Origin of the sequence: Erythrobacter sp., from assembly GCF_039988855.1 — a bacterium.
Classification (GTDB): domain Bacteria; phylum Pseudomonadota; class Alphaproteobacteria; order Sphingomonadales; family Sphingomonadaceae; genus Erythrobacter.
Map to the genome: position 1 here is coordinate 1 of NZ_JBDXIY010000006.1, position 189958 is coordinate 189958.

Genomic DNA, 189958 nt, shown 5'->3' on the forward strand with positions numbered 1-189958 from the left:
TTCAAGGTGAGCCAGGAAGGCACCTCGCTGGAACTCTCCGAGGACGGACACTCCTACCGCCAAGGCTTCTTCCTCGGCGACGGAACCGGAGCGGGCAAAGGACGGCAGATCGCCGCGGTCATCATGGATCGCTGGCTCGCAATCGAGCGCCGACATGTCTGGATCACCAAGAACGAGGCGCTGCTCGAAGATGCACGCCGCGACTGGGAAGCGCTTGGCGGGCTGCCGCTCGATCTCCAGCCGCTCTCGCGCTGGAAACTCGGCCAGCCCGTAACGATGTCCGAAGGCATTCTCTTCGTCACCTATCCGACGCTGCGCTCGGGCCGCGCCGAGGATACGCGGCTCGACCAGATCCTTGCCTGGGCGGGCGAGGATTTCGACGGCGTGATCGCTTTCGACGAAGCCCACGCCATGGCCAATGCTCTCGGCGGCTCGTCGGCCCGCGGCAAGGTCAAGGGCTCCGAACAGGGGATGGCGGGCCTCAGGCTGCAGAACCATCTCCCGCGCGCCCGCGTGCTCTACGCGTCTGCCACAGGTGCCTCGGATATCGCCAATCTCGGTTACACCTCCCGGCTCGGCCTTTGGGGACCCGAGACCGCCTTTCCGACCCACGAAGCGTTCATGACCGAAATTCGCGCCGGCGGCGTCGCGGCGATGGAGCTTGTCGCCCGCGACCTCAAGGCCCAGGGCCTCTATCTCGCCCGTGCGTTGTCCTTCGCCGGGGTCGAGCACGAAATCCTCGAACACAGCCTGACCGAAGCACAGGTGCGGATCTACGATGCCTATGCCGATGCTTGGGCAATCATTCACCGCAACCTCGAAGCTGCGCTCGAAGCAACCCGCGTGGTCGACGAGGACAGCGGCGATACGCTCAATCGGAACGCCAAGGCTGCGGCGCTGTCGATTTTCGAAGGCACCAAGCAGCGCTTCTTTGCCCAGCTCCTGCTCTCGATGAAACTGCCGAGCCTCATCCCCGCGATGGACGCGGCGCTTGGCGAAGATCATTCGGTTGTCGTGCAGCTGGTCTCGACCGCCGAGGCCATGCTCGACCGGCGCCTTGCCGACCTTAGCGTGGAAGAACGCGAAGCGCTCGATATCGATCTGTCCCCGCGCGAGTATGTCATCGACTACCTCGCCAAGAGCTTTCCGGTGCGATTGATGCAGGTCTTCGCCGACGACGATGGCAATCTTCGCTCCGAGGCGATGAGTGACGAGGAGGGCAATCCCGTTTTCTGCCCGCGCGCCATCGCCGCGCGCGACGCGCTGATCGAGCAGCTCTGTGCGCTGCCGCCCATCGCCACTGCGCTAGACGCGATCATCGAGCATTTCGGGACCGAGGCCGTCGCCGAGGTTACGGGCCGGACCCGCAGGCTGGTATCGGGCCGCGATGGTCAACAACGTCTCGAACGGCGTAGTCCCAGTGCCAATGTCGCCGAAGCGCAGAGCTTCATGGAAGGGACCAAACGTATCCTGGTCTTCTCGGATGCGGGCGGCACGGGGCGATCCTACCATGCCGACCTTGGCTGCCGGAACCAGCAGCGCCGGGTCCATTTTCTGCTCGAGCCGGGCTGGCGCGCCGACAACGCCATCCAGGGTCTTGGTCGAACGAACCGCACCAATCAGGCCTCGGCCCCGCTGTTCCGGCCGGTTACCACTGATGTAAAAGGCGAGCGCCGGTTCATCTCGACCATTGCGCGAAGGCTCGACGCATTGGGCGCGCTCACGCGCGGCCAGCGCCAGACCGGCGGACAGAACCTGTTCGACCCGGCAGACAATCTCGAAAGCGACTATGCACGCGACGCGCTCAGCCGCTGGTTCCAGCTGCTCTATGACGGCAAACTCGAGGCCACGAGCTTCGGCAACTTCGTTGAAAGGACCGGGCTGCGCCTTGAAAACCCTGATGGCGGACTGACCGACAATCTCCCCACGATCCAGCGCTGGCTCAACCGCATTCTCGCGCTGCCGATCGCGCTCCAGAACGCGATCTTCGACGAATACCTTGGTCTCGTCGAAGCGCGCGCGAGGCCGGAACGCTCGACCAGGGACTGGAAACCGTGAGAGTCGATCACTTCACAATTTTCGCCGATGAACTCCTGCGCACAGACCCTGTGATCGGTGCCGAGACCCGTCTCGTCTCGCTCGAAGTGACGAGGCACCTTCGGCCTCTGCGATTGAAGCGCCTAGTGCGGATGCACGAGATTGGCAGTTCGCACGCGATCCCGATGCGCAATGCGCGCTCGGGCAAGGTCGCGCTGTCGGTTCCGACCCGCCGTCTCATCACCGACGACGGGGCCGTGATCGAACGCCGACGCCTTCTGCGCCCGCTCAACTCCGCGAACTGGACAATCGAGGCACTCGCTGAAAGCCACTGGGAAGAAATTGGCGTCACCGCATTCACGAGGGCCTGGCGTGCCGAGGAAGAGCGAGCGGCCAAGTCACCGGTGACCGAGCGCGTGCATCTCGCCACCGGGCTGCTGCTCCCGGTGTGGAAACGTCTGCCGGGCGATCATGTCCGCGTCACCCGGCTCGTTGCCGAGGACGGTCAGTCGATCATCGGCCGCGAAGTGCTCGATATCGATCTCGCTGCGATCGCTGAGACCTTTGGCCTCTCCGGAGTTACCGGTCCGGCGCCGGACCAGATCGGCGAACTCGTCCTCGCCAGCGGCAAACCGTTGGGCCTCGCAAGCCACGATCCACTCACAGTGAAGCGTTCGCTGGTTGGCGGCGAACAGCGCCTTGAACTGACCGGATTCTCGCCGGATCGCCTCGACTGGTACAAGAACAAGGGCTGCTTCACCGAGATCATTCGCTACCGCACGCGGCTGTTTGTCCCGACGCCGAGAGCAAGCGAGACCCTCCAAAGCATCGCAATCAAGTCTTGAACTTCTCATTTGCCCAAATCGGGTCTATATGGAGACCAAATTCAGTCCTAAGGTGTTCTATGAAACTGGACCAGCGCATCAAACCGATCAGCTATCTGAAGGCCCACAGTGCAGAAATTATCCGGGAGATTGGAGATGGCGCCGGGCCAATGGTCATCACGCAGAATGGCGAAGCCAAGGCAGTTCTGCAGGATGTCGCCAGCTACGAGCGCGCACAAGAAACGCTCGCTCTGCTTAAACTTCTGGCGCTCGGACAGGCCGATGTTGCCGCCGGTCGGACCCGCCCGGTGGCAGGCCTCGCGGATCGCGTACGAGGTAAGTCAAACTGAATGATGGCGGCCGCTGTAGCGATCGAGATCACCTCCGGTGCGGAGCGCGATCTGGTGGGTATCTGGCAGCGCCGCCTGACGCAGCGCGGGCCGGATGGCGACGATGGTGCGGACGCACTGCTCGATGACCTTGTCGCGTCTATCGGCTCCCTTGTGAACAATCCTGAGAAAGGACCGGTTCCACCGGAACTTGAGGCTCTCGGGATCACCGACTTTCGGCAATTGTCGCGCTTTCCGTTCCGCATCATCTACGGGTATCAGCCTGAGCCAGCACCCGGTCAGGTGACCGTGTTCGTAATTGCTGATGCGCGTCGGGATTTTCGGACGCTTCTCGAAGAGCGCTTGCTCAGCAGCGGACAGGCATAGGCTCCGCCAAAGAGGTCAGGGTCCGAATGAATCTGAGCGCTGCCTCCGATTGCGCCCTAGTTTCCCTTCCTCTCCTCCCCTCCGTGTGACTGAATGAATCGACAAGTTCCCGTGTCGCGTAGCGTCAGAGCCTGATCACGTCCTTCCTTAAGTCCGGGCGACTAATCTGCCTGTGCCCGGTGCTGACTGGCCTGCGGATGAGTTCGCGCATCGAGAACAACTGCTCTCATGGACGGATCTCAGCCGATCCCTGATCGCCCCATCCCGGTCGTATAGATGGTCGCCACAGCCATTGAAGAGAGTGGAGGGAGCCCTTTGGGCTTGTGGGCCTCGTGATCCTCACCTGCGCCTTCATTCCATCAGGAGAACACCCATGATCCAGTCGATTCCCTTGAAGAAGCTCGTCCCGAGCCCGCGCAACGTTCGCAAGTCGAGCGATGTGCTGGCTGACCTCCAGCTGCGGGCAGACATTGGTGCGCGCGGTCTGCTGCAGAACCTCGTCGTGCGCAAAGGAAAGCGCGGCAAGTTCGAGGTCGAGGCCGGCGGCCGGCGTCTCGCCGCGCTGCAGGCACTGGCCGAAGAGGGCCCCTTGTCCGAAAGCCATGAGGTCACCTGCCTCGTCATCGAAGGCGAGGAAAGCGAAGTTCGCGAGGCCAGCCTTGCCGAGAACTTCCAGCGTCTCGCGATGAACCCGGCCGACGAAGCGCAGGCTTTCGCGGCGATCATCGAGGCAGGCGCTACCACCGAAGACGTGGCGCGCCGCTTCGGCCTCACCGTCCGATTCGTCGAAGGGCGTCTGCGCTTAGCAAGTCTCGCACCCTGCGTCTTCGAAGCGCTCGCCGAAGGCACGATTACGCTCGACATGGCCAAAGCCTACGGCGCGATCTCCGACGTGGAGCGCCAAGCGCATGTCTATGCCGAGCTGCAGGACGCCTGGTACCAGATCACGCCTGACACGATCCGCCGCATGGTGCTCGACGCAACTGTTCGTGGCTCCGATCCGCGAGCGGTTCTCGTCGGACGCGATGCCTACCTCACTGCGGGTGGCCGGATCGAACGCGAACTGTTCGACGACGATGCCAGCGAAAGCTGGATCGATGTCGCGCTGCTCGAGGACCTCGCACACAAGGCCATGGAAGAAGCCGCAGAAAAGGTCGCGATCGAATATGGCCTTGCCTGGGTTCGGGCCGACAAGCTGATGACCTTCGGTTACGCGCAGGGGGAGGTTGTCGCCGCGCTGATCAACCTTACCACATTGCTTATCATCGGCTTTTACCTCTTTGTGGAGGCGATCAATCGGTTCGCAGATCCGCAGCCAGTCGAGGGATGGACCGTGATCTGGGTCGCAGGCGTCGCTCTGGTGATCGACCTCGCCACCGCCTTCATCACGCACCGCGGTGCCAAGGACAGCATCAACATGAAAGCGGCGTTCCTGCACAACGTGTCGGACGCGATGGCATCGGTCGGAGTGATCGTGGCCGGTGCCCTGATCTTGCTTTACGAACTCTACGTGGCGGACCTTGTCATAACCGTGATCATCGCCGGCTACGTGATCTGGCAAGGTGTAACCCTTCTTCCACGAACTGTACGCCTCCTGATGGGCGCAGTACCCGACGAGCTGGAGTTCGATCGGATCGTTGCCTTTCTCGAAAATCAGAGAGGTATCGAGAGCGTCCACCACGTTCATGTCTGGAACCTTGGCGAGCATCATCGTGCGCTGGAGACGCACGTCGTCCTAACATCAACCTCGCTCGATGCTATCTAAGACCTCAAGGTTCAGCTGCGAATCCTTCTTGCCGAACGATTCGCAATTGGACACGCGATCTTCCTGGCGTGCCGAGCGCAAGACTGCGACAATGCGCTTGTCCCCAAGCATCGTACTCCCTCGGTGCTACGTGAAAATGGAGTCCGCAGGCGCTGACTGTCGTGAGCTGCTCCTGCAATCAGGGGCCCTGCGAAGCGGCAAAAGTATCGATTATCCTGCAGTCGCTGATGGTATCGTGTTCACAGCTTGCGATCATGCGCGAAAGTTCATCGCGCATGATCTGCAGGGCGGCAATCTTATGTACTACCTGATTAAGATGTGAGCGCGCTGATGTATCGACCGAATGCCGGAACGAAGAGTGTTATCGGCTTTCTAGTATTCGCCTTATACGTGATGCCGGGCAGCGCTAACCTGCTGATAAGTCGGGAGAAGGCGTATCTCTCGTGTTTCAGTGGATGGCCGTTTTGCAAAACCTTCACAGTTTGGAATGTATTATGTGTCTCTCGTAACCCGATCAATCGCTAGAGACGAGTCTGAGATGATTGGCAGACTACGCAACCTTGGAACCGTAAAATATTTGGCGTGGTTTCTGGCCATTGCGCTCGCGTCGATTCTCTCGTGGTCTGCCCTGACGGCCTACGAGTTTCTCGCTCTCGGCCTCTACCCGGTCAGGGAGGAGCCACCGGTCTTCACGACGTATTTCCTGCTTCGTTCATTGTTCGCCTTGGCAATTGCGGGAACGTTGGTCAGCGTGCTTATATTGGGGGCGGCGGATACTGCGCTTTGCCGTGGGCGGTTGACAATTACCCAGCGGACCCTCGCGCTCGCCGCGATGCTTACAGGGTTAGGTCTAACGGCGGTTTTTCTCGCCGATCCCGAAACGTTCCGTGCCATGGCCGAGGAAGACAGCGCGGCGGAATGGCTGTCAGCAATCCTCACGCTCGGCGCGGGCTGCCTATTCGCGGTCGAGACTCTGATACGAGCTCGAAATCTAAAGGGCGGGCGGCTGAGACACGTCCCGGTGTTGATTGCCAGCGGGTTCGCTCTACTCTTCTTCCTGATCGGCATGGAGGAGATTTCATGGATGCAGCGCATCGCCGATTTCGACACGCCGGCTGCAATCGAGGAGATCAATTGGCAGGGAGAATTCAATCTCCACAATATCCATACGGACCTGTCGGAAACCGTTTACTATACCGGTGCCGGGATATTTCTGTGCCTGTTTCCCCTGTTGCGGGAAACTGTAAGGCCTGGCGTCGCAGCACTCGACGCATTGCTTGGTTTCTTACCAGCGCGCAGCGTCGCCGCCATCAGTGCGCCGACGGCAATGTTCAATTACGGACACTGGAACCTGATACCCATTCAGGTGACCGCATTCGCCACTTTGCTCGTCCTGCTTGCGTTCGGGAATGCTGCCCGCCTGCGCGGAGACAGAGGTGAGGCATGCCTTTTCGGATTCTTAGCCTTCGGGATCCTTGCGGGCCAGTCGATCTTCCTCACGCTCGGTCAGCGAATGATCGAAATACCCAACGCTACCGAATTCAAAGAACTGTTCATATCGGTCGGAATTGGATGGTTCGCGATCAATCGCTTCATGACTTGGTACAAAAACGGCTCTTTCAGTACGCTACGCTAGATCGCCTGTCGGCCCCGGCTGATGATATTCGATCGTTACGATGTCGGTGTCGAACATTCCGGGCGTCATTGTGATGCGGCGAACCTCATTTGTTGTGGGTTCGAAGCCCAAGTCGTCGAGGACCGCATTAGCCGGTCCATTCCGCTTGGTTTGGTGGAAAGCGATCTCTACAGCGTCAAGCATATGGCCATTGCTGTTTGTTAAGTGGGATAGCAGAGCACGTTCGATCTGCTTCCCCTGTACGCGGCATGAGAGCATCAGGTCTTCGATGCGCAGCACCTTGCCTTCAAGGCGTGTAAGACAAAAGCCGACCACTCCATAACTACCATAGCGGTCGGAGCATTCTATTACATGGCGAACTAAGGTGGGGTCATCCAGAAGCAGTGCTACTTCACGATTTGAGTATTTGTGGCCGGAGAAATTTAGCTGGTTAGTTCGCTGGACGAGCTCTTGAATACGCTCTGTGTCACGCAACTCATTGGTCCGTATCGTCAAACGAATTTCGCAAGAGCGGAGAAAATCGTCGTAGTTTCCATCGAAGGATGTGGATGCTTCCTTCCGCGTTTCCGCTTCCTTGTATAAGCGGCGCCGCTCCTTCGACTCGCTCGTTGCGGCGCCGGCCAGTCGAGGGTCGTCAAGCAAGTCGTCCAGCGCCTTTTCCGACAAGGTTCTGACGCCGGTCACGGCACGTTCGACCTCGGCCCGCTCGAAAGGACTGTCATCGATTAGAAGCAGCGCATCGGTCCCGATATTGAGCTGGTCCGCTATTGCCTTCACACCTTCCGACTTGGGGCGCCAGCCAACTTGCGATTTCAGCACATATTGATTCAGGCCAAAGGCCCGAAGCTGTTCCTCGGCCGCAGCCGGATCATTCTTGCTTACCACCGAAATCAGAATTCCTTTGTGGTCGAGCACCTCAAAAAGGTGCGCGATCCCGCTCTTCAGCTGGACGTCGCCTTCGACCAACGTGCCTTTCCATAACGTCTCGTCGAGATCGAATATGACACATTTGACGGGCAGATCCTGCCCCAGTTTCTGTTCGTCGATCTTTTTGGGTTGCGCGATTAGATCTAATGTCAGGAAGACCAGATGAGTATCTTCCTGAAGTGGCTCGATCGCGATTTCGAATGGTAGTCCCGAAGAAGCGATTGGAGCGAATTTTTCCCCAGGGATGATCTGAGAAAAGTGTCCGGAAGGAATGCGGAGCGTTTCGTAGAACGGCAAGGGTAGTTTATGCTCCTCGCGTCGCGGGAGCATCCGGCTTCGATCAACCGAGATTTGCAGCACCAGTTCCACGATCCGGTCGTTCGGATTGAATATTTCGATCGCAAGCGCATAGGGGCGCTCGGTTTGAAATCTGGCGGCAATCCCGGTCATTCTGTCCCAGACATGGTATCCAAGGTACGACCAGCGGCGATCCCCCGAAACTCTTGCTGCGAGCGATCCGATTGCGTCCAAGATGGGCGACGTTCGTAAGATCAGCCACTCAGCCGCGGTTGCCAGCCAACTGGGAAGCAGCAACGTATTCCCCTTCGCCATAAGACGCGCCCATCGTCTGAACTTGATCTCGGCGGCGGCACTGCCCGCCGAAGGGAAGTGTCGATTGGGCAATGCTCCGAACTCAAACCGTCGACAGCGGCCATCGGGCCGTGGGTCGTAGAGCGAGCAGCTTTCGTAGCAATCTGGCGCGGCGCATTCGGTGCAATGCTCTCCCCAAAGCAACTGACTACGATGCTGCGCACGAACCGGAGCTCGCACGGGCTTGTTTGGTGGCGAAGGTGGGCGGTTCTCCTTATTGGATTTGTCGAATTCAAACATGATCTTCCTCCTCACTGGATGTTAGGGCGATGCGAGGAGCCCGCTCGCTCCGGTCGATCATGCCGGCCTGCGGCGAAGGTATGGTAAGGGGGTGGGGTCCGCGTAGGTCATCGAGCGAAAGCGCTTTTGGCGCTGCGCAAGCCACCGGGGGTGGCACCCCTAACCCCGAAGCGGTGAGGCCAGGGCTCTTGGGAGGCTCGCCTCGATCTTGAGAAATTGGCTTTTCAACGCCTGGCATGTTCACCCCCTTGTGAAAGAACCGGCACCTGCGCACATCAGCCCTCCCAACTATCGTCCTTCAGCGGCGCCACCGCCGAAATGACGCCGCTATTTCTTCCAGTACGAAATTCAGAGGCCTTCCCCTCACTGCGCTCAATTTCCCCAGGGCTTGCTCATCGGTCACCAGCGCTCATCGCTGGCCAACCGATCTTGGGAACGGTGCCACGCTTCATGGCGGCAGTGCTCGCGTCGGGGTCCATCGCGATTATCGTCCCCTTGGCCTCGCCGCTTAGCACCTCGTCTGACTCTTCGCGCATTGGCTTATCCACCGACATCCGCATGAGGTCTGTGTTTAAGAGCGAGATTTATCCCGGGTGCCCACGTCGCGTGCTCCGCGCTCGCCCATGATCACAACTTCCTGAGCGCCTCGCACGACGCGCATGAGCGGCGCACGCGCTATGTCGTTGCGTTGACCGCCGTGATGATGGTGGTCGAAATTGTTGCGGGCCTGTGGACCGGATCGATGGCTCTTCTCGCCGATGGTATCCACATGGCGACCCATGCAGGTGCCTTGGGCGTCGCGGCCTTCGCCTACTGGTTTGCCAAGCGCCATGCGAACAACCCGCGTTTCACATTCGGTACCGGCAAGGTGGGCGACCTCGCCGGCTTCGCGAGCGCGCTTGTCCTCGCCATCTTCGCAATCGGGATCGCGGTTGAATCGGCTCAAAGGTTCGTCAGTCCGCTCACGATTGCCTATACCGAGGCTATCTGGATCGCCGTGCTCGGCCTCGTGGTGAACCTCGCGAGTGCCTGGCTGCTTGGTGCCGATCATCACCATGGGCATGATCACGACCATCATCATCACCACGACCATGCGCATGCCGACAACAATCTGCGCTCCGCCTATTTCCACGTGCTTGCCGATGCCCTGACTTCGGTCCTGGCTATCGTGGCCCTTCTCGCCGGCATGTACCTCGGCTGGGCTTGGATGGACGCGGCAATGGGGTTGGTGGGTGCAATCGTGATCGGGCGCTGGTCATGGTCACTGCTGCGCGTAGCCCCAAATCCAGAACGATAGGGCTCACGACCGTCAAGCATACGAATGGCATCGCTGCGACGGGCCAACAGACATTAGTATGCGAGTGCCGCTCTCATACAGTTCTCAGGTGCCACCTCGTGTCGTTTGGCCGACCAGAGCATCAATGATCCTGCAGTCGCTCACCCTGTCTTGTTCGCAGCTCGCAATCATGCGCGAGAGTTCATCGCGCATGACCTGCAGGGCGGCAATCTTGCTTTCTACCTGACCAAGATGCGCGCGCGCCAAGGAATCAACCTCAGCGCAGGATCGATCATCCTCTTTCGAGAGCTCGAGCAGTTCGCGGATATCCGGCATCGAAAATCCGAGGTCGCGCGCCCGGCGAATGAAGATCAATCTCGCCGCCTCGCCAGGCCCGTAATCGCGATAGTTAGACCGAGTTCGGGGCGGGGGACTTAGAATGCCTTCGCGCTCGTAGAAGCGGATCGTCTCGGCTTTGACGCCAGTTTTCCGTGCGACTTCACCAATTCTCATACCATCAGCTCCAATCGCTTGACCTTATAGTGGCTACAAGGTGAATAGGCCGTTTCGAAACGAGGAGGCGAGTGGATGGCGAAGAATTGTTGCGATGCTGCCGATGTCGGCGATGTCCATAACGATCCGAGATGGCGCAAGGTCCTGTGGGTGGCCCTTGGTCTCAACGCCATCATGTTTGCAGTCGAAATCGTGGCCGGGATTGCCGCCGATTCGCGCGCGCTACAGGCCGATGCACTCGATTTTCTGGGCGATTCGGCCAATTATGCCATCAGTCTCGGAGTTGCCGGAATGGCGATTGCATGGCGGGCGCGCGCGGCGCTCGCGAAGGCGGCGACCATGCTGGGCTTTGGTCTTTGGGTCCTGGGCTCGGCGATCTGGGGCCTCTTCGCCGGCGCATCTCCGGATGCCGGAACGATGGGCATCGTCGGTTTCCTGGCGCTCGCAGTAAATCTCGCGGTCGCGGCGATGCTCTTTCGGTATCGAACCGGGGACGCGAATATGCGCTCGGTATGGATCTGTTCGCGCAACGACGCGATCGGAAACGTCGCGGTGCTAGCGGCCGCGGTCGGTGTTTTCGGGACGGGGGCGGCATGGCCTGATCTTGCTGTTGCCGGAATCCTGGCAAGCTTGGCGATCTGGGGAAGTGCCGACGTGTTCGTCCAAGCGAGGCGCGAGCTCAGGGCAGCATGAACGGTCTAAAGCACAGCCGCCGGTTGCGTCGGACATGAGAAGTAGTTTATTTGATATTGCGACTTAATTGCATAGCCTGAGAAGGGTTCGGATGTCTGTTTCCATTCCATCGCCGCACATGGTGCTAAGGGTCTTCATCATCTCCCTCCTTCTAAGCCTGTCCGGCGTAGCGCGCGCGGAGGGCGCAGAGGTGCGCACGACCTGGCGCCTTCTCGACTACATTGCTGTCGATTACTCCGCAGCGGTGTCGAACGGGCAGGTCATCGACGATTTCGAATACAGCGAAATGGTCGAATTTTCTTCGACCGTCGGCGAACAAGTAGCCGCGCTTCCCGATGCTTCGGCCAAGCCCGGTCTCTTCGCGATGTCTGTCGAGCTGCGCCAGGCGATTGAGAAGAAAGCCCCGGTCGAGCGCGTTTCCCGGCTGGCCCGTGCCTTGGGGGGATCGCTGTTGGAGGCGTACCCGGTTCCGCTGGCTCCCCGAAGCCCGCCGGATCTGTCTCGCGCAGCGGCGCTCTTTGCGCAAAACTGCGCCTCGTGTCACGGTGCTTCGGGCAGTTCCCCTCCGGCAGCCAGCATGACGCTCGAGCCTCCACCGATCGATTTTACCGATGATAACCGCGCGCGCCAGCGCAGCCTCTTCGGTCTCTATCAGGTTATAACTCAGGGCCTTGAGGGCACGTCGATGCCCAGCTTCGCCACACTTCCGGAAGCCGATCGTTGGGCCCTCGCATTTCATGCAGGCGGCATCGCATTCGAGGATCTCGAACGCGGGGAGAAAATCTGGCGCGAAGATGACCGGGTGCGGCGTCTGATACCCGATCTCGAGACACTTGCGGCCATCACGCCCGCAGAGCTCGCCGACGCGATCGGAGAGAACCGGGCATTGGCCGTCATGGCATACCTGCGATCAAATCCCGGAGTTGTCAGCCAGAGAAGCGAGAACGGCTCGCTCGATCTTGCGCGGCAGACCCTGCAGCAAAGTCTCGCCGCCTACGGGCGGGGCGAACGCGCAGAGGCGCGCCGACTAGCTCTGTCGGCCTATCTTGACGGCTTCGAACCGGTCGAGGGTATTCTCGCGACGCGCGATGGTGATCTCATGCGGCAGATCGAGCAAGCGCTCAGCCAATATCGTTCAGATATCGAGCGCAACGTGCCTGTCTCGCGATTGCGCGAACGACACGCTTTCGCCGCGAGGCTGCTTGAGCAAGCGGATGTCGCTCTCGCGCCCGAAGCAGCCAGCGACATCTCCACTTTTCTGGGTGCCTTCACGATCCTGCTGCGCGAGGGGATAGAGGCACTTCTCGTGGTGATTGCCATGATCGCCTTCGTTCGCAAATCGGATCGCGGCGAAGTAATCGCCTACGTTCATGGCGGCTGGATCGCCGCGCTGCTGGCAGGCGTCGCCACCTGGGTGGCCGCGACCTACTTCGTCGCTATTAGCGGAGCGAGCCGCGAGCTCACCGAAGGATTCGGTGCGCTGTTGGCGGCGGTCATCCTCATTTCCGTCGGGATCTGGATGCACGGCAAGAGCCAGGCAGATGAATGGCGACGCTATATTCAGCAGAAGATGGGGAAGGCTCTCTCCAGGCGATCGGCATGGTTTCTCTTCGGGCTCGCCTTTGTCGTCGTCTATCGCGAAGCCTTTGAAACGATCCTGTTCTATGCTGCCCTCTGGACCCCTGATAGCAGTTCGGTGATACTTGCAGGGGCCGTGTCGGCTCTCGCCGTCCTGTCGGCTCTTGCATGGTTTATGCTGCGCTACAGCCGCAAGCTTCCGATCACGCAATTTTTCAAGTACAGCGCGATCCTGATCGCAGCGCTCGCGATCATCCTGACCGGCAAGGGTGTGGGCGCGTTCCAGGATTCCGGACTTCTTTCCGCCACCTTCATTTCCGGCTTGCCGCGCCTCGCCGAACTCGGCTTTTTTCCGACTGTGGAGACGACCGGCGCGCAGTTGATCACGTTGCTGACACTGATTGTCGGATTTCGCGCACGCCGGGCTTCTTCCACCCCGGCCCCGGCAAACATCAAGGGATAAGCGGTCCCGGTTACACAGTGTCCTCGGTCTGGACGCGGGGCGGGCCTGCGAATGAACATCCTACGCTTCAGAGCAAGCATAAAGCTACGCCGAAAAAGGATCATGCAGATATGTAATATCTCGCTGACTGATGCGTCAGTCATATCGAGGTGTTCAAATGGCCGATGATATCGCCGGAAAATTGAAAGCTGCCGCGGCCGAGCTGTTCACTCAGCACGGATTTACGGCAACCCGCGTCGCCGACATCGTCGCGAATGCAGGGGTAGCGCAGGGGACCTTTTACCTGCATTTTGAAAACAAGCCGTCGCTGTTTGTCGCGCTTATCGATGAATTCTTTGCAGGACTGATTGAGGAGACCATTGCCCGCCATCCCGCCAAGCGGCTGCAAACTGGAGAGCATCTATCAGCCGAGGTTGAGGAGATCTGGATGACCATCATTCGGTATGGCCGCAAGCATGATATTCTGACCAGGCTGGTCTTGCGTGAGGCCTATGCGCTTCCGCCCGAGCAGCGCGCTCATATCAATCGACATTTCGAGCAAGGTGCTGACGCGCTCGCGCGGTATCTCGAAGATGCCCAACAGCTCGGCCTGGTGAAGAATCTCCCGGCGCGACTCATTGCTTGGCTTCTTGTCGGAGTGATCGAGCGGGCAATGCACTACGCCGTTTTTGTCGCGCCGAACGCACCGAGCGTGTCGCTGGCAGGGCATTGCACCGAGTTCGAACTCCTGGGCCTGCTGGAACCTAGTGCCGCTAGGACCGGAGGCGAATCATGAGATCCAGACAGAAGGTCTACATCGGCATTGGCCTGCTCGTATTGCTAGCCGCTTCGGCAGCGACAATCTGGCTGATGCAGCCTGATCGGCATGAGCGAGAAGGTCATCTGGTACTCAATGGAAATGTCGATATTCGTCAGGTCAATCTGGCGTTCAAGGTTCCAGGCAGGATCGACCGATTGGCGTTCGATGAGGGAGATAGGGTTGAAGCTGGCGATCTTTTGGCCTCGCTTGAACCTCAGGATTATAAGAACGAGATCGCGCTTGCCGAAGCGCGTGCCAGCCAACGCTCCGCAGCGCTCGCCGCTCTCGAATCGGGCAGCAGGCCGGAGGAGATCGAGCGGGCGAGAGCGCGGGTTGCAGAAGCGGAGTCCGCGCTGAGCGTTGCCCAGGCAACCCTGGACAGGGTCGAACACCTCGCCGGGAAGGGCTTTGCCTCATGGCAGACCCGGGACGAGGCGCGCTCTCAGCGCGATCGCGCGGCCGCTCAGCGGCAGGCGGCACTCGAAGAACTCTCGCTTGTCCGCGAGGGACCCCGACGCGAAGAAATCCGGCAAGGACGCGCGGCGCTTGGAGCCGAGCGAGCTGCCGCTGCACTCGCCCGGCAACGCCTAGTAGACGCGAACCTTTACGCGCCCGCTGACGGGATCATCCTGACGCGCGCACGCGAGGCTGGAGCCATCGTGGGGCCGGGCGAAACCGTATTCACACTCGCACACACCTCGCCCATGTGGATCCGGGCCTATATCGAGGAACCCGACCTCGAGCGCGTCGAGATCGGTACCCCCGCGACAGTGTTGACCGAGGCTGGCCGCGAATTTCCCGGCCGCATTGCCTACATCTCACCGACAGCCGAGTTTACACCCAAGTCCGTTGAGACCCGCGAACAACGCACCAGCCTTGTCTACCGGGTGCGTGTGCGTACCGAAGATCAAGACGGAATCCTGAAGCAGGGCATGCCGGTCTCCGTGATCGTCCGTCCCGTCGCCCGCGGGCGTTGACGGGTGGTGGCCCTGGTAACCATCGAAGGCCTGACCAAACGGTTCCCCAAGCAAGCCGAACCGGCATTGCGCAGTGTTAGTACACAGATCAGATCGGGCCACATCGTCGGGCTGGTGGGGCCCGATGGCTCGGGGAAGACAACCTTCTTGCGCTTGATCGCCGGACTGCTGCGCGCCGATGAAGGCGGGATCGACGTGGGAGGTTTCGATCCCGTCGCCAACGCGAAGGAGGTGCGCGCGCGCATTGCCTATATGCCGCAACGTTTCGGCCTCTACGAGGATCTGAGCGTGGAGGAAAATCTCAATCTCTACGCAGATCTGCGCGGACTGGTTGGATCAGCGCGCAAGGCGACATTCGAGCGGCTTCTCGATTTTACCGGCCTAGCGCCATTTACCGGCAGATTGGCGGGCGCCTTGTCGGGCGGCATGAAGCAAAAGCTCGGGCTCGCCTGCGCTCTCGTTGTGACACCTGAACTCCTGTTGCTGGACGAGCCAAGCGTCGGCGTAGACCCTATTTCGCGGCGCGAACTCTGGCGAATGGTAAGCCGACTGACCGACGAAGGGATCACGGTCGTTTGGGCAACCGCCTACCTCGATGAGGCCGAGAAATGCGAGACTGTGCTCGTGTTGAGCGAGGGCGATCTCATCTTCGACGGTCGGCCGGCTGACCTAGCCGCGCGTGTCGATGGCCGGGTGTTTATGATCGAGGGCATCGAGGGCGATCGGCGCTACGTTTTGAATAACGCTCGCCAACACGAAGCTGTGATGGATGGAACAATCCAGGCCAGCGACGTCAGGCTGTTGATCAATGAGAACGCGCACGCCCCCTCACCGGCTTCGATCGGCGCGGGGGATAGCGCTCGGCTGAAGCGTGTCGCGCCGCGTTTCGAGGACGCGTTCATCGATCTCATCGGCGGCGGGTTTCGCGCCGAGTCGCCCTTCGCCGGTGGATCGGAGCGCAGCCACGATACAGCGATTGCCGTAGAGGCGCGCGGACTAACGCGGATGTTCGGCTCCTTCACTGCGGCGTCCGAAATCAGTTTCGATGTGCGTCGAGGTGAAGTGTTTGGGCTTATCGGACCCAATGGCGCGGGCAAGTCGACTACATTCAAAATGCTCTCCGGCCTTCTCAAGCCGACCAGCGGTGAGGCTCGTATTGCCGGTGTCGATTTGCGTACTGCCGCGAGCGAGGCACGGGCTCGTCTCGGATACATGGCGCAAAAATTTTCGCTGTATGGCGATCTCAGCACGTTGCAGAATCTGCGGTTCTTCGCACGTGTTTACGGCCTTACCGGAGTGCGGCAGCGTACCATGATTGCGCGTATGGTCGAAAGCTTCGCCCTCACGGACAAGCTCGATGAGAATTCCGGTCAGCTCCCGCTTGGGTTCAAGCAGCGTCTGTCACTCGCCTGCGCCGTCATGCACGAGCCTGACGTCCTTTTTCTCGACGAGCCGACCTCGGGTGTCGATCCGCGTACGCGCCGTGAATTCTGGGCCCATATCAACGCAATGGTCACGAACGGCGTAACCGTCATCGTGACGACACATTTTCTCGACGAAGCGGAGTATTGCGACCGCGCTGCGCTCATATATCGCGGGCAGATGATCGCTTTGGGAACTCCCGCCGAACTCAAGGCGCAGGCGGCCTCCTCGACCTTGCCCAACCCGACCTTTGAGGATGCATTCATCGCTCTCGTCGAAGAGAACGAAGCGGTAAACGCGCCATGAGGTTTTCGCGTTTCGCAGCGATCATGCGCAAGGAAACCCGGCAGGCTATTCGGGACCCGAGCACACTCATGATTGCCGGCCTATTGCCGATCATGCTGATCTTCCTGTTCGGTTATGCGGTTTCGTTCGACCCCCGGCAGTTCTCGGTCGGCGTTGTGGTCGAACAGCCGACCGGAGAGACGGAGAGCTTTGTCGCGTCGCTGCGCAACACGCGCTATTTCGAGATTGAAACAGCGCCTGTGCGAAAGGACTTCGAAACCCTCATGGCCGCGGGCGAGCTCGATGCGATCATCATCCTGCCACAGAATTTCAGCGCAATCACGCTCCGCGGAGAGGCGGCGCCGATCCAGATCCTGGTCGATGGGGGTGATCCAAACACAGCCGGACTGGTTGGCTCCTATATTGAATTGCTCGTTATCAATTGGCTCGAGCAGGAATGGCTCGATCGCGGGCAACCGCCGCTCGCGCCTCTCGTCTCGATTGAGCCGCGTGTCTGGTTTAACGCCGAGATTTCGAGCCGCAACTATCTGGTCCCCGGCTCGGTGGCGATCATTCTCACCATAATCGGCGCCTTGCTCACTGCGCTTGTGGTTGCCCGCGAATGGGAGCGCGGCACTATGGAAGCGCTCCTTGCGACCCCTGTCGGTCCGCTCGAACTGCTGCTGGGCAAGCTTGTGCCCTATTTCGTGCTGGGCCTCGGCTCGTTCATGCTGTCCGTGTTTGTGGCCGTGGCGTTTTTCGGTGTTCCCTTCCGCGGATCGTTTCTCGCGCTCTCGCTCGCAGCCGCACTCTTCATGCTGTGCTCGCTGGGCCAAGGACTGCTCATTTCGACGCTCACCCGCAACCAGCTCGTGGCAGCGCAGGTCGCGGTGATGCTTGCCTTTCTGCCCGCGTTCTACTTTTCCAATTTCGTTTTTGAGCTCGACAGCATGCCACTGGCGCTCCAGCTCTTCAGCTACGCGATCCCGGCGCGCTTTCTCGTCTCGACTCTGCAGACGCAGTTTCTTGCTGGCAATGTCTGGGCGGTTCTGCTGCCCGACCTCGCTGCCCTTGCCATCTTCGCGATTGTGATCTTCGCGATCTGCGCTCTGTTCACACGCACCCGGCTCGACTGAGACCATGTGGCAACGCATCTACGCCTTGATAGTGAAGGAGCTTCTGGCAAGCGCGCGGGACCCGCAAACCCGTTGGGTGGTGCTGTTTTCGCCGCCCTTCCTGCTCCTTATCTACGCCTTTGCGATTACGCAGGAAGTATCGGACGTCACCCTGGCGGTCTACAACCAGGACCACGGCAATGCCTCGGTCGAGCTTATCAGCCGCTTCGAGGGTGCCGAAGTATTCGATGAGATTATCCATTTGCGAGCAGGCGCGGATATCGCGCCGACAATCGACGCACGCCGTGCGACGCTGGTCCTGCGTGTTGGCGAAGACTTCTCGCGCCGTCTCGAGCGCGGCGAAAGTGCCGAGGTTCAGCTCATCCTCGATGGCCGCAGATCCAACACCGCTCAGATCCTGCTGGGATACAGCAGTCGGGTCGTCGAAGCCTATAATCAGGAGCGGCTCTATAGACTGCGCGCGACAGCACCTGTGCGTCTTGTCCAGAGGACCTGGTTCAATCCCAATCTCGAGCCGCTCTGGTCGGCCGTGCCCGCGCTCTTTGCCGTCCTCGTAGCCGTGGTCGGTTTCATGGTGTCCGCGCTGTCGATCGCCCGCGAGCGCGAGCTCGGTACCTTCGAGCAATTGCTGGTGTCGCCGCTGCGCCCCTTCGAGATCCTGATCGGCAAAAGCGTGCCGGCTCTCCTGATTGCGCTGACGAGCGCAAGTGCGATGCTGGTTCTGGGGATGCTGTTTCTCAACGTACCGATCCGCGGTTCTCTCGCCCTGCTTTTCTTCGGAATGGTTGTCTATCTCGCTGCAATAGTCGGTATCGGCCTGTTTATCTCATCGCTCGCCAAGACCCAGCAGCAGGCGATTATCGGGCTGTTCATGTATATGGTCCCGGCTGTGCTCATTTCGGGCTATGCCACGCCGGTAGAAAACATGCCCGACTGGTTGCAGGGCCTTGCCGCCGCCACGCCGATCACCCACTTCATAGTCATCAGCAAAGCGGTGTATCTTCGTGAAGCGCCCCTTTGGCTCTATTTCTCCCACATCTGGCCCATGGCGCTTATCGCTGCCGCGAGCCTGCTGGCGGCGACCTGGTTGTTCCGCCGCCGAACGGGTTAAACAGTTTCACGGGGCCAAGCCACCAATCCCGACTTCGGCAATCGGCAGGATGACCGAAGGGTCGGGACGCGCGAGGCGTTGATCGACCGCCTGGCACGCGATGGATTGCAGCATGTGCCGGATGATGTTGAGGCGTGCGGCGCGTTTGTCGTTGGCGCGCACTGCAATCCACGGGGCATAGGCAAAATCTGTGCGCGTCAGCATTTCGTCCCGGGCGTTGGAATAATCATTCCACTTCTCAAGCGCCGCTGCATCGATGGGGCTGATCTTCCACTGCTTGAGCGGATCAGTGCGCCGCGCTTTGAGGCGCTTGGCTTGCTCTTTTCTATCGATGTCGAGGTAGTATTTGAGAAGCGTAGTCCCGTCGCGTGCCAGCATTTCTTCGAATTGCGCGACGTTAGAGAAGAAGTCGGCAACTTCCTCCTTGTCGGCAAATCCCATCACCCGTTCGACCCCCGCCCGGTTGTACCAAGAGCGATTGAACAGAGCGATCTCCTCATCGGCGGGAAGCTGTTCGCTGTAGCGGCGAAAATACCAGCTGCGGGTGTCGCGATCGGAGGGTTTTCCCAAAGCGACGACCCGCGTCTCGCGCGGGCTCATATGTTCGCGCACACGCTTGATCACACCGTCCTTTCCGGCCGCGTCCCTCCCTTCGAAGATGATCAGAACACGCTCGCCATGGGCGATGACCTGGCGTTGTATCTTGACCAGTTCGATCTGCAGCGCGCGCAATTGTTGCTTGTATTCGCTCTTGGATATTTTCTTCTTTTGCGAACTCGACATGTTGCTCTCCGGCTCTTTAGCTGCGATAAGGGGCGAGCCCCGAACATGTCGTAACGATACTACCGCCTGCGACCGTTTTACAGGAAGGGACGGGCCCTTCTCCGGTATTGGGGCACTGGCGCTTCGGGGTTTTCCATGATCGAAAATAGGGCCGATAAAGCTGACGGGTCCGAGGAGGCGTTGCGACCGATGGATGAAGCAGTGCGCCGGGCCCTGGTGGATAGCCACGAAGATATGCTGCGTTTCCTCATCGGCCGTATGCGGGGGCGTCAGGAGGCGGAGGAAGTTCTTCAGCGTTTCATGCTTCGCGCGATCGAGCGGGCTGGGGACCTGCGGGACGTGGGTTCGGTCAAGGGATGGCTCTCCCGAGTGCTGGCGACGACCATTGCCGACTTTTACCGACTGGCTGCGCGCGGACGTAAACACGAAACCGCCATTGATCCTCAGGAACTTGCCGAACTTGCCGAGGCGGAAATCGTGTCGGACGAAGAGATAGAAGCTGCCGTCTGCAACTGTCTCTATCGACTCCTGCCAACGCTCAGGCCGGATTATTCCGAAGTCATCTGGCGCGCTGATTTGCTTGAGGAACCGCGCGAAAGCATTGCCGACGCACTCGATACAAGTGTCAACAATATCAATGTACGTCTTCATCGTGCGCGCGGCGCGCTTCGCACGCGTCTGCTCCAGATGTGCCGCACTTGTGTCATTCACGGTTTTCTCGATTGCGAATGCCAGCATGAGAAGGAGCAAGCACCCGCGCCGTAGGCGCGGACTGTCGGGGCCGCACTATCTGGGCGATGCTAGTCTCCGTCCTTGAGCCGCGCGTCTCCTGGGCTGCATGGTCGCATAGCTTTATCGTTTTGGCCTGGATCGCTGTCGACGCCCAAGGTCCAGGAAGGAGGATCGCTTGCGGGAAACGTTTCGATCAAAGCTTCGTCGATCGCTCGCTCTTCCGAGCCGGAGGATCGCGTCTCTGGCTTGCATCGTGGCCGGTCCGTGGGGGCGTTCGTCATTGGCTTCGCTCTTGCCTCCAAGCGCTACAATCTCAGCTCGTCTGCTCCGATAGCAAGCGCTTTGTTTGTCAACCGCATCGAGACCTCGGGCTGTTCCTCGCTCGACGCCAGGGCACGGATCGCATCTATCGTTTCAGGAATGACGATGGCCTGGTTGTCGACCATGTAATTGTAGCACAGTTCGGTGCCATCGACCGCGAGAATATTGCTCCACAGGGCCACCTCGTAGAGGTCTGCATTGGGCCGCCCCTCCATCGCCATCGCCTCTTTGACGCTGTTGAGGGCCGACAGTCCGCTGTCTCCATCGATGAGCAGAATTCTTGGCGAGGCCGCAAATGCGTCGAGGACTTCCTCCTTTGTCGCAGGCCGGTTGAGCTCAACATACCAGCTGTGAAGATGAGCCAGGGTCTCAGGAACCTTGATGGCAATCGTCACCACATCGAGTTCCGGATCCACATGCCGGGCATCCGGCCCCTGATGGCTCGGGATTGTCGGCTCGGGCACGAGCGTGTTCATGATCCCCCCGAGATGGCTCTCCCAGGGGTCGGTGGCCCGGCGCATAAGTGTCCCGCGCGCTTTTTTGAGCAGGCCTGCGCGCTTCAGCGCCCCTAGGGTGCGGACGATCGACGTGGTGTTGCATGACACGACCCGCGTCGCATCTCGCCCGAATGCGCTCCCGTAGGTTGCTTCGGCGACGAATGAGTGCCCCGCCACGTCGTGCTTCTCGCCTCCCTGCACGATGAATGGCTTCCCGGCGCTGCGATAGATGTCTGCGTTTTTGGCGCCGATGCCCTTGGGTGTGCAGTCGACAATGACGTCGCTTGCCGCGATAAGGTCCTCTAGCGAACCCGCAACGTCGAGACCCGCATCCGGCAAGGTTTGCGAGGCCTGCGAACTGGCCGCAAACAGGCGAACGCCGTCCTTCGCGAGCATTGCGATCCGCCAATCGGCGGCGACGTCGGCGACACCGGCCAATGCCATATCGGGTTGCAGCCTTACGGCGCCGACAACGCGGCGACCGATTACCCCTGCTCCTACGACCCCTACCGAGATCTTGTTTGGCTCCTTTGTCATTGAAAATGAACTCCAGTTGGTGGTTGCGGCGCTTTCGTTACGCCGAAAGGGTGGGATTAGTGGCTGGCTCCGATCAGCTCATCGTTCTGGACGCTCCATGCGGACAGCGCCTCGGCGAGTGCCGGCGAAATATCGACCGCGTTGGTTCGATGTGCGATGGCATTGACGCTGATCACGCGCTTGGCACCTGCCTGCATGAGCTCATCATATGCATCGCCGGCAAAGATGGGGTGGACCACAACGCAGACCGGCGGCTTTGTTCCAGCCTTCGAGAGCAGCTTGACTGTTTCGACAAGCGTTCGCGCACTTGAGGCAATATCGTCGATGATGACGGGTTGTTTGTCGTCCATGTCGGGAAGGCGCCCACCGCTGATCGCGACATCGAAGTCGCCCCAGCGTTTCTTCTCAAGTACGGCTGAAGGGATCCCTGCCCTTTCTGCGACATCGAGCACCCATTGTTCGCTCTCTTCGTCGGGCCCGATGACGAAAGCGTTCGGGATGTTGGCCTTTAGCCAATCCGCGATCGCCGGCGCTGCGGGCACGACCTTGCTCGGCACCGAATAAATCTCGTCGAGATTGTCGATGCGATGCAGATGGGGATCGACGGTGACGAGGAAATCGAAATAGAACGACAGCAGCCGCGAGAACGAAACGGACGTGACGGCCTCGCCTGGATTGAAGGCCTTGTCCTGGCGCATATAGGCTAGATACGGCGCGACGAGCGCGATGCTGCGTGCGCCCTGATCGCGCAGCGCATCCGCCGCGAACAGCAATGGCGCGATTTTCGCATCGGGCCGGTCAAGGGTGCAGAGCAGGACGACATCGCGGCCACTTACCGGCGTGGCGATCCGCAAGTAGGTTTCTTCATCGGGGAACTGGCGCGTCTCGAGTTCGCCGAGATCGGCCTCGAAACATCGGGCAAGTCCTTCGGCCATGCCCGGTGCCGCGCTAAGGGAAAAGACGACCCTGCTCATTGTGCCTCCAATCTGATCATATCGCTGTTGCGCAAAGCAAAGGCGAAAGCATAATCAAGCTCGCCCATGCTTTCGCCGTGAATGGTGAAGAGTGGCTGCCCTTGCTCAACCAAGTCGCCCGACTGGACATGCAGAGCGATACCGGCCGTCGCGCGCTGCGGTGCGCCAGCGAGTTTGGCAGTGCGCGCAAGCAGGCGGTTGTCGAAGGTGGCTACCCGTCCTGCGCGCGCGGCGAGGAATTCGCGCGTCTGGAGCGCTCGCCCTGGCTCTTTGAAGCCGCCCTGGGCCTCGCAGATGGCAAGAAATTTGCTTTCTGCGCGGCCCTCGATCAGCAATTTCGTCGCCTGCTGAAGGGCATCGGAGCGTGTTACGCCGCTCAGTTCGAGAATGCCGGCAGCCAGCGCCAGCGCGCGAGTTTTGAGATCCTGCGGCGCATCTTCCCGGTTGGTGAGGACCGCAAGGACATCGTGTGCCTCCAGGGCCGGCCCAATCCCGCGTCCCACTGGCTGGGTCCCGTCGGTCTGGACTGTCGCGACGTGCAGTCCGCATTGCTGCGCCACGTCCTCGAGCAGCCCCGCAAGCGCAACGGCGTCTTCTGTGCTCCGAATCTTCGCGGTCGGTCCTACTGGTAGGTCAAGCAATACGTGCGTCGATCCGGCAGCAAGTTTCTTGGAGAGCACCGAAGCGACAAGTTGCGCATCGCTATCAACATCCAGAGCCCGCTCGATCCGAATGAGGACGTCATCTGCAGGACTGAGATTGACGCTGCCGCCCCAAACGATGCAGCCGCTTTCTCGCTCGACCACTTTCTGCATGGCCGCCACATCGAGCGTTACAGGCGCCATGGTCTCCATCGCATCCGCAGTGCCGGCCGGTGACGTGATCGCCCTGGATGATGTTTTTGGCATCGTGAGACCGGCTGCCGCTACAATACTGACCACGATTGGTGTTGTCCGATTGCCCGGCAGTCCGCCGACGCAATGTTTGTCCATCACGCGGTCGGCATTCCATTCGAGCCGGTCGCCTGCAGCGAGCATCGCTCGGGTGAGGGCGGCGGTTTCCTCACCTTGTGCCGGTTGCGCAGCGAATGCGGAGACGAACGCGGCGATGTCGACATCCGAATACCGACCGTCCGCGATATCGGCGATGATGTGTTCCAGTCGGTTCTCGTCAAGCCGGTGGCCATAGAGTTTAGCTCTAACGTGGCTGAGCGACGACAACGGCTGAGGATGCCTGACCTGAAGCTCTTCGCCTTCGGCGAGCGAAAGCCGTGCCATCAGCCGATGAGGCAGACCCACTTCATCATCGGCCAGGAGATTATCAGTGGCCCGGTAAAGCGTCGCCAACACCGTTCTTCCTCGCGCGACAAGTTCCACCCGGGCGCGGGCGCGGAACCCTTCGGACCGCGCAACCGGACAATCCTCATGCATGAAGATCATCGCTTCGCCAGCGGTTTCGATCGGTAAGGCGCGCGCGCGCAACGGATGAGCAAGTGCATCCGTGGAGGAGGTGGGGGTAAGGACACCCTCTCTCATGAAAGCACGACCTCTTCGGCGTGCTCGGGGACGCGCGCATTCCAGCCAAGACGTTCGGTAACAAGATGTCTTAGGGTGTCGGACGCACCGGGTTCTCCATGGGTTACGAAGACCTGCTGCGGGGAGGACCGGAAACCTTCAAGCCATCGCAGCAGCTCGTCCTGGTCGGCATGGGCCGAGAGCATGTCGAGCTGTGCCACCTCGGCGCGAACGGGGATATAGCTGCCGTGGATTTTCAGTTCAGTCGCGCCATCGCGCAGGGCTGCGCCCCGCGTGCCGCCAGCCTGAAACCCTGCCAAAATGATCGTGTTGCGGTGACTGGGGGCATAGTGTTTGAGGTGGTGGAGAATCCGCCCGCCGGTTGCCATGCCGCTCGCTGAAATGATGATCTTCGGCATAGCGCTGCGATTGAGCTGCTTCGAATCTTCGGCTTCGCGAACATATTCGGCAATTCCGCAGGCATCGCGGCATTGCTTTTCGGTGAGCCGGTGTTCGCCGAGATGGTCACAGAAAATCGAGCTGGCGTTCACCGCCATGGGACTGTCGAGATAGATCGGGATTTGCGGCAGGCGGCCTTGCTGCCGCAACTGACCGAGATGGTAGAGGAGCGTCTGGGCGCGCCCGATCGCGAAGGAAGGAATGATGACCGACCCGCCGCGCTGGACCGTTCTTCCGACAACGTCTTCGAGTACACTTTCAGGATCGGCCTCGCCATGATGGCGATTGCCGTATGTGGATTCGGTGACGATGTAATCGGCCTCTGGAACCGGCACGGGGTCGACCATCGTGGCGCTGCCATAGCGGCCGATGTCACCCGAGAAGACAATCTTCATATCTCCGCACTGCAGCTCGATACTTGATGCGCCGAGAATATGGCCCATCGGCCGGAAGATCGCCTTGCAATCGCGCGTAACTTCGACCAGCTGCTGGAAGGGCACAGGCCGGAATGACTTCAACGCGGCTTTCGCATCGGCCTGGGTGTATAGGGGCCGAGGCGACTTGTGCTTGCTGTACCCTTTCCTTTTTGCATAGCGGGCGTCGGCCTCCATCAAATAACCGCTGTCGGGAAGCAGCAATTCGCACAATTTGAGCGTTGCGTGCGTGCTCAGCACTCGCCCCTTAAACCCGTCGCGGATCAGGGCTGGAACGTAGCCTGAATGATCAAGGTGAGCATGTGTGAGGAGGACCGCATCGATTGACGCCGGATCGACCGGAAACGGCTTCCAGTTGCGCTCACGAAGCTGTTTGAAACCCTGAAAGAGACCGCAATCGATTAGGATCCTGTGATCAGGCGTCTGCAGAAGATATTTCGATCCGGTGACCGTTCCAGCTGCTCCTAGAAAACTTAGTTTGTAGCTCACCAGACGTGTTCCCCGCCAATCGGATAGATGCGTAACCCCCAACAGACGGGAGCACGTGGCGGGAATTACAGTTTATCCTTTCGAACTTACCGGAATCCGCTGTCAGGCGCATCCGGCATGGGAAGGATCGGCGAAAAGCCGCCACCCGGGGTTCGCATATTAGTCGCCTGGCCCTGGTAGAGCCGTGCCGCGCGCAACAGTATTTCTCCGCCATAGGTATAAAGCCGGACATCCACTTTGAGCTCGGCGGTATCGTTCTCAAGACGGACCTTGCGCGTGCTCGGGGGCGTAAATCGCTGCGCGACATAGCCGCCCTCGGCGATCTCGGACCAGACCCTTTTTGTCAGCTTCGCTCCGCGATAGGCCGCCTTGCTGCCATATCCGCGGGCGGGTTTGAAAAACCAGTCTCGCCGTTCGGACCAGAATTGCTCGGCATTTTCACGATCGACGATAGCTGTTTTCGGCACCGCGTCGAGGATCACCTTTGTCTCGCGTTCGCTCAAACCGCACGAGGCCAGCCAGTCCGGATCGGAGAGCAGGCAGAGGTTCCGCTTGTCGGCATAGAGTGCATGGATGTGCGGATTTGGCGAGAGCACCACGCGGTCACTCAGATAGGCTTCCTGCAGGGTCCGGCTCTCCGGCCGATCGAGCGAGAAATCGACCAGGCGATTATAAACAAGATCGATTTTCCTGGCCTCGAAGAGTAATCCGGCGGGGGAGAGCTCGAGGTCCTCGGGTCCGGCGATCACCACCTCATATCCGTGCTCCTGCAATAGGGTCCTTGCTGCGAGAAATTCGGGAAAGAGCGGCTGTTCTTCAGGCTCATCATCGACGATCGCTATGCATTCGAGCTCACCGGCGCGATCCTGTGCATGCCACTCCTCCTCGAACATCCGGGCAATCCTTGGCCGGAATGTGTCCTGTGAGATGCCTGCGACCAGAGCCGGTCGTGTTTCCCGGCAGCACTGGGTTTGCGCATCGGCAAGCAGGGCGTTGAGAAAAGCACCGCCGGCATTGGTGTTGATCTCGATGAGCCGAGGGCCGTTGTCGGTAAGATGGAAATCGTAGCCCATAAGAGCCCCTTTGGGCCCGAAATCTCGCGCGGCTGACGAAGGCGCCCAGCCCATGACAACCGAGCGGAAGGCGGGGGTTTTGGCGACGGTCTCGATGGCCGCGACAACCTCCGTCATCGCTGAAAGCATATCTGGAGCGATGAAAACCGGGGCATTCGCGAAAAGGTTCGATTGCGATGAAAGGAGGGTGTCGCCGGCTCCGCTCTCGCCAAGTTGCGTATCGAGGAGGTCCGCCAGACGCTGCCGGTCAAGCGTTATGCACATGCACTCGGCATTGGCCCAGTCCGCGGCCTTCCCTTCGGCCTGTTCTGCAGCACAGCTGCCGGTTTTGTCATCGCATGGCATCATTCGGTTCCGTCAATAATGGGCAGGTAAAGCACTTTGCCCAGTGAGGAGTTGCGCTTTTTCGCTGTCTCGACGACACTTGAATATGCCGAAAACCCCATTGCCAGACCAGCTTGCCACGCATGAAGTGTTCAACCAGCCTCCACCCCTTGTGGATCTCAACGCCTTCGAGCTCGACGTTCCCCTGCAAAGCGCACTTGCACGAAGCGGTGCCGGTGTGCATCGGGACCGACTTTCCGCATTTGGCAAGCGCGTAGGCAGTCTCGATGCGCTCGAATGGGGCCGCCTTGCCAACGAAAACCCGCCAAAGCTGAAAACCTTCGACCGCTTCGGCCACCGGATCGACGAAGTCGAGTTTCATCCCGCCTACCACCAACTCATGCGCCTCGGTCTTGAATCGGGCGTGTCGGGGGCGGCCTGGACCGCCGAACAGGCGGGTCATACGCTGCACGCTTCGCTCCTCTACCTCATGACCCAGGCCGACGCGGGCACGGCCTGCCCGATGTCGATGACTTACGCGGTCGTTCCCGCGCTCCGCGCCGAACCGGCCGTAGCCGCGGAATGGGAGCCGCGCGTGACCAGCGGGCGGTATGATCCACGATTCATCCCGGCGGCTGAGAAGACCGGCGCGACATTGGGCATGGCGATGACCGAGAAGCAGGGCGGCAGCGACGTTCGCGCGAACACCACGCGAGCGCATGCACTCGGCATGGGAGAATATGAGCTGATCGGCCACAAGTGGTTCTGTTCCGCCCCCATGTCCGACGCCTTTCTGACGCTCGCCTACGCACAAGGCGGCTTGACCTGCTTTCTCGTGCCGCGCTGGCGCCCCGACGGGACCCGCAATGCCATTCGCATCATGCGGCTCAAAGACAAGCTCGGCGACCGCTCCAACGCCTCGTCCGAGATCGAATATCACGGCGCCTGGGCCCAGCGTGTCGGGGAAGAAGGTAGGGGCATACGGACCATCATCGATATGGTGCAGGGTACACGGCTCGACTGCATTGCAGGGTCCGCCGCGGGAATGCGTGCAGCTCTTACGCAAGCCGCATGGCATACGCGGCACCGCACGGCCTTCCAGCGCCAATTGGCCGACCAGCCCGCCATGCGCGGTGTTCTCGCCGACCTCGCGCTCGAGGTCGAGGCCGCGACGGCGCTGATGATCCGCATCGCCTCGGCGTTCGACGCTGCGCAGGCCGGCGACGAACGCGAAGCGGCCTTTGCGCGCCTCGCGACACCGATCGCAAAATATTGGGTCTGCAAACGTCAACCCGGCTTCGTCTACGAAGCGCTTGAGTGTCTTGGCGGCGCCGGCTTTGTGGAAGAGGGGCCCATGCCGCGCCTTTTTCGGCAGAGCCCTCTCAACGCGATCTGGGAGGGGTCGGGTAACGTGATCGCGCTCGATGCCCTCCGGGCGCTCACGCGCGAACCGCAAGCGTGGGAAGCCCTGCGCGCGGAGCTTGGCCGGGCGCAGGGCGCGCATCCGCTGCTCGATGCGGCCATCGATCGCCTCGACGGCATTCGTGTCAATGGTGTCCCCGCGGAATCCGAAGCGCGCGCCTTCGTCGAGACGGTCGCGCTGTCGCTCGAGGCAGTCTGCCTCCGCGATGCACCATCTGCCGTTCTCGCCGGGTTCTGCGTGACGCGGCTCGACCCCGACAACCGTGCGTTTCTTTATGGCGGAGCGAATGCTTCGCTTGACACCGACCGGCTGTTGGCCCGTGCCCTGCCGAGCGAATGAGGCGTCGGACGCTCTTGCAGTGAAGGACACTTGGACGGCATCAAGGCCTGACACTCAGGCACTCGCCTGACCGGTAACAGGCGGTGTGGGGGCCTCTTCGGCAAAATTTTCAGGCTTATAGCTGTCTAGGCGGGTGCGTTTGAGCAGCAGGGCATTGACCGCGACAAGGACGGAACTGCCGGACATCGCGATTGCTGCGACAGCGGGACTGATAATGAACGGATAGAAGACACCGGCGGCGGCGGGAAAGGCGATGACGTTGTAGGCGACCGCCCAGAACAGGTTCTGATGCATCTTTCGCAGCGTCGCACGCGACAGCTCCACCGCGCCCACAACATCGTAGGGATCACTTCGCATCAGCACGACGTCTGCGCTTTCCATGGCCACATCGGTACCGGCCCCGATCGCAAAGCCCACATCGGCCTGGGTCAGGGCAGGCGCATCATTGATGCCATCCCCGACCATTCCGACTCTTTTTCCTTGCGCCTGAAGCTCTTTCACCTTGTCGGCCTTCTGGCCGGGAAGCACATCGGCGAGCACGATGTCGATACCCAGTTCCTCGGCCACGCGCCGCGCGGTTCCCTCATTGTCGCCGGTCAGCATGGCGACCTCGACACCCTTCTCGTGCAGTCTGGCGATTGCGGCCTTCGCCGTCGGGCGTGGCGCGTCGGCGATTGCAATCAGGCCGACGAGCACACCCTGGTGAGCGACATGGACGACTGTGCGGCCCGCCCCCTTGAGCTCCTCGGCCTTGTCAGCCAGCCCTGCCAGTGAAATCGCTTCCTCGTCCATCAACCGGCGGTTGCCGAGAAAAACGGTATCGCCGTTCACCTCGGCCTGCGCCCCTTTCCCGTCGCGGTTGAGAAAGTCGCGTGCCGCGGGAATCTTCAGCCCTTCGGCATTGTCAAGGATGGCAAGGGCGAGCGGATGCTCCGATCCCTTTTCGACCGCAGCGGCCAGTAGTAACACCTGCTCGGGCACGCGGCCCTCGGCGGCCACAATATCCACGACGCGCGGTTCGCCCATCGTCAGGGTGCCGGTCTTGTCAAAGATAACGACATTGAGCTTTGTGGCGTCTTCCAGCGCCGACGCGTTCTTGAAAAGAATGCCGCGACCTGCACCGAGCCCGGTGCCGACCATGACCGCCATCGGTGTGGCCAGTCCGAGCGCATCGGGGCAGGCGATCACGAAGACCGTGATTGTCAGGGTCACGGCAAACAGCAGCGTCTGACCGATCCACCAAAACCAGACGGCGAAAGTTGCGAGGCCGATAATGATTGCGATCAGCACCAACCACTGAGATGCCCTATCGGCGAGCAATTGCGCGGGTGCCTTCGAGTTCTGTGCCTCCTGCACAAGCTTGACGATCTGCGCGAGCGCTGTGTCGGCACCCACCTTGGTCGCCCGGTAGCGGAAACTGCCGCTTTTGTTGATCGTTGCCCCGATGACTTCGTCTCCGGGGGATTTCGCGACGGGCATGGATTCACCGGTCAGCATCGATTCATCGACCTGGGAGCTGCCTTCCAATACCTCCCCGTCTACGGGGATCTTGTTGCCCGGGCGGATGAGCACGGTGTCGCCTTCAAGGACGTCGGCCGTTGGGATTTCCTGCTCCTCGCCATCGCGCAGAACGACCGCCATTGGCGGGGCCAGGTCGAGCAGAGCCCGGATCGCCGCCGACGCGCCCGCGCGCGCGCGCATTTCCAGCCAGTGCCCGAGGAGGATGAACACGAGCAGGATGGCGACGGCCTCATAGAATTGCACGCCGGGAAAGAAAAATGTCGATCCGACGCTGAAGAGATAGCCGGTGCCGACCGAAAGCACGACAAGCACGGCCATATTGAGAATGCCATTGCGAAGGGCGCGCCATGCAGCGACCACAAATGGCCAGACCGGATAGAGCACGGCCGCGCTCGCCAGGCCGAACAGAAAAAGCTCAAGATTCATGCCGAACGGCGGGGCCGGAGGAGTGAAAAACCCGCCCATCGGGGAGTAGATGAAAATCGGGATCGTGAAGATGAAGGCAATCCAGAAACGGTTGCGCATGTCGCGTACCATCTCCTGCATGTCCATGCCTGCCCCGTGGCCCATTTCCTGGGCCATTTCGTCCTTCGCCCCGCCTTGGCGGTGGTCGTGGTGAACTGCCTGTTCTCCCCTGCTGTCCGCACCGCGCCCCGGTCCCGTGCCGGATTCCGAAAGATTTGCTTCCGCCGGTTTACAGACATGCTTCGGCATGATGCCGCCACGGCAGCGGAAACCGCAGCTTTTGATCAGGCTCTGAAGCCGCGTCCCATCGGTCTGCGCAGGGTCGTATTCCACGGTCACGCTGCCCCCCGCGGGGTTTGCAGTGGCTCGGCTTACGCCGGCTTCATGCCGCAGCTGCTTCTCCACGCCGAGGTGATCGAGTTCTTCAAAGAGATTTCCGACTTCTAAAGTGAGTGTTGCCAAAGCGAATTCCCTCTAGGCTGAACCATAGTGCTTCTGGATCAAGACGGTAATGAGCGCTGGCTCTTACAGTTGCTTGCCTGCCACCCTAGCCCTCGCTGCGCGCTCTGAGTTCGGCATAGAGCCGCTCGACATCGCTGCGCTTGCATAGCGAAGTTCCTGGTGTAAGCGCCGTGGCAGCGCCAGCTGCCATGCCGTAAAGAAAGGCCGCCTCGGGCGCGTCGCCTGCGGCAAGGCGAACGGTCATTGCGGCAAGGAAGCTGTCTCCCGCACCGACGGCGCTTTGTGCATTGATCTTCGGGGCGGCGTGCATCACGGTCTTCTCGGGCGTTACAAGCATGGCGCCATCGCGCCCCAGAGTGAGAGCGAGCATGTCGAGGCCATTATCGCGCACGATGGCTTGGGCCGCCGTTTCCTGCTCTGCCGCGGTCGCCAGCCTTCGGCCGACGAGCGTTTCGAGTTCGCCTAGGCTCGGCTTTGCCAGGTGAACGCCGCCACCAATGCCATGCCGCAGAGCGTCTCCAGAACTGTCCAGTACCAGCTTGATGCCTCGGCGCTGGCAAATCGCACCGACGACGGCGTAGATATCGCTACGCAGGCCGCGCGGAAGACTCCCGCTTGCCACGAGATATTTGCAATCGAGCGTTTGCAGCGCTCGCAGGACGACTTCGCAGTCGCGTTCGGAGACTTCCGGACCCTGCGGCACGAAGCGAAATTCGAGATTGGTGGACCGTTCGTAGATCGCGTGGCTGATCCGCGTGGAGCCGGAGATCGAGAAGCGTTCGGCCCGCACCCTTGCTTGCTTGACGAGCTCCTGCAACACGCCGCCTGTTGCTCCACCTGCAAGATAAAGCGCGTAGGACTCGCCGCCGAGTTCATTGATGACGCGCGCAACGTTGAGACCGCCTCCGCCAGGGTAATAATGCTCATCGAATGTGCGGATCTTGTGCATCGGCTTCACCACCTCGGCCTGCGCCGCACCATCGATAGTCGGGTTGAGCGTCAGGGTAGCTATCATGACGAGGGGATCCTTTGTCTTTTTTACGGTCTCCCCGGTTAAGACGCGGCAGGATACGCAGCCTTACGCCGCCATGATCCGCTCGTATGCCTGTCTGGTTTCGTCGGCGCTCGTCAGACTGAGCCGCCCGTGTAACCTTGGCGACGCCAAGGCGTCTGTCCTGCAGGCGACGCGCGAAAAATCAGAGAAATGGTGCAAGATTTGATCCTCCCTTCAAGACGCGATCGCGACCCTGAGCTATTTGTGAAGATATTTGGAAGCGGTGTCCGGACCCTGGTGTTCGTTGCGGGGCTGGGTGGGACCACGCGATATTGGGAGACGCGGGTAACCGAGCTTGCGCAAGAGCATAGAATTGTGCTCGTCGACCTCTTGGGCTTCGGACGATCGCCCAAGCCCTGGGTGAAGTATAGCGTCGAACGGCATGTCGATGCCCTGCAGCGCGTTCTCGCCCCTCTCGGGCCGGTAACGCTCGTTGGCCATTCGCTGGGCGCCCTGATTGCCGCAGCCTATGCGGCCAGACATACCGAGACTGTCGAGCGCCTCGTACTCATCAGCCTGCCTCACTTCGGATCGCAGGACGCGGCGTATACATATATGCGCCAGGGACCGGTTAAAGGAGGGCTCATATACACCAACGTCCTGTTGACCATGCTAGCCTGCATCATCACGCGCCGCCTGTTAGGGAGAATCCTGCCCTATCTCATTCGAGATATTCCGCGCGAGATCGTCGAAGACCTTGTCCAGCATACGTGGAGGTCATCTACCTCGTCGCTATGGGATGTTGTCTATCGCCATGACGTAGCGGCCGACCTGAGAATTCTAGAGCCCGTTCACAACGTGCTGTGTATTCATGGGAGCGATGACATCATGGCACCGCTTGCACCGGTCAGAGGGCTCGCAGATGCATTCTCGAATGTTGAGCTTTGCGTCCTTGAGGGGCTCGATCATCACCCTTTTCTGCGAGCGCCGAAAAAGTGCTGTGAGCTTATCGCGAGCTTTGTGAAGCAAGCGGCGCGAAAAGCCATGCTGCCGAATGGCTAAGCCCGCCTGACTCCTTTGGCCCCGGATGGGGAGGGCCCAGCCGCGTTGACGCAGGCCGAGGGTGCATCTGCGCCGGTCTCCGCCGTAATCGCAGGCCCTCTTTCCCGTCCGATAGACGAGACGCAGTCTGACGCTGCGCACGACCGAGCGGAGGGCGACATTACATTCAGCCTATTTCTTGCAGCGCTTTCGCCCCTGCTTGCGGTTCTGCTTCTCCTTGTCGGTCTGCGGATGCCCGCATTGCGGGCCATGGCACTGGCCTATCTCGTAACCGTCGCTGCTGGCTATTTCCTGTGGCAAATGGCGCCCCGCACAATCCTCGCCGCTTCGATCGAGGGTCTGGCGATCGCGGCCTCGGTCTTATGGATCATCTTTGGTGCGATACTTCTCTTGAGGCTCCTTACCGAAGGCGAGGCGATGTCACGGATACGCGAAGGATTCGCGGCCATATCGCCGGAACCGCGGGTTCAGCTTATCGTCATAAGCTGGACCTTCGGTGCCTTCCTCGAAGGCGTCGCCGGTTTCGGCACCCCGGCCGCCATTACCGCCCCGCTGCTTGTGGCGCTTCGTTTCACACCGATGGCAGCCGTGTCACTTGCACTGATTGCCAATAGCAGCCCGGTTGCCTTCGGTGCGATCGGCACGCCGGTAGCCATCGGGCTACGCGAAGGACTTCGTCAACCCGCCGCAGATGGCGGGCTCGATAGTCTGATTGAAAACTCGGCGCAGGTGGCAGGCGCTATCGATCTCGCTACCGGCTCGCTCGTCCCGTTCGCGCTCATCCTTATCTACTCGCGGTTCTTTTCCGAAGAACGAAGCTGGTCCAGTGCGCTGGGATATTGGCGGTTCGCTCTGTTTGCCGGTCTTGCTTACACCATACCTGCCTTTGTCGTCAGTGCGACGCTAGGTCCCGAACTTCCCGCGCTTGTCGGCGCGCTCTGTGCCATCGTGCTCGTGGTTCCAGCAGCCCAACGCGGTTTCCTCAAACCCAGATCTGGCGCAGCCACTTCGGGCGCGCCGATTGCCGCAGAAACGTCACGCGTTACATTGAAGCGGGCCTGGGCACCCTATCTCTTGCTCGCCGCGCTCCTTCTCGTGAGCCGCGCAGATCTGTTGCCGGTCAAACAGGCCTTGCAGGACGTCTCTTTTGCCTGGGATTCGGTTCTGGGGACGCAGATCAACATAGCGCTTGCGCCGCTATATTTGCCTGGTTCGATGTTTTTGATCGCGGGTCTCTTGGCCGTCTGTATTTTGCCTCTCGACAGTGAGCGTCTACGCAGCGCTGGCCGGGACACTCTGAAGATCACGGCCGCAAGCGCGGTGACGCTTGCGGCGGCGGTCCCGATGGTGCGCGTCTTTGTGTATTCGGGAATCAATTCGGACGGTTTGCCGAGCATGCCAATGGCGCTTTCAGTTCTTGCGGCCGATGCCGCCGGACAGAACTGGCCGGTGATTGCACCATTTATCGGAGCGCTGGGCAGTTTTCTCTCAGGAAGTGCGACCTTCAGCAATATGACATTTGCCCTGTTTCAGTTCACCGCAGCCAATCAGGCCGGACTGCCACCGGAAACCGTCCTTGGCGCCCAGATCCTTGGCGCCAGCGCGGGGAACATGGTGTCGGTCGTCAATGTGGTGGCAGCTGCAGCCGTCGTCGGCCGTGTCGGGCGCGAGGGAGAGATCATCCGGGTCACGCTTGTGCCAATGCTCGCCTATACTGCCGCCGTTGGCCTTGTCGCAGCTGCCGCAATCGGGTTCGCACGATGATCGAGCATGTGCTGCATCTCATTCTCCTGCTGCTGGCGGCGAGATCCTTCGGAGAGATTGCAACGCGCCTCGGCCAGCCCGCGCTGGTGGGGGAGATCGGGGCCGGGCTAATACTGGCGGTTTTGGCGGCCTCCCTCAACGCTCCGTTTCTCGCCGAATTGTCGCGCAGCGCCTTTCTCGACCTTGCCGCCGAGTTCGGAATTTTCTTCCTGCTGCTGCTTGCCGGCCTCGAAATTGCCCCCGGAGAGCTGTTCAGACATTCGGGTCGCTCGGCTGCCGTGGCGCTCGGAGGCGTGCTGTTGCCACTCGCTTTGGGCATGGCCCTTGCGTGGTGGGTGCTTCCCGACAACCCGATGAAATTCGTCCAGGCTCTGCTGGTCGGCGTTGCATTGTCAATTTCTGCGGTCCCGGTCGCCATCGGCGTGTTCATGGATCTCGGCATGGTCCACACCCCAACCGGTCGCACGGTGATCGCCGCTGCAATTCTCGACGATATCATCGGACTTGTGCTCCTCGCGATCTTGACCGGCGCAATTGCGGCAGGTTCCGTCCCGGGGATTGGGGCGATGTTGCCGCTGCTTGGCAAAGCCGCGCTGTTTTTCCTCATTGTCGCTGCCGCCGGCTATTTCGGGGCGCCGAGGATCGCCAATCTGATCTCGCGCCTGCGGATTCCCGCCCCTGAGTTTACCGCGCTCATTCTGACAGCCTTGGGGTTTGCAGGGCTGGCCGAACTGCTTGGCATGGACTTCATCATCGGAGCCTTCGCCGCCGCCCTTCTGTTCAACGCCAAGAGCCTGGGTCAAGCCTCTTTCGCGCGCCTGAAAGCAACGGTCAGCGATCTCACGATGGGCTTGCTGGCCCCGCTTTTCTTTCTTTCGATCGGTATTCGCGTGGATTTCGCGGCCCTTGCCATCATTCCTGGCATCGTGCTGGCGCTGATTCTAGTCGCACTTATGGGCAAGATCATTGGCGCCGGGCTTCCTGCTCTGCTTTCTGGTCTCACCCGCAAGGAGGCGCTCGGGGTCGGGTTCGGCATGAGCGGCCGCGGGGCGGTTGAATTGATCATCGTGAGTATCGCATGGGAGGCAGGGCTCTTCGATTATCCCGGCACGGTCGTCGCCAATCTCTTTTCCGCTCTCGTCCTCATGGCGCTCGTCACCACGATTGTCACACCCATCGGACTGCGCTGGCTTTTTCGCGAGCGGGGGCAGCAGGGCTGTAATCGGCCAAGCTGAAAACCGTCTCACCATATGCACGATGCTTCGGCCCCGGCGGGTAAGATTTACCCCCAAACGAGGCAACGTCCACGTTCGACCACTGCCGAGCACCGCTCGCGAAAGACCCGGAGATTTCGATGCCCGATGCCCTTATTGCCTGGTTTGAGGATATTGGACGCGGCGACGTCGCCATGGTTGGCGGAAAGAATGCTTCGCTCGGTGAGATGGTCGGCGCGCTGTCGAAGCGCGGTATCAGAGTGCCGGGAGGCTTCGCCACAACGGCGCAGGCCTATCGGCACTATATCGCGGCCAACGGCATTGAACCCGAAATGAGGCGCTGGATCGAGGCGCTCGATGCTGGGCGCGCCTCGCTTCAAGAAACTGGTGCTGCAATCCGGCATGCGTTTCTGGAAGGGGCGTTTCCACCGGAGATCGAGGCGGCCATCGGTGAAGCCTATGACGCTTTGTCTGCGCGCAGCGAACAGGAAGCGGTCAGCGTCGCGGTCCGCAGCAGCGCGACAGCGGAGGATCTTCCCGAAGCGAGCTTCGCCGGGCAGCAAGAGACCTTTCTCAATGTCACCGGCAAGCGCGCACTTCTCGATGCCTGCCGGCGCTGCTTTGCATCGCTCTTTACCGACCGGGCGATCAGCTACCGTCAGGCACAGGGCTTCGACCATATGGATGTTGCCCTGTCGATCGGAGTGCAGCGCATGGTGCGCTCGGATCTCGCTGGATCGGGGGTCATGTTTTCAGTCGATACCGAAACGGGTTTCCCCGACGTGATCGTGATAAGTGCCGCCTGGGGGCTTGGGGAGACTGTCGTCCAGGGCTCGGTCGATCCTGACATCTACCGTGTCTTCAAACCCTTTCTCGAACGTGCCGACACGGCCCCGCTTATCGAGCGCAGTCTTGGAGCCAAGGAGCGCAAGATGATTTATGCGACCGGCGGCAGCGTCAGGACGTTGACCAAGAGAACCACGCGCCGCGAACGCGAGACCTTCGTCCTGTCCGATGACGAGGTACTTGAGCTGGCGCGCTGCGCCAAGACCATCGAAAAACATTATGGACGCGCGATGGACATGGAGTGGGCGAAAGATGGTGCAACCGGTGAACTCTTCATCGTCCAAGCCCGGCCGGAAACCGTTCAGTCGGGAAGGGCAGCGGGAAGCCTAAAGACCTACAGGCTGAAACAGCGCGCCGAACCGCTGCTTTCGGGCGCTGCGGTTGGCGAGGCGATCGCGACCGGGGAGGTTTGCGCGATCCGTGACGCATCGCAGATCGAGGCTTTTCGAGATGGCGCAATCCTTGTGACAGGCATGACCGATCCGGACTGGGTGCCGATCATGAAGCGCGCGGCGGGTATCATCACTGATCATGGCGGAACCACCAGCCATGCAGCGATTGTCAGCCGCGAACTCGGTGTGCCGGCCATCGTAGGGACGCAGACTGCGACCCGCACCCTGAAGGACGGGCAGCCAATCACCCTGTCATGCGCGGAAGGCGACCGCGGCGCGGTCTATGAAGGGACGCTCGAGTTCGAAACCATCGAGTTCGACCTGGCAGATCTGCCCGAGACCGAGACCGACGTGATGCTCAATATCGCGAGTCCGGCCGCCGCCATGCGCTGGTGGCGCCTTCCCGCGCGGGGTGTAGGCCTCGCGCGGATGGAATTCGTGATCAACCACCTGGTCAAAGTTCACCCGATGGCGCTCGTCGCCCCGGAGAAGGTCACAAGCGAGGATGCCAGGCGCGCGATCGCCGAGCTTACGCACGGATATGCCGAGCCTACCGACTATTTCGTCGACACGCTCGCGCTCGGCATAGCCAAGCTCGCGGCCCCGTTTCATCCGCAGCCGGTGATTGTCCGTCTCAGCGACTTCAAGACAAACGAATATGCTCACCTTCTCGGAGGAGAGGCCTTCGAACCGGATGAGGAAAATCCGATGATCGGATGGCGCGGCGCTTCGCGCTATTACAGCCCGGGCTACAAGGCGGGTTTCGCGCTCGAATGCCGCGCTTTGCGGCGCGTACGCGAGGAGATCGGCTTTGAGAATGTCATCATCATGGTGCCATTCTGCCGTACGCTCGCCGAAGCCGATCGGGTCCTCGAAGTGATGGCGGAAAACGGTCTCGAACGAGGCCGAAACGGTCTCCAAATCTATATGATGTGCGAGATTCCGGCGAACGTCCTGCTCGCGGAGGAGTTCGCACAGCGCTTTGACGGATTTTCGATAGGTTCCAACGATCTCACCCAGCTCGTGCTCGGGATCGACCGCGATTCCGAGCTTCTCGCCGATCAGTTCGACGAACGCAACGAGGCGGTAAAACGGGCGATTGGCGAAGCCATTATCAAGGCGCACCAGGCCGGGATAAAGATCGGAATTTGCGGCCAGGCACCGAGTGACCATCCCGAGTTTGCCGGTTTCCTGGTCGATTGCGGGATCGACTCCATTTCGCTTAACCCCGACAGTTTTGTTGCCGCAGTCAAGGTGGTCGCTCAAGCCGAGGCCATGTCGGATAAAGGCCGAGCACAACCGGCTGAGGGTTCGCCAACATGAAGGTCGTCATCTTCGAGGCCGAGGAATGGGAGGCGAGGGCATGCCGCGCACTTTCCGGCAATCACGAACTCACTTGTGTCAAGGAACGGCTGACATCTGATAACGCGGCAAAATACAGCGATGCCGAAGTGATCAGCACATTCATCAATTCACGGCTCGATGCAGAAGTCCTGCGCCACTTCCCCGAGCTGCGGCTGATCGCCACCCGCTCGACCGGCCACGACCACATCGATCTGGCCTGGTGCGCCGCAGAAGACATCGAGATCGCCAACGTTCCCGACTATGGTGATGTTACTGTAGCCGAGCACAGTTTTGCCTTGATGCTGGCTGCCGCGCGATATCTCGTTCCGGCGGTCGAACGTACACGGCGCGGAAATTTTTCACAGGATGATCTGCGCGGTATCGAGCTGCGCGGGAAGACCCTTGGCGTCGTCGGGACCGGCCGCATCGGGCGCCGCGCGATCGAGATCGCGCGCGGGTTTGGCATGAATGTCGTAGCGTTCGACGTCGATCCGGATAGCTCTGCGGCAGCAAATCTCGGCTTTACCTATTTGCCTTTCGCCGAACTCCTTTCCCAAGCCGACATCGTCACATTGCATCTGCCGGCAACCCCTCAGACCCAGGATCTCCTGTCCGATGCCGAGTTCGCTGCCATGAAGACCGGCGCGCTCCTGATCAATACGGCGCGCGGCAACATCGTCAGCGTTCCCGCTCTGGTGCGCGCGCTGGCGGAGGGGAAACTCCGCGCCGCTGGCCTTGATGTGCTCCCGCAGGAGCCGCTCGTCCGTGAAGAGGCAGAAGTGTTTCGCGGACCGCCGCTGGAGAAGGAGAATTTGGAGGCCCTCGTGGCCAATCATGTGCTTCTGCGCTTTCCGAACGTCATCGTGACTCCGCATGTCGCCTATAACACGCATGAGGCGGTCGCGCGCATCATCGAGACGACAATTGAGAATATCGAAGCTTTTGCAATGGGTTCGCCGAAGAACCTCATTGTTTAGGGGGTCAGTCGCTCGGTGTGCGGGCGGCGAATTCTGCCGCTTCGCGCGCCATTCGCTCCTCGATTCCGCCACCCCAGCCATTCTCCAGTGATGCCAGGCGCTTCATGGCTTGCCGTTCGTCAAACAGATAGAGCAGCGTATCGCTTGCGATGGGATAGGCCGCTCCAGACCCTCCGCCATGTTCGATTACCACCGCCACCGTATAGCGGGGCCGGTGAACCGGCGCATAACCAACGAACAATCCATGATCGCGCAGCTTCCAGGGGAGAGAGGCATTGGAGCGGACGCCGCGGCGACGTTCGGCCATCGTGATGCGGCGAACCTGCGCGGTGCCCGTCTTGCCCGCCAGCTTGATGTTCGGAAGGGGAAGGCGGGCGCGGGTTGCGGTGCCCTGGCCATTGACAACATCCTCCATTCCCTGGCGGACGATCGCAAGCATTCGGGGGTCAATTTCGAGTGGTGCGGCAGGCGCCTCCTTTGCGGCAAGTAGCTTGGGATGGGTTTTCTCACCGGCGGCAAGCCGCGCCGTCATGACCGCAAGCTGCAGCGGGTTGGCGAGCAGATAGCCTTGCCCGATTGTCGCATTGACAGTGTCATAGGCTTCCCAAGGCTCGTTGTATCGTCGCCGTTTCCAGGCAGGATCGGGGACAGTGCCGTAATACTGATAGGGAACCGGCAAGCCTAAAAACCGCTCGCCAAGCCCAAAACGTCTGGCCATGTCGGCAATTGGCTGAATGCCCACCCGAATGCCCATGACATAGAAATATATGTCACAGCTTTCTGCAATCGCCCGGTTCATGTCGACTACACCGTGGCCACTACGGCGCCAGCAATGGAACGTGCCGCCGGCAATGTTGATCCGGCCGGTACAAAGGACGGTTTCGTCTGGGTCGATGTTCTCATTCAGCAAAGCCAGGGCCGTGATCGGCTTGATGGTCGATCCGGGCCGGATAAAGTCCCTGGAGGGTCTTGTTTCTGAGTGGAACGCGTTCGTCTTGCGACAGCATGTCCCATTCGAACTGGCTGATCCCATCCGAAAAACTGTTGGGATCGTAGGCTGGCATCGAAGCCATAGCGAGAACGCCGCCGGTGACCGCGTCGAGCACCACGACCGAGCCGGACTGGGTGCCCAGTCGCCGCGACGCATAGGTTTGAAGCCCACCATCAATGGTCAATTGTACGCTTTTACCTATAGTGTCGGATCGGACCTCTAGCTCGCGTACGACCTTGCCCGTGGCTGTCACTTCGGCCCGGCGCGCGCCGGGCTTGCCCGTCAAATGCTCGTCGAGCGTCTTCTCGAGCATATCCTTGCCGACTTGCATGCCCGGAACCATTAGCAAGGGATCGCCGGTTTTTTCATACTCCTCGCGGCTTGGGGCTCCGACATAGCCGAGCAAGTGAGCTGTCGCGGCTCCTGCTGGATAGTGCCGCGAAAACCCTCTCATCGGGGATACGCCGGGGAGGTCGGGAAGGCGTACATTTACAGCGGCATATTGGTCCCACTCGACATCGCTCGCAACCCGCACGGGCTGGTGATCCAATGCTTGTTCGAGGTCGGTCTTGAGGCGGTCCGTCTCATCGGCGCTAAGATCGAGCAGCTCGGCAAGCTGCTTCAGGACCTTATCGGCGTCCTCGAGGCGATCGGGCAGGAGATCGATCATGAAGACCGATTTGTTGCTGGCGAGGGGGACGCCCGTGCGATCAAGCAGCAATCCGCGCCTCGGCGGGATCAGGCTCAGCTGAAGCCGATTGCTCTCGGAGAGCAGTTGCCATTTTTGGTTTTCGGCGATCGCAAGCCAGGCGAGCCGGCCTGCCAACACACCGCCGAGACCGAGCTGCACCGCGCACAAGATTGTCGCCCGGCGAGAAAACTGCTGCTCCAATATCCTCTTGTTCGTTGGCGGTTTCGCCACACACACTGCTCCTTATTGCAAGACTCCCGGTTTTGATTGTCCGTCCAGACCGGCTCCTGGTGCGCGCTGGCCTGCCCGGGCGGCACCTCATTCGGATAAACAGACGCGGGGCGCGCTTGGTGATTACGAGAACGTCGCCGACGGCGAAGTTCAGAACAAATGGGTGTTGCCTCTCGCAATGAGATGCAAGATCATGTTCATGGGAGCGCAGGCCTCCTCATCCTCATAGGGATCCGGGCCCTTTCGGCGGTCAGTCTAGGCCTTGTTCAGATTGGCGACTTCGACCGCGAGGGACCGCTGTGCCTGCGCGACAAGAACTCCATGATCGGTAGCAGGTGGGATCGGCGGGAGTATCGAAACGGTAATCGATCCAGGATGCAGCCGCATGCCCTGCCGCCAGAGCCGGCCGGCATCGTGGGCAACGATTACTGGGGGTATCGCCAGATTTCGATAGAGCAGTTCCACTCCGCGCTTGAATTCGATCGGGCTTCCCGGCTGCTTGCGTGTGCCTTCGGGGAAAATGAGCACCGAGCGACCCGCCGCTACTTCCGCGCGGCAGGCCGCAAGCATTTCACGCAGCGCCCGCGCCGACTGAGCGCGATCGACCGGGATCATGGGGGAGTTCTTCAGGAACCATCCTATCACAGGCAGCGCCAGAAGCTCACGCTTGGTGACAATCGCCACGTCAGGGAAGAGAACGAGTGCGGCAAACGTTTCCCAGGCCGATTGATGGTTGGCGATGATGAGGACGGGACCCTCGGGCAGGTTAACGCGTCCCCTTTCCGTATAGCGGATTCCGGCCAGCGCAGCGAGGAGACAGAGAAGGCCGCGCGCCCAAATCCGGGTGAGCTGCCGAATGATCCGCGGCGGACGACCCAGAAGAACCAATAGCGGGATCAAGGGCGCAAAAAGGAGAGTCCACACCGCCGCCGACACTGCAAAGGCGAGACTTCGCATAGTGGTGATCAGGCGGCTCATCGGGTTTTCTCGTCTCGGTGCAGAGGATTTCTAAACGGGCTGAAACAAGAGACGGGGCACGGCAGCTCGGCTTACAGGACGAAGCGCATCAGCGCGTTGTTTCCCGGCCGGAACCTCTCATCATCCGCCGAAACACCAAAGAAATCTGAGGGGCGGGGCCTCTCCCTGCGTATTCCAAGTAGGTGGAACTTCGGTGGGGAAGAACTCATGCCATTATCTTACGCCGCACAATCAGAGGATATTGTTGCCGAAGAGCAGGAGCGTTCCGAACCTGAGAACCGGCGAGAGACGAACAGAGAGATTATTGAGCGGGTTCTTGTTGGCGATTATGTCATCTTCCGCCGGCTTGCTCTCAAGCGTCTGCGCGACCGCCTCGCGGCGGATGATGTCCTTCAGTCCTTCTGCGTCAAAGCGCTTGAGCGCGCGCATCAATTGCGTGATGAAAATGCCGTCCACGGATGGCTGCGGCGCCTCTTCGAGACGACGTTGCTCGACCATTACCGGGCCTCGGCGCGGCTCAACGCCAAAACGACCCCGCTTGAACCCGGCGGCCCACCCTTGGAAGAAATCTCGGGAGAGAGTTTGTCGGTCGATGAAAGCGAGGTGGTCGAGGAGGTATTGGCGACGCTTCGGCCAGCCTATACGCAAATCATCCGGCAAATGGACCTGGGGCGGGACGAGCCTTCAGTCATCTCTTCGCGCCTCCACATTTCGCCCAACAATCTCGCCGTAAGACTCCATCGTGCCCGCGGCGCATTTCGCGATGCTTTGGCCGACACCCCTATTGCTTTGCAAACTTGAGGAGCCGACGCGCTCGTGTGGGCGGGCAGAGACTATGTCATGCCTATTCAGTGAGACCGAAACGAGGTCTGCGCTGTAATAGCAGGCGCGCTCCCGCGTCTATGTACATGCATGCGAGCTCTAAGGGTCGAATTGTCGGGACCATTTGGCTGCGTAAAAGCCCGAACCCGCCAAGCTCGTTGCCGCGGCGATGCCTCCAACCCCGCGCCTCGGCAGTGCGGCACGCCGTGATCCTCCCCCCTCCTACGGCGTGCCGCCATTGCTTTCCGACAAGCGGGAGCAAGACCGGTGTCTGATACGCTCTTGCTATTCCTCACGCTGGATTGGCTCGCGCGGTTTGCTATCTTCGCGGTGATCATTTTCAGCCGACCAGCGGTTGGCGCACAGGGCTGGCTCGCGCTGGTTCTCGTCTTCCCCATTCCAGCCATTCTCGTTGTTCTCTGGGCGTTCCGTCCGCTGGCAACGGCGCGCAGGCGTGCGCGTTTTGCTGAAGCGCGCAGGCAGCTCAAGATTGCGCGCCGTCAGATCCTGATGTCGCAGCACTGCTCACCGCCGCAGCTTCCCGCGCATCTTGTTCGGGCAGCGCAGCTCATCGAGCGGGTCAATTTGTTCCCTGCGGTGGGTGGAAACAACATCGAAGCGCTAGCGGATTATCAGGAAGTGATCGACCGTCTCGTGGCCGACATTGGTACTGCCCGGCACCATGTTCATCTCACGACCTACATCTTCTCCGACGATGCTGTGGGCAACCAGATCATCGCGGCGCTCGTGGCTGCCGCAAGCCGCGGGATAGAATGCCGCGTTCTGATCGATGCGCTCGGTTCCTATTGGTGGTCCCGCCGGATCATTCGAAAACTCAGGAGCTGCGGGATAACGGTGCGCCGCGCGCTGCCCGTATCGCTAACGAACATGGAGGCCCTGCGGCCCGATCTGCGCAATCATCGCAAGCTCGCTGTGATCGACGGACGGCTCGGATATATTGGCTCGCAGAACGTCATCAGCCCCGAGCTACCGGGAGGTCAGCGCAGCAAGGAATTCGTGGTGAGGGTCAACGGACCCGTCGTGCTCCAGATGCAGGCGCTCTTTGCCAATGACTGGTTTTTGGAATCCGGCGATCTGTTGAGCGACGGGGCGCTCTTTCCGCATGAACGGTCCGCAGGGGCGGCGCACGCACAATTGGTGGCTGGCGGACCCGAATATCGGCGCTCTGTCATCCGGCTGCTGCTCGATGCGCTGGTGCATACGGTCGAACACCGGCTTGTCATCACGACCCCCTACTTCGTGCCGGACGAAGCGCTCCTGCTCGCGCTCGAAGGGGCCGCCGCCCGCGGTGTCGAGGTCTGCTTGATTCTACCGAAGAAGGGCGACCATCGTCTGGTCGATCTGGCGCAGCGCTCTTTCTTCGATCGAATGCTGGAAGCGGGCATCGACATACACCTCTATCATCGCGGCTTCCTGCACGCCAAGCATGTAAGCGTCGACGATGACCTCGTCCTTGTCGGTTCGATGAACATCGATTTGCGCTCGCTGGAGTTGAACGGAGAAGCTGGCCTCCTCATCTATGATCAGGACACAACCGCGCGCCTGCGCGAAGAGGAGGCGCGCAACATTGCGGGGAGTGAGCGCTTGGTTCGCGCCGAATGGAATGCCAGACCTGCGCTTGCCCGCGCTGCGGAAAATGCAGCACGGCTCTTTAGCCCGCTATTATAGGATCAACTTTGCTTTGCACGGCAGACTTCGCGTCGCGCATCTTTGCCAAACACCCCGCCAGGATTTTCACGCGCTGGGAGGAGCGTTTTAATAGCTCCGGGCGGAATTCTCAGGCAGGGGAGGGGTGTTGTACATTGCGTCCAACAATGCGGACCCGAAGTTCGACTGTTTCGCCATTCTTCGGGAGTACAATCGCATTCCCGGCATGAGTTTTGCCATCAACGGTGAGTTCGACGTCAGCGCAGCCAAGCCCTTGCGGATCTTCGACTTTCACTGACACCAACCCGCCACCAACGCGCAGTGTCGCGCTGAAGCCGCCCCAGTTGGGCGGGATACAGGGATTGACGATGAGTTGGCCATCGATCTGTTGCAACCCCAGGATGCTTTTTGTGGCGAGCTGCCATGCCCAGCCAGCGGCCCCAGTATACCAGCTCCAGCCCCCTCTGCCCGTATGTTGCTTGCCCGCAGATATGTCTCCGGCGACGGCGTAGGGCTCCAGGCGATAATGCTCGGCCTTGGCGTGATCGTCAGAGCGACGGACGGGGTTGATCATGTTGAACAGGGCAAAGGCCTTCTCGGGGTCCTTCACCCGCGCAAAGGCCATGCCCAGCCACGCGGTCGCATGCGAATACTGACCCCCATTTTCGCGAATTCCCGGGGGATAGGCCTTTATGTAACCGGGATCGATCAAGCCTTCGTCAAACGCGGGCCAGAGCAGCCTGGCCAACTGGTCTTCCTGCGAAACAAGCATATCCCATGCGGACTGGAGAGCCTCGCTCACGCGCTCTTGATCAGCCGAGGCAAAGGCCGCCCATGACTGCGCGATCGAATCGATCCTGCATTCGTCGCTTTCTGCCGAGCCGATGGGCCGCCCGTCATCATCGAACGCGCGCAAGTACCATGAGCCATCCCACGCGCTTTCTTCCGCGCGCCGTCTTATCTCGGATGCCCGTTCTTCCCATTCTTTCGCCTCGTGCATCCGACCGGTCCGGCGGCAGATGTCGGCGAAGCCTTGCGCTGTGACCGTGATAAACCATGCCAACCAGACGCTTTCGCCATGGCCCTTCGCGCCGAGGCGGTCCATTCCATCATTCCAGTCCCCGGCGCCGATCAGCGGCAGTCCATGGGCCCCGACTGCCAGAGCGCGGTGCAGTGCGCGCTCGCAGTGCTCGAACAGCGAGCCGCGCCACTCGGTCGCATCGAATTGCGCATATCGATTGGCTTCGTCGGGGGCGAGTTCATCGGCATCGAGGAACGCGACTTCCTCGTCGAGGATATCAAGGTCACCGGTCGTCGTGACATAGATGCCGACAACATAAGGCAACCAGAGTAAATCGTCGGAAAAACGCGTTCGCACGCCGCGATCAGCAGGGGGGTGCCACCAGTGCAGAACATCGCCCTCTACGAATTGATGCTGCGCGCTTTCGAGGATGTGCGCGCGAGCGAGCGCCGGCGCGGTGTGGAGAAGCGCAAGAACGTCCTGCAATTGATCGCGAAAGCCGAAGGCCCCGCTCGACTGATAGAATCCCGTGCGCGCGAGAACACGGGACGACAGCGTCTGGTAGAGCAGCCAGCGGTTGACCATGACGTCGAAAGCAGGGTCCGGGGTTGAGACTTGAAGGGCGCCGAGTGTCTCATCCCAGAAATTCTCCAGCGCTATCATTGCCGTCTCTGCCTCGTCTGGCTCACGCCAGCGCTGGGCGAGTTCCATGGCCGCATGGTGGCCTAGCCCTTGGCCGAGCACGAACAGGATTTCTTCTTCCTCGCCCGGGCCAAGATCGAGGTGTATCTGATAGGCTCCGCATGTATCGCCGCCCGCGCATACGCTGTTGGTTAGACCCCATCGCCGAAGCGCCGCGGGATCCGCCGGGTCCCCACCCCTGCCGATGAATTCGCCGCGGTCGGTCGTGAAGCCGTGCGGTGGGCGGTTTGCCGTGAGAAACGCCACCTGTCCGGCAAAATCGCTGTTCCAGCGGTTCGTTGCCGTGATGGTCTGCGTCTCGGTGTCAAAGTCGCAGACTATGTGCGGGCGTGCGATACTGGGAAGAGAGCCGAGCAGCCACTCGGCATAATAGGTTGCGGTTACGCGCCGGTGCCGGTCTTCGCAGTTGCGGATCCGCAGCCGAACGATCTTCACCGATGCATCAAGCGGTACGAACATTGTGAGCTGATGGGCCAAGCCGGCGAACCGTTTTGACCATGTAGTGTAACCCGCGCCATGCCTGACTTCGCAGGCAGCGGCATCGCCAACAGGAGCAGGCGTTATGGTCCATACCTCGCCAGTTTCCTCATCACGCAGGTAGAGTGTTTCGGAGGGACGGTCCGTGACCGGGTCGTTCGACCATGTTGTGAGACGGTTCTCGCCGCTGTTTATTGCCCAAGTATACCCCCCGCCAGCTTCGCTTACGAGCGCGCCGAAGTCACGGTTGGCGAGAATGTTGCACCACGGAGCAGGCGTCGCCTGCCCGGGTTCGACGAAGATGACATATTCGCGGCCATCCGCCGTGAACCCACCCAGACCATTGTCGTAGAGAAGGTTCGCTGAACGTTCGAGCGATGTCATCGAGGGATGCTGCGCAGCCCTTGTTGCAGAAAACAGCGGCAAGCGGTTTGGCACATCGTGCGCTTCTTCCAGCTGTTCCTGCAAACTACCCCGTGCGTCGTCGAGGGTGACACGCGCCGTGCTCTCCAGAAGGCGCACCCGATCCGCACCGATCTGATCCGCGAAAACGATATGCACGCCGCCCTTGCGTCCAAGCAGCTCCGCCATCTTCGCGCGTTGCAGCGCCTCCCTGAGCTGGTCGAGCACCGGTTCGATGTAAGCTGAGCCGGCAAGCTGGAGGATCACCAGATCCACCTCTAGTCCGTGCCGCCGCCACAATCGATGGGCGGCGAGGAGGACGGGCAGCAGGGTCGTGGTCTCACCGGCAGACCGCAGCAGAAGGATGGGGTAATCGCCGGACACGCCCATCCCCCACAAATCCGCTTGTCCGAGACTGTTCTCGTTCTTGATCGTCCGCGCGCTCGATGGGGCGTTCTGCGGATAGATGAGAGCCGAAGCGAGCTGCTGCACGACGGGCAGGTGTTCGGCTTCGATGTTCATGTGAACCAGGGAGCGTGCATTTTCGGTTGCCGTATCGTGGAGCGCCCATTCGATCGAATCGAGAGACGAATGACGCTCGGCCAGCTCGACGGCGGTTTCGCGCGACGCGGCTGCGACTGTCAGGAAACAGATTTCCCTAATCTCGAACGGCTCCAGGTCGATGAGGTGTTGAAGAGCCATGACCGGGTCCAGGGTCCACCCTTGGGTGTTCTGCACGGCTTCGGTCGCTCCTGTTGGGGAGCGCAGGCTTTCATGACGCCTGATGAAGGCGCGCCGGTCGGTTTCGAAGCGGGCATTGCGAACCGGTCCCCCGCCATCGACCGCAAAATGAAGGAGCACCGGCGGCGTGTCCTGTGGCGCGCGCGCGCGGCGCTCGAACAGCAGACCACCAAGCGATGGGACATGCTCGCTCTTGATAAACAGTTTGCTGAATGCCGGGTGCCGCTCGTCCTCGAGCGGCTCGCCGAGCACGATCTCGGCATAGGTCGTCACGCGAAGCTTGCGGTGACGGGAACTCTCGTTGATGAGCCGCAAGCGCCGCACCTCGATGTCGCTTCCGGCAAGAACGCCAATCTCGAGACGCGATACAACGCCTTGATCGCGCCGGCGAATTACTGCCTGGTGCGCATGGCATGTGACCTCGTACTCTTCCGCTTCGGACCCGGTTGGTTCGAGCGTCGCCGACCATAGCCGTCCGGTGTCTTCATCGGCGATGTAGATCCAGTAACCGTCCGCGTCGTGAGTGGCGTCGGCCACGAAGCGTGTCAGCGCCCGGTGATGCCAGCGCAGTCCGCCGCTACCGCTATCAGAGAGCCACGTCGATAAAGGCCCGTTTCCAAGCAGGAGCATTTGCGGCACGGATGCTTCGCGCCTGGGTTGCCATGACGCAGGCAGAGTGACGGGCGTTCCCCGAACCATGGAAATCGTAGGGTCGGCAAGCCTGTCAATTTCTGGTGGAATCTCGCGTGGCACCCGTTCGCTCAACAACAACATCGTGGGCCGCATTCGTGGATCTTCGGCGAAACGGCTAGCGAACCGGTCTGAGAACAGCGCATTGACGATCGCCGACAGGAGCATGCCTTGGTGGTGTGCCATATAAGCATTAACGGTCCGGGGACCGCTGCCCGGGGACCGCTCAGGCGTGAAGTCGAGCGCTTCGACCAGGCCATATCGACCGCTGCCGCCCGATCGTGTCAGCAGCCTGAGGTTCGCTACTGCCTTCTTTGGTGCAACTGCCAGTGCAAGCGCAGTTGCGTAAGGCGCGACAACCATGTCCCGCGAGAGGCCCCGTTTCAAGCCAAGTTCGGGAACGCCGAACCCTTGATACCTGTAACGGTGTTCAGGATCGCGAGCGGAATATGCCGATTCCGAGATACCCCAGGGAACGCTCTGGGCTCGCCCGTAGCGCTCCTGGACGTCGACCACCATCCGCTCGCTCTCGCCCAGCAGCGTGCCGGTGTCCGGCTTGAGCAGCAGGCGCGGCATAAGATATTCGAACATCGAGCCGTTCCAGGAGATCAGCATCGCTCCACCCTCGACGCGCCGTAACGGGCGGCCCAGATGGAACCAGTGTTCTGGCGGAACATCGCCTTTTGCGATGGCGAAAAAGCTCGCTAGCCGTGCCTCGGAAGCGAGGAGGTCATAATAATGTGTATCGGGACGTCCCAGACTGACATTGATGCCAATGCGCAGGAGGCGCCGGTGCTCGTCATAGAGAGGCGCAAACTCCATTGAATAGGCCATCTCGATTGCTTGGTCTGCGAGGCTGGACAGTTGGTCAGCCGGGATACCGCCGTTCCCCAGGTCCCGGCACATCGAACGTATCTGGTACTGCAACCGATCGACGAGCACCTCGATGTCGACCAGATGGTTCGGCGCTGCCTTTTCGGACTGCTCGCCCAGACCAAGCGCTGCCTCCATCTCCGGGATCAATACCTCGCAGATATCCTGCAGGCCGGCCATCCAGTGGGCACGGTCTTCCTCGACACCCTCCAGGCGCGACCTTAGCTGGGTGATCCAACGAGGAAGCGCTGCATCCTCAGAGTTTTGCGCGACTTGTTCGATCAGATCGATCACATCGATCAGGCCGCGCCAGCGTTGCTCCTCCATACCTTCCGCACGCCGCGCCTCACGCAAGGAAGCAGCGTAGGCGAGCAGGGCCGCCGCGAGATTGCCGCTGTCCACCGTCGAGACATATCGAGGTTCCAGCGACGCGAGCGTTCTTGTGTCGTACCAATTGTAGAAATGTCCTCGATATCGTTCCAGGCGATCGAGCGTGGCGAAAAGGTTCGCCGTCCGCGCCGCGAGTTCCGAACGGCCGATGTAACCGAGGTCCCAGGCTGCGGCTGTCGATAGCATCAACATGCCGATATTCGTCGGTGACGTGCGCTGCGCGATTTCTGCATGCGGAGCGCCCTGGTAGTTGTCCGGGGGGAGCCAATTGTCTTCCGGACCAGCGAAGGTCTCGAAGAAGAGCCAGGTCCGCCTCGCCAGGCCCCGCAGGAAGCGCCGGTCATCCTCGGCAAGCGGTTCCGCATCTTCGCGGCGTTCGCGGGCCATCGCCCAAGTGATTTCCGGCGCGGCGATCCAAAGAATGAGCAGCGGAAGGGATGCGGCCAAAGCGTCAGGTTTGATGGCGGCAAGAAGCGCCGCGAGAGCGACCGAAATAGTCGGTCCCAACCACATCTTGCGCCATATGACACCTCGCGCTCGTTTCGAGCGGAGGTCGGTGGCGGAGTGCGCGGCGCTTGTCCATTCGAGGAGGTTGCGCCGGCTTGCAAAAAGCCTCCAGAGCGTGACCGCGATCGCACGCACCGACAATATGGCGTCATCGAGCAGATAGACGACGGCCAGAAACCAGCGGCCGGCCTGATCGCGCAATTGCGGCCCCAGGCTACGCGATGTCCCACGCCGCCGTCCTGTCGCCAATCCGGTCACCAGATCGGTGAATACCTGGCCCGCTGGCATGAAGAAGGCCAGCAGGCTCCAGAACCAGGCTTGTCCCGGCAGGATGAGCCAACCCGAGATCGCCAGCAAGATCGTTGCCGGGGCAACCAGACTCCGCCTCAGATTGTCAATAATTTTCCATCGGTCGATGGCGGCGATCGGATTTGGGGATCTTGTGCCATCTGATCGCCTCACCTTGCCTGCCAGCCATGGCAGGAGCTGCCAGTCCCCGCGGATCCAGCGATGCGCGCGCCGCGCATATTCGAGGTAGTTTCCGGGAAAGCCTTCGAACAGGACGATATCGCTGGCCAGACCAACCCGGCCATGGACACCTTCGAAGAGGTCATGGCTGAGAATGGAATTTTCGGGCACGCGCCCGGCAACGCTGCGGTGGAAAGCATGAAGGTCGTAAATGCCCTTACCGACAAAAATTCCCGCGCCAAACAGGTCCTGATAGACGTTCGAGACAGCCCGGCTGTAGATGTCGATTGACGTATCGCCGGCAAAGAGCCGTGCGAACAGCGTTCGCGATCCACTCTGGGGCGAAATCTCCACCCGAGGCTGGATGATCGTATAGCCTCCAAGCAACGTTCCAGTGTCCGGATCGAACTTGGCCTGGTTTAGTGGATGGGCAAGCGTGCCGACGAGCTTTCGCACAGTGCCTGTAGGCAAGGTGGTGTCCGCATCGAGAGTGACGACGAAGCGAATATTGCGGGGTATTTCGCGCGAGCCGACATGTCGATGGAATGCTCCACCATCGCCTTCGATGAGCATGTGATTGAGCTGCTCAAGCTTTCCGCGCTTGCGCTCCCATGCGAGCCAGCACCCTTGTGCTTCACAATATTGTCGAGGGCGCATCAGCAGGTGAAACGGCTCGCTTCCCTCGCTGCGATAGCGAGTGTTGAGCGCGAGAATCTCCCTTTCTAGTGCCTGCTCGATTTGCTTGTCCCCGGCAGTGCTTTCGCTCGCCGCGTCGGCGAGATCGGCCAGGAGCACTACGTCCACCATCGGCTCGCCGTTCGAAAGCCAGTGGTTCTCCAGCTTTTCGATCAGGAAAGGCACTTCGTCCTCGCGGGCGATCACGACCGGGACCGCAATCAGCGTAGCGCAGTCCTCCGGCAGCCCGTCACCAAAGTCGAGTTTGAAAAGAACTCGCGGTGGCAAGAGACGCGTGATCGACCAATGCAAGAAAGTGATCGCGACAACCGAGGCGGGAATGAGCGACAAGGACAAGCCGGCGAACCATCCCGTCGCGCCTGCGTCAGCGGCGTCGAGATATATCGCTGGCAGCAATAGGGCCCAGACAAGGAGCCCGATGAGCGAAACGAAGTAGACCGGGCCAGGATGGCGCAAGGCATAGTCCAGAAGCCGAACCCGAGCCGGGAATACCGCTCCCGTCTGTTGCCGGAATGCCCGGCGTCCTTCACCGGCGAGCCAGAATCCGACGTGATGAGATCGGTCGTCAGGCAAAGCAGCGCGGCTTGCTTGGATCGCCTCGAGTGCGACATCGGTCTCGGATAAATCGCCATATTCCGCCAGTTCTTCAACCGCGCGGCGATAGCGATCGCGGCTATCGAAATCCATCTGCCCGTAATATCCGGATGGGTCGTTTCGCAAGATCTGTTCTACCGGACTTACGTCGTCGAACAAATCCTCCCACGAGATGGCATCAAGGGTACTGAGATTGGCGATCGCGCGTGCGACCCGTTCATTTGCTTCCAGTGCATGCGCCTCGCCTGCCCATGAGGTGGTCGCGACGGGCACGTCGAGCTGATCGCACAGCAGGGTCGACAGGGTTTCCACGAGGATCTCGACGCAAGCGATGCGAAGCATGGCCGGGAACGCCCAGAGTTCTCCGATGCGGAGCGGCGCCGTGCGCTGATAAGCGATCAGGAACCGGCTCAGGGCCGATGCCGAAACCTGCATTCGGCTCAGTTCGAGAAAACGGTGCGCGAGCACGAAGGCACGCGGGAAGCCAATGGTTTCTTCACCCTCGAGGGCTGGCAGTTTGCTATAGAAGCCGGTCGGCAGATCCTGTTTGATCTGCCTCAGCGCGCGGTGGACCACATAGTCATTGTCGAGCAACCATTCCGCCGCCTTGCTGGCTTCGGCCCCAGCCTTGGCGCATGCCAGGCAAGCCGCACGCAGCCACTCGAGGATGGCATCGGTTCCCGTGCGAGCGGGAATCTCTTGCGCTGCTTGCGGGGATATCCGGTCCTCCTCGGCAAACTGGATTGCAGCATGATCGAGCGCCGAGAAATCGCTATTAATGTCCGACATCAGCTGGCGAATTCAGTTTCCGCAGCGAGGGCCTCGAACATGAAGCCAGAGCGGCCCGGTTTGGCCAATGGAATCCGAAGGTCCGGTTGGACGATGAATGTCGGGCAGGGCGCACTTTTCGCCAGAGCGCCGGCGACACTTCCGTAGGGCGCGCTGGCAAGGTTGGTCTGGCCATGGGAAGCGACCACAACAAGGTCGATTTCGAGGCGGGATGCGATCAGATTGAGCCGCTCGCACGTTTCGCTGTCGGTTCCGAAATACACGGTAGCGTCGATGCCTTGCCGCAGGAGCCTCAACTTCCATGTTTCGAGATAGTTGCGGGCGCGCGCGGAGGTATTGCTCCTATCGGAACCGGCCTGTGTTTCGAGTGAGGGCAACTCGGCGGTTGGAGAAACAATGTGCGCCAGGATCACTTGCGCTTCTAGCGACTGGGCAAGCCTTGTGACAACCGGCAGCACGCTCTCGGAATTGGGCGATCCATCAAGCGGCACCAGAAGTCTGCGGTACTCGGCCGAACATTTCCTTTCGCGTCCCGAAGGAAGTAGAAGCATGGATGCTGCGCCGCTTTTCAGCAGCCGGTCGGCGGTGGTGCCCAGGCCTGAATGTGGACCTCGCCCGCTATGCCGCGCGAGGACGAGGACCGACCCGCGATGACCCTCCGCCCAGTCTATCAGCCGTTCATGGGCGGTCCCCGGGAGAACAACGGGCAGCACATCCGAGACCGTCTCGCTTGCCTCCCCAATAAGCTCGCCTATGCCGTCGCGGCATTCGGTGAAGCGCAGGTTCCACTCGATCGGGTCGGCAGGAAGAACCCCATGCGGGGCCGTTTCAACGATCTGGGCAAAGCCAAGCTGCAGGTCGAGAGCTTTCGCGATTGCGCGCGCGTGCCGTGTCACTTCGAGGCGGTTCATGTCTTCGTCCAGACAAGCAAGAATTTGCGGCGCTTGGCTAGAAAAGCGGGTGCGTTCGTCTCCAACCGGCGACCTCAGCACCGTGCTGGCACGTGATCGGGTATTCGTCGACATGGCAGTACGCTCCGGCATCATCGTTTCGCCCAGGCAATCATGCCTGGTGCCCCCGCGAATGGATTTTATGGCACATCGGCCATCAGACGCAGGAAGCACCGGCATGGTCTCACCAGCCTCATGCAGGGCAGCGAGACTTCTTCTCGAAAGCCGGCCGATCGGGGAAGGCCGACATATACTTGGACGCGAGCGGCACTGATCAATTACACCCGCACCATTGGTTCGCGTGCGGTCTCGCGTTCCAAGATCGAACCGGGATTATCGATCGGTGGAGGCTCTGGCCCGGCGGGGCATCTTGCTCACCAGACTGCGCGCAAGAGTCGATGCGCATTCGCCTCCAAGCGAAGAGGCTCTGCCCTGTCAGGGCTGCGCAATGTGCGCCGGCGGCCCGCCTTGCTGCCGATCAATGTATTTCTCGGGGCGCTGATCGAAGCGCCGCACGCACTGAGCCGAGCAGAAGAAATAAGACCATCCCAAAAATTCGCGGTGGGCCTCGACGGTCTCTAGCGGAATGCTACGCTGGCATACTGGATCGGTCACCTGCATCGTCAGAACGCCGTTCCATGTTCGCACCACACGCATGTGCAGTCCTGATGGTCGCAACTTGGGTCATGTAAGCCCCTGCGCAGGCGACGTTCTGCAGCGGGGAAGAGCATAGCGTGGAGAGATGATGCCGCATACAGCTTGTGCAGCCTCTCTCCCGTACTGGCTTGCATCAGTTTCGCTGTCACCCAATGGCGTCCTGTCGTTCCGATGCTGTTGAAGACAAAACGATTGACGATGCCCGCCTTCATTCTCGGTAAAAGCAAACGGCGCCACAATTGCTCATAGCTTCGATTTTCGAGGATGCTTTGTGCAGCGAGCGCGCCCGAAGTGATTGAATAGCGTAAACCAAACCCCGCAAGGGCATCTTGGAAACCAGCATGCTCGCCCGCAACCGGATGGCGCCCCTGGACTGCGCTTCTTGGGAGTCGCAGATTTCCATAACCGCCGAAGGCTTGTTCGTTACGCATCACGAGCCCGACTTTCTCCCGGAAGAAATCACAGGTTCGCTCGACAAATTCCTGTTGCCGTTTGAAGCCGCTAAAAAGACACGCTGCGATAGTCCCGCGGCCTTGATGGACGAGGAGATAGGCATAGCCTCGCGGTGCCAAACGGTCGTCGAAGGCAATGTAAGCTCCATCTTCACACTCGGTTTCGAATACATATCCCGAGGCGATAATATCGGCTTTGCGCGGTCCCCCGGCGAGGATCGTTTCTCCCTCGGTTTCGCGAACGCGACTCCCGAAATGGACCCGCACACCAAGCGCCTCTGCCTGCTTGAGGAGCCCATACTCGAGGCTTTGCACCGATCCGCCGCGCTCAACGAGATAATAGAGTGGGCGGCGCGCTGAAATCTCGTGCCGCCGTCCGCGCGCATCGAAACCCGTGCCTGTCCGGACTGGATGGGCCAGGAAGTTGATATCGATCCCCCAGCTTTGGAGTTCGCACAGCGTATCCTCGTCGCAGCTCCAGTTTTCAAGGCCCTGGAAATCGCCGTGAAACCGCGCCCCGACGTGGCGGTGCCATTCGTGAAGCTCGACATCCCTTCCGCCTTTGGCGAGCACGATCGCCGCGGCGAGACCCGCCGGACCTGCGCCGACCACTGTAACGGCTGCGCTCATTAGGTCAGGTCAGTCGCGAACCGCGCCCCGGCAGGAATGGAGCAAGTTATTGTCACCTCCCTGGCTTGGCGGAGACGAGCGTGCGAAACTTCGGGAAAAACCGGGGAACGCGTGCTGCGTACTGACGATAGCGTTCGCCGAACTCGGCGAGTGCCTCTCGCTCCTCCCGCAGCGACAGCCGCCAGTACATGAGGAGGAGGATCGGGAACATGGCCAGCGTAAGTATGGTCGGCCACTGAACCAGAAAGCCCAGCATGATGAGGACGAAACCGACATATTGCGGGTGGCGGATGCGAGCATAAGGTCCTTCGGTTGCAAGTGCCCCCCCCTTCTGTGCCTGATAGAGCACGCGCCACGCGGCCGACAAAAGGATGAAACCACCTCCGATCAATCCAAAACTGAGGAGGTGGAACGGACCGAAATGCGGATTGCCGCGCCAGCCAAACAGCATTTCGAGCAAATGACCGGAATCGTGCGCGAACCAGTCAACCGACGGATAATTGCTCTGCAGCCATCCGGACAGGAAGTAGATGGTAAGCGGGAAGCCGTACATCTCGGTGAAAAGCGCCACGAGAAAGGCGCTGAACGCCCCAAAGGAGCGCCAATCTCGGCCCGATTTCGGCTTGAAAAAGCTGAACGCAAAAAGAATGAAGATCGCCGAGTTGAAGGCGACCAATATCCAAAGTCCGTATGCGGAATCGTGCATCGTCAGCGCACTCCTCTTTCGTTGCCCGGCCGGTCATTAGCCGCATAGCGGGAGGCAGTTTTCTTGGACGCGCTATCGGTTGTCTGGTCATGTGCGCCATGGTGCCCGGAAGGTGGTGTATCGGCTTGGCCATGCCCGCCGTGTCCGCCATGCCCACCGTGCATGAAGAGGTGGATGCCCACGCAAAACGCCAGGATCAATCCGAGCAGATAATAGTCGCCGGGGATATGGGCCTGATGCTCGAACAGCAGCAGAAACCCGGCGGCGAGAAGAAACACGATCACCGTTATTCCCGCGCGCGTTCCAAAAAATGGCCGATCCGGACCACTTGTCCCCTTTCGCATAGTTATTCCTCAATCGCAGCGCCGCGCCTCGTTTGGCGGCGCTTCAAGAAGTAGACGCAGAGGCGGCCGCGTTCTTACAGGGAGGCTTTCTTGTGGTGCCCGAAACCACCCACGCCGGACTTGGAAGTGTAAGTTGATCACCGACCGCTCGTCTTTGGGAACACAATCATTCAAGACCTGAGAGGCGGTATGACCCAGAGACAACGAGGAAAATCAGCGCGTCACGAACTTGGTCTGCGTGCATTGAAGCCGGCCTTGCGCGCCGTCGTGAAGGCTGGTCGACTTACAGTCATCGGTGCTCACGCGACGCGACTGGTCATCGATTCGGGTGCACCAGGACCCTCGGTTGCGATCAAGCTTCATAGCGCTGCGCTGCCGTTCAAGCTTCTCTCGCGCCCCTCGCTTGCGCTCGGCGAGGCCTATATGGATGGGTCCCTCACTGTGGAGGACGGATCCATTCGCGATCTCCTTGCAATTGTTACTTCCGGGCTCGACGGACTTGATGAATTGCCGATCGAACGCCTCCGCGCACCGCTCGCGCGCATAGCCACCCGTCTCACAGGCAACCGGCGCCGTAAAGCGGCCAGAAACGTCGCGCGTCATTACGACCTTTCGAACGAGTTCTATGCACTCTTCCTCGACGAAGACTGGCAATACTCGTGTGCCTATTTTTGCGAAGGTTGTTCCTCGCTAGAGGACGCTCAAGCCGCAAAGCGCTCCCATATTGGTCAAAAGCTGATGGTAGGTGAAGGCATGAGCGTCCTTGACATTGGCTGTGGCTGGGGCGGCCTCGCGATCGAATTGGCAAAGCAGGGCGCGGCCGAAGTGTTAGGCATCAGCCTTTCGCAAGAGCAACTGACGCTGGCGCGCCAGCGCGCCGAGGAGGCTGGGTTTGCAGAAGAGGCGCGGTTCGATTTCTGCGACTACCGCGACCTTCAGGGTGAATTCGACCGTATCGTTTCCGTCGGGATGTTCGAACATGTCGGCCCTGCCAGCTACGGGTCCTTTTTCAGAGCCATCGAAGAGCATCTTGCTCCGGATGGGGTCGCCGTCGTCCACTCGATCGGGAGAATGGCTCCCCCGGGCGGAAAGGATCCCTGGGTCGACAAGTACATCTTTCCCGGCGGCTACATCCCGTCGCTGTCAGAGACCCTGTCCGTCGTCGAGCGCATGGGCCTGTGGGTTACCGATATCGAGATCCTGAGGCTGCACTATGCGGAAACGCTGGCGCATTGGTACGAGCGCTTTCAATCGCGCCGCGAAAAGGCGCTCGAACTCTTCGACGAGCGCTTCTGCCGGATGTGGGAGTATTATCTCGCCGCCTGCGAAATGATGTTTCGCAATGGCAATCTTATGGTTTTCCAGCTCCAGCTTGCGCACAAGCGGGACGCGGTCCCGCTGACGCGTGAATATCTCTACGCCCCACGCGATCAAAGCGCCGTGCCGCGCGATGCAGGCGGGAACCATTTGCGCTGCAGCTGCTCAGCTCGCTCGCGTTTGCTTGGGACGTCGAACTCCGAAGGGGTTCCACCGATGCGCTACGATGGTTCGTCGACCAGCTGAGGTTGAACGGCAGAACAAAGGCACGTCCGGTAAGAGTCGAGCCGCTTGTGAGGGTGCAATTCGCAAGCGGTTGCGAAGCACAGCATCTGCGGTGCTGCCAGCGATGCGAAATTAATTGCTGATCGAAAGCATTTGTACGACCCGTCTGCGTAGTATCGCCGAGCCAACGGTTCGAAACGAACCCACGCTTCGGATCGCGCCCATCCGTGCCGTGCCTGTTCTGGCATTTGAAAATCGAGGTCACCATGACAATTAACATCACGATGCTCTTAGCCAATATGCGTAACTTCTCGCACGAGCCGCGGCAGATTGCCTCAGCGGCGCTCTCCCATCAGGCGAAGCAGGAACAGGAACAGATTGATGAAATCGAGATAGAGCGTCAGGGCGCCCAGTACGATGGCCTTGCCGCGAAACTCGGTCTGCCCGACCTGGAAATAGATGTTTCTGATCTTCTGCGTGTCATAGGCAGTCAGGCCCGCGAAGATAAGCACGCCCAGACCGCTGACAATCAGGTCCATTGTCGAGGATTGGAGGAACATATTGACGACCAGGGCAACGAGCAGGCCGACAACCCCCATGATCAAAAAGGCGCCCCAGGCCGATAGATCTTTCTTGGTTGTATATCCCCACAGGCTCAGGCCGCCAAAGGCAGAGGCGGCGGCGAAAAAGGTCCGGGCGATGCTCACCCCGGTATAGGCGAGGAATACGGTCGATAGCGACACGCCCATGAGTGCCGCATAGCTCCAGAACAGCGTTTTCGCGGTCCTTTCCGAGAAACGATTGATCCCAAATCCCAAGGCAAAGACAATGGCCAGGGGTGCAAAGATGGCGATCCAGCCCAGCACCGTTGGCGCGCCGGTAGCGGAAAAGAAGATCTCGCGAATGCTGGCGGTATTCGCGACCCAAAGTCCGACGATACCGGTAAGAAGCAATCCGCTCGTCATGTAATTATAGACGCCGAGCATGTATGATCGCAGCCCCGCGTCAAACGTCCCCGAGGGAACCGATTGAGGGGTAGAGGCGCGATCAAAGCTTGTCGCGGATCGGTGGTCTTCCATAAGAAGAATTCCCTTTCTTGCGCGGATCGGCACCTCGCGGCCCGATCGTTAGTCGTGGGTATAGGTAAAGTGCGCCGTGACGGCGGGGACCCGGTGCATTCTTGGCGGCGTATTCTTGGACGGGGAGGATTGCATATGCGGGGGGCGTTCGACCTCGATCCCGATCCGGTATTTGATGCCGCGTTGGAATGTCGTGAAACCACCGAAAGTGAGCGCGCCGGCGACGGTCATGGGTTCCAGACGGATCGTTCGCTGCAAACCGCCGGGCTCGGTGATATGCGCCCTGACCTTCGCATCGGTTATCCGGGCGCCGGAAGCCTCGTCGAAAACGGCCGCAACGATATGCATGCTGTGCGAACCGGCGGGCACGCCGCCGTGCATCCTCGCTTCGGGGTGGCTCTTGGCGTGGCCGCGCACTGTCGCGGCAGGCACCACGCCCAGATACATCACTAACCCGTCCGCGGTCCTGACACCATCGACCACCCCTGCGTGACTGTTGGTCGGCGCCATGACCGCTGCGAACATACCTGCCGCTGCAACCAGCGCGATTGCTGACCGAATGTGTTTCGAAATCATATCGGGCTCCATTTGCGTGAAAGGTAAGACGCATGGGGAGGACGGAAATTACATCGCGCGGGCGAGCGGCATCGGGACTGCGGGGTCCGGAAAACGCGGTATCGCTCTTGCCCGCCTGCGCCAAGACGCGCTTGGGTCTCATGTTACAAGCGATGGACGTTCGCGCCCGAGGCGTGCCGGAATTTCGGCCAGACTGCCTGCGGCAAACGAAAGGTCGTTCAGTACTTTTCGGGCGTCTTTATCGTGCAACCACGCACGGGCCTCATACCGCTCCAGATAAATCCGCAATGTCGCACCCCCCGTTCCCGTGCCGGAGAGGCGGTAGACGATGCGAGAGCCGTCTTCGAGCAGGACCCTGATGCCCTGGCGTTCGGCCACGCTGCGGTCGACCGGATCGGTATAGCTGAAATCGTCGGCCGTGCTGACTATCGACCCGGCGAGCCGCTTGCCAGCCATGTCGCCGACCTGATCGCGCAAGGCGTCCATCAGCGAGTTCGCCGCGGCGGCGTCCACAGCTTCATAGTCGTGCCGCGCATAGAAATGACGCCCGTAGCGATCCCAATGATCCTTAATGATGCGGTGTACAGGCATGCCGCGAACGGCGATGATCGTGAGCCAGAACAACACCGCCCACAGGCCATCCTTTTCCCGGACATGGTCGGACCCGGCCCCGAAACTTTCTTCGCCGCACAGCGTGATCCTGCCGGCGTCGAGCAGATTGCCGAAAAACTTCCACCCGGTCGGCGTTTCGAAACAGGGAACGCCGAGCTCTTGCGCGACACGGTCGAGCGCGCGGCTCGTCGGCATGGAGCGCGCGACGCCGGCGAGACCGCCGCTGTAGCCCGGGACGACATGCGCATTTGCCGCTAGCACGGCGAGACTGTCGCTTGGCGTCACGAACATTTTGCGACCCAGGATCATGTTGCGATCCCCGTCGCCATCCGAGGCGGCAGCAAAATTCACGGCGTCCTGCCCGAACATGAAGTCGACCAGGTTCCGGCTCCGCCCAAGATTTGGGTCCGGTTTCGCCCCGCCAAAATCCGGCAAGGGCTTTCCATTGATGACGGTTCCGACCGGCGCCCCGAGGCGCTCCTCGAGGATTGCTCGCGCATAAGGTCCGGTGATCGCGTGCATCGCGTCGAACCGCATTTTGAAACTGGTGCTCGTCAGCAATTCGGCGAGGCGCTCGAAATCGAACAGCGTCTCCATAAGTTCCGCGTAGTCCGACACCGGATCCACCACCTCGACCTCGGTCTCGCCAAGCGAGACCTTACCCAATCGATCGATGTCGATGTCGGGCTCGTCCACCAAGCGATAGGCGACTATCCGTTTGCTACGCGCGTAGATGGCCCGCGACAGAGTTTCCGAGGCAGGCCCTCCGTTCGCGGAGTTGTATTTGATCCCGAAATCACCTTCGGGTCCACCGGGATTATGGCTGGCCGAGAAGATCAAACCGCCACTTGCACCGCGCTTTCGGATAAGATGGGAAGCTGCCGGCGTGGACAGCAGGCCTGCTCGGCCAACGACGAGATGCTTGTAGCCATTCGCGGCCGCCATCCTGCTGGCTGTCTGGATAGCCTCGCGATTGAAGAAGCGGCCGTCTCCGCCGATGACAAGCGTCCGGTTCGCGCCTCCGCCGACCGTCTCAAAAATCGCCTGCAGGTAGTTCTCGAGATAATGCGGCTGCCTGAATATAGCCACCGGTTTTCGGAGCCCCGAAGTGCCTGGACGTTGATCATCGTAGGGGCGCGCGGGCATGGTCAGGACGTTCATCTGCGATCCTTGTAAAGCGGCGTTGAACCTAGAGCGGACGAGCGCTTTCCTGGAGTGCTCGCATTCACCGCGCTAAAGCCCCGCCAGTGCCAGCATTGCTGACGCGCCTTTTTCGGCCTCGTCGGCGTGCTGGCGCATCATCGCAAAGAGCTCACGGCCCAGCCCTTGCTCGTCCCGCGGCGGCAGGGCGGGTTCGCGGTCGTTCCAGTCTTTCTCGCTCACCAGGGCTTCGACCACGCCGTTATCCGCAGACAGCCGCACCACGTCGCCGTCGCGCAAGCGCGCGAGCGGACCACCAGCATGCGCTTCGGGCCAGACATGGATCGCCGCGGGCACCTTGCCCGAAGCCCCTGACATACGGCCGTCCGTGACAAGCCCGATGCTGAGTCCGCGGTCCTGAAGGACGCCCAGAGGTGGCATGAGCTTATGCAGTTCGGGCATCCCGTTCGCGCGCGGCCCCTGAAAGCGCACGACGATCACCATGTCGCGGTCGATCTCCCCCGCCTCGAATGCGCGTAGCACGTCATCCTGGTCCGGAAAAATCCGCGCCGGCGCCTCGATTGTCCAGCGTTCGGGGGCGACCGCGCTCGTCTTCATGACACAGCGACCGAGATTGCCGGTGAGGAGCCTTATCCCGCCATCGAGCGAAAACGGTGCCTGAGCGGTTCTCAAAATGCTTTCGTCGCGGCTTATTGTTGCACCGCTGCGCCATACAAGTTCATCACCATCTAATGCCGGCTGCTTTGCATAGGCACCGAGATCGTTCTTCCAGACGGTCAGGACATCTTGGTGAAGCAAACCTGCCTCGAGGAGTTCGCGGATGACAAAGGCCATTCCGCCTGCCGCTTGGAAGTCGTTCACATCGCCACCGCCATTCGGATAAATCCGCGCCAAGAGCGGAACGACCGTGCCCAACTCCTCAAAATCGCTCCAGTCGATCTCCAGGCCCGCCGCGCGGGCGATGGCCGGCAGATGAATGGTGTGGTTGGTCGAGCCGCCGGTTGCGAGCAGGCCCACGGCAGCATTGACGATCGCCTTTTCGTCGATGCAATGCGCTAGCGGACGGTAATCTTGGCCCTCAGATCCGATCTCGGTAATCCTGTGGACGGCAGCGCGCGTAAGTTGCTGCCGCAGCTTCGTGCCGGGATTGACAAACGCAGCGCCCGGCACGTGGAGGCCCATCACCTCCATCATCATCTGGTTGGAATTGGCGGTGCCGTAAAATGTGCAGGTGCCAGGGGCATGATAGGAGGCGCTCTCGGCTTCGAGCAGCTTGTCATGCCCGATCTTTCCTTCGGCGAAGAGCTGGCGGATGCGCGCCTTTTCCCGGTTTGGGAGCCCTGACGGCATCGGCCCGGCGGGCACGAGGATCGCAGGCAGATGTCCGAAACGGAGCATGCCGATCAACAAGCCAGGCACGATCTTGTCGCAAATGCCGAGGAGGAGCGCACCTTCGAACATCGCGTGACTGAGCCCTACCGCGGTGGCGAGCGCGATTGTATCGCGGCTGAACAGCGAGAGCTCCATGCCGTCCTGGCCCTGGGTGACGCCGTCGCACATCGCCGGTGCGCCGCCCGCGATCTGCGCTGTCGCGCCGACCTCGCGGGCAAAAATCTTGATTTGTTCGGGATAGCGATAATAGGGCGCATGCGCGGAGAGCATATCGTTATAGGCGGTGACCACTCCGATGTTGATCGCATGGGCGCCCGCGATGGTCTGCTTGTCCTCGCCCGAAGCGGCAAATGCGTGCGCCAGATTGCTGCAAGAAAGCGCGCTTCGTCGCGGGCCGGCATCCCGCTGACGGTCAATGAAGGCGAGATAGGCGTCGCGTCGCCGCTTCGAACGGTTGGCAATACGGGCAGTAACGGCTTCGACGACAGGGTTCATGCGCGGTCCCTCCGGGACGTTTGGGGAATGCCACTAGCCGTGGCGTGTGCTGCCTGGCTGTGCATTTGCCTCATGGTTGTTGCTCGCTTTGACGGCGCGATTGGATGAGGATTTGAATGGTCAGCAGGAGGGCCGCTGCGAGGATGATGGCTGCCGGGAGGGGAATATCGCCAAGCACGCGCGGACCCCGATTGGCCACCATCAGCGCTGCCGAGGCGAGGTAGCTGCCGAGCGCGGCGATCGACAAGGCGACCTGCCTGACAGCATGGTCAAGCCTGTTTCCAGGGGCGAGAGATCCGCTCGGATGCCCTGCCGTCCCGGCGGAAACCCTTTGTAGCCACCCGGCGCCGATTGCGGGCGCCCGCCGGACCAATCGGGCGATTTCCCATTCGAGCCGGGGGGTATGGAGATTGCCGATAGCCGCGCTGCGTCGCTCCGCGAGCAAGCGGTTTCCGGTCGCCTGCAACACAAGCAGCAGATCCGCCTCGGGGTCGAGCTTCCGCAATGTACTTTCTGCCGTGAACACAGTGCGGACCAAGGCGGCCAGATGCGGCGGCAAGCTGAGTGTCCTGTGCCCCGACAACCGTCCGATATCGATCATGGTCTTGGCAAGAGACCATTCCGACATGGCAGCGCCCCGCAACTCCGCCAGGATACCGTCCACGCCCCGGGTAAGTGCCGCGCGGTCGGCAGTGACCGAAAGGAGACCGAGGTCGATCGCCGCATCGGTGAGCCATTCGGAATCGAGGTAAATGAACGCTGCCACAAAACCGAGCAGAGCCTCGCGGGTGCCAATGTCGAGCCTGCCGACAGCTCCGAAATCGTGCACGCACAGACGCCCGTCCGACATGATCAGCAAATTGCCCGGATGCGGGTCGGCATGAAAGGCACCAAGAACGAAAAACTGTTGCAGATAGAAATCGATGAAAGTCTCGGTGAGCGTATTGCCGCGCTCGATGGCCTCGCGCTCATCCAGCGGGGTGCCCATGCTGCGCTCCTGCGTAATGACGGAGGCGTCCGACATCTCGTCGACGACATCGGGAATGTAAACCGTCTCAGAATCAGCGAAAGCGCGGGCGAACAGGCGGATGTTGCGCGCTTCCTGCCGGAAATCGGTTTCCCTTTTCAGATTGTGCGAAAGCTCCTTCGCCAGTGCCGCCGCGCGGTGACGTCTCAGCGCAGGTATGACATGCTGAAACAGGTGCACCAATATGAGCAGAATGCGCATATCTCTTGCAATTTGCTCGCCCACTCCGGGCCGGAGGACCTTGACGACCACTTCGCGTCCGTCATGCAGCTTTGCGGCGTGGACCTGGGCTACCGAGCCCGCGGCCAGAGGGTCGCGTTCAAAACTGGCAAAGGCCGTTGCTGTGTTCGCGGCCAATGACTGCTCGATGATCCTTACCGCTGCATCGGCAGGGAAAGGAGCGGCCTTGCTTTGCAGGTTCGAGAGGCTCGCGGCCCAGTTCGCATCGAGGATATCGCGGCGCTCGCTCAGCGCCTGACCGAGCTTGGTGAAGGTCGGGCCGAGATTTTCGAGACGCCGCGTGGTCCTTTGCGGAAGCGTGGTCATGCGCCGACCGAACCCCATCCGATTCAGCATCATTGCGCTCAGCACATCCAGCAGGAGCCGGGTTGCTGTCCACATGATCTGAATTCCCCGGATTATCATAGCCCGCTCTGACCTCTTGTGTCCTCACCATGATTGGACGCTCGAAATGCGGGTGGATTACTGTGCGGGGCTGGCCTGAGAAGGAGAACCCGCGCGGCGAAGTTGCTTCACTGACCGAGGGGTATTGCCGCCCAAGGTCTGCTCGCCGGTAGCGGCGTTTGTAATCAAGCGCTGCCAAAGGCGTCCATTCTCTACGCATTGACGATATTATTCGCGGCCGCGTCGATCGGTCGCGTTTGCAAAGACTGGAGCCGGGGAGACCCCATGAAATATGCGGAAATGATGGCGCAGCTTGTGGGTGGTGCCGGTTTTGTAGCGGCCCTCGACCAGTCCGGCGGCTCGACACCTGCTGCCCTTCAGGCCTTCGGCATCGACGCGGACCGGTATTCCGGCGAGGACGAGATGTTCGCGCTTATCCATGGATTGCGCGTGCGGATCATGAAAGCCCCATGCATCGATGGGCGAAGGGTGCTTGGCGTCATCCTTTTCGAGCGCACTATGGATGCGCAGATTGACACCGTACCGGTGCCAGAGTTTCTCTGGCGGCGGGGGATCGTGTCCTTCGTCAAGATCGACCAAGGGTTGGAGAAAGACACAGGCGGCGTCCAGCTCATGAAACCCATGCCGGATCTCGAAAGCCTGCTGTCCCGGGCGCGCTCAAGGGCCGTTTTTGGCACCAAGATGCGTTCGGTGATCAACGTCGCATCGCACCAGGGGATCGGCGACGTCGTGCGCCAGCAATTCGAGCTGGCCAACCATGTCCTCGACCAGCGACTTGTGCCGATTATCGAACCGGAAGTGAATATCGCAAGTGCAACGCGCCAAGAGTGCGAGAGTATCCTTCTTGCCGAACTCAGTAATGCGCTCGATGGGCAAGCCTATGGCCGCCGTGTGGTACTGAAACTCTCGCTGCCGGTTTCGGACGGGCTTTACGCGCCCCTCGTTGCCCATCCCAGCTGCGCGCGGGTGCTCGCCCTTTCGGGTGGGCTCTCCCAGGATGCCGCTTGCGCCGCGCTCGAAAGAAACCGCGGGATGATCGCGAGCTTCAGCCGGGCTCTGTTGCAGGATTTGCGGGCGCACATGCAAGATCAGGAATTCAACGATGTGCTCGGGCGCGCCGTCGAGCGCATCTACCGGGCTTCGACAGTCAAGCGTTTGGCCGATCGATAAGACGCCGCCAGTCCAACACAAGCCTAGATCCCTTATGCCTATTCTGCTCTAGTGCGCGAGAATCATCGGGATCGGGCTGTGCAGGATCATCTCCCGGGTGACCCCACCGAGTATGGTTTCCCGGATACGCGAGTGCCCATAGGCGCCGAGCACGATGTAAGCCGCCCCAACATCGTTCGCCGCAGCCACCAACGCTTCAGAGATCGATGCATCTTCGGCGGGTTGCCGCCGGGTCTGCGCTTCGATGCCGTGTCGTGCAAGATATTGCGCAAGTTCGTCCGGCGACGAACCTTCTTTGTCCTCGCTGACGGTTACGATGTGGACCTCAGCAGCATCGCGCAAGAGTGATCGGCTCAAGCGAACGGCATGCCCGGCTTCGGCGGATCCATTCCACGCAATGATCGCATTCCCCCTGGGCGCGAACCGCTTTCCGCCGAGCGGTACGACGAGCGAAGGAGACTGGATATGAACGACAAGATCGGCGACGAGCGGCGCGGCTCGCGGCAGGACGGCATCTTTCTGCTCAGGCTGACTAATGACCACCAGATCGGCCAGCGTCGCGTGCGCAGCCAGCGCCTGTCCTGCGGAACCCTCGACGCGGCGCCATTCCCACTCAACGCCTTCTTGCGCCAGGCGGCTCTCGATCAATTGGCGATCTTCATTTTCCGCATCGCGAACCGATTGCAACGCTTCGGGCGAAATATAGCTTGCACCATACGGATCACCGATAAAAACATAGGAATTCCAGCTTGTGGCTTGCAGACAGATGAGGAGGCCCTTGTGATCTCGCACGAGATCGATCGCCGCAGCCAGGCGGCTGTCCTGTCCGGCGTCGCGATTGACGTGCAGCAGCACTGTTTTCATTTGTCTCATTCCCTTCCTGTAACCTTGCGAGCTTCGGCAAGCCGCCCGGCGCTCCGCTGGCGTGACGCATATCAGGCCACTCTTGGCAGATGCCTTGCGTTCGCCCCTGCTGGACCTGATCCAAAAGGACGCCGGAAGCCCGCGCGACTTACACTTTTCGGCGGCGCCTTTCGCTATCTCATTGCTGCTATGTAAGCCTTCGCGCGCCATTCCGTCCCTAATGGAGGGAAGCGCGCGCGGTTGAGCCGCGACTTCGCCCCATTCCTGCAGCAAGGAGCAATAGTCGCATGTCGGTTCCGCAAACCCTCGATGATCTGGGCGAAATCGCTGGCCAAATTGCGCTGGTCCGGGTCGACTTCAATGTACCAATCGGAAACGACGGCGCGGTCGGTGATGATACGCGCTTGCGAGCGAGCTTGCCAACGGTGATGGCGCTCAGAAGGCGCGGCGCGGTAATCCTTTTGCTCTCGCATCTTGGTCGTCCCAAAGGAAAACCGAACGCGGCATTCTCGCTCGCGCCGGTTGCCAAAACCTACAGCTCCCTGCTCGGAGACGAGGTTCATTTTCTCGAAGACTGGACTGGCCCGGGAGCGCAGCGCGCGGTTTCCGAGCTAGAGGCGGGCGATGTTGCCTTACTGGAAAACACCCGCTTCTACGCAGGCGAAGAAAGCAACGATCCCGAGCTTGCAAGCGCGATGGCCGACCTTGCGGATTTTTATGTCAACGATGCGTTCTCGGCCTCACACCGGGCGCATGCATCCACGGTGGGAGTGGCAAGACTGCTGCCGAGCTATATGGGCCGCGCCCTGGAAGACGAGATCGGGGCGTTGCAATCGGCGACCGGGCTCGGGCGGCGCCCTTCCACCGCGATTATCGGCGGCGCCAAGATCTCGAGCAAGCTCAACGTCCTCGAGCAGCTCAGCACGAAGGTGGATAACCTCATCATCGGCGGAGCGATGGCGAACACCTTTCTTGCCGCGCTGAACAAGCCAATCGGCAGATCGCTCGCCGAGCGGAACCTCGAGGATGCAGCGCTACGAATTCTGAAGAGTGCCAGTCAGGGAAAGTGCCAGATCCATCTGCCCCAGGACGTCATGGTAGGCAGGGAACTGACGCCGCATCCCCTTTCGCTGCGCACGGCCCTGGTCGAAGATGTCGCCGCCGATGAGATGATCCTTGATCTGGGGCCTCTCACTGTCGCGAAAACTCTGGACGTGCTGCGATCCTCGCAGCTGCTCATCTGGAATGGCCCGCTCGGTGCATTCGAGACGCCTCCTTTCGAGACATCGACTTTTGCGATCGCCCAGGCGGCCGCCGAGCTGACACGAAAGGGATCGCTGACCTCGCTTGCCGGTGGCGGTGACACAGTTGCGGCCCTCAACAACAGCGGTCTGACTGCGGACCTCACCCACGTGTCGACTGGAGGCGGCGCATTTCTCGAATGGGTAGCTGGCATCGCGCTGCCCGGTCTGCAGGTCCTTACCTGACTGGGCCTTGAGCGGTATCTGGGTTCGGCGATCTTCCAGCGGGATAGATGTCGAAACGGGACTGCGGCGAGCAACGGTGCTGACAAGGACGGCGGGACGGAAGGCGTGCGCCGGCGCGATTTTATCCATATCGCGCCCGTTGCGTTCGCGGGAACCGGTGCCGCAGCAGCCGTCTGGCCGCTTATCGACAGCATGAACCCATCGGCCGACGTGGTTGCACAAGCTACGATCGAAGTCGATTTGCAACCGATTGAGCCAGGTCAACGTATCACTGTGAGCTGGCGCGAGCAGCCGGTATTCATCGTGCGGCGCACAGCTGAAGAGATCGCGCGAGCCAGAGCCGACGATGCCTCTTCAGGGCTGATCGATCCAGAGACGGACGCTGCGCGCGTGCAGCGACCAGAGTGGCTTGTGGTGGTGGGCGTCTGCACGCATCTTGGCTGCATTCCGTTGGGACAGGGAGTGGGTGAAAATCGCGGAAGATATGGGGGATGGTTTTGTCCCTGCCACGGGTCAATATACGACAACTCCGGACGCGTGCGGAAAGGGCCGGCACCGAAGAACTTGGTCGTTCCGCAATACGTGATCAGCGACGATCTAAAGCTCTCGATCGGCTGATGAACTTGGGGGTGAGCCGGGCCGCCTCGAATGCGAGCAAGAAATGCACCGACGACATCGGGGAACTTCGGAACTATGCAAAGTGCCCCGCATGCCAGGCAATGCACTTACACCTTTAGAGAATGCCCACCGTCCGTAGCCCCTTTTTCTCCAGTCTGCCTGCGCTGGTGCCGAGACGAGCGCGGACCAGGCTGAAAACCCTGAGCATCAATCCCCTTCGGTGAAACCATAGCAGCCAGCTCACCCTTCTTAAAAACTAGCGCACCGGCTCGCCCATTGGGGGGGAGGGTGAGACGGCGGTGTCTCTACGCAGAAAGAACATCAGGACGATCACGCTCATCGCCGCGGCAAAGAAGCACCAGACCGATATGAACCAAGTGAGATAGAACGCGCCTGCCGCAAGAAAGGAGACGATTGCTCCGACCCCAAACCAGTTGACCCAGCGATGGCTGGATAGCAGCGGGCTGACACAGGTGCCCAAGACATACAGTGTCATAACGATGCCAACGTAGAAGTGGGGGGATTCGTAGTCGATATGACCGTCGCCGGCTGTCGCGACGATTGGCAAGCGGATAAGGAAATAGAGCAAGTAGAGCCCAACCAGGGTTCCGCCAATCGCCGTCGCCATGAGGGCCTTTCGGCGCCAGGCTACCCTCTCGAGCATATAAACCGCCACCGGGACATAGATCGGCCACAGAACATGCGAAAAGATCGAATAGAGATAGGTCAGAACTGTCTTCAGCACCGGCGCCTTGTCAGGAAATGTCAGCCAAAGTGCGCCCTCGATCAATTGCTGGACGCCAAACAGAATCGGAATCAGCGCGTAGGGTCTCTCGCCGCTGTTGCGCGCCATTCGCATTGTGAAGGCACCGGTTGCCAACAGCACGGTGCCGGCGGCGAAACTCGCTGTGGCGGAAAAACACATACAATCTAACCTCGCTGATTGGACGCCCGAATATTTCTTCGTGCACCCATATTACACACGGGCCAAGTACCAAGCTTGCCGTGCGCTGTAAGTATGATTTCAGCTCGACCATGGTCTCGCTCGCAAGTACGGACGTTTGTGCACCGCGAGGTTTACAAGGCCCAGGGGAAAAACGGCACACCGTACGCAGTAGCACTGCTGTGTTTTGGGAAAAAGTGCAATAAAATCAGTGCGCGAAACGCTCAAAGTGCTCGGCAGAGAGGGCGCTGTTGAATGCCGTGCGGTCCCCGCAAATGACAGTATTTCCAAGGGTTCTGGGGGCAGTTTGCATGAGGGCGAATGCCATATGGTCCCCAAGCGTCGAATGTCTGCGCGCAGAGCGCTTCTCGATGGCAATTTTGCCCGCCGAGAACTGCCGCTGCGCGAACGCGAATACTGCATCTGGGACACTGAGCTTGCGGGCTTTGGATTGCGCGTAAGGCCGAGCGGCAACTACTTTTGGTTCGTTCGCTTACGCCATCGCGGGAAGCATCGCCGCATCACCCTTGGCCGGACCGACGAGCTTGAGGCGGGGCTGGCAAGGGCGCAGGCCCGCCGCATTCTTGCGGAAGCCGCGCTTGATGGTTTGCCCAAACGCGCAGTGGTCAAGGCCACCCCGACGATGACCGATTTCGTTGAGGCCTATTGGGATGATCTTTCGCGCGTCTGGAAGCCCTCGACCACCAAGCGGAACTGGGACGCTTGGCGGCTCACCATCAAGCCTACGTTTGGCGACACGCGCGTGGCGGACATCCTCCCACCAGACATCCACCGCTGGCGCGATGGATGCGCGGGAGAGAGCGAGGTGAAGTTCAACCGCGCCGTCCCCGTGCTCTCCGCGCTGTTCAAGTATGCCGAAGCGCTCAAGATGCGTCGGCCAGGTTCGAACCCCTGCCGAGGGATGCCACGATACAAGCGGCAAAGCGTCGAGCGCTATTTGACACCAGCCGAATATCGCCGGATCGGGGCAGCTTTGCGTGAGGCCGAGGCAGACCGACCGGCAGAGGTCGCAATCGCTCGCCTACTATTGTTTACCGGCGCACGCGTTGGTGAGATCAAGAATCTGCGCTGGGAGTGGGTGAAACCCCCACGACTTGTGCTGCCAGATAGCAAGACCGGCCCCAAGGTGATTTGGCTCAACACGCAGGCCCAGGATGTCCTTGCCGGGATCGAGCGGCGCGATGACAGCGCTCTCGTTTTTCCGAACCGGACCGGAAAATGTCCGCTGAACTTCGATACCTGGTGGTACAACTTCCGGCGGCGCTGCGCTTTGCCCGACGTTCGCATCCATGATCTGCGCCACAGCTTCGCCTCGACCGCGATCATGGACAACGTGCCGCTATCGACCATTGGCAAGCTGCTTGGCCACAAGCTGGTCGAGACGACCGCAAAATATGCTCACCTGTCCGATGACGTGATCGGCGAAGCCGCCGAGCGGGTTTCCGGCTCGCTGGCGCAAGCGATTGGCATCAGGCCATGACCGCCGCCAGTCTAAAGAAGATTGTCGAGGAGGCGCTTGCCGAGGTCGGGGCAACCGTAAACTTCAAGCTCGTTCCTAAAGGCAAGGCGCGGACCACGACCTGGCTTGGTGTCGAGCACGGCTTTGGCATCCGGCATTATCCGAGCGGTCGAAACGTCTACATTGTGCAGACCCGCATGGCAGGTCGTATGCGCACGGTGACAATCGGGCCTGCATCGGTCCTTACCCGCTACCAGGCGCAGATGGTTGCACGCCGCGTCATCGCATACGCGCAGGTCGGTCGCGATCCGGCGACCGAACGCCAGCGCATCCGCTCCGCTCCTAGCTTCGCCGACTTCGTGACCGAGTATTGGGGTCGCTGGGCACCACGCTGGAAAGCATCGACCCTGGATACGCACACCGGCTACCGACGCCGCTATATTGATGACGCCTTCGCTGGCGTCTACATTGACGAACTGAACGAGGGTTACGTCACCAGCTGGTTTGCGGACCTCAACAATCGGACCGGGCCGGGAGCATCGAACCGGACTTTCGAAATCCTCAAGCACATGCTGAACAAGGCAGAGGAATGGGGCTACCGGCTCGAAAATACCAATCCATGCCGTTCTGTTCGACCCAATCGCAAGCGCCAGTGCGAGCGCTTCCTTTCGAACGAAGAACTAGCCCGTCTGGGTGCCGAGCTGGCGAAGCTGCGATCATCGGACGACCGCACTAAGCAGTGTGTGGGCGCGGCTATCACGCTCCTGCTGCTGACCGGCTGTCGGAAGAGCGAAATCCTCACGCTCGAATGGAGCGATATCAAGGGCAATCGCCTGCACCTGCGCGACAGCAAGACCGGCCCACGAACGGTCTGGCTCGGATCGGCAGCCCGCGAAGTGATCGCCGGGCTGCCACGCTTCGAGAGGGTTCCATACCCGTTCTGGAATTACAGCTACCGCAAGCCACTTCGCTGTGTGAACGGATTCTGGCGCAGGCTCAGAGACGAAGCAGGATTACCCGGCGTTCGCATCCACGACCTGCGCCACACCTTCGCGAGTCACGCGGCGATGAACAAAGAGACATTGCCGATGATCGGACGTCTCCTCGGGCACGCCAATGTTCAGACCACGGCCCGGTATGCGCACTTGGACGACAGGCATTTGCTCGAAGCGGCACAGCAGATCGGGGATGCGGTGGGCGCCCTTATGGACACGCACAGGTGTTAGCGCGCTAGAATATGTGGATAGCGCAGCAAAGTGCAGCACTATGCTGTATTCCGCTCCACCTTGCCAAGCTATCACGAAGACGGTACTGGGCTGGAACGTAAAGAGAACAAAGGGGCTACGATGGCTGACAAGATTCAAAGAATTTCGGTCAATCTGACTCCCAAGGAGGATGCTGAGCTTCGTCAATATGCTGACCGACTCCAAGTCTCTTGCTCTTGGGTGGCTCGGCAAGCGATCGTTCAATATCTCGAAGAACACGCTGGCCCACAAAGTGAGCTTCCGTTGGCCCGAACGACGGGAGGCGCGAAATGACCTCTGAACTCACGGCGATCGACTTGTTTTGTGGTGCGGGGGGCCTTTCCGAAGGACTCCGCCAAGCTGGTTTCCATGTGCTTGCTGGCAACGATTTCGATGAAGCAGCCGGGGCGACTTATGCTCGAACGCACAAGGAAGCACGCTTCCTCAAAGGACCGATTCAGAACCTAACCGTGGAAGACTTCTTGCGCGCGGCTCGATTGAAGCCCGGTCAGTTGAGCGTGCTCGCCGGAGGCCCACCGTGTCAGGCTTACAGTGTCTACAACCATCAACGAGGAATGCACGACGAGAGGAGCTTCCTGTTCAAGGAATACCTGCGCCTTGTTGATGGGTTGGCCCCCGAATGGGTAATCATGGAAAACGTCATGGGGCTGCTCTCGACCGGACAGGGTGCAGCAGTGCGAGCAATCACCGAGGGCTTCAAGTCACTTGGCTATGACATTGCATTCAAAGTTCTCAAAGCCGAGGAATATGGTGTGCCGCAGGAGAGACGCCGCATCGTCTTCATCGGCAATCGCATGGGAAAGCCTATCAACTTCCCGTCTGTGACGCACGGCCCTGAGTTGGAACCGCTAACAACCGTTTTCGATGCGATCTCCGATCTGCCAAGATTGAAGAACGGTGAGGCATGGCTCAATTCTCATTATGCCTCTGAACCAAGGTCAAGCTACCAAACTGAAATGCGGCGTGGGACGCCTGGCGTTCTCAATCATGCCGCCCCGCGCTTGGCGAAGGTCAATGAGCAGCGGATGCGTCATATTCCGCCGGGAGGGAGCTGGCGAGACATTCCAATAGAGTTGCTACCAGCAGGCATGAAGAAGGCACGGCGCTGCGATCACACCAAGCGATACGGACGGCTGGAATGGCATGGGTTGTCTTCGACAATCCTCACAAAGTGTGACATCCACTGGGGAGCATATATCCACCCAGACGATGATCGTTCTTTGACCGTGCGCGAGGCCGCCCGATTTCAGTCGTTCCCTGACTGGTTCGAGTTCGAAGGAAGTAGAACTGAGCAGTTCGTCCAAGTTGGGAATGCAGTGCCCCCACTTCTTGGGCGCGCGTTGGGCGAAGAAATTAAGAAAAGTATCTTGGGGCAGGCTGCCAAGCGTCGGCTTCGGGTCGCGGCTTAGCCACCCGCCTCAGTTCGATCTCATAAGATTGCCAAAAGGAGCCAGGGGCCTAAGGTCTCTGGCTTCTGACTTTTGCAGTAAGATCCAATGATTATTTCAAAGCTTAAAATTGATAATTTTCGCGGCATCACGGCGCTCGAAATCGATTTCGATCAGACGACGGTCGTTTTTGGTTCGAATAACACCGGCAAGTCGACAGTTCTGGCAGCTATACAAATGGTCCTAGGCAGGGCCGTGGGGCGCCGGTCAGCTGCTTTCTCGGAATATGATTTTCATTTGGACCAAGATGGCCAACCGACAGACGCGGCGCCGATTAAGATCGAGCTGACTTTCAAGGAAACTGAACCTGATGATTGGTCTGACGCGATGGTTCAGCAACTTGGACCAGTGGTGGGTATCGGAGGCGACGGTCTCCAAATTGTTACATTGCGCCTTAGTGGCCGGTACGACGAGGCAATCGGTTCGTTCGTCTCAGCATTTGATTTCCTAAACCCGAACGGCGATCCCCTGCCAGCTAATGCCTCCGCCCTGCGGCGCATTCAGCAGATTGTCCCTGCTTTTTATCTTGCGGCGCTCAGAGATGCGGCTCGCGAGTTTCGATCAAACGGGGCTTTTTGGGGACCCTTCGTCAAATCGCTAAAGATTGATCCCGATATAAGGGAAGAGATTGAAGCTGAAATTGCACAACTCAATCAGAGGGTTCTCGATGCACATACTGGCTTTGATGCCGTAAAGGCACGGCTTGGGCAATCTGCTCAGTTGGTGCCTCTTGGCGGAGCTGACGATCCTGTCAGCATCGATGCGTTACCCAGCCGAGTATTTGACATACTCGCGAGAACTCAAGTTTTGCTCTCAGGGGTATCAGGTGCGCGCCTTCCCCTCGCGCAGCACGGTGAGGGAACTCAGAGCTTGGCTGTAATTTGTCTTTTCGATGCATTTCTCGATGCTCGCCTGGTTGGTGAGTATGGCGAGGACGCTGTCCCCATCTTGACCCTAGAGGAGCCGGAAGCGCATCTGCACCCATCGGCGGTGCGTGCGGTCGGTCAGCTGATCTCCCGGTTGGGAGGGCAAAAAATCATCACTACCCATTCCGGAGACTTGCTTGCTTCCGTTCCATTGAAAAGCTTGCGGCGTCTGCGACGGGTCGGAAATGAGATCGACGTCTTCAAGATTGAGGACGGCATGATCGATGAGCCCACATTGAGTCGCTTGGACCATCAGATTCGACGTCTCCGTGGCTCCATACTTTTTGCACGGGTGTGGCTGTTGGTGGAGGGTGAAACCGATGAGGTCATTATCCAGGAGGCAGCACGTGTTGCAGGTATTGATCTCTTCGCCGCCGGCGTAGGTTGCTTCAAGTTTACCGAGCTCGGTATTGAACCGTATATTCGTTTGGCTGACGCCCTTGGAATTCACTGGATTTGCGTCTCAGACGGAGATCCAGCGGGTCAGGGCTACGCAAACACCGCAGTCGGGCTGCTTGGTGGCAAGCCTGCGCAGGATCACATCAGGACACTGCCAGCCTGGGATATGGAAACCTATCTTTGCATGAATGGATTTGGCGACATCTTTGAGGCCAGCGCTTCTCCTCAGAAGGTTGCGGCCAATCCAAATCCACATGCGCAGGGTACGCAAGAGTATTGGCAGCACCTGGTAAACAAACATCAACCCACTAAGGGGAAGCCGGTCCGCGCTACTCAGGTCGTGGATCGCCTCGATCAACAAGGCGCAGCGTCGATACCTCCATTCCTGGTGGACCTAGCCAATTTCGCCGTGGCCAAAGGGAGGGAAGGTCTATGAGCGAATTTCTCAGTTCATTGAATGAGCGGCAAGCCGCAGCAGTTTCTTGGCAGGACGGACCACTCTTGGTTCTCGCCGGTCCCGGCTCAGGTAAGACGACAGTTCTAACGAGACGCATCGGGCGCATGATCCAACAATCGCCGGATGATCATTATCGCGTTCTAGGATTGACCTTCACGAATAAAGCAGCAGCCGAAATGCGCGCGCGTATCGAAAAGCTGGCACCTGGCTCTGGCAATCGCGTCCTGTTGACCACTTTCCATTCGTTCGCAGGCGATCTTTTGCGTCAACACGGCCACCTGCTCGGCCTGAAACCGGACTTTACGATCCTGACTCAAGACGGCGAGCGAATAGGATTGTTAGACGAAGCCATCGCAGATGCCGGTCGATCTTTTGAGGTCTCGGAATTCAGCGGTGAACGACTACTGCCTTTGATCAACAGGTTACTTGAGAACGATGTTGGTGACGAGCGAGTTGAGAAGATCGTCGCGACGCTGCCGGAGGAACGACGAGCGTCGGTGAGCGCTGTTTATCGAGCTTACAAGGACAGGCTGATTGCGGCCAACAGCCTCGACTTCCCCTCGATGATTTCAGAAGCAGTGCGAGTGCTAAGGACGCATGCAGCCGTAGCGAAGCAAATCCGCCGCATCTATCGCTACGTTTGCGTCGACGAATTCCAAGACACCAATTTCGCGCAATACAGCTTGCTCATTTGTTTGGTGGCTTCTGACTCGAGAAACCTCTTCGTGGTCGCGGATGACGACCAGATAATCTACCAATGGAATGGGGCTAGCCCAGCGCGCCTTGAAGGTTTGAAGCGCGATTTCGAGATGACCGTGCTTCAGCTCCCCACGAATTATCGATGCCCACCAGCGGTCATCGATATCGCCAACAAACTTATCGCCAACAACTCCACGCGAACGGCAAACAAGGATCAGCTTCTTGCCGAAAAGCCCGCGACTGAAGATCAGGGACTCAATCTTTATCATTTTCCAGACTTTGAAAGTGAGGTCGCGTGGGTTGCTCAAGACATTTCGGCGAAATCGGCTTCAGAGAGAGAACGATGCGTAGTCCTTGCGCGGACACGAAAGACGCTCGAGCGAGCGGTCGAGCACCTAGGCAACAATGGTGTGACCGCTTATTTGGCAAACCGAAAAGATGAATTTGTAAGCGCCCCGCTGCGCTGGCTCCACGCTGCGCTGCGACTGGCCAATAGTTCAAATGATCGAGAGCAAACTCGTAGACTGACCAGAGCCTTTTTTGCACTGGAAGGACTGCAGATTGACCCGGCTGGTGTGACTTCTGCAGCCGAGGCATTCGAGGGTAGCGCTCTTCGTTCGTTTCTTAACTTGGCCCTTGAGCGCAACGAGCTTAGTGATCACACGCGGAAGTATCTCGTGTCCGCATTGCCACAATTGGTCGAGCGGCTCGATTTTCGATCATTCTGCGCATCCACCTTCGAATGGTTCGCAGGTTTGCCCGATCAACCATTCCTCGCTTCCTCAAACGACTTCTCCGAGTTCGAAGATGAGAAGAAAGTTTGGGAGGCCCTGGTCGCTGATATTGAGGCCCAGTTTGGAAAGGAAAGTGTGACGCTTCATATGCTCCTTCAGGAGCTTGACCTCCGATCAAAAACGCCGCCTCAGCCCAAGGAAGCAGTGCCATGTTTTACGATTCATGCCTCGAAAGGAATGGAGTTCGGGCATGTCTATTTGATCGCCATGGTCGAGGACCAGCTTCCGAGCTGGGCAGCAGTCAAGAAAGGGGCCGAAAGCCCCGAAATGCAGGAAGAGCGGCGAAACTGTTTCGTGGCGATCACTAGGACCGAAGATAGCCTAACTCTGACCTACTCCGACAAGGTATTTGGTTGGCAGAAGGCCCCCTCGCGTTTCCTCCGGGAGATGGGATTCCAAGTCTGAAGTCGATCAATCGGACGCCGTTCGCACGTCAAGTTTGTGCGCTTTAACTCCCCAAAGCGAGCTTGATTGCAGACGCATAGACATTCTGGTCGGGGAGATTCATTGGCGACGTAAATGCCGTAGCGACTTGATCCACGGTTGTCGTGAATTGGGCGTTGAACTCCAATGGTCGTTGCATCGTTGAGGGATCTACATCGCCAAGTTGGTAGGACCTGAAAGAAAGGGTACCTGGACCTACTGGATACTCGTGCAGGTTATTGCCCAATCTGTCTCTGATCTTTTGATAGACCTGCCCCGGGCAGACGAAAAACAGGCCTTTGGAGCACCGCGCCTCTCGACGCAGGACATGTCCCTTGTAGATCAGCTGAGGAAGAATGCGCTTGTTCACATTCTCCCAATTCATGCCAGACTTACTCCAGCCATCGAAGGTCTCTCCAGCAAAATAGGCGTCTGATTGATCCCTATAATTGCCCGTCGTGTCTATCGTTTGAACCTCCACGGCGGTAAATTCTTGGAGCTCGCCATCGGCATCGATGCGGGCCAATATCCAGTCAACGTAATATGCGCCACTCTTCGCCCCATCGGCTCGTTTAGGGCGAGGAAGGGGGAGTTCGCCTCCCCATCCTTTTCCAAAGGCAATGACCTCAGAACCGGTCAGCGACTCCGATCCTTTTCTTGCCCTTCCTTCAGCGGCGGTAATGAGTTCGATCTGCTGGCCGAAGACTTCGGCGGCTACTTCACGAAGCACGCGATAGTTCTCCGCATACAGACGATTTGGACAGCAGATTATTGGTTCACTTGTCGTCTGCCGAACGGAGCAGGCGCCGTGGTTTGGCTTAATGCAGGGGCTAACCGTGTAGGGGCATTGCTTTCCGGAAATGTATCCTGACGCAAGTGGCGAGAGTGGTGGAAATCCAAAAAACTCAACAATCTTCAGTGCCATCGCGCGGGTCCCCTCTGCAGACCCTTATCGCAAGATTTCGCGGCGCGAAAGGCGCGGGAATTTCGTTCGTCGCGTGTGGGTGAGGTCGCGGAGAAATTGCTCAACCACGGACCGAGTTGATTGCATGCTCGTGAATGCTATTTGGTCCCCATTCCGGAACAATGAGCAAAATCCAGGGCCAATCCGGAACAAAAGCTCTCTATAAGATGCGGCGCTCGGCTGTCGCGCGCCGCCGCCTATCCCACTTGAAATTCAACAATTTTCGGCGGGATTCTTTCAGGCAAATTTCCTGGTCACTAACGCGCACTTGAGAATGGGCTTGACCCAGCACACCGTACGCAGCGGTAGCTGCATAGGATGGCAAAAAAGCGCGAAGTAACAGAAGCATCGCTAGTCCGAAGGGGCGAGCAATCAGGTGGTAGCCAAGGCGCAGGAGTATCCCGTCGCTGGACCTGCGCATCCCACCATTGTGGGCACCGGGATGGAAGGCTATCGCTTAACCTACTATGCCAGCGCGTCTTTCCGCAATCTTTGTGATGCTTCTTTGGGCGTCCTGCTATCCGCTCATAACGGTCGGTCTCGATAGCGCGCCCCATCTCACCTTCGCCGTGCTGCGCGCGGTTCTTGCAGGCACCACGTTACTGGCGGTCGGTATCATTCTAAGAAAGCCCTTTCCGCGCGATGGAAGCATCTGGGGATGGATCATTCTTGCCGGTCTCGGCATGACGGGGCTGGGTTACTACGGGATGTTCCATGCTGCGGAGTTCGTTTCGCCCGGCCTTGCAACCGTCATCGCCAACAGCCAACCCCTCATCGCGGCAGGCCTTGCCTTTCTTTTTCTCCGTGAGCGCCTGTCTTCCAAGGGCTGGATCGGGTTATGGCTCGGCTTTGCGGGAATCCTCATCATTGCTGGCCCGCGAATTCTCCAAGGTCCGCTGGCGCTCTCAACCGGCTTTGCATATGTGCTGCTTGCGGCCTTCGGCGTTGCCGTGGGCAACATCGCCATCAAGAAGCTCTCGGGGCGCGCCGACGCAGCGATCGCCATGGGCCTTCAACTCCTCATCGGCGCTGTCCCGCTCGCGTTTCTGGCTTTGCTTACCGAAGATCAGGGCCAAATCGACTGGTCGCCGGTTTTCATCGCGAGCCTGCTTGGGTTGGCGATCCCAGGTACAGCCCTCGCATTCTGGCTGTGGCAATATACGCTCGGCAAAATCGAACTCTCGAAGGCTAATGTATTCAGCTTCCTGGTGCCCGTTTTCGGTTTAACGATCGGCGCTGCCTTCTTCGGTGAAAGGCTTACACCCCTGATCATCATGGGCACAGCAATTGCAACCGCGGGCGTATGGCTGACGACCATAAAGTCATCGAGTGACGTTCAGCCGAAAGCGAAAGGAGCGAGGGACGGGCGCGCATAAGGGATGCTCTTCGTGAAAAAATCAGGTGGCGATGGGCTGCAGCAAAGGGCGGGCGATGACTTCGTTGGCGGATGCTAAAGCTAAAACTCCTCAAGCGCGCTCGAAAGCCTGGGCAAACGCGTCGCCAGGGCCGCAGCTATGCAGTCATGAACAGGTTCGGCGAAGTCCACCGGCATCGCTTCGCGCGCTACCGTCGGCGCATCACGTGCGCGGTCCATCAGTTCGTTGATGGCTGCACGCATGAGGCCTTTGCCAAGCCCCGCTGACTTGCCCGACTGGACAAAATGCCGACCGGTCACCTCGTTCAGCCGGTAGTGACGGTTGGTGCCTGCGGACATCGCGAGCCGGAACCTGTTCTGCGCAATCTGGTCGGAGTCGACGGCCGGTTGGGCCGAGAGCACATCGTAGAAGGGGGTCAGGCTGTAGCGTCCGCCGGGCTTCAGGAAGATACTGAAATTCTTGGCGTGCCCGTCCGTTGCACCAATGAGCCAGAAGAGGATCTGGCTCTTGAAAAAGGCGGCTGCGTCGGCTTGCGGATCGTCAGCACCGCGCAACAGGCCGAAGATATCCTTCATGTTCGGGCCGCCATCGCTCTGATATTTGTGCGTGGGCGGATAGCCGAGTGCTTGGCAGCAGTCCTCTTGCGGCAGACGCAGGATTTGCTTGGCGTTGCGCCAGTGCCTGTCGAACCGTTCGACGACGAGAACTCGGCGCTGGCCGACGGTCGCAATCTCTGTCGCTGCGACCGACAGGCCGAACGCCTTCATCAGCGTCATGCAATAGTGCTCGTTGTCGACGCTGTTCGACATGTCGATCATCCCGTCGGCGCTGGGTATCTGTCCAAGTTGCGGCTTCAGGATGTGAGTTGTCGGGGTCACACCGGCCGGTCGGTGCCATTTCCCATCGATTCGAAGCAGGGCCGTCTTCTCCTGCGCGCCGGCAACCGAGATCCTGAATTCCTGTTTCCGATCGACGCCAAGTGGAGCCCGTGCGAGATCGGCGAGAAGGGCCTCGACTTCGGTGTCGCTGACCGGTTCGCTTTCGATGTCGGTACTCTGCGCCTGATCTGCGCCTTCGGGCAGGAACTGCATGGCACCGACGCAGTCGCGTCCGATGGCTTCGAGTAGGCTGTAGAAGTCGGTGCCCTGAGCGCCCATGCGCTCGGCTACGCGGCGGCGTACTGCATCCCTGTCCGGGAGAAGATTGTCGAACACGGCGATGACCGGAGCGCCACGATAGGCCGCCGGGGTCAGAGGCAGCGAGAGCGACGCTGCGAAGCGGTGCTCCCAGGCCAGCCACTCTTCGGAATACCGGAAACTGATTGCACCGCTCGCCGCCTTTTCGAGGCGGCCGACCTGCCTGCCGTTGATAAGTACATCGAGGGGCGCATGGGTCTTTTTGCGCGCCATTTAGAAGACGTCCTCAATCGAGGCGCCGTCCTGCTGACGCGGCACGATCTGAAGATCGAGGCCGAGGACTGCGATGACACTGATGAGCGTGTCCAGCTTTGTTCCTTCGCTTCCGTTCTCTATGGCCGAGATGGTTTTCTGCTGCGTCCCGGCGAGTCTGGCGAGCTCGGTTTGGGTCAGGCCCTTGCCGAGGCGATGGGTCTGGATCACGGCTCCGAGTTGACTGGGAAGCCTGACGATCTGGCGCATAGCATACCTCCACACTCCACTATACCGCCAAGGGTATAAAATGGCAATATACCTTTTGGGGAATAAATCACCCTTATTCCCTGGGGGGGTATGCTGCATCCGATCGCCACGAGAGATCCATCAATGGTGCCGGCCGGGCGAACCTCGCGTAGGAGAGAGGCGTCTTGAACAGGATGATCCGACCCGTGTCGGCGAGTCAGGAACCGGACTTTCGTTTCCCCCTAAGCCATCCGATCCTTGGTAACCTGTTGGCCAGCAGAACAAATCCCGAAAGGGCAATGAACGTACCTGCGATACCAAACAGGAGAAGCCACCAGCTGTTGATGCGGTCGCGCTGGGTCCAGTCCATGATGTGAACGCCCCAGATGAAATCGAAGAGCCGCCAGGTATCGCTTCGCGCTGACAGGACCGTTCCGCTCGAGGCGTCGATATAGACGCGCGTCGCGTCGCGTTCGTCATAGGTGATCTGCCAGGCCGGGAAGGGGCCCCTGAATTCGGTCCCGACGTCGCGTTCGACAAGCCGCGCGCCGGCGACCGAAGTCTCCGGGCCTATCCAGGCGCGGCGAGCGATCGCGCGCGCTGTCGCGGCCGAAATGGGGGACAACAAGCGTCCGCTATGCGGATCATGCAGCGTGACACCGCCATCCGCTCGCCGCACTTCGGTAACCACCTTGCCGTCGAGAGCACGTGTGGCAACCGAAACCACATCATCTTGCCTTTCCAGCCATTCGGGTAACTCGGCCCGGGCAGGCAATATTTGCGCAGCGCGGGACACGATATGCTCCGAGCGTACCTCCTCCAGATCGAGAAAGGACATCAAGGCACCGGTGCCCATCCACATCAGAACTTGCGCCCCGATCAGGAGCGCCAACCACTTGTGGAGCTTGCTGCTAAAGACATGCAAGCGCAGTTTGAGGGACCGCGAAGCCAACTGTCTCGCCGCTCCGTAGCGGGTCAGGGCCGCCGCGGCGCGTGCGAGGAGGAGTGGTACTGCACGATCTTCCAGCCCGATTCATCGTGCGAAAGGACCGAGGTCGCGACCCCGTCACGCTCGATCACGCGCCCGTCCTCGAGCTCGATCCGGTAGCCGTAGGTTTCGTAGCCATAGGCCATATGGCCCTTACGGGTCATCGTCAGCGTCGGGTCGGTGAAAGTAAAGCTCGTGATCGCATCGAGCTCGGGTCCGAGATGGTGCTCCATGTAATTGGCGAAACTCCCCTCGGACTTGCCGTTCTCGAAGATCGCGGAGGCTTCCGCGAACAGGGCCGACATGCCTGCGGCATCGCGCGACACCAATGCGGCGCGATAAGCCTCGAGAATATCTTCAGCGCCCGACACATCTTCGCTGGCCGAACCTGTCTTGTCGGAATGATGTGTCCCATGTCCGGAATGGTCCATGTCCTGCGCCGCAGCCGGCACTGGCGCCGCAGCAATAGCTAGCGCAACTACCGGCACTCGCAATAAAGTGTTCATCATGTCAGTTTCTTCTCCCTTGACCTAAAACCAGAACCGCACGCCGACGACGTAGTTCGTTACGCTGGGGTCCTCGCCGGCGGCCCTTGCGAAATCGCGGCTGTTGCCGATCTTCCATTCCTGGTCGATGCCGATATAGGGCGCGAATTCGCGCGCGAATTCGTAGCGCAGGCGAATGCCGACCTCGATCGTATCGATCCCCGAGCCGATCCCGAGTTCGGGAATGTCCTGTGCTGACAGCGCGATTTCGGCGCGCGGCTGCACGATCAGACGCTGTGTGATGAACTGATCGATTTCACCTTCAATTCGTGCGGTAAGATCGCCCTTGTTCGACAGAAATGCTGCTGCATCGACCTCGAACTCATAGGGAACGAGCCCTTGGATGCCCACAACCGCATGGGTGCGTTCAGGCCCAGTAAAATCCTGCCGCACGCCCGCCTGAAAATCGAAGAAAGGCGCAATGGCACGGCTCCAAAGCGCCTGCACTTCGGCGCTTTCAATGGTCTCGCCGAAGCTGCCTTCGCCTTCGGATTTGAACCAGAACTTGTTGTAGTCACCGCCATAATAACCCTGGACGTCCCACAAATAGCCGTCGTCGCCCTCGCGCAGGCGGTATTCGAGCCGGTCGCCCTGAAACCAGAATACCGGCGTTCCGCTCACTTCCTTGGTGACGGCCGCCCGAGACGCAGCCATTTCCTCTGCGCCGACAAAGGCATCGGCGGCAAAGGCGGGGCCCTGTAGCGCTTCAGGCGGGGGAGGGCCTTCCGGGATCGCCATATGGTCGGCGGATGCTCCATGGCCCATCGCGGAATGATCCATTTGCGACATGCCGCCCTCATCCTCCTTGCCGGTCATGGGCATCGCGCCATGCTGGGCTGCCCCATGATCCATGTTCGAATGATCCATAACCTCCGGGTTCTCAACCTCCTCCTGAGGATGCTGCGTCCGGGAGTGATCCATCTGAGGTTGATCCGGCGCATGGTGATCGTGCGCCTCGCTCGCAGCCTCGTCGTCTTGAGCAGCTTGCCCGGCCTGGCTCTGCGGTTCGGCAGCCTGCGTGCCGTGATCATGCTGCTGTGCCCAGACTGCGCTCGGAAGTGCCAGCAGGGGGAGGGCGATCATCATGGTCGCGCGCTTCATCAGCCTTCTCCTCCCTCGAGCGGTCGGACCGTCACCACCTGAAACATTCCGTTATGCATGTGGTAAAAGAGATGACAGTGGAACGCCCAGTCGCCCCGTTCATTGGCGGTCAGGTCGAATTGCGCGCTGCCGCCGGGCTGGACCGTCAGCGTATGTTTGAGCGGTTGACGGTCGGCCGGAGCCCCGTTCACGAGTTCGAAGAAGTGTCCGTGCAAATGGATCGGATGCGCCATCATGGTGTTGTTGATGAGCTTGACGCGCACGCGCTCGTTATAGGCAAATTGAATCGGCTCGGTGATCTCGTCGAACTTCTTCCCGTCGAACGACCACATATACCGCTCCATATTGCCGGTTAGATGGATCGTCTTGAGCCGGCTCGGACGCCGGTTGTCGGTATTGGGCTTGGCGGCGATAAGCTGGTTGTAGTTGAGCACGCGGTGGCTCACATCGTCGAGCCCGAGGCCAGGAAAACCCATCCGGTCGATAGGATTCATGGCAACCGAGTCGATCCCTGGACCAACTTTCACATTGGGTGGAAGCAGTGATGTATCGCGCATGTTCATACCCGACATGCCGGCCATCCCAGCCATTTCGGATCCACCGCTGGAGCCATGATCCATTCCGGCCATGCCACCCGCGCTTTGATCCATGCTCGCCGCGGCACCGTGACCCGCATGCCCGTCTCCAGCAGCGCCTGCGCTATCGCCGTGCCCGGCCATGCCCATATCGGTCATGGTGAGAAGCGGCGGTTTGCGCAGGGGCGGGACGCTGGCCCGGGCGCCGGGGCGACTGGCAAGGGTCGCCACGCCCATGCCCGAGCGATCAATGGCCTCGGCGACGAGCGAATAAGCCTCGCCGCGCGGCTCGATGATCACGTCGTAGGTTTCAGCAACACCGATCTGGAACTCGTCGGTCTCGACCGGCTGTACGTTTTGGCCATCGGCCTGAACCACGGTCATCGGCAGGCCAGGGATGCGGATATTGAAATAGGTCATCGCGGCGCCGTTGATAAAGCGCAAGCGGACCCTCTCTCCCGGCTGAAAAAGGTATTCGAGATCGTCTTCCGGCCCGTGACCATTGATGAGGAAGGTGTAGGTCGCGCCGCTCACGTCGGAGATGTCGGTCGGCATCATCCGCATGCGCGCCCACATTCGGCGCTCTTCGCCGCTCATGTCGTAGTCGTCGGTCCAGGTGGTTTTGCCATAGTTGAAGTAGCCCTCGGCGACCTTGAGTTTCTTCATGATCGAATAGGGACTCATGGTCGACCAGTCGGACAGCATGACAACATAGTCGCGGTCGTATTCATATGGTTCGGGCTCGATCGGGTCGACGATCAGGGGGCCGTAATGGCCAAGCGGCTCCTGCAGCGTATGCGCGTGCCACCAATAGGTGCCCGACTGGCGGATGGGAAACTGGTAACGATAGGTATCGCCCGGCTCAACAGCCGCCATGCTCACCCCGGGTACACCGTCCATAAGGAAGGGTACGAGCAATCCGTGCCAGTGAATGGAAGTGCCATGCGAACTCCGATTGAGGAGATCGACCGTCAGGTTCTGGCCTTCCTTGAGGCGCACCAAGGGTCCTGGGATGGTGCCATTCACGGCAACACCCGGCCCGCGGCGCGAGCCAGTGGTGAAGGTCGTGTCGGCGACGCTCATTGTAAGATGTTCGCCGGACAGAACGTCGCTCCCGCGGCGCGCGATCGTGCCATCGAGACCTCCGCGTGCCCACGCGGGCATTGCACCGGCAAGGCCAAGCATTCCGACCCCGCTTGCGCTAGACCCCAGAAAATTACGGCGATTGATCGCGACCATCGAAAGCTCCTGTATGAACGATACACCCTCAACTACGAAGGGCCCGGTTCTACCCCTCAAAAATTTTCCAGGCGGTCGCGCAATTTTTGCCGGGCACGATAGATGCGGGTCTCGATTGCCTTTTCCGACACGCCGAGAAGTTCGGCGGCTTCCGCCTGGCTGCGTCCGTCGATACTGACCAATATGAGCGCTTCGCGAAGACGGATCGGAAGACGCTCGATTTGCTCCAGGAGCATTCGCAATTCCTGGCGCTGCATCGCGATCTCTTGCGGATCGGGGCTGTCGTCAACAATCGCCAGTGTTTCAGATTCCGCGCCCAATCCGAAAAAGCGCGCCGTTTTGCGTTTGCGCAGCCTGTCGCGGCATTTGTTGAGCACGACTGTCGTCAAAAAAGGGCCAACAGGACGGTCCGGGTCGAGGCGGTGCCGGGCGACCCAGACCGAAGCAAGCCCGTCCTGAACAGCGTCTTCGGCCTGATGCGGAGACGCAAGCATGCGTGTCGCCAAAGCAATAAGCCGCGCTATATGGGGTTCGACCAGCGTCCCATATGCTGCCTTGCTGCCCCTGCGGGCATCTTCGACCAGGGCGGTCTCGGACCGGCTTTGCGCCTGCGTCACGGAAGCCTAATTACGCGAATTGCTGGTGAGCGCCTCGGAGACCTTCCGATCGAACAGGCGCTGCTGCTCGGGCTCGAGTATCTCGCGCATGTCGAAGACGTGTTGGACCGTGGCTTTCTGCAATTCGCCCATCCGTCCATGCACATCGTCAATCGCCGCGCTCACTTCGGGGCCATATTCGTGCTCGTCGGCCATCGCCTGAGCGAGCCTCGCATTTGCCGCGCGCAGCGATGACTCAAGTTCAGCACGCTCGACGGCGAAGCGGGCTTCCAGGGTCTCGAGGCGCGCGTTCTGGTCTTCGGTCAAAACCAGTTCCTCGTGCACGAACTGGTGCAGGCTGCCATTGTCTTCGTGGCTGAGCCAGCGATCAGCCGCGATCGCCCCCAAACATCCCGCGAGCCCGGCAAGAAGAACGGCAAGCAGGAGGCGTCCGTTCGTCAAAGTCTAGCTCCCGACATGCAGGAGAGCGGCGGGAGAAAGGTGCTCGTTCGACGCAAAATCATTATAGGCGGAACTCGCAGTTGAGCCCTGATTGTAGGGCATGATGGTCGTGCCGAAGCCTGCTCCAAGGCCGATGACGAACAGGCTGCAAAAGAGCGCGGCACGCCGGCGGCGATCGGCAACCTCGCCAAGCTGTCCGGCGCGCTGCCAGACACCATCCATGAAGTCTGACGGGTCATGCACAATATCATGCGCGGCCAGCTGTTTGAGCGAAGCATCGAGGGAAGGATAATCTGACATAGGCAACCTCTAACTATTGTAACTCCTTTACGCCACAGCCCGCCGAAGCCCTCAAAAAAATATTTGAGGGGTATGATATTCTCGCGCGTATCAAGGCATATGAGCATATTCACCCGCCTTGGCCTCGCCGCCCTCTTCGCAGCCTTTCTGCTTTCGGCACCCTTGCACGCGCATGAAGGGCATCAGGACAATATGTCCGACGCTGAAATGCTGGCGATGGAGGAGGGTATGGCCATGCCGGACGACGCCCATGCCGGCGAGCTTGCGCCGCCCGGGGAAGAGATGGACAGGCCGAACGCGCAGCAGTCCATGTCGCCTGAAGACATGATGCAGCAGAAAATCACGGAAAACCGCCTGACCTCGGCAGAGGACCTTCTGTCGCGCCTTCATCCGGTCGCGGCGCATTTCCCGATTGCGCTTCTCCTCGTCGCCGCACTCGCCGAACTCGCCTTGATGGTGCGCCCGACCTTGGGGCTTGAGACGACGATCCGGTTTCTCGTAGCCGGCGGCGCGATCGGGGCGGTCGTTGCGGCTTTGCTCGGATGGTTTGCGGGTGGATGGCGACTGCTGGACCGGTCGGAAAATCTCGCCATTCACCGCTGGAACGGCACGACGATTGCCATATTGAGCCTCCTCGCCTGGTGGGTTGCTGCGCGCGGAAAGGGGAGAGGCGCGCTGCGCTTGCTTCTGGCGCTGATCGCTGCGGCGCTCATCGTACAAGGCTATTTCGGCGGGGAGATGGTGCACGGGCCCAATCATATGGGCATCATGTAGGTGGGACGGGTAGCCGCTCCTCAAGGCGACCGAGCCTTCACGCCAGCCCTTGGCAAAGCTTGGCTGACCCCGGTCTATGACCTCACCATCGCCTTGTTTACGCGTGAGCGGACATGGCGGCGCGCGGTTGTCCGCGCCGCCAATCTTGCGCCCGGCGATCATCTTATCGATGTTGGGTGCGGAACCGGCACCTTGCTTCGCGATCTCATGATCAGCTGTCCGCAGGCGGGTCTCGCCGGCGTTGAGCCCGATCCGGCAGCACTGGCCATCGCGCGTCGCAAGTTTGGCGCCGGGGCGGATCTGATCCGTTGGCACAATGGCTTTCTCGATACCCTCGACCTGACCGCGCGATGGCAGCCAAACAAGATCGTCAGCAGCCTCGTCTTTCATCAGGTTCCGCTGGGTGAAAAGCGGGCAATCCTGGAGCAGATGCACGATCTGCTCCAGCCCGGAGGCATGGTGCTGATTGCCGACTATATGGCTCAGGACTCCGCCCTTATGCGCAAGCTTTTCCGCGCCACGGTGCAGCAGCTCGACGGTGTCGAAGACACGCAGCCCAATGCCGACGGTATCCTGGAGCGGCAGCTTGCCGAAATTTTCACCGACGCCGAAAGGCTTCACGTCTTCCCGACCGCCACCGGAGCGATATCGCTCTGGCACGGCTACAAGAAAGGTCCCCATACATGACCCGCACGTTTGCGCGAAAGCGCTTTCGCAACTCGTTCGCCGCAACAGCCCTCCTGGTAATTGCCGCCTGTTCGAACGTTGCCCAGGCGGCCACCTACACGATGTATCGCGATCCCGGCTGCGGCTGCTGCCTCAAATGGGCCAACCATTTCGAGAACGGCATGGACGCCGAGGTTGCGACTGTCGACACCACTGACATGGGTTCGGTGAAAGCCGACAAGGGCGTACCTTCCGATCTGTGGTCGTGCCATACGATGGTGATCGAGGGATATGTCATCGAAGGTCACGTCCCGGCAGAAGCAATCTCAAAATTGCTGCGCGAGCGCCCGGCAGGCGTTTCCGGACTTGCCGTTCCCGGCATGCCGCTGGGCTCACCTGGCATGGAATACGAGAACCGTGTGCAACCCTATGACGTCATCGCCTTTGGGCCCGGCGGCCGTACGGTTTTCGCAAGTTACCCCTGAACGGGCAAGAAAACGCCCCCAACTTTTGGAGAATAATGATGAAAATGATCCTCACCGTCACTGGCGCGCTTGCTTTCTCGGCAAGCCCGGTCCTTGCTCAGGAGGCCCCTTCTGAAAAGCCCAAAATGTGCGAGATGATGCTCGATGGCAAGAAAATGCAGGGTATGATGAAGAAGGACAAGGACGGAAAAATGTCATGCCAGATGATGGACCATTCCAAGATGGACCATTCGAAAATGGACCATGGCCAGTCCGGCCATGGCAAGAAAAAGGCCGCCGAGGCTGAAAAGCCGCAGACCGAACACAAGCACGACTGACCAGCCTTTGGCGTCTGGAGCCGACAATTCAATCGGCTCCAGACGGTCTAACGGGCCATGCGCTCGATGAGAGTGAGAAGTTCGGCGATCTTCTCCGATTGATCGGCCTTGTTGTTCGATGAGAGCGCCTGTTCGATGCAGTGCTTGGTATGGATGTCGAGTACTTTGGTCCTGGCGGCGCGCGCGGCGGCTTCGAGCGCGAGGATCTGCTGCAGGATATCGACGCAATAGCGCTCTTCTTCCATCATTCTCGATATTCCTCGCGCCTGCCCCTCGATCTTGCGCATTCGGGTCAAGACATCACGAAACTTGGGGTTTTGATCATCGCTCATGCCGTTCTCTCCAGACGCCGAGTTCATTCCTGACTGCTTTTGACACAGTTGCAAAGCAGTTCGCAATACACTATACCCCCCTATAGTATACGACGGAGGCAAAGATGACCAATGCGACGACGAAAGGTTCAATCCTTGCCTGGGGCTGGGCTTTCAGCGTCTTACTGCTGATTACCTATCTGCTCTGCGTGGCCTTTGGCCTGATCGCGCCCGATACTTTCCATATGCATGAAGCATGGGCGCCTTTGCTGCCAGGCTTCGATTGGTTGACATGGCCTGGCTTCTTCGCCGGGGCTATCGGCAGCTTTCTCTATGGCTGGTATATCGCGATCCTAGGGGTCCCGCTCGTCCGCTATTTCAGAAAAAGGATCGGGTGAAGAACCGGCAATGTGGATTTATCCGCTGCCGCGAATTCCGCACAGGTCGCAAAGCCTATGACAATGCACAGCTTACCCTTTTCCGGTTCGTCTTTCAGCAAAAAGAGGGAATTGTTCCTGCATACGGTTATCGGGCCAGTGCTGGGCATCTTAATCCTTCATCCGCTCACCGCGCTCGTTTATGGGTCTGGAGGGGCAGCAGCGGCGAGCGTGCCATTTGCTGAGCAGTTGGGCTCGGCGGTCGATCGACTGAGCGCGGCATTTGAAATCGAAATGCTGCCCATGAGCCTGGCTTTCGCGGTGATCGGCGGCGCAATCGGCCTGACGTTTGGTCTTTATCATCTGCGGCTCATGGCAGATCGCCAGATAATCCGCTCTCTGGAGCATCAATTGGCCGAAGAGCTGCCGCTGCTCATCGCCCGAGGCGAGGGCGCACAGCTGGAATTCAAATCGTCGCTGCGTTGGGGTACGCGTGAACAGCGCGCAAATCGAAGCCTTCAACAGGTCGTGTTCAAAACGATTGCCGGATTTCTCAACAATGATGGCGGCACGCTGCTCATCGGCGTCGACGATAGCGGGGGCATCGTAGGAATCGAGGCCGATCTGAAGACTCTCAAGCACCCCAATAAGGACGGGTTCGAGCGCGTGCTGATGGACGCGATACGATCAGCACTCGGCGGTAACGCCTGCGCCCTGATCCATTGTTACTTTCACGATCTCGATGGCCGAACTGTTTGCCGCGTGATCGCACAAAAGAGCCTCGAACCGATCTATTTTCTCGACAATGGAGTGGCGCGCTTCTTGCTCCGCGCCGGCAACAGTACACGGGAATTGGATGCGCGCGAAGCGCACACTCACCTTTCGCAGCGCGGAAAAGAATATGCACGGCAGGCATGAGATGATCCTCTGCCATAAATCGGCAAGTCGGGTTGATCTCGTTCCCCGTTTCACGCTGTCACTTTCAGCGGGGTACGCCGCCTGTCAGCTCGGTTCGGCCTTGTCGGCGGAACACTGGCACACCTTTGGCCAGATCCAGGGAGACTATGATGGACCATTCTAATTGCAGCCATAGCGGCCACGGCGAAGCCGTTGCTGGCGATGATGGCCGCTACGATCTCGTTCCCGCTGGTTATGACGGACCGGTTTATACCTGCCCTATGCACCCGCAGGTCCGGCAGCCAAAGATGGGGTCGTGCCCGATCTGCGGCATGGGTCTCGAACTCGAATCCGCGGCCATGGTCGATGACGGACCGAACCCGGAGCTCGTCGACTTTACAAGGCGTTTCTGGGTCGGCGCCATCCTCACCTTGCCGCTGCTTGTTCTCACGATGGGCCCCTATGTGGGCTGGCCGGGCGTGCGCGAAATATTTGGCGAGCGGGCCACCCTATGGATTGAACTGGTGCTCGGTACACCGGTCGTGTTGTGGAGCGGATGGCCGTTTCTCGAACGGGGCTGGAATTCGTTCCGCACCTGGAACCTCAACATGTTCTCGCTCATCGGCATGGGCGTTCTCGCCGCATGGATTTTCAGTGTCGTCGCCGTCCTGGCACCGGACATCTTCCCGGATGGCTTTCGCGATCCAGAGGGACATGTCGGCGTCTATTTCGAAGCCGCGGCCGTTATCGTTACGCTTGTGCTCCTCGGCCAAGTCATGGAGCTGCGCGCGCGTGAAGGCACCGGTAAGGCCATTCGCGCTCTCCTTGATCTTGCAGCCAAAACCGCCCGCGTCATCAGGGCAGACGGCACTGAAGAAGAAATCCCCCTTGAGCACGTGGCTGTTGGCGACCAATTGCGGGTCCGCCCAGGCGACAAGGTGCCCGTTGACGGTGTAGTGCTCAAAGGCCGCTCGTCGATCGACGAAAGCATGATCACCGGTGAACCAGTCCCGGTCGAAAAGGTCGAGGGCGACGCCGTGACCGGGGCAACGATCAACGGAACAGGCAGCCTGGTGATCGAAGCGAAACGTGTCGGATCAGACACCATGCTCGCGCAGATCGTGGAAATGGTTGCGGCCGCACAGCGCTCGCGCGCGCCGATCCAGAAGTACGCCGACAAGGTGGCCGGCATGTTCGTCCCCGCGGTTATCGGCATAGCCGTGCTCGCCTTCATCGCCTGGGCGATCTGGGGCCCCGCACCAGCGCTTGCCTATGCCCTCATTGCTGCAGTTGCGGTACTGATCATCGCCTGCCCCTGCGCTCTCGGCCTGGCGACGCCGATGTCGATCATGACCGCGACAGGAAGAGGGGCGCAGGCGGGCGTTCTGATCAAGAACGCCGAAGCGCTCGAGCGCTTCGAGAAAATCGATACGCTGATCGTCGACAAGACGGGTACGCTGACCGAGGGGCGCCCAAGGCTCGTCGCGGTTATGCCCGAAGAGGGCCACGATGAAATCGAGGTGTTGAGCCTGGCGGCGTCGCTCGAGCGCGGGTCGGAGCACCCGCTCGCAGAAGCGATCGTGCGCGGCGCCGAAGAACGCGGCGTCGCGATGGAAGCCGCCAGCGAGTTCGAGGCCGTAACCGGTAAAGGCGTCATGGGCACGGTTTCCGGTAAACGCGTCGCGCTGGGTAACCTTGCGCTCCTGTCAGACCTCGGTTTGGAAGGTGCCACGCTCAGCGAAAAGGCCAATGCGCGCCGCGACGAAGGCGAAACCGTCATGTTCGTGATCGTGGCAGGCAAGATTGCTGGCCTCATCAGCGTTGCCGACCCGGTCAAGGAAACCACTCCTGCGGCGATCAAGGACCTGCACAAGCTCGGCCTTACGATCATTATGGCGACCGGCGACAATGAGCGGACGGCGCAGGCGGTTGCCGCCCGCCTTGGTATCGACGACATTCGCGCAGGCGTTCTTCCCGCGGACAAGGCGCGGCTCATCCGTGAATTGCAGGAAGGCGGTGCCAAGGTGGCCATGGCCGGCGACGGGGTTAACGACGCTCCGGCGCTTGCCCAGGCAGATGTCGGCATTGCGATGGGAACCGGCGCGGATGTCGCGATCGAAAGTGCGGGGATTACGCTCGTTAGAGGCAATCTCGACGGGATCGTCCGGGCCCGCAAGCTTGCCCGGGCTACGATGCGCAATATTCGGCAAAATCTGTTTTTTGCGCTGATTTACAACGCCTCGGGCGTGCCCGTCGCGGCCGGTGTTCTTTATCCTTTCTTCGGCATCCTGATTGGCCCAATGTTCGCAGCCTTTGCGATGAGTGCGTCCTCCATATCGGTAGTCCTGAACTCGCTCAGACTTCGTAGTGCGAAGCTGTGAACATTCGACAATCGAACAAATCGCCATCCCTGATCCATGCCTCAATGCCTCCGCATTGCGGCAGGGCCGGTCGCCTGTGGAAGATGGCAGCGCGACGCAAGCCATAGAAAGGTAAACCGCATGGATAACCATTCGGCGCACGAAGATAATCTGAACAAGAGCAGCATCACCCTGCTTGGCGGCGTTGCCATGGGGACTGGCGTCATGATCGGTGCGGGCATTTTTGCGCTCACCGGTCAGATCGCGGAGCTTGCCGGCCCTCTCTTCCCCCTCTCCTTCGTCGCAGGCGCGCTCATCACCGCGCTCGCATCATACAGCTACATCAAGATGTCGAATGCCTGGCCATCGTCGGGTGGCATCGCGATGATCCTGCAAAAGGCCTATGGTCCGGGTGTCGTCGCGGCCTCCGCATCAGTGCTGATGGCCATGTCGATGGTTATCAATGAGAGCCTGGTGGCGCGAACCTTCGCGACCTATGCGCTGCGTCCGTTTGGGCTCGAAGAAAACGCATTGCTGATATCGGGCTTGGCGCTGGGACTCATCGTTTTCGCCTATCTGGTCAACGCCGCGGGCAATAGATCGGTAAGCGGGTTTTCGCTCGTTATGTCGGCGATAAAGGTTGGCGGGATAGCGGTGTTCGCAGTTGCGGCGATCTGGGCCAGCGGACTGTTCGCAGGCGCCTTTACCGAGCCTGCTTCCTTGTCGAACGGCGAAGCATTGCTCGCTTCGGTGGCCTTCTCGATCCTTGCATTCAAGGGGTTTACAACCATCACCAACAGTGGCGGAGAAATCGTCGATCCGCACAAGAATGTCGGTCGCACAATCATGATCTCGATTGCCGTGTGCATCGTGGTTTATCTGCTCGTCGCCTTGGCCGTTGGCTCCAGTCTCAGCATCGGCGAGATCGTTCAGGCGCGTGACTATTCCCTGGCCGCGGCAGCGCGCCCCGCATTGGGAGATCTCGGGTTCTATTTCACCGTAGCGATTGCCATCTCGGCGACTACGTCGGGGGTCATTGCGAGCGTGTTCGCCGTCTCGCGGATGCTGACAATGCTGACCGAGATGAAGATGATCCCCCACAGCCATTTCGGAATGAAGGGCGGCATCCGTAGCCACATGCTGGTCTATACGGTCGTCATAGCCGGCACACTGGCGGTCCTGTTCGACCTTTCCCGCATCGCCTCGCTCGGCGCCTTCTTCTACCTTGTCATGGACATGCTCGTCCATTGGGGCGTGTTTCGCAGTCTTCGCAAAGAGATCGGCGCCCGCGCTTCCGTCCTGCTCACCGCGCTGGCGGCCGACGCCGTTGTGCTCGCCGCATTTACGGCCGCCAAACTCAAGAGCGATCCGGCCGTGGTTTCCTATGCGGTGATCGGAATCGCGGCCGTGTTCGTGGCGGAATGGATATTTCTGTCCGGCCAGCGCAGGGAGACGAACACAGATTCTATTGAAAACAAGGTCGAGAGCGGAAGCGGCGATCACGACCGTCCTTGAGCGCAACATTGGCTGTTTGGCAGCTCAGATAAATATTTTTGAGGCGGCGCCGTAATTTCGCGCCGCCCCGCCCGTCTTTATTCCTTCGGCTGCAATCGGAATACCGGAAGTTTGTCCATCTTGTCCGTACCAGGCCGCGCGATCGACCGGCAGAAAGAGATTCGCGGGAGGAATGTCGGCGATTGCGACAAACATCGTTTCTCTTTCGAAGAACGATGAAACGAAAACGCGAAACGAACATTGGAATTGAACAAGCAGCCCCAGGCTGTGCGTGTGAACAAGGGGCTGTAAAGGCATGAAAACTGCGAGTGTTTACCGGATGGTGATGGAGGATCATGTCTGTCCCTATGGCATCAAAACGGTCGATCTTCTCAAGCGGCAAGGCTTCGAGGTCGACGATCATCACCTGACCAGCAGGGAGGAAACCGACGCGTTCAAGGACAAGCACGACGTCGAGACCACGCCGCAGACCTTTATGGAAGGCAAGCGCATTGGCGGCTATGACGATGTCCGCGAGTTCTTCGGCAAAAGCCGCTCGCAGCCCGAGGAAGGCGAAACCAGCTATCAGCCTGTCATTGCGATTTTCGCGGTCGCGCTGCTGCTCGCGCTCGGGCTGAGCTGGGCGTTTTTTGACGACCTCTTCACCGTTCGGGCCGCGGAGTGGTTCGTCAGCCTCTCGATGACCTTGCTCGCCGTCCAGAAGCTTCAGGACGTGCGCAGTTTCTCGACCATGTTCCTCAACTACGATCTACTCGCACGGCGCTGGGTGCCCTATGGCTTCGTCTATCCGTTCGGCGAAGCCGCTGCCGGCATTCTCATGACCGCGGGCGCACTGACCTGGCTTTCTGCCCCGCTGGCATTATTCATCGGCACCGTCGGCGCTGTCAGCGTCTTCAAGGCTGTCTACATCGACAAGCGTGAGCTCAAATGCGCTTGCGTCGGAGGTAGCAGCAACGTCCCGCTCGGTTTCGTCTCGCTGACAGAGAACCTGTTCATGATGGGGATGGGGCTCTGGATGGGTCTCAAGGTCTTTACATGATCCTCGGTTTAATCCTGGCGACCTCGCTGTTCCTGATATCGGTGGGCTCGCACCTCGTCATACTGAATGCGGGCCATACGCTGCTCGAGCAAAACTGCAGCCTTCTGCACAAGCTGGGCATCGCGCTGCTCGTTCTTTTCTCGCATCTGACCGTAGCGGCGTTCTTCGCCGCCGGCTTCTGGATCGGCGAGGAGCTGGGTCTGGGCGGCTTCCGGCAGGCCGGCGCGATGACCGCGATGGACTATTTCTATTTTTCTCTGATCAACGTGACGACGCTTGGTTTGGCGGACATTTTCCCAACCGAGCACCTGCGGGTTCTCGCCGGCGTCGAGGCCCTCACCGGCTTCGCTCTCATCAGCTGCTCGGCGCAGCTATTCTGGACCATGATGCACAAAGGAGAAGAAGCATGACCGAAAAGACGACCCACTCGGACAAGGGAGGGGGCGGCAACTACTGGCGGTTCATGGCCATGGTATCGACTTCGACCGTCATCATGTTCTTCCTGATGTATGCCAACACCTTCACCATTGACGATGTCTTCTGGAGTGAAACGCGCTTCTGGATGATGTTTGTCATGGGCGCGATGATGATGGTCGTCATGCTCCTCTTCATGTGGGGCATGTACAAGGACCGGACCAAGAATTTTATCATTCTGGGCGTCGGCGCCTTTGTGTTCGCGCTCGCACTTTGGCTGGTACGCAGCCAGACCACCGTCGACGACACCGAATATATGGCAGCGATGATCCCGCACCACTCGATCGCGATCATGACCAGCGAACGGGCCAGCCTCAAGGATCCGCGCGTTCGCGAACTCGCCAAGGCAATCATCGTCGCCCAGCGCCGCGAGATCGCCGAGATGAAATATCTCATAGACGATATCGAGCAGAACGGTCCTCGGACCGAAGAACGCCTGCCCGAGGAGATGCAGCCATGAACAAGATAGCTTTAACGGCGCTCATCGCGCTGCCGCTCGCCGCCTGCAATTCGAACACCGCTCCGGGCAACGACCGCGAAGCCCAGCTCGACCCGCCTGCCACTGCCGCGCCGATCGAGGACGCGGCCAGTGCACTGGCAAATGTTGACCCGGGCCTCATGCTTCCCGGGACTATGAATGACGCGGACCTTGCTGCTCTGGGCGCAGGACAGGCCTGCCAGTTTCGTCTGACCGAAGTAGCCTTTCCCTCGTTTGTATATGACGGCGACGGGGGCGGTGCGATCAAGATCAATGGCAAATTGATCCCCGTCACCGCCGATGGCACCGGCAGCTATTCGAATGGCGAGCTTCGGATCAGGACCCGCATGCTGGATGATGAAGGCGATGCGGGTCTGCAAATGCAGGAGATGATCGTCGTCGGACCCCGGATGAAGGACGAGTTCGGGTTCTGGGGATATACCACCTGTCCGGCAGGCGGAGCCTGATACTGGCAGGGCGCATGGGCGGGCCGTTGGCTACCCCGTGCGCCCGCAGCTCCTCCGTTCGTCGCCCACACCTGTCTTAACAGGAACAAGCAGATGACCGATACGAGGCCCATCGCTGTCTTCGGTGCAGGCGGGAAGACCGGCACCGAGCTATTGCGGCGTGCCCTTGCGCGGGACATACCGATCCGCGCCTTCGAACACACCGTGCCCGGGCCAGACGAGCGCCAATCGCCAGGCTCAAGCCGAGCGCATGGATGGGGGATCGGGTTCTCATCAGCCAAATCCCGAGCATGCCCGAAAGCAGAACGCCGATCGCGATAAGGATCACGGGGGCTGCTCCACCGGCCAGTCCGAAAGCCACGCCGCTATTGGCGATGGCGACTAGATTGAAGCCCGGGAACACTGCGATCACGTTACCCGAACCAACCAAAGAATGCGCCCAGGTTTTCGACAATTGATCGAGGCCGAAGGCGGCCAGTATCAAGAGGGGCGCAAGCCGTTTCGCCGCGCTCAAGGTCATCGGACGCTGGATGGTGCATTCACGACCACCATCTTTTCTTCGCTCATATCGGCCATCGTGTAACCTATACCGCCTGTTCCGAGGCCCGACTGCCGACGTCCTGCGAACGGCATCCAGTCGACGCGAAATGCGGTATGATCGTTGACCATTACGGCTGACGCGGCCAGCGTTTCGACGCAGTAATCGGCCCAGGACATTCGGTCGGTAAACACAGCCGCCTGAAAGGCGTAGGGAAGCGCGTTCGCTTGGCCGATCGCAGCATCGACGTCGTCGTATCCGTAAATGCAGACCACAGGGCCAAACACTTCCTTGCGCGATACATCGGCGTCGCACGGCGGATCGACAAGGACCGTGGGCTGGTAAAGGGTGGAACCCATGCGCTTACCCCCTGCGGCGAGCCTGGCGCCGCCCTGAACGGCTGCATCGACCCAGGATGCGACGCGGTCGACTTCGGCAGGACGAATGAGCGGACCGCATTGGGTTTCCGCTTTGGTCGGATCGCCCACAGTCAGCGCTTCTGCTCCCTCAGCGAGCTCGGCAGCGAAGTCCGGCAGTTCGGCGCGCGGAACGAACACGCGCTGCACCGAGACGCAGACTTGTCCAGAATGATAAAAGCCGCCTTTCAGGAGAGGAGGAATTACCTTGCCGCTTGCGACGCCCTCATCGACGAGGACTGGAGCCGCGCCACCGTGTTCCAGTGCCAGGCGGGTGCCCGGCGCCAGTTTGGAGCGGAGCATCCAGCCAACTCTGGCCGAACCGATGAAGGAGAAAAATGCCGTCCGCGAATCGATGACCATTTGTTCGGCGACCCCGTCCGAGCACGGCACGAAACGGCACCAACTTTCATCGAGTCCGGCTTCATAAAGGATTTCGACGAAGCTCTTGCAGGAAAGGGGCGTGTCCTTGGCCGGTTTCACCAGAACAGGGCATCCGCTTGCGACTGCCGGTCCCACCTGATGGGCGATCAGGTTCAGAGGATGATTGAAAGCGGAGATCGCCACGACCGGCCCAATCGGCTCACGGAAGGTATAGGCTTTGCGTCCTGCCCCCGCCTGCGTCAGGTCCATCGGGATTTCGCGCCCGCCGCTGGCGAACAATTCGTGTATGCACAATTCGACGCTCTGAATGGCGCGACTGGTTTCCACGCGCGCGTCGACGATGGGTTTACCGCCCTCGAGCGCAATCTGCATTGCCAGTGTCTCCGCGCGCTCGCGCATCAGCCCGATGGCGCGCTGCAGGATGGCGATGCGTTCATGCGCGGGGAGCCGCGCTTGTCGGTCTTCGTGCAGCGCGCGCGCCTCGTCGAGCCAACGATCGACTTGCGGCCAGTCGACCAGCTCAACGCTGCCAATGCATTCCTGGTCGTAGGGATTGAGGACCTGCCACGTCATTGGGGACACTCCATCGCCTTGAGTTCATCGATCAGAACCTTGCGGTTCTCGGAGTAATCCACCGGCAAGTCGACAAGGTGAACGCCGCCGCTTTCAAACCCTTCATTCAAGGTCGGTACCAGTGCTTCGCTGCTTTCGATCCGGTGGCCCGTCGCACCATAACTCTTCGCATAGGTAACGAAGTCGGGGTTGGCGAAGCTCAGACCGTAATCGGGAAAGCCAAGTTCTTCCTGCTTCCACCGGATCATACCGTAAGCGGAATCATTGAGGATGAGTACGACGAGGTTGAGGCCGAGCCTGACCGCGGTTTCCACCTCCTGCGAATTCATCATGAACCCGCCATCGCCGCATACGGCGAGCACGCGGCGCTCGGGCGACAGCATCGCTGCCATCATCGCCGAGGGGAGACCCGCTCCCATCGTCGCCAGCGCGTTGTCGAGCAGAATCGTGTTCGGCTCATGCGCGATATAGTTGCGGGCGAACCAGATCTTGTAGATGCCGTTGTCGAGTGCGACGATGTCGTCGCGGCCCATGACCGCCCGTACATCTGCAACGATGCGCTGGGGCACCATCGGAAAGCGGCCATCGTCGCTGCCTTGGCGGATGTGCGCCGCGATGTCCTCATGGACTTTGGCGTAGGCTGCCGGGTCACTAGGGTGTTTGCCGCGCAGCCGGTTTCCCAGTCGCTCGACAGATCCGGCAATATCGCCGATGACTTCCAGCTGCGGGAAATAGACCTGGTCGACCTCTGCGGCCTTGTAATTTATATGGATAACAGTGCGTCCGTCAGGCTCCATGAAAAAGGGCGGTTTCTCGACCACGTCATGGCCGATATTGACGATCAGGTCTGCGCGATCGATGGCGCAATGAACATAGTCATCCGATGATAGAGCCGCCGTTCCAAGATACAGGGGGCTTGCCTCATCAAGCACTCCCTTGCCCATTTGCGTATTGAAAAACGGAAATTGGGTGTCGTCGACGAACTTTCGGAGCGCCTTACAAGCGCTACGTCGGTTGGCCCCGGCACCAACCAGTAGCAGCGGGCGATCGGCGGCCAGAATACGCTCGGCGGCTTCGTCTAGCGCGGCATCTCCGGCCACCGCATATTGTCGGGGGTGGGGCGCCACGACAGGTTCGGAGGTTTCTTCCTCGGCAATGTCTTCGGGCAGCTCCAGCAGAACTGCACCGGGCCGCTCTTCCTGAGCTCTCCTGAAACCCTCTCGTACGAGCGAGGGAATCCGCTCTCCATTTACGATCTGCTTCGCCATCTTGCACAAGGGGGTAAAAAGCGAGACGACATCGACGATCTGGAACTGTGCTTGCTTCGAGACCTTGATGGGTTTCTGGCCGGTTATCATGACCAGCGGGAAAGCGCCCAGAGCGGCATAAGCTGCGGGCGTCGTGAGGTTTGTCGCCCCTGGTCCCAGCGTGGCAAGGCATACGCCGGCGTTACCGGTAAGGCGACCGTAGGTTGCCGCCATGAACCCTGCCCCTTGCTCGTGCCGGGTAACGATCAGACGGATCGACGAGGTGCGCAGCGACTCCAGAAGATCGAGGTTTTCTTCGCCCGGAACCGCGAAGATATACTCGACGCCTTCGGCTTCCAACGCGGCGACAAGAAGATCGGATGCTTTCATGAAATGGTTCTCGCATTGGTGAGGGCCTGGAGGCCGTCGGTGGCAGGTCTTCTGCCCGGTTACTGATTCAGGCTGTGACGGTGAATTGCCCCATCATGCCGGCGTCTTCGTGCTCGAGGATGTGGCAGTGATACATGTAAGGCAAATCCGGGTCGGTATAGTCCTCGAACCGCAAAAGGAGCCGCACGGCTTCGCCCGGATAGACGACAACCGTGTCCTTTAGCCCCTGTTCCGTCGCATCAGGGGCCCTGCCGTTCCGGTCGAGGATACGGAACTGCACATCGTGGATGTGGAACGGATGCGCCATCATCGAGGCATTCTCGACCTGCCAGATTTCGGTGGTATTGACCCGTACTGTCTCGTCGATACGCTGCATATCCATCGATTTGCCGTTGATGGTGAAACCACCTCCACGCATCATGCGCATTCCCATGCCCATATCGAGAACAAAACGGCGCGTGCGAACGGCATTGCCCGGATCGACCTGAGGCAAAGTAGCGAGCTGGCGAGGCATAGCGATCGCCCGCCTGCGGCTCGCGGCCGGCTGGATATCCAGCACGATAAAGCGACGCCTTTCATCCATCATGCCGCCCATCATCCCATCGCGACGCTCCTCTTCGCCCATCATACCGCCACGGCCGCCTCGGTCGCCCATCATCCAATTGTCCGTCGGCCGGTCGGAATCGCCCACGGGTCCGGACCCTCTCATTCCCCGGCCCATATTTCCCATACCCATGATTTCGAGCCCGTCCGCAAGCAGCGAAACCGGCCTTCCATCGCTGACATCGACGATTACCTGCGCGCGTTCGCCGGGAGCGAGAACAACATTGTCGGTTGGCAGCGGCGCAGTGAGCAAACCGCCGTCGGTTCCGATCTGATGGAAGCTGCGGCCATCGTCGAACCCGAAACGGTAAAAGCGTGCGTTCGAGCCATTGACTAGTCGCAGCCTCAAACGATCGGACTTTGCCTCGAAGACGGGCTCGACGACGCCGTTGACCAGCATCGTGTCACCCATCATTCCCATCATGATATTATGCATTCGCGTGGAGTAAATGAAGCTTCCATCGCTCGCGAACGCGCGGTCTTGAACGACCAGCGGTATATCATCGATGCCATAATCGTTGGGAAGGTCGAACGCCTCGCTCTCGCTGTCCCGGACATAAATCATTCCGGCCAGACCCTGATAGACCTGTGGCCCCGAACGACGGTGCGCATGCGAATGATACCAGAACATCGATGCGCGCTGGCGGACATCGAAACGCGCGGTCCAGCTGCCTCCTGGCTCGATCGGTTGATGCGGTCCGCCATCGGCGCGCGCAGGCAGATGAAAACCGTGCCAATGGACGGTCGCCGTTTCGGATAGATCGCTCGTGATATTCATACGCACCGTATCGCCCGCGTTCAGTTCAAGCGTGGGGCCGAGATAGGGCTGGTTGATGCCGATGGTCGGCGTTTCGATCCCGTCAAAAAATTGCGAGACGCCGTGGCGCAGATTGAGATCGAAAACCCGCTCGCCACTATCTCGTTCGCCTGAATAAAGAGGAGGAATGAGAAGTTGCGAGTGCGCGGTTACCGAAGCAAGCGCCGTATTCCGGTCTGTCAACAGGTCGCGCCGGGCATACGCGGCTATTCCCAGTGCACCTGCGCCAAGCACTGCACCGCCCAGAATAGAACGTCTGTCGATCATAATGCTTCCCTTGCCCGGAGCGTCGTCAACCGGTTTCGGCCTGCGGCGCCCGGGCTTGCATGCCTTTCATTCTGTTGCGCCAATAACCCAGCGCGATGAGCGCGAGCGTGAGAATTTGCGCCGCCACTGGCTCAAGTGCCGGTGCGATGCCCAGAATCGGCATGCGGGGCAGATTCGGAAGCGGAGTGATGCCCAACAATCCGGCTTCCTGGAGCCCCGAAATACCCTTCCCGGCCAGAACGACGGCAAGAATGCCGATCAGAACCGAACTATACGCGAAGAATGTTCCAATTGGCAGTCGGCGGCTGTAGCGAAGCATCGCCCACGCAATCAGCGCTAGCAAGACGATTGCGGCGGCAGCGCCAGCAAGAATCGCGTCGGTATGGCCCTGACTCCAGAGCGCTGCGAAGAACAGGATCGTCTCGAAGACTTCCCGGTAAACCACGAGGAAGGCCAGCCCGAACAGAAACCATGCGGATCTGCGCGAGAGAGCGTGCTGCATGGTTTTCTGGATATAGCGTTGCCATTCGCCGGCCTGCGACTTGCCGTGCATCCATATACCGACCGACAGCAGGACGAGAGCGGCAAAAAGCGATCCGAACCCCTCCACGAGTTCACGGCCTGCTCCACTTATGCCGATCAGGTAAGTCGCTGCCACCCAAGTCAGGCCACCGGCGACAAGGGCCGACAGCCATCCGCCATGGACGAAGGGCAAGACTTCCGTCCTCTTGGCCTTGCGCAGGAACGCGATCATCGCGATCACGATCAGCAACGCCTCGAGCCCTTCGCGCAACAAGATCGCAAAGGCTCCCGCGAATGCCGACGCCGCGCTGGCATTGTCCGGGGCGAGGACCGTCTCGACGCGGTAGAAAAGAACGTCGAGCGCATTCACCCTTTGGGCGACGGCGGCCAGCGGATCCCCGCGACCTATTGCCGCTCGAAGCTCCGCCATGCCGGTTTCGACAGATGCGAGCAGGTCTGCATCGCGCGTGCTTAAAACGGCTTCCAATGGTTCGAAGCCATCCAGATAGGCCGAGAGTGCGAGTTCGCGCGCTTCGGCCTCATTACCCGCTTCGTAAGCGGCAAGACTTTGCTGCAAGCGTTTGCGTGCCAAAGCGAGTGAGCCGGTCGTATCGCTCGCCACGGCTTCGGGATGAGCCCGCAAATAGGCCATAACGGCATCGGCACGCTCGGTTCCGATCGCCTCGCCAAGGGTTGCCGGCGTAAGGCCGGATAGAGCGGCGAGGTCAGGAATACGCGCCCGGATTTCCGGATCGTCGTTCCAGATCCGTCTGCCGCGCTCCACATCCTCAAATGCGATCGACCCTGAATAGTAGGCCAGGCTCCAGCGATCTTCCGCCCCGAGATCGGAAAAGCCCGGCATGGCCGTTCCCTCCAGACCCTGTCCAATGACCTGGTAGAGCGCGAAAGCGCTTCGCTCGCGGGCACGGACGACGTCGTCGAACGCGATTGGCGGGGGATCGAGTCCCTCTGCCGCGGGGCCGTCGCCTCCTCCGCTCACGCCATGACAGCTTGCGCAGTTCTGGGCGTACAGCGCGGCACCTCGCGCGAGGTCGGGTGCCGCCTCGGGAGCAAGCGGAACGGGAAACGCCGCGATCAGCTCGCTTGCCAATCTGCGCGCGTCTCGTGCGACGACAGCAGGCTCCACCTTCGTCGAGATTGACTCGACGAGAGCCTCTGCCTCCGCAACCAGCTGGGCACGGTGCGCGTTTGCGGGCAGGGCAGCCATGCGTTCGGCTACCGAGGCAGAAAATTCCTGCATTTCGGCATACTCCAGCTCGTTCGTGACTTCACCGCCGCTAACGGCTTCGGTGTAATCCACGGCGATGTAATCGAGCAGGCGCCAGGTCGTCTGAACCGCGTCATGCGTGCCTGCAGAAGCGGGCATTGCGACTGCGATCGACAAGAAAGCGATCAATTGGACCGCAAAAGCACGTAGCGTCATTTGGAGGCGGCCTTTCCGAGAGCCGGAGCATGTTGCGCGCGAAGTTCTTCGGTCGCGCGTTTTACAATGAGGTAAGCCGAATGCAGGAAGATCAGGGCGATCACCGCTGCGACCAGCAGATCGGGCCAAGCTTGCCCGGTCCAGGCGACCAGGGCAGCAGCGATGATCACTCCGACATTGGCGATCGCGTCATTGCGGCTGAACAGCCAGATCGCGGATACATGTGCGTCGCCTTCGCGAAACCGCATCAGCACAAGCGCCGCCGCGATGTTGACTATCAAGGCTGCGACGGCGATCCCGCCCATCAAGCCGGCTTCCGGCGCGACCGCGTTAAGCGATCGCCAGGCCGCCAGACCGATCACTCCGAGGCCTAGTACGCCCAGAAACAGGCCCTGTGCCAGCGCGACCCGGGCGCGCGTGCGGGCAGTCCACGCAAGAGCAAGGATGCCGATGAGCGTGATCGATCCATCGCCGATGAAGTCGAGAGCGTCGGCCTTGAGCGCTTGGCTGTCCGCCAGAAACCCGCCGAAGGCCTCGAAAACGCCAAAGCCCAGATTGAGCAATACGACGATCCAAAGGGCGCGGCGATAGGCGGGGTCTGCGCCTGCTCTTTGCGTATCGCCTGTGCAGCCGCAATCCGATGTTTCGTTATTCGACATGAGGCATTAGGTAACACCTCTAGCAACTGTAGGAGCAAGCCAAAATTGCGAATGGTTCGCGGTTTCGGAGCTGGAGGAGTGAGTTCATGCTTATCGGAGGTCTTTCGAAGGCGACGGGCACCAAGGTCAATACGATAAGGTTTTATGAGGATATCGGACTGATGCCCGAAGCCGCGCGTACGGCAGCGGGGCAGCGAACCTACAAAGAGCAGGACGTCGAGCGCCTTTCCTTTATTCGGCATGCTCGAAAATTGGGGTTTTCGATCGATGAAACACGCTCGCTTTTAAGCGTGAAGGCGAGACCGGATCAGAGCTGTGACGAGGCGGGTGACATCGCTTTGCGGCACCTTCGAGCCGTGGACGAGCGCATCAGTCGGCTACAAGCGCTTCGTTCCGAACTGAGAAGTGTGGTCGCGGCCTGCACGGGCGGCGAGGTTTCCGAATGCAAAATCATCGAAACGCTTTCTCGAAACCCAGCCGCCTCTTCCGCGGGTCGCTGACGCGAAAGCTATAATGGGACTATGGACACCGAACCCAGACAGCAAAAAAAGTGCTTGCACCTCCAGTCGCTGGAAGCGTTATCATCGTGATAATCCAGATTCTGATGTCGTGATCTAGGATTGGATGGCTGATTATGACGGAACTTGGGTAATTTGAATATTAATCAGCTTTCGCCTTATAAGAACGCTGCATTCATTCCATGGAATTTGGTCGAAAAAGAAACTACTCGAACAATATTCATTGTCCGGACGCTTCGTGACAATATCACATTACAGCAACCGAGAAGATTTTTGTTTCAACTTTCGTTTCACCTTGTTAGGGGCCACAGGATGTTCGATCTGAACGCCTTGATTCCCGTCAGGATTGTCGCCGCCCTTTTGGCGGTCGCAGCGCTGATGGCGTCTCCGGCGGTCGAAGCAGCGCAATGTGCGGACGAGCTGTCAGAAATAGCCTATTCGGTCCAGATGTTCGACATTGATGCGGACGAGAGCCCGCAAAACGAAAGCCCGGAGCAGCAGGAATGCGCCCACGGGCATTGCCATCACGTCGCCGCAGCACTGAAATCGAAGCTTTTAAACGACATGCCCGACCGGCTTAACATCACGGTTGGGTCGCATATGGCCGAAGAATTATTCGGCGATGCGAGCAATTTACCCAAACGCCCTCCTCGCGCCTGACGACCGTCACTGCGCTGCTTGACGCAGCGCATTTCGATTTGTCAGCAGAGAGAGTTTTGAAAAATGCCAGCCATCAAATGGCGAGGGGCCCTGATAGCAGGGCTAGCCCTCGCCGCAATTGTCACGCCTGTGGCAGCGCAGGAGCGGGAGCTTCTGACGCTCGACGAGGCGTTGGGCCGGACAGGCGTGGTTGCCGAACCCGCTAACACCGAGTTAAACCCGCGCATCGTCGGCCCTCGAGCGGAAGCCGAGGCGGCGCAGGCTCTTGTCGGACAGGCGCGGTTGCGGCCCAACCCTGAAATATCGCTCGAGGTCGAGAACATCGCCGGGAGTGGGGCCTTCTCCGGGCTAAGCGCCACCGAATATACGCTTGCTGTCGGACAGCGGCTCGAACTTGGAGGTAAACGCGGCACACGCGTCGAGGCTGCCCGGGCGCAGGCACAGCTGGCGGATCTGCGGGCTGACCTTGCGGGGGCCGAACTCGGATTTCTTGTCCGTGAACGCTACGTAGCAGCGGCTGCAGCAGCCTCGCGCGTCGAACTGGCCCTCGATGTGGTTGAGCGAAACGAAGAACTCGCCCGCATTGCCGGTCTCCTCGTAGAAGTCGGGCGCGAGCCCCCGCTCCGTGCTCTTCGGGCCGAAGCGGCCTTGGCGGAAGCGCAAGCCGAACTTCAGGCCGCCGAAGCGACAAGTCTTGCAGCCCGAACGGCCCTCGCCTCGCTATGGGGCGATCAGGGGGCGCCGCCGCTTGTTCCGAGCAGGTTCCCCGGGATCGAACCGCCCGGTGCTGTAATGGCGACAGCAAGCGGTCTGCAATTGCGAGTGGCGCGTGCGGAAAGCACCGCCGCTGCCGCCGAGATCGATCGTGAGCGCAGCCTGCGCATTCCCGATCCCGTCGTTTCCGCCGGTGTTCGACGCTTCGAGGAAAGCAATGACAGTGCCTTTCTTCTCGGTGTCTCGATCCCGCTTCCCTTCTTGAATCGTAATCAGGGCAATATCGCTGCAGCCGAAGCAAGGCTGCGCGCCGCCAATGCTCGCGAGGCTGTAGCGTTGGCCGATTTCGAGCAAGCCGTGACGCGCGCACGATCGCAATATCTTGCCGCCGAAGCGCGCGTCGAGACGCTTTCCACGACATCACTCCCCCAGGCCGAGGAGGCTCTTCGGCTCGTCCGCATCGGTTATCGCAATGGCCGCTTTCCGCTGATCGAAGTGTTGAGCGCAGCCGAAGCGCGCGATGCCATTCGCGAGGCGTTGATTGCTGCGCAAGAAGACCGGGGACAAGCTGCCGCCGAACTGATCAGGCTGGCCGCACAATGAGGAATACCAAAATGAACCGCAAAAGACTGGCGATCATCGCCGGAATTGTCATACTTGTTTCGGCCTTGATGCTGATGTTCTGGCCTGACAGCCAGGTCGACACCCACGCGGACGAAGAGGTCGCAGAGACAGAACTGCCCGAGGGGCTCGTGCTAATCGAGCAAGAGCAGATCCGCACCGCCGAGATCGAGGTCGCAGCGGTGCAAACGGGTGCCGCTGTCGAACTCGTATTTCCTGCAACGGTTGCGGCAAGTCCGACCGCCAGCGCACGCATCGATGCACGGGCTTCCGGTGTCGTGCGCAGCGTTGGCAAGACGCTTGGCGATTATGTCCGGCAGGGCGAGACCGTCGCTCGGATCGAAAGCGCCGATGCGGCTGCACTCGCTTCCCAGCTTAGTGCCGCCCGCGCCCGCGTAACCGAGCTTTCGGCGGCCTATGAACGGGAGCGCCGGCTATTCGAAGCCAATGTGACAGCGCGCCAGGATCTCGAAGCGGCGCGCGCCAATCTTGACGTTGCCCGTTCCGAACTGAACCGGTCGCAGGCTGCTGTCGCGGCAGCAGGTGTGAGCGGCGATGGGCGCTCGCTCGCTGTCACAAGCCCGCTTTCGGGCCGTGTGACCGCCGCTCCAATCGTGCTCGGCTCGTTCGTCGACGCCGGGGAGGAGCTTTACAGCGTGGTCAATCCCAGCGGCTTGCAGATCGAGGTTGCGCTGCCTTCCGAAGATGCTTCACGCATCCAGCCTGGCGACGAGGCTGCGTTGATCCTCGGCGATGGAAGGGAGATCGGCGCTCGCGTCCGGTCGGTAACGCCTTCGCTCGATGCCGAGAGCCGTAGCGCGACAGCGGTTCTTACCTTGACGCGCGCCGTTCCCGGTCTGCAGCCCGGATCGTTCCTTCAGGCGCGTATTCGCCCCTCGGGCGAATTGGACCAGAGCCGTATCGCGGTACCCGAAGATGCTGTGCAGGTGCTCGAAGGACGCGATGTTGTCTTCGTGCGGACACGACGCGGATTTCAGGCTCGGGAGGTCGAGATCGGCAGCCGGTCTGCCGGAATGGTGACGATCCTCTCCGGGCTCGAGCCCGGTCAGCGGATCGCGACTGCCAATGCCTTCCTGTTGAAGTCCGAGCTCGAAAAGGAGGGCGCAGAACATGGCCATTGATCAAACCACGGCATCTTCTCCCATGTCTTCGGACGAAGGTAGCCACCGTCACGGCCCGATCGGAGTCATCCTCGATGTCGCCGTTCGTTTCCGCTGGGCGATCATCGTCCTGACCGTGTTCGCAGCGATCTACGGAGCGTTCAATCTGGTGCGCCTGCCGATCGACGCGGTTCCCGACATCACCAACACGCAGGTCCAGATCAACACCAGCGCTGCCGCGCTCTCACCTTCGCAGGTCGAGACGCAGGTGACCTTCCCCATCGAAACCGGACTTGCCGGGATCGAAGGCCTGGAGATGACACGATCGATTTCGCGCAACGGCTTCAGCCAGGTCACCGCGATTTTCGAGGAGGGCACCGACCTCTACTTCGCCCGGCAGCAGGTGAACGAACGGCTCGCGCCGATTGGCGCTTCATTGCCCGAAGGAGCGGAGCCTACCATGGGGCCGATCTCCACCGGCCTTGGCGAAGTGCTGATGTATACGATCGAGTATGAGCATCCCGGTGGCAAGGGTGCGACCACTGGTGGCCGCACAGGCTGGCAGTCCGATGGCAGCTTCATCACCGAACGCGGCGACCGCCTCGAGAGTGAGGTGGCTAAGGCGGCCTATCTGCGCACTGTGCAGGATTGGGTGGTCGCGCCGTTGATGCGCTCGATCGACGGCGTGGCCGGCGTGGATTCGATTGGCGGGTTCGAAAAGCAATTCCTTGTTCAGCCCGATCCGGCACGTCTCACCGGCTATGGCCTGTCATTCGACTCACTCATCGATGCTCTAGAAGCCGCCAATCTGGCGGCAGGCGCCAATTTCGTCGATCGTGCCGACGAAGCCCTGCTTGTCCGCGTGGACGCGAGGCTGGGCAGCATTGCCGACATCGAAGAAGCCGTCATTGCGACCCGCGAGGGCGTGCCCATCCGCATCGGCGATGTGGCCGATGTGGAGATCGGCGGCGACCTGCGAACCGGTGCTGCTTCACTGAACGGTGAAGAGGCGGTGGTGGGAACCGTGCTGATGCGCGCGGGCGAGAACAGCCGGACCGTTGCGGCTGGTGCTGCCGAGAGACTTGAAGAGGTCCGCGCATCGCTTCCGGACGGAGTTGTCGCTGAGATTGTCTACAATCGTTCCTCACTAGTCGATGCGACGATCTCCACCGTCGAAAAGAACCTGCTCGAAGGCGCATTGCTCGTGATCGCCGTCCTGTTCCTCTTGCTCGGCAATATCCGCGCCGCCATAATCACCGCACTGGTCATTCCCGTTTCGATGCTGATGGCAGCGGTGGGGATGAACCGGCTTGGTGTCTCAGGTAATCTGATGAGCCTGGGCGCGCTCGACTTCGGGCTGATCGTCGATGGTGCGGTCATCATTGTCGAGAACAGCGTCGCCCGGCTTGCGGCCCGGCAACATCGCGAAGGACGCTTGCTTACCTTGGGTGAGCGGCTGACCGAAACGCGTCTCGCAGCGCAGGAAATGATCAAACCGACCGTCTACGGTCAGGCGATTATCTTCCTCGTCTTCGCGCCGCTGCTGACCTTTACCGGGGTCGAGGGCAAGACGTTCTCGCCCATGGCGATCACGATGATGCTCGCGCTGGCTTCGGCCTTCGTTCTTTCATTGACCTTCGTGCCAGCGATGATTGCGGTCCTGCTCAACAAGAAGCTGACCGAAAAGGAGGTGAAGCCCATTCGCTGGGCCAAAGAGCGCTACGGTCCCGCCGTGCGCAAGGTCATTGCGCGGCCCTGGCCGATGATTGGTGCCGGGGTTGGTCTCTTCACAGTAGCGGTTTTTGTGTTCGGCTTTCTGGGCAGCGAGTTCACCCCGCAGCTCGATGAACGCGACATCGCGGTGCAATCCTTGCGCATCCCCTCGACATCGCTCGAACGCTCGCTGGCGATGCAGCGGCGGGTCGAAGACCGGCTCGAAGAGTTTCCCCAAGTTGATCTTGTGTTCTCACGGACGGGCACGGCCGAAGTCGCCAGCGATCCAATGCCCCCCAATGCTTCGGACGCTTATGTCATCCTGAAGCCTCGCGACGAATGGCCCGATCCCGATTTGCCGAAAGATGAGCTTGTTGGTGAAATGGAAAGCGCGCTCGGAGGCCTCATCGGCAATCTCTACGAGTTCAGCCAGCCTATCGAGCTGCGCTTCAACGAGCTGATCGCCGGTGTGCGCGGCGATGTCGCGGTCAAGCTCTACGGCGATGACCTCACTGCGCTCACCGAAGCTGCGGGCGAGGTCGCGGGCGTGCTTGGAGGCGTCGAAGGCGCCGCGGACGTGAAGGTGCAGCAGGTGACCGGCTTTCCTACGCTGGACATCGCCTTCGATCGCCCGACCATCGCGCGCTATGGTCTGACCGTCGAGGAAGTGGCACAGTCGGTTGCTATCGCGCTCGGCGGGCGGCCAGCAGGACTGGTGTTCGAGGGCGATCGCCGTTTCGATGTTGTCGTGCGCCTCGAGGATGCTACGCGCGACGATTTCGACCAGCTCGGCGCGCTCCCGATCGTGCTTGAAAACGGGGTCACCGTTCCTTTGCGGACATTGGCCGATTTTCAGGTCGTCGATGGCCTTGCCGAGGTTCGGCGAGAGCAGGGCCGAAGGCTTGTGATCGTCTCGGCCAACGTACGCGAGCGCGATCTCGGCTCCTTTGTTGAGGAAGCGCAGGAAAGGGTTTCGACCGGCGTCGATATGCCGCCGGCCTCCTTCATCGAATGGGGCGGACAGTATCAGAACCTGCAGGAAGCGCAGGCGCGGCTCACCATCGTCGTCCCGATTGCCTTCGCTCTGGTTCTCCTCTTGCTGTTCATGGCTTTGGGTGGATGGGTTCCAGCGCTTGCCGTGTTCAGTGCCATTCCCATGGCCTTGGCTGGCGGGGTGTTCGCTCTGGCGCTGCGAGGCTTGCCATTCTCGGTGTCGGCAGCGGTCGGCTTTATCGCGCTTTCCGGCGTGGCGGTGCTCAACGGTCTCGTCATGATGACCGCGATCCGGCAGCGACTCGACAGCGGGATGTCACTGGATGAGGCGATTGCCGATGGCGCGCTGGCGCGACTGCGACCGGTGCTCATGACCGCGTTGGTGGCGTCGCTGGGTTTTGTGCCGATGGCGATTGCCACAGGAACAGGTGCTGAGGTGCAACGTCCCTTGGCTACGGTGGTTATCGGCGGGCTGATCACAGCCACTGCGCTCACGCTGTTCGTTTTGCCAGCGATCGCTCGCCTGGTACTCGATGATGGCAAGGAGAAGCGAAGCTGGCGCCAAAGATGGTGGGACCGCCTGCGTCGCAACGTCACGCCTGAGGAACGTAAAGAACTTCGGGATGTTACTTGAAGGGGAGGGCTAATTGAAGTTAGCTAGGTCAATTTGTCTGCCTCAGATCGCTTCGGGACTGACAAGTCTCGAAGCGATCCGGTATCGGACTCAATTGCGGGCGCGCGGAGCCTCGGCAGAACGCCCGGCTGCGATACGGGCACGGCGTGGGTGTTTTTCGCCGATGGCTTCTATGCAGAGGTGCAACCTTCGGACGGTGATCTGTCCGCTGTCGGCATCTGGCGCGATGAGGGTGAGGCCATCGCATATACCATGACCATAAGCCCTTCGAACGGCATGCGCGGCCAATGCAAGTGCGCCATCTTACGATCGAAGATTGTAGCCCGGGACGGCCCTTCACCTGCAACTATCGAGGTTTCGAGCGCATCTTTTACCGCTGTCCAGAGGACGCGCCAAAGCCGCTCGACGGTCGCGCGGAACATTCAAGAGGAGAAATCGCCATGCTCACCGCAATCGAAGATAACGGTCTGTTGCTCATCAGGGCGGACGGAACGCTTTCCGATAGCGACTATGACCGCTTCGTTCCGTTTTTCGAGCGCGTCGCGGCGCGAGTTCCTGGGACGGTTCCGATGCTTATCGAACTTGCTCCCGACTTTTCTGGCTGGGATATGGGCGGTCTCTGGCGCGACCTGAAATTCGATGCGAAGCACAAGGACAGCTTCGGCCGGATCGCGATGGTCGGCGATAGTAGTTGGGAAGAGTGGGGCACCAAGCTTTTCGATCCGCTATTCCGCGCGGAGATGAGGTTTTTCACACCTGTCGAGCGGGTTGCCGCCGAAAGCTGGGCGAGAGACGGAAGGAATGCGTCATGAGCGGCGAAGGCGAACTCAACCTCGATTCGGCCGAAAAGCGCCGCACTCTCTGGATCGTTTTCTGGCTCAATGTGGCGATTGCGATAGGGTTTTTCATCACCGGGGTAATCGGCGATTCCAACGCGCTGATTGCCAATGGGCTCGACAATTCGTCGGACGCGATTGTCTATGCATTGAGCCTGCTTGCGCTCACCCGCTCCCGGGTCTGGAAGCGCGGAGCCGCGCGTTTTTCCGGGGTCATGCTGCTTGTGTTCGCAGGCGGTGTGATTCTCGATGCCATCCGGCGCTTCATGGAGGGTTCGGATCCGATCGGCGGCGTCATGATGGTGATGGCGCTGGTTGCCGGTGCGGTGAACCTCTGGTGCCTTTACCTGCTGAAACGGCTGCAGAACAAGGATGTGAATTTGCGTGCGGCCACCACGTTCAGTTTGAATGATTTCGTTTCGAACGGCGGGATTATCATAGCGGGTATCGTAGTGTTTTTCACCGGATCGAACTGGCCCGATCTCGTCGTCGGGATCGGTGTGGCCTGCATAGCGATCTACGGCGGCATCGAGATCCTGCGCGACGCGCATATTGACGTTCACGAGGAAGAGGGCACAGAGCACAAGGGCTGGCGCAAGTGATCGCGGTCTGGGCAGCGGTTCTCCTCGCCGCCGTCTGGGCCGCTCATTGGGGCGCGGAACGCCTGTCCGCCCCGCTCAAGAAACTGCGCAAGCAATGGGGCTTCTCCGTCGCGGCCGGGGGCTCCTTTTTAGGTCTAGCCGCCGCTTCGCCGGAGATGGGCATCAATGTGACGAGCGCTGCTCGCGATGTGTCCGATATCGGCCTTGGCGCCATGCTGGGTTCGACCGTTCTGGTGATTCCGGTGATCGTGACGACCGCTTATCTGGCGACCCGTAAAGCGGCCCTTGAAGGTGCTGACAAGGAGCACGGGAAGCATCGGCGCGATCATTACGTCGCGGTCGACAAGGGGGCTCTTACCGTCCAGGCGCTGCCTTACCTGGCGATCCTCGGGGTCTTCGCTCTACTGACGCTTCCCGCCCCCTGGCGCGGGTTGCAGCCGATCGATGGATGGCTGCTGCTGATCGCGTATCTCGCCTATCTCGTACAGGCTCTCGTTCGGGGCCGAGAGAAGGGAGAAGAGGTCGAGTGGAGCCGAAAGGAGAAATGGATGGCCATAGCGGGCGTCGGCGCCTTGGCGGTCGGGGCCTACTTCACCGTATTCTCGACCGAGAGGATCGTGAGCGCACTCGGCATCCCGAATATCGTCGGCGGTCTTTTCATCACTGCCGCCGTCGCATCGCTGCCCGAGGTGTTCACGACTTGGAGCGTCGCGCGCTCCGGTCAGGTGACCTCCGCTAGCACAAGCGTGATCGGCGACCATGTTGTGACCATGACGCTCGCCTTCATCCCGCTCACGATCATCGGAACCCCGATCGAGAATTTTCAACTTTTCTGGGTCAGTCTCCTGTTCGTCGTGCTGATGGCCGCGCTATACGCTCTCTTTCTTTCGTTGGGAGACGAAGAGAAAAGAGGCTTCGGTCGATGGCACATCTTCGCGTTCTGGGCAGCCAATGCGGCTTTTATTGCCGTAATATTCCTGTGGGTGCAGCCTTTGCAAGTCTCCGGAGGAGCCGGATGAGCAATGGCAACCAAGATCAGGGTGAGCGGAGCGGCCATAGCCACCGCGAAGAGGGTCATGACGATCAGCCCTTGCTTATGAAGACATCTCCTCGAAAAGACTGTGATGGAGATTTGCCTGTCGCGCGGAAGAAAGTCGCAGACGAACTTCCGGCGGTACGGGGTGTGAAAAGCAAATGAGCCTTTTCGACACTATCTTTGAGACACAAGGCCGATCGCATGTTTTGCTTCTTGCGATATTCGCAAGCACCGGCTTGGTCGTAGGGACGTTGTGGGTCGAACGGGTGGGGGCGGGATTGCGCCGGTCCGATCTGTTGTATCCCGGTGCTGCGGGCTTTCTGTTTGCGACCGTCGCGCTGGCGATCACGCCGTTCGTACAATCGACAGTCGACAGCTGGGCCATCCCTGTGCTCTTTTTGCTCGGCGGAGGAGCCTATGTTCTTCTGTGCAGGGCAGCCGGCTATTTCAGAGGCCGTTTCGCGGACGGCAAAAGAAAGCAGCATGATCGCGACGAGGATTTGTCCAATGTTGCTGTATCCTCGATCTTTTCAATCGTCGATTTGATCGGCTATGGTTTGACGCTCGGTATTGCAGCAGCCGCTTCCGTGACTTTGGCAATAGTCACAGCGGCAGGGTTAGCCACGGCGAATATCTTGGTCAGTCGCCAGATTGGCTCTAGGTTCATAGCCGCTAGCTCAAGCCGAATGGACCGCATCGCGCTACAGGTCGGTCTCGCTCTGGCCTTCATCGGTTCTGCGCTGTTGGCATTCTGGATGGTACACAGTGTCGATAGTTTCGGCCTGCCTTGGCTTCTCACCGTCCTTGCAGGGTTGCTCTTGGCTGCAGCGGTAAGAGCTTTGCTTCTTCATCAAGCGGCACACACAGCGGGGCACTTCAAATCGCTTCTTGCTTTTCTCGTCGGGTTCGCCCTTCTCGCACTCATTATTGCCGGGCTCGCCGAATTATCCGACGTGGTGAATATTTCGAACTCGGGTTTGGAGCATCCCGTAGAGTCGGCGGCAGCCACATTTAGCAAATGAACCACTAACAACGGGACACGAATAATGGGGCATTCCCACGGTCACGCCGGACATAATCACGGCGAAGAGAACCTGAGCGATCGCCAGCTGATATTCGCAGTAGCGATCAATGTCCTGCTTACGGTAGCGCAGATCATCGGCGGGATCGTGTCGGGCTCGCTCGCGCTGATCGCTGATGCCTTGCACAATTTCAGCGATGCGGCCGCGCTTGGCCTGGCCTGGTTCGCGCGCAAGATCGGGCGGCGTCCCGCCGACAAGCTGATGACCTTCGGCTATGCGCAGGGGGAAGTCGTCGCCGCGCTTATCAACCTGACGACCCTGCTTATCATCGGTTTCTACCTGCTGGTGGAGGCAATCAACCGGTTCGCCGATCCCCAACCGGTCGAGGGATGGACCGTCATAGGCGTGGCGGGCATAGCGCTGGTCATCGATCTGGTGACTGCCTTCATCGTCTATCGCGGTTCGCATGACAGCATCAACATGAAGGCGGCCTTTCTGCACAACGTCTCCGATGCTCTCGCGTCGGTCGGTGTAATCGTCGCTGGCGCGCTGATCCTGCTATACGATCTCTACATCGCGGATCTGATCATCACCCTGATCATCGCCGGTTATGTCATCTGGCAGGGTTTGACCCTGATGCCGCGGACAGTCCGGCTCTTGATGGGCGCGGTTCCCGACGAGCTGGAGTTTGATCGGATCGTTTCGGCACTCGAAAATTTGGATGGGATCGACGGAGTACATCATGTTCATGTCTGGTCGATCGGCGAGCATCACCGGGCGCTGGAAACGCATGTAACCCCTGAAGGCGCTTCACTTGAGCAATTCGAGAAAGTGAAGGGCCGGGCTAGGTCGATGTTGAAAGAAGAGTTTCAAATTGAGCATGCGACATTCGAAGCGTGCTTTGAAACGGACTGCGAAGCCGATCTCGTTCCCGCGCATCAAACCGCACATCCGCATGAAGTTGGCGGACCCCATCAGCCTTAGATTTGTGTCCGTATTCGATGACCTCTGCAGACCACGATAATTGCTGAAAAACCGGGAACCCGGGCCGTCAAAGCTCGGCCGCAAGGTTTGGGTGCGTACGAGTGTTTGCTGAACAACCCTAACTCAGGCTTGCGAGGATTGTCGGGCTTGCCATCGGCCTGGCACTGCTCGTGCAAAAAGGACCGCGCTGCGCAAGGTGTTGAAAGCGTTGCAGTTGCTCGGTTACAAAGGAAAACAGCCGACCGCAGGCTTACTCTTTGAAGCTCAGGTAAATCACCACATCCTTGCCTCATCGGTGTCGCAAATCCCCCGCGCTGCGCTGCACAGCTACCCGCACGAGCGCTGCCGAGAAGTTTTCCCAAAGCGTGTTTTTGCTCTTGCGAGGCAAGTGCAATAAGGTTAGGGCCCGGATTTCCACACTCGGAGAACAGGAAGTTTTTATGTATCGTACTGCCGTCTCGTCCCTCGCAATCGCTTTGTCCGCACCGGCGGTGGCACAAGAGACTACCGGGCCTGATGACGGAGAGGTGCGCGCCGAACAGATTGCAGACGAGCGCCGGGAGAACCCGGTGGATTCGATCATTGTGGTCGGCGGCCGGATCGATCCCTACCGTATCGCGGGATCGGCCGATCTTATCGACAGCGAGGATCTGCGCCGGTTCGATCACGGGGATGTAAATCGCGTTCTGCGACAGGTCCCCGGCGTCAACACGCAGGAGGAAGACGGGTTCGGCTTATTCCCGAATATCGGTCTGCGCGGCAGCCCGGTCGAGCGTTCGAGCAACATCACGCTCATGGAAGACGGCGTGCTGATCGCGCCTGCTCCCTATGCCGCGCCGGCAGCGTATTATTTCCCGGCCATCGGGCGCATGCAGGCGGTCGAAGTCACGAAAGGGGCTGCCGCCATTCGCTATGGGCCCCGTACGATCGGCGGGGCGGTCAATCTTCGGTCGACCGACATTCCGACCGACGGGCTGGCTGGCTACGCTTCCGGGCAATACGGGTCGCGCGACTATTATCAGGGACAGGCCTGGGTCGGTGGAGACACGGACTACGTCGGCGCGCTGCTTGAAACCTACCAGCAGGGCAGCGACGGCTTCAAGACGATCGATGGGCTTCCCGACGCCGACACCGGTTTCGAGCGACAGGATTACCGTGGACGCCTGGCTGTTCACACAGCACCGGACGCGCCTGTCGAGGCGCGACTGGAATTCGTCTATGGCCGATCGGACCTTGAAGCCAACGAGACATACCTTGGACTGGCCGATACCGATTTCGCGGCGGAGCCCTATCGTCGCTATGCGGCAAGCCAGCGCGACGCCTTTTCCGGTGAGCACGATCAATATCGCGTTACCGGCAGCTTAGCGTTTTCTGACGAAACGAGGATTACCGCCACTTTGTACCGTAACGACTTTGCCCGCAGCTGGTCCAAGCTCCAGGATATCGACTTCGACGGCGATGGCAGCTTCGATTCAATTAGCTCGGTTTTCGTTAATCCCGATGACAATGCCGGGGCGCTTAGCATCTTGCGCGGGGCGGATAGCTTCGAGGGCGCGGTTCGCATACGGAACAACAACCGCGTCTATCGCAGCGAAGGCGCTCAGATTTCGCTTGAGCGCCCCTTCCAGATGGGCGGCGCGAGGCACAACCTTGCCGTATCTGTCCGCTACCACGAGGATGAGGAAGACAGGCTGCAAAACGAGGAATTCTACTCACAGATCGGTGGTGATCTCGTCTTTGAACGGCAAACCGATCTTGGTCAGCAAGCTAACCGGGAAGCGAAAGCAAAGGCCATTGCGTTCTATATCGAGGACCGGATCGAGTTCGGTGCCCTGACACTGACTCCCGGCTTGAGGTATGAAGGGGTTGACCTGACCCGGCTCGACTATGCCGGGTCGGACCCGGATCGCTCGAATGGGCCTACACGTGTCCGTCAGACCAATATTGATCAGTGGTTGCCAGGTCTTGGCGCCACCTACGAGTTGGGTGATGCCATATTGCTGGCAGGTGTGTCGCGCGGTTTCTCGCCTCCCGGTCCCGGCAATCCTGATGCACGGGCCGAGGAAAGCTGGAACTACGAAGCCGGGGTCCGCTATCGGAGCGACAAGGTCCAAGTCTCCGCGATCGGCTTCTACAACGACTACTCGAACCTTCTGGGCAACTGCACTCAATCCGTGGGCTGCAGCGTCGGTGACATTGGCGATCAGTTCAATGGCGGCGCGGTTACGGTCAAAGGCTTGGAACTGTCGGCGGCTGCGGAACCTCGTCTTTCCAATTCCATCTCATTCCCCCTGTCGCTTGCCTACACGTTTACGGATGCAGAATTCGACAGCAGCTTCGACAGCGAATTCTTTGGCGATGTGAACGAAGGCGATGACCTGCCTTACATCGCTCGCCATCAGCTTTATGCCGAAGCGGGGGTAAACATGGGACGCGCGGCAGCCACCGTTGGCGCCAACTACATTTCCGAGTTGCGCGACGATCCAGGAAGCGGAGCCGTTGCTGAAAACGAGAGGATCGATGATCGCATCGTCTTCGATATTGCGGGAAGTTACGCGCTTACTGACAAGTTCTCCCTGTTTGCGCGCGTCGACAATGTTCTCGACAATCAATACGCCGTGAGCAGGCGCCCCTTCGGGCTGCGTCCGGGGGTCCCGCGGCGCATTGTGGGTGGTGCTCGGGTCAGTTTTTAAACTCCGCGTGAGGCTTTTGGCGCTGATATTCGCGCCCGCCCTTCATTTTGCGTGCCCGCAGGCGAGAACTGACTTGAAAGGTGAATTGAGCTCGAAAGCAAATGCTGCTCGGGATTCGGCAAAGCGAGATACTCTGCGGCAAGGCTGTTGCGAACGCCGAGGCGCATCAATTCTTCCGCGGGCCTAAGCGCTCGCAGTACAATCGCGTGCCTTGAGAGGTTGGTCGGTGCTTTCTTTTCCAGAAACTCTCCGCAGCCTTGCAGGCCGCGCGTGGCGCAAAAAGGATGATCGCAGCGCCGGCGAGACATATCGATGCTCCCAACACATCCCAGCGATCCGGCCGAGTATCTTCGACGAGCCAGAGCCAGCTAAGCGACGCGGTGATGTAGACGCCGCCATAGGCGGCGAAGGCTCGCCCTGCAGCATCCGCCTCAATGCGAGCAAGGAGATAGGCGAACAACACGAGCGCCAATACTCCGGGAAGGAGCCACCAGGCGCTCCTGTCCATTCTGAACCAGGCCCAGAACGCAAAGCACCCCGCAATCTCGGGAACGCGGCAAGGGGATAGATCCATATCGCGTTCACGCTTCAGTCCCCTCGGCGAGCGCTTCAATGATCAGACAGGTGCCGACCGTTCCTTGCTCGCAGTTTTCCAGCATCCGGCGCAGTTCCCTTCGGAGAGCCTCCAGATCGGCAATCTTGCGGTTGACTTCGCACAGGTGCGCGCGTGCCAGCGTGTCGACCGCATGGCAGGCCCGCGACCGGTCGTCGGCCAGTTCGAGAAGTTCGCGAATGCGCGTCATGGAAAACCCCAGGTCGCGCGCGCGGCGAATGAAATTCAGTCTCCGGGCGTGCTCGGGACCGTAGTCGCGATAGTTGGCCTGTGTGCGGGGCGGGGACGCGAGAACGCCCTCGCGTTCATAGTAACGGATGGTTTCCGCCTTTACGCCCGCCGCGCGGGCGAGTTCACCGATGCGCATACATACCTTCCCCCGATCGCTTGACCTTGTAGCGACTACAAGGTGCATAAGGCGATTCGATACAAGGAGTCGAACGAATGGGAAAAAATTGCTGCGGTTTTGTCGAAGACCGCGAGGCGAATAATGATCCGCTGTGGCGTCGTATCCTGTGGATCGCGCTCATTCTCAATGCGGTTATGTTCGGCGTCGAAATCGTGGCGGGCCTAGCTGCTGATTCGCGTGCATTGCAGGCAGACGCACTCGATTTTCTAGGCGATGCGGCAAATTACGCCATAAGTCTCGGCGTTGCCGGAATGGCGCTTGCGTGGCACGCTCGCGCAGCCATTGCCAAAGCAGCGACCATGCTGGCGTTCGGGCTATGGGTGCTTGGCTCCGCGATCTGGGGTTTCTTTGTCGGTGCCTCGCCGGACGCCGGAACCATGGGCATTATCGGAACCGTCGCGCTTGCGGTGAATCTCGCGGTTGCCGCGATGTTGTTCCGGTTTCGCATGGGTGATGCCAACATGCGCTCGGTGTGGGTTTGCTCGCGCAACGACGCGATCGGCAATGTGGCGGTTCTGGGTGCGGCGCTGGGGGTCTTCGGAACCGGGCGCGCATGGCCCGACCTGGTTGTCGCCGCGATCATGGCGGGCCTTGCTCTCTGGGGCAGCATCGAGGTGTTTGCGCAGGCGCGCGGGGAGCTGCGCTCTACCTGAGAAGGAAATCCAAGAGGCAGTTACGTTATTGTACGACCTGTGCCGGCTAAGGCTGACTTCCTTACAAAGCCCGTTGAAGGCTGACCGCTTTTGATTATTGCAGGTAGCCGCATAAGTGCTGGTCCACCAAAACCTTCCTCGTGGTGGACTCAGGGAGATGATGATGTTCTCGGCGACGGGGCGACGATTTTCTCTCCTGGTGGAGACAGTCTTGATGCAATTCGTAGCGCTGCTCATCCTGGCGACCGGTGCTCACTTTCGATCGCTTCGACTAGGCTGACCCAAGTCCCATTTTCCGTGAGAGCCAAAGGGTCGCGGTCGGGACAAGGACCCACATGATTATGGGAACGAGTCCAATCTTTGTCCCAGGGACTAGCGGCATAGTGGGACTGTAGGTCCAGCCCCAGGCAGACCCAACGGCCAATATTTCGACCACGGATGTTATCGCCAGACCAATGGCGAGATAGATAAGGAAGCGGGATATTGGCCAGTCGACAAGCCAAGGTGTTCGGCGGTTTCCCAACGAGGCGCCCAGATAGGCCGCCACCATGATGCCCGCGTCACCGAACGATGCCAGACCACATCGGTATGCGGCTTCAACAGGACCAAGCCCGTCAGTGCTGTAGAACGGGAGCTGGAACATTTCCCAGGCGAAGGCAATCAGTCCGCCGAAAATGGCGATCCACAGGGCGGGATGCGCGCCTCGCCACACTGCTTCGGGCCTACCCGTATTTATAGGATCCAAACCTCACCATCCTATTTCAAGCCTGCGCTATTACCATGCAGAACCGTTAAACGACGAACCGGTCGTAATTGACTGCTAGCTTCTTGACGATGGCTGACCCGATATATCCGCTCGAACCGGTGACGATCACGACAGGCTTGTCTGGATCACTCATGTGCGAAATGCCATCGTGCGAAGGTCGAGACGCAAGCCGATAATCATATGCAAGGGCTCACTTCCGCAGATATTTAATAAGCGCAGCGATCACGAGCAGCAGGGCGACAATTACCAGTAACCAGACCAAGCCCATGCCGATCATCATCATGCCGCCTCCCATCATCGAACCGTCACCCATGATTGTCTCTCCCTTTTTTGCGGCGAAGCCGCAGTGTCGATACGCCTTCTACGCCCGAAGCGGCTTCACCCCTCACTCAAGGCGATTTTATACCGCATCCTTGGTAATCCCCGTGATGACATAAGTCTCACCGCTCTGGCCAAATTCGAAGTTCACGGGGTCGCCTACGGAGAATTCGTCGATCATGTCGGAAGATTGGGCCACGAAGGTCATGGTCATTGCGGGCCAATCGAGTGTCTCGACCGGGCCATGCGAGATCGTAATACGGCTGCCATCGATATCGGTGACGTCACCGCTCCCTGTGTGGAGAGGCCCCTCGATCTCACCTGCTGGCGTCTGATCTCCTGAACCCGCTGATACGTCTGCTCTCGTGCCGTCGCGAGGCTCCTGCGTGGCGCCTTCCTCGCCACACGAAACAAGCGCGAGCGAGGCGACAGCCATTATACCCAAGGCGATTTTGTTCATGCGATATATCTCCGTTTCAAAAGCATTAGGCTGCTTTTCGTCTAATGCGACCAACGTTCATGGGCGCGAAAGTTTCCCTTGCCGGACTGTGTGACAGTTGAACTTATCCGATGAACTGCCTCGGCGCAGGCAACGACAGGAGAATTCTCATCGCGGAGGTCATTGGTGAGGGCCTCCTGCGCGCGAATTGGGGCCGGGCCGATCATGGGCTTCCCTGAAAACGGTCCTTGACCTTACCATGATGGGAAGCCCTATCTTTGCTACTGGAAGGCGAGTGTAGATTGATCGGAAGGCGCCAGATCATGGCAATGAAAATTGCAAAGCTGAGCCGCCGCGGCTTTCTCGCGGGTGGCGGAGCGGTGGCCGTGACTGGCACTGCGGCGCTGTTCATGCAGCGTGGCGGCAGCGTGATGGCGGGATCTGCGGTCCGCGGACCGGTCGATATGCGTCTGCGCGCATCCCCCGCGACTGTGCCGCTCCTCGGCAATGCGCAGGGCGGGGTCGACGTATGGGTCTACAACGGCCAGGTGGCGGCTCCTGAAATCCGCATCAGGCAGGGAGAGCGTCTGCGCGTCACGCTCGACAATGGCCTTGCGCAGGACACTACCATTCATTGGCACGGCTTGCGTGTTCCCAATGCGATGGACGGTGTGCCGCATCTGACCCAGGATCCGGTCCGGCCGGGCCAGTCGTTCACCTATGATTTTGTGCCTCAGGATGCCGGCACGTTCTGGTATCATCCTCATCACCGTAGTTTCGAACAGGTCGCGCGAGGTCTTTATGCCCCGCTGATCGTCGAAGAGCGTGACCCGATCGTAGTGGACAGGGATATAACCTGGATGCTCGACGACTGGCGGATCGGTGCAGATGGTCAGATAAATGATGATTTCGGGAATCCGTCCGACGCCTTCATGTCCGGCCGCGTTGGTAACACGATGACGATCAACGGGCGTCCGCCGCAGCCTTTTGTAGTACGCAGCGGGGAGCGCATCCGACTGCGGCTGATCAATGCCGCGAACGCGCGGATCTTCGCGCTCGATTTTTCCCGTCTCAATCCGCAGATCATTGCCTTGGACGGACAGCCGGTAGCTCCGCACGAGGTCGATGGAGCGCTGCACATTGCTCCGGGAATGCGGATCGATCTGATTTTGGATCCTGAGGGCGCGCCCGGATCGCGCGTCACGATCGGAGACAGTTTCTATGAGGGTCTCGAATTTGCGCTGACGGACGTCGTTTATTCGGACACACCGCTGCGCGCAGACCCGTTGACGACTCCGATTGCGTTGCCGCCTAATCCCATCCCTGAGCCGCAAACAGAAACGTCGACCCGCCACGAAGTTGTGTTCGGTGGTGGAATGATGGGACCATCGGCGACCGGCAAGATGGACTGGACCGTAAATGGCGTGGCGGCCTCGGGCCACAATCTCGACCCCGTTCTGACCCTACCCAGAGGCGAGAGTGTCATTCTGACCCTTCGTAACGAGACGGCCTGGTGGCATCCCATCCATCTGCATGGGCACAGTTTCAGAGTACTTTCCCGAAACGGCAAGCCGACGCGATATCGCGAATGGCAGGACACGGTGCTCATAGCACCAGACGAGATTGTGGAAGTCGCTTTCGTGGCTGACAATCCCGGAGACTGGATGTTCCACTGCCACATACTCGAACATCAGGCCGCAGGCATGATGGCGACAGTCAGAGTGACTTAGATCAAAGGAGACGAAAGATGAGAAATGTAGTGGAAATCTTCGCCGCACTGGCGGTTCTCGTAGCAACACCGGCCCTTGCAGCGCCCCCCGAGAAGCCGCTTGCGACCCTTTTCAAGAATCCGCAATGCGGCTGCTGCGAAAGCTACGCGGCGTATCTGCGGGAAAATGGCTACGAAGTGAAGGTCGAAGCGACCAACGACTTGGCGTTAATCAAGCAGAGGCAAGGTATTCCGCAAGAGTTGGGGGGCTGCCACACCACGTTCGTGGGAGGCTATTATGTTGACGGGCATGTGCCGATCGGAAGCTTCGACCGCCTGCTGGCTGAGCGTCCGGAACTCAATGGTATAACGCTTCCCGGAATGCCCGCTGGCTCCCCAGGGATGGGTGGAACAAAATCCAGCCCCTTCACCATCTTTGCTTTGGCTCAGGGCGGCGAGCGGTCGGTCTACGCTGTCGAATAGGGGGCGGTAAGTGTCGCCCGACCAGGGTGGCCTGATCAGCCGGAGCGCATAAGAGAAAATCGCGTCGATACGACGGGCAGGCTTTTGCCACCTACCTGGGTCGGCCGGTAAGGGGATTCGGCACTTGATAGGGTAAAATTGCATCCCATCATTGGAAGCTTGGAAAGTGCCGAGAAAATACCAATTCGCGGGACTGTGCCAATATGAAGGAGAAATGATCATGAACATCGGGCAGGCAGCCGACAAATCCGGCGTCTCGGCCAAGATGATCCGCTATTATGAAAAAACCGGATTGATTGAGCCAGCGGAAAGGACGGCTTCGGGGTACAGGGTTTACGAGCCGCGAGACGTCCACACGCTTCGGTTCGTTCGCCGTGCCCGAGATCTCGGTTTTTCTGTGGAGCAAATCCAGGAATTGCTTGCACTTTGGCAGGATCGAAGCCGCGCCAGCGCCGATGTAAGGGCGGTGGCATGCGCTCATATTGAGCGTCTACGCGAAAAGATCGTCGGGATGCAGTCAATGGTTGCCACGCTCGATGAATTGGCGGCGAAGTGTACCGATGACGATAGGCCCGACTGCCCGATCCTTCGCGACCTCGCGCAGGGTAGTCCGTCCGATTGTGCGAGCGCTTTAGATCATCGGTTCGGTCCCGGGCGCCTGCAATAGGCCGGTACCCCGATCAATTGAAAAGGCGTGTGTTCGGGGAGCGCCAAGCGAACCGGCTTGCATACGCAACGGGTCGCGGATGTAATTGGAACCGAGAGCTTTTTTAGATCATTTACTACGCGAGCGCATAAATGCGCCGAAACACCAAAGTGGAGATGAACAATGGAAGCCCGAGATGTCATGACAGCCGACCCAGCCTGCTGCAGCCCATCAGATAGCGTCAAGGATGCCGCGACGCTGATGGTTGATAACGATTGCGGCGAAATTCCCGTCGTCGATGAAACCGGTGCCCTCGTCGGTGTCGTAACCGATCGCGATATCGCATGCCGCTGCGTCGCAGAGGGCAAATCAGCCGACACGCGGGTTGCGGATGTGATGTCCCCATCCCCTGTGACAGTCACCGCTGACACGAGCGTTGACGATTGCTGCAAGAAAATGGAGGACAACCAGGTCCGCCGACTTCCGGTGGTCGACGATGGAGGCAAATGCTGCGGCATCGTTTCGCAGGCCGACATTGCGCAAAACGCCGAGAAGAGCGAAACGGGCGATCTGGTCCGCGAGGTCTCGGAGCCTACAAAGGAAGCCGCTTCGGCGGGATGTTGCTAGGCAATTTTTAGGTCCTTGCTTCAAGCAGGTCACCGCAATCATGTACCATAGCTTTGTTGCTGACGCTGATTTCGGCGACGTCTAGAGTGCGCCGGTTGTCGATTAGATACGGCGCCGGTGCACTCTATGCCGTTTAGCACGGCGGACCAGACGAAGCCGAGCGATTGCCGACGAACAGTGTGCGCTAGCGCCAAGAAAGCCACCCTTTCTTCCATTTCAGAAAACTCTGAGAAAGGCCTTGACCTTCCCATGATGGGAAGGCCCATCTTGTGGCTATCAAGGACGAATCGAGGAGTACCCAAATGACGTCGAGTTCCACCGCGCTTGTTCCGTGGACGCCACAATTAGGAGCCCAGCAGCTTCAGGCGGCGACCTCGAAGTCATCGGGAGGCAAAAGTTGCGCGAGCCCTGCACGCTGGTCGACCAAGACGAAGTGGCTGATCGCCGCAAGCGTCGTTCTCGCTCTAGGCGCAGCAATACTGGGTTCGATGTGGTTCGGGTTCGCGGCGGTTTTGCCCCTGCTCTACCTGTTCCCATGCCTGGCGATGATGGCCATGTGCATGAAGGGTATGAAAAGCACGGGCCCAGAGGGCTCGGGCACCCAAAGTTGATTGAGCGCCTCCCTTTGTCACCGTATAATCTAAGGAGAATACCAATGTATCGTAATTTCAAAACAATGTTGACCGGCGCTGCTGTCGCTCTTGGTCTCGTTTCCACCGCCGCACTTGCCCAACAGGCTGACCGCGCTCCACAGGATGCCGATTCACACATGAATATGGACAGCGAAGCTGGAGCGGAAGGGGCAATGCCGCGGGGTGAGATGATGGCGATGATGCAGGATCCGGAAATGCGCCGCAAGATGATGGCGATGATGGAAAACTGCAAAGCCATGATGGAACGCATGGAGGCCATGTCCGCCTCGCAAGACATGTCGGCCTCGCGGGATATGCCCGCGTCCTCGCAGGATGAGAGGTGACGCGGAACCGGGCGCCGATCTATCAGTTCGGCGCCGCTCCGTTTCGACCTTGTGCGCAGGCAGGCTGAAGGATGGTCCGTTAATGCGCATATTCGCAGAAGGGCTCACCGCCGGTTTCAGCGCACAGCGCTATCTGTTCTTCGACGGTCGCACCGTCATCCAAAACTCTTGGTGACCGAGGCTAAGGCTAAGATGCTTATCCATCGCTTCCATGATTGAATCAAAGGACGGACTTCAACGTGACATCGGGAAGCTTTCGTCAGCAGGCGTGGAACGCCATGAAATTTTCGGGCCATCAATCGGTCTTCGCACTTGCGTTTAATCGGCGGTCGACTTATCGCAAAAGAGTGTCGATAGGTCGTTTCCTTGCTGTTGTACTTTTTGGCCTCGGCCTTTTTGTACAAAGTGCTGCCCAAGCGGCGGCGGTTCCACAGTTGGGGGCAGCCGGGACCGTCCATTGCTCGGAAATGGGCGATATGATCATGGAAGGGGTGACGGATGGCAATTCGTCCGAAGAACCTCCATGCGACCAGAGGACACTCGATTGCGTCGTCGCGATGGGATGTCTTGCGCCAGCAAATATCCCCGGCACCAATGATAAGAGTATGGTTCCTTTGCGGGCCGATCGTGAGATCTATCTGACGGGCGATCTGATGGGTCTCCAGGGACGCCTGCTCACACCCGAATCCCCCCCTCCACAAGTTAACCTCGATATCTAGTCTTCTGTAGTCGGTGCCATGGTGCCGTATACAAGCTGGAATAGTCTATATCCGCTCGCTTCGCACCGCGAAGCGAGAAGCCTTGGACTGTCCAGCATCAGAAATTCTACGAGGTTACACAATGAAATGGCGAAGCAGCTGCGCTTTCGTGGCTCTCATATTTGTCGCTCAAGGAGCGCAAGCACAGTCTGTCGGCTACGAAGAGGCTTTGCGCGCGGCCCGCGTCGAACAGCCTGTCCTGCAGGCGCGTGAACTTGAGGTGGAAGCTCTGCGGAACGCGGCGGAGGCTGCAGACGAATTGCCCGATCCGCGGCTACGAGCGGGCATCGTCAATTTGCCGGTCACCGGGCCGGCGGCGTTCGATCTCGACCGGCAGCTTCCGACCCAAGTCCAGGTGGGTGTCGAGCAAGAAATTCCCAATCTAGCCAAGCGACGCGCGAGGGCTGGGCTTGCGGTATCGGATATCCGCTTGGCCGAAGCTCGCCTCGGCGTTGTTGGCCGGGATGTCGAAGTCGCCGCTGGTCGCGCGTGGATATCACTGGCTTATGCGCAGCAGCGACTGGCGCTGGCCGTCGAGGCTCAGGATGAATTGCGCGAGCTCGTGCCGGTTGCTCGCAGCGCAGTCGCATCGGGTTCGGCGCGCCCTGCGGAAAGCCTCGAGATCCGCCGTGCACTGCTCGAGATAGACGATGCCCGGACGCGCATCGAAGCCGATCGGGAAGCGGCGCAGGCGCGGTTGACGCGGTATATTGCAGGGGAGGAGCCGGTGGCGCAAGGTCCGGTACCGCCCGCCGATGTCGATCCGATCGAGCTGCGCACTACGCTAGAGAGCAACCCCGGGATCCGTCTGGCGGACACTGCCGAGCAAAGGGCCCGCGCAGCCATCGATCTTGCCCGGGCGGAAAAGAGGCCCGACTTCGGCGTCAATGTCAGCTTCGGACGGCGAAATCCCGATTTCGGGAATGTCGTCTCGGTCATGGGTTCGGTAACATTGCCGATCTTCGCCGGTCGGCGGCAGGAGCCACGCATTGCCGCGGCCGAAGCGCAAGCGGCTGCGGCGCTGGCCGAGCGCGCGGACGAGCTACGCGAACTTGAAGCCCAGTTCGCGGCCGATCTCGCTGCCTGGCGCAGCGCGGCGCGCCAATGGCAGCGTGCCCGCGAGGAACTATTGCCCCTCGCTCGTGACAGGGCAGACCTTGAAATGGCGAGTTTTGCTGCAGGTCGCGCCGATCTGATCGACGTCATCGAGGCCCGGACAGCCTTGGCTCTACTCGAACTGGAAATCCTCGAACGCGAAGAAGCGACGGTCGAAGCCGCCGCGACTTTGCGACTTACCTACCGGGAGCACATGCAATGAAAGCCGCCTGGCAAAAACTCACCCCTCGCCAAAAGTCCTACACGCTTGCAGCCGGCATAGTACTTGTGAGCCTCGGCGCCGGCTACGGCATCGCCCAGCTTGGGGAAGGTTCCTCCGGTGCTTCGACCGGAGACAGCGCCGCAGCGGGAGCAGGCTGCGAGGAAGTGCTCTACTGGTACGATCCGATGGTGCCTGATCAGCGCTTCGACGAGCCGGGCAAGTCGCCTTTCATGGACATGCAACTGGTCCCGAAATGCGCCGGTGGAGACAGTGCCGGAGCGGGGGGCGTCAGCATCGATCCGCAGCTCGTGCAGAATTTCGGCATTCGAACGGCCGAAGCGGAAATGGGCGTGCTCGAACCCGAGACGAACGTCACCGGCACACTCGCTTACAATGCCCGGGAGGTGTCGATCGTGCAGCCCCGCGCCAGCGGCTTCGTGCAACGAACCTATGGCCATGCGCCCGATGACATCATTAGACAGGGTACCCCTTTGGTGGATTTGCTGATTCCCGAATGGGGCGGCGCGCAGCAGGAATATCTGGCGGTCGCCGCGACCGGCGATGAAGCGCTTACTCGCGCGGCGCGCGAACGGTTGCGGCTTCTTGGAATGCCTGATGGCGTAATCTCGTCGGTCGCGCGCAGTGGTCGCCCACGTTCCACCCTGACGATTACGGCGCCTTCTTCGGGCGCAGTTACCATGCTCGGTGTGCGACCGGGAATGAGCGTGAGCGCGGGCCAGACCTTGGCCGAAATCACCGGACTCAATCCGATCTGGCTGGAAGCGGCGCTTCCCGAAATCCTTGCCGCCGACGTACGGGTTGGCCAGCCCGTAAGCGCGACTTTAACTGCTTATCCGGGGGAACGTTTCGCGGGGCGGATTACTGCGATATTGCCCAGCGCACAGGAGGCCAGTCGAACGCTCACCGTTAGGGCCGAACTGCGCAATCCCAACCTTCGACTGCGTCCTGGCATGTTCGCACAGGTTTCGCTTTCTCCGGCTCGCCGCGAAGCGGTGTTAATTCCTTCCGAAGCAATTATCCGCACTGGCGAACGCACGATCGTGATGCTGGCGCAGGACGAGGGTGGCTATCGCCCTGCCGAGGTGCAGATTGGCCGTGAAGCGGGCGGTCGGACCGAGATACTCGCGGGCCTCGCGCCGGGCGAGGAAGTAGTCACATCGGGCCAGTTCCTGCTTGATTCCGAAGCCAGTCTCGCGGGGCTCGATGTCCGCGGCATCGACGAAGTGCCGACGGCCGCGGGTGCAAGCGAAACGCAGGACGATGCTGACGAGCCGCGCACCTACCGGGCAAGCGGCACTATCGAGCGTATAACTGCCCGCAATATCACCTTGCGGCACGGGCCCGTTGCCGCGCTCGAATGGCCGGCGATGACAATGACGTTCGCGACCGAGGGGGCAGCGCAGGTGCGCGGCTTCAAGCGCGGCGACCGCGTCTCGTTCCAGTTCGTACAGGGAACGGACGGCCCACGCCTCACCGGCATCAGGAAGGCAGGCGACCAATGATCGCGCGCATAATAGAAAGCTCGATCGCCAATCGCATGTTCATCGTATTGGCTTCGATCGCCATCGCGCTCGCGGGGTTCTGGGCCGTGCGGACCACGCCTGTGGATGCACTGCCTGACCTATCCGACGTTCAGGTGGTTATTCGCTCAAATTATCCCGGTCAGGCGCCCCGGCTCGTCGAGGATCAGGTCACTTATCCGCTGGCGACGACGATGCTCTCCGTACCCGGAGCCAAGACCGTGCGCGGATACTCGTTCTTTGGTGACAGCTATGTCTATGTCATTTTCGAGGACGGGACTGACCTTTACTGGGCGCGTTCGCGCGTGCTCGAATATCTCAACCAAGTGCAAGGGCAGCTTCCCGCAGGCGTGGAGAGCAGCCTCGGCCCCGACGCCACAGGTGTAGGCTGGATCTACGAATACGCGCTCGTCGACCGAACCGGTGGCAACGATCTGGCGGGTCTACGGAGTCTGCAGGACTGGTTCCTGCGCTACGAGCTCAAGACCATTCCCGGCATTGCCGAAGTCGCCAGTATCGGCGGTATGGTCAAGCAGTATCAGATTGTCCTGCAACCCTATCGGATGGCATCGCTCGGTGTGACGCATGCCGACGTCGTGCAGGCGGTTCGGGCTTCCAACCAGGAAGCGGGCGGCTCGATCGTCGAGATGGGCGAAGCCGAATATATGGTGCGCTCATCCGGCTATCTTGGCAGCCTCGATGATTTTCGGGCGATCCCCTTGCAAGTCGCAAGTGGAGGAGTCCCGGTGACGTTGGGCGACGTAGCGACCATCCAGATCGGACCCGAGCTGAGGCGCGGGATAGCGGAGCTCAACGGTCAGGGCGAGGTCGCCGGCGGGGTGGTGATCTTGCGTCAAGGGGCCGACGCGCGATCCGCAATCACCGCGGTCGAGGCGAAGCTCGAACAGCTTCAGCAAAGCCTGCCCGACGGCGTGGAGATCGTTACCACGTATGACCGCTCGCAACTGATCGATGCGTCGGTCAAGAATCTCACCACCAAGCTGGCCGAGGAGTTCATAGTCGTAGGCCTGATATGCGCCTTGTTCCTGTGGCATGTACGTTCGGCGCTGGTTGCCATCGTTACATTACCGCTGGGTGTGCTCGCCGCTTTCGTGGTCATGCGCTTTCAAGGGGTCAACGCCAACATCATGTCGCTTGGAGGCATTGCCATCGCGATCGGCGCGATGGTCGATGCCGCGATCGTCATGATCGAGAATGCTCACAAGCATATTGAGCGCTGGACGCATGAAAACCCCGACAGCGTGCTGGCGGGCGACGAACGCTGGCGGGTCATCGGGGATGCAGCGAAGGAGGTTGGCCCGGCGCTGTTCTACAGCCTGCTGATCATCACCTTGTCCTTCATTCCCGTGTTCACCCTCCAGGCGCAGGAGGGCAGGCTGTTTGCGCCGCTCGCCTTCACCAAGACCTATGCCATGGCCGGTGCAGCAATCCTTTCGATTACGCTGGTCCCTGTGTTGATGGGCTGGATGATCCGCGGCAAGATTCCGCCCGAAGACAAGAACATCCTGAACCGGGGCCTGACCCGCGCCTATCGTCCGGGTCTGGACTGGGTAATGCGCCGGCCGAAGGCAACGCTGGTCATTGCGGCGCTGGTCTTCGCGACGACACTCGTCCCCTTTACCCGGCTTGGTGGCGAGTTTCTTCCGCCGCTCGACGAGGGTGATCTGCTCTACATGCCCAGTGCGCTTCCAGGCCTGTCTCCCGGGCAGGCTTCTGCGCTCCTCCAGCGGACCGACCGCTTGATCAAATCAGTGCCTGAAGTCGAAACGGTATTCGGCAAGGCGGGCCGTGCCGACACGGCGACTGATCCAGCGCCATTGACGATGTTCGAAACCACCATCCAGTTCAAACCGCGCGACGAATGGCGTGAAGGTATGACACCCGACATGCTGGTCGAGGAACTCGACCGCGTGGTACAGGTGCCGGGTCTGGCCAATGTGTGGGTGCCACCGATCCGCAACCGGATCGACATGCTCGCGACCGGGATCAAGAGCCCGATCGGGGTCAAGGTTTCGGGTGAGGATCTTAGCGATATCGACCGGGTGGCGCAGGCTATAGAACAGGTCGGGAAGCAGGTGCCGGGCGTGAGCTCAGCCCTGGCCGAACGATTGTCGGGCGGGCGCTATGTCGACGTTGATATCGATCGCTTGGCTGCTGCCCGATACGGCCTCAACATCGACGACGTTCAAATGATCGTATCTGGCGCGATCGGCGGCGCCAATGTCGCACGCACGGTCGAAGGGCTGGCACGTTATCCGATCAATGTGCGTTATCCGCGCGAAATCCGCGACAGCGTGGGCGAACTCAGAGCGCTTCCTCTCCTGACACCGTCAGGGCAGCAGATCACGCTGGGTAGCGTAGCGCAAATTAGCGTAAGTAGCGGGCCGCCCATGCTCAAAAGCGAGCAGGGTCGACCGACGAGCTATGTCTATATCGATGTTCGCGGACGAGATCTCACTTCGGTCGTCAGCGATCTGCAGGAGGCGATCGCGGCAGAAGTCGATCTTCCGGCGGGCGTCAGCATATCCTACGCTGGGCAGTTCGAATATCTTACTCGCGCTGCCGAGCGTATGAAGATCGTTATCCCGGCGACGCTCGCGATCATTTTCCTGCTGCTCTATCTGATCTTCCGCCGCTTCGATGAGGCGCTGCTGATCATGGGTACATTGCCTTTCGCGCTGACCGGCGGGTTCTGGCTTCTGTATATGCTCGGCTACAACCAGTCGGTCGCGACTGCTGTCGGTTTTATCGCTCTTGCCGGTGTTTCGGCAGAGTTCGGCGTGGTCATGCTGATCTACCTGAAAGCGGCGCTGGAGGAACGCCCTCCCAACCCTTCGGAAGATGAGGTTGATCAGGCGATCCGCGAAGGCGCGTTGTTGCGCGTGCGGCCCAAGGCGATGACCGTAGCGGTCATTCTTGCCGGACTGTTTCCGATCCTGATCGGCACCGGCGCCGGGTCCGAGGTGATGAGCCGTATCGCGGCCCCGATGATTGGCGGGATGATCACTGCTCCCCTGCTCTCGATGTTCGTACTTCCCGCTGCATATCTGTTGATGCGGCGCCCCCGGACCAAACGGTCCAAACCCTCTGAAGGAGAAGAAGAATGCGTATTACAACCCTCGTGACCCTATTGGCAGCGCCGCTGGCACTCGCTGCCTGCGATTCCGGCGACAATACCGAAGCGATGGACGAAATGCCGATGGCGGACGGGCAGATGGCAGATGACCAGATGTCTATGGACGATGGCGACATGGCGATGATGGGATCGGACGGCGCGATGCAGACCGCCAGCGCCGAAGGAACCGTCACCGCCATCGACGCCGACGCGGGAACGATCACCGTCGACCACGGCGCTGTCCCCGAGATTGAATGGCCCGCCATGACGATGGGGTTCGAAGCCGACGAACAGCTGCGTCAGGACGTGGCGGTTGGTGACGCGATCTCGTTCGAATTCACTACCGGTGAAGGCGGCAACACGATCACTTCGATCACCAAGAAGTAATTTGCGAGCCGGCCCCGGACCGTATCCCCGGGGCCGGTATGATAGGAGAAGTACGATGATGAACGGTGACATGCCAGCAGCCATGATGGGGATCATGGGTCTGTTCTGCTTATTGCTGACCATCCTTCTTGTGTTGGGCATCGCTGCGCTGATTAAATATCTCCGGAGCAAGTGAAATGGACCAGTGGGCGAACGCATCCAGCCTAAACCGACGTGCCTTGCTGGGACGGGCCGGCACAGCGGCTGCGGGCCTCATGGCTCTTCCCTTGTCTGCGTGCGAAGCGCGAAGTTCGCTGCTTGGTGCCGATGGGGCCGGAGCCAATTCGCTCGCCATTCCCAAGCTCGATCAGGGAATTGTCGAACAAGGCGAACGGGTCTTTCGACTGTCGATATCCGCAGGGCAGAAGGAATTCGTTCCCGGGGTCGTTTCGCCTACGATCGGTGTAAACGCGCCTTATCTCGGTCCGACATTGGAGATGCGCCGCGGCGAGCGCGTCCGGTTGCATGTCGACAACGGCCTGGACGAAGGAGCAACGGTTCATTGGCACGGGTTCGAACTTCCCGCCGCTGCGGACGGCGGGCCGCACCAGCTGATCCGCCCCGGCGCCCGCTGGAGCCCATCTTTCGAAGTTCGCCAGCGTGCCTCTCTCTATTGGTATCATTCGCACCTGCATCGCGGCACGGGACCGCAGGTCTATGCTGGTCTTGCCGCTCCGATCTATGTTCGTGATGATGAAGAGGACGCGCTGGACCTGCCGAGCGAATACGGCGTGGATGACATTCCGCTTATCGTTCAGGACCGCTTGCTCGATAACTCCGGCAAGCTCCTCTATCCGCAGAACATGCATGCGCAAATGATGGGCGTGCGCGGGGATCGTATCTACGTCAATGGCACGCACAACGCGGTGTTTGACGCGCGGACTGGCCAATTACGCCTACGGATCCTCAATGGATCGAACGCTCGTTTCTACGATTTCTCGCTATCCGGTGGTCAGACCATGCAGTTCATCGCCAGCGATGGTGGCCTGCTGGAGCGTCCGCATCCGGTTCGCTCGCTCAGGCTGGCACCAGGTGAGCGGGCGCAGATCCTCGTCGATCTTTCCGAGGGGCGCCCACTCAGTCTTCTGGCGACCAGTCCTGACAATTCGATGGGCATGATGGGCGATGGCGGCGGCATGATGGGCGGCGGTATGATGGGCCGACGCCGCGACGATACCGAGATGGACGAGCCGTTCCGTGTCCTCGATATCAGGCCCGCCGGCCCCTCGCCGCGAAGGAATCTGCCGCCGCAGCTTGCCGCGCTACCGGCACTCGACCCTTCTCTTGCAGTGCGAACCCGGCGGTTCGTGCTCGATATGGGCATGATGGGCGGCGGGATGTCCATCAATGGTGCCAGCATGGACATGAATGTCATCAACGAGCGGGTGCCCGTCGGTCATTGGGAAATTTGGGAAATCGCCAATGCCTCGATGATGGCGCATCCCTTTCATATTCATAACGCGCAGTTCCGCGTGATCGACCGCAACGGCCGCACTCCGCCGCCATTGGAGACTGGTTACAAGGATACGGTTATTGTCGACCCGCGCGAGCAAGTGCGCCTGCTATTACGGTTCGAGGAACACACGGACCCGGACCTGCCATATATGTATCACTGCCACATTCTCGAGCACGAGGATGCCGGAATGATGGGGCAGTTCGTTGTGGCGAAAAGCTAGGAAGGGCTGGTCATGAGCAAGAAAGAAAGCGTTATTGAAGGCACAGCGATCGATCCGGTCTGCGGAATGAGCGTTACAATCGAAGGCGCCAACTACATGGCCTGCTACGAGGGCTCTGAGCATTATTTCTGCTCGTCGCGCTGTCTCGACAAATTCGAGATTGATCCGGAGCTTTATCTCTCAGGAGCGCATCTCGACGCGGTGGAGGACGTGCCGGAGGGTACGATTTTCACCTGCCCGATGCATCCCGAGATACGTCAACCGGGGCCCGGGTCTTGCCCGATCTGCGGCATGGCGCTCGAGCCTGAAACCGTCAGTCTCGACGACGGGCCTGATCCCGAGCTTGTCGATATGCGTCGCCGCTTCTGGTGGAGTGCGCTCTTCACCATACCGCTGTTTGCGTATGCAATGGGCGATCTCATCCCAGGGATTAGTTTCGAACGTCTGATCGAGCCAGTCTGGGCGCAATGGGCTCAGTTGCTATTGGCGGCACCCGTTGTCCTGTGGGGCGGCTGGCCGTTCTTCGTTCGCGCCATCCAATCCGTGAAAACCCGCAATCTGAACATGTTTACGCTGATCGGGTTCGGCGTGGCGATCGCCTATTTCTTCAGCGTTGTAGCGACGGTAGCACCGGACATTTTTCCTGCAGCGTTCCGCGACCAATCAGGGCGCGTCGGCGTCTACTTTGAGGCTGCCGCGGTTATTACCACGCTCGTCCTCCTTGGCCAGGTGTTGGAGTTGAAAGCGCGTGGTTCGACTTCAAGTGCCCTTAGAGCGCTTCTTGAGCTTGCCCCGCCCAGCGCCGTCAAGATCTTTGGTGAGGGCGATGAACGCGAAGTTCCTCTCGATGAGCTGACAACAGGGGATCGCTTGCGCGTGCGGCCAGGCGACAAGGTTCCGGTTGATGGCGAAATCGAGGAAGGATCGAGTGCGATAGACGAATCCATGATCAGCGGCGAACCGCTGCCCGTGGCAAAATTCGCTGGCGACACGGTTATCGGTGGCACTGTGAACCAGACCGGCGGCTTCATTATGCAGGCTATCAATGTCGGCAAGGACACGATGCTGTCCAAAATCGTGCAGATGGTTGCCGAAGCACAGCGTAGCCGGGCGCCGATACAGCGTTTGGCCGATCAAGTAACCGCATGGTTCGTACCTGCAGTCGTCGTTATCGCAATCGCCAGTTTTATCGTCTGGTCGATTTGGGGTCCTGCCCCAGCACTCGCCTATGCACTCGTCAATGCCATCGCGGTCCTGATTATCGCTTGTCCATGCGCTCTCGGCCTCGCTACGCCGATGTCGATCATGACCGGCACCGGCAAGGGCGCGCAGCACGGCATTTTGATCCGTAATGCCGAGGCGTTGGAAACGCTGGAAAAGATCGACACGCTGGTAGTCGACAAGACCGGGACGCTGACGATGGGTAAACCCGACCTGGTGGCCGTTCATCCGGTTGAAGGCATCGATGAAACCGAGTTCCTTGCCGCGGTCGCGGGCGTCGAGATGGGCAGCGAACATCCGCTTGCTCACGCAATCGTCGAGGGCGCGCGGGCGCGCGGGGTGTCGCCGGCCAGCGCAACGAACCTGGCTTCTACCACGGGGGAAGGCGTCGAGGCGACTGTTAGTGCCCGCCGCGTTGCAATCGGCAACGAGAAGATGATGCGGCGTGTTGGGGTCGAAGACGAGACCTGGCTTGGCTCGGCGGAAAGCGGTCGCTCTCAGGGGCAAACGGTGATGTTCGTGGCGTTCGACGGGCGGCCCGCCGGTCGCATCGCCGTGGCCGATCCGATCAAGCCGACAAGCGCCAACGCCATCGCCGCATTACATGCGCGCAACATTCGCGTGGTCATGCTGACAGGCGACAGCCGGGGAACTGCTGAAGCAGTCGCGCGGGAAATGGGCATCGACGAAGTGCACGCCAATGTCTCGCCCGAAGACAAGCATCGCGAGGTCGAGAGGCTGAAGTCCGACGGACGCCGTGTTGCGATGGCCGGCGACGGGATCAACGATGCGCCTGCGCTGGCGGCTGCCGATGTCGGCATCGCCATGGGCACCGGCACCGACGTGGCGATCGAGAGCGCCGGCGTCACGCTGGTGCGCGGCGATCTGACCGGCGTGGTGCAGGCGATTGTCCTGTCGCGCGCGACCATGCGCAATATCCGACAGAACCTGTTCTTTGCCTTCGCCTACAACACGCTGGGCATTCCGGTTGCCGCAGGTGTGTTGTTTCCCTTTACCGGCTTGCTGCTGAACCCGATGATCGCTGCGGCAGCGATGAGCCTGTCATCGGTTTCGGTGATCGGGAATGCTCTGCGGTTGCGGGGCTTGAAGCTTCCGGTTCTTGGGGGCCAAGGAGTAGACAGAGCTTAAACCATTGGATCGGCCTCGCTGGGGACGGGCTATGCACGTGGCTGCTCTCGGGCAATCAATTGAAACAAACCCATGCTTAGTCTTTTCAGCCTTGGGGGTGGAAACCGACCTGGCGACGAATTGTTGGAAGAATGGAATCTCGCAAGCCGGCCTTGACCTTCCAACGATGGTAAGCACTAGGTTTGCAGAACCCGACGATTCGATGCGGCGGTCACGTCTCCCAAAGTTCCTTAGGCGGATGCGGCTTCCCATCGAACGGAACGCCAAACCTTTGGAGAAACAGATGAAAACCAGCGAAATAATGACTAGCGATCCGGCATGCTGCAAGGAAGACCAAAGCCTTCAGGACGCTGCCAGGCTCATGGTCGACAATGATTGTGGGCAAATTCCGGTCGTCGACGATGATGGTGGTCTTGTCGGTGTGATCACCGATCGCGACGTGTGTTGCCGGGCTGTGGGCGAGGGAATGTCGGCGGAGACACGCGTCGGAGACGTGATGACCCGGTCGGTCGTGAGCGTTACCCCCGATACCTCTCTGGAAGACTGTCTGGCGTCCATGGAAAAAAACCAGGTTCGCCGTGTCCCGGTTATCGACGATGACGGGAAATGCTGCGGCATGGTTTCGCAAGCCGATGTCGCCCGTACCGGTAACGATGCAAAGACGGCCGAGCTCGTGCAGGAAGTTTCCCAATCACGCGCAGATGGGAAATCCTCCGGCTGTTGTTAGGGCGACGATATACAGCAGCCGCTCTTTGAAAGGGGGCGGCTGCCGTCTGCTTCGTACGGAAGTGGAACATCTTCCGGCTATTAAATCGAGGGCACTCCCATGGACAGGCGTATCGTTCTGATTACTGGCGCGAACGGATATATTGGCCGCGCGCTGACGCAGCGCCTTGGCAGCGCATATCGCGTCATTGGTCTCGACCGGTCTCCCGTCGAGGACAATCCCGATCTCACAGCCTCCTATTCCATGGATCTCGGCGATGACGCGTCCGTGGCTGCTGCCCTCGAAAAGGTCAGGGGCGATTTCGGAAACGAGCTTGCTGCCTGTATCCATCTGGCCGCCTATTTCGATATCACCGGCGAGCCCAATCCTCTCTACGAGAAGGTCAACGTTGAGGGTTCACGCCGACTGATCACGGCGCTGCAGGCCTTCGACATCGAACAGTTCATCTATGCAAGCTCAATGCTTGTACACGAGCCCAAACCGCTGCCGGGCGTACGTATCGACGAATCGAGCCCGCTCGGACCAACCTGGCCTTACCCCCAGTCGAAAGCCGATGCGGAACAGGTACTGCGCGAGAACCGTGGCGACATTCCGGTTGTATTCCTGCGGTTTGCCGGGGTCTACGACGACGAGGGGCATTCCGCCTTTCTCGCCGAGCAGATTGCCGGCGTGTATGAGCACCGCGTGTCGGCGCATCTGTATCCGGGCATGTTGTGCGCTGCGCAGTCGGCACTGCATCTTGAAGATCTGACCAAGGCGGTCGAGCAGACTATCGCGCGTCGCGCTGACCTCGAGGGCGAGACGCCGATACTTGTCGGCGAGCCCGAAACGCTGGGCTACGCCGAGATTCAGGACATCGTCCATTGCCGGATCCACGGCGAGGAATGGACGACAGTGCGCATTCCAAAGAGCGTGGCGAAACTGGGCACGTGGATCGAGGAAGAAGTCCTTGGCCATGACGGATTCATCAAGCAATGGATGGTCGATGATGCCAATGCTCACTACATCCTTGATATCTCCCGTGCCCGGAACCTGTTGGGGTGGGAGCCAGAACATTCGCTCCGCGACACGCTTCCGACCATCATCGACGCGTTGAAAGCCGACCCGCAGGACTGGTACGAAACGAATAAGCTGAACACGTCCCGCGTGGCTTGGCATCCAAAGAGTTCGGATGCAGGGAAGACCGAACCGGCGCGGCCCCAATCGCATGACACCGATATGGCTCATGATGGGCACCAGATGGACGGCGACATGCACGACATGGACGGCCCCCAGCGTGGTACCCGCTGGACGCAGTTTGCTGTCATCGGGCTCGGCCTGTGGCTCGCTGCAAGTCCGGGTGTCTATGACGTCGTATCCGCCGATACTGCCCGTGCGTCGGTCGTAGCGGTCACTCTGGAGCGGGGTTTGCCATCGATCGAATGGCGGGCCAACGCTCTTGCCCTAAGCGATATGCTGAGCGGGATCGTATTGATGATCTTCGGCGCGATGTCGCTTTCGAAGCGCACCGCCTGGTTCGGACAGTGGGCGACAGCCTTCATCGGCATCTGGCTGCTTTTCGCGCCCTTGTTCTTCTGGAGTCCGAGCGCGGCCCAATATCTGACCAATCTGCTTGTCGGTACACTGGCGATCGCATTTTCGGTGCTGGTGCCAATGATGCCCGGCATGAGCATGGAAGGGATGATGGACAAGAAGTCCATCCCGCCCGGGTGGACCTACAGTCCCTCGACAGATGCCCAGCGATTCCCGATTGTTGCGATGGGCATTATCGGCCTGTTGATATCGCGCATGCTCACCTCCTACCAGCTTGGCCATATCGATGTGGCGTGGGAACCGTTTTTTTCCGGATCGCTCGCCGATCCCAAGAACGGGACCGAGGAAATCATCACTTCGGATGTATCCAAGGCCTGGCCGATCCCGGATGCCGGGCTTGGCGCGGTCAGCTATGTGCTCGAAATCCTGATGGCGGTCATGGGAACCCGCGCGCGCTGGCGCACGATGCCGTGGATGGTCACCTTTTTCGGCATTCTGGTCATTCCGCTGGGCGTGGTCAGTATCTACTTCGTGATCATTCAGCCGATCATGATCGGAACGTGGAGTACGCCGGCTCTGATCGCTGCCCTTGCGATGCTCATCATGATCCCGTTCTCGCTCGATGAGGTCATCGCCATGGGACAGTATCTCTACTGGTCGAAAAAGGAAGGCAAACCGCTTATCCGAACCTTCTTCAAGGGCGGCGCAGTGTCACACGGCGAAATCGACGATACCGACTATATGACCGATGCGCGCTCGATCTGGAACAACACGGTGCGCGGCGTGACCTTCCCCTGGACCCTGATGGCCAGCACGGCTCTGGGAGCCTGGCTGATGCTGACAAGGATCACGCTTGGCAGCGAGGGCGCGATGGCTAACAGCGATCACGTGGTGGGTGCTTTGGTGATTACGGTGGCAATCATCGCGACTGCGGAAGTCGCGCGCGCCCTCCGCTTCATCAATGCTGCATTCGGTGCCTGGCTTGTCGCGGCGCCATTCCTCCTTGCGGGGGCGTCGTCTGCCGGAACGGTGGCGTCGGTTGTGGCCGGCCTGCTCTTGATCGGACTGAGCCTGCCTCAAGGCAAGCGTAGCGGTGAGCATTATGCTGGCTGGGATCGGTTTGTCGTATGACCGGTTGACCCGAGCAAAGCGGATCTGGTGCCCATCTTTGAGGAACAGGATGAAGACGAGGTCGGACCCGCATTCTTCTCAGAGCATCGCTAGTAATGAGCCCTGAGTTCCCACAAGATAAATAGGAGTATCTACATGACCCTTTCAATTGGCTCGACAGCCCCCGACTTCACAGCTCAGACCACACAAGGCAGCATTCACTTCCATCATTGGATGGGTGACAGCTGGGCAATCCTCTTTTCCCATCCCAAGGCATTTACACCGGTTTGCACGACCGAGCTTGGTTACATGGCCGGGCTCGGCGAGGAATTTGCCAAACGCGGCACTAAGATTATCGGCCTGTCGGTCGACAGCAGCCAGGATAATCGCGATTGGCTTCCCGATATCGAGGAGGTGAGCGGAAATAAGGTCGACTATCCCGTGGTCGGCGACAGCGACCTTCAGGTCGCCAAGCTTTATAACATGCTGCCGGCCGACGAAACGGGCAATGCGGAGGGGCGAACCGCAGCCGACAATGCCACCGTCCGCGCTGTCTATATCATCGACCCAGACAAGAAAATTCGTGCCATGCTGCTTTATCCGATGAGCAGCGGGCGGAATTTCGATGAAGTGCTCCGGCTGCTGGATTCGGTTCAGCTCACCGAACGCAAGGGCGTCGCGACGCCGGTCAATTGGCAAAAAGGTGATGACGTGATCATCCCGCCTTCCTTGTCGGACGAGGATGCGAAAGCAAAATACCCTGCTGGCTGGGACGAAAAGAAACCGTATTTGCGCGTGATCCCAGAACCGCTCGACTGATTGAGCGAGCAGGTGACCGGCGATTGAGTGTTGGCGAGAATGCAGCATGCTCATGCTAAGTTTTGCGTGCGTCGCCACATCTACGAGTGGATCTATCCGTTCGAATTATGGATTTGCAAAAAACGTGAACGCTCAGGTGCAGCGAACAACCAAATCCGTTCCCGGCCGGATTGCTCCTCGTTAATAGAATGGCGGCCCCGTCTCCCCCCGAGCCCTGCGGGTCGCAGGTGTCCCGGGGCCGTTCAGGAACCCCGCGCTTGACCCAACCCTGGGCGCGGGGTTCCGTCTTTCTGGTACAATGGGTGTTGGGCGCAGCTATGCTGGCCAAAGGACTGCGGTGTCCAGCAACCTAGGACACCAGGGCTGCGTAATGCGGGCTTCAGGAGCTGCCAGAAAGTTGGGACGCAATTGACCTCGACCTTCAATTGGTTGAAGGCTATGCCACATTCGCGAAATACGAAGAACCCTTGCTTGGAAAGCCTCTGGTCGAAAGAGTACTATGGCAGATCTATTTAAAGATCACATGTGGTTAAGGGCCGCCCGTGGCGACTAGTCGTTCCATGGCTAAACAGATTAATGCTGTCGAGACATTTCCTTTGAATGAAGGCAAGACCGCCTTTGTGAGTGTCATAAGCAGTTCGGCTGCTGTTTTGGCAGCTTGCTCTTGCTGCATTCTACCGTTGGTGCTGGCCGCTGCCGGATTAAGTGCGAGCTTGAGCAGTATTTTGACGCCTCTGGGCTCGCTTCACTGGCCAATGACCGCCCTTTCGATGATTGCGGTGGCGGCTAGTTGGCTCATTTTTCTACGGAAATATCGGCGCAAATGTCATTGCGATTCCCAAGCCGCACATAAATGGTTCTTGAACCCTCAGATAATTATGCTCCTAGTTGCAACTGCGTTGACCTTCATCGCTGCCGCTTGGGGCTTGTTCGAGCCAACTCTTATGAAAGCATTTATGTAGTCTCATGCTCTGAGAGAACGCCACTCGCATGTATGCTCCGTTTGATGCGATAGCTGAAGCCAGCGTAGAGATTCGATGGGCCATTGCGCAACGATGGTTCCAGACGCTTTTCGGCCTGCCATGTCATGCAGGCTGATGCTGCCTGGCAAGGTTTGAGGGGAAGCGTTTCCGTTATCGAGCGGATCCAAGGCGATCTTGATTTCGACGGATTTGGAAAAACTCATCGATCCCGAAGCATAGCAGTTCGATTTGCCATCCAGACATGGTTCTGGTGATCGTCTCCCAGTTCGATCAAATGATGGGTGCGCGCGGATAGCGCGCAATAACCGGCGCAGGCTTTCGTGCGATCTATGGCAGGCCAACCTATCCCTGCGGCGACTTCCCGCCGAGCTCATGCAATTGCTCAACCGCTTCTTCGACGCAATCTCCGCATTTCAGATTGGCAGGCACGGCCACGTCGATCTTCTTGGGATAGGGCAGGTCAAGATCGGCCATGATTTGCTGGAATTCGGCAAGCGAAACATCGTCATTCAAGCGGGGATTGCGTGTGCGTTCCTGCATGATCGTCGAAACGCGGCGACCAGAATAATCATGAGCTGGATAGACCAGCGTGTCTTCCGGGAGGGCGAACAGCTTTTCGCGGACAGACCTGTAAAGGGTTTCGGAATCGCCGTTCTGGAAATCGGTGCGGCCGCAGCCATCGATCAGCAGCGCGTCACCTGAGAAGATCTGCCTATGCCCGCCCTGCTCTATCAGATAGCAGTGATGCTTGTCAGTGTGGCCGGGTGTAAACAGCGCGCGGATGGTCAGGTCGCCTACCGCTAGGGGCGCCTCTTCGCTCACTTCCACATCCGCACATGAGATATTGTCATCGGCAGGGTAAGCGACCTTGCACCCTGTCAGACTGCGCAGTCGGCATGCACCCGTGATGTGGTCAGCGTGGATATGCGTGTCGAGCGTGAAGGACAGGTTGAGACCCAATGCCGCGACGGCTTTCAGATCCCTGTCGCACGTCTCGATGACGGGGTCGAGCAGAACCGCCTCACCCGTGTTCTCGCATCCGATCAGATAGGTATAGGTAGAGGACTCCCGCTCGATAAGCTGTCTGAAAATCACCCTTGGGCCTCGCTTTCTACGAGCATTGGCGACAGCTCGGCTTCGCTGATGTCCAAGCCCGATTCCCGCCCGCGATCCGTAGCGGCGGATGCATCGCAATTGTTCTGATGCGCCCACGATGCAAGCCCCATCAAGCTGGCCCGGCGGCCACTTGCACAATGAATGGCCACGGGACCGGGAAGCTGTTCGAGCCGAACTGCAAGACCCTTCGCCTTTGCCGCCGTCAGATCGGGCGGCGAGACGGGATAGTGAAGATATTCGAGGCCGGCTTCGCGCGCTTCTTCCGCTTCGGCCTGCGGGCTAAGCTTTTCCCCTTGCTCGCCTGCCTGTCTCAGATTGACGACCGCCTTGAAGCCAGCCTCTGCAAGATTTTGCATGTCGTGCGCTTCAGGCGGAAAATTCAGTACTGAAAGGTCATTGTCAATCTTGGCGCGATCCATGGTAGCTCTCCTCTGAGCGTTCTAGTTATATCTTTCGAACCTATGCCGCGCAACCGGGTTCCACTTGCAATCAACTCCGCACAATCAGCTCATACAAACCGATCACGAGGACAGCGCCGACGAGTGCTCCGATCACCGACAGCACATGTGGCAGCCGCAGGGCAAAAAATGCATCGTCGATCCATGATGTGAACTTGAGCGCGAGAGGCTTGTGCTGCAGCTTAACTACTACTTCAGGCTCGAAGATTTTCGCAGCACGGCGACCACTTTCAACCGCTCCCTCAATGCTCCAGATATCTGCCTCGGTTTCCGTATGGGCACCCGCCAAGACAAGGTTTGGTAGCGATGTCGCCTGACAGGGCCGATGGTCCCGGGTGTTCGTGGTGGTCACCCATTTGGGCTGCTCTGGCGTGATGCCGGAAGGGTCGAATTCCCATTCGTCCCAGACTTCGGCCTTAAGGATTGCAAACTCCTCAAGGCCGCGACCGCCATTCGCCCTTCGGATCATTCCGTCCAGCGCTTCCGATGCGCGTATCTGGGCGAGAACTTCGTCCATGAATTCGCTTTTGGTACAGTTGCGAAGCGGCTTGCCGTGGACAATGCCCGGAACGGTCGCGACACAGGCGGTGCACGTCCAGAGCGATTGCACCTCCTCGCCTAGATCGATGTGGGAAGGCCAAGATTGCTCATTTGCGAAGAGCGTGATGTTGAAGGGAGAATCAGTCAGCGCGATCGCGGTCCGTTCGCGCGGCCAAGCCATGCGTTCAGCGAAGGCGATACGAAAGGAAACCTGAGTGTGCGGGCCGTCCTGGATTAGCGGCCTCAGTTTCGCCAACTGGGGGTCAACCAACAAAACAGGCGTTCGCTCTACGATTTCAGAAGACGCGAACGGAGTGCTGGCCAAGACATAGATATCCGCACGCAATTCATCACCCGAAGATAGGCTTGCGCCAGCTATTTGGGCTCCATCGAAGTGCAACGTTTCGAGGGGCGACTGCCAATGAAACACCACGCCTCGATCTTCAAGATGCTCGACCCACCTGTCGAACCACACTTCATTGCTTGGCCCCTTGAGGAGCGACCATCCTCCCATCGATCGGTGTTCCCAGGCAGGGCCGTCGTCATCAGCGGGATGCTTATGCGGAGGGCCGGACCTGATGTTTCGGCCAAAAAACAAACCCACGTGATGCAGCGATGCATATGGCCAGTCTGCCCCAATCCATGGACCAAACAGCGCTTTCCACGTTCTGTGTCCAGTGGGCGTCATCCGCGGTTGCCAGTAAGCTGCGGCGTTGGCGTGAGAATAGTTACGCTTCGACCGGTGATTGACCGACCAGGCCTTGATTATCCCCCAGGCGAGTGAGATCTTGTCGGACGCCGTCATGCGAAAGGCCGTGGGCTTTTCAAAGAAGTCGGCGGTCTCCTTATCACCTTCAACGCGGTTCGGGACAACGGCATATTCCATCGGGCGCGATAGTATGCGGTCGTACAGTGATGCCTCGTCATCGAAGGGTATCTGGCGAAGAATATCGAAAGTGTTGTGGTACCAAGGACCAAAGCCATGCCACGAATATTCGGTCGGCAAGTTGTCGGTTTCACGGCGGGTACTGCGAAAAAAACCACCGGCGGTGTCGTTGCGTTCGTACACCGACACCTCGTATCCGCGCCGGACAAACTCGTGAGCTGCTGTCAGGCCGCCAACACCAGCGCCAAAAATTGCTACCTTCCTGGCCATTATATTTTCCCTCTTGCCGGCAAATTTCTTTTTGCGAGCATTAATAGTCTTTGGAAAAGCGGTGGCTGCGTTTGTCTCCTTGTCACTTTTGGATGCTACTGCAAGTTGCATGGCCAGCAGCCGGGACCCTCAGGCCGATTGCGCTCTGGTTACTGGTGGGGTGTTCAATCCAACTTGAGTTCTACTTTGAGGGCACTCATCTCCTCAAACCGCTCCGCTTCGGGCCGGCCGATTGCGGGCTTCGCCTTCACCCAGGTTCCCTCGGCTATGAATTCGATGAGGCTTTCAGCAAGGTCGCCGTGGCGGCACCGGAAACAACCTTCCGCCAAGCGCTCGTCCGTTATGATTGCTTCACCCGTATAGGGTTCATCAAGCAGCCAGCCGGGGCGCGCGGCGGTCCAATCGAGGCCGACTTCCTGCTCGAGCATGTCTTCCATGGCTCGCATCTGTTCGAGTATGTTGAACAGGGCGGAGCGCGCGGTGAGTTCAAACCATGCTGGTATGCTCGGCTGGTGTACTACAAAGGCAGCCGAGATCACGACAATCCGTGTGATGTCGGTCTCTCGCATGGCCTCCAAAAGATGGCGCGTGCCATCGGTGTAAAGAGGTGGCGGATCTATGGCGGTTGAGGGACTGAACCCGATCCCCAGCGCGGATATCACTGCGCCGCAACCCCGAAGCTGGTCGGCGAAGGAATCCTTGAGCACATCGCACTGGACGTATTCCACCCCTTCTACGCGATCACCTGGCTCGGGTAGATTGTGCTCGAAGGCGCGGACTGCGAGCCCGCCCTGCCGGGCGCGGTGCAAGACTTCGGTTCCGGCTTTGCCGCCGGCTCCGAAGACGGCGATGGGTGACGAAATGCTCATGAGCTCATGTCCGCGGTTTGAAGTTGATTGATCCAATCCGTGCAGCACTAGAATGAGTTTCTGCACGTCCTTGCCGGACAGCGGACACCGGACGTGACCGGTGTCCGCCTATCCGTTTGTCAGGCGGGATCGCCGCTGCAGGTCGTGTAGCCCCAGAATCCGAGCTCGTCTTTGGCTCTTGGGGCCGCGACGATCAGCTCCTGCATCTGCAGTCCGGCAGTGCCCTCGTCGTCTAGCACGCGGATCTGGATACGCAGCTCCCCGCTTGCATAGCTGTCGGGACCGCTCGCGGTGACCGGAATGAGCTTTCCGTTAATCTTGATTGCGCCCCGTCCGTTGCCATCGTAAACGAAAGATGGGAACGCCACTTCGGTCAGCCGGAACTGGCACGAATTTTCCGCGCCGAGCGCAGAAAGGTCAGCATCGGTCATCGTCTCGGGAAGCATCAGGCCGGGACTCAGATTGGCAAGAGCGCTGGCCGCGCTCTCGATCGGGGCCGCGGTTGCAGGCGGGTCCAGCTGCGCTTCACGGTCGTTTCCAGGTGCGGTGTTCGAATTGCAGGCGGCGAGCGGCAGCGCGAGCACTGTCATGTATGCGAACTTGTTCATTGTTGCATCTCCTCTGGCAGGCGTTCTTCGGTCCTTGGGCCGTTCTCCTCGATATCATCGATCAGATATTTCATTTCAGCGATCTCACGGCGCTGCGCGACGATGATTGCCTGCGCGAGTTCGCGCACCCGGGGATCCTTCAGACTGGCGCGCTCGCTGGTCATGATGGCGATCGAGTGGTGCGGGATCATTGCGGCCATGTATTCGGTATCATCGACCGTCGTCTGGCTGCGGACCAGCCACAGCGCCAGGGCCATGGTGATCGCGCCGACACCCAGAATGATGAAGTTCTTAGTCCGGTCCTTGTACATGCCCCACATGAAAAGGAGCATCACGATCATCATCGCGCCGCCCATGACGAACATCATCCAGAAACGCGTTTCGCTCCAGAACAGGTCGTCGGCATCGAAGCTGTTGGTGTACATCAAGAAAAACATGATGACGGTCGAGGTCGAGACCATCGCCATGAAGCGCCAGTAATTGCCGCCCCCTCCCTTGTCCGAATGTGAATCTTGGCTCATTTACCTTCTCCTTCCTTCATCATTTTCCAGAAAAGCTGCGCCGAGCAGCTGATAAGCGCGAACCCGGTCAGGGCTTCGATCCCTGCGATCACCCGCAGGTGATCAGTTGGATAAATGTCGCCCAGTCCGAGTGTCGTCAGATTGATCAGCGAGAAATAGAAATAGTCCATCCAGTTCATGCTGGAGGTTTCGTCGAAACTCCCCAGACCCCATTCGGCGCCCAACCAGAAGCCTACTGCAAACAGGACAGCGACGAGCAGGTGCGAAAACAGCACCAGGAGGGATATGGTGAGCTTTGCCAAGAGATCCTGACGCTCGCTCGCAAGAGAATGACCGACACCCAGGATCGAAAGGTGCGCGTAAATGGCGACCAAAAACAACACGATACCAAGGAGTAAGGCGGCTATGATGTGAACACCTTGATGCTGATCCAGAGGCCCATTGTGCTCATGTGTCTTTCCCGGAGCTTTTGCTGCTATCGCGAGGCGTGTTTGCGTTTTTCGCTAGGTAGATCCACTCGGCCAGAAAGACGGCTGCAATCCCCAGCACTGCGTAGGCAACGACCGCCGGATCGCTCTTTAGTTTCACCCAGGTAAATGCGACCAGCACGACCGCATCGGCCGCGAGTGCCGCGAGCAGGATCGATGCACGTGCGCCGACTTCACCGCGCAGACGGCGAAACACGCCCCAGTGAACGAGCATGTCCATAATCAGGTAGAAAAACGCCCCCAGCGAAGCGATCCGGGACAGGTCGAATAGAACCGCAAGCGTGCCTGCGATAACCACGGTGTAGACCAGCATGTGGCTGCGGATCCCGCCGCTCATGCCAAAATGACTGTGCGGGATCATCTTCATCTCGGTCAGCATGGTGAGCATCCGTGAGACGGCAAAAACGCTTGCAATCACGCCCGACGTGGTCGCGGCAATTGCAATCGCAACAGTGAAATAGAAGCCCAGCTCCCCCAGTGCCGGACGCGCCGCCGCCGCGAGCGAGTAGTCGCGTGCTTCGGCGATCTGTGGGATCGTGAGGCTTGACCCGACAGCCACAGCGACAAGCAGATAGACCACGATGCATACGGCGATCGAGATGATAATCGTACGTCCGACATTCCTGTGCGGATCCACGATCTCACCGCCGCTATTGGTGATCGTGGTGAATCCCTTGAAGGCAAGGATCGAGAAGGCGACGGAGGCGAGCAACGCCTCGAAATTCGTAAGTGCGGCAGGCTGCGTAAATGAGCCGCCACTGATGCCGCTGGCCCAGATCGCGGCTACAGCGAACAGCGCGATACCGCCGATCTTGATCGCCGACATGACTACCGAGAAACCGCTTACCGACTTGTTTCCTGCGGCATTGACGAGGTAGGCAAAGACGATAAGGGCGAGCGCGGCGGCGGAAACGAGCCAGCCGGTGCTTTCCAGACCGAACGGGCGAAGCGCATAGGTGGCGAAAGTACGCGCAACCAGGCTTTCATTGATGACCATCGAGAGCGCCATCAAGAGCGATGCCGAGGCTGCCACTACGCCTGGACCATAGGCTTTTTGCAGGATCATCGCGATACCGCCCGAGGATGGCCAGCGGTTCGACATCTTGATGTAACTATAGGCCGCAAGCGATGTAACGAGGGCACCGGCGATGAACGAAAGTGGAAAAAGCGGGCCGGCAAGCTCGGCGATCTGTCCCGTAAGCGCGAATATTCCTGCGCCGATCATGACGCCGGTTCCCATCGCGATACCGCCCAGCAGCGTTATGGATCCGGCGGTATTGCCCGTTCGATGGTGACCATGGTCTTGCAATACATCCCCCTATGGATGTCCTCCCGTCCGAGAAACATCATTGCCGAACCGTACGTTCGGCAGGGCTTCACCCCTCAAAAAAGATTCTGTGAAACTCCAGGCACCTGCGTGCGACCGGGTTATAGTCACATCGGCCCGGCTTCTCTTCGTTGAAGGTGCGCCTGAGCTTCGCGAACATCCAGCTCCCGGGTACTGTTTCCGGTGCGCAGCATGAGATGAGCGACACCCCCTTCGGTGTAGTAGACCGGATGCACGCTTTTCTCGACGATCACCCTGCAAACGGTCAGCCCGCCAAGCCCATGAAAACGACTATGGACCAGGGCACAAGCATCCCCGCCCAGGGCGTCTCTTGCAGTGTCCATCAAAAGTCGTTCGAATCCATCCTGGTTCGCGTGCTTGAGCGTTCGCATATCCGCTTCAATTCCCGCAACAGTCCCGTCATCTTCCACGCCGATCAAAAGCGTGCCACCTTCATGGTTGAGAAAACCCGCTATCGTCTTCACGACAACCTGCTGCAGGCGCCGGTTTACGCGCTCTTCGCGTCTGTCCCAACGCATAGACGACTTGAACTCGACATGCTCTCCTTCGCCCCGGGCAATGAGCAAGGGTAGTTCTTCTTCGAGCTCGCGTTCGAGGAAACGAACTTTCGAGCGTTCATCCAAAAGGCGGCTGTGATAAATACCAAATCCGAGCCCAATCGCAGCGCCCAACGCCACATACACAGCGCTCATCGTTAGCATTTCGAACGCGAATGCCGAAGACAGGCGGTCAAGCAGAAAAGCGAGCGCGTTGCTTTGGGCAGCAGTGTTCGAAGCGCCGAATTCGTACCAGTAGACAAGTGTCGTCGCCGGATGAAGGATCGCGAAACCCATGACTGCGCCTATGGCAGTGTGCAGGAGCAGACCCTGTATATCGTCGCTGGATCGATGTCGCGAAATTGTTCCTCTCCTGTTGGGGGCGTCTTTACTGGCTGGTGCCGCCGGCCTGCTTTTGACGCATCAGACATCCGCGCGAAATCGAGTGCTCGATCCGATCGAGAGAGCGCCGTTTCAAGCCAGTTTGATTTCCTCAAGCGTTATCTGAAGTACCGGTACAAAGGCACCACGATCACGGCGATGTACCACCCATATAAGAAGCTGCCGATTGCGCCTGCGAGAAATCCAGGGAGTGTCAGCCATTCGAATCCGGGAAGCAGCGGTTCCCAGGCCTCATGCATATGGAACCGTTCGGGCGCGAGCAGGCCGAAAGCTATGCAGATCAAGTAGCTGAGGAGCAGAAACAGGCTGAGTGTCCAGCCCCAGGCGAGGATCGACGATTTGAGCGAGCGGTCTTGCATGAGTGATCTCCTATTGCATTGCGATTATACAGATCGGGTGGCGGTCACGGATAGGATGCAAAGACTTTGTGGCCGTCCGGACCAAAAGCGATGACCTCATAGGGCTGCACTCGATCGCCCATTTCCATGCCGGGGGAGCCTAGCGGCATTCCGGGAACGGCGAGGCCGGTCACGCCCTCGGGCCTTTCGCGCAGGAGCCGCGCGATCGCTTCGGCGGGCACATGACCTTCGATGATGTAGCCCTCGACTTCCATTGTGTGGCACGACCACATATCCTGCGGTACGCCCTTGGCTGCCTTGAGCGCACTCATATCGTCAGTATCGACCGAAGCCACTTCTGCTTCCATGCCGCCCTCGACATGTCCTGCCCAGCTCAGGCAGCAACCACATCCCGGGTCCCTGAACATCGTGTAGGTGGCGGCCTGTGCGGCATTCGAGCAGGCCGCAAGCGTGAGAAGAACCGATGCCGTCAGCGAACGCCGCAGCGGCTTCGATGGATTGTCTTTGATCATGTTACATGCCTTTCTTGGAGCCGCGCCAGAGCGAAATGGTTCCGGTTGCGGTATGGATCTGAGCGAGCAGCTCTGCGCTTGCGAAAATTTCGCCTAGCAATTTCTCGACTGCTCCGTCAGCGCTCGGCTGGGTGTCTGGTAAACCGTCGAGAAGCTGAACGGTCGCGCGGAACATTGCGCGCATGAGCGGATGGTCCTGGCGCATGTAATCAGCGATCAGCACCATGCCGCCAGGAGCTAGCAAGGCCTCCATTTGCTCGAGGATCGCGCGCTTCTGCGACACGGGAACCTGGTGCAAAACAAGCGAGCTGACGATCGTATCGGGTCGCCGATCACCCGAAAGGTCGAGACTGTCGAGAAATCCGTTGTGCCATCGAACGAGGCCCGCAGCAGGACCAAGCTTGCGCCGTGCGATCGCAAGCGCTGCCGGATCGGGTTCTACGCCTAATAAATCTGCTTGGGGGCAGCTGGTCATGAAGGCTCGCAACAACGTCCCCGTGCCGCAACCTACATCCATGACCTTGTCGCCAGGTTTTACTCGAGCCTGTTTGACGATCTCCCGGCGCCATTTCGCCTCGCGCGTGAAAACGCCAATCGCACGATCGTAGAGCGGTGTGAGCCAGCTGTGGCCAAGCAGAGGAGTGAACTCCCGTCCCACTTTTGTGAGGCGTGCATTTTTCACCACATAATTTCCGATCTGTTCAAACAACCTTCGCTATTGTTCGTTGCACGTTCTGATACGCACAGCCGGGCCGCAGCCCTCAAAAAAGAAACTTAAGGGTTCGGGTATTCTATCGCGTATAGGAAGCGGGCAACCGACAGGAGCAATGGATGCGTAACAATCAGACACTCGATGCGATGCTTGGGACGCTGGGCACACAGGACTCCTTCAAAGTTCCGGACGATTTCATGACCGGCGTGTGGCAACGGGCAGGCCAGCTTGGCGAAATCGTTGAACGACGCCGCAGGATGGCCTTGTTCGCGGGCCTGTTCGTCGTCGGCCTGGGAGCCGGTGCAGGCACCAGCGGGTGGCCTGCACAATTTGCTGGTTCCCAACCTGGCATAGCAGATAGCATCATTGTCGGAGAGCGGCTCTCGCCCTCCGAGCTGCTGCATGTGGAGCGCTAGACATTGAAGAAATTGCATATTGCCCTCGCGGTGCTGCTCGCGGCGCTCGCCGGTTGTCTCGGTGCGCTCGCCGCAGATCGCTGGGCCAATCACGATGCTGATACGGGCCTACATGCGTTCGTGCATGATGAACTCACACTAACAAACGAGCAGAAGCAACGCCTTGAGACACTCGAAGCGCGCTTCGCTGTGGAACGGGCCAGGCTCGAGGCCTCTGCGCGCGCTGCCAACGCCCAACTCGCGCAGGCGATGGAAGCCGAACACGAATACGGACCCAGGGTGGGGGCGGCCATCGACGAGGTTCATGCACGCATGGGCGATCTCCAAAAAGCAACGGTCCGCCATGTCTTCGACATGCGTGAAATTCTCGACCCCGATCAGCAAAGACGATTTGACCAGCAAGTGTCCAAAGCTCTCACCGACAGCCCGCGCAGCTGACCCCGCATGCCGGTAAAAAAGGGGGGCAATTCAGAACAAATACTTGTCGCGCAGGTCGTGGCCGGCAGCAGGCAGGCGTTTTCGTCTCTTGTCGAAGCCCACATCGCGCGGCTGATTGCGCTGGCGACGCGCATGCTGGGGTCTTCCTCCTCCGCTCAGGACGTGGTCCAGGATAGCCTCGCATCGGTCTGGCTCACCCGGCATCGTCTCGATGCCTCCAAGCCCGTCGGCCCTTATCTTACAACAATTGTCCTGAACCGGTGTCGCGACCGACTTCGCCGAAGGAAGGTCGTCGGTTTCTTCGGTTTTCCGAGTTCCGACGAGGTACAGGCGGTGGCCGACGACACGCCCGATCCCGAAAACCTTGCAGCGAGCCGTGAGCAACTCAGGCTCGTCGAGGCGGAGATCGGGCGGTTGCCCATACGCCTGCGCGAAGCGCTTGTGCTCGTAAGTGTCGAAGGCCGAAGCCAGGCCGAAGCCGCCGCGTTGCTCGGCACGACCGAGAAGGCGATCGAGACGCGCATATATCGTGCGCGCAACCGGCTGAGAGAACGGGTCAAAAACTTTGAGGGGTACAGCTGACAGGCGCGTAAGGGTGGGTGTATGTCACATCAGGAGCCGCATTCAATGATTTCCGTAAATCGACGCAAATTCCTTGGTACGGGAGCAGGCGGGATGGGCCTGCTTGGCCTTGCCGGAGCAATGCCGGCCTGGGCGCGCGGCGGTGACCTCCTGGCGGGAAATGCCCGTAAGGGACTGGACGAGGTGGCGGGGCCGAATATCGACCTCACCGTAGCCCGGTCCGCCTTCGCAAGCGGCAACAGGCGCGGCGGCGCGATCGCTGTCAATGGCAGTATTCCAGGACCTCTCCTGCGCCTGCAGGAAGGAACGACGGTCCGGCTAAACGTGCATAACCAGCTTGAGGAAGATACGTCCATTCACTGGCACGGGCTTCTCGTACCATTTGAGCTCGATGGCGTTCCGGGAGTGAGCTTCCCCGGCGTCAAGCCGGGTGAGACCTTCACCGCCGAATTTCCCGTGCGGCAATCGGGAACTTACTGGTGGCATTCGCACAGCGGCCTTCAGGAACAGGCGGGCCACTATGGCGCGATCGTGGTCGATCCCGCAGGTCCCGATCCGGTGCAGGCCGACCGCGAATATATCGTGGTGCTGAGCGAATTCAGCGACATGTCGCCGCACGCGATCTTCGACAAGCTCAAGAAGGGCGAAGGCTACTTCAACTACAACCAGAACACCTGGACTGATGATTATCCGCTGTCGGGTGAAGACCGCCGGATGTGGGCGAAGATGCGCATGATGCCGACTGACATCCTCGACGTATCGAGCGCGGCCTATACCTATCTTCTGAATGGCCATGGCCCGCTGGACAATCTGGAGTATCTGTTCCGGCCGGGTGAGCGGGTGCGCCTTCGCTTTGTCAATGCCGGCGCGATGACTTTCTTCAATATACGCATCCCCGGCCTACCCATGACAGTGGTTCAGGCTGATGGACAGAATGTCGAACCGGTCGAGGTCGATGAGCTGCAGATCGGTGTCGCCGAAACCTACGACGTTGTCGTCACCCCGCGCGAGGAACCGGCCTACACGCTGGTGGCGGAGTCGATGGACCGCTCTGGCATGGGCATCGCGACGCTGGCGAGCAGGCCCGGCGCGCGCGCAGCTATACCTCCGCTGCGCGATCCGCCGCTGCTCACCATGGCCGACATGGGCATGAGCGGTATGGACCACGGTGCAGGCACTGGTGGTGACATGTCAGGGATGGATCACGGAACCGATGGTGCCATGGCGGGCATGGATCATGGTTCGAGCGGAGCGCCGAACGGCGACGCAATGGCGGGGATGGCAGGCATGTCTGGCATGCAGATGCGCGATACGTCGCGCCTTCCGCCTGACGTGAAGGTCGGCCCGGGCCTCGACATGGTATCGATGAACCCGGTCGATCGCATGGGCGATCCGGGCATTGGCCTTGCCGATGTGCCCCATCGCACGCTCGATTATCGCAAGCTTCGCGCGCTGAGGCCGCACGAGGAAGGCAGAACTCCGTCCCGGCGGATGGAAATCCATCTGACCGGCAATATGGAGCGCTACATGTGGTCGTTCGACGGCAAGAAGTTTTCCGCCGTCTCCGACGAACCGATCCGCTTTGCCTATGACGAGCGGGTACGGGTCAAGCTCATCAACGACACGATGATGGCGCATCCGATCCATCTCCACGGTCATTTCTTCGAACTGGTCAATGGTGCCCCTGCGGATCGCCAGCCCTTGAAGCACACGGTAATCCTGCAGCCAGGCGGCAGCGCCCAATTCGACCTGACTGCCGACGAGCCGGGTGACTGGGCCTTTCACTGTCATCTTCTTTACCACATGCACGCCGGGATGTTTCAGATCGTCACGGTCGCCAATCCGGACGGGAGCGAAGCATGAAGACTTTTCTAGCAAGCCTGCTTGCCTCGCTCGCTGCCGGAACGATGCTGTCGGCACCGGCTTCGGCACAGCATGCCGGGCATGACACCAGTCAACCCCAGCCCGGGGCTCAGCCGGTCACGGGCCAGGATGCTGCGGACAGGTGTGCGCAGGAAGCGCAGCGCCATCGGGACATGGGCCATGCCGTTGCGGACGGCGCCTGCGAGCCGACCGCCAGCGACCAACCGGCGATGGATCACGGAACCATGGATCATTCGCAGATGAGCCAAGGGGCGATGGCCGAAGGTGAAGAAAGTTCGGGCATGGAGATGCCCATGGCGCAGTCCGGTCAGGAATCCATGGAAATGGATCACAGCCAGATGAATCATGGCGATATGCCTCAAGGCCAGGCAAGCCAGAGCGAGATGGACCACAGCCAGATGGACCACAGCCAGATGGACCACAGTCAGATGGGCCAGGTTTCCGCGCCGTCACCAGCCATGCAGGGAATGGATCATTCCGCAATGCAAGGGTCTGCCGACGATATGATCCCGCTCCTCCCGCCTCCGCCCGAAGCTGGCAGCGGCCCCGCGCGCGCCGGTATTGCAATTTGGGGCGAGGAAGCCATGAACGAAGCCCGGCAGGAGCTGGTCCGCGAAACCGATGGCGGCATGCGGCTATGGATACAGGGCGACCGCGTGGAATACCGGGCGCGCGAAGGCGCGGACGGCTATCTTTGGGACGTTCAGGGTTATTACGGCGGCGATATCAATAAGTTCTGGTTCAAATCGGAAGGCGAGGGCAGCTTCGGCGAACCGATCGAAGGGGCCGAGGTGCAGGCTCTGTGGAGCCGCGCCATCGCACCCTTTTTCGACTTCCAGGCTGGTGTCCGACAAGACTTGACCGGACCTGAACGCACCCATGCGGTGATCGGCATCCAGGGTATTGCCCCTTACAAGTTCGAAGTCGATGCTGCGGCGTTTATTTCCAGCAAGGGCGATGTGACGGCCCGCATCGAGGGCGAACTTGACCAGCGCATCACCCAGCGGTTGATCCTTCAGCCGCGCGCGGAACTTGCACTTTCGGCTCAGGATATTCCGGAGCTGGGAGTTGGCGCGGGGATCGACCGAATCGAAGCAGGCCTTCGCCTGCGCTATGAATTCGCACGCGAATTCGCGCCGTATATCGGCGTCTCTCAGGAATGGCGGATAGGCGATAGTGCCGCCTATGCCCGTGCGGCCGGCGAAGACCCGAGCGTGACGAACTATGTCGTCGGTGTCCGGTTCTGGTTCTAAAAAAATGGAATAACTAATGAAAAAGTCGATGATTATTCAAGGTTTGATGGCTTCGGCCCTCGCAGTTTCCGCAGTACCGGCAATGGCGCAGACCATGGATCATTCGGCGCATCAGGAACAAACTGACGCGATGGAGATGGACCATTCGGCGCAAGGCATGAACCATGCCGATCACATGGCGGCCATGAACGACGATGTCGCTGGTGCAGAAGTGGCTCTGGTCGCCTACCGTGAGGCATTGATGGCCCGCGACGCTGACGCAATGGATGCCCTTTTTGTAGACGAATCTTTCGTTTACGAGAACGGCAAGGACGAAGGCAGCTTCACGCATTATATGGAGCATCATCTCGGGCCCGAACTGGATGCAATTACAAGTTTCACCTTCGGTGATCCGACCGTCGCGGTCACCCGCATGGGGCATCTCGCTTACGGGCGCGAGACCTATACCTACCGGATCGAACTGACGGATGGGCGGGTGATCGACCGCGAAGGCGTGGCAACATCCGTACTTGCCCATAACGCCGATGGCTGGAAGATCGTGCAATACCATTCTTCATCGCGCGCGCCGCGCAACCGCTGATCGGAGTGCGAGGGGGCAACCGGGTGGCCAAACGCTCGTTCAAGCTGCGCCTGCATATCCTGGGCAGCAAGCTGCACAAATGGCTGGCGATCTTCGTCGGCCTCCAGGTGCTTGTGTGGATGGCCACCGGAGCTCTGATGTCCTTTCTCGATCTGGAGGAAGTACGATCCGAGCACGTCATCTCGCGTGCAGCGCAAACGCTTCCCGACGATGCCGCCATCCCGCGATGGCTGTCCGACAGCGATGACATTACCGCAATCACGACCCGGGTTCTTGATGGCAAGACTGTTACTGAGGTGCGGCGAGCCGATGGCGCGGTGAGCCTGCATGAGCCACAAAGCGGTCGGATATTATCTCCCATTCCCGCAGCCACGGCACGTTCAATTGCGCGGCGCGCCTGGGTCGGTCCGCAAACATCCATCCATGCGGCGCGCCTGGTCGACGAAAGCGTTGGCACCGAATTCAGGGGCCCGTTTCCTGCATGGCAAATCACCTATAATGACGTGGCTAACACGCGCGTCTATGTCGATGCATCGAGCGGTGCGGTCCTCTCCGCGCGAAGCGACACGTGGCGGTTCTTCGATTTCATCTGGGGGCTGCACATCATGGACTGGACGCAGCGCGACCGGATCAACAGCTGGTGGCTTTTGCTGTTCGGCATCGGCGGGACAATTATCGCGATCTCGGGCTTCGTCTTGCTGGCCAACAGGTTCCCGAGGACTAAGCGCCGGGCGAGACATGGCCAAGTCGCTCGTTGAGACTGCTTTCAGTTCAGTTGCGCTCGGTTTGAGCAAACCGAACCAGAAGGATGGTTAGCAGAGGCACGATCGTCCACATCGCGATCGGGATCAGCGCCATGCCGGTCAATGGATCATGGGGCATCAGATCGCTATAGCGCCAGCTCAGCAGGCTGTCTGACGGTAGCGACGTCGCCATGATTTCGACAGCGATTGCAATGACAAGGCCGAAACCGAAGTAAATTGCATAAGATATCCTGGCGCCTCGGCGAAACCAGGCGCGCCCGCCCTTGATGGCTGCGAGCGAGTAGGCTGCGAGCAGGATAAGTCCATCGCCCAAGCTCGCAATGCCGCAGCGAATGGTCTGTTCATAGGGTTCGAGATTGCCCGGAACGAAAAACGGCATCTGGTAGATTTCCCAGACGAACGCGATCAAGCTGCCGCAAATATAGACTAGCCAGTGGGTTCTGGTCACCTTGCCAGGACACCGCAGATATGTGCATCACAAAGCCGCGCCTGGCCTGCATTTTCGGTCCTCAATCGCGTCTGCATTGCCAGATTACTCAGCCTCTCCATCATCCGCGTTGTCGGCAAGCCGAGCAGCGCGGTCAAGAAATTTGCGCATGTCGTTCGCTGCCAGTTCGGTGAGGGGGTGCCTGCTCGCATCGGGACGGGGCTCAATCATGTCCGCGCGCTTTCTGATCTGTTCAATCTGCTCACTGCTCGCTCCGGACAGCAGGCCAAGAACGATGTTTTCGAGCGTTATGAGACGAATGCGCATCTGCACCAGCTCGGCGTGATCCGGTTCCGGGACTTCCCAGCTGCCGTCTTCGTTGACCGCGCTCATTGCGGCATTCCCGGCGTCTTTTCCGATGTCATGACGTTACCTCTCTTTTTTCTCCCGGCTTATGCCGGAAACGTGGCTGAAAATCAGTAATGCTGCAACCGGCTCGGCTGTTGGCCTGCCCTTCGCCGCCACCATATTTTGCGTGATTGTTTGAGGGGAAGCGACGTTCGCTGCGTAAAGGAGATGAATGCACAAGGCATCCACCACATGACCAAAGAAGGGAATTCGACGATGAAACGCACAGCCCTAGCCCTCTTGCTCGCCACTGGCCTGACAGCCTCCCCGGTAATGGCACAGCAGCAGCATGACCATGCAAATCAAGCTGCAGCACAGCAGCAGGATCACAGTGGCCATATGATGCAGGACTCCGAGGCCATGACAGCCCATCGTGAGAAGATGGCTGAAATGCGCGCGCTGATGCAGCAGGCCCGCGCCGCGAGCGATCCTGCCGAACGCCAAAGGCTGATGGCCGAGCACCGCGAAAAGATGCAGGAACACATGGCGGGCATGATGCAGGGGGGCGACGCCGATATGATGGCGGCCTGTCACCAGCGCATGACGATGATGCACGATATGATGGGGCAGATGGCTGCCCAGCAGGACATGGCGCAGCGCGATTAGGAACCGGCGCCCCGGGTGGGTGTGCTAACGCTCCCCGGGGTCCGCTCGCTGCAATGGGTCGCAATTTGGCCAAACATTGCATTGCCCAGCACGTGAAATTCGAATGCATCCCGCGCTAGTGCACCCTCAAGAAACTGTTCTGAGAGATGAGAGCTCCAGATGCGTAACATTCTGTAGGACAGCGGTAAGCCGCCATGAAAGGGCACTCGTCAGTATGAAGCCAATCCAGCTGTTGGCGCTTGTTTGCGCAAGTCTTCTTTGGGTCAGCCCGGTCCACGCGCATGGCGACGAAGCGCATGACGGGGCCGAGAGCGCAGCTGCGCCTGCGACAACCAGTCCAGTGAACAATTCCGGTGAAGCCCAGGAATTATCGAACGGAGCTTCGGGTGACGCTCATGCTTCCGGCGGGCACGACGAAGCATCGGGAGAGACCGCCAATGTGAACGAGGAGGGCTTCGTTGGTGTGCTCAAGAGATTGCATCCCGCCACGATACATTTCCCGATTGCCCTGTTTCTGATGGCCGCGCTGGCCGAGCTCTTCGTCGGTAAGCGTAGAGAAGCCGGCTTGGAGCCCGCCGTACGCGTGCTCATTTACGGCGGTGCGGGCGGCGCCGTCATCGCGGCCATATTCGGGTGGATACATACCGGCCTGTGGTTTGGCGGGGATACGGCAATGCAGCTCCATCGCTGGAACGGCATGCTCATTGCCGTTCTGGGTGTTGTACTCGCCGCGCTCGCGCACCGCCGCCCGGAAAGCCGGACGATGCTGCGCATTGCGCTTGCTTCGATGGCTGTGCTCATTCTCGCCCAAGGGTTCCTCGGAGGCGAACTGGCGCATGGCCAGAACCATCTCGGCATTTCCTGGCTGTAGAGGATAGTATGATGCGTAAAAGCAAATCGAAGATGACAGCCACCGGTCTCGTTCCAGCCGTGGCTGCCCTGTTTTTCCTCGCCGGGTGTGACGAAGCGCAGGTTTCGGCGCCTGACGCGCAGGCGCCAATGGGCATAGGAGCTGCGCCATCGGCTGCCACAGCTTCCCTCGATGTTGAGGGTCCGAAAAATTCCTCGGATGCTAACCGCGAGACGCAGTCAGTGACCGCAGGAACTTCCCCTGAGAGCATGGGCGAGGCCTCAACCAGGCCGCGCTCCGGCAACTCGCGCGCGGCACCAGTGACGCCAATTTTACCGGCAGATGCCAGCGCGGTCACGCCGACAGCCGAGCCCGCCGACCCGCATGCAGGTCACGATATGCGGACGATGCCGGATCACGACATGAAAGACATGTGACGCGAGCGGGAAAGAACATCGAGCGTCTTTTACATCGCTCACCGAACAGGCGGTCCCGACGTCCCCCCGGAGCCCTGCGGGTCGCAGGTGCAATTGGGCCGCTTTGAAACCCCGCGTATGACACGCTCATGCGCGGGGTTTCTTCTGCGCAAGGCAATTTTCAGGAGAGCCGCGACCTGAAATGAATAATGTGTCGTGCAAGTGCCATCCCTGTCCCGAACAGGCGACCGGAACAGTGCTATCGGCGCTGTGATACTAACGGTTCTGTAGACGCTGGGCCTCTGCCCGATACGATGATTGACTGCTGCGTCGCCGCTTCAATTTGGAGAATTCCATATGGTGATCGAGAAGAAGGATAGAGACCTTTTGCGATGGGAAGAAGAAGGCGGCGCGCTGCCCTGTGGACCGCAAGAAGCTGTGGGAGCTGCATGTGACAAACGCGATAGTTCCGAACGCTCTGATGCAAGCAACGTAACGCCTGATAGCGCAGAAATGAAAAAAGCTAGCCTGTCACGATGAATCCCGGCGATCTCCTTTTACGCTAATTCCTTACAACTGATATGTCGTCGGATAGCCCCGAGACGATGGCCTCGGGTATCGAGCGCTGCCGGGTCGATTTCGGCTTTGAGCAAGACCGGGTGAAGCGCTTCGCTTGGTGGGGGTTGCCTCATAGGCTTGGGTCTGCCTCTGACCTTGAGCCGTGTTGGAATCTCCTGTTGATTGCGCCGCTGCCCGCGATTTCATGGACCTTCTTGCTGCAAGCGGAGGCACCGCGGCCTGCGAATAAAGCGTTGGACCATGGCGCTGCCTTCATGCCCACTCCGAACCCAGTCCGGCTTTTCATGCGAACCTGTCTGAACCAGGTCAGCTGAGCCCGGCAACCCGTTTTCTTTCCGGCCGTGTTGCCCGCTGCGCGGGCTGCCCGCACCACCCGGCGTAAACGGGTTTCCCTTGGCGCTGCGCGCCTGCGGTGCAGTCCTCCCATGCCCTGTTTCTCATCGACGTTCGCAAGCCGGAAATGCTTTCCGGGTTGAGAGCTGAAGGAGAATTTATCATGACCAATATCGTTATCCTCACCGGCCGCATTGCCCGCGATCCCGAAACACGGGAAACCAAGAGCGGGACCAGCGTCACCGGGATCACCGTCGTCACCGATCGCCCCGCTCGCGACAAGGACGGCAAGACCTACAAGGATGAAAACGGCTACACCGCCAAGGACAGCGAATTTCACCGCGTGACCTGCTTCAACGGCCTCGCCAAGACGGTCGGCCAGTATTGCTCGAAAGGCCAGCTGGTGTCGGTACAGGGCCGCCTGCACTACACCCAGTGGGACGATCAGGACGGCGTGAAGCGCTACGGCTGCGAGATTCTCGCCGACAAGGTCGACTTTCTCTCGCGCGGCAATAGTCAGAGCGGTGAATCTGGCGGCGAAAGTGATAATCGCGACGCTCCGGAAATCGACTGATCTGTCCCAACTGATCTCTCTCCCGAAGGGGTCCTGTCCTCACCGGACAGGGCCCCTTCTTGTGTTATTCAGAAGCGTAAGGGCGGGGAGGGGCTGACCCACGGAAATCTGATTGTGACGGGCCTGCAGCCACTGCATCAAGGACGGCGGGGCCCCACCATTTTGCCTCCTTTCGCTGCGCTGCAGTCCGACAAAATCGTTTCCCCCAACGCCACTTCGTGGTCGCCCGTGCGGGCGATCCTGTGACCCGGCACCTGCACGTCCGTCCGCCGGTCCTCCTGCCGTTTCAAGGCAGACATCAGGAGGATATCATGGCTACACTCACTCAATCTGTATCGAGTTCGGACAGCTATTTCGCAGCTCTGGCTGTTGCTGAACGGCGTGCATTGCACAGCTTCTTTGACCAGCACGTCGTCGAGGATGACGATCTCGGTCACTTCGCCTTCGATGAGGGCGACTACAATGCGCTGCCGGCGCATCTGGCAAGCCGCATAGTGCATACTGTGCCCGGTGCGATGCTCGAGTTCTGACGCGCGAATGGGCAGGAGCCTTCTCCGGTTCCTGCCTTTTTGCGTGTCCGCATGCAGGAGGGATGGCTGCGAAATGCGGAGCGGGGCTGGGGACGCGCTCTGTCCCGCGCTGCCTTCGGCACCGCTCCTGAGGGCGCGGCGTTTTCGTTTTGGGCCCCGCGCGCACTGCGAACCGGCAGCGGGTCGGACCGGCGCGAAGCTGGCGGGACCGACAAGTCCCGGTCCCTTGCTCCGCACGCGATCCTTTGCCACCGTCTTGTTCGCGGTGCGGAATTTTTGCTTGGCATCGCTCATGATCGGGTGGGCGATGGACTTTCGTGCGTCCGCACGGCCAGCGACCCATATTTGGGGGCAGGGCAGCAAGGTACGGGCGACAATTGTTCTCGCGTAGTTCTGTCGCTCCTCCATGGGAACAATTGCCCGCCATCACTCTCTGCAACAAGCGGCAGCTCGCCGCACCATCCATCCCATGTGTTGCGGAGATTACCCATGACCGCCGTTCCAGAACCAGTTCGCCCCCATTTTCTGCGAACGCCCGATGCTGCCGTTCATCTGGGCCTATCGCCGCGTACACTCGAGAAACACCGCTGCTACGGGACCGGTCCCGTCTACCACAAGCTCGGCGGGCGGATCGTCTACCGGCGCGAAGATCTCGATGCCTGGGCCGAACAAGGGGTGCGCCGCTCGACCAGCGATCCGGGCAAGGGCGTGGTCCATCCGGCCAAAAGGATTGACGGCTACACCGGCCCGGTTCGGCGCTGAGGGCCTGTTCCATGGCGTCCCGCACGACCTTTGCCAGCGCAGCACAGCAGCTCGATCTGTTCGTCGGAACCAGCGCAGCCATCGCGGCGCGCGATGCGCAGGACCTGATGGCATGGCCCTTTTTCAGCCTCGCCAAATCGAAGCGGGTGAAGCCCATCGACTTTCGTATGGGCGACATCTCAATTCTTGTCGAGGCAACTGCCGAACATGGCATGGCGACCATATGGGACGCCGATGTGCTGATCTGGGTGGCCAGCCAGATCGTCGAGGCGCGCGATGCCGGAAAGCCGACGTCGCGGCTCATTGCCGCCACGCCGCATGAAATTCTCGCCTTCACCCGCCGCGGTACCGGTAAGGCCGCCTATGAGCGATTGAAAGCCGCGCTCGACAGGCTGCAATCAACCAGCATCGCGACATCGATCCGCCAGCTGGGCGCACGCCGTCGCCACCGCTTTTCCTGGATCAACGAATGGCGCGAATGCCTCGATGGCAATGGCCGCGCGCTCGGCATTGAGATGATCGTGCCGGACTGGCTCTATGAAGCGGTAATCGACCGCGCGCTCGTACTCACGATCGACCCGGCCTATTTCACGCTGACCGGGGGCCTGGAGCGCTGGCTATACCGGATCGTGCGCAAGCATGGCGGCAAACAAAAGGGCGGATGGAGCTTCGACATTGCCCATCTTCACCTCAAATCTGGTGCGCTTTCACCGCTCAAACGGTTCGCTTTCGAGATGCGCGCAATCGTCCGGCGCCAACCGCTCCCGGGCTACACCCTCTCGCTCGACCACCAGCTGGGCCGCGAGCGGCTCAGCTTCGTGGCAATTCCTGTCGATCCCTTCGATGTCGCCCGTCGGCGGATCCGCATGCCCCCTGTGGACAAGTCGGTGTGATGTTCGGACTATCAGGAACCCCCGCACACGGACTATCAGGAACCGCAAGTTCGGACTATCGGGAACCGAAACGCTGCGCAAACCCGCAGAAATGCTGGCCTTGCGAGCCCCTTAACTATCCTAACAAGGAATCTTATCGATTCCTGCTAACGTCGCCGCGCCTGTGCACGACCGACCGACCGGCCCCGCCGCGCAGCGGCGCCGGGCGTTGTGACGGCGATCCGCCGCTGACCCATGTCACTCTGGTGTGGCAGGAAGGCCTGCGCGAAGACTGGCTCCGTTTCGGCAAGCCGGTTGGTCAGCGCATCATCGATCGCCGGACACGGGTTGAAAGCTATACGCCGGGGCAGCTCTTCGCTTTGGTGCGCTGGGCGTCCAACGAGTATGGCACCATTCGTTCGGCTCTCGCCATTGCGCGCGCAGTCGCAGCGGGCGACACCTATTCCACTCTGACGCAAGTCGATCCGGGCGCAGAGATATTACTCTCGGTCCGGGGCTGGCCGAAAGTGCGCCGGGTTTTTGGCCTGATCGATGCAATCGAGGCGGGCGGCACCGATCCATGTGATGTCGCGCCCGACCACTGGCGGCATATGCACAACCGCCTTGCAGCTGGAATGCAGCCGCGCGCCTATCATCCAGACCGGCACGGCGTATGGCTGCGCTACCGGAATCTTCGGCCATGAAGCGCCGCACTCTCATTATCGCGGGCACAGTCTGTGCCGCCGCACTGCTGAGCGCCGCGTTGCCCCTCGCGCGCATTCTCATCTGGAATGCGACCGCCAGTGTACCGACCGGGCTGTATCATATCCGCGGCAAGGCGGGTCTGCAGGTTGGCGAGCGCGTGGCGATCGATCCGCCGCCTCGGCTGCGCGATTACCTTGCGACACGCGGCTATCTGCCGACAGGCATTCCGCTGCTGAAGGAAGTTGCGGCGCGTCCCGGCGACACTGTCTGCAGGCAGGGTCTGGCTATCACCATCAATGGTGCACGCGCCGGTGTGGCGCGCTCGGCAGACAGCATCGGGCGCGCTCTGCCGGTCTGGCAAGGCTGCCGGACCATCGCAGCAGGCGAGATATTCGTCATGAACCGGCGCGCGTCAGGCAGCTTCGACGGTCGCTATTTCGGACCCATCGCGCGCGATCACTTGCTTGGCCGGGCCAGCCCCGTCTGGACCGACGAGCACGGTGATGGCGCGCATATCTGGTTCGCGCAGCCAAGCAATATTGCAACCTCAATCAACAACCAAGGAGACGATCAATGACATATATCGGCACATTCGCAGCGACCCGCGATGGCTTCGAGGGGCATTTGCAGACGCTTACGCTCGATGCCCGGCTCACCCTCGTTCCTGCGGAACCATCCGAAACCGAAAATGCGCCGGACTACCGGATCATGGTGGGTGACAACGACGCCGTCTACGAAGTTGGTGCGGGCTGGAAGCGCGTTGGCGACAAGGCCGGGGACTATATCGCGGTGGTAATCGACGATCCGGCGTTCGCCCGGCCGATACGCGCCAATCTGTTCGCATCCGATGACGGCTCTCATGTACTGACGTGGTCGCGCCCTGCGCGGCGCGCCAGCAAGGCTTGAACCGTGCGCCTCGGTATCGCGCTAACCGCGGCTCTGGCTGCAATGGCACTTGCCTATCCGCTGCACGCGAGCGGGCAATCGCGCGCAGCGCAAACGCACGCGGCTTCGATCGATATTGCAGCGCATGTGCGCGAGGCCTCGCAGCGCTTCGGCATTCCCGAGCACTGGATCTATGCCGTGATCCGCGTTGAAAGTGCGGGCCGGACGCGCGCAGTGTCGTCGGCAGGCGCGATGGGATTGATGCAGCTCATGCCCGGCACCTGGGCGCGCCAGCGCGGCCGGTACTCGCTCGGAAGCGATCCTTTCGAGCCGCGTGACAATATCCTCGCGGGCACATCGTACTTGCGAGAAATGTATGACCGCTACGGTGCAGCTGGCTTTCTTGCAGCCTATAATGCGGGACCGGGACGCTACGAGGCCTGGCTTGCCGGACGGCGCTCGCTTCCCCTCGAAACCCGCCGTTATGTCGCCCGTATCGCGCCTCTGCTGCAGCGCAAGCGCATCTTTGTCGCGGCGGGTTCGCACTCTGCGGGCGCTCCGGGCGCGTCCGATGCACCTGGTTCCGCTTCGGATTATGCGCCTGGCGATCCGGGTCTCCCGGAGGCCTTGGGCAACGCCTTTGCTCGCCCGCAACGGCCCGCGCATGATCTTTTCGCTCCCGTCTCCGCGGTCGCCGACCAATGACAGCCAGGCCCGCATCCCTGCGTTCTGCGTTGCCCGCTAGCGAAGATTTTCGGACGAGTTGCGGGCTGGTAAGAAAAGGTAAGAAGGGATGGCAAGATAAAAGCAGCGCCGTCGACCGGGCTGCATGTGGTTGGTTTTCTTGGCCAATTTGCGCCGTCTGGACGACTACAGTGCCGTCGCTACTGCTGATTTTCTGTGTTTTTTCAAAGGCGAAGGCGCCATCGCCTCTTGTTGCGCGGCATGGCTGACGATGATTTCAATATCGAGCCCGGGCGTTCGCGCGACAGCGGCGCTCGCTCCTACAGAAAGGCCAAGACGCTGCTCGGCCGGGTAGCTCAGGTCTCTCACAAGGCTGGATACACACGGTTCAAGGCAAGCGGCGCAGGCGGTCGCGGCACGGGACATTTTGGACGCGGTAAGCTCGCTGCCCTGGGGCGCAGCAGAGGCGCATTTGGGCGGCGTGTCCTGATCAAGGCCCGCGTTGTTCGCCAATGGCAATCCCAGACCAGGTCCGCGCCGCTCGCGCGTCATATCAACTATATTCAGCGCGAGGGAGCGACGCGCGACGGATCGCAGGGCCGGATGTTCGATGCCACGTCCGACGAGGCCGATGGGGATAGCTTTGCCGAGCGCTGCGAGGACGACCGGCACCACTTCCGCTTCATCGTCTCTCCTGAGGATGCCAACGAGATGGGCGACCTGCGCGCCTTCACGCGTGAATTTATGACCGACATGGCCAACGATCTCGACACCAGCCTTGACTGGGTGGCCGTCGATCACTGGAACACCGACAATCCGCATATCCATGTGCTGGTTCGCGGCGTCGCAACAGGCGGCGAGGACCTTGTGATCGACCGCGCCTATATCAGCGAGGGGATGCGCGCCCGCGCCGAGGAACGCGTGACCATCGAGCTGGGACCGCGCAGCGAGCGTGATATCCACAATGCTCTGGCGCGCGAGGTTGACGCTGAACGCTGGACTAGCCTCGATCGCCGCCTGCACAAGCAACGCGGCGCGTTTGGCGAGATCGACCTGCGGCCCGAAGCCGGTTCGGGCGCACCTAGGGATCGCTCGATCTTGATTGGTCGCGCCAAGGTGCTCGAACGCATGGGACTGGCTGAGCAGGTGGGACCAGCAAGCTGGACGCTGGCCTCCGATATCGAGCCCACGCTTCGGGCACTTGGAGAACGCGGCGACATCATCAAAACTATGCACCGGGCCATGACCGGCAAAGGCTTGGATGCTGACCCGGCGCGGCTGGCTTTGCATGAGGATGCGAACGGCGAGCGTGTGATTGGCAGGCTCGTCGAGCGCGGGCTGCATGACGAGCTGATTGGCAAGGCCTACGCCATCGTCGATGGGACCGACGGGCGCATTCATCATCTGCGTTTTCCCGACCTCGAGCGGACAGGTGATGCCGCGCCGGGTGCCGTAGTGGAAACGAGCGCATGGACCGATCGGAAAGGCCGGCGACAGATGAGCCTGCTTGTTCGCTCCGACTTCACTCTCGAAAGACAGATCGCTGCAGACGGTGCCACCTGGCTTGATCGGCAACTCGTATCGCCTCGCCTCAAGACCGTGGCAGGCGGGTTCGGGTCGGAACTGCGCGAGGCGTTGGGTGAACGGGCCGATGTCCTGTTGGAGCAAGGTCTAGCCAAGCGTCAGGGGCAAAAGATCGTCTATGCTCGCAATCTGCTTGGCACTCTGCGCGAACGGGACCTGGCCGCGGCGAGCGATGCGCTCGCCTCGCGTCACGGAAGCACCATGCAGAGCGCGACTACCGGGGACCATGTCGCAGGCGTCTATCGGGAACGCGTGACGCTCGCTTCGGGCCGGTATGCGATGATCGACAATGGTGTAGGTTTCCAGCTTGTTCCCTGGCGACAGGATCTGGAGCGTCATCTGGGCCAGACGGTCACTGGCAGGGTCAACGAGCGCGGCGGTGTCGACTGGAGCTTCACCCGGTCGCGGGGACCTTCTGTCTGACGAGGCTGTGCAGACAAAACCGCCCTTGACAAAACACCATGTGATGCGTAGATAAGCGTCAGGAGATGCGATATGGCAAGTATAGCATTAGAACGGGCCGAAGCACCGCGAGGCGTTCAGACCTTTGCGGGCAGTGATGATCGTGACCGTCTGACGGGCGCGGCGGTCAAAGCCGTTCTGCGACTTGTCGACGCCTGGGGCGGCAGCAATGCCGAGGGCGCTGCGCTGCTCGGTGTCTCTGCAAGTACCTGGGACCGCATGAAGGCCGGAACTTGGGAAGGCGCACTTAGTCAGGACCAGTTGACGCGCGCTTCGGCGTTGATCGGCTTGTTCAAGGGGCTGCATCTGCTGTTTGCCGACGACATGGCCGATCGCTGGCCCAGGCTCGTCAATACGGCACCTGTGTTCGACCGGCTTTCGCCAGTCCAGGCAATGATCGAAGGCGGTATCCCGCGTATGCTCGAAACTCGCCAGTATATTGACGCGCTTCGTGGCGGGCTCTGAAAGCGATCCCGAACTGCCGCCGGTAGATCTGGCTATCAAACGAGAAGCGCTCGAGCGCACCATCCGGCTGGTTACGAGCGCGCGCCTGCGCGATGCGGTGATGGCGCCGCTCGCTGACGATGACGACGAGCTTGCGCTGCTTGCGGAGATCGAAGGGGCAACTAGCTCGCGCCTGATCGCCGAGGAGCGCGGCCATGGCGGCCTTAGCGCCGAAGAACTGGTGCACGGCGTGCCGCATGCCAAGTTCATCAATGCGAGTTTCGCTTACGCCAAACCACGCGAGCCAGGGCGATTTAATCCCGCAGATCGCGGGGCTTGGTACGCGGCCCTGGCAGTCGAAACCTGCCTCGCCGAGGTTGGCCATCACCTGACCCGGGCGTTGGCGGATGCAGGCGATTTCAATGCCGTGGTGGAATATGGCGAGATGATTGCAAGTATGTCCGGCATCTTTTTCGACCTGCGCGAAACGCCCGGCCACCCGTCGCTCGATCCGGAAAAAAGTAAGGGCTATCCCGTCGGTAACGCCCTGGCGGCGCAAGCCCGCGCCGAAGGTCATAACGGCATCATATACAGATCGGTACGTCACGAGGGCGGGACCTGTATTGCAGCGCTATGGCCGAATGTCGTCCAATCGGTTGTTCAGGGAGCGATGTATCGGCTGACCTGGTCCGGCGCCCCGGAATTTGCCTGGGAAACTGTGTAGGTTCTGAAGCTCTCGCTCAGCATGACAGGTTCTGGATGAAGTGCGGACTGCCGGGTATCGGCTTAATGTGCCGAAAAGGAGCCCCGCGTCCGGTTCGCAATTGCAACCAGAGATAGCATCACCGGAACTTCGACTAGCACCCCGACCACGGTCGCCAGCGCTGCGCCGCTACCTAATCCGAACAATCCAATGGCAACGGCGACGGCAAGTTCGAAAAAGTTGGATGTTCCTATCAGCGCGCAGGGTGCTGCGACCGCATGCGGAACCTTCCATGCTTTGGCCGCACCATAGGCTATGAAGAAAATGCCGTAGCTTTGGATGATGATCGGAACGGCAATAAGCGCGATCAGCAATGGGCGCGAGACGATAGTCTCGGCCTGGAATCCGAACAGCAACAGCACCGTCATCAGCAGGCCGATGATCGAGAGCGGCTTTATACTGGCGGTGAAGCCAGCCACCGCACTCTCGTCGCCATCGTGGGTGACCAGCAAGCGATGCCGGACAAATGCGCCCGCTGCGAGCGGCACCACCACATAAAGCCCAACCGAGAGCAACAGCGTCTCCCAGGGCACGGTAATATCCGTAACACCGAGCAACAGGGCTACGATGGGCGCAAATGCCACAATCATGATCAGATCGTTCGCCGCGACCTGCACGAGCGTGTAGGCGGGATCACCCTTGGTCAGTTGCGACCAGACGAATACCATTGCCGTGCAAGGAGCTGCGCCGAGAAGGATCAGGCCAGCGATATATTGCTGGGCATCCGCGGGTGCGATCAGGTCGGCGAACACGACTTCGAAAAACAGCACGCCAAGCGCCGCCATCGTGAAGGGCTTGATCAGCCAATTGACCACCAGCGTGATAATCAATCCTTTGGGCTTGTCGCCGACGTGGCGGATCGCTCCGAAATCGACCGAGACCATCATCGGGAAGATCATCGCCCAGATCAGCACTGCGACGACAAGATTGACTGAGGCGTATTCGATGGAAGCGAGCGCGGCGAAGGCGCTTGGCACCATATTGCCGATTGCAATGCCGGCAAGGATAGTAGCGCCAACCCACACGGAGAGCCATTTTTCGAACAGACCGAGCCCCGCTGCGCGGGTGTCGATTTCCGCAGTCGCCGTTGTCATTGCTGGTCTGCCTCGCGGCCGATCGTTTGCAGTTTGCTGCGCAAAGTTAGCTGTTCGAGGCCCGGCATAGGAAGCGCCAGCATCAGATCGATCCGCCGTTTGAGCATGCGGTAGGCGTCGAGAAAGGCGGCGGCCTTTTCCGCGTCACTGCCCTCGACAGCAGCCGGATCGGGGATGCCCCAATGCGCGGTTGTAGGGTGCCCGGGCCACACCGGGCATGTCTTCTCCGCCGCATCATCGCAGACGGTGAAGATCAGATCGAACTGAGGCCCATTGGCAAATTCGTTCCAGCTTTTCGAGCGGTATCCCTGCGCCGGGTAGTCGAGCGTTTCGAGCGTACGAATGGCCCACGGATTCACAGTACCCGTTGGATTGCTCCCGGCACTGTAGGCCTTGAAGCGGCCTTTGCCGTCGTGGTTGAGGATCGCCTCGCCCAGGATCGAGCGGGCTGAGTTTCCCGTGCACAGAAACAGCGCATTGAGCGGTTTATAAGCCATCGGAGCCTCAGCAGCACGCTTTGCTGGCGGGCGGCGCTGTCCGAGCACAACAGGCACGGGGTGCCGCATTCTTCGCGGCAAGCTGATCAAGTTCTGGGTTCGTGCCGTAGGTCGTGCTTTCGCCTTCGGTCAGAAAGGCTTCCCACATCACACCATCGGGATCGGCGATCCAGCTCTTCTCGGATTGCGCATAACAGCAGGTTGTCGCGCCTTCTTCCATTACAGGTCGATCAGCCGCTGTGAGTCGGTCGTAGACTTCGCTCAACTCCGTCTTGCCCTCAACCTGAAAGCCGACATGCTCGATGCCTTTGACGGCGTCCTCGCGCATCGAGATCGCGAAATTGACACGCGGATCATCAAGCATCCACTTGGCGTAATCGTCTTTCACCACCGAGGGCTTCGCACCAAAGAGCCCGGAATAAAAAGTGATGGATTTTTCAAGGTTGGTCACGCCGACATGCACATGGAACCGTTTCATCAGGCACTCCTTTTCTGCGGTTCGGAAAGAGGAACTTGATCCTCGGAACAGGACACGCCGCCGCAGCAGTTTTCGGTTAAGTAGCCCATTAGGCCGTTCATCGCGGCGTAGTCCGCTGTATAGATGATCGAACGACTTTCGCGCCGCTGTGTAACCAGCCCGGCATTGGCCAGCTGGGACAGGTGGAAGCTCATCGACGAAGGCGGAACGTCGATTTTCTCGGCCAGAATACCGGCAGCAACTCCCTCCTCTCCAGCCTGAACAAGGAGGCGAAAGGCAGCAAGCCGATGCTCCTGCGCCAAGGCGGACAGGGCGCGGATGACGCGGTCAGCTTGCATCTCAGACTCCATTGTTTCTATAAATATCGAAATATGGAAGTATGATGTCCGGGTCAACCCTCCAATGTCGGCTTTTCAGAGTATAATCGTGACCGAGTAATTCCTTAGGCTGGGTCGTCAGCAGGCGGGCTCCTGCAGGTGCCGCGACCTTGTCTTCCGCTTCTTTCGCTACGCCAGGAGCCGATTTCATCAGATCAAACTTGATATTCTGGCTGAGTGACGCGCTGCTATCGTCTGAAAGGAGCCGGACATGTCGGCAACCAGGATACTCTGGGGACAGATAGTCGCAGTATTTCTCATTACTCTCGCTGGAATATGGGCGGCAACCCAATGGACTGCTGCAACGCTCGGCTACCAGCAAGAGCTCGGGCCAGCATGGTTTTCCGCGTTTGGTCACCCGGTCTATCCGCCATATTCGATCTTCTGGTGGTGGTTCAGCTACGAGGCCTACGCTCCGCGAATATTCGAAACCGGCGGGATGATCGCCGCATCGGGCGGTTTGATTGCGGTGGTTTTGGCAATCGCCATGTCGGTCTGGCGTGCCCGCGAGGCGCGGACCAGCGCAACCTATGGCTCCGCGCGCTGGGCAACCCGCTCCGAGATCGCCCGCGAAGGGCTACTCGGCGGCAAAGGCGCAGTAATCGGCCGCCATGCCAATCTCTATTTGCGGCATGACGGACCCGAGCATGTGCTGTGTTTCGCCCCGACCCGCAGCGGCAAGGGTGTGGGGCTCGTTGTCCCGACGCTGCTGACCTGGCCGCATTCGGCCATTGTTCACGACATCAAAGGCGAAAACTGGGATCTCACCGCAGGCTTTCGTTCGCGTTTCAGCCGCGTGCTGCTGTTCGATCCGACCAATGAAGCCTCCGCGCCGTACAATCCGCTGATGGAGGTGCGGCGGGGAATTAACGAAGTGCGCGACGTCCAGAACATCGCCGACGTCCTGGTCGATCCCGAAGGCTCGCTCGAGCGGCGCAACCATTGGGAAAAGACCAGCCATGCCTTGCTGGTCGGAGCGATCCTCCATGTCCTCTATGCTGAGCCCGACAAGACGCTGGCCGGAGTGGCGTCGTTCCTGTCCGACCCGAAGCGCTCGATCGAGACGACCCTTGCCGCAATGATGGCAACGCAGCATCTGGGAGAGGAAGGCGTCCATCCGGTTGTGGCGAGCGCTGCACGCGAACTGCTCAACAAGTCGGAAAACGAGCGATCGGGCGTGCTCTCGACTGCCATGTCTTTCCTTGGCCTCTACCGCGATCCGGTGATTGCCAAAGTCACGCGGCAATGCGACTGGCGGATCGCCGATCTCGTCGATCCGGCGCGCCCCGTCACACTCTATCTTGTCGTACCCCCGTCCGACATCAGCCGGACCAAGCCGCTTATCCGGCTCATTCTCAACCAGCTGGGCCGCCGCCTGACCGAAGATCTGGCCGAAGGCGGACAGCGCCAGCGCCTTCTGCTGATGCTTGACGAGTTCCCGGCGCTCGGCCGTCTCGACTTTTTCGAAAGCGCGCTTGCCTTCATGGCAGGCTATGGCATCAAGGCATTCCTGATCGCGCAATCGCTCAACCAGATTGAGAAGGCTTACGGTCAGAACAACGCGATCCTCGACAATTGTCATGTCCGGGTCTGTTTTGCGACCAATGACGAACGGACCGCAAAGCGCATTTCTGAATCGCTTGGCACCGCTACCGAACTGCGCGCGATGAAGAATTACGCCGGACACCGGCTCTCGCCATGGCTTGGCCATCTGATGGTCTCGCGCAGCGAAACCGCCCGGGCCTTGCTCACCCAGGGCGAAATCATGCAGTTGCCCGATACCGACGAGATTGTGATGCTCGCAGGCGCGCATCCGATCCGGGCGAAGAAGGCGCGCTATTATGCCGATCCCAGACTGGCGAAACGGGTGGAGCCGCCGCCGGTGGCCGAACAATCGCCCAGTCAGACCGACACCGGAGATTGGGAAGGGGTGATTGCGCGCGCACCCAAGCAACCGCTTGTCGCGTCGGATCCCGCCGAGCCGGAAGATCGCGACGCGGTTGCCGATGGCGGTGTCCGGCGCGAGCCCGAACTACCCCAGCACGAGGATATAGCGCCCGCTCCACCGCCACCGCGCAATGAATTCGAGTTCGACGACCGGCGCGACGACGAAGAGGCGGGTAGAAACCGTCGGATCGCCGACCAGATGCGCGCCAATGCACAGCGGGCGGCGCTCGACCCCGACGACGGGATCGAATTGTGAGCAAGGGCAACCGCATCAAGCACACGTTCCGCCTGCCGCCCGCTCTCTCGCGGCAACTGGCCGACTTTGCCGGACGCAAGCGGGTATCGCAGGCTTCGGTGGTGGAAGCCGCGATTGCTTCTTTCCTATCGCCTGATGGGTCGGAGAGACTCGAGGCGGCATTCAGCCGGCGCCTCGACCGGATTTCGCGGCAGATCGACAAGCTCGACTATCACGTCGAGGTCGGAAATGAGGCGTTTGCTCTTTACCTGAGACGCTGGCTCGAGGTCACGCCTTCGCTCGGTGACGGTGCCTCTGCGGCCGCACGCGCCGACGCCGAGAAACGGTTCAATCACCTCGTCGAGGCGCTGGCCCGCAGAATGGAAACGGGAATACACCTGTCCGACGAGCTCATTCGTCTGGAGCCAGCACATGATGAAGTGGAAAATGGCCGATAATCCATTTGGAGTGCGCTTCGATGCCTTCACGGCCACATCGCGCGTGAGGACGCGCAGACCTCAGGTAAATGTTTCGGTTGGGTGAGAGGAGAGGTGCGCTCTGGAGCAGGGTGAAATGCCGCCGCGCCAGTCTATAGGTGCAACTATTCCAACTGCTTGCTAGAGGTTGTGTAATGCGCAACGAACTCGATCATCTGCCACCGCAAAAGCAGCGCGAGCTTGAGCGCGTGGTGCAGCTGATCTTCGAAGAATTCGACGACGCCTTCGCGCTGGCCAAGCATGACTGGAAGAAGGCCGGGCGCATTCTGAAGGTCATTCTCTACGGCAGCTATGCCCGGGGCACATGGGTCGATGAACCCCATACTGCCAAGGGCTACCAGTCTGATTATGATCTGCTGGTGATCGTGAATGACAAGCGCCTGGTTGATCGGGTGAAATACTGGTCGAAGCTCGATGACCGGCTGATGCGAGAATACGGCGTCACCAAAACACTGAACACGCCGGTCAACTTCATCGTTCACACACTTCAGGAGGTGAACGACGGTCTGGCCCATGGCCGCTACTTCTTCATGGATGTCGCGAAAGATGGGGTGGCGCTCTACCAGTCCGACGATACTGAACTGCATACACCCAAGCCCAAGACGCCGGACCAAGCGCTCTGCATGGCGCAGGAGTATTTCGACGAGTGGTTTCCGACCGCGATGCAGCGATACGAGCTATCAAAGGTAGGTCGAGAGCGAAGGTTTCTAAAACCGGCAGCTTTCGACATGCATCAGTCCGCCGAATTCCTTTATCACTGCATTCTATTAGTCTGCACTTTTTACACGCCGCATGTGCACAATCTCGGCTTCTTGCGGACTCAGGCCGAGCGGATCGACCCTCGATTGACGTATGTCTGGCCGCGCGACACCAAGCGTGATCGTGCCCGCTTCGAGAAGCTCAAGGAAGCTTACGTCAAGGCCCGCTATTCAAAGCACTACCGCATAACAAAGGAAGAGCTCGAATGGCTTGGTGAGCAGGTCGAAGAGCTCGGTAGAGTGGTGCACGAGATATGTTCTGAGCGGCTGGAGACTTTGCGAAGCGAGGTTTTATGAGGTTGCGCCCGCGATCAGTGTGGAAGGAGCAATTCGCACAGAATTTTTTCGTCCGCTTTGCACTCTAAATTCGGACATAGAAAATGAAATTGTCTTTGCCTGAAAGCAGACACGAGCGCTGGGTGATCGGTTGCCGGGAAACGGAGGGCTATCCGATTTACGCGCTACATGTGATCTTCAACCCCAAAGTGACGAATCTGAGATGCAGACTTGAATGTGTCGCTCATTCTTCGAACTGTTTGAGGTGCGATGCTTGTGCAATTGAGCTCGCTGGAAATTGTGCGCGCAACTCGCGCGCAACTCGGCCTAAGGCATCTGATCGGTCGAGCGTTCGCTCAACCAGATATGCTCCAACATCGCGTTCTGCTTTCTTGCCTCTCAATGCGTTGGACCAGCTCAATCTAGCTTTATCCGGATCGATTGAGCCGAGCATTCGTTCAAAGCTACCATTGGCAACCTGCCAATGAATTCTGAGGAACAGTAAGGCATCGTTATAGAAGCTCGGGCTTTGCCTTGTGAGGACATGACCGCATTTTTCTTCGTGTGGCTTGAGAAGTGAATCTACCAGGTCTGAGCGATGATCCGCGAATTTCGCCAATACGGCGGGGCCGAGCCTCCAATCGAAATGTTCAAAGTAGCACAAAGCGATCTCTCCACCGGACTCAACATGTCGAAACGCTTGTTCAGGTGCGATTATAGCCAAGGTCGTCGGCATCGAAACAATCGTTCCGAGATTTCTCTCGATGAGATTGGCCGCAGCCTTCCGCCCTGCATCCATAGAGTAGGTCTGTCCAAGGAGCCTCACCCACTCTCCTTTGCCAGTTCGCCAGTCATCGCCGATAGTTTCGTCAATCAAGTCCCAATCGAGAGCCGCGACCGTTGCTTCAAAACGCGATTTCGAAGTGTTCCGCAAGAAGTGCAAGAGCCGCGTGGCGGATTGAAAATCACGCTTGCTGGATTTGGATAGCTTACTAGCCAGATCTTTGGGATTCCAGATTGCACAAAGTTTACGCCCCACGACCCGCATGCGTTTCGTTGGACCATCCTTTCCTTTGTAGATTTCAAGCGGATCGAAGAGCTTGAGGGAGTGCCAGACAATCTCGTCAAGTTCGTGAAAAGTTCTTTGCGGGTTTGCGCGCATGCGATCCTTAATCGCGGGCAACAAATCTTCGATCAGATCCAAGCCAAATTCTTCCTCCATGCTCACAAAGTGCCGACAGTATTCCGCAGCGCTCGAAATGTAGGCGTCGTCAGGCCAATTGGATACAAGCACCTTGCACGCGTCACGGTCGATGGCACGAAGATAGGAACTCACCCATTTTTCATCTTGCCCAGCCCAAGCAAGAGACAACATGTTCGCGATATCCCCAGCGTGCACCGGATCAGCTGCGTTCATAGCGCGTGCAACTCGCTCAGCGCCCGCAATGTTCAGTATCTCCCGACCGGTTTCCTCGTCCTTCTGGTTAATCACGTTGAGTAGATGTCCGATTGCGTAGCCTGTTCGTTCTGGCGGGTCGGCAATCCAGTTAGCGATTACAGACTTGAAGTCGCAAATGACATCTTGCAGCCAGTCATTGGTATAAGTCTCGAATTCGTTGAGCAGATGGGCCCCTCCGCTCACTTCGGGCCCGGTTCGAGCGGAACGACATCTCTCGAAAAGTGGGTCCAGCCAGTTTGTTTTCACTAGCCTTGTCCATCTGCGGCCACGGCCAACACTACTAAGCTCGCGGAGCAGGAGAAATAGACCCAGCAGCGGCATTTCCGAATCTCTCAACACTGCTCGGAGCATTTTACCTATCGCCTGCCTGCCATCCTCACTTTGGCCTTCCAATATCCGGCCAAGGATGACGGTGGCGAAACGCTGATGCGGGCAGCGAAGGTCGTCGATGGAGATGAGGCTGCGTTCGCGCACGAGGCCAGCGACTTGTGCATCGAGAGCATCTGTATCCACGCCGGCTGAAGAGAGTAGACATTCCAAGTGCGATTTTTGGCATTGTGCGTCTCTTGACGCGATCTGTCTGATGGCCGTCGCGGCAAGCACCAGATCGTTGCCAGAGGAATGCGCCTTTTGAGCCGCCAACTTTGCACGCCGCCAACCCCCACCGAGAATAAAGCAGAATTGCCATGGGAAGTCTGCCTTTTCGGCAGCGCTGAGGCGATTATCTATGCTTTCATCGCCGATATCGTCTCCGACACGATCGTCCACTCGCATAACGACGCGAAGTGTCTCGTCGCGGTTTCGGCGTAATTCGCTCGCAATATGAGCAACCGCGCGTTTGGTATCGATGGGTATGGCGCCTGCCGAATGATCGGTATCATCGGCGGCAGTATGCGTTGACAGCAGCCATTTAGTCGATGTTGTTGCTTGCTCGGCCAACTGGATAGTTTCGTCGGAGAGCAGATGAGCGTCGTCGACGACATGCAGGGTTGGGATATCATCGGTAGTAAGGCACAATTCGTTACCGCTTGTCCCGAAGCAACGAACGACTCGCCAGCCCTTGTCGTGCATTCGTCTGGCCGTCTGCAGCGCACACACCGATTTGCCGGCGCCTGGGATGCCGACCAGACGTGCTGAATAGGCCCGTTCAATCTCTTCGTGCGCGAGTTTCGCTTCAGGTATCTCGGGGCATGCCTTGACGTCGGCTGCGCCCAACGGTCGTCCCATCAGTGCGGGGCCGAGATCGCGTTCGGATTCGAAATCGACCGATTGCCATTGAGAAGGACGAGACTGCTTGGTAGCCGTCTCCCGGATAGCCTCCTCTATCTTCGCGGGCAGCGATTCCAAGCGCCGAAGTATCTCAGGAATGCGCGTGCCAAGTTCAGGGTAGAACTCATCGATGATCTCTGGATGCTGCGCTAGGAGCGCTTGCACGCTCTCCCAGCCGAACACGTCCACTCGAAAAAGTCCGTGTTCAATACGGCGTTGCGATACCTCTCTTGCATGTTTCTGCAGCGCCGCATCATTTGGCGCAGTCGTTACAAAATACCATCTCGCAAGTTGCGGGCTGAATTTTTCGGCTTTTGCCAATTCCTCATCAAATTCGGCTGATGTCGCAAATGCTCCGTACCGGCCATCCTTGCCTTTGCACTGAACTCCATGAAACGTACCGGCCAGTTCTTCAGGTTGCCCGAAGACGTCAACACCATGTTGTGCTTGGCCGGTTCGTCCATTCTTTTGAGTCCCCTGGTCATTCCAAATGGCAGCGAACAAGGCGCGGCAAAGATCTTCGAACTTCGTCCAAACGGACGGCGGCGGAATTTGTAGGTCAAGAAAGTCCAAATTCTTTTACCCAGTTCCTGAGGTTTTCGCTTTCCTTTTCAAGGTCATCGATCATTCGGTTAATCGAAGCTCCACCGTCCATTGGCAAACGGCGGGTTTCGAGCTCACGGATGGCTTCGGCTATGTCCCGCAACCTTTCGACACGTTCTGTTCCGCCAAGAGCGACACCGGCTGATGCGAGCCGTGCAAGCGTATCGCCATATCCGGCTGCCTCTTCCAAAATTTCCTGAGTGCGCAAAAACCGCTCACGCTCAGTTGCCCTGCTGACAAGTCCCGCAAGTTGGCGCGAGATTTTCCCCACTTGCTCACGCTGATTGGCCTCTGTTTCCTCGCCGAAGATTTCGTGCGGTAGCCAACGCGGACGGATTGCGTCGATCGTTTCAAGAATTGTGTCGATTGCTCCGAAGAACGGTGCGCGCGATCGATTCATGGCTGTTCTTTCGTGAGCCATAATGTCGAAGGCCTCAGCTATTTCCCCAAGCGGTGCAGCCGTATCAATCAGCTCGTTCGGGGCACTGGCGGCGAGCTCTCGCGCTCTGCTCGCCAAATACCCGGCCGAAGAGCGCAACATGTCCGACCAAGGTTTCCCGCTTCTGATCCGCGCTTCCCGCGCGGTGACATCCGCATCGACAAGGAACTCTGCGAGTTCACCAAGAAAGCGAGCTTCAGCGGTTTCGCGTGAATCTTCGGTGCCCGCCTCGTACCAGGCGACTATGTGCGCGACGACTTCGTCTGGAGCCATCGGTCGCGCAGCCGTCATTTGCCTTAAATATGGTATATTGGCGGAGTAATAAACCGGCGCACTCCCCTCGGGCACCTCGATGGCCAACACCGCTTTGTCATCGACAACAGCATATTTTAGGGTAGGTGTGATGGATGGTTGCACTGCATTGGCGCACAGACCTTCAATTCGCTCGGTTAGCGTAGCCCGGGCGGCACGATCGGAATGATCGAGCCCTCTAATTGTCCCATCGTCTTCGATCCCGATAATGATCCGTCCCGCATTTGACGTTGCAAATCCCGCGATCTCTTTCGCTAAGTTGCTCACCTGCTGGGGTATGGTCGCCTTGAACTCGACCTCTTGCGTTTCGCCAATAGCCGCAATCATTGCTATCTCGCCTGAGAGGTCACTGTCTGCCCAGTCCGGAAGCTTTCGATCATTCATGCCGGGTTCCTCATTTCTCACAATCGATCTTGAGGAATCGGTCTGCAATATCGGTTCGGGAGACCGTGATCATATGCTCGACATTGGGGTCGAAGACGTGCCACCCTACGCGCCCGGTCTGGATATCCCAGACCGAAGTCGGATAATGTTCCGTTCTGGGGTAGCCACGAGCGCTCTTCACTTGGTGCTTGGCCAAAGGCATGCGCGCGACAGTCACTTCATGAAAAAGTGGTTCCAACACACGAAATCGGCGCGGCGCGCATTGCCGCAGCGTACGCAGCGTTTCGTAGAGCCCAAACAGCCAATAGACCGACAGCGCCGAACACTGCATTAGCAGCGCTCCTTGCTCAATCGTCGCCCGCGAGTATGGAGACGATTGAGCAAGCCTTTGCTCGAGCGCGAGGATGGGTGGCTCGGCGTGTCCGAGCATCTGAACATTGAGCTGGACCAATGAATCGGAATTGTCGAACCATCGTTGTGAGCAATCGACCCATAGTTGAGCGCGATTGGCATCGTCGAACATGAGCGGTTGGCGCTGGCTTTGTAAATTTGCAGAAGCGTCAGATGGAGTTTCGTTTGACATGTCAATTCCGTCACTTGCGGGCCGCGCTGATGCGCTTGCAGGCTGGTCCGACCAGCGACCAGATCGCCTCTGCCACTTCGCTCAGGCTCACTTTTTCCAGTTCGATGGAAGCGGTGTATGCAGCCCATTGGCGTTGCTTGTCGGGGTTCTCCGTCATCTCGCTTGATAGGCCTGGCGGCCTATCTTTTGGCACTTGCGTTTCTCGTCGCTCGAATGTTGCGAGTATCGCCGCATCGAGTTCCTTGTCCCCAATCTCCAATGACTTTGGGATCGCCCAGAGATCGTAGAAGTCTTTCATGCGTCCGTTCGCGACTCCAAGTGCCACCATTGCCTGGAATTTCTCCGCGATAACCGTTTCTGGAGGATAGGACCGCACTTGCGGGGAAGGCAGATCGAGCAGAGTGGGATATTCGAGTTGTTGCGATGCATCGGCTAGCGCATCCCCAAACCCGACGTCGATCGTCACCAGGATCTTCGTTTTTTCCATATAGGCGAAGGTCTTTAGGCGTACACCGCCATATTCTATTTCTTCACGAATGGCCGTTGCAGACAGGGCTTCGCCGTCAAACTCTATGCCGTCCTCGACGGCAATGCTCATGATCTCTCGAAAGTCCTCGACGAGTTGTTCGGTGCTTTCATCACCATGACCGAGGAAATCAGCGTCACGGGTAACCCGATTGTCATCTTCGAGCCAGACCGTTACGAGCATGCCGCCTTTGAGAACGAAGCGGTCCCGGTGGCCTGATATCGAAAGGCGATACAGTAGACGTTCGAGCGCAAAGCGAACGAGCACAACATCAAAGACGCGATCTTTTTCGCGGGCAAAATTGAGCAACCGGTCTTTGACGGACCGGGCGAGGTTGACTGGTCGCTTAGCCATTCGAGGTCAGCGCTTCGAGATAGGGTTTCATTATCTTCCAGGCGCCGCCGTCGATGGCTGCTTGCGCAATATCTGCGGGCTTGGCCTTTCTTTGCTCGATGGCCGCTCTTAGTCCTTCGATTGCTACCGAACGATCGACCAGTTTGGGATTGCGGAATAGGTCGGCAAGTGTCTTCGTAACGGCGTAGATCGGAACAGAGACGCCCGCGATTTCGTGATGCTCGACACCTTGTTCCAGATAGGCGTTGCTGAATCTGACGATGCGAGTAGGCGGATAGGCAGCGCTGGGGTGCCAATCGCTGTTGCCTATCGCCACCCATATTCTTCTTGGCATCTGGTCAGTGAGACCATGAAAGGCCAGCGCCGAGAGCATGGCGATCACGCCTTTTGGGATGCGCTTGGCGGTTTCCGCTAGTGCTTGATCTGTATTGATGTCTGCATCCGCGTGCTGATAAAGACCGCGAGAGATACGATCAATCTCACCATCTTCGACAGCGCGCGCGATTGTCTCTGGATCGACACCTGCTTTGCGGAGTTCGTGGGCGCGCAGGATAGGCTGCTCGTCGAACAGCTTGAGCAGTTTATCGCGCTGGGTTGGCCTCTTTTTTGGCTCCATGTGACATTTCCTCGGACTAAATCGCTATGTATCAGAGGTTTTGTCACAAGTCACTTAGAGATTCGAATGTCCGAAAATACACCAAAGAATCATTGCGCTGACCTATAGGAACGCCTCAAAAGCTAACTCAGTGTCGAAAACGAGAAACAATCATTACGTGCCGCAATGGTATCAGGAAGGGTTCTTCGAGCCGGATCAAAATACACTTGCGTACCTCGACATGACGCCCATGCAGCACGTCCTCGCTGACGGGACATCCATCCCGGGACGTGCTAAGTTCGTCTCACCCACAACGCGCTGTTTTCGCGAGCGGGACCTCTACTCGACGTTTTTCGGAACGACAGTCAACGACGAGATCGAACGCAAACTCTTCGGCTCGATTGACACAAGGGGATCAAAGGCCATCAGAGCCTTTGTAGGCGACGATCCTGCCGAGTGGCATCGCCATTTCGAGACCCTCTTCGAGTTCATCGATATTCAAAAGATCCGGACGCCAAAAGGGCTAGACTGGCTACGCGCTCAATACCCATCGCTCAGCCAAAACGAACTCATGTACGAATTGCAGGGCATTCGCATGATGCACTGCACGATCTGGACCGAAGGAATACGTGAAATCGTGTCCGCGGAGGATGCCGATGTAAAGTTCATCGTCACTGACCACCCTGTCACCATCTACAATCATGCTGCCCCGCCGAATGATAGCCCATACATCTATCCCAACGATCCAGGAATTGCGCTGAAGGGCTCCCAAACAATCTTCCCGCTCAATCGCGACTTCTGCCTTATCCTGACTAACCTGGAATATGGCCAAGACCCCGACACGAACCCCCTCGAAAAGCGAACCTTCGCACGGAACTACCGTCAGTCGATGGTGCGAACAGATGCCTTTATCCGATCACGCAAGCTGTCTGATTTGGAAGTCGCCAACGTCAATCGCATCCTGAAAGCTCGCGCCCGACGGTACGTCGCTGCAGGTCGAGAAGAATGGCTATATCCTGAAGAGCAAACCTCGGGCCGCTGGGACGAGCTCCGAGACACGCTCTTGCCCAAAGATGAACTCTGGCGTTTTGGCGGAGAACTCTACGCAAAATACGATGATGGCCATGTACATTATCAAGACGCGTTCGGCCGGACCGAAAAGCCACGCGATTTTCTGCTCAAGACTCCGCCGAAGAAGGAACCTCGACCCGGGGATGCCTGCGGATGCGGTTCGGGCAAGCGTTACCGAGAATGCTGCAAGTCCAAACCTCTCTCATCGCGACCGACCTGGACCGAGCGTAGCATCCGCGAACGCAACCTCATGCTGTACCGCGCGGTTGTCGGCATTCTTGAGCTAGATAAAGGCAAGGATTGGACTGCGGTTCGCCGAGATCTCACCGACGAGCAAATCAGCAAGATCTACCATCTGCACGAGGGCTTATGGCCGCTTGAAACCGACCTGCTACAGCTACTTCCGAAACCCGACGGAACTCCGCGAGCGGTCTATACCGGCTCAATCCACCCAGAATCGATCACCGAATTTGCTCTGGGAGCATCGCTCCATTTCGGCGAGTTGCTCGTTGAGTCACCCTTTCTGCACGCGGGCGCTGTCCGCAAGGAATATAGCCCCGTCGAAAATCCAAGAGCGTATCGCCAGGAATTTCTCAAGACCGTCTTGTTCTTTCTGACCGTTATGCCCTTGGTGGAGGTCGGCTTGATCAACCTCATTCCCGACCCATGCAATTTCGACCCTCACCTGCGCTACCAAATGATGCACATGGCTAAAGAGCGATCGGCAAGCAGTGATCCTGACTTGGCGAAGGAGGGGCGCCTCAAAGAACTCATGGAGCAAGACTTTCAGCGCAATATCATGGCTTTGCCGGAAGAGGCACTAGAGGCCCAGTTGCGAAAAGCTTTTCCTGACATAAGCAAGGTCGATCTCAACGACGCTCTACGCGGCTTCGAACAGCTCAGAGAACATGACCCGCTAGCTATCCTGCAGGCCGATACCTTCGCTGGCGGGAAGGAAGGCGGACAGTTGAGCATGATGAAGCTCGCGCCCAATTTCGAAATGGCAATGTACCTCGCGCAAGCCACTGGATCCTCGATCGTAACCGACAGTCGTCACCGTTGGGAAGAAATCATGGGAGCGGTTCGTCTGCGCGGACAAGGAGAACAGTTTCACCTTACGAAGTTCTGGCAGAGACTCGGAGCTTCCGAATTCCTATTTCCGTTCGAGCCTGAAGCGATCGTTGAACTGTTTGTCGAGAACGCTCTTGCGGACTATCCTCCCCTGTTCTGTAAGACACTCAAGTACTTGGCCAGTGTTCAAAGCCGCGGACCGAAGCCTAACGTCGAAGCGCATCTGGCCGGTCGCTTTGACACGATACATTCCAAGTCTCAGGCGGCTCTCAAGAAGACGGGCTACGGGGCGAGTATAGCGCGCATGACCGGCCTCTTTCCTGCGAATGGAATTCAAGACAATACGGTCAACCGGCTGTTGCTAATGTCGAGCTCGGAAAACCACCTTCCACATGTGCCGATGGCATTCTTCATCGAGGCAAACAGGTGATCTTCAACTCAGGTATCAATTCAGTTTAGCCCTTCAAAAATTGCGTCCGCAAAGGAACGTCGGCAATGAGGTCGGAATCTCAAGGTCTGCTTCCTGCGTCCTTAGAACCAAGAGTGGACATTCTGCTTCCGGCCCATTTCCTGACAGTCCGGAATGCGCCCCGTCCCAGACGTAGCGATCCGATTTCTTAGTTCTCAATAGCGGACATTCTCCTTGGCCATTCCGGCCAAGGAGAAACAGAATGACATACTCACAATACGACCCTGCAACGCAAAGCCGCGTGCCTTGGAACTTCGGAGCAAAGATCGGCCCGAAGCGACCCTTCAATCAAAAGCAGATCTGGGCGATCCGGTTCTTTCTCGATCGCGAAAAGCGTGTTCGGGATCGAGCACTCTTTGATCTCGCGATTGATAGCAAGTTGCGAGGCTGTGACCTAGTCGAACTCAAGATCGGCGATCTGGTCAGCGGACCGGAAGTCAGAACGCGTGCAACAATCACTCAGCGAAAGACAGGGCGGCCAGTCCAATTCGAGATTGCTAAGGACGCCCGAGAAAGTCTGTTCGCCTGGCTCGAACTTCGAGGGGGTGCTGTTGAGGACTTTGTATTCCCTAGCCGGATCGATCATTCGCGGCATTTGAGCACGCGCCAATATGCGCGGTTAGTCGATGAATGGGTTGAAGCAATCGGCCTCCGGCCCGAGGAGTATGGTACCCACTCGCTTCGACGAACCAAAGCTTCGATCATCTACAAAGCGACGGGCAACATACGTGCAATCCAAATTCTGCTTGGGCATTCGAAGATCGAGAACACAGTTCGTTACCTCGGCGTGGACATAGAAGACGCTCTCACGTTAGCGGAGAAGACGGAAATCTGACGTTCGGGTGGTTGCTCAGAAATTCTGAGTGACCGCTTCCAGGTTCGCTGCCGCACTAGTTTTACGACAAGGAATGGGGTGGGAAGCGGCCCTAAAAATCTATCGGCCCGCTCCACACTTTGGACAATCTGGCTTACAAGGCTTCAGCAGGTTGACGCCCGAGATGTTCCAACTGCTCATACTCTGGTCGAAGAAATAGCTAACCCCACACCTATGACATTTCATGCCGCCTAAAATAGCCGGGACCAGAGAGGCAGCGGCGAGGAGAGCAGTAACGGTAAACACAATCGGCAAGCCGAAGTAGATTGAAATGAGCATAACAGCACCGAGCGCTAAGACGCCAAATTGAGCCGCACGGGCCCTCCACAGTTTCTTTGTCATCATGATTGAATGAACCAGACAGCGAACGTCCGCAATGGGGTCGGTTGCGGACAGTCTGCTTCGTGTGTCTAAATCGCTGAAACCGGACAATCCGCAATCGGCCCAGCAGCCGCCGTCGATAAGGCGTCCTGATTTTGGACGTTCACGGCTGCTTTCGGATCCCCTTTTAGCTGCCGATGCGGCGAATTCGAAAGCAGACGCAGAGCTGGAAACTGCCCGCGAGCTAAGGGCTGCTCGGTTATAATTCCGTTTAGCGTTCAGATCACCGCGGCTTACCAACCAGCCACACGCCTGTTTCTGCCACCAGTTCCATCGAACAGATCGGCATGCCATCTTCGTAGAGATCCGCGTGGCCGGCTTTGACCATGGCCTTGGCCTTGTCCAAAGCTCCGGCAATCGAGAGACATTCGAAGTCGATCTCTTCAATCACTGAATTGTGATCATCGCGGGCGCGCAGCTTGTAGCTATGCATCACTTGCTTTCCGCCCCGTTTTCGCGCGAACTCTGTTGGCCGCCCCGGCCGGAGCCGGACTTGTTGCCGCCGCCGCTTTCCTTGTTGACGGTCGCCCAGGCGCGGCGTTCGGCCTCTTCCTGCGAGACGCCGCGGTCCTCGTAGCTCTCTTCGATGTGCTCGGCCTTGCGCTTCTGCTTGTCGGTGTATTTGTCCTTGTCTCCCTTCGCCATCACGTTTCTCCTCGTGTCGTGTCGAGAACCCGTCCGCGCTAAGAGAATACATGGGCGACCCCGCATCGGGCAAGGGTCCCACGAAGAGATTGTCTCACCTTTGCAACGGGTTGTCGTAGGAGCGCTGCCCGGCTGTCTACATAAGAAAGCATCCAACCCGGCGATTGCAGCACTCGGGTCGGTTGTCCTATCAGCTTGCGGCGAGCGGAAAGACCCATCCCGGGATCCGGGCAGAAAGCGGAGCAGCCAATCATGGAACTCAACCCTGTCACATCCCTCGAATGGCTCGATTGGGATATCATCAGCCGGCTTGGCGTGGCTGCGATTCTCGGTCTGGTGCTGGGGCTTGATCGCGAATGGCGCGGCCATGCCGCCGGCATGCGAACGCATGG

171 protein-coding genes and 3 pseudogenes are annotated in these 189958 nt (G+C 59.6%); 100 read left to right on the plus strand and 74 right to left on the minus strand.

What is annotated here, in order from left to right; genetic code table 11:
• From ABJ205_RS01800 to ABJ205_RS01820, 5 genes and pseudogenes are all read left to right on the plus strand, one after another.
• Positions 1-2882, plus strand: a pseudogene (locus tag ABJ205_RS01800) (strawberry notch family protein); the annotation flags it as partial.
• A gap of 59 nt (positions 2883-2941) precedes the next feature.
• The gene (locus tag ABJ205_RS01805) at positions 2942-3211 is read left to right on the plus strand and encodes a type II toxin-antitoxin system Phd/YefM family antitoxin (protein ID WP_010240558.1); all 270 of its coding nucleotides are present in this window, start codon (positions 2942-2944) and stop codon (positions 3209-3211) included.
• Positions 3212-3577, plus strand: coding sequence for a type II toxin-antitoxin system RelE/ParE family toxin (locus ABJ205_RS01810; RefSeq protein ID WP_010240557.1), 366 nt, complete (start codon positions 3212-3214; stop codon positions 3575-3577).
• A 373-nt stretch (positions 3578-3950) separates the two neighbouring features.
• Positions 3951-5342 carry a cation diffusion facilitator family transporter gene (locus tag ABJ205_RS01815; RefSeq protein WP_348035460.1) on the plus strand — a complete coding sequence of 464 codons (1392 nt, stop codon included), beginning with the start codon at positions 3951-3953 and terminating at the stop codon, positions 5340-5342.
• A gap of 538 nt (positions 5343-5880) precedes the next feature.
• Positions 5881-6978 carry a hypothetical protein gene (locus ABJ205_RS01820; protein ID WP_253520480.1) on the plus strand — a complete coding sequence of 366 codons (1098 nt, stop codon included), beginning with the start codon at positions 5881-5883 and terminating at the stop codon, positions 6976-6978.
• On the opposite strand, the gene ABJ205_RS01825 is transcribed toward ABJ205_RS01820, so the two are convergent.
• Positions 6970-8796, minus strand: coding sequence for an HAD-IIIC family phosphatase (locus tag ABJ205_RS01825; protein ID WP_348035464.1), 1827 nt, complete (start codon positions 8794-8796; stop codon positions 6970-6972). The genes ABJ205_RS01820 and ABJ205_RS01825 overlap by 9 nt on opposite strands.
• Positions 8797-9188: 392 nt before the next feature.
• A complete protein-coding gene (locus ABJ205_RS01830) occupies positions 9189-9332 on the minus strand; it encodes a copper-binding protein (RefSeq protein WP_253520476.1) in 144 nt (47 codons plus the stop codon).
• 50 nt (positions 9333-9382) lie between these two features.
• Here ABJ205_RS01830 and dmeF point away from each other — a divergent pair.
• Positions 9383-10069, plus strand: a pseudogene (gene dmeF, locus ABJ205_RS01835) (CDF family Co(II)/Ni(II) efflux transporter DmeF); the annotation flags it as partial.
• Between the two features lie 108 nt (positions 10070-10177).
• Here dmeF and ABJ205_RS01840 read toward each other — a convergent pair.
• On the minus strand, positions 10178-10585 hold the full coding sequence (locus ABJ205_RS01840; RefSeq protein WP_253520473.1) for a helix-turn-helix domain-containing protein: 408 nt from the start codon (positions 10583-10585) through the stop codon (positions 10178-10180).
• A gap of 75 nt (positions 10586-10660) precedes the next feature.
• Here ABJ205_RS01840 and ABJ205_RS01845 point away from each other — a divergent pair, with 75 nt between their 5' ends.
• From ABJ205_RS01845 to ABJ205_RS01875, 7 genes are all read left to right on the plus strand, one after another.
• Positions 10661-11278 (plus strand): cation transporter, encoded by a 618-nt coding sequence (locus ABJ205_RS01845; protein WP_047822057.1) that lies wholly within the window; start codon positions 10661-10663, stop codon positions 11276-11278.
• A gap of 91 nt (positions 11279-11369) precedes the next feature.
• Positions 11370-13319 carry an FTR1 family protein gene (locus ABJ205_RS01850; RefSeq protein ID WP_348035467.1) on the plus strand — a complete coding sequence of 650 codons (1950 nt, stop codon included), beginning with the start codon at positions 11370-11372 and terminating at the stop codon, positions 13317-13319.
• A 157-nt stretch (positions 13320-13476) separates the two neighbouring features.
• Entirely contained in the window at positions 13477-14094 is a 618-nt protein-coding gene (locus ABJ205_RS01855; protein WP_253520471.1) for a TetR/AcrR family transcriptional regulator, read from the plus strand.
• On the plus strand, positions 14091-15095 hold the full coding sequence (locus ABJ205_RS01860) for an efflux RND transporter periplasmic adaptor subunit (protein WP_348035470.1): 1005 nt from the start codon (positions 14091-14093) through the stop codon (positions 15093-15095). Before ABJ205_RS01855 ends, ABJ205_RS01860 begins: the two co-directional genes overlap by 4 nt.
• A 6-nt stretch (positions 15096-15101) precedes the next feature.
• Positions 15102-16823 (plus strand): ATP-binding cassette domain-containing protein, encoded by a 1722-nt coding sequence (locus ABJ205_RS01865; RefSeq protein ID WP_348035472.1) that lies wholly within the window; start codon positions 15102-15104, stop codon positions 16821-16823.
• Positions 16820-17938 carry an ABC transporter permease gene (locus ABJ205_RS01870; protein ID WP_348035474.1) on the plus strand — a complete coding sequence of 373 codons (1119 nt, stop codon included), beginning with the start codon at positions 16820-16822 and terminating at the stop codon, positions 17936-17938. The genes ABJ205_RS01865 and ABJ205_RS01870 overlap by 4 nt, the downstream gene beginning before the upstream one ends.
• A gap of 4 nt (positions 17939-17942) precedes the next feature.
• Positions 17943-19049 carry an ABC transporter permease gene (locus ABJ205_RS01875; RefSeq protein ID WP_253520462.1) on the plus strand — a complete coding sequence of 369 codons (1107 nt, stop codon included), beginning with the start codon at positions 17943-17945 and terminating at the stop codon, positions 19047-19049.
• 6 nt (positions 19050-19055) lie between these two features.
• On the opposite strand, the gene ppk2 is transcribed toward ABJ205_RS01875, so the two are convergent.
• Positions 19056-19832: a polyphosphate kinase 2 gene (gene ppk2, locus ABJ205_RS01880; protein WP_046904074.1), complete on the minus strand. Its 777-nt coding sequence runs from the start codon at positions 19830-19832 to the stop codon at positions 19056-19058.
• 135 nt (positions 19833-19967) lie between these two features.
• Here ppk2 and ABJ205_RS01885 point away from each other — a divergent pair, with 135 nt between their 5' ends.
• Positions 19968-20597 (plus strand): sigma-70 family RNA polymerase sigma factor, encoded by a 630-nt coding sequence (locus ABJ205_RS01885; RefSeq protein ID WP_348051879.1) that lies wholly within the window; start codon positions 19968-19970, stop codon positions 20595-20597.
• Positions 20598-20869: 272 nt separating this feature from the next.
• On the opposite strand, the gene ABJ205_RS01890 is transcribed toward ABJ205_RS01885, so the two are convergent.
• The 5 genes from ABJ205_RS01890 to ABJ205_RS01910 all read right to left on the minus strand — a co-directional run bounded on the left by ABJ205_RS01890 (position 20870) and on the right by ABJ205_RS01910 (position 27210).
• On the minus strand, positions 20870-21919 hold the full coding sequence (locus ABJ205_RS01890) for a type II glyceraldehyde-3-phosphate dehydrogenase (RefSeq protein WP_103022876.1): 1050 nt from the start codon (positions 21917-21919) through the stop codon (positions 20870-20872).
• A 56-nt stretch (positions 21920-21975) separates the two neighbouring features.
• A complete protein-coding gene (locus ABJ205_RS01895) occupies positions 21976-22893 on the minus strand; it encodes a ribose-phosphate pyrophosphokinase (RefSeq protein WP_103022877.1) in 918 nt (305 codons plus the stop codon).
• The gene (locus ABJ205_RS01900) at positions 22890-24428 is read right to left on the minus strand and encodes a thymidine phosphorylase family protein (protein ID WP_348035481.1); all 1539 of its coding nucleotides are present in this window, start codon (positions 24426-24428) and stop codon (positions 22890-22892) included. Before ABJ205_RS01900 ends, ABJ205_RS01895 begins: the two co-directional genes overlap by 4 nt.
• Positions 24425-25789, minus strand: coding sequence for an MBL fold metallo-hydrolase (locus ABJ205_RS01905; protein ID WP_088712489.1), 1365 nt, complete (start codon positions 25787-25789; stop codon positions 24425-24427). Before ABJ205_RS01905 ends, ABJ205_RS01900 begins: the two co-directional genes overlap by 4 nt.
• An 86-nt stretch (positions 25790-25875) precedes the next feature.
• Complete coding sequence (locus ABJ205_RS01910; protein WP_348035483.1) at positions 25876-27210, minus strand: hypothetical protein; 1335 nt, start codon at positions 27208-27210, stop codon at positions 25876-25878.
• Between the two features lie 82 nt (positions 27211-27292).
• On the opposite strand from ABJ205_RS01910, the gene ABJ205_RS01915 reads away from it, so the two are divergent.
• A complete protein-coding gene (locus tag ABJ205_RS01915; protein ID WP_348035485.1) occupies positions 27293-28948 on the plus strand; it encodes an acyl-CoA dehydrogenase family protein in 1656 nt (551 codons plus the stop codon).
• 54 nt (positions 28949-29002) lie between these two features.
• Here the strand turns inward: ABJ205_RS01915 and ABJ205_RS01920 are convergent, their stop codons facing one another.
• Positions 29003-31396 carry a heavy metal translocating P-type ATPase gene (locus ABJ205_RS01920; RefSeq protein WP_348035487.1) on the minus strand — a complete coding sequence of 798 codons (2394 nt, stop codon included), beginning with the start codon at positions 31394-31396 and terminating at the stop codon, positions 29003-29005.
• An 85-nt stretch (positions 31397-31481) separates the two neighbouring features.
• Positions 31482-32411, minus strand: a complete 930-nt coding sequence (locus ABJ205_RS01925; protein WP_230279179.1) for a 1-phosphofructokinase family hexose kinase — start codon at positions 32409-32411, stop codon at positions 31482-31484.
• A 201-nt stretch (positions 32412-32612) separates the two neighbouring features.
• On the opposite strand from ABJ205_RS01925, the gene ABJ205_RS01930 reads away from it, so the two are divergent.
• The 5 genes from ABJ205_RS01930 (at position 32613) to ABJ205_RS01950 (ending at position 39989) form a co-directional block, all read left to right on the plus strand.
• Positions 32613-33452, plus strand: a complete 840-nt coding sequence (locus ABJ205_RS01930) for an alpha/beta hydrolase (protein WP_348509977.1) — start codon at positions 32613-32615, stop codon at positions 33450-33452.
• Positions 33453-33497: 45 nt separating this feature from the next.
• Positions 33498-35216 (plus strand): L-lactate permease, encoded by a 1719-nt coding sequence (locus tag ABJ205_RS01935; protein WP_348123296.1) that lies wholly within the window; start codon positions 33498-33500, stop codon positions 35214-35216.
• Positions 35213-36451, plus strand: a complete 1239-nt coding sequence (locus tag ABJ205_RS01940; protein ID WP_348035491.1) for a cation:proton antiporter — start codon at positions 35213-35215, stop codon at positions 36449-36451. Before ABJ205_RS01935 ends, ABJ205_RS01940 begins: the two co-directional genes overlap by 4 nt.
• A gap of 119 nt (positions 36452-36570) precedes the next feature.
• Positions 36571-38991 (plus strand): phosphoenolpyruvate synthase, encoded by a 2421-nt coding sequence (ppsA, locus tag ABJ205_RS01945; RefSeq protein ID WP_348035493.1) that lies wholly within the window; start codon positions 36571-36573, stop codon positions 38989-38991.
• A complete protein-coding gene (locus ABJ205_RS01950) occupies positions 38988-39989 on the plus strand; it encodes a hydroxyacid dehydrogenase (protein ID WP_046904082.1) in 1002 nt (333 codons plus the stop codon). The genes ppsA and ABJ205_RS01950 overlap by 4 nt, the downstream gene beginning before the upstream one ends.
• 4 nt (positions 39990-39993) lie before the next feature.
• Here ABJ205_RS01950 and ABJ205_RS01955 read toward each other — a convergent pair whose 3' ends face one another.
• The 3 genes from ABJ205_RS01955 to ABJ205_RS01965 all read right to left on the minus strand — a co-directional run bounded on the left by ABJ205_RS01955 (position 39994) and on the right by ABJ205_RS01965 (position 42880).
• Positions 39994-40899 (minus strand): penicillin-binding transpeptidase domain-containing protein, encoded by a 906-nt coding sequence (locus tag ABJ205_RS01955; protein ID WP_348035495.1) that lies wholly within the window; start codon positions 40897-40899, stop codon positions 39994-39996.
• Positions 40889-41902, minus strand: coding sequence for a penicillin-binding transpeptidase domain-containing protein (locus tag ABJ205_RS01960; protein ID WP_348035497.1), 1014 nt, complete (start codon positions 41900-41902; stop codon positions 40889-40891). The genes ABJ205_RS01955 and ABJ205_RS01960 overlap by 11 nt, the downstream gene beginning before the upstream one ends.
• Positions 41903-42157: 255 nt before the next feature.
• Positions 42158-42880 (minus strand): lysophospholipid acyltransferase family protein, encoded by a 723-nt coding sequence (locus ABJ205_RS01965; RefSeq protein WP_047822097.1) that lies wholly within the window; start codon positions 42878-42880, stop codon positions 42158-42160.
• A 207-nt stretch (positions 42881-43087) separates the two neighbouring features.
• On the opposite strand from ABJ205_RS01965, the gene ABJ205_RS01970 reads away from it, so the two are divergent.
• Together ABJ205_RS01970 and cls are read left to right on the plus strand one after the other, a co-directional pair.
• Complete coding sequence (locus tag ABJ205_RS01970; protein ID WP_088712497.1) at positions 43088-43681, plus strand: sigma-70 family RNA polymerase sigma factor; 594 nt, start codon at positions 43088-43090, stop codon at positions 43679-43681.
• A gap of 288 nt (positions 43682-43969) precedes the next feature.
• Positions 43970-45391 (plus strand): cardiolipin synthase, encoded by a 1422-nt coding sequence (cls, locus tag ABJ205_RS01975; RefSeq protein WP_348035500.1) that lies wholly within the window; start codon positions 43970-43972, stop codon positions 45389-45391.
• Between the two features lie 109 nt (positions 45392-45500).
• On the opposite strand, the gene ABJ205_RS01980 is transcribed toward cls, so the two are convergent.
• The 5 genes from ABJ205_RS01980 to ABJ205_RS02000 form a co-directional block, all read right to left on the minus strand.
• Complete coding sequence (locus tag ABJ205_RS01980) at positions 45501-53720, minus strand: glucoamylase family protein (RefSeq protein WP_348035502.1); 8220 nt, start codon at positions 53718-53720, stop codon at positions 45501-45503.
• On the minus strand, positions 53720-54745 hold the full coding sequence (locus ABJ205_RS01985) for a universal stress protein (protein ID WP_342520476.1): 1026 nt from the start codon (positions 54743-54745) through the stop codon (positions 53720-53722). Before ABJ205_RS01985 ends, ABJ205_RS01980 begins: the two co-directional genes overlap by 1 nt.
• Before the next feature lie 548 nt (positions 54746-55293).
• Positions 55294-56409 carry an NAD(P)-binding protein gene (locus ABJ205_RS01990; protein ID WP_348035505.1) on the minus strand — a complete coding sequence of 372 codons (1116 nt, stop codon included), beginning with the start codon at positions 56407-56409 and terminating at the stop codon, positions 55294-55296.
• Positions 56410-56461: 52 nt separating this feature from the next.
• On the minus strand, positions 56462-57121 hold the full coding sequence (locus ABJ205_RS01995) for an isoprenylcysteine carboxylmethyltransferase family protein (RefSeq protein ID WP_342670060.1): 660 nt from the start codon (positions 57119-57121) through the stop codon (positions 56462-56464).
• A complete protein-coding gene (locus tag ABJ205_RS02000; protein ID WP_224199591.1) occupies positions 57118-57399 on the minus strand; it encodes a DUF2933 domain-containing protein in 282 nt (93 codons plus the stop codon). The genes ABJ205_RS01995 and ABJ205_RS02000 overlap by 4 nt, the downstream gene beginning before the upstream one ends.
• A 249-nt stretch (positions 57400-57648) precedes the next feature.
• Here ABJ205_RS02000 and ABJ205_RS02005 point away from each other — a divergent pair, with 249 nt between their 5' ends.
• Positions 57649-59022, plus strand: a complete 1374-nt coding sequence (locus ABJ205_RS02005) for a cyclopropane-fatty-acyl-phospholipid synthase family protein (protein ID WP_348035507.1) — start codon at positions 57649-57651, stop codon at positions 59020-59022.
• A 314-nt stretch (positions 59023-59336) separates the two neighbouring features.
• On the opposite strand, the gene ABJ205_RS02010 is transcribed toward ABJ205_RS02005, so the two are convergent.
• From ABJ205_RS02010 to ABJ205_RS02030, 5 genes are all read right to left on the minus strand, one after another.
• On the minus strand, positions 59337-59987 hold the full coding sequence (locus tag ABJ205_RS02010; protein WP_082134961.1) for a Bax inhibitor-1/YccA family protein: 651 nt from the start codon (positions 59985-59987) through the stop codon (positions 59337-59339).
• Between the two features lie 141 nt (positions 59988-60128).
• Entirely contained in the window at positions 60129-60656 is a 528-nt protein-coding gene (locus ABJ205_RS02015) for a hypothetical protein (protein WP_047824225.1), read from the minus strand.
• A 138-nt stretch (positions 60657-60794) separates the two neighbouring features.
• The gene (locus ABJ205_RS02020; protein WP_230279183.1) at positions 60795-62429 is read right to left on the minus strand and encodes an alpha-D-glucose phosphate-specific phosphoglucomutase; all 1635 of its coding nucleotides are present in this window, start codon (positions 62427-62429) and stop codon (positions 60795-60797) included.
• A gap of 72 nt (positions 62430-62501) precedes the next feature.
• Positions 62502-64316 carry a phosphogluconate dehydratase gene (edd, locus tag ABJ205_RS02025; RefSeq protein WP_047822112.1) on the minus strand — a complete coding sequence of 605 codons (1815 nt, stop codon included), beginning with the start codon at positions 64314-64316 and terminating at the stop codon, positions 62502-62504.
• Positions 64317-64386: 70 nt separating this feature from the next.
• On the minus strand, positions 64387-65964 hold the full coding sequence (locus ABJ205_RS02030) for an AarF/UbiB family protein (protein WP_053059196.1): 1578 nt from the start codon (positions 65962-65964) through the stop codon (positions 64387-64389).
• A 288-nt stretch (positions 65965-66252) separates the two neighbouring features.
• On the opposite strand from ABJ205_RS02030, the gene ABJ205_RS02035 reads away from it, so the two are divergent.
• Positions 66253-67158, plus strand: a complete 906-nt coding sequence (locus ABJ205_RS02035) for a fructose bisphosphate aldolase (RefSeq protein ID WP_047822114.1) — start codon at positions 66253-66255, stop codon at positions 67156-67158.
• A 48-nt stretch (positions 67159-67206) separates the two neighbouring features.
• On the opposite strand, the gene ABJ205_RS02040 is transcribed toward ABJ205_RS02035, so the two are convergent.
• Positions 67207-68022: a universal stress protein gene (locus ABJ205_RS02040; RefSeq protein WP_158246583.1), complete on the minus strand. Its 816-nt coding sequence runs from the start codon at positions 68020-68022 to the stop codon at positions 67207-67209.
• 287 nt (positions 68023-68309) lie between these two features.
• Here ABJ205_RS02040 and ABJ205_RS02045 point away from each other — a divergent pair, with 287 nt between their 5' ends.
• Both ABJ205_RS02045 and petA read left to right on the plus strand, forming a co-directional pair.
• A complete protein-coding gene (locus tag ABJ205_RS02045) occupies positions 68310-69509 on the plus strand; it encodes a phosphoglycerate kinase (protein WP_047822117.1) in 1200 nt (399 codons plus the stop codon).
• A 105-nt stretch (positions 69510-69614) separates the two neighbouring features.
• Complete coding sequence (gene petA, locus ABJ205_RS02050; RefSeq protein ID WP_199797721.1) at positions 69615-70127, plus strand: ubiquinol-cytochrome c reductase iron-sulfur subunit; 513 nt, start codon at positions 69615-69617, stop codon at positions 70125-70127.
• Positions 70128-70383: 256 nt separating this feature from the next.
• On the opposite strand, the gene ABJ205_RS02055 is transcribed toward petA, so the two are convergent.
• On the minus strand, positions 70384-71052 hold the full coding sequence (locus ABJ205_RS02055) for a DUF6629 family protein (protein WP_088712504.1): 669 nt from the start codon (positions 71050-71052) through the stop codon (positions 70384-70386).
• Between the two features lie 229 nt (positions 71053-71281).
• Between ABJ205_RS02055 and ABJ205_RS02060 the strand changes: the two genes are divergently transcribed.
• The 6 genes from ABJ205_RS02060 (at position 71282) to ABJ205_RS02085 (ending at position 78943) form a co-directional block, all read left to right on the plus strand.
• Positions 71282-72571: a tyrosine-type recombinase/integrase gene (locus ABJ205_RS02060; RefSeq protein ID WP_348509978.1), complete on the plus strand. Its 1290-nt coding sequence runs from the start codon at positions 71282-71284 to the stop codon at positions 72569-72571.
• Positions 72568-73776: a tyrosine-type recombinase/integrase gene (locus ABJ205_RS02065; protein WP_103022891.1), complete on the plus strand. Its 1209-nt coding sequence runs from the start codon at positions 72568-72570 to the stop codon at positions 73774-73776. The genes ABJ205_RS02060 and ABJ205_RS02065 overlap by 4 nt, the downstream gene beginning before the upstream one ends.
• Positions 73777-73896: 120 nt before the next feature.
• Positions 73897-74088: a ribbon-helix-helix protein, CopG family gene (locus tag ABJ205_RS02070; RefSeq protein ID WP_146029798.1), complete on the plus strand. Its 192-nt coding sequence runs from the start codon at positions 73897-73899 to the stop codon at positions 74086-74088.
• A complete protein-coding gene (locus ABJ205_RS02075) occupies positions 74085-75224 on the plus strand; it encodes a DNA cytosine methyltransferase (RefSeq protein WP_253520433.1) in 1140 nt (379 codons plus the stop codon). The genes ABJ205_RS02070 and ABJ205_RS02075 overlap by 4 nt, the downstream gene beginning before the upstream one ends.
• An 87-nt stretch (positions 75225-75311) precedes the next feature.
• Positions 75312-77024 carry a DUF2813 domain-containing protein gene (locus ABJ205_RS02080; RefSeq protein ID WP_253520431.1) on the plus strand — a complete coding sequence of 571 codons (1713 nt, stop codon included), beginning with the start codon at positions 75312-75314 and terminating at the stop codon, positions 77022-77024.
• A complete protein-coding gene (locus tag ABJ205_RS02085) occupies positions 77021-78943 on the plus strand; it encodes an ATP-dependent helicase (RefSeq protein ID WP_047822734.1) in 1923 nt (640 codons plus the stop codon). Before ABJ205_RS02080 ends, ABJ205_RS02085 begins: the two co-directional genes overlap by 4 nt.
• A gap of 43 nt (positions 78944-78986) precedes the next feature.
• On the opposite strand, the gene ABJ205_RS02090 is transcribed toward ABJ205_RS02085, so the two are convergent.
• A complete protein-coding gene (locus tag ABJ205_RS02090) occupies positions 78987-79886 on the minus strand; it encodes a NotI family restriction endonuclease (protein WP_348035516.1) in 900 nt (299 codons plus the stop codon).
• 506 nt (positions 79887-80392) lie between these two features.
• Here ABJ205_RS02090 and ABJ205_RS02095 point away from each other — a divergent pair.
• Complete coding sequence (locus tag ABJ205_RS02095) at positions 80393-81301, plus strand: DMT family transporter (protein WP_047822741.1); 909 nt, start codon at positions 80393-80395, stop codon at positions 81299-81301.
• Between the two features lie 80 nt (positions 81302-81381).
• On the opposite strand, the gene ABJ205_RS02100 is transcribed toward ABJ205_RS02095, so the two are convergent.
• From ABJ205_RS02100 to ABJ205_RS02140, 9 genes are all read right to left on the minus strand, one after another.
• Complete coding sequence (locus ABJ205_RS02100) at positions 81382-82710, minus strand: type II toxin-antitoxin system HipA family toxin (protein WP_348035518.1); 1329 nt, start codon at positions 82708-82710, stop codon at positions 81382-81384.
• Positions 82711-82959 (minus strand): helix-turn-helix transcriptional regulator, encoded by a 249-nt coding sequence (locus ABJ205_RS02105; RefSeq protein WP_046904105.1) that lies wholly within the window; start codon positions 82957-82959, stop codon positions 82711-82713.
• Positions 82960-83155: 196 nt separating this feature from the next.
• A complete protein-coding gene (locus tag ABJ205_RS02110) occupies positions 83156-83890 on the minus strand; it encodes a PepSY domain-containing protein (protein WP_348035520.1) in 735 nt (244 codons plus the stop codon).
• 23 nt (positions 83891-83913) lie between these two features.
• The gene (locus ABJ205_RS02115; RefSeq protein ID WP_348407738.1) at positions 83914-84435 is read right to left on the minus strand and encodes a nuclear transport factor 2 family protein; all 522 of its coding nucleotides are present in this window, start codon (positions 84433-84435) and stop codon (positions 83914-83916) included.
• A 21-nt stretch (positions 84436-84456) separates the two neighbouring features.
• Positions 84457-85572, minus strand: a complete 1116-nt coding sequence (locus ABJ205_RS02120; protein ID WP_120108463.1) for a copper resistance protein B — start codon at positions 85570-85572, stop codon at positions 84457-84459.
• Positions 85572-87386, minus strand: a complete 1815-nt coding sequence (locus ABJ205_RS02125; protein ID WP_348035524.1) for a copper resistance system multicopper oxidase — start codon at positions 87384-87386, stop codon at positions 85572-85574. The genes ABJ205_RS02120 and ABJ205_RS02125 overlap by 1 nt, the downstream gene beginning before the upstream one ends.
• A 56-nt stretch (positions 87387-87442) precedes the next feature.
• A complete protein-coding gene (locus ABJ205_RS02130; protein ID WP_047822753.1) occupies positions 87443-88003 on the minus strand; it encodes an RNA polymerase sigma factor in 561 nt (186 codons plus the stop codon).
• 6 nt (positions 88004-88009) lie between these two features.
• On the minus strand, positions 88010-88444 hold the full coding sequence (locus ABJ205_RS02135) for a periplasmic heavy metal sensor (protein WP_103022911.1): 435 nt from the start codon (positions 88442-88444) through the stop codon (positions 88010-88012).
• A 3-nt stretch (positions 88445-88447) separates the two neighbouring features.
• Positions 88448-88744, minus strand: a complete 297-nt coding sequence (locus tag ABJ205_RS02140; RefSeq protein WP_046904111.1) for a hypothetical protein — start codon at positions 88742-88744, stop codon at positions 88448-88450.
• Positions 88745-88843: 99 nt separating this feature from the next.
• Between ABJ205_RS02140 and ABJ205_RS02145 the strand changes: the two genes are divergently transcribed.
• The 4 genes from ABJ205_RS02145 to ABJ205_RS02160 are packed head-to-tail and all read left to right on the plus strand — an operon-like array spanning position 88844 to position 90986.
• Entirely contained in the window at positions 88844-89518 is a 675-nt protein-coding gene (locus ABJ205_RS02145; RefSeq protein WP_053059237.1) for a DUF2231 domain-containing protein, read from the plus strand.
• Positions 89519-90205, plus strand: coding sequence for a class I SAM-dependent methyltransferase (locus ABJ205_RS02150; RefSeq protein WP_103022912.1), 687 nt, complete (start codon positions 89519-89521; stop codon positions 90203-90205). It begins immediately after the preceding gene.
• Positions 90202-90669, plus strand: a complete 468-nt coding sequence (locus ABJ205_RS02155; protein ID WP_046904113.1) for a DUF411 domain-containing protein — start codon at positions 90202-90204, stop codon at positions 90667-90669. The genes ABJ205_RS02150 and ABJ205_RS02155 overlap by 4 nt, the downstream gene beginning before the upstream one ends.
• A 35-nt stretch (positions 90670-90704) precedes the next feature.
• Entirely contained in the window at positions 90705-90986 is a 282-nt protein-coding gene (locus tag ABJ205_RS02160) for a hypothetical protein (RefSeq protein WP_348035528.1), read from the plus strand.
• Between the two features lie 47 nt (positions 90987-91033).
• Here the strand turns inward: ABJ205_RS02160 and ABJ205_RS02165 are convergent, their stop codons facing one another.
• Entirely contained in the window at positions 91034-91318 is a 285-nt protein-coding gene (locus tag ABJ205_RS02165) for a metal-sensitive transcriptional regulator (protein ID WP_046905158.1), read from the minus strand.
• A 104-nt stretch (positions 91319-91422) separates the two neighbouring features.
• On the opposite strand from ABJ205_RS02165, the gene ABJ205_RS02170 reads away from it, so the two are divergent.
• From ABJ205_RS02170 to ABJ205_RS02185, 4 genes are all read left to right on the plus strand, one after another.
• Complete coding sequence (locus tag ABJ205_RS02170) at positions 91423-91695, plus strand: hypothetical protein (protein ID WP_046904115.1); 273 nt, start codon at positions 91423-91425, stop codon at positions 91693-91695.
• A 63-nt stretch (positions 91696-91758) separates the two neighbouring features.
• Positions 91759-92592: an ATP-binding protein gene (locus ABJ205_RS02175; protein WP_348051887.1), complete on the plus strand. Its 834-nt coding sequence runs from the start codon at positions 91759-91761 to the stop codon at positions 92590-92592.
• A 146-nt stretch (positions 92593-92738) separates the two neighbouring features.
• On the plus strand, positions 92739-94952 hold the full coding sequence (locus ABJ205_RS02180; protein ID WP_253520415.1) for a copper-translocating P-type ATPase: 2214 nt from the start codon (positions 92739-92741) through the stop codon (positions 94950-94952).
• Between the two features lie 120 nt (positions 94953-95072).
• Positions 95073-96446: an APC family permease gene (locus ABJ205_RS02185; RefSeq protein WP_046904117.1), complete on the plus strand. Its 1374-nt coding sequence runs from the start codon at positions 95073-95075 to the stop codon at positions 96444-96446.
• Positions 96447-96470: 24 nt separating this feature from the next.
• Here the strand turns inward: ABJ205_RS02185 and ABJ205_RS02190 are convergent, their stop codons facing one another.
• Positions 96471-96641 (minus strand): hypothetical protein, encoded by a 171-nt coding sequence (locus ABJ205_RS02190; protein ID WP_156320139.1) that lies wholly within the window; start codon positions 96639-96641, stop codon positions 96471-96473.
• A 100-nt stretch (positions 96642-96741) separates the two neighbouring features.
• On the opposite strand from ABJ205_RS02190, the gene ABJ205_RS02195 reads away from it, so the two are divergent.
• The 5 genes from ABJ205_RS02195 to ABJ205_RS02215 all read left to right on the plus strand — a co-directional run bounded on the left by ABJ205_RS02195 (position 96742) and on the right by ABJ205_RS02215 (position 99225).
• Positions 96742-97485, plus strand: coding sequence for a glutaredoxin (locus tag ABJ205_RS02195; RefSeq protein WP_047822768.1), 744 nt, complete (start codon positions 96742-96744; stop codon positions 97483-97485).
• Positions 97482-97895 (plus strand): ion channel, encoded by a 414-nt coding sequence (locus tag ABJ205_RS02200; protein ID WP_047822771.1) that lies wholly within the window; start codon positions 97482-97484, stop codon positions 97893-97895. The genes ABJ205_RS02195 and ABJ205_RS02200 overlap by 4 nt, the downstream gene beginning before the upstream one ends.
• Positions 97892-98419, plus strand: a complete 528-nt coding sequence (locus ABJ205_RS02205; protein ID WP_047822772.1) for a DUF305 domain-containing protein — start codon at positions 97892-97894, stop codon at positions 98417-98419. The genes ABJ205_RS02200 and ABJ205_RS02205 overlap by 4 nt, the downstream gene beginning before the upstream one ends.
• Complete coding sequence (locus ABJ205_RS02210) at positions 98416-98904, plus strand: DUF6692 family protein (RefSeq protein ID WP_103022917.1); 489 nt, start codon at positions 98416-98418, stop codon at positions 98902-98904. The genes ABJ205_RS02205 and ABJ205_RS02210 overlap by 4 nt, the downstream gene beginning before the upstream one ends.
• A gap of 93 nt (positions 98905-98997) precedes the next feature.
• Positions 98998-99225 (plus strand): hypothetical protein, encoded by a 228-nt coding sequence (locus ABJ205_RS02215; RefSeq protein WP_348509979.1) that lies wholly within the window; start codon positions 98998-99000, stop codon positions 99223-99225.
• Positions 99226-99420: 195 nt separating this feature from the next.
• Here ABJ205_RS02215 and ABJ205_RS02220 read toward each other — a convergent pair whose 3' ends face one another.
• The 5 genes from ABJ205_RS02220 to ABJ205_RS02240 form a co-directional block, all read right to left on the minus strand.
• Complete coding sequence (locus tag ABJ205_RS02220) at positions 99421-100815, minus strand: aldehyde dehydrogenase family protein (protein ID WP_348035534.1); 1395 nt, start codon at positions 100813-100815, stop codon at positions 99421-99423.
• Complete coding sequence (locus ABJ205_RS02225) at positions 100812-102452, minus strand: acetolactate synthase large subunit (protein ID WP_348035535.1); 1641 nt, start codon at positions 102450-102452, stop codon at positions 100812-100814. The genes ABJ205_RS02220 and ABJ205_RS02225 overlap by 4 nt, the downstream gene beginning before the upstream one ends.
• A 67-nt stretch (positions 102453-102519) precedes the next feature.
• Complete coding sequence (locus tag ABJ205_RS02230; protein WP_103022921.1) at positions 102520-104139, minus strand: multicopper oxidase domain-containing protein; 1620 nt, start codon at positions 104137-104139, stop codon at positions 102520-102522.
• A 25-nt stretch (positions 104140-104164) separates the two neighbouring features.
• Complete coding sequence (locus ABJ205_RS02235; protein WP_348035537.1) at positions 104165-106105, minus strand: cytochrome c/FTR1 family iron permease; 1941 nt, start codon at positions 106103-106105, stop codon at positions 104165-104167.
• On the minus strand, positions 106102-106764 hold the full coding sequence (locus ABJ205_RS02240) for a cation transporter (RefSeq protein WP_348035539.1): 663 nt from the start codon (positions 106762-106764) through the stop codon (positions 106102-106104). Before ABJ205_RS02240 ends, ABJ205_RS02235 begins: the two co-directional genes overlap by 4 nt.
• Positions 106765-106850: 86 nt before the next feature.
• Here ABJ205_RS02240 and ABJ205_RS02245 point away from each other — a divergent pair, with 86 nt between their 5' ends.
• The 5 genes from ABJ205_RS02245 to ABJ205_RS02265 all read left to right on the plus strand — a co-directional run bounded on the left by ABJ205_RS02245 (position 106851) and on the right by ABJ205_RS02265 (position 113738).
• Positions 106851-107264 carry a helix-turn-helix domain-containing protein gene (locus ABJ205_RS02245; protein ID WP_050600446.1) on the plus strand — a complete coding sequence of 138 codons (414 nt, stop codon included), beginning with the start codon at positions 106851-106853 and terminating at the stop codon, positions 107262-107264.
• 330 nt (positions 107265-107594) lie between these two features.
• Positions 107595-107942: a hypothetical protein gene (locus ABJ205_RS02250; RefSeq protein ID WP_050600445.1), complete on the plus strand. Its 348-nt coding sequence runs from the start codon at positions 107595-107597 to the stop codon at positions 107940-107942.
• A 63-nt stretch (positions 107943-108005) separates the two neighbouring features.
• The gene (locus ABJ205_RS02255; RefSeq protein ID WP_348509980.1) at positions 108006-109259 is read left to right on the plus strand and encodes a TolC family protein; all 1254 of its coding nucleotides are present in this window, start codon (positions 108006-108008) and stop codon (positions 109257-109259) included.
• A gap of 11 nt (positions 109260-109270) precedes the next feature.
• Positions 109271-110419, plus strand: a complete 1149-nt coding sequence (locus tag ABJ205_RS02260; protein ID WP_050600443.1) for an efflux RND transporter periplasmic adaptor subunit — start codon at positions 109271-109273, stop codon at positions 110417-110419.
• Positions 110420-110441: 22 nt separating this feature from the next.
• Positions 110442-113738, plus strand: coding sequence for a CusA/CzcA family heavy metal efflux RND transporter (locus ABJ205_RS02265; protein WP_050600442.1), 3297 nt, complete (start codon positions 110442-110444; stop codon positions 113736-113738).
• Between the two features lie 170 nt (positions 113739-113908).
• On the opposite strand, the gene ABJ205_RS02270 is transcribed toward ABJ205_RS02265, so the two are convergent.
• Complete coding sequence (locus ABJ205_RS02270; protein ID WP_348509981.1) at positions 113909-114160, minus strand: hypothetical protein; 252 nt, start codon at positions 114158-114160, stop codon at positions 113909-113911.
• Between the two features lie 18 nt (positions 114161-114178).
• On the opposite strand from ABJ205_RS02270, the gene ABJ205_RS02275 reads away from it, so the two are divergent.
• The 6 genes from ABJ205_RS02275 to ABJ205_RS02300 all read left to right on the plus strand — a co-directional run bounded on the left by ABJ205_RS02275 (position 114179) and on the right by ABJ205_RS02300 (position 120911).
• Entirely contained in the window at positions 114179-114550 is a 372-nt protein-coding gene (locus tag ABJ205_RS02275) for an STAS/SEC14 domain-containing protein (RefSeq protein WP_050600441.1), read from the plus strand.
• On the plus strand, positions 114547-115176 hold the full coding sequence (locus ABJ205_RS02280) for a cation diffusion facilitator family transporter (RefSeq protein WP_348035542.1): 630 nt from the start codon (positions 114547-114549) through the stop codon (positions 115174-115176). Before ABJ205_RS02275 ends, ABJ205_RS02280 begins: the two co-directional genes overlap by 4 nt.
• A complete protein-coding gene (locus ABJ205_RS02285; RefSeq protein ID WP_348035544.1) occupies positions 115173-116195 on the plus strand; it encodes a hypothetical protein in 1023 nt (340 codons plus the stop codon). Before ABJ205_RS02280 ends, ABJ205_RS02285 begins: the two co-directional genes overlap by 4 nt.
• A 175-nt stretch (positions 116196-116370) precedes the next feature.
• On the plus strand, positions 116371-117234 hold the full coding sequence (locus ABJ205_RS02290; RefSeq protein WP_348035546.1) for a hypothetical protein: 864 nt from the start codon (positions 116371-116373) through the stop codon (positions 117232-117234).
• Positions 117235-117258: 24 nt separating this feature from the next.
• On the plus strand, positions 117259-118218 hold the full coding sequence (locus ABJ205_RS02295; protein WP_348035548.1) for a cation diffusion facilitator family transporter: 960 nt from the start codon (positions 117259-117261) through the stop codon (positions 118216-118218).
• Between the two features lie 440 nt (positions 118219-118658).
• Positions 118659-120911 carry a TonB-dependent receptor gene (locus tag ABJ205_RS02300; protein WP_348035550.1) on the plus strand — a complete coding sequence of 751 codons (2253 nt, stop codon included), beginning with the start codon at positions 118659-118661 and terminating at the stop codon, positions 120909-120911.
• Positions 120912-121077: 166 nt separating this feature from the next.
• On the opposite strand, the gene ABJ205_RS02305 is transcribed toward ABJ205_RS02300, so the two are convergent.
• Together ABJ205_RS02305 and ABJ205_RS02310 are read right to left on the minus strand one after the other, a co-directional pair.
• Positions 121078-121419: a hypothetical protein gene (locus ABJ205_RS02305; protein ID WP_348035552.1), complete on the minus strand. Its 342-nt coding sequence runs from the start codon at positions 121417-121419 to the stop codon at positions 121078-121080.
• A 73-nt stretch (positions 121420-121492) separates the two neighbouring features.
• Entirely contained in the window at positions 121493-121891 is a 399-nt protein-coding gene (locus ABJ205_RS02310; RefSeq protein ID WP_348035554.1) for a helix-turn-helix domain-containing protein, read from the minus strand.
• Between the two features lie 77 nt (positions 121892-121968).
• Between ABJ205_RS02310 and ABJ205_RS02315 the strand changes: the two genes are divergently transcribed.
• Positions 121969-122586, plus strand: coding sequence for a cation transporter (locus ABJ205_RS02315; protein WP_253520384.1), 618 nt, complete (start codon positions 121969-121971; stop codon positions 122584-122586).
• Between the two features lie 271 nt (positions 122587-122857).
• Here ABJ205_RS02315 and ABJ205_RS02320 read toward each other — a convergent pair whose 3' ends face one another.
• From ABJ205_RS02320 to ABJ205_RS02330, 3 genes are all read right to left on the minus strand, one after another.
• On the minus strand, positions 122858-123331 hold the full coding sequence (locus ABJ205_RS02320) for a hypothetical protein (RefSeq protein ID WP_348499794.1): 474 nt from the start codon (positions 123329-123331) through the stop codon (positions 122858-122860).
• A 211-nt stretch (positions 123332-123542) separates the two neighbouring features.
• A complete protein-coding gene (locus ABJ205_RS02325) occupies positions 123543-123665 on the minus strand; it encodes a hypothetical protein (RefSeq protein ID WP_301298760.1) in 123 nt (40 codons plus the stop codon).
• A gap of 87 nt (positions 123666-123752) precedes the next feature.
• Positions 123753-124130, minus strand: coding sequence for a copper-binding protein (locus ABJ205_RS02330; protein ID WP_348035557.1), 378 nt, complete (start codon positions 124128-124130; stop codon positions 123753-123755).
• Positions 124131-124432: 302 nt separating this feature from the next.
• Between ABJ205_RS02330 and ABJ205_RS02335 the strand changes: the two genes are divergently transcribed.
• The 15 genes from ABJ205_RS02335 (at position 124433) to ABJ205_RS02405 (ending at position 143963) form a co-directional block, all read left to right on the plus strand.
• The gene (locus ABJ205_RS02335; RefSeq protein ID WP_335642335.1) at positions 124433-125839 is read left to right on the plus strand and encodes a multicopper oxidase family protein; all 1407 of its coding nucleotides are present in this window, start codon (positions 124433-124435) and stop codon (positions 125837-125839) included.
• A 17-nt stretch (positions 125840-125856) separates the two neighbouring features.
• Positions 125857-126300 (plus strand): DUF411 domain-containing protein, encoded by a 444-nt coding sequence (locus ABJ205_RS02340; protein ID WP_253520375.1) that lies wholly within the window; start codon positions 125857-125859, stop codon positions 126298-126300.
• 220 nt (positions 126301-126520) lie between these two features.
• Complete coding sequence (gene cueR, locus ABJ205_RS02345; RefSeq protein WP_253520372.1) at positions 126521-126967, plus strand: Cu(I)-responsive transcriptional regulator; 447 nt, start codon at positions 126521-126523, stop codon at positions 126965-126967.
• 180 nt (positions 126968-127147) lie between these two features.
• Positions 127148-127573, plus strand: a complete 426-nt coding sequence (locus ABJ205_RS02350; RefSeq protein WP_253520370.1) for a CBS domain-containing protein — start codon at positions 127148-127150, stop codon at positions 127571-127573.
• Between the two features lie 397 nt (positions 127574-127970).
• Entirely contained in the window at positions 127971-128549 is a 579-nt protein-coding gene (locus ABJ205_RS02355; protein WP_348509982.1) for a hypothetical protein, read from the plus strand.
• A gap of 278 nt (positions 128550-128827) precedes the next feature.
• Positions 128828-129268 carry a hypothetical protein gene (locus ABJ205_RS02360; RefSeq protein WP_348051894.1) on the plus strand — a complete coding sequence of 147 codons (441 nt, stop codon included), beginning with the start codon at positions 128828-128830 and terminating at the stop codon, positions 129266-129268.
• A gap of 148 nt (positions 129269-129416) precedes the next feature.
• A complete protein-coding gene (locus tag ABJ205_RS02365; RefSeq protein WP_348035564.1) occupies positions 129417-130625 on the plus strand; it encodes a TolC family protein in 1209 nt (402 codons plus the stop codon).
• Entirely contained in the window at positions 130622-132148 is a 1527-nt protein-coding gene (locus tag ABJ205_RS02370) for an efflux RND transporter periplasmic adaptor subunit (protein WP_253520361.1), read from the plus strand. Before ABJ205_RS02365 ends, ABJ205_RS02370 begins: the two co-directional genes overlap by 4 nt.
• Positions 132145-135312, plus strand: coding sequence for an efflux RND transporter permease subunit (locus ABJ205_RS02375; RefSeq protein WP_253520359.1), 3168 nt, complete (start codon positions 132145-132147; stop codon positions 135310-135312). The genes ABJ205_RS02370 and ABJ205_RS02375 overlap by 4 nt, the downstream gene beginning before the upstream one ends.
• On the plus strand, positions 135291-135689 hold the full coding sequence (locus ABJ205_RS02380; RefSeq protein ID WP_253520357.1) for a copper-binding protein: 399 nt from the start codon (positions 135291-135293) through the stop codon (positions 135687-135689). Before ABJ205_RS02375 ends, ABJ205_RS02380 begins: the two co-directional genes overlap by 22 nt.
• Before the next feature lie 218 nt (positions 135690-135907).
• Positions 135908-137404, plus strand: a complete 1497-nt coding sequence (locus ABJ205_RS02385; protein WP_348509983.1) for a multicopper oxidase domain-containing protein — start codon at positions 135908-135910, stop codon at positions 137402-137404.
• 12 nt (positions 137405-137416) lie between these two features.
• Positions 137417-139774 carry a heavy metal translocating P-type ATPase gene (locus ABJ205_RS02390; protein ID WP_253520353.1) on the plus strand — a complete coding sequence of 786 codons (2358 nt, stop codon included), beginning with the start codon at positions 137417-137419 and terminating at the stop codon, positions 139772-139774.
• A gap of 301 nt (positions 139775-140075) precedes the next feature.
• Entirely contained in the window at positions 140076-140501 is a 426-nt protein-coding gene (locus ABJ205_RS02395; protein ID WP_348509984.1) for a CBS domain-containing protein, read from the plus strand.
• A 99-nt stretch (positions 140502-140600) separates the two neighbouring features.
• Positions 140601-143165 (plus strand): NAD-dependent epimerase/dehydratase family protein, encoded by a 2565-nt coding sequence (locus tag ABJ205_RS02400; RefSeq protein WP_253520348.1) that lies wholly within the window; start codon positions 140601-140603, stop codon positions 143163-143165.
• Between the two features lie 135 nt (positions 143166-143300).
• Complete coding sequence (locus ABJ205_RS02405) at positions 143301-143963, plus strand: peroxiredoxin (protein WP_185884339.1); 663 nt, start codon at positions 143301-143303, stop codon at positions 143961-143963.
• Positions 143964-145288: 1325 nt separating this feature from the next.
• Here the strand turns inward: ABJ205_RS02405 and ABJ205_RS02410 are convergent.
• The 12 genes from ABJ205_RS02410 to ABJ205_RS02465 form a co-directional block, all read right to left on the minus strand.
• Positions 145289-146041, minus strand: a complete 753-nt coding sequence (locus tag ABJ205_RS02410) for an MBL fold metallo-hydrolase (protein WP_348035570.1) — start codon at positions 146039-146041, stop codon at positions 145289-145291.
• A complete protein-coding gene (locus tag ABJ205_RS02415) occupies positions 146038-146481 on the minus strand; it encodes a sulfur transferase domain-containing protein (protein ID WP_348035572.1) in 444 nt (147 codons plus the stop codon). Before ABJ205_RS02415 ends, ABJ205_RS02410 begins: the two co-directional genes overlap by 4 nt.
• Positions 146482-146551: 70 nt before the next feature.
• Positions 146552-148216, minus strand: coding sequence for an FAD-dependent oxidoreductase (locus ABJ205_RS02420; protein ID WP_348035574.1), 1665 nt, complete (start codon positions 148214-148216; stop codon positions 146552-146554).
• A gap of 164 nt (positions 148217-148380) precedes the next feature.
• Complete coding sequence (locus tag ABJ205_RS02425; RefSeq protein ID WP_348110955.1) at positions 148381-149085, minus strand: NAD(P)H-binding protein; 705 nt, start codon at positions 149083-149085, stop codon at positions 148381-148383.
• A gap of 119 nt (positions 149086-149204) precedes the next feature.
• Positions 149205-149693 (minus strand): DUF6692 family protein, encoded by a 489-nt coding sequence (locus ABJ205_RS02430; protein WP_253520336.1) that lies wholly within the window; start codon positions 149691-149693, stop codon positions 149205-149207.
• Positions 149690-150214, minus strand: a complete 525-nt coding sequence (locus tag ABJ205_RS02435; RefSeq protein WP_253520334.1) for a DUF305 domain-containing protein — start codon at positions 150212-150214, stop codon at positions 149690-149692. Before ABJ205_RS02435 ends, ABJ205_RS02430 begins: the two co-directional genes overlap by 4 nt.
• Positions 150211-150597, minus strand: coding sequence for a potassium channel family protein (locus ABJ205_RS02440; RefSeq protein ID WP_253520332.1), 387 nt, complete (start codon positions 150595-150597; stop codon positions 150211-150213). Before ABJ205_RS02440 ends, ABJ205_RS02435 begins: the two co-directional genes overlap by 4 nt.
• 64 nt (positions 150598-150661) lie before the next feature.
• Positions 150662-151966, minus strand: a complete 1305-nt coding sequence (locus ABJ205_RS02445) for an APC family permease (protein WP_348035637.1) — start codon at positions 151964-151966, stop codon at positions 150662-150664.
• A 170-nt stretch (positions 151967-152136) separates the two neighbouring features.
• Positions 152137-152883 carry an ATP-binding protein gene (locus ABJ205_RS02450; RefSeq protein ID WP_253520330.1) on the minus strand — a complete coding sequence of 249 codons (747 nt, stop codon included), beginning with the start codon at positions 152881-152883 and terminating at the stop codon, positions 152137-152139.
• 203 nt (positions 152884-153086) lie between these two features.
• Positions 153087-153347 carry a DUF5676 family membrane protein gene (locus tag ABJ205_RS02455; RefSeq protein WP_253520328.1) on the minus strand — a complete coding sequence of 87 codons (261 nt, stop codon included), beginning with the start codon at positions 153345-153347 and terminating at the stop codon, positions 153087-153089.
• Positions 153348-153391: 44 nt separating this feature from the next.
• The gene (locus tag ABJ205_RS02460) at positions 153392-153859 is read right to left on the minus strand and encodes a DUF411 domain-containing protein (protein WP_348035580.1); all 468 of its coding nucleotides are present in this window, start codon (positions 153857-153859) and stop codon (positions 153392-153394) included.
• Between the two features lies 1 nt (position 153860).
• Positions 153861-154541, minus strand: coding sequence for a methyltransferase (locus tag ABJ205_RS02465; RefSeq protein WP_348313439.1), 681 nt, complete (start codon positions 154539-154541; stop codon positions 153861-153863).
• A gap of 149 nt (positions 154542-154690) precedes the next feature.
• Here ABJ205_RS02465 and ABJ205_RS02470 point away from each other — a divergent pair, with 149 nt between their 5' ends.
• From ABJ205_RS02470 to ABJ205_RS02500, 7 genes are read left to right on the plus strand one after another with little or no spacing between them, the layout of a single operon-like run.
• Positions 154691-154987: a hypothetical protein gene (locus ABJ205_RS02470; protein ID WP_050600412.1), complete on the plus strand. Its 297-nt coding sequence runs from the start codon at positions 154691-154693 to the stop codon at positions 154985-154987.
• Between the two features lie 3 nt (positions 154988-154990).
• Entirely contained in the window at positions 154991-155425 is a 435-nt protein-coding gene (locus ABJ205_RS02475) for a periplasmic heavy metal sensor (RefSeq protein WP_050600411.1), read from the plus strand.
• Between the two features lie 6 nt (positions 155426-155431).
• Positions 155432-156007, plus strand: a complete 576-nt coding sequence (locus tag ABJ205_RS02480) for an RNA polymerase sigma factor (RefSeq protein ID WP_050600410.1) — start codon at positions 155432-155434, stop codon at positions 156005-156007.
• 45 nt (positions 156008-156052) lie between these two features.
• A complete protein-coding gene (locus ABJ205_RS02485; protein WP_063505472.1) occupies positions 156053-157870 on the plus strand; it encodes a copper resistance system multicopper oxidase in 1818 nt (605 codons plus the stop codon).
• Positions 157867-159144 (plus strand): copper resistance protein B, encoded by a 1278-nt coding sequence (locus ABJ205_RS02490; protein WP_050600408.1) that lies wholly within the window; start codon positions 157867-157869, stop codon positions 159142-159144. The genes ABJ205_RS02485 and ABJ205_RS02490 overlap by 4 nt, the downstream gene beginning before the upstream one ends.
• Before the next feature lie 16 nt (positions 159145-159160).
• A complete protein-coding gene (locus tag ABJ205_RS02495; RefSeq protein WP_233996517.1) occupies positions 159161-159724 on the plus strand; it encodes a nuclear transport factor 2 family protein in 564 nt (187 codons plus the stop codon).
• 23 nt (positions 159725-159747) lie between these two features.
• Positions 159748-160482 carry a PepSY domain-containing protein gene (locus ABJ205_RS02500; RefSeq protein WP_348035585.1) on the plus strand — a complete coding sequence of 245 codons (735 nt, stop codon included), beginning with the start codon at positions 159748-159750 and terminating at the stop codon, positions 160480-160482.
• A 13-nt stretch (positions 160483-160495) separates the two neighbouring features.
• Here the strand turns inward: ABJ205_RS02500 and ABJ205_RS02505 are convergent, their stop codons facing one another.
• Positions 160496-160867 (minus strand): hypothetical protein, encoded by a 372-nt coding sequence (locus ABJ205_RS02505; protein ID WP_348509985.1) that lies wholly within the window; start codon positions 160865-160867, stop codon positions 160496-160498.
• Between the two features lie 153 nt (positions 160868-161020).
• A complete protein-coding gene (locus ABJ205_RS02510) occupies positions 161021-161308 on the minus strand; it encodes a hypothetical protein (protein ID WP_063505470.1) in 288 nt (95 codons plus the stop codon).
• A 207-nt stretch (positions 161309-161515) separates the two neighbouring features.
• Between ABJ205_RS02510 and ABJ205_RS02515 the strand changes: the two genes are divergently transcribed.
• The 14 genes from ABJ205_RS02515 (at position 161516) to ABJ205_RS02580 (ending at position 172333) form a co-directional block, all read left to right on the plus strand.
• Complete coding sequence (locus ABJ205_RS02515; protein WP_348035588.1) at positions 161516-161929, plus strand: hypothetical protein; 414 nt, start codon at positions 161516-161518, stop codon at positions 161927-161929.
• Positions 161930-162143: 214 nt separating this feature from the next.
• The gene (locus ABJ205_RS02520) at positions 162144-162800 is read left to right on the plus strand and encodes a DUF2231 domain-containing protein (RefSeq protein WP_348499758.1); all 657 of its coding nucleotides are present in this window, start codon (positions 162144-162146) and stop codon (positions 162798-162800) included.
• Positions 162801-162832: 32 nt separating this feature from the next.
• Positions 162833-163216 carry a hypothetical protein gene (locus tag ABJ205_RS02525; RefSeq protein ID WP_348509986.1) on the plus strand — a complete coding sequence of 128 codons (384 nt, stop codon included), beginning with the start codon at positions 162833-162835 and terminating at the stop codon, positions 163214-163216.
• 1054 nt (positions 163217-164270) lie between these two features.
• Complete coding sequence (locus ABJ205_RS02530; RefSeq protein ID WP_341858720.1) at positions 164271-164681, plus strand: single-stranded DNA-binding protein; 411 nt, start codon at positions 164271-164273, stop codon at positions 164679-164681.
• 311 nt (positions 164682-164992) lie between these two features.
• The gene (locus tag ABJ205_RS02535) at positions 164993-165211 is read left to right on the plus strand and encodes a hypothetical protein (protein ID WP_348035593.1); all 219 of its coding nucleotides are present in this window, start codon (positions 164993-164995) and stop codon (positions 165209-165211) included.
• A gap of 489 nt (positions 165212-165700) precedes the next feature.
• A complete protein-coding gene (locus tag ABJ205_RS02540) occupies positions 165701-165973 on the plus strand; it encodes a helix-turn-helix domain-containing protein (protein WP_341858718.1) in 273 nt (90 codons plus the stop codon).
• Between the two features lie 11 nt (positions 165974-165984).
• Positions 165985-166866, plus strand: coding sequence for a replication initiator protein A (locus ABJ205_RS02545; protein WP_348035595.1), 882 nt, complete (start codon positions 165985-165987; stop codon positions 166864-166866).
• Positions 166866-167549: a DUF2840 domain-containing protein gene (locus tag ABJ205_RS02550; RefSeq protein WP_348035639.1), complete on the plus strand. Its 684-nt coding sequence runs from the start codon at positions 166866-166868 to the stop codon at positions 167547-167549. Before ABJ205_RS02545 ends, ABJ205_RS02550 begins: the two co-directional genes overlap by 1 nt.
• The gene (locus ABJ205_RS02555; protein WP_348509987.1) at positions 167519-168127 is read left to right on the plus strand and encodes a S26 family signal peptidase; all 609 of its coding nucleotides are present in this window, start codon (positions 167519-167521) and stop codon (positions 168125-168127) included. The genes ABJ205_RS02550 and ABJ205_RS02555 overlap by 31 nt, the downstream gene beginning before the upstream one ends.
• Positions 168124-168456, plus strand: coding sequence for a DUF736 domain-containing protein (locus ABJ205_RS02560; RefSeq protein WP_320181096.1), 333 nt, complete (start codon positions 168124-168126; stop codon positions 168454-168456). Before ABJ205_RS02555 ends, ABJ205_RS02560 begins: the two co-directional genes overlap by 4 nt.
• A 3-nt stretch (positions 168457-168459) precedes the next feature.
• Positions 168460-169140 (plus strand): lytic transglycosylase domain-containing protein, encoded by a 681-nt coding sequence (locus ABJ205_RS02565; RefSeq protein ID WP_348035600.1) that lies wholly within the window; start codon positions 168460-168462, stop codon positions 169138-169140.
• A gap of 240 nt (positions 169141-169380) precedes the next feature.
• A complete protein-coding gene (locus ABJ205_RS02570; RefSeq protein WP_348035602.1) occupies positions 169381-171126 on the plus strand; it encodes a DUF3363 domain-containing protein in 1746 nt (581 codons plus the stop codon).
• A gap of 72 nt (positions 171127-171198) precedes the next feature.
• Positions 171199-171630, plus strand: coding sequence for an antitoxin Xre-like helix-turn-helix domain-containing protein (locus tag ABJ205_RS02575; protein WP_348035604.1), 432 nt, complete (start codon positions 171199-171201; stop codon positions 171628-171630).
• Positions 171617-172333, plus strand: coding sequence for an RES family NAD+ phosphorylase (locus ABJ205_RS02580; RefSeq protein ID WP_348035606.1), 717 nt, complete (start codon positions 171617-171619; stop codon positions 172331-172333). Before ABJ205_RS02575 ends, ABJ205_RS02580 begins: the two co-directional genes overlap by 14 nt.
• A 62-nt stretch (positions 172334-172395) precedes the next feature.
• Here ABJ205_RS02580 and arsB read toward each other — a convergent pair whose 3' ends face one another.
• From arsB to ABJ205_RS02600, 4 genes are read right to left on the minus strand one after another with little or no spacing between them, the layout of a single operon-like run.
• Positions 172396-173466, minus strand: coding sequence for an ACR3 family arsenite efflux transporter (gene arsB / locus ABJ205_RS02585; protein WP_348035608.1), 1071 nt, complete (start codon positions 173464-173466; stop codon positions 172396-172398).
• Positions 173463-173963, minus strand: coding sequence for an arsenate reductase ArsC (locus ABJ205_RS02590; RefSeq protein WP_348035641.1), 501 nt, complete (start codon positions 173961-173963; stop codon positions 173463-173465). Before ABJ205_RS02590 ends, arsB begins: the two co-directional genes overlap by 4 nt.
• Before the next feature lie 7 nt (positions 173964-173970).
• Complete coding sequence (locus ABJ205_RS02595; RefSeq protein ID WP_348035610.1) at positions 173971-174441, minus strand: ArsI/CadI family heavy metal resistance metalloenzyme; 471 nt, start codon at positions 174439-174441, stop codon at positions 173971-173973.
• Entirely contained in the window at positions 174441-174779 is a 339-nt protein-coding gene (locus ABJ205_RS02600; protein ID WP_348035612.1) for a metalloregulator ArsR/SmtB family transcription factor, read from the minus strand. Before ABJ205_RS02600 ends, ABJ205_RS02595 begins: the two co-directional genes overlap by 1 nt.
• 250 nt (positions 174780-175029) lie before the next feature.
• Here ABJ205_RS02600 and ABJ205_RS02605 point away from each other — a divergent pair, with 250 nt between their 5' ends.
• The 3 genes from ABJ205_RS02605 (at position 175030) to ABJ205_RS02615 (ending at position 178552) form a co-directional block, all read left to right on the plus strand.
• Positions 175030-177021: a conjugal transfer protein TraG gene (locus ABJ205_RS02605; RefSeq protein WP_348035614.1), complete on the plus strand. Its 1992-nt coding sequence runs from the start codon at positions 175030-175032 to the stop codon at positions 177019-177021.
• Entirely contained in the window at positions 177018-177458 is a 441-nt protein-coding gene (locus ABJ205_RS02610; RefSeq protein WP_348035616.1) for a CopG family transcriptional regulator, read from the plus strand. Before ABJ205_RS02605 ends, ABJ205_RS02610 begins: the two co-directional genes overlap by 4 nt.
• 173 nt (positions 177459-177631) lie before the next feature.
• Complete coding sequence (locus ABJ205_RS02615) at positions 177632-178552, plus strand: HEPN domain-containing protein (protein WP_348035618.1); 921 nt, start codon at positions 177632-177634, stop codon at positions 178550-178552.
• Positions 178553-178775: 223 nt separating this feature from the next.
• On the opposite strand, the gene ABJ205_RS02620 is transcribed toward ABJ205_RS02615, so the two are convergent.
• From ABJ205_RS02620 to ABJ205_RS02640, 5 genes are read right to left on the minus strand one after another with little or no spacing between them, the layout of a single operon-like run.
• Positions 178776-181832 carry a hypothetical protein gene (locus ABJ205_RS02620; protein ID WP_348035620.1) on the minus strand — a complete coding sequence of 1019 codons (3057 nt, stop codon included), beginning with the start codon at positions 181830-181832 and terminating at the stop codon, positions 178776-178778.
• Positions 181819-182997 carry an ATP-binding protein gene (locus ABJ205_RS02625; RefSeq protein WP_348035622.1) on the minus strand — a complete coding sequence of 393 codons (1179 nt, stop codon included), beginning with the start codon at positions 182995-182997 and terminating at the stop codon, positions 181819-181821. Before ABJ205_RS02625 ends, ABJ205_RS02620 begins: the two co-directional genes overlap by 14 nt.
• 10 nt (positions 182998-183007) lie before the next feature.
• On the minus strand, positions 183008-183580 hold the full coding sequence (locus ABJ205_RS02630; protein WP_348035624.1) for a hypothetical protein: 573 nt from the start codon (positions 183578-183580) through the stop codon (positions 183008-183010).
• A gap of 10 nt (positions 183581-183590) precedes the next feature.
• Positions 183591-184460, minus strand: coding sequence for a nucleotidyl transferase AbiEii/AbiGii toxin family protein (locus ABJ205_RS02635; protein WP_348035626.1), 870 nt, complete (start codon positions 184458-184460; stop codon positions 183591-183593).
• Positions 184453-185076 carry a type IV toxin-antitoxin system AbiEi family antitoxin domain-containing protein gene (locus ABJ205_RS02640; RefSeq protein ID WP_348035628.1) on the minus strand — a complete coding sequence of 208 codons (624 nt, stop codon included), beginning with the start codon at positions 185074-185076 and terminating at the stop codon, positions 184453-184455. Before ABJ205_RS02640 ends, ABJ205_RS02635 begins: the two co-directional genes overlap by 8 nt.
• 130 nt (positions 185077-185206) lie before the next feature.
• Between ABJ205_RS02640 and ABJ205_RS02645 the strand changes: the two genes are divergently transcribed.
• Both ABJ205_RS02645 and ABJ205_RS02650 read left to right on the plus strand, forming a co-directional pair.
• The gene (locus ABJ205_RS02645; RefSeq protein WP_348035630.1) at positions 185207-187627 is read left to right on the plus strand and encodes a DUF4238 domain-containing protein; all 2421 of its coding nucleotides are present in this window, start codon (positions 185207-185209) and stop codon (positions 187625-187627) included.
• Positions 187628-187868: 241 nt separating this feature from the next.
• A complete protein-coding gene (locus ABJ205_RS02650; protein WP_348035632.1) occupies positions 187869-188501 on the plus strand; it encodes a tyrosine-type recombinase/integrase in 633 nt (210 codons plus the stop codon).
• A gap of 643 nt (positions 188502-189144) precedes the next feature.
• On the opposite strand, the gene ABJ205_RS02655 is transcribed toward ABJ205_RS02650, so the two are convergent.
• Positions 189145-189354 carry a hypothetical protein gene (locus ABJ205_RS02655; RefSeq protein WP_050599068.1) on the minus strand — a complete coding sequence of 70 codons (210 nt, stop codon included), beginning with the start codon at positions 189352-189354 and terminating at the stop codon, positions 189145-189147.
• Between the two features lie 41 nt (positions 189355-189395).
• Positions 189396-189566: pseudogene (locus ABJ205_RS02660) on the minus strand (plasmid stabilization protein); the annotation flags it as partial.
• A gap of 252 nt (positions 189567-189818) precedes the next feature.
• Between ABJ205_RS02660 and ABJ205_RS02665 the strand changes: the two are divergent.
• Positions 189819-189958, plus strand: a 140-nt coding sequence (locus tag ABJ205_RS02665; RefSeq protein WP_348032719.1) for an MgtC/SapB family protein, incomplete at its 3' end; no start/stop codon positions are given.

What these genes read in the sequence shown, in the direction of transcription:
- ABJ205_RS01910 (WP_348035483.1), bottom strand. Translation starts at nt 27,210, where the DNA reads ATGATGCCATGCGATGACAAAACCGGCAGCTGTGCTGCAGAACAGGCC.
- ABJ205_RS02205 (WP_047822772.1), top strand. Translation starts at nt 97,892, where the DNA reads ATGACCGAAAAGACGACCCACTCGGACAAGGGAGGGGGCGGCAACTAC.
- ABJ205_RS02215 (WP_348509979.1), top strand. Translation starts at nt 98,998, where the DNA reads ATGACCGATACGAGGCCCATCGCTGTCTTCGGTGCAGGCGGGAAGACC.
- ABJ205_RS01850 (WP_348035467.1), top strand. Translation starts at nt 11,370, where the DNA reads ATGTCTGTTTCCATTCCATCGCCGCACATGGTGCTAAGGGTCTTCATC.
- ABJ205_RS02030 (WP_053059196.1), bottom strand. Translation starts at nt 65,964, where the DNA reads ATGTGGACAGCAACCCGGCTCCTGCTGGATGTGCTGAGCGCAATGATG.
- ABJ205_RS02230 (WP_103022921.1), bottom strand. Translation starts at nt 104,139, where the DNA reads ATGATCGACAGACGTTCTATTCTGGGCGGTGCAGTGCTTGGCGCAGGT.
- ABJ205_RS02420 (WP_348035574.1), bottom strand. Translation starts at nt 148,216, where the DNA reads ATGGCCAGGAAGGTAGCAATTTTTGGCGCTGGTGTTGGCGGCCTGACA.
- ABJ205_RS02040 (WP_158246583.1), bottom strand. Translation starts at nt 68,022, where the DNA reads ATGAAAACAGTGCTGCTGCACGTCAATCGCGACGCCGGACAGGACAGC.
- ppk2 (WP_046904074.1), bottom strand. Translation starts at nt 19,832, where the DNA reads ATGTCGAGTTCGCAAAAGAAGAAAATATCCAAGAGCGAATACAAGCAA.
- ABJ205_RS01895 (WP_103022877.1), bottom strand. Translation starts at nt 22,893, where the DNA reads ATGAGCAGGGTCGTCTTTTCCCTTAGCGCGGCACCGGGCATGGCCGAA.
- ABJ205_RS02200 (WP_047822771.1), top strand. Translation starts at nt 97,482, where the DNA reads ATGATCCTCGGTTTAATCCTGGCGACCTCGCTGTTCCTGATATCGGTG.
- ABJ205_RS02490 (WP_050600408.1), top strand. Translation starts at nt 157,867, where the DNA reads ATGAAGACTTTTCTAGCAAGCCTGCTTGCCTCGCTCGCTGCCGGAACG.
- ABJ205_RS02550 (WP_348035639.1), top strand. Translation starts at nt 166,866, where the DNA reads ATGTTCGGACTATCAGGAACCCCCGCACACGGACTATCAGGAACCGCA.
- ABJ205_RS02560 (WP_320181096.1), top strand. Translation starts at nt 168,124, where the DNA reads ATGACATATATCGGCACATTCGCAGCGACCCGCGATGGCTTCGAGGGG.
- ABJ205_RS02575 (WP_348035604.1), top strand. Translation starts at nt 171,199, where the DNA reads ATGGCAAGTATAGCATTAGAACGGGCCGAAGCACCGCGAGGCGTTCAG.
- ABJ205_RS02495 (WP_233996517.1), top strand. Translation starts at nt 159,161, where the DNA reads ATGAAAAAGTCGATGATTATTCAAGGTTTGATGGCTTCGGCCCTCGCA.
- ABJ205_RS02380 (WP_253520357.1), top strand. Translation starts at nt 135,291, where the DNA reads ATGCGTATTACAACCCTCGTGACCCTATTGGCAGCGCCGCTGGCACTC.
- ABJ205_RS02400 (WP_253520348.1), top strand. Translation starts at nt 140,601, where the DNA reads ATGGACAGGCGTATCGTTCTGATTACTGGCGCGAACGGATATATTGGC.
- ABJ205_RS02165 (WP_046905158.1), bottom strand. Translation starts at nt 91,318, where the DNA reads ATGAGCGATGATCAAAACCCCAAGTTTCGTGATGTCTTGACCCGAATG.
- ABJ205_RS02235 (WP_348035537.1), bottom strand. Translation starts at nt 106,105, where the DNA reads ATGACGCTACGTGCTTTTGCGGTCCAATTGATCGCTTTCTTGTCGATC.
- ABJ205_RS02295 (WP_348035548.1), top strand. Translation starts at nt 117,259, where the DNA reads ATGGGGCATTCCCACGGTCACGCCGGACATAATCACGGCGAAGAGAAC.
- ABJ205_RS01810 (WP_010240557.1), top strand. Translation starts at nt 3,212, where the DNA reads ATGATGGCGGCCGCTGTAGCGATCGAGATCACCTCCGGTGCGGAGCGC.
- ABJ205_RS01830 (WP_253520476.1), bottom strand. Translation starts at nt 9,332, where the DNA reads ATGCGCGAAGAGTCAGACGAGGTGCTAAGCGGCGAGGCCAAGGGGACG.
- ABJ205_RS02085 (WP_047822734.1), top strand. Translation starts at nt 77,021, where the DNA reads ATGAGCGAATTTCTCAGTTCATTGAATGAGCGGCAAGCCGCAGCAGTT.
- ABJ205_RS01825 (WP_348035464.1), bottom strand. Translation starts at nt 8,796, where the DNA reads ATGTTTGAATTCGACAAATCCAATAAGGAGAACCGCCCACCTTCGCCA.
- ABJ205_RS02605 (WP_348035614.1), top strand. Translation starts at nt 175,030, where the DNA reads ATGTCGGCAACCAGGATACTCTGGGGACAGATAGTCGCAGTATTTCTC.
- ABJ205_RS02415 (WP_348035572.1), bottom strand. Translation starts at nt 146,481, where the DNA reads ATGGATCGCGCCAAGATTGACAATGACCTTTCAGTACTGAATTTTCCG.
- ABJ205_RS02180 (WP_253520415.1), top strand. Translation starts at nt 92,739, where the DNA reads ATGATGGACCATTCTAATTGCAGCCATAGCGGCCACGGCGAAGCCGTT.
- ABJ205_RS02095 (WP_047822741.1), top strand. Translation starts at nt 80,393, where the DNA reads ATGCCAGCGCGTCTTTCCGCAATCTTTGTGATGCTTCTTTGGGCGTCC.
- ABJ205_RS02240 (WP_348035539.1), bottom strand. Translation starts at nt 106,764, where the DNA reads ATGTCGAATAACGAAACATCGGATTGCGGCTGCACAGGCGATACGCAA.
- ABJ205_RS01875 (WP_253520462.1), top strand. Translation starts at nt 17,943, where the DNA reads ATGTGGCAACGCATCTACGCCTTGATAGTGAAGGAGCTTCTGGCAAGC.
- ABJ205_RS01815 (WP_348035460.1), top strand. Translation starts at nt 3,951, where the DNA reads ATGATCCAGTCGATTCCCTTGAAGAAGCTCGTCCCGAGCCCGCGCAAC.
- ABJ205_RS02480 (WP_050600410.1), top strand. Translation starts at nt 155,432, where the DNA reads ATGCCGGTAAAAAAGGGGGGCAATTCAGAACAAATACTTGTCGCGCAG.
- ABJ205_RS02425 (WP_348110955.1), bottom strand. Translation starts at nt 149,085, where the DNA reads ATGAGCATTTCGTCACCCATCGCCGTCTTCGGAGCCGGCGGCAAAGCC.
- ABJ205_RS02210 (WP_103022917.1), top strand. Translation starts at nt 98,416, where the DNA reads ATGAACAAGATAGCTTTAACGGCGCTCATCGCGCTGCCGCTCGCCGCC.
- ABJ205_RS02105 (WP_046904105.1), bottom strand. Translation starts at nt 82,959, where the DNA reads ATGCGCCAGATCGTCAGGCTTCCCAGTCAACTCGGAGCCGTGATCCAG.
- ABJ205_RS01900 (WP_348035481.1), bottom strand. Translation starts at nt 24,428, where the DNA reads ATGAGAGAGGGTGTCCTTACCCCCACCTCCTCCACGGATGCACTTGCT.
- ABJ205_RS02625 (WP_348035622.1), bottom strand. Translation starts at nt 182,997, where the DNA reads ATGAATGATCGAAAGCTTCCGGACTGGGCAGACAGTGACCTCTCAGGC.
- ABJ205_RS02045 (WP_047822117.1), top strand. Translation starts at nt 68,310, where the DNA reads ATGTCGGTTCCGCAAACCCTCGATGATCTGGGCGAAATCGCTGGCCAA.
- ABJ205_RS02305 (WP_348035552.1), bottom strand. Translation starts at nt 121,419, where the DNA reads ATGGACAGGAGCGCCTGGTGGCTCCTTCCCGGAGTATTGGCGCTCGTG.
- ABJ205_RS02020 (WP_230279183.1), bottom strand. Translation starts at nt 62,429, where the DNA reads ATGAACGTCCTGACCATGCCCGCGCGCCCCTACGATGATCAACGTCCA.
- ABJ205_RS01890 (WP_103022876.1), bottom strand. Translation starts at nt 21,919, where the DNA reads ATGACAAAGGAGCCAAACAAGATCTCGGTAGGGGTCGTAGGAGCAGGG.
- ABJ205_RS02330 (WP_348035557.1), bottom strand. Translation starts at nt 124,130, where the DNA reads ATGAACAAAATCGCCTTGGGTATAATGGCTGTCGCCTCGCTCGCGCTT.
- ABJ205_RS02430 (WP_253520336.1), bottom strand. Translation starts at nt 149,693, where the DNA reads ATGAACAAGTTCGCATACATGACAGTGCTCGCGCTGCCGCTCGCCGCC.
- ABJ205_RS02635 (WP_348035626.1), bottom strand. Translation starts at nt 184,460, where the DNA reads ATGGCTAAGCGACCAGTCAACCTCGCCCGGTCCGTCAAAGACCGGTTG.
- ABJ205_RS02395 (WP_348509984.1), top strand. Translation starts at nt 140,076, where the DNA reads ATGACTAGCGATCCGGCATGCTGCAAGGAAGACCAAAGCCTTCAGGAC.
- ABJ205_RS02450 (WP_253520330.1), bottom strand. Translation starts at nt 152,883, where the DNA reads ATGGGTTTCGCGATCCTTCATCCGGCGACGACACTTGTCTACTGGTAC.
- ABJ205_RS02630 (WP_348035624.1), bottom strand. Translation starts at nt 183,580, where the DNA reads ATGTCAAACGAAACTCCATCTGACGCTTCTGCAAATTTACAAAGCCAG.
- ABJ205_RS02245 (WP_050600446.1), top strand. Translation starts at nt 106,851, where the DNA reads ATGCTTATCGGAGGTCTTTCGAAGGCGACGGGCACCAAGGTCAATACG.
- ABJ205_RS02530 (WP_341858720.1), top strand. Translation starts at nt 164,271, where the DNA reads ATGACCAATATCGTTATCCTCACCGGCCGCATTGCCCGCGATCCCGAA.
- ABJ205_RS02655 (WP_050599068.1), bottom strand. Translation starts at nt 189,354, where the DNA reads ATGCATAGCTACAAGCTGCGCGCCCGCGATGATCACAATTCAGTGATT.
- ABJ205_RS02250 (WP_050600445.1), top strand. Translation starts at nt 107,595, where the DNA reads ATGTTCGATCTGAACGCCTTGATTCCCGTCAGGATTGTCGCCGCCCTT.
- ABJ205_RS01990 (WP_348035505.1), bottom strand. Translation starts at nt 56,409, where the DNA reads ATGAGCGCAGCCGTTACAGTGGTCGGCGCAGGTCCGGCGGGTCTCGCC.
- ABJ205_RS02010 (WP_082134961.1), bottom strand. Translation starts at nt 59,987, where the DNA reads ATGCTCGGCGTCTATAATTACATGACGAGCGGATTGCTTCTTACCGGT.
- ABJ205_RS01940 (WP_348035491.1), top strand. Translation starts at nt 35,213, where the DNA reads ATGATCGAGCATGTGCTGCATCTCATTCTCCTGCTGCTGGCGGCGAGA.
- ABJ205_RS01980 (WP_348035502.1), bottom strand. Translation starts at nt 53,720, where the DNA reads ATGTCGGACATTAATAGCGATTTCTCGGCGCTCGATCATGCTGCAATC.
- ABJ205_RS02470 (WP_050600412.1), top strand. Translation starts at nt 154,691, where the DNA reads ATGCGTAACAATCAGACACTCGATGCGATGCTTGGGACGCTGGGCACA.
- ABJ205_RS02035 (WP_047822114.1), top strand. Translation starts at nt 66,253, where the DNA reads ATGAAATATGCGGAAATGATGGCGCAGCTTGTGGGTGGTGCCGGTTTT.
- ABJ205_RS01885 (WP_348051879.1), top strand. Translation starts at nt 19,968, where the DNA reads ATGATCGAAAATAGGGCCGATAAAGCTGACGGGTCCGAGGAGGCGTTG.
- ABJ205_RS02570 (WP_348035602.1), top strand. Translation starts at nt 169,381, where the DNA reads ATGGCTGACGATGATTTCAATATCGAGCCCGGGCGTTCGCGCGACAGC.
- ABJ205_RS01855 (WP_253520471.1), top strand. Translation starts at nt 13,477, where the DNA reads ATGGCCGATGATATCGCCGGAAAATTGAAAGCTGCCGCGGCCGAGCTG.
- cueR (WP_253520372.1), top strand. Translation starts at nt 126,521, where the DNA reads ATGAACATCGGGCAGGCAGCCGACAAATCCGGCGTCTCGGCCAAGATG.
- ABJ205_RS02485 (WP_063505472.1), top strand. Translation starts at nt 156,053, where the DNA reads ATGATTTCCGTAAATCGACGCAAATTCCTTGGTACGGGAGCAGGCGGG.
- ABJ205_RS02600 (WP_348035612.1), bottom strand. Translation starts at nt 174,779, where the DNA reads ATGCAAGCTGACCGCGTCATCCGCGCCCTGTCCGCCTTGGCGCAGGAG.
- ABJ205_RS02505 (WP_348509985.1), bottom strand. Translation starts at nt 160,867, where the DNA reads ATGCCGTTTTTCGTTCCGGGCAATCTCGAACCCTATGAACAGACCATT.
- ABJ205_RS02155 (WP_046904113.1), top strand. Translation starts at nt 90,202, where the DNA reads ATGACCCGCACGTTTGCGCGAAAGCGCTTTCGCAACTCGTTCGCCGCA.
- ABJ205_RS02370 (WP_253520361.1), top strand. Translation starts at nt 130,622, where the DNA reads ATGAAAGCCGCCTGGCAAAAACTCACCCCTCGCCAAAAGTCCTACACG.
- ABJ205_RS02325 (WP_301298760.1), bottom strand. Translation starts at nt 123,665, where the DNA reads ATGGGTGACGGTTCGATGATGGGAGGCGGCATGATGATGATCGGCATG.
- ABJ205_RS02460 (WP_348035580.1), bottom strand. Translation starts at nt 153,859, where the DNA reads ATGATCAAAGACAATCCATCGAAGCCGCTGCGGCGTTCGCTGACGGCA.
- edd (WP_047822112.1), bottom strand. Translation starts at nt 64,316, where the DNA reads ATGAACCCTGTCGTCGAAGCCGTTACTGCCCGTATTGCCAACCGTTCG.
- ABJ205_RS02515 (WP_348035588.1), top strand. Translation starts at nt 161,516, where the DNA reads ATGACCAAAGAAGGGAATTCGACGATGAAACGCACAGCCCTAGCCCTC.
- ABJ205_RS02275 (WP_050600441.1), top strand. Translation starts at nt 114,179, where the DNA reads ATGCTCACCGCAATCGAAGATAACGGTCTGTTGCTCATCAGGGCGGAC.
- ABJ205_RS02525 (WP_348509986.1), top strand. Translation starts at nt 162,833, where the DNA reads ATGACAGCCACCGGTCTCGTTCCAGCCGTGGCTGCCCTGTTTTTCCTC.
- ABJ205_RS01820 (WP_253520480.1), top strand. Translation starts at nt 5,881, where the DNA reads ATGATTGGCAGACTACGCAACCTTGGAACCGTAAAATATTTGGCGTGG.
- ABJ205_RS02615 (WP_348035618.1), top strand. Translation starts at nt 177,632, where the DNA reads ATGCGCAACGAACTCGATCATCTGCCACCGCAAAAGCAGCGCGAGCTT.
- ABJ205_RS02185 (WP_046904117.1), top strand. Translation starts at nt 95,073, where the DNA reads ATGGATAACCATTCGGCGCACGAAGATAATCTGAACAAGAGCAGCATC.
- ABJ205_RS02290 (WP_348035546.1), top strand. Translation starts at nt 116,371, where the DNA reads ATGAGCCTTTTCGACACTATCTTTGAGACACAAGGCCGATCGCATGTT.
- arsB (WP_348035608.1), bottom strand. Translation starts at nt 173,466, where the DNA reads ATGACAACGGCGACTGCGGAAATCGACACCCGCGCAGCGGGGCTCGGT.
- ABJ205_RS01915 (WP_348035485.1), top strand. Translation starts at nt 27,293, where the DNA reads ATGCCGAAAACCCCATTGCCAGACCAGCTTGCCACGCATGAAGTGTTC.
- ABJ205_RS02535 (WP_348035593.1), top strand. Translation starts at nt 164,993, where the DNA reads ATGGCTACACTCACTCAATCTGTATCGAGTTCGGACAGCTATTTCGCA.
- ABJ205_RS02255 (WP_348509980.1), top strand. Translation starts at nt 108,006, where the DNA reads ATGCCAGCCATCAAATGGCGAGGGGCCCTGATAGCAGGGCTAGCCCTC.
- ABJ205_RS02555 (WP_348509987.1), top strand. Translation starts at nt 167,519, where the DNA reads ATGGCTGCGCTACCGGAATCTTCGGCCATGAAGCGCCGCACTCTCATT.
- ABJ205_RS02170 (WP_046904115.1), top strand. Translation starts at nt 91,423, where the DNA reads ATGACCAATGCGACGACGAAAGGTTCAATCCTTGCCTGGGGCTGGGCT.
- ABJ205_RS02080 (WP_253520431.1), top strand. Translation starts at nt 75,312, where the DNA reads ATGATTATTTCAAAGCTTAAAATTGATAATTTTCGCGGCATCACGGCG.
- ABJ205_RS02145 (WP_053059237.1), top strand. Translation starts at nt 88,844, where the DNA reads ATGAGCATATTCACCCGCCTTGGCCTCGCCGCCCTCTTCGCAGCCTTT.
- ABJ205_RS02520 (WP_348499758.1), top strand. Translation starts at nt 162,144, where the DNA reads ATGAAGCCAATCCAGCTGTTGGCGCTTGTTTGCGCAAGTCTTCTTTGG.
- ABJ205_RS02435 (WP_253520334.1), bottom strand. Translation starts at nt 150,214, where the DNA reads ATGAGCCAAGATTCACATTCGGACAAGGGAGGGGGCGGCAATTACTGG.
- ABJ205_RS01805 (WP_010240558.1), top strand. Translation starts at nt 2,942, where the DNA reads ATGAAACTGGACCAGCGCATCAAACCGATCAGCTATCTGAAGGCCCAC.
- ABJ205_RS02590 (WP_348035641.1), bottom strand. Translation starts at nt 173,963, where the DNA reads ATGGCTTATAAACCGCTCAATGCGCTGTTTCTGTGCACGGGAAACTCA.
- ABJ205_RS01870 (WP_348035474.1), top strand. Translation starts at nt 16,820, where the DNA reads ATGAGGTTTTCGCGTTTCGCAGCGATCATGCGCAAGGAAACCCGGCAG.
- ABJ205_RS02055 (WP_088712504.1), bottom strand. Translation starts at nt 71,052, where the DNA reads ATGTGTTTTTCCGCCACAGCGAGTTTCGCCGCCGGCACCGTGCTGTTG.
- ABJ205_RS02015 (WP_047824225.1), bottom strand. Translation starts at nt 60,656, where the DNA reads ATGATTTCGAAACACATTCGGTCAGCAATCGCGCTGGTTGCAGCGGCA.
- ABJ205_RS01950 (WP_046904082.1), top strand. Translation starts at nt 38,988, where the DNA reads ATGAAGGTCGTCATCTTCGAGGCCGAGGAATGGGAGGCGAGGGCATGC.
- ABJ205_RS02125 (WP_348035524.1), bottom strand. Translation starts at nt 87,386, where the DNA reads ATGGTCGCGATCAATCGCCGTAATTTTCTGGGGTCTAGCGCAAGCGGG.
- ABJ205_RS02650 (WP_348035632.1), top strand. Translation starts at nt 187,869, where the DNA reads ATGACATACTCACAATACGACCCTGCAACGCAAAGCCGCGTGCCTTGG.
- ABJ205_RS02510 (WP_063505470.1), bottom strand. Translation starts at nt 161,308, where the DNA reads ATGAGCGCGGTCAACGAAGACGGCAGCTGGGAAGTCCCGGAACCGGAT.
- ABJ205_RS02300 (WP_348035550.1), top strand. Translation starts at nt 118,659, where the DNA reads ATGTATCGTACTGCCGTCTCGTCCCTCGCAATCGCTTTGTCCGCACCG.
- ABJ205_RS02405 (WP_185884339.1), top strand. Translation starts at nt 143,301, where the DNA reads ATGACCCTTTCAATTGGCTCGACAGCCCCCGACTTCACAGCTCAGACC.
- ABJ205_RS02640 (WP_348035628.1), bottom strand. Translation starts at nt 185,076, where the DNA reads ATGGAGCCAAAAAAGAGGCCAACCCAGCGCGATAAACTGCTCAAGCTG.
- ABJ205_RS01970 (WP_088712497.1), top strand. Translation starts at nt 43,088, where the DNA reads ATGCCATTATCTTACGCCGCACAATCAGAGGATATTGTTGCCGAAGAG.
- ABJ205_RS01860 (WP_348035470.1), top strand. Translation starts at nt 14,091, where the DNA reads ATGAGATCCAGACAGAAGGTCTACATCGGCATTGGCCTGCTCGTATTG.
- ABJ205_RS02190 (WP_156320139.1), bottom strand. Translation starts at nt 96,641, where the DNA reads ATGTTTGTCGCAATCGCCGACATTCCTCCCGCGAATCTCTTTCTGCCG.
- ABJ205_RS02315 (WP_253520384.1), top strand. Translation starts at nt 121,969, where the DNA reads ATGGGAAAAAATTGCTGCGGTTTTGTCGAAGACCGCGAGGCGAATAAT.
- ABJ205_RS02455 (WP_253520328.1), bottom strand. Translation starts at nt 153,347, where the DNA reads ATGCAAGACCGCTCGCTCAAATCGTCGATCCTCGCCTGGGGCTGGACA.
- ABJ205_RS02390 (WP_253520353.1), top strand. Translation starts at nt 137,417, where the DNA reads ATGAGCAAGAAAGAAAGCGTTATTGAAGGCACAGCGATCGATCCGGTC.
- ABJ205_RS02360 (WP_348051894.1), top strand. Translation starts at nt 128,828, where the DNA reads ATGAAATTTTCGGGCCATCAATCGGTCTTCGCACTTGCGTTTAATCGG.
- ABJ205_RS02160 (WP_348035528.1), top strand. Translation starts at nt 90,705, where the DNA reads ATGATGAAAATGATCCTCACCGTCACTGGCGCGCTTGCTTTCTCGGCA.
- ABJ205_RS02340 (WP_253520375.1), top strand. Translation starts at nt 125,857, where the DNA reads ATGAGAAATGTAGTGGAAATCTTCGCCGCACTGGCGGTTCTCGTAGCA.
- ABJ205_RS02140 (WP_046904111.1), bottom strand. Translation starts at nt 88,744, where the DNA reads ATGTCAGATTATCCTTCCCTCGATGCTTCGCTCAAACAGCTGGCCGCG.
- ABJ205_RS02120 (WP_120108463.1), bottom strand. Translation starts at nt 85,572, where the DNA reads ATGAAGCGCGCGACCATGATGATCGCCCTCCCCCTGCTGGCACTTCCG.
- ABJ205_RS02540 (WP_341858718.1), top strand. Translation starts at nt 165,701, where the DNA reads ATGACCGCCGTTCCAGAACCAGTTCGCCCCCATTTTCTGCGAACGCCC.
- ABJ205_RS01985 (WP_342520476.1), bottom strand. Translation starts at nt 54,745, where the DNA reads ATGTCGACGAATACCCGATCACGTGCCAGCACGGTGCTGAGGTCGCCG.
- ABJ205_RS02375 (WP_253520359.1), top strand. Translation starts at nt 132,145, where the DNA reads ATGATCGCGCGCATAATAGAAAGCTCGATCGCCAATCGCATGTTCATC.
- ABJ205_RS02115 (WP_348407738.1), bottom strand. Translation starts at nt 84,435, where the DNA reads ATGATGAACACTTTATTGCGAGTGCCGGTAGTTGCGCTAGCTATTGCT.
- ABJ205_RS01925 (WP_230279179.1), bottom strand. Translation starts at nt 32,411, where the DNA reads ATGATAGCTACCCTGACGCTCAACCCGACTATCGATGGTGCGGCGCAG.
- ABJ205_RS02195 (WP_047822768.1), top strand. Translation starts at nt 96,742, where the DNA reads ATGAAAACTGCGAGTGTTTACCGGATGGTGATGGAGGATCATGTCTGT.
- ABJ205_RS01965 (WP_047822097.1), bottom strand. Translation starts at nt 42,880, where the DNA reads ATGAGCCGCCTGATCACCACTATGCGAAGTCTCGCCTTTGCAGTGTCG.
- ABJ205_RS01845 (WP_047822057.1), top strand. Translation starts at nt 10,661, where the DNA reads ATGGCGAAGAATTGTTGCGATGCTGCCGATGTCGGCGATGTCCATAAC.
- ABJ205_RS02595 (WP_348035610.1), bottom strand. Translation starts at nt 174,441, where the DNA reads ATGAAACGGTTCCATGTGCATGTCGGCGTGACCAACCTTGAAAAATCC.
- ABJ205_RS02350 (WP_253520370.1), top strand. Translation starts at nt 127,148, where the DNA reads ATGACAGCCGACCCAGCCTGCTGCAGCCCATCAGATAGCGTCAAGGAT.
- ABJ205_RS02100 (WP_348035518.1), bottom strand. Translation starts at nt 82,710, where the DNA reads ATGGCGCGCAAAAAGACCCATGCGCCCCTCGATGTACTTATCAACGGC.
- ABJ205_RS02310 (WP_348035554.1), bottom strand. Translation starts at nt 121,891, where the DNA reads ATGCGCATCGGTGAACTCGCCCGCGCGGCGGGCGTAAAGGCGGAAACC.
- ABJ205_RS02175 (WP_348051887.1), top strand. Translation starts at nt 91,759, where the DNA reads ATGCACAGCTTACCCTTTTCCGGTTCGTCTTTCAGCAAAAAGAGGGAA.
- ABJ205_RS02075 (WP_253520433.1), top strand. Translation starts at nt 74,085, where the DNA reads ATGACCTCTGAACTCACGGCGATCGACTTGTTTTGTGGTGCGGGGGGC.
- ABJ205_RS02265 (WP_050600442.1), top strand. Translation starts at nt 110,442, where the DNA reads ATGTCTTCGGACGAAGGTAGCCACCGTCACGGCCCGATCGGAGTCATC.
- ABJ205_RS02220 (WP_348035534.1), bottom strand. Translation starts at nt 100,815, where the DNA reads ATGACGTGGCAGGTCCTCAATCCCTACGACCAGGAATGCATTGGCAGC.
- ppsA (WP_348035493.1), top strand. Translation starts at nt 36,571, where the DNA reads ATGCCCGATGCCCTTATTGCCTGGTTTGAGGATATTGGACGCGGCGAC.
- ABJ205_RS02280 (WP_348035542.1), top strand. Translation starts at nt 114,547, where the DNA reads ATGAGCGGCGAAGGCGAACTCAACCTCGATTCGGCCGAAAAGCGCCGC.
- ABJ205_RS01840 (WP_253520473.1), bottom strand. Translation starts at nt 10,585, where the DNA reads ATGAGAATTGGTGAAGTCGCACGGAAAACTGGCGTCAAAGCCGAGACG.
- ABJ205_RS02070 (WP_146029798.1), top strand. Translation starts at nt 73,897, where the DNA reads ATGGCTGACAAGATTCAAAGAATTTCGGTCAATCTGACTCCCAAGGAG.
- ABJ205_RS02225 (WP_348035535.1), bottom strand. Translation starts at nt 102,452, where the DNA reads ATGAAAGCATCCGATCTTCTTGTCGCCGCGTTGGAAGCCGAAGGCGTC.
- ABJ205_RS02005 (WP_348035507.1), top strand. Translation starts at nt 57,649, where the DNA reads ATGACCCAGAGACAACGAGGAAAATCAGCGCGTCACGAACTTGGTCTG.
- ABJ205_RS02065 (WP_103022891.1), top strand. Translation starts at nt 72,568, where the DNA reads ATGACCGCCGCCAGTCTAAAGAAGATTGTCGAGGAGGCGCTTGCCGAG.
- ABJ205_RS02260 (WP_050600443.1), top strand. Translation starts at nt 109,271, where the DNA reads ATGAACCGCAAAAGACTGGCGATCATCGCCGGAATTGTCATACTTGTT.
- ABJ205_RS02090 (WP_348035516.1), bottom strand. Translation starts at nt 79,886, where the DNA reads ATGGCACTGAAGATTGTTGAGTTTTTTGGATTTCCACCACTCTCGCCA.
- ABJ205_RS02545 (WP_348035595.1), top strand. Translation starts at nt 165,985, where the DNA reads ATGGCGTCCCGCACGACCTTTGCCAGCGCAGCACAGCAGCTCGATCTG.
- ABJ205_RS02270 (WP_348509981.1), bottom strand. Translation starts at nt 114,160, where the DNA reads ATGTTCCGCGCGACCGTCGAGCGGCTTTGGCGCGTCCTCTGGACAGCG.
- ABJ205_RS02335 (WP_335642335.1), top strand. Translation starts at nt 124,433, where the DNA reads ATGGCAATGAAAATTGCAAAGCTGAGCCGCCGCGGCTTTCTCGCGGGT.